Source organism: Streptomyces sp. Ag109_G2-15 (assembly GCF_900215565.1).
Lineage (GTDB): Bacteria > Actinomycetota > Actinomycetes > Streptomycetales > Streptomycetaceae > Streptomyces > Streptomyces diastatochromogenes.
This window is the reverse complement of sequence record NZ_OCNI01000001.1, coordinates 7759047-7989732: the sequence shown is the minus strand read 5'-3', so window position 1 is coordinate 7989732 and position 230686 is coordinate 7759047. Positions and strand designations below refer to the sequence as shown.

General features: G+C 69.4%; 194 protein-coding genes, 2 tRNA genes and 24 pseudogenes (1 of these 220 running past the window's edge). 108 read left to right on the top strand and 112 right to left on the bottom strand.

What is annotated here, in order from left to right; genetic code table 11:
• The 4 genes from CRP49_RS36055 to CRP49_RS36040 form a co-directional block, all read right to left on the bottom strand.
• Positions 1–533, bottom strand: the beginning of a protein-coding gene (locus tag CRP49_RS36055) for a UvrD-helicase domain-containing protein (protein ID WP_097257086.1). Its footprint begins 934 nt before the window's first position; the window shows 533 of its 1467 coding nt (coding positions 1–533); the start codon lies at positions 531–533; its stop codon lies beyond the left edge, outside the window.
• Entirely contained in the window at positions 530–1006 is a 477-nt protein-coding gene (locus tag CRP49_RS36050) for a hypothetical protein (protein ID WP_097257085.1), read from the bottom strand. Before CRP49_RS36050 ends, CRP49_RS36055 begins: the two co-directional genes overlap by 4 nt.
• Positions 1007–1009: 3 nt before the next feature.
• The gene (locus tag CRP49_RS36045) at positions 1010–1879 is read right to left on the bottom strand and encodes a DUF6083 domain-containing protein (protein WP_097257084.1); all 870 of its coding nucleotides are present in this window, start codon (positions 1877–1879) and stop codon (positions 1010–1012) included.
• 175 nt (positions 1880–2054) lie between these two features.
• A complete protein-coding gene (locus tag CRP49_RS36040) occupies positions 2055–2318 on the bottom strand; it encodes a helix-turn-helix transcriptional regulator (RefSeq protein WP_097257083.1) in 264 nt (87 codons plus the stop codon).
• A 349-nt stretch (positions 2319–2667) separates the two neighbouring features.
• Between CRP49_RS36040 and CRP49_RS36035 the strand changes: the two genes are divergently transcribed.
• Both CRP49_RS36035 and CRP49_RS48940 read left to right on the top strand, forming a co-directional pair.
• Positions 2668–3540 carry a hypothetical protein gene (locus CRP49_RS36035; protein ID WP_257033631.1) on the top strand — a complete coding sequence of 291 codons (873 nt, stop codon included), beginning with the start codon at positions 2668–2670 and terminating at the stop codon, positions 3538–3540.
• 560 nt (positions 3541–4100) lie between these two features.
• Positions 4101–4358 (top strand): BlaI/MecI/CopY family transcriptional regulator, encoded by a 258-nt coding sequence (locus tag CRP49_RS48940; protein ID WP_306459787.1) that lies wholly within the window; start codon positions 4101–4103, stop codon positions 4356–4358.
• A gap of 55 nt (positions 4359–4413) precedes the next feature.
• Here the strand turns inward: CRP49_RS48940 and CRP49_RS48385 are convergent, their stop codons facing one another.
• On the bottom strand, positions 4414–4884 hold the full coding sequence (locus tag CRP49_RS48385; RefSeq protein WP_257033630.1) for a hypothetical protein: 471 nt from the start codon (positions 4882–4884) through the stop codon (positions 4414–4416).
• A 317-nt stretch (positions 4885–5201) separates the two neighbouring features.
• Between CRP49_RS48385 and CRP49_RS36020 the strand changes: the two genes are divergently transcribed.
• Complete coding sequence (locus CRP49_RS36020) at positions 5202–5669, top strand: hypothetical protein (RefSeq protein WP_097257082.1); 468 nt, start codon at positions 5202–5204, stop codon at positions 5667–5669.
• 49 nt (positions 5670–5718) lie between these two features.
• On the opposite strand, the gene CRP49_RS48380 is transcribed toward CRP49_RS36020, so the two are convergent.
• Positions 5719–6762 carry a NucA/NucB deoxyribonuclease domain-containing protein gene (locus CRP49_RS48380; RefSeq protein WP_257033629.1) on the bottom strand — a complete coding sequence of 348 codons (1044 nt, stop codon included), beginning with the start codon at positions 6760–6762 and terminating at the stop codon, positions 5719–5721.
• A 600-nt stretch (positions 6763–7362) separates the two neighbouring features.
• Here CRP49_RS48380 and CRP49_RS46305 point away from each other — a divergent pair.
• Positions 7363–7533: pseudogene (locus tag CRP49_RS46305) on the top strand (ISL3 family transposase); the annotation flags it as partial.
• 24 nt (positions 7534–7557) lie between these two features.
• Here the strand turns inward: CRP49_RS46305 and CRP49_RS36005 are convergent.
• Entirely contained in the window at positions 7558–8055 is a 498-nt protein-coding gene (locus CRP49_RS36005) for a hypothetical protein (RefSeq protein ID WP_257033628.1), read from the bottom strand.
• Between the two features lie 652 nt (positions 8056–8707).
• Positions 8708–9268: a GNAT family N-acetyltransferase gene (locus tag CRP49_RS35995; protein ID WP_097257079.1), complete on the bottom strand. Its 561-nt coding sequence runs from the start codon at positions 9266–9268 to the stop codon at positions 8708–8710.
• A 713-nt stretch (positions 9269–9981) separates the two neighbouring features.
• Between CRP49_RS35995 and CRP49_RS35985 the strand changes: the two genes are divergently transcribed.
• From CRP49_RS35985 to CRP49_RS35975, 3 genes and pseudogenes are all read left to right on the top strand, one after another.
• Positions 9982–11100, top strand: coding sequence for a DUF6192 family protein (locus CRP49_RS35985; RefSeq protein WP_097257078.1), 1119 nt, complete (start codon positions 9982–9984; stop codon positions 11098–11100).
• A 3-nt stretch (positions 11101–11103) separates the two neighbouring features.
• Positions 11104–11532 carry a RacP protein gene (locus tag CRP49_RS35980; RefSeq protein WP_097257077.1) on the top strand — a complete coding sequence of 143 codons (429 nt, stop codon included), beginning with the start codon at positions 11104–11106 and terminating at the stop codon, positions 11530–11532.
• Between the two features lie 56 nt (positions 11533–11588).
• Positions 11589–12456, top strand: a pseudogene (locus CRP49_RS35975) (IS5 family transposase); the annotation flags it as partial.
• Between the two features lie 101 nt (positions 12457–12557).
• Here CRP49_RS35975 and CRP49_RS35970 read toward each other — a convergent pair.
• The 6 genes from CRP49_RS35970 to CRP49_RS35945 all read right to left on the bottom strand — a co-directional run bounded on the left by CRP49_RS35970 (position 12558) and on the right by CRP49_RS35945 (position 19099).
• Positions 12558–13838 carry an MFS transporter gene (locus tag CRP49_RS35970; RefSeq protein WP_097257075.1) on the bottom strand — a complete coding sequence of 427 codons (1281 nt, stop codon included), beginning with the start codon at positions 13836–13838 and terminating at the stop codon, positions 12558–12560.
• 167 nt (positions 13839–14005) lie between these two features.
• Positions 14006–14725 (bottom strand): helix-turn-helix domain containing protein, encoded by a 720-nt coding sequence (locus CRP49_RS35965; RefSeq protein ID WP_097257074.1) that lies wholly within the window; start codon positions 14723–14725, stop codon positions 14006–14008.
• A complete protein-coding gene (locus CRP49_RS35960; RefSeq protein ID WP_097257073.1) occupies positions 14725–16821 on the bottom strand; it encodes a hypothetical protein in 2097 nt (698 codons plus the stop codon). The genes CRP49_RS35965 and CRP49_RS35960 overlap by 1 nt, the downstream gene beginning before the upstream one ends.
• Positions 16822–16848: 27 nt before the next feature.
• On the bottom strand, positions 16849–17451 hold the full coding sequence (locus tag CRP49_RS35955; RefSeq protein WP_257033626.1) for a DNA-binding protein: 603 nt from the start codon (positions 17449–17451) through the stop codon (positions 16849–16851).
• Between the two features lie 106 nt (positions 17452–17557).
• Positions 17558–18514, bottom strand: coding sequence for a hypothetical protein (locus CRP49_RS35950; protein ID WP_097257072.1), 957 nt, complete (start codon positions 18512–18514; stop codon positions 17558–17560).
• 15 nt (positions 18515–18529) lie between these two features.
• A complete protein-coding gene (locus CRP49_RS35945; RefSeq protein WP_097257071.1) occupies positions 18530–19099 on the bottom strand; it encodes a hypothetical protein in 570 nt (189 codons plus the stop codon).
• Positions 19100–19203: 104 nt separating this feature from the next.
• Here CRP49_RS35945 and CRP49_RS35940 point away from each other — a divergent pair, with 104 nt between their 5' ends.
• Positions 19204–20259 (top strand): TniQ family protein, encoded by a 1056-nt coding sequence (locus tag CRP49_RS35940; protein ID WP_097257070.1) that lies wholly within the window; start codon positions 19204–19206, stop codon positions 20257–20259.
• A gap of 50 nt (positions 20260–20309) precedes the next feature.
• Here the strand turns inward: CRP49_RS35940 and CRP49_RS35935 are convergent, their stop codons facing one another.
• Positions 20310–21374, bottom strand: coding sequence for a hypothetical protein (locus tag CRP49_RS35935; RefSeq protein ID WP_143670067.1), 1065 nt, complete (start codon positions 21372–21374; stop codon positions 20310–20312).
• The gene (locus tag CRP49_RS35930) at positions 21320–22471 is read right to left on the bottom strand and encodes a helix-turn-helix transcriptional regulator (protein ID WP_179851859.1); all 1152 of its coding nucleotides are present in this window, start codon (positions 22469–22471) and stop codon (positions 21320–21322) included. Before CRP49_RS35930 ends, CRP49_RS35935 begins: the two co-directional genes overlap by 55 nt.
• 427 nt (positions 22472–22898) lie before the next feature.
• Between CRP49_RS35930 and CRP49_RS35925 the strand changes: the two genes are divergently transcribed.
• The 3 genes from CRP49_RS35925 to CRP49_RS35915 are packed head-to-tail and all read left to right on the top strand — an operon-like array spanning position 22899 to position 26952.
• Positions 22899–23603: a TnsA-like heteromeric transposase endonuclease subunit gene (locus CRP49_RS35925; RefSeq protein ID WP_143670066.1), complete on the top strand. Its 705-nt coding sequence runs from the start codon at positions 22899–22901 to the stop codon at positions 23601–23603.
• Positions 23603–25843 carry a Mu transposase C-terminal domain-containing protein gene (locus tag CRP49_RS35920; protein WP_218892986.1) on the top strand — a complete coding sequence of 747 codons (2241 nt, stop codon included), beginning with the start codon at positions 23603–23605 and terminating at the stop codon, positions 25841–25843. The genes CRP49_RS35925 and CRP49_RS35920 overlap by 1 nt, the downstream gene beginning before the upstream one ends.
• Positions 25844–25866: 23 nt before the next feature.
• Positions 25867–26952: an AAA family ATPase gene (locus CRP49_RS35915; protein ID WP_143670064.1), complete on the top strand. Its 1086-nt coding sequence runs from the start codon at positions 25867–25869 to the stop codon at positions 26950–26952.
• A 133-nt stretch (positions 26953–27085) separates the two neighbouring features.
• Here the strand turns inward: CRP49_RS35915 and CRP49_RS35910 are convergent, their stop codons facing one another.
• On the bottom strand, positions 27086–28342 hold the full coding sequence (locus CRP49_RS35910) for a hypothetical protein (RefSeq protein WP_143670063.1): 1257 nt from the start codon (positions 28340–28342) through the stop codon (positions 27086–27088).
• A gap of 125 nt (positions 28343–28467) precedes the next feature.
• On the bottom strand, positions 28468–29244 hold the full coding sequence (locus CRP49_RS35905) for a hypothetical protein (RefSeq protein ID WP_097257063.1): 777 nt from the start codon (positions 29242–29244) through the stop codon (positions 28468–28470).
• Positions 29245–29759: 515 nt separating this feature from the next.
• Here CRP49_RS35905 and CRP49_RS35900 point away from each other — a divergent pair.
• Positions 29760–31634 carry a hypothetical protein gene (locus tag CRP49_RS35900; RefSeq protein ID WP_097257062.1) on the top strand — a complete coding sequence of 625 codons (1875 nt, stop codon included), beginning with the start codon at positions 29760–29762 and terminating at the stop codon, positions 31632–31634.
• A gap of 9 nt (positions 31635–31643) precedes the next feature.
• On the opposite strand, the gene CRP49_RS35895 is transcribed toward CRP49_RS35900, so the two are convergent.
• Complete coding sequence (locus tag CRP49_RS35895) at positions 31644–31829, bottom strand: hypothetical protein (RefSeq protein WP_143670062.1); 186 nt, start codon at positions 31827–31829, stop codon at positions 31644–31646.
• A gap of 481 nt (positions 31830–32310) precedes the next feature.
• Positions 32311–33678, bottom strand: a complete 1368-nt coding sequence (locus tag CRP49_RS35890; RefSeq protein WP_143670061.1) for a hypothetical protein — start codon at positions 33676–33678, stop codon at positions 32311–32313.
• A 348-nt stretch (positions 33679–34026) separates the two neighbouring features.
• Between CRP49_RS35890 and CRP49_RS35885 the strand changes: the two genes are divergently transcribed.
• The 5 genes from CRP49_RS35885 (at position 34027) to CRP49_RS46590 (ending at position 40461) form a co-directional block, all read left to right on the top strand.
• A complete protein-coding gene (locus CRP49_RS35885) occupies positions 34027–35424 on the top strand; it encodes a hypothetical protein (protein WP_097257059.1) in 1398 nt (465 codons plus the stop codon).
• Positions 35425–35538: 114 nt separating this feature from the next.
• A complete protein-coding gene (locus tag CRP49_RS35880) occupies positions 35539–36306 on the top strand; it encodes a DEAD/DEAH box helicase family protein (RefSeq protein ID WP_097257058.1) in 768 nt (255 codons plus the stop codon).
• Positions 36303–38711, top strand: coding sequence for a DEAD/DEAH box helicase (locus CRP49_RS35875; protein WP_097257057.1), 2409 nt, complete (start codon positions 36303–36305; stop codon positions 38709–38711). The genes CRP49_RS35880 and CRP49_RS35875 overlap by 4 nt, the downstream gene beginning before the upstream one ends.
• A gap of 167 nt (positions 38712–38878) precedes the next feature.
• Positions 38879–39934 (top strand): YecA family protein, encoded by a 1056-nt coding sequence (locus tag CRP49_RS35870; protein WP_097257056.1) that lies wholly within the window; start codon positions 38879–38881, stop codon positions 39932–39934.
• A gap of 176 nt (positions 39935–40110) precedes the next feature.
• Positions 40111–40461, top strand: a complete 351-nt coding sequence (locus tag CRP49_RS46590) for a hypothetical protein (protein ID WP_143670060.1) — start codon at positions 40111–40113, stop codon at positions 40459–40461.
• 211 nt (positions 40462–40672) lie between these two features.
• On the opposite strand, the gene CRP49_RS35865 is transcribed toward CRP49_RS46590, so the two are convergent.
• The gene (locus CRP49_RS35865) at positions 40673–44260 is read right to left on the bottom strand and encodes an NACHT domain-containing NTPase (protein WP_143670059.1); all 3588 of its coding nucleotides are present in this window, start codon (positions 44258–44260) and stop codon (positions 40673–40675) included.
• A 520-nt stretch (positions 44261–44780) separates the two neighbouring features.
• Between CRP49_RS35865 and CRP49_RS48375 the strand changes: the two genes are divergently transcribed.
• From CRP49_RS48375 to CRP49_RS35845, 4 genes are all read left to right on the top strand, one after another.
• On the top strand, positions 44781–44915 hold the full coding sequence (locus CRP49_RS48375; protein ID WP_257033625.1) for a hypothetical protein: 135 nt from the start codon (positions 44781–44783) through the stop codon (positions 44913–44915).
• Between the two features lie 300 nt (positions 44916–45215).
• Complete coding sequence (locus CRP49_RS35855; RefSeq protein WP_097257053.1) at positions 45216–45983, top strand: hypothetical protein; 768 nt, start codon at positions 45216–45218, stop codon at positions 45981–45983.
• Positions 45980–46696 carry a hypothetical protein gene (locus tag CRP49_RS35850; protein WP_097257052.1) on the top strand — a complete coding sequence of 239 codons (717 nt, stop codon included), beginning with the start codon at positions 45980–45982 and terminating at the stop codon, positions 46694–46696. Before CRP49_RS35855 ends, CRP49_RS35850 begins: the two co-directional genes overlap by 4 nt.
• 173 nt (positions 46697–46869) lie before the next feature.
• Positions 46870–47985, top strand: coding sequence for a three-Cys-motif partner protein TcmP (locus tag CRP49_RS35845; protein WP_097257051.1), 1116 nt, complete (start codon positions 46870–46872; stop codon positions 47983–47985).
• A gap of 11 nt (positions 47986–47996) precedes the next feature.
• On the opposite strand, the gene CRP49_RS35840 is transcribed toward CRP49_RS35845, so the two are convergent.
• Positions 47997–48764 carry a DUF5131 family protein gene (locus CRP49_RS35840; RefSeq protein ID WP_097257050.1) on the bottom strand — a complete coding sequence of 256 codons (768 nt, stop codon included), beginning with the start codon at positions 48762–48764 and terminating at the stop codon, positions 47997–47999.
• 1232 nt (positions 48765–49996) lie between these two features.
• Between CRP49_RS35840 and CRP49_RS47120 the strand changes: the two genes are divergently transcribed.
• Positions 49997–50557 carry a hypothetical protein gene (locus CRP49_RS47120; protein WP_179851858.1) on the top strand — a complete coding sequence of 187 codons (561 nt, stop codon included), beginning with the start codon at positions 49997–49999 and terminating at the stop codon, positions 50555–50557.
• Entirely contained in the window at positions 50458–51504 is a 1047-nt protein-coding gene (locus tag CRP49_RS35830; protein ID WP_097257048.1) for a helicase associated domain-containing protein, read from the top strand. Before CRP49_RS47120 ends, CRP49_RS35830 begins: the two co-directional genes overlap by 100 nt.
• A 27-nt stretch (positions 51505–51531) precedes the next feature.
• On the opposite strand, the gene CRP49_RS48370 is transcribed toward CRP49_RS35830, so the two are convergent.
• From CRP49_RS48370 to CRP49_RS35805, 7 genes and pseudogenes are all read right to left on the bottom strand, one after another.
• Positions 51532–51861 (bottom strand): hypothetical protein, encoded by a 330-nt coding sequence (locus CRP49_RS48370; RefSeq protein WP_257033624.1) that lies wholly within the window; start codon positions 51859–51861, stop codon positions 51532–51534.
• 65 nt (positions 51862–51926) lie between these two features.
• Positions 51927–52256, bottom strand: a complete 330-nt coding sequence (locus tag CRP49_RS48365) for a hypothetical protein (protein ID WP_257033623.1) — start codon at positions 52254–52256, stop codon at positions 51927–51929.
• A 260-nt stretch (positions 52257–52516) separates the two neighbouring features.
• Entirely contained in the window at positions 52517–53671 is a 1155-nt protein-coding gene (locus tag CRP49_RS35820) for a zinc-ribbon domain-containing protein (RefSeq protein WP_143670058.1), read from the bottom strand.
• Between the two features lie 51 nt (positions 53672–53722).
• Positions 53723–53989 (bottom strand): annotated as a pseudogene (locus tag CRP49_RS49295) (zinc-ribbon domain-containing protein); the annotation flags it as partial.
• Positions 53878–54153, bottom strand: coding sequence for a zinc-ribbon domain-containing protein (locus CRP49_RS49290; protein ID WP_373560412.1), 276 nt, complete (start codon positions 54151–54153; stop codon positions 53878–53880). The pseudogene CRP49_RS49295 and the gene CRP49_RS49290, both read right to left, overlap by 112 nt.
• Before the next feature lie 95 nt (positions 54154–54248).
• A complete protein-coding gene (locus tag CRP49_RS35810) occupies positions 54249–55082 on the bottom strand; it encodes a hypothetical protein (RefSeq protein ID WP_143670057.1) in 834 nt (277 codons plus the stop codon).
• Positions 55083–55428: 346 nt separating this feature from the next.
• Positions 55429–59334, bottom strand: a complete 3906-nt coding sequence (locus CRP49_RS35805; protein ID WP_143670056.1) for an NACHT domain-containing NTPase — start codon at positions 59332–59334, stop codon at positions 55429–55431.
• A gap of 478 nt (positions 59335–59812) precedes the next feature.
• On the opposite strand from CRP49_RS35805, the pseudogene CRP49_RS35800 reads away from it, so the two are divergent.
• Positions 59813–60147, top strand: a pseudogene (locus tag CRP49_RS35800) (transcriptional regulator).
• A 180-nt stretch (positions 60148–60327) separates the two neighbouring features.
• On the opposite strand, the gene CRP49_RS35795 reads toward CRP49_RS35800, so the two are convergent.
• Entirely contained in the window at positions 60328–61056 is a 729-nt protein-coding gene (locus tag CRP49_RS35795) for a hypothetical protein (RefSeq protein WP_107487131.1), read from the bottom strand.
• A gap of 745 nt (positions 61057–61801) precedes the next feature.
• Here CRP49_RS35795 and CRP49_RS35790 point away from each other — a divergent pair.
• Complete coding sequence (locus CRP49_RS35790; RefSeq protein ID WP_097257042.1) at positions 61802–62698, top strand: hypothetical protein; 897 nt, start codon at positions 61802–61804, stop codon at positions 62696–62698.
• Positions 62699–62775: 77 nt separating this feature from the next.
• A complete protein-coding gene (locus CRP49_RS35785; protein ID WP_097257041.1) occupies positions 62776–63159 on the top strand; it encodes a transposase in 384 nt (127 codons plus the stop codon).
• A gap of 435 nt (positions 63160–63594) precedes the next feature.
• Here the strand turns inward: CRP49_RS35785 and CRP49_RS35780 are convergent, their stop codons facing one another.
• The 3 genes from CRP49_RS35780 to CRP49_RS35770 all read right to left on the bottom strand — a co-directional run bounded on the left by CRP49_RS35780 (position 63595) and on the right by CRP49_RS35770 (position 66034).
• A complete protein-coding gene (locus CRP49_RS35780) occupies positions 63595–63834 on the bottom strand; it encodes a hypothetical protein (RefSeq protein ID WP_143670055.1) in 240 nt (79 codons plus the stop codon).
• Positions 63835–63850: 16 nt separating this feature from the next.
• Positions 63851–64378 carry an orotate phosphoribosyltransferase gene (gene pyrE, locus CRP49_RS35775; protein WP_097257039.1) on the bottom strand — a complete coding sequence of 176 codons (528 nt, stop codon included), beginning with the start codon at positions 64376–64378 and terminating at the stop codon, positions 63851–63853.
• 189 nt (positions 64379–64567) lie between these two features.
• A complete protein-coding gene (locus CRP49_RS35770; RefSeq protein WP_257033721.1) occupies positions 64568–66034 on the bottom strand; it encodes an ISL3 family transposase in 1467 nt (488 codons plus the stop codon).
• Between the two features lie 302 nt (positions 66035–66336).
• Here CRP49_RS35770 and CRP49_RS48935 point away from each other — a divergent pair, with 302 nt between their 5' ends.
• The 11 genes from CRP49_RS48935 to CRP49_RS48350 all read left to right on the top strand — a co-directional run bounded on the left by CRP49_RS48935 (position 66337) and on the right by CRP49_RS48350 (position 79322).
• A complete protein-coding gene (locus tag CRP49_RS48935; RefSeq protein WP_306459766.1) occupies positions 66337–66615 on the top strand; it encodes a hypothetical protein in 279 nt (92 codons plus the stop codon).
• A gap of 222 nt (positions 66616–66837) precedes the next feature.
• A complete protein-coding gene (locus tag CRP49_RS48930) occupies positions 66838–67104 on the top strand; it encodes a hypothetical protein (protein WP_306459765.1) in 267 nt (88 codons plus the stop codon).
• A complete protein-coding gene (locus CRP49_RS48925; RefSeq protein WP_306459764.1) occupies positions 67101–67466 on the top strand; it encodes a hypothetical protein in 366 nt (121 codons plus the stop codon). Before CRP49_RS48930 ends, CRP49_RS48925 begins: the two co-directional genes overlap by 4 nt.
• Complete coding sequence (locus CRP49_RS35755; protein ID WP_097257037.1) at positions 67463–68116, top strand: hypothetical protein; 654 nt, start codon at positions 67463–67465, stop codon at positions 68114–68116. The genes CRP49_RS48925 and CRP49_RS35755 overlap by 4 nt, the downstream gene beginning before the upstream one ends.
• Positions 68117–68284: 168 nt before the next feature.
• Positions 68285–68794 carry a KAP family NTPase gene (locus CRP49_RS48360; protein ID WP_257033622.1) on the top strand — a complete coding sequence of 170 codons (510 nt, stop codon included), beginning with the start codon at positions 68285–68287 and terminating at the stop codon, positions 68792–68794.
• Positions 68791–70170 (top strand): hypothetical protein, encoded by a 1380-nt coding sequence (locus CRP49_RS35750; RefSeq protein WP_257033621.1) that lies wholly within the window; start codon positions 68791–68793, stop codon positions 70168–70170. Before CRP49_RS48360 ends, CRP49_RS35750 begins: the two co-directional genes overlap by 4 nt.
• Positions 70171–71020: 850 nt before the next feature.
• Entirely contained in the window at positions 71021–73897 is a 2877-nt protein-coding gene (locus CRP49_RS35740) for a helix-turn-helix transcriptional regulator (protein WP_257033620.1), read from the top strand.
• Positions 73898–74073: 176 nt separating this feature from the next.
• On the top strand, positions 74074–74892 hold the full coding sequence (locus CRP49_RS35735; protein WP_143670054.1) for a hypothetical protein: 819 nt from the start codon (positions 74074–74076) through the stop codon (positions 74890–74892).
• Positions 74892–77135 (top strand): bifunctional serine/threonine-protein kinase/ABC transporter substrate-binding protein, encoded by a 2244-nt coding sequence (locus tag CRP49_RS35730; protein WP_097257034.1) that lies wholly within the window; start codon positions 74892–74894, stop codon positions 77133–77135. The genes CRP49_RS35735 and CRP49_RS35730 overlap by 1 nt, the downstream gene beginning before the upstream one ends.
• A gap of 10 nt (positions 77136–77145) precedes the next feature.
• Complete coding sequence (locus CRP49_RS48355) at positions 77146–78009, top strand: serine/threonine-protein kinase (RefSeq protein WP_257033619.1); 864 nt, start codon at positions 77146–77148, stop codon at positions 78007–78009.
• Positions 77985–79322, top strand: a complete 1338-nt coding sequence (locus CRP49_RS48350; RefSeq protein ID WP_257033618.1) for a branched-chain amino acid ABC transporter substrate-binding protein — start codon at positions 77985–77987, stop codon at positions 79320–79322. Before CRP49_RS48355 ends, CRP49_RS48350 begins: the two co-directional genes overlap by 25 nt.
• A 41-nt stretch (positions 79323–79363) precedes the next feature.
• Here CRP49_RS48350 and CRP49_RS35720 read toward each other — a convergent pair whose 3' ends face one another.
• Both CRP49_RS35720 and CRP49_RS35715 read right to left on the bottom strand, forming a co-directional pair.
• On the bottom strand, positions 79364–79864 hold the full coding sequence (locus CRP49_RS35720) for a hypothetical protein (protein WP_097257033.1): 501 nt from the start codon (positions 79862–79864) through the stop codon (positions 79364–79366).
• A gap of 126 nt (positions 79865–79990) precedes the next feature.
• The gene (locus CRP49_RS35715) at positions 79991–80242 is read right to left on the bottom strand and encodes a hypothetical protein (RefSeq protein WP_097257032.1); all 252 of its coding nucleotides are present in this window, start codon (positions 80240–80242) and stop codon (positions 79991–79993) included.
• A gap of 503 nt (positions 80243–80745) precedes the next feature.
• Between CRP49_RS35715 and CRP49_RS35710 the strand changes: the two genes are divergently transcribed.
• Positions 80746–82005 (top strand): hypothetical protein, encoded by a 1260-nt coding sequence (locus tag CRP49_RS35710; RefSeq protein ID WP_143670053.1) that lies wholly within the window; start codon positions 80746–80748, stop codon positions 82003–82005.
• A gap of 269 nt (positions 82006–82274) precedes the next feature.
• Here CRP49_RS35710 and CRP49_RS35705 read toward each other — a convergent pair whose 3' ends face one another.
• From CRP49_RS35705 to CRP49_RS35675, 6 genes are all read right to left on the bottom strand, one after another.
• Complete coding sequence (locus CRP49_RS35705) at positions 82275–84917, bottom strand: RICIN domain-containing protein (RefSeq protein WP_373560411.1); 2643 nt, start codon at positions 84915–84917, stop codon at positions 82275–82277.
• Positions 84918–85586: 669 nt separating this feature from the next.
• Positions 85587–87032: an alpha-L-fucosidase gene (locus tag CRP49_RS35700; RefSeq protein ID WP_218892984.1), complete on the bottom strand. Its 1446-nt coding sequence runs from the start codon at positions 87030–87032 to the stop codon at positions 85587–85589.
• Positions 87029–88519, bottom strand: a complete 1491-nt coding sequence (locus CRP49_RS35695; protein WP_097257725.1) for a glycoside hydrolase family 43 protein — start codon at positions 88517–88519, stop codon at positions 87029–87031. The genes CRP49_RS35700 and CRP49_RS35695 overlap by 4 nt, the downstream gene beginning before the upstream one ends.
• A gap of 173 nt (positions 88520–88692) precedes the next feature.
• Positions 88693–91728, bottom strand: coding sequence for a glycoside hydrolase family 2 TIM barrel-domain containing protein (locus tag CRP49_RS35690; RefSeq protein ID WP_097257028.1), 3036 nt, complete (start codon positions 91726–91728; stop codon positions 88693–88695).
• A 640-nt stretch (positions 91729–92368) separates the two neighbouring features.
• Positions 92369–93952: a cellulase family glycosylhydrolase gene (locus CRP49_RS35680; protein WP_257033617.1), complete on the bottom strand. Its 1584-nt coding sequence runs from the start codon at positions 93950–93952 to the stop codon at positions 92369–92371.
• A 261-nt stretch (positions 93953–94213) separates the two neighbouring features.
• Positions 94214–97159, bottom strand: a complete 2946-nt coding sequence (locus tag CRP49_RS35675; RefSeq protein ID WP_097257025.1) for a glycoside hydrolase family 3 protein — start codon at positions 97157–97159, stop codon at positions 94214–94216.
• A gap of 439 nt (positions 97160–97598) precedes the next feature.
• Between CRP49_RS35675 and CRP49_RS35670 the strand changes: the two genes are divergently transcribed.
• The 12 genes and pseudogenes from CRP49_RS35670 to CRP49_RS48340 form a co-directional block, all read left to right on the top strand.
• Entirely contained in the window at positions 97599–99284 is a 1686-nt protein-coding gene (locus CRP49_RS35670; RefSeq protein WP_097257024.1) for an extracellular solute-binding protein, read from the top strand.
• An 80-nt stretch (positions 99285–99364) separates the two neighbouring features.
• Positions 99365–100372 (top strand): sugar ABC transporter permease, encoded by a 1008-nt coding sequence (locus CRP49_RS35665; protein WP_097257023.1) that lies wholly within the window; start codon positions 99365–99367, stop codon positions 100370–100372.
• A complete protein-coding gene (locus CRP49_RS35660; RefSeq protein ID WP_097257022.1) occupies positions 100369–101310 on the top strand; it encodes a carbohydrate ABC transporter permease in 942 nt (313 codons plus the stop codon). Before CRP49_RS35665 ends, CRP49_RS35660 begins: the two co-directional genes overlap by 4 nt.
• Before the next feature lie 111 nt (positions 101311–101421).
• On the top strand, positions 101422–101619 hold the full coding sequence (locus CRP49_RS47115; protein WP_097257021.1) for a hypothetical protein: 198 nt from the start codon (positions 101422–101424) through the stop codon (positions 101617–101619).
• Positions 101620–101717: 98 nt separating this feature from the next.
• On the top strand, positions 101718–104069 hold the full coding sequence (locus CRP49_RS35650) for a sialidase family protein (RefSeq protein WP_097257020.1): 2352 nt from the start codon (positions 101718–101720) through the stop codon (positions 104067–104069).
• 136 nt (positions 104070–104205) lie between these two features.
• The gene (locus tag CRP49_RS35645) at positions 104206–104925 is read left to right on the top strand and encodes a cellulase B precursor (RefSeq protein WP_097257019.1); all 720 of its coding nucleotides are present in this window, start codon (positions 104206–104208) and stop codon (positions 104923–104925) included.
• A 128-nt stretch (positions 104926–105053) separates the two neighbouring features.
• A complete protein-coding gene (locus tag CRP49_RS35640; protein WP_097257018.1) occupies positions 105054–107033 on the top strand; it encodes a beta-galactosidase in 1980 nt (659 codons plus the stop codon).
• Positions 107034–107175: 142 nt separating this feature from the next.
• Positions 107176–108159 (top strand): acetylxylan esterase, encoded by a 984-nt coding sequence (locus CRP49_RS35635; protein WP_097257017.1) that lies wholly within the window; start codon positions 107176–107178, stop codon positions 108157–108159.
• A 217-nt stretch (positions 108160–108376) separates the two neighbouring features.
• Positions 108377–109777 carry a GH1 family beta-glucosidase gene (locus tag CRP49_RS35630; protein WP_257033616.1) on the top strand — a complete coding sequence of 467 codons (1401 nt, stop codon included), beginning with the start codon at positions 108377–108379 and terminating at the stop codon, positions 109775–109777.
• Complete coding sequence (yicI, locus tag CRP49_RS35625; protein WP_097257015.1) at positions 109774–112056, top strand: alpha-xylosidase; 2283 nt, start codon at positions 109774–109776, stop codon at positions 112054–112056. Before CRP49_RS35630 ends, yicI begins: the two co-directional genes overlap by 4 nt.
• Positions 112057–112137: 81 nt before the next feature.
• Entirely contained in the window at positions 112138–112272 is a 135-nt protein-coding gene (locus CRP49_RS48345) for a hypothetical protein (protein WP_257033615.1), read from the top strand.
• A 90-nt stretch (positions 112273–112362) separates the two neighbouring features.
• Positions 112363–112574, top strand: a pseudogene (locus tag CRP49_RS48340) (IS200/IS605 family accessory protein TnpB-related protein); the annotation flags it as partial.
• On the opposite strand, the gene CRP49_RS35615 reads toward CRP49_RS48340, so the two are convergent.
• Positions 112554–112898: a hypothetical protein gene (locus CRP49_RS35615; protein WP_257033614.1), complete on the bottom strand. Its 345-nt coding sequence runs from the start codon at positions 112896–112898 to the stop codon at positions 112554–112556. The pseudogene CRP49_RS48340 and the gene CRP49_RS35615 sit on opposite strands and share 21 nt — an antisense overlap.
• Before the next feature lie 1072 nt (positions 112899–113970).
• Here CRP49_RS35615 and CRP49_RS35605 point away from each other — a divergent pair.
• On the top strand, positions 113971–114165 hold the full coding sequence (locus tag CRP49_RS35605) for a hypothetical protein (protein WP_097257013.1): 195 nt from the start codon (positions 113971–113973) through the stop codon (positions 114163–114165).
• 408 nt (positions 114166–114573) lie between these two features.
• The gene (locus CRP49_RS35600) at positions 114574–114810 is read left to right on the top strand and encodes a hypothetical protein (RefSeq protein WP_257033613.1); all 237 of its coding nucleotides are present in this window, start codon (positions 114574–114576) and stop codon (positions 114808–114810) included.
• A 176-nt stretch (positions 114811–114986) separates the two neighbouring features.
• Here CRP49_RS35600 and CRP49_RS47110 read toward each other — a convergent pair whose 3' ends face one another.
• Complete coding sequence (locus CRP49_RS47110) at positions 114987–115355, bottom strand: hypothetical protein (protein WP_179851855.1); 369 nt, start codon at positions 115353–115355, stop codon at positions 114987–114989.
• A gap of 165 nt (positions 115356–115520) precedes the next feature.
• A pseudogene (locus CRP49_RS35595) lies at positions 115521–116026 on the bottom strand (IS5 family transposase); the annotation flags it as partial.
• A 112-nt stretch (positions 116027–116138) separates the two neighbouring features.
• Here CRP49_RS35595 and CRP49_RS35590 point away from each other — a divergent pair.
• From CRP49_RS35590 to CRP49_RS35575, 4 genes are all read left to right on the top strand, one after another.
• The gene (locus CRP49_RS35590) at positions 116139–116804 is read left to right on the top strand and encodes a nitroreductase (RefSeq protein WP_097257011.1); all 666 of its coding nucleotides are present in this window, start codon (positions 116139–116141) and stop codon (positions 116802–116804) included.
• Positions 116805–117293: 489 nt separating this feature from the next.
• The gene (locus tag CRP49_RS35585; protein WP_097257010.1) at positions 117294–117578 is read left to right on the top strand and encodes a hypothetical protein; all 285 of its coding nucleotides are present in this window, start codon (positions 117294–117296) and stop codon (positions 117576–117578) included.
• 469 nt (positions 117579–118047) lie between these two features.
• Positions 118048–119136, top strand: a complete 1089-nt coding sequence (locus CRP49_RS35580; protein ID WP_097257009.1) for a pentapeptide repeat-containing protein — start codon at positions 118048–118050, stop codon at positions 119134–119136.
• A 478-nt stretch (positions 119137–119614) separates the two neighbouring features.
• On the top strand, positions 119615–119980 hold the full coding sequence (locus tag CRP49_RS35575; RefSeq protein WP_097257008.1) for a DUF805 domain-containing protein: 366 nt from the start codon (positions 119615–119617) through the stop codon (positions 119978–119980).
• Between the two features lie 242 nt (positions 119981–120222).
• On the opposite strand, the gene CRP49_RS35570 is transcribed toward CRP49_RS35575, so the two are convergent.
• The 4 genes and pseudogenes from CRP49_RS35570 to CRP49_RS35555 form a co-directional block, all read right to left on the bottom strand.
• A complete protein-coding gene (locus CRP49_RS35570; RefSeq protein WP_097257007.1) occupies positions 120223–120426 on the bottom strand; it encodes a cold-shock protein in 204 nt (67 codons plus the stop codon).
• A gap of 1094 nt (positions 120427–121520) precedes the next feature.
• Positions 121521–122438, bottom strand: a complete 918-nt coding sequence (locus tag CRP49_RS35565) for a hypothetical protein (RefSeq protein WP_257033612.1) — start codon at positions 122436–122438, stop codon at positions 121521–121523.
• The gene (locus CRP49_RS35560) at positions 122438–123304 is read right to left on the bottom strand and encodes a hypothetical protein (RefSeq protein WP_097257005.1); all 867 of its coding nucleotides are present in this window, start codon (positions 123302–123304) and stop codon (positions 122438–122440) included. Before CRP49_RS35560 ends, CRP49_RS35565 begins: the two co-directional genes overlap by 1 nt.
• Before the next feature lie 42 nt (positions 123305–123346).
• Positions 123347–123538: pseudogene (locus CRP49_RS35555) on the bottom strand (MarR family transcriptional regulator); the annotation flags it as partial.
• Between the two features lie 797 nt (positions 123539–124335).
• On the opposite strand from CRP49_RS35555, the gene CRP49_RS35550 reads away from it, so the two are divergent.
• The 3 genes from CRP49_RS35550 (at position 124336) to CRP49_RS35540 (ending at position 125377) form a co-directional block, all read left to right on the top strand.
• Positions 124336–124412: transfer RNA gene (locus CRP49_RS35550), tRNA-Met, on the top strand.
• Between the two features lie 282 nt (positions 124413–124694).
• A complete protein-coding gene (locus tag CRP49_RS35545; protein WP_257033611.1) occupies positions 124695–124994 on the top strand; it encodes a DUF1778 domain-containing protein in 300 nt (99 codons plus the stop codon).
• Positions 124991–125377 carry a fic family toxin-antitoxin system, toxin component gene (locus tag CRP49_RS35540; RefSeq protein ID WP_097257004.1) on the top strand — a complete coding sequence of 129 codons (387 nt, stop codon included), beginning with the start codon at positions 124991–124993 and terminating at the stop codon, positions 125375–125377. Before CRP49_RS35545 ends, CRP49_RS35540 begins: the two co-directional genes overlap by 4 nt.
• Positions 125378–125675: 298 nt before the next feature.
• On the opposite strand, the gene CRP49_RS35535 is transcribed toward CRP49_RS35540, so the two are convergent.
• Together CRP49_RS35535 and CRP49_RS35530 are read right to left on the bottom strand one after the other, a co-directional pair.
• Positions 125676–125939, bottom strand: coding sequence for a lasso peptide biosynthesis PqqD family chaperone (locus CRP49_RS35535; protein ID WP_107487128.1), 264 nt, complete (start codon positions 125937–125939; stop codon positions 125676–125678).
• Complete coding sequence (locus CRP49_RS35530; protein ID WP_373560382.1) at positions 125930–126286, bottom strand: asparagine synthase-related protein; 357 nt, start codon at positions 126284–126286, stop codon at positions 125930–125932. Before CRP49_RS35530 ends, CRP49_RS35535 begins: the two co-directional genes overlap by 10 nt.
• Before the next feature lie 454 nt (positions 126287–126740).
• Between CRP49_RS35530 and CRP49_RS35525 the strand changes: the two genes are divergently transcribed.
• Positions 126741–127919: a CapA family protein gene (locus CRP49_RS35525; RefSeq protein ID WP_097257002.1), complete on the top strand. Its 1179-nt coding sequence runs from the start codon at positions 126741–126743 to the stop codon at positions 127917–127919.
• Positions 127920–128131: 212 nt separating this feature from the next.
• Here the strand turns inward: CRP49_RS35525 and CRP49_RS35520 are convergent, their stop codons facing one another.
• Together CRP49_RS35520 and CRP49_RS35515 are read right to left on the bottom strand one after the other, a co-directional pair.
• On the bottom strand, positions 128132–129526 hold the full coding sequence (locus CRP49_RS35520; RefSeq protein WP_097257001.1) for a hypothetical protein: 1395 nt from the start codon (positions 129524–129526) through the stop codon (positions 128132–128134).
• A gap of 45 nt (positions 129527–129571) precedes the next feature.
• Positions 129572–133834 (bottom strand): caspase family protein, encoded by a 4263-nt coding sequence (locus CRP49_RS35515; RefSeq protein WP_097257000.1) that lies wholly within the window; start codon positions 133832–133834, stop codon positions 129572–129574.
• A gap of 91 nt (positions 133835–133925) precedes the next feature.
• Here CRP49_RS35515 and CRP49_RS35510 point away from each other — a divergent pair, with 91 nt between their 5' ends.
• Complete coding sequence (locus CRP49_RS35510; RefSeq protein ID WP_097256999.1) at positions 133926–134954, top strand: translation initiation factor 2; 1029 nt, start codon at positions 133926–133928, stop codon at positions 134952–134954.
• 188 nt (positions 134955–135142) lie between these two features.
• Here CRP49_RS35510 and CRP49_RS48335 read toward each other — a convergent pair.
• Positions 135143–135672: pseudogene (locus CRP49_RS48335) on the bottom strand (XRE family transcriptional regulator).
• Between CRP49_RS48335 and CRP49_RS48330 the strand changes: the two are divergent.
• The 3 genes from CRP49_RS48330 to CRP49_RS35490 all read left to right on the top strand — a co-directional run bounded on the left by CRP49_RS48330 (position 135599) and on the right by CRP49_RS35490 (position 138037).
• Positions 135599–135757, top strand: a complete 159-nt coding sequence (locus tag CRP49_RS48330) for a hypothetical protein (RefSeq protein WP_257033726.1) — start codon at positions 135599–135601, stop codon at positions 135755–135757. The pseudogene CRP49_RS48335 and the gene CRP49_RS48330 overlap by 74 nt on opposite strands.
• Before the next feature lie 69 nt (positions 135758–135826).
• Complete coding sequence (locus CRP49_RS48325) at positions 135827–136021, top strand: hypothetical protein (RefSeq protein WP_257033610.1); 195 nt, start codon at positions 135827–135829, stop codon at positions 136019–136021.
• A gap of 747 nt (positions 136022–136768) precedes the next feature.
• Positions 136769–138037 carry a cytochrome P450 gene (locus CRP49_RS35490; RefSeq protein WP_257033609.1) on the top strand — a complete coding sequence of 423 codons (1269 nt, stop codon included), beginning with the start codon at positions 136769–136771 and terminating at the stop codon, positions 138035–138037.
• A 3-nt stretch (positions 138038–138040) separates the two neighbouring features.
• Here the strand turns inward: CRP49_RS35490 and CRP49_RS47105 are convergent, their stop codons facing one another.
• Both CRP49_RS47105 and CRP49_RS35485 read right to left on the bottom strand, forming a co-directional pair.
• Entirely contained in the window at positions 138041–138214 is a 174-nt protein-coding gene (locus tag CRP49_RS47105) for a hypothetical protein (protein ID WP_179851854.1), read from the bottom strand.
• 97 nt (positions 138215–138311) lie between these two features.
• The gene (locus CRP49_RS35485) at positions 138312–139418 is read right to left on the bottom strand and encodes a sugar ABC transporter substrate-binding protein (RefSeq protein ID WP_097256997.1); all 1107 of its coding nucleotides are present in this window, start codon (positions 139416–139418) and stop codon (positions 138312–138314) included.
• A gap of 1023 nt (positions 139419–140441) precedes the next feature.
• On the opposite strand from CRP49_RS35485, the gene CRP49_RS35480 reads away from it, so the two are divergent.
• Entirely contained in the window at positions 140442–141809 is a 1368-nt protein-coding gene (locus CRP49_RS35480) for a glycoside hydrolase family 5 protein (RefSeq protein ID WP_097257721.1), read from the top strand.
• Between the two features lie 61 nt (positions 141810–141870).
• Here CRP49_RS35480 and CRP49_RS35475 read toward each other — a convergent pair whose 3' ends face one another.
• Both CRP49_RS35475 and CRP49_RS48320 read right to left on the bottom strand, forming a co-directional pair.
• A complete protein-coding gene (locus CRP49_RS35475) occupies positions 141871–142389 on the bottom strand; it encodes a GNAT family N-acetyltransferase (protein WP_097256996.1) in 519 nt (172 codons plus the stop codon).
• Positions 142386–142593: pseudogene (locus CRP49_RS48320) on the bottom strand (IS256 family transposase); the annotation flags it as partial. The gene CRP49_RS35475 and the pseudogene CRP49_RS48320, both read right to left, overlap by 4 nt.
• A 330-nt stretch (positions 142594–142923) precedes the next feature.
• On the opposite strand from CRP49_RS48320, the gene CRP49_RS35465 reads away from it, so the two are divergent.
• Together CRP49_RS35465 and CRP49_RS35455 are read left to right on the top strand one after the other, a co-directional pair.
• Positions 142924–143715, top strand: a complete 792-nt coding sequence (locus CRP49_RS35465; protein WP_097256995.1) for a DUF4239 domain-containing protein — start codon at positions 142924–142926, stop codon at positions 143713–143715.
• 1412 nt (positions 143716–145127) lie between these two features.
• On the top strand, positions 145128–145532 hold the full coding sequence (locus tag CRP49_RS35455) for a hypothetical protein (protein WP_097256994.1): 405 nt from the start codon (positions 145128–145130) through the stop codon (positions 145530–145532).
• A gap of 150 nt (positions 145533–145682) precedes the next feature.
• Here the strand turns inward: CRP49_RS35455 and CRP49_RS48310 are convergent, their stop codons facing one another.
• The 3 genes and pseudogenes from CRP49_RS48310 to CRP49_RS35445 all read right to left on the bottom strand — a co-directional run bounded on the left by CRP49_RS48310 (position 145683) and on the right by CRP49_RS35445 (position 146481).
• Positions 145683–145850: a hypothetical protein gene (locus CRP49_RS48310; RefSeq protein ID WP_257033607.1), complete on the bottom strand. Its 168-nt coding sequence runs from the start codon at positions 145848–145850 to the stop codon at positions 145683–145685.
• 54 nt (positions 145851–145904) lie between these two features.
• Positions 145905–145973, bottom strand: a pseudogene (locus CRP49_RS48305) (hypothetical protein); the annotation flags it as partial.
• Position 145974: 1 nt separating this feature from the next.
• The gene (locus CRP49_RS35445; protein WP_097256992.1) at positions 145975–146481 is read right to left on the bottom strand and encodes a hypothetical protein; all 507 of its coding nucleotides are present in this window, start codon (positions 146479–146481) and stop codon (positions 145975–145977) included.
• 328 nt (positions 146482–146809) lie between these two features.
• Between CRP49_RS35445 and CRP49_RS35440 the strand changes: the two genes are divergently transcribed.
• From CRP49_RS35440 to CRP49_RS35430, 3 genes are all read left to right on the top strand, one after another.
• Complete coding sequence (locus tag CRP49_RS35440; protein WP_097256991.1) at positions 146810–147457, top strand: isochorismatase family cysteine hydrolase; 648 nt, start codon at positions 146810–146812, stop codon at positions 147455–147457.
• Positions 147458–147565: 108 nt separating this feature from the next.
• Entirely contained in the window at positions 147566–148324 is a 759-nt protein-coding gene (locus CRP49_RS35435; protein ID WP_097257719.1) for an SDR family oxidoreductase, read from the top strand.
• A gap of 318 nt (positions 148325–148642) precedes the next feature.
• Entirely contained in the window at positions 148643–149260 is a 618-nt protein-coding gene (locus CRP49_RS35430) for a VOC family protein (protein ID WP_097256990.1), read from the top strand.
• Between the two features lie 435 nt (positions 149261–149695).
• Here the strand turns inward: CRP49_RS35430 and CRP49_RS47100 are convergent.
• The 3 genes and pseudogenes from CRP49_RS47100 to CRP49_RS35415 form a co-directional block, all read right to left on the bottom strand.
• Positions 149696–149884, bottom strand: a pseudogene (locus tag CRP49_RS47100) (oxidoreductase); the annotation flags it as partial.
• 72 nt (positions 149885–149956) lie between these two features.
• Positions 149957–150925: an alpha/beta hydrolase gene (locus CRP49_RS35420; protein ID WP_097256989.1), complete on the bottom strand. Its 969-nt coding sequence runs from the start codon at positions 150923–150925 to the stop codon at positions 149957–149959.
• Between the two features lie 489 nt (positions 150926–151414).
• Positions 151415–152320: a LysR family transcriptional regulator gene (locus CRP49_RS35415; protein ID WP_097256988.1), complete on the bottom strand. Its 906-nt coding sequence runs from the start codon at positions 152318–152320 to the stop codon at positions 151415–151417.
• Positions 152321–152557: 237 nt separating this feature from the next.
• Here CRP49_RS35415 and CRP49_RS35410 point away from each other — a divergent pair.
• From CRP49_RS35410 to CRP49_RS35390, 5 genes and pseudogenes are all read left to right on the top strand, one after another.
• Positions 152558–152953: pseudogene (locus CRP49_RS35410) on the top strand (RraA family protein); the annotation flags it as partial.
• A complete protein-coding gene (locus tag CRP49_RS35405; protein WP_097256987.1) occupies positions 152950–153615 on the top strand; it encodes an RraA family protein in 666 nt (221 codons plus the stop codon). The pseudogene CRP49_RS35410 and the gene CRP49_RS35405, both read left to right, overlap by 4 nt.
• Positions 153612–154226 carry an RraA family protein gene (locus CRP49_RS35400; RefSeq protein WP_097256986.1) on the top strand — a complete coding sequence of 205 codons (615 nt, stop codon included), beginning with the start codon at positions 153612–153614 and terminating at the stop codon, positions 154224–154226. The genes CRP49_RS35405 and CRP49_RS35400 overlap by 4 nt, the downstream gene beginning before the upstream one ends.
• Before the next feature lie 8 nt (positions 154227–154234).
• A complete protein-coding gene (locus tag CRP49_RS35395; RefSeq protein ID WP_097256985.1) occupies positions 154235–155347 on the top strand; it encodes an aminotransferase class I/II-fold pyridoxal phosphate-dependent enzyme in 1113 nt (370 codons plus the stop codon).
• Between the two features lie 79 nt (positions 155348–155426).
• Complete coding sequence (locus tag CRP49_RS35390; RefSeq protein WP_097256984.1) at positions 155427–156077, top strand: alpha/beta fold hydrolase; 651 nt, start codon at positions 155427–155429, stop codon at positions 156075–156077.
• A 310-nt stretch (positions 156078–156387) separates the two neighbouring features.
• Here CRP49_RS35390 and CRP49_RS47095 read toward each other — a convergent pair whose 3' ends face one another.
• Entirely contained in the window at positions 156388–156789 is a 402-nt protein-coding gene (locus CRP49_RS47095) for a hypothetical protein (protein ID WP_179851853.1), read from the bottom strand.
• A gap of 1 nt (position 156790) precedes the next feature.
• Between CRP49_RS47095 and CRP49_RS35375 the strand changes: the two genes are divergently transcribed.
• Together CRP49_RS35375 and CRP49_RS35370 are read left to right on the top strand one after the other, a co-directional pair.
• Complete coding sequence (locus CRP49_RS35375) at positions 156791–157009, top strand: response regulator (protein WP_257033606.1); 219 nt, start codon at positions 156791–156793, stop codon at positions 157007–157009.
• Between the two features lie 162 nt (positions 157010–157171).
• The gene (locus tag CRP49_RS35370) at positions 157172–157903 is read left to right on the top strand and encodes a phosphotransferase (protein ID WP_097256983.1); all 732 of its coding nucleotides are present in this window, start codon (positions 157172–157174) and stop codon (positions 157901–157903) included.
• Between the two features lie 79 nt (positions 157904–157982).
• On the opposite strand, the gene CRP49_RS47090 is transcribed toward CRP49_RS35370, so the two are convergent.
• Positions 157983–158126: a hypothetical protein gene (locus CRP49_RS47090; RefSeq protein WP_179851852.1), complete on the bottom strand. Its 144-nt coding sequence runs from the start codon at positions 158124–158126 to the stop codon at positions 157983–157985.
• A gap of 372 nt (positions 158127–158498) precedes the next feature.
• The gene (locus tag CRP49_RS35365; RefSeq protein ID WP_218892981.1) at positions 158499–159245 is read right to left on the bottom strand and encodes a helix-turn-helix transcriptional regulator; all 747 of its coding nucleotides are present in this window, start codon (positions 159243–159245) and stop codon (positions 158499–158501) included.
• 253 nt (positions 159246–159498) lie between these two features.
• On the opposite strand from CRP49_RS35365, the gene CRP49_RS35360 reads away from it, so the two are divergent.
• Together CRP49_RS35360 and CRP49_RS35355 are read left to right on the top strand one after the other, a co-directional pair.
• On the top strand, positions 159499–160209 hold the full coding sequence (locus CRP49_RS35360; RefSeq protein WP_097256981.1) for an alpha/beta fold hydrolase: 711 nt from the start codon (positions 159499–159501) through the stop codon (positions 160207–160209).
• A gap of 148 nt (positions 160210–160357) precedes the next feature.
• Positions 160358–160615: pseudogene (locus tag CRP49_RS35355) on the top strand (ISL3 family transposase); the annotation flags it as partial.
• Positions 160616–160719: 104 nt separating this feature from the next.
• Here the strand turns inward: CRP49_RS35355 and CRP49_RS35350 are convergent.
• The 5 genes and pseudogenes from CRP49_RS35350 to CRP49_RS35325 all read right to left on the bottom strand — a co-directional run bounded on the left by CRP49_RS35350 (position 160720) and on the right by CRP49_RS35325 (position 167667).
• Complete coding sequence (locus CRP49_RS35350; RefSeq protein ID WP_107487126.1) at positions 160720–161820, bottom strand: calcium-binding protein; 1101 nt, start codon at positions 161818–161820, stop codon at positions 160720–160722.
• Between the two features lie 390 nt (positions 161821–162210).
• The gene (locus tag CRP49_RS35345; protein WP_097256979.1) at positions 162211–162456 is read right to left on the bottom strand and encodes a DUF2283 domain-containing protein; all 246 of its coding nucleotides are present in this window, start codon (positions 162454–162456) and stop codon (positions 162211–162213) included.
• A 73-nt stretch (positions 162457–162529) separates the two neighbouring features.
• A pseudogene (locus tag CRP49_RS35340) lies at positions 162530–162694 on the bottom strand (IS5/IS1182 family transposase); the annotation flags it as partial.
• A gap of 167 nt (positions 162695–162861) precedes the next feature.
• Positions 162862–163083, bottom strand: a pseudogene (locus CRP49_RS48300) (hypothetical protein); the annotation flags it as partial.
• An 843-nt stretch (positions 163084–163926) separates the two neighbouring features.
• Positions 163927–167667: a CHAT domain-containing protein gene (locus tag CRP49_RS35325; protein WP_097256978.1), complete on the bottom strand. Its 3741-nt coding sequence runs from the start codon at positions 167665–167667 to the stop codon at positions 163927–163929.
• A gap of 212 nt (positions 167668–167879) precedes the next feature.
• Between CRP49_RS35325 and CRP49_RS48295 the strand changes: the two are divergent.
• Together CRP49_RS48295 and CRP49_RS35315 are read left to right on the top strand one after the other, a co-directional pair.
• A pseudogene (locus tag CRP49_RS48295) lies at positions 167880–168014 on the top strand (alpha/beta hydrolase); the annotation flags it as partial.
• A 177-nt stretch (positions 168015–168191) separates the two neighbouring features.
• Positions 168192–168911 carry a DUF6082 family protein gene (locus CRP49_RS35315; protein WP_097256977.1) on the top strand — a complete coding sequence of 240 codons (720 nt, stop codon included), beginning with the start codon at positions 168192–168194 and terminating at the stop codon, positions 168909–168911.
• A gap of 235 nt (positions 168912–169146) precedes the next feature.
• Here CRP49_RS35315 and CRP49_RS35310 read toward each other — a convergent pair whose 3' ends face one another.
• The 6 genes and pseudogenes from CRP49_RS35310 to CRP49_RS35290 form a co-directional block, all read right to left on the bottom strand.
• A complete protein-coding gene (locus CRP49_RS35310) occupies positions 169147–170259 on the bottom strand; it encodes an ABC transporter substrate-binding protein (protein ID WP_097256976.1) in 1113 nt (370 codons plus the stop codon).
• A gap of 282 nt (positions 170260–170541) precedes the next feature.
• A complete protein-coding gene (locus CRP49_RS35305) occupies positions 170542–171324 on the bottom strand; it encodes a DUF899 domain-containing protein (protein WP_097256975.1) in 783 nt (260 codons plus the stop codon).
• Positions 171325–171378: 54 nt separating this feature from the next.
• The gene (locus tag CRP49_RS48290; protein WP_257033725.1) at positions 171379–171510 is read right to left on the bottom strand and encodes a hypothetical protein; all 132 of its coding nucleotides are present in this window, start codon (positions 171508–171510) and stop codon (positions 171379–171381) included.
• A 333-nt stretch (positions 171511–171843) separates the two neighbouring features.
• Positions 171844–172248, bottom strand: a pseudogene (locus tag CRP49_RS48285) (hypothetical protein); the annotation flags it as partial.
• Positions 172235–172438 (bottom strand): annotated as a pseudogene (locus CRP49_RS35295) (nuclear transport factor 2 family protein); the annotation flags it as partial. The pseudogenes CRP49_RS48285 and CRP49_RS35295, both read right to left, overlap by 14 nt.
• Before the next feature lie 61 nt (positions 172439–172499).
• The gene (locus CRP49_RS35290; RefSeq protein ID WP_097256974.1) at positions 172500–173759 is read right to left on the bottom strand and encodes a PP2C family protein-serine/threonine phosphatase; all 1260 of its coding nucleotides are present in this window, start codon (positions 173757–173759) and stop codon (positions 172500–172502) included.
• Between the two features lie 303 nt (positions 173760–174062).
• Between CRP49_RS35290 and CRP49_RS47085 the strand changes: the two genes are divergently transcribed.
• Positions 174063–174293: a DUF6233 domain-containing protein gene (locus CRP49_RS47085; protein ID WP_257033718.1), complete on the top strand. Its 231-nt coding sequence runs from the start codon at positions 174063–174065 to the stop codon at positions 174291–174293.
• Here the strand turns inward: CRP49_RS47085 and CRP49_RS48280 are convergent.
• From CRP49_RS48280 to CRP49_RS35260, 4 genes are all read right to left on the bottom strand, one after another.
• On the bottom strand, positions 174286–174480 hold the full coding sequence (locus tag CRP49_RS48280) for a DUF5958 family protein (RefSeq protein ID WP_306459786.1): 195 nt from the start codon (positions 174478–174480) through the stop codon (positions 174286–174288). The two genes, CRP49_RS47085 and CRP49_RS48280, sit on opposite strands and share 8 nt — an antisense overlap.
• Positions 174481–174782: 302 nt before the next feature.
• Complete coding sequence (locus tag CRP49_RS35280) at positions 174783–175427, bottom strand: dihydrofolate reductase family protein (RefSeq protein ID WP_097256973.1); 645 nt, start codon at positions 175425–175427, stop codon at positions 174783–174785.
• A gap of 974 nt (positions 175428–176401) precedes the next feature.
• Complete coding sequence (gene pknB / locus CRP49_RS46295) at positions 176402–178345, bottom strand: Stk1 family PASTA domain-containing Ser/Thr kinase (RefSeq protein WP_107487125.1); 1944 nt, start codon at positions 178343–178345, stop codon at positions 176402–176404.
• 652 nt (positions 178346–178997) lie between these two features.
• Positions 178998–179867 (bottom strand): hypothetical protein, encoded by an 870-nt coding sequence (locus tag CRP49_RS35260; protein ID WP_143670052.1) that lies wholly within the window; start codon positions 179865–179867, stop codon positions 178998–179000.
• Positions 179868–180381: 514 nt separating this feature from the next.
• Between CRP49_RS35260 and CRP49_RS35255 the strand changes: the two genes are divergently transcribed.
• Both CRP49_RS35255 and CRP49_RS49285 read left to right on the top strand, forming a co-directional pair.
• The gene (locus CRP49_RS35255; RefSeq protein ID WP_143670051.1) at positions 180382–181653 is read left to right on the top strand and encodes a hypothetical protein; all 1272 of its coding nucleotides are present in this window, start codon (positions 180382–180384) and stop codon (positions 181651–181653) included.
• Between the two features lie 718 nt (positions 181654–182371).
• A pseudogene (locus CRP49_RS49285) lies at positions 182372–182707 on the top strand (AbfB domain-containing protein); the annotation flags it as partial.
• Between the two features lie 337 nt (positions 182708–183044).
• Here the strand turns inward: CRP49_RS49285 and CRP49_RS35235 are convergent.
• A complete protein-coding gene (locus tag CRP49_RS35235; RefSeq protein WP_097256968.1) occupies positions 183045–185027 on the bottom strand; it encodes a TIM-barrel domain-containing protein in 1983 nt (660 codons plus the stop codon).
• A 634-nt stretch (positions 185028–185661) separates the two neighbouring features.
• On the opposite strand from CRP49_RS35235, the gene CRP49_RS35230 reads away from it, so the two are divergent.
• From CRP49_RS35230 to CRP49_RS35220, 3 genes are all read left to right on the top strand, one after another.
• Positions 185662–187968: a beta-L-arabinofuranosidase domain-containing protein gene (locus CRP49_RS35230; protein WP_097257718.1), complete on the top strand. Its 2307-nt coding sequence runs from the start codon at positions 185662–185664 to the stop codon at positions 187966–187968.
• A 159-nt stretch (positions 187969–188127) separates the two neighbouring features.
• Positions 188128–189546: a non-reducing end alpha-L-arabinofuranosidase family hydrolase gene (locus CRP49_RS35225; RefSeq protein ID WP_097256967.1), complete on the top strand. Its 1419-nt coding sequence runs from the start codon at positions 188128–188130 to the stop codon at positions 189544–189546.
• A gap of 88 nt (positions 189547–189634) precedes the next feature.
• Positions 189635–191281, top strand: a complete 1647-nt coding sequence (locus CRP49_RS35220; protein ID WP_097256966.1) for an RICIN domain-containing protein — start codon at positions 189635–189637, stop codon at positions 191279–191281.
• A gap of 618 nt (positions 191282–191899) precedes the next feature.
• Here CRP49_RS35220 and CRP49_RS35215 read toward each other — a convergent pair.
• Both CRP49_RS35215 and CRP49_RS47080 read right to left on the bottom strand, forming a co-directional pair.
• Positions 191900–192493 (bottom strand): annotated as a pseudogene (locus CRP49_RS35215) (indole-3-glycerol-phosphate synthase); the annotation flags it as partial.
• Positions 192430–192795, bottom strand: a complete 366-nt coding sequence (locus tag CRP49_RS47080) for a hypothetical protein (protein ID WP_373560410.1) — start codon at positions 192793–192795, stop codon at positions 192430–192432. The gene CRP49_RS47080 and the pseudogene CRP49_RS35215, both read right to left, overlap by 64 nt.
• Positions 192796–193039: 244 nt before the next feature.
• Here CRP49_RS47080 and CRP49_RS35205 point away from each other — a divergent pair, with 244 nt between their 5' ends.
• Positions 193040–193429 (top strand): hypothetical protein, encoded by a 390-nt coding sequence (locus CRP49_RS35205; RefSeq protein WP_097256965.1) that lies wholly within the window; start codon positions 193040–193042, stop codon positions 193427–193429.
• Between the two features lie 476 nt (positions 193430–193905).
• Here the strand turns inward: CRP49_RS35205 and CRP49_RS35195 are convergent, their stop codons facing one another.
• Positions 193906–194643 (bottom strand): dienelactone hydrolase family protein, encoded by a 738-nt coding sequence (locus CRP49_RS35195; RefSeq protein WP_097256964.1) that lies wholly within the window; start codon positions 194641–194643, stop codon positions 193906–193908.
• 238 nt (positions 194644–194881) lie between these two features.
• Here CRP49_RS35195 and CRP49_RS48275 point away from each other — a divergent pair, with 238 nt between their 5' ends.
• A complete protein-coding gene (locus CRP49_RS48275; RefSeq protein ID WP_257033604.1) occupies positions 194882–195019 on the top strand; it encodes a hypothetical protein in 138 nt (45 codons plus the stop codon).
• Here CRP49_RS48275 and CRP49_RS35185 read toward each other — a convergent pair.
• The 5 genes from CRP49_RS35185 to CRP49_RS35165 all read right to left on the bottom strand — a co-directional run bounded on the left by CRP49_RS35185 (position 194985) and on the right by CRP49_RS35165 (position 198235).
• Positions 194985–195551, bottom strand: coding sequence for a DUF6262 family protein (locus tag CRP49_RS35185; protein WP_257033603.1), 567 nt, complete (start codon positions 195549–195551; stop codon positions 194985–194987). The genes CRP49_RS48275 and CRP49_RS35185 overlap by 35 nt on opposite strands.
• Positions 195548–196069 carry a hypothetical protein gene (locus tag CRP49_RS48270; RefSeq protein ID WP_257033602.1) on the bottom strand — a complete coding sequence of 174 codons (522 nt, stop codon included), beginning with the start codon at positions 196067–196069 and terminating at the stop codon, positions 195548–195550. Before CRP49_RS48270 ends, CRP49_RS35185 begins: the two co-directional genes overlap by 4 nt.
• Positions 196070–196142: 73 nt before the next feature.
• Complete coding sequence (locus CRP49_RS47540) at positions 196143–196400, bottom strand: hypothetical protein (RefSeq protein ID WP_218892980.1); 258 nt, start codon at positions 196398–196400, stop codon at positions 196143–196145.
• 145 nt (positions 196401–196545) lie between these two features.
• A complete protein-coding gene (locus tag CRP49_RS48265) occupies positions 196546–197013 on the bottom strand; it encodes a hypothetical protein (RefSeq protein WP_101416231.1) in 468 nt (155 codons plus the stop codon).
• A 238-nt stretch (positions 197014–197251) separates the two neighbouring features.
• On the bottom strand, positions 197252–198235 hold the full coding sequence (locus CRP49_RS35165; RefSeq protein WP_257033601.1) for a S8 family peptidase: 984 nt from the start codon (positions 198233–198235) through the stop codon (positions 197252–197254).
• Positions 198236–198599: 364 nt separating this feature from the next.
• Between CRP49_RS35165 and CRP49_RS35160 the strand changes: the two genes are divergently transcribed.
• A complete protein-coding gene (locus CRP49_RS35160) occupies positions 198600–199073 on the top strand; it encodes a MepB family protein (protein WP_097257715.1) in 474 nt (157 codons plus the stop codon).
• A 229-nt stretch (positions 199074–199302) separates the two neighbouring features.
• Here the strand turns inward: CRP49_RS35160 and CRP49_RS35155 are convergent, their stop codons facing one another.
• Both CRP49_RS35155 and CRP49_RS35150 read right to left on the bottom strand, forming a co-directional pair.
• Positions 199303–199608, bottom strand: coding sequence for a hypothetical protein (locus tag CRP49_RS35155; RefSeq protein ID WP_097256962.1), 306 nt, complete (start codon positions 199606–199608; stop codon positions 199303–199305).
• A gap of 86 nt (positions 199609–199694) precedes the next feature.
• Entirely contained in the window at positions 199695–200030 is a 336-nt protein-coding gene (locus CRP49_RS35150) for a hypothetical protein (RefSeq protein ID WP_097256961.1), read from the bottom strand.
• Between the two features lie 248 nt (positions 200031–200278).
• On the opposite strand from CRP49_RS35150, the gene CRP49_RS35145 reads away from it, so the two are divergent.
• From CRP49_RS35145 to CRP49_RS35110, 9 genes and pseudogenes are all read left to right on the top strand, one after another.
• Positions 200279–201403, top strand: a complete 1125-nt coding sequence (locus tag CRP49_RS35145) for an NAD(P)/FAD-dependent oxidoreductase (protein ID WP_097256960.1) — start codon at positions 200279–200281, stop codon at positions 201401–201403.
• 112 nt (positions 201404–201515) lie between these two features.
• Positions 201516–201710, top strand: a pseudogene (locus tag CRP49_RS49280) (hypothetical protein); the annotation flags it as partial.
• Between the two features lie 86 nt (positions 201711–201796).
• Positions 201797–201904 (top strand): hypothetical protein, encoded by a 108-nt coding sequence (locus tag CRP49_RS49275; protein ID WP_373560409.1) that lies wholly within the window; start codon positions 201797–201799, stop codon positions 201902–201904.
• A 144-nt stretch (positions 201905–202048) separates the two neighbouring features.
• Complete coding sequence (locus CRP49_RS35135) at positions 202049–202669, top strand: TetR/AcrR family transcriptional regulator (RefSeq protein ID WP_097256959.1); 621 nt, start codon at positions 202049–202051, stop codon at positions 202667–202669.
• 115 nt (positions 202670–202784) lie between these two features.
• Entirely contained in the window at positions 202785–203252 is a 468-nt protein-coding gene (locus CRP49_RS35130; protein WP_257033600.1) for an ester cyclase, read from the top strand.
• A gap of 160 nt (positions 203253–203412) precedes the next feature.
• Entirely contained in the window at positions 203413–204180 is a 768-nt protein-coding gene (locus CRP49_RS35125) for a pirin-like bicupin family protein (protein ID WP_097256958.1), read from the top strand.
• Positions 204181–204475: 295 nt separating this feature from the next.
• Positions 204476–205543: an MBL fold metallo-hydrolase gene (locus CRP49_RS35120; RefSeq protein ID WP_097256957.1), complete on the top strand. Its 1068-nt coding sequence runs from the start codon at positions 204476–204478 to the stop codon at positions 205541–205543.
• Positions 205544–206263: 720 nt separating this feature from the next.
• A complete protein-coding gene (locus CRP49_RS35115; RefSeq protein ID WP_097256956.1) occupies positions 206264–207127 on the top strand; it encodes an LLM class flavin-dependent oxidoreductase in 864 nt (287 codons plus the stop codon).
• A gap of 436 nt (positions 207128–207563) precedes the next feature.
• A complete protein-coding gene (locus CRP49_RS35110) occupies positions 207564–207980 on the top strand; it encodes a hypothetical protein (protein WP_097256955.1) in 417 nt (138 codons plus the stop codon).
• A gap of 137 nt (positions 207981–208117) precedes the next feature.
• Here the strand turns inward: CRP49_RS35110 and CRP49_RS35105 are convergent, their stop codons facing one another.
• Positions 208118–208390 (bottom strand): helix-turn-helix transcriptional regulator, encoded by a 273-nt coding sequence (locus CRP49_RS35105; protein ID WP_179851850.1) that lies wholly within the window; start codon positions 208388–208390, stop codon positions 208118–208120.
• A 62-nt stretch (positions 208391–208452) separates the two neighbouring features.
• Here CRP49_RS35105 and CRP49_RS35100 point away from each other — a divergent pair, with 62 nt between their 5' ends.
• Positions 208453–208791, top strand: a complete 339-nt coding sequence (locus CRP49_RS35100) for a fic family toxin-antitoxin system, toxin component (protein WP_097257713.1) — start codon at positions 208453–208455, stop codon at positions 208789–208791.
• 12 nt (positions 208792–208803) lie between these two features.
• Here CRP49_RS35100 and CRP49_RS35095 read toward each other — a convergent pair whose 3' ends face one another.
• From CRP49_RS35095 to CRP49_RS35085, 3 genes are all read right to left on the bottom strand, one after another.
• Positions 208804–209472, bottom strand: a complete 669-nt coding sequence (locus CRP49_RS35095; RefSeq protein WP_097257712.1) for an NUDIX hydrolase — start codon at positions 209470–209472, stop codon at positions 208804–208806.
• Positions 209473–209787: 315 nt separating this feature from the next.
• Entirely contained in the window at positions 209788–210048 is a 261-nt protein-coding gene (locus CRP49_RS35090) for a DUF805 domain-containing protein (RefSeq protein WP_257033599.1), read from the bottom strand.
• 224 nt (positions 210049–210272) lie between these two features.
• Complete coding sequence (locus tag CRP49_RS35085; protein ID WP_097256953.1) at positions 210273–210947, bottom strand: hypothetical protein; 675 nt, start codon at positions 210945–210947, stop codon at positions 210273–210275.
• A gap of 264 nt (positions 210948–211211) precedes the next feature.
• Between CRP49_RS35085 and CRP49_RS35080 the strand changes: the two are divergent.
• Positions 211212–211396, top strand: a pseudogene (locus CRP49_RS35080) (transposase); the annotation flags it as partial.
• On the opposite strand, the gene CRP49_RS47075 reads toward CRP49_RS35080, so the two are convergent.
• Both CRP49_RS47075 and CRP49_RS35070 read right to left on the bottom strand, forming a co-directional pair.
• Positions 211333–211494, bottom strand: a complete 162-nt coding sequence (locus CRP49_RS47075) for a hypothetical protein (protein WP_179851442.1) — start codon at positions 211492–211494, stop codon at positions 211333–211335. The pseudogene CRP49_RS35080 and the gene CRP49_RS47075 overlap by 64 nt on opposite strands.
• A 121-nt stretch (positions 211495–211615) precedes the next feature.
• Complete coding sequence (locus tag CRP49_RS35070) at positions 211616–212029, bottom strand: helix-turn-helix domain-containing protein (RefSeq protein WP_097256952.1); 414 nt, start codon at positions 212027–212029, stop codon at positions 211616–211618.
• A gap of 100 nt (positions 212030–212129) precedes the next feature.
• Between CRP49_RS35070 and CRP49_RS35065 the strand changes: the two genes are divergently transcribed.
• Positions 212130–213071 (top strand): NADP-dependent oxidoreductase, encoded by a 942-nt coding sequence (locus CRP49_RS35065; RefSeq protein WP_097257711.1) that lies wholly within the window; start codon positions 212130–212132, stop codon positions 213069–213071.
• 832 nt (positions 213072–213903) lie between these two features.
• Here the strand turns inward: CRP49_RS35065 and CRP49_RS35055 are convergent.
• From CRP49_RS35055 to CRP49_RS35030, 6 genes and pseudogenes are all read right to left on the bottom strand, one after another.
• Positions 213904–214221 carry a CBS domain-containing protein gene (locus CRP49_RS35055; protein ID WP_143670050.1) on the bottom strand — a complete coding sequence of 106 codons (318 nt, stop codon included), beginning with the start codon at positions 214219–214221 and terminating at the stop codon, positions 213904–213906.
• A gap of 452 nt (positions 214222–214673) precedes the next feature.
• Positions 214674–215156, bottom strand: a complete 483-nt coding sequence (locus CRP49_RS35050) for a GNAT family N-acetyltransferase (RefSeq protein WP_097257710.1) — start codon at positions 215154–215156, stop codon at positions 214674–214676.
• A gap of 157 nt (positions 215157–215313) precedes the next feature.
• Positions 215314–215490 carry a hypothetical protein gene (locus tag CRP49_RS35045; RefSeq protein WP_257033598.1) on the bottom strand — a complete coding sequence of 59 codons (177 nt, stop codon included), beginning with the start codon at positions 215488–215490 and terminating at the stop codon, positions 215314–215316.
• A 170-nt stretch (positions 215491–215660) separates the two neighbouring features.
• Positions 215661–216327, bottom strand: a pseudogene (locus CRP49_RS35040) (class I SAM-dependent methyltransferase).
• Positions 216328–216763: 436 nt separating this feature from the next.
• Positions 216764–217081, bottom strand: coding sequence for a MazG-like family protein (locus CRP49_RS35035; RefSeq protein WP_097256949.1), 318 nt, complete (start codon positions 217079–217081; stop codon positions 216764–216766).
• Positions 217078–218997, bottom strand: coding sequence for an ABC transporter ATP-binding protein (locus CRP49_RS35030; protein ID WP_257033597.1), 1920 nt, complete (start codon positions 218995–218997; stop codon positions 217078–217080). The genes CRP49_RS35035 and CRP49_RS35030 overlap by 4 nt, the downstream gene beginning before the upstream one ends.
• Before the next feature lie 426 nt (positions 218998–219423).
• On the opposite strand from CRP49_RS35030, the gene CRP49_RS47070 reads away from it, so the two are divergent.
• A complete protein-coding gene (locus CRP49_RS47070) occupies positions 219424–219564 on the top strand; it encodes a hypothetical protein (protein WP_179851849.1) in 141 nt (46 codons plus the stop codon).
• A 256-nt stretch (positions 219565–219820) separates the two neighbouring features.
• Here the strand turns inward: CRP49_RS47070 and CRP49_RS35025 are convergent, their stop codons facing one another.
• The 3 genes and pseudogenes from CRP49_RS35025 to CRP49_RS35015 all read right to left on the bottom strand — a co-directional run bounded on the left by CRP49_RS35025 (position 219821) and on the right by CRP49_RS35015 (position 222830).
• Positions 219821–220936, bottom strand: coding sequence for an NAD(P)/FAD-dependent oxidoreductase (locus CRP49_RS35025; protein ID WP_097256948.1), 1116 nt, complete (start codon positions 220934–220936; stop codon positions 219821–219823).
• A gap of 47 nt (positions 220937–220983) precedes the next feature.
• A pseudogene (locus CRP49_RS35020) lies at positions 220984–221826 on the bottom strand (DEAD/DEAH box helicase); the annotation flags it as partial.
• A gap of 53 nt (positions 221827–221879) precedes the next feature.
• On the bottom strand, positions 221880–222830 hold the full coding sequence (locus CRP49_RS35015) for a Clp protease N-terminal domain-containing protein (protein WP_257033596.1): 951 nt from the start codon (positions 222828–222830) through the stop codon (positions 221880–221882).
• 90 nt (positions 222831–222920) lie between these two features.
• On the opposite strand from CRP49_RS35015, the gene CRP49_RS35010 reads away from it, so the two are divergent.
• Positions 222921–223280, top strand: coding sequence for an excisionase (locus CRP49_RS35010; RefSeq protein ID WP_097256946.1), 360 nt, complete (start codon positions 222921–222923; stop codon positions 223278–223280).
• On the opposite strand, the gene CRP49_RS49270 is transcribed toward CRP49_RS35010, so the two are convergent.
• Complete coding sequence (locus CRP49_RS49270) at positions 223216–223560, bottom strand: DeoR/GlpR family DNA-binding transcription regulator (protein ID WP_097256945.1); 345 nt, start codon at positions 223558–223560, stop codon at positions 223216–223218. The genes CRP49_RS35010 and CRP49_RS49270 overlap by 65 nt on opposite strands.
• A gap of 428 nt (positions 223561–223988) precedes the next feature.
• Between CRP49_RS49270 and CRP49_RS35000 the strand changes: the two genes are divergently transcribed.
• Together CRP49_RS35000 and CRP49_RS47065 are read left to right on the top strand one after the other, a co-directional pair.
• On the top strand, positions 223989–224480 hold the full coding sequence (locus CRP49_RS35000; RefSeq protein ID WP_097256944.1) for a hypothetical protein: 492 nt from the start codon (positions 223989–223991) through the stop codon (positions 224478–224480).
• A 213-nt stretch (positions 224481–224693) separates the two neighbouring features.
• Positions 224694–224762: transfer RNA gene (locus CRP49_RS47065), tRNA-Ser, on the top strand.
• A 1187-nt stretch (positions 224763–225949) separates the two neighbouring features.
• On the opposite strand, the gene CRP49_RS34990 is transcribed toward CRP49_RS47065, so the two are convergent.
• The 3 genes from CRP49_RS34990 to CRP49_RS47055 form a co-directional block, all read right to left on the bottom strand.
• The gene (locus CRP49_RS34990) at positions 225950–226405 is read right to left on the bottom strand and encodes an Imm7 family immunity protein (RefSeq protein ID WP_097256943.1); all 456 of its coding nucleotides are present in this window, start codon (positions 226403–226405) and stop codon (positions 225950–225952) included.
• 117 nt (positions 226406–226522) lie between these two features.
• Positions 226523–226678, bottom strand: a complete 156-nt coding sequence (locus tag CRP49_RS47060) for a hypothetical protein (RefSeq protein WP_179851848.1) — start codon at positions 226676–226678, stop codon at positions 226523–226525.
• A gap of 463 nt (positions 226679–227141) precedes the next feature.
• Entirely contained in the window at positions 227142–227312 is a 171-nt protein-coding gene (locus tag CRP49_RS47055) for a hypothetical protein (protein ID WP_179851847.1), read from the bottom strand.
• 308 nt (positions 227313–227620) lie between these two features.
• Between CRP49_RS47055 and CRP49_RS34980 the strand changes: the two genes are divergently transcribed.
• A complete protein-coding gene (locus CRP49_RS34980; protein WP_257033595.1) occupies positions 227621–228307 on the top strand; it encodes an HAD family hydrolase in 687 nt (228 codons plus the stop codon).
• A gap of 83 nt (positions 228308–228390) precedes the next feature.
• Complete coding sequence (locus CRP49_RS34975; protein WP_097256941.1) at positions 228391–228606, top strand: hypothetical protein; 216 nt, start codon at positions 228391–228393, stop codon at positions 228604–228606.
• Positions 228607–228646: 40 nt separating this feature from the next.
• On the opposite strand, the gene CRP49_RS34970 is transcribed toward CRP49_RS34975, so the two are convergent.
• Complete coding sequence (locus CRP49_RS34970) at positions 228647–230080, bottom strand: hypothetical protein (RefSeq protein WP_097256940.1); 1434 nt, start codon at positions 230078–230080, stop codon at positions 228647–228649.
• Positions 230081–230686 lie beyond the last annotated feature (606 nt).

The following is a 230686-nucleotide window of genomic DNA, read 5'->3' as shown; positions in this document are numbered from 1 at the left end:
TCGTCGGGGTTCTGCAGGTCTGTCCAGGCTTTGCGGGCCACCGGGACGATGTGGGAGGCGAGTTCGCGGTGGAGGTCCTTGTCTTCCAGGCCGCGTAGCTTCGGGACGTGGTGGCGGGTGATCTCGGTGTCGCTGGTGTGGCAGAAGCGGTTCACGGTGCGCAGGAGTGCGTTGGACAGGGCCCGTTGGGAGACTTCGCGTTCGCCGACGCGGATGGCTTTGGTGATGCCGAGGGTCTGTCCGGTCTGCCAGGCCGGGCGGCGTGGGGCGTTCAGACGGGGGGTGTACCGGTGGCCGACGGCGGCGTAGGCGAGGGCGTGCGTGGTTTTGCATTGCACGGTGCGCGGGAAGCGGGCGGCGGCGTCCTGTGCGATGGCCCGGTTGTAGGCGAGGCAGTGGCCGCGGCGTCGGGTGGCGTGAGCGAGCAGGGCCAGCATGGTGGTCTTGCCGGTGCCGGCTCCGGCTTGCACGGCCAGGTGTTCGCCGGCGTGGAAGGCGTCGGCCGCGGCGGTCTGTTCGTCGGTGGGCTTCATGGCGTGGGGTCCTTGGGGAGTCGGGCGATTGCGTGCCCGACGGCGGAGAGCAGATGTGCGGGGCTGGTGTGGGTCAGCAGCTGGCGCATCTCCTGATGGAGGCGGTTCATCTCACGCTCGGTGTGGTGGGCTAAGGCTCGGTGCACAGCCAGTTCCATGAAGCGTTGCGGGGTCAGGCCCGCTCGGCGGGCTTCGGCCTTCACGGCGGCGTGTGTGTCAGGGGGGAAGGCCGCGTTGAGCAGCACGTTGTGCTCCGCGTCCGGGTAGTGCGTGGTGATCACGTCGATGGGCAGCAGTCCCCCGAGCTGGTGGCGCAGCCGGCGTGCGGCTCGGTGGGGCGTCTTGGCGTCGATGAGGGCCATGAGCCGGGTGGTGTCGTGGTTGGCGGCGAGCGGCATTCTGCGGCTCGCAGCGTCGAGTTCGGCCTGGTTCAGGGGATGGGTGAGGGTGATTTCCAGGGCGTGGTGCGGCATCTGTCACCGTCGGCGGGGGTGGTGCCGCTTGGGGGCCGGCAGCTGGGTGTGGATGTGAGCGGCGTGGAGGAGCGGGTCGAAGGGCTGCCAGCCGGCCAGGGCCAGGTCGGCTGCTGTGGGTGTGGCGGCGTGGATGGTGCAGCGTTGGGCGCGCCAGCGTAGTTGGTCCGCGTAGGGCAGGTGGCTGAGGTCGTAGACGGCCATATGCGCGTCGGGCAGAGCGAGTTGGCCGCGTCGAGGCTGGGTGGGTAGCAGCATCCAGCGTCCTGCGGGGCGGGCCGGGTCGAGGATGGGGTGTGTGCAGCGGTGTCTTTGGCGGGTCTGGGCGACGCAGTGCATGTCTTCGATGGGGACTTCGCCGAGGTAGTAGACGAGAAGGATGCGGACGACGGGGCGGGCGGGGTGCCTGTCGTCGCCTTCTGGGGCTGCGGTGGCGGGGGTATGGGTTTGAGGGGTGAAGGCACCGGTGTCGATCAGGTGCCGGGAGCGTAGGGCCAGTTTGCGGCGCAGTGGTGTGAGGCGGGGGTTGCTGGTTCGGGAGTGTGGGGTCTGCTGGGGGCAGAGGGTGGCGTGCGGGAGGCGGCACCATCCGCTGCCGTCGTCGTGGGGGTGAGCGATGCCGCTGCTGAGGTGCCAGCGGCAGGCTTGGGAGACGTCGGCGGTGGCTACTTCCGTGGGGTGCAGGGCGATGGGCCGGTCGTCGGGGCGCGGGTACCAGTCGATGCGGTTGCCGCAGTGGCGGCAGCGGCCGGTCTGTCCGGCGCGCAGCAGGCGGCTGGGGCTGTTCGCGGCGATCTGCAGAGAGCGGCGGGGAAGGATGTGGCGGGGGCTGCCGTCCCAATGGCGGCCGGTGTGTGTGGGGTGGGGGCGCATGGCGGTGACCGTGCCAGGTGCCGCGCCGGTGGCTGGTGGCGGCTTTCGGGGATGTCACGCAATCGGCCCAACAAGCGGGAACGTATGCCCGATGTGTGGATCTGTCGTTCGATGCCGTCTCGCCTGTGCGGGTGATCCTCTCCCGGCGTCACGAGCGGCTGGTGGTGTTGCCGGGTCAGGGCTGTGGTGCGCCGGGAGTGGGGTGTCCCTCGCACAGGGAGGTGAGGAAGCGTTCGATGGGGACGTCGAAGGCGTGGGCCAGGGCGTGCCAGGTGGTGAGGCTGCCGGTGGTGCGGCCGTGTTCGAGGTCGATGAGGGTGCGCCTGGCCAGGCCGCTGCGTTCGGCGAGTTCGTCGAAGGTCCATCCGCGCTCGCCCCTGAGCCGCGCGAGTTCGACGCGCAGCGCGGTGAGGTTGGGGTCGGGCGGGAAGATCGTCACCCCACCATCCGACGGTGCAGACCTCTGCCCTGTCAGTGCAGACCTCTGCACTATTTGTCCCGGAGGGGTGGCGGTCACGGTGCAGAGATCTGCACTAGCGTGCGTCCGTCCCGGGACGCCTGGCTGCAGGCATTCGCGGTCCTGCGGCGCGGACAGACAGGAGGACGGTCAGCCGATGAGGCTCGGCGGTGCCGCAGTGCGGCGGATCTGGACGGTCGAACTGCGTCCACGGGCAGGCGGGCCGAACCTCGTCTGCGCCCATTGCACCGCCCGCACATCCGCGTGTGAGGCCGCATCCGCACGGTCCGCCGCCCTGGCCCATCTGGCCTGTCACGCGCGTGCTGACGCGTTGCCCGGGCATCTGCGCACATGCCAGTGCCGGGCTCAGGGCTGCCGCTGGCATCCGCGCCACCGCGGCTGCGCCGGCCCGGTACTGCTCGCCCTCACTCGAGACCACAGCGGCCGCACCTGGCGGCTGGCCGACGCCTGCGCGGCCTGCGCGGCCGCGACCAGCCACACAGCCGTCGTCCCGGACACACAGCTCGGCAGGCCCCAGTCCCCCGCCCCGCAGGCGCCTCCACGTGGCACTCACCGGCTTGGGGCGGAAGAACGCACGCGGGTACGGGAGACGCTCACCTACCTCGCCACCGCGCTGCCCCAATTCACCTCCCCCGCCGCCCGCATGCTCGCCCTGCAGTGCGCTCTGCGTGCCGACGCCCGTGGCCACACCCGCCTGCCCGCGGGCCTGCTACGCAACATGCGCCTGCACGGACGCACGGAAATCTGGGAGGAACTCGCCCACGGAGCCTGGCTGCAGTCCCCAGATCTCAGGTCAACGCGGGTGGCGGTGCAGCTGCTCGACGCCGCGGTCCTGGAGCAGGTCCCGGGTCGAAGGGCGCGCTGTCGCGCCGCCCACTGGGCGCTGCACCCCACACCCTTGCACCTGTCCGCGGCCTCGCCGCCTGCACTGCGACTGATCACACTCGTCCTGGCCGCGCACATCGGCGATCACACTGTGCACAGCGTCGACATGGACGCACTCACCCGCCTGGGCGGGCACTCGCCTCATCAGAACGCAGAGCTACTCGACCGGCTGGTCGCCGTGCACGCGCTGGCAGCCTGGCACCACAACCGGTATACCGACGAGGTGTTGTGGCAACCGTTCGTGCAGCACTCAAGGGTGCGGCCTGCAGCGCGGCGTGCGCGGCCCATCATCCGGTAGCGCACCTTCGCGCAGGTCCCACACCAGAGCCCTATCACCGGAAGGTGTTGCTCGCACAGCAAAATCAGGGCTTCTCACCCGTATCATCGCCGCACCAGGGCACGCTGCGGCCGGAAAATCTTCCCTGACCCGCTGCAACCGCCCGGCAGGGCTTCGACGCGGCCACCAAACGAGGAGAGACAGATGTCCGAAGACACGTCTACCGCCACCGAGTTGACTTCGCAGTACATCAGCCAAGTGGCCAACGACCTGGAAGCCAACGTCAAGGAACAAGAGCGCATCACGGCAGAACTCACTGCGCTTCAAGAGCAGTTGGCCACGCTGCAGCGCAACCACACCGTGCTGGTGGGCATGCAGCAGGCACTCGGTGTCAAAGCCCCGACCTCTGAACCCGCCAAGGCCGACAGCACCGCCGTGCCCTCCCCAGGAAGAGGACCACGGCTGCCCCCGGCACTCGCCGACCGGCGAAGACGGCCACCGCAAAGCCGCCCGCCACCAAGAAGCAGTCCGTCAAGAAGCCTGTTGCCAAGAAGGCGGCCACGAAGAGGACGGGGACCACCCTGGGCGACCTCATCCACCGTCACCTCACCGAGCAGAGCGAACCCCGCTCCGCGGCGGAAATCGCCGAGGCACTCGGCCATGCGCACCCCGACCGCAACATCAAGGCCACTGTCGTGCGTACCACCCTCGAAAACCTCGTCGCCAAGAGCCTGGCCCAGCGGGCCAAGCAGGGCAGCTCCGTCTTCTACACGGCCGCCAATGCGCCGGAGCCGACTGCGGCACCCACGGACGAGGTCCAGCCCGAAACCGCCGGATAGGCCACGGGACCCTCGACTGCCCGCATGAGCGTGCACGCCTGTCGTCTTGCGTTGGTCAGCGCTCCCGGACGGAAGCTCCGTAGCGGTCGGTCTGGCGGAGCACCACCACGTCCTGTGCCGGTGCGGGCCATACCTGGATGAGGTACCACTCGGTGATCTCGTCCGGAGCAAGGTCGATGGCGGTGTCCCGGCCGCGGGCGTGGATGCGCAGCCGGTAGTCGCCGGGGCCGTTGAAAGACAGCACGGGCAACTCTTCGTCGAGATCGGCCATCAGACCTCGCACCATGAGTTCTGCCGATACCGCGTGCAGGGACAGTTCGACGATCTCGTCCCACCCGATGTGCTCCGGCTGGGGTGCATGGGTGTGGAAGGTGACGGTGACGTCGACGTCGCCGGTGTGGATGCCGGTGAGGACCGTCGCAATGCCGTCTTGGACGTGGACGAGACCGTTGTGCCCGCCGGGCAGGTCAGGGCCGGCGGAGCCGTCCTCGTCGCTGATGTGGAACTGGTGGTAGTGCACGGGCACGAGCCCACGCCCTTGCCCGACCTGGTCTCTCGTGGTGTGTCCTGAATGGTCTGCGGTCAATTGGCTCACCGACGGGCATCGACAGTGCCGCCGGCAGGCCAGCCCTGTACGTCTACCGTGACGCGTGGCAGGTCCGATTCCGTCGTGTTCCGTCGTCGCAGGTGCTGGTGCACGGTGGGCCATGCGGGCTGGCCAGTCGCAGCCGGCGCAGTTCGTCCGAGACCAGACATACCCGTGGCGTATCGGAGTTGAGGCTGTGGAGGTGAGCTTACGATCGCTGGTGATGACCAGTCGTCTGCGACTTCCGGGGGCTCTTCGTGGCACAGCTTGTCCGTCAGCAGCAGGTCGATGTGTTCGTGGGTTACCACGCGTTTGGGCTGCAGGAGTCCGATGATGCCGTCCTGGATCTGCTGTTCCCGGACGATTTCGACTTCGGGACGTTCCTGAGCACTCATCCGGGTCGCCTGGACATCACCAGTGCCGGGCATACCCACACCGCTGCGCTCACGGTCGAGGTGTGGGACGGATCCCCGCCGGCGCAGGACCTGGCAGGCTGGGAGGAGCAGGCGGAGGCGGACTTCGAGTCGGTCAGCGGCCAGGTCGCCGTGTGGTCGATGAGTCTGGGCCGGTTGGACGACCTGATCACGCTGGCGGACTCGGGCGGGTCGTGGCGCGTGCGGGTCAGCTCCTCGGGGCGGGCCGCGGTCAAGGCTCTGGCGGAGAGCGAGGAGAGCATCGAGGGGGTGGAGCACTACCTCCTGCAGTTCTGGCCTGCCGGCTCGTAGGGCATCGTCGTGGCGGGAGCGGCTGGGTCGCTCCCGCCACGATGCAGGGTCAGCCGATGATCTTGACCGTGAAGCCGTCGTCGAGACCGTCGAGGATGCGGTTCTTGGAGTAGAAGCCCTTCAGGATGAGGCCACCGGCCTGGTTGTCTTCCTTGGCGATGGGCTTCACGGAGAAGTTGAACTTCCGCACTTCGGGGTCATAGGCGTGCTCCGCCGCCCCTTCATAGGTGCTCGCGAACGGGTACTCGTCGCAGTCTCGCGTACCGCCGTGGGAGTAGCCGGCGCCCCAGTAGCGCCTGCACTGCTTCTTCGCCGCATTGCGGTTGTCGTCGTTGCGTTTGGCGCTCACCGTCCGGTGCAGCGGGTCCTTCACCGTCTGTCCCGGCACCTTCTTCGCCGACATGTATGGCTTGGTGTCCTCCGGATGCGTGAACGCCGTCTTGATGTGCTGGGCTTCGGCACGCTCTTCCGCACCCGGCTTCGCGCTCAGGATCAGCGTCGTGTCGTAGCTGAAGGTCGCCGCGCCCTTCTTCGCCGGGTTGCCGCCACCGGTGGAGTTGGGCAGATAGGACGCCGCGTCCCAGCGGGGAGCGAGCATGAACAGCGTGCCCCCGGTGTCCCCGTTGAGTTTCCACGGGGCGGGAGGCGTGAAGCTGACAGCCGGCTCGTAGACCGCGAACAACACGTCGGAGCGTCCGCTTCCCTGGCCGGTCTTGGCGTTCACCGTCTGGTGAAACGTGCGCAGGGCCTCGAGTTGAGCCCATGTCTTCGTGCCGGGCATGTTCCCACCGCGGGTGAAGTGAGCGCCGGCCGGCCAGGTCTTCGGGATGGTTCCCTTGGTGGTGATCGGCATGGACAGGGCGCCCGTTTCACCGGTCGTCTCGAAGTCGGTGAAGTAGTACTGGAAGTCGATCGTGCGGCTGTCCCGTGCGATGGTGCCGACCACACGCACATTGAACATGCTCGCACCGGCCGGGCGGCCGTTCTGCAGCCACTCCTGCACGAACGAGGCCCCGTCGCACACGGCGAACCGCGACTTCACATAGAACTTCTTGTCGCTGCCCAGGCCCTTCTTGCACTCGTCGTACGTCATCTTCCGCGGCGGCTCCGGTGCTGTCGCGCCCGGCCCGGCCGATGATCCCGCGCGCGACTCCCCCCGTGCGGGGGCATAGCCGGAGGCCTGGTGCGACAGGGGCGCGTACGAAGCCGCCGGCCCCCTCGTCTCCTGTGCCAGCCGCGCACCAGGCTCGGCCTGCACGGCCATCTCCCGGAGTCTTTCGCGGCCCTGAGGAGTCGCCAGTTCCTTCAGCGACGGCTTTGTGGCACCGACCGGCAGGATGTACGACTCCACCCGCAGATCATCACGCTGGCCGGCATTCGCGAGAGCCGGAGCGGCCGCGGACACGACAACGAGTGCCGTCACCGCTGTCAGCGTCCGTCGGCCGGCGCGCCACCATCTTGTACTGCCCATCAACGAACCCCCGAGTTCATGTGTCGCCGGGCCTCTCATCCGGCGCGTGGTCAGCACACAGCTTTCCGAACAGTTGAACGAAAGCATGGCCGCCGGCGCGGATTTGTCCTGATCGCCACGAAGCTTTGACTGAGATCACCCGGCCGCGGATCACCTTCCGGCGCCGCCCACCACCGCCACGAGGGTGACCTTCCGCTGGACAGCCCCGCACCGATCCGCGGATTCGCCGGGTTCCTCCGCCAGGACCTCGACGCGGTGACCGTCGGCCTGACCCTCGTCTGGAGTTCGGGCATCGTGGAGGGGCACGTCAATAGGGTGAAAACGATCAAGAGAGCCATGTACGGCCGGGCCTCGTTCCGGCTCCTGAGGACCCGAATCCTCGCCCGGCTGTGATCGGGCCCGCTCGTCGATCAGCAGTCAGAGCTGGCCGCTGATCTGCCGAGAGAGCCCCTCGAAGACCCCCTGAAGGCTGGCTCCGGCGAGGTCGAACTGACCGGACCACGAGGCGGTGGTCGACCTCCAGACCCGCCCGGAGCCTGCCAGTGCGAACAGATGGCCGCCGCCATCGCTGGCGAAGACCAGGGCAGGTTCTTCCCCGTCGATCTGGATGGCCCCGTACTCGCGGAAGTGGTCCGCGACCAGTGACGGCGGATGAACAAAATAACCGTTCTCCACATCTGACAAGGAGACCTCGGCGATCACCCAGTACATCGTGGTCAGGTCCGAGGGAATCGGCGTCAGCTCCACGAGTGCGTTGATCGCGTGATGGCTCTCCTCCGTCGCGAGCATGACCACGTTGCTGCCCGGCTCGAAGCCATACCGTGCCTGGAACGACTGCGTCAGCTTCGCGAGCGCCGCATCCGCCTGCGCACACCAGCCGCGAAGCCACTCGGCATCAAGCGGTTCGTCAGCCACGGTCACTCCCTTTCACCTCAGCCGGGCACCCGCCCACGCGAGTCCGGAAGAACCTACAGGAGCGTTCACGTAGATCCGGTCAGAGCCGTTTTCAAAGATCCTCATCACCGTCAGATGTCGGCGCCCCTCCAGCACCTCGGCCTCGAGCTGCGGGCGCCTGGCCAGCACGTAGTCGCAGACCGTGGAGTAGGAGACCAGGTCGGGGCCAGACGCTGATGGATCCGGCGCGCGGTGTGCTTCTGCTTGCGCGGCGCGTTCGCGTCTTCCCGCAGCATGTCGTCGATCCACGGCTTGGCCGGATCAGCGACCGTGGCCCGCGGCGTCGGCTTCTTCCGTGGCGGGCGGAACAGAACACAGAAGGGTCTGCCGCACCGTCCGGCGATGCACCCCGTACTTCTCTGCCAGGGGCCGCTGCGACAGTTCCGGATCGAGACGCTTGTCCCGCTGGATCGCAGCGAACAGCTCCGTCCGCGACAAATCCATCCCGGCCTCCCGGCACGACCGTGATCAAGCAACATGGCCTCCGACATAACCGTGATCGACGGGGGGACTCTCTGCATCCGCCTTGCTGACGGCCCAACTCATTCACTCCGACGTGGGCTCGTCGCCGAACGAGTTGAATCAGTCTCACTCTGCCGCGAAGGCCCAGCGTTCATTCAAGTTCGCTCATCGAGTGCAGCTGCGCGAACTCGTCAGCGAGTATGCCCATCACGACTAGATCATGGTGTCGGCTGGCGAAGAACACGTGATCGCGCAGACGTCCTTCCTCGACGAAGCCGAGACGGCGATGCAGTGCCAGTGATGCCTCGTTGTGCGCGAAGATCCGCGCTTCGCACTTGTGGTATCGCCGCTCCGCGAACATGAATCGCAGCAGCATCACCACGGCTTCTGCCGCGTAGCCCTTGCGTCGGTGCCCAGCACCCATCGTGATGCCGTATTCGAACCGCCCCGCACGCGGATCTGCGTAGTGCGAGCCGACAGCCCCGACGATCTGCCCCGTGTCCACGGCTTCGATGGCCAAGCTGAAGCAGTCGCCGTCGGACTTCGCGACGGCCTGTTCCTTCGCCCAGGCGCGGAACCCCTCGGCAGACCGAGGCGGATGCAGCAGGTCTCCCGACCGCTCCTCGTCGACGGCGAAGCCCATGAACGCCGTCCAGTCCTCAGGCTCGATACCGCGCAGACGTACCCGCTTACCAGTCCAGAACGAAGTCATCCCCTATTCGATCACGGGCAGGACGCGATGCACAGGCCAGCCGAACCACCGCTTGAACTGCCTTGTCATACCGGTGGAGCCAGATCAACTTGGTACGCAGTGGAGCCACGAAACGCTGGTGCGCTGGCGCCCAAAGAAGTGCGTACAAACAGGCTTGTGGAGACACCGTCGCAGAGCCGCGTCGCTAGTGCCTGTTTTCGATCCCAGGTTTTGAGTAGCTTTGGGCCCTAGGCTGGCTGGGTGTCCGAGGACGCCGGGGTGGCCGGGGAACGGGTGTGCGGGGGTTGCGGTGAACGGCTGCGGTCGGACGCGCGGCCCGCCGCCGTGTACTGCTCGGCGGCGTGTCGTGCCAGGCAGTGGCGCCGGGACTTCCGGTTGCGCAAGCGGGTGGCCGCCGAGTTGAGCGGTGCCGGCCGGGCCGAGTGCCCCGAGTGCGGGGCGACTTGGGTGGCCGGGGTGGATCGCCGTTCGAACGCGGTCTACTGCTCGCGGCGGTGCGTCACGAGGGCTTGGAGGGCCCGGAAGGAAACGTTCGACGAACGGTCACAGTGGCCGCATAGCGAACGCATCCGGATCCCAACCCTGTTCAGAAAACGGTCAATTGCGTTCGTTGTGATCGTCATATTTCCAGTCTGCCTCTCGGTCGGGAAGCGGGACGGGTCTCGCCACGGCCGCCGGGCCGTGCCCCGGGCCTGCGGTGGGTGGTGGATGCCATGCCCGAAGAGATCGAGACCGCCGACAAGGTCGGCAGTGTCAGCGCGGACCGGTACGCGGAGATCGTGGCCGAGCTGCGGAAACTGGTGGAGACCGCCAGCCGGATCCAGTTCACGGTCGGCGACTACGCGCTCGAAGTCGAGCCGATGCGCGAGGCCGGCGGCCAGGAACGGAGCGACTCTCTGTTCACGGTCAAGGAGTCGCTATTCCGCCTGGCCGAGGACATCGGACTGTCCTACGCGATGGTGGACAAGGCCCGGTGGACCGCGTCGAAGTGGCCGAAGGACCGGCGGGTGACGGGGGTGTCGTTCACGGTCCACAACATCCTGGCGTCGATCGCCGACGAAGAGGAACGGTTCGCCACCATCCTCAACCCGCCTGAGGGCAAGTTCCGCTGGACGCCGGACGAGGCGAACCGGCGGGTCGGCCGGCAGGTCGTCAAACCCGTCACTCCGCAGGAGAAGGTCAGCGCGATCCACACCCTCGCCCAGGACGAGGAGGTCGCCGCTACCGTCACCGGTGATCTGCTGCGGCGTCCGGCGGTCGTCGCGCAGGTCAAGGACGAGGACAAGGTCCGGGCGGTGGAGGAACTGCCCCGGGAGGACCAGGTCGCAGCCGCCGTTGCCCCGGACTTCCTGCGCCGCCCCGCGGTCGTCGCCCGCGTCGCCAAGGCGGACAAGGTGAAGGTCGTCGAGGAACTGACCCGTGACGAGCACGTCGCCGCCGAGGTGACTACCGGCCTGTTGCGCAGGCCGGACGTCGCTTTCCGGGCGATGTCGGACGACACCGCCCGCCACCAGGTCAACCACGCGCAGGTCGAGCGGGGCCGGCAGGCCCGTGAGCACTTCGAGGAGACCAGCCCCGTCGCCCCGGCGATCCGCAGCATCGACCGGTCGGTGGAGTTCCTGGACCTGGTCACCGCCTGCCACTCCTTCGTCGCGGCGGCCGGCCGCGTCGTCCCAGGCCTGCGCGACCGCCAGCTCGGCAACGACGAACGCACGATCGTCCACGAGAACGTCGCCCGCGTCCGCGCGACGCTGGACTGGATCGAAACCGCAGTCGACACCGGCAAGGTGGACGTCGACGGCGAGCTGGCCCGCCTGCTGCAAGGTGAGTAGGCGATGCCCCGCGCTTTCGCGCGCAGATCACCCGCCGCCCAGCGACACGCCGACACCGTCCGGTTCGTACTCTTCGAGGCCCGCCCGGCCGGTCTGACCTTCAACCAGCTGGTCAGATCCAGCGAACTGTCGCCCTACCAGGCCCGCTCCGGCCTGGCCTGCCTGCGGGACACCATCGCCGAACGCGGCTGGCCGCCCCTGATCTGGACCCGCCCGGACGGCTACAAGTTCTGCTCGGACCCGGCCGAGCTCCAGGCATACGAGGTCGCGATCATCCGGGAGAAGCTCACCGAGATCCGCCGGTTCATCACCGGCGTCGTCGCCCCGCACGCGGCCCTCCAGCCGAAGGGCCGCTGGATCAAGCACTTGAACACCCAGCTCAGCTCGGTCGAGTCCACGCTCGACGTGATCGCCGACTACATCGATGCCTGACCGGCGGGGCCGGCCGCAAAGCGGCCGGCCCCGCCCCGTCCTGGAAGGAGGGGCACATGCCTCGGCGACGCTGCTACCCCTCCGACACCTGGGACGACGAATGGGAACTGATCGCGCCCCTGTTGCCGACACCGGCCTACGAAACGAAAGCAGGCGGCCGACCCGAGAAGCACCCTCGCCGGGAGATCGTCGACGCGATCCGCTATGTCGTCGACACCGGCTGCAAGTGGCGGGCCCTGCCCAAGGACTTCCCGCCCTGGCGGACCTGTTACGGGTTCATGGCCCGCTGGGCCGCCGCCGGCGTCATCGGGCAGATCCGTGACCAGCTCCGCAAACGGATCCGCCGCGAGATGGGCAAGGCGCCCGGAGCGGTCGCCACCGTCATCGACTCCCAGTCGATCAAGGCCGCCGAGACCGTCGGCAAGGACTCCCGCGGCTACGACGCCGGCAAGAAAATCAACGGCCGCAAACGGCACCTGGTCGTGGACACCAAGGGCCTGCCGCTGTTCGTCATGGTCACCCCGGCCGACATGACCGACCGCAACGCGGCCAAGGAAGTGCTGTTCCGGCTGCGGCTGATGCACCCCGAGATCACCATCGTCTGGGCCGACTCCGCCTATGCCGGACAGCTCGTGACCTGGGCAAAGACCTACCTGAACCTGACGATCAAGACCGTCAGCCGCCCGAAGGACGCCTCCGGGTTCGTCGTTCTGCCCCGGCGCTGGGTCGTCGAACGCTCACACGCCTGGGTCATGCACGCCCGTCGACACGCGCGCGATTACGAACGGCTCGTCCAGCACTCGGAATCGCTCATCACCTGGGCCGCGATCACTCTTATGACCAGGCGAATCACCCGCCGAAGCTCCCGCAGGAGCGGACAGCCGGCCTCCCGCGAGGCCCAACGGGACTGATCATCTCGGCACTGACGGTCAGCAGTGCCACCAAGAGGCCACCGGGCCCGGACCGTGGACCTGAGCACTACTCTCCCACCGACAAAGCCGCATCACTGCAATCCGGCGAGACCGCTATGCGGAGGGACTATCCGTGACCGGGGACGCAGCCGCTTCCGTCATGGGCGCCGGAACATTCCCCGTGGCGATGCGTTCCTTCCGCCATGGCAGGAGCAGCGCGCTCGCCATACACAGCAGCCCAGCGATGAGCAGGGCACCGCGGACCCCCACTGGGGCGGCGATGAGACCACCAGAGATTATGAAGGCGGCCTGGCACGTCTTCGAGCCGACGGACCAGGATGTGCCGACGCGGGACATGAAAGCGTCCGGTGTGGCCGCCATGCGATACGTGGTGAACGACGGGTTGAAGACCCCGGCGGAGAAGAGCAGGCCGAAGTCGGCGGCCACAATGACGAACACGCCGAGGGCACCGGAGGGTGTCAGTGGCAGCAGGATCGTCCAGAGCGTGCGCGCAACACCGGACAGCAACAGAATGCGGCGCTGTCCAAATCGCTGGGTGAGCAGCGGGGCCAAGCGTGAGCCCAGCACGCCGCCCAGGCACGGCAGTCCCAGGGCGAGTCCGTACTGCCACGGTGCCAGGCCGAGGTCATGCAGCATGAGGACGGCCATCAGTGGTGACGTCATCATGATGGATCCACCAAAGAGCAGCGCGTTGAAGAACAGCGGCCGCAGTCCTGGGTGCCGCAGGAGGTACTGCCAACCGGCAGCGATGTCGCGGCCCAGGTGAGAGGTGGCGGCGCGGACCGGTGGCGCAGGTTCAGGCTGCCGGATGCGACGGATACCCAAAGCCGATCCGAGGAAGGACAGCGCGTCGACCACCATCGTGGCGGCCGTGCCCAGTGCCCCGATGAGAAGCCCGCCCACGGGCGGGCCGGCGCTGACGCTGATCCAGTTGGTCGTCTCAAACAGGCTGTTGGCACGAAGGCGGTGCTCGGGCAGGACAAGTGCCTTCAGATGCGCGCCACTCGCCGCGTCGAACGCGACAGACGCCGCCGTCTGGAGAACGCCCACGACGCACAGCTGGGTGTAGGTGAGCCTGCCGAAAGCCATGGCGACCGGAACGCTCGCCAGCAGAACGCAGCGGGCCAGGTCGGCGGTGATCATGACCGGCCGCTTGTACTGGTGCTCGATACGCACACCGAGCGGCAGAGCGATCACTCCACTGGCCACTGCAGACAACGCAGCGAGCAAAGAGACCTGGAACGCAGAGGAGTCCAACACCAGGAGGGCAATCAACGGCAACGCCCCCATGCCGACGGCACTGCCCGCTGCGCTGACCGCATAGGCGCCCCACAACTGCCGGAAGTCCTGCCCGAGCGTGCTCCGCCGTACCAACCGAACCTCCCGAGGTGTGAAGGCGCTCAGCGTAGTGACTCGGACTAACCACCACCCCGTGATCAAGACATCACCAGACGCATCTCAGAGCTGAGATCAGAAACAGGTACTATGCCGTCGGCAACGAGGGGCTCTACGCCGTCGGTTGTCGCTCGCCAATGCGGTGGTCAACGGGTGCGCCAGGTGCGGACTTCGAGGTGGAGGATCTGGGCATCGGGACGGATGCGTCCGGTTTCCACGAGCCATTGGTGGACGGCGGCGGTGACGTCTCCGGCGGCGGCGTCGACGCGTCGGGCGAAGTCGACGGCGTCGAATCCGCCGGTTTGGGCGGAGCCGTAGGAGCGTTCTTCGGTGTGGTCTGCGCGTTGGATGACGTCGCGGCGGATGCCGGGTGAGTCGGTGCGGCTGCCGGAGGGGTGCAGGTAGCCGGTCTTGGCGAGGCGCACGGTGAACGCCAGGCGCAGTCCCAGGCGGGCAGCTTCGGCGATCAGAGGGCGCAGGCGGGCGGAGCCGGAAGCGATGGCTTGGTGGCCGACGCGGCCGGTGCCCGAGCCGGTAGGGGTGATCAGGACGGCTTTGCCGCGTACGCGGGCGCGAGCGCCGGAGGCGGTGGTGCGGCGGGTGATGTAGCGACCGGCGATGGTGGCGAGTTCGGGCACGTCGGTGATGCCGCCTGCTTCGACGGCGGTGAGGACCTGCTGGAGTGCGGTGACGAAGGCCGCGCCTTTGTTCTTGGTATAGAACTGCGAGACCAGGGAGGGGTCCCGGTTGATGATGTGGGCGATGTCGCGTTTGGTGTAGCCGGCGGCCTGGAGTCGATCGGCTAGGTGGGCCGCCTCGTTCAACGTTCGCTGGCTTGTGGCCTTGCTTCGGCGGCGGTGTGGCATCAGGCCTCCTGGCTGGTGGCGAGAGCGGCACGTCCGGCGTCCCGCAGGGTGAGGAGTTCCTCCTCGCTCGTGGGGGCGGGCAGGGGGCCGCGCAGGTGGCCGCGCAGGAGGTAGTCACCGGGCTGGTGATGGTAGGGCCAGTTCTGGGGCTGGGTGAGGTAGAGGGCGTCGGTGCGGAACGCGATCACCGTGCCGGGCGGTGTGTGCAGGGCACCGGCGTAGGCGTCGTCGTCGCGGTGGCGTTGGGTGAGCAGGGCGGCGCGGGCGGCGGACCAGATGGCTGCGGCCCATTCGGGGTGGGCGTTGGGATCGCGGCTGAATCCGGTGGGTTTCTGCCAGGTGATCAACTCGTCGTCGAAGCCGATGATTTCGGCGTCCGGGGGTACGTCTCGTTCCGCGGTGCGGGGGGTGGTGCCGGTGACCATGCGGGGGCGCTGGGCGAAGGCGCCGATGCCGTACAGGAGAATCGAGCGCACCGCGCGGGAGGCGAGGTGAGCGGCCCGGGCCTGCTGAGGGTCGCCCTGGAAGTGGGCCTGGGCGGAGAGGTTCGTCCAGGTCTCTTTGAGTTTCTTCGCCCAGTCGTCCAGGGGTTTGCCGTCGTCCCACAGGATGCCGTCGAGGATCTCGATCTTCCACGGCTGGATGGGGTTGGTCAGCGCGGTGTGGATCTCGGGTCCGCCGGCCCAGGTGGTGAAAGTGGTGCCTGGGGTGGCGGGGTAGTGCCAGGCGCGGTCACCAGGGGCGGGGGCGGGCAGCAGACCGACGTGGTTCCAGGCGTCGGGGACGGTCACACGGACCTGCCAGTGCCCGCACCCGTACAGGGCGCGGATCTGTTCGTTCTCCGACCAGGCGGCGAAGGTCGCGGCGGTGATGCGGCGGGGAGTGCCGACCGGGGACTTCCAGGTGTGCTTGGCGTAGGCGAAGGTGCGGTCGTACTCGACGAGCCGGGGCAGGTCGTCGGGGACGCGGGGCGGGGTGATGAGTTCGTTGCGGCCCTGTCCGGCGGTGGCGTGGAGCAGGCCGCGGAGTTCTTCGGACAGGACGGGGAAGCCGTCGGCGTACTGGCCGCGTTGCGGGATGGTGCGGGTCCACAGGTCACGGCCGGTCTGGGAGGGGGAGCCCATGATGACCGCGTCGTTCCAGTGGCGGCGCAGGGCCTGCCAGAGCAGGACGAAGGCGTCGCGGATGACGGTGGGGTCGTCGCCGTCGGTGTCGAACCACTCCCCCACCGAACGAATCTCGACGTGCTGGTCGCCTGCTTCGCGCTGGTAGCGGCCGACGGGATTGCGGGCGTGGACGAAGTGCCCGGCCATGCGGTCACGGCCACGGCCCGTGTCGGTACGCCAGCCCGGGATGGGGGCGTTGAGCCAGGCGGCGACGGCGTCACGCAGGTACGGGTAGCGGTCGGCGTCGCGGTGCCAGGGGTCGCCGGCGGTGATGTAGATCCGCTCCACGCCCTCGGGGATGGTGTGGAAGACGGCAGTGAGGATGTCGGCGGCCGTGGCGTTGCCGAGGTCGAGGTGGTGGGTCTGCTGGCGGTGGACCAGGACGCCGGTGGTGGTGTCGAGGAAGACGGTGGAGCGGGCCTGCTGGGTGAAGTTGGGCCGGGTGGAGACCAGGCCCTGGGTGTGGGTGAACCAGGCATCGCCCGTCTGTCCTTCAGGGATGGAGGGCAGGGTGGGCGGTGAGTCCGGCGTGGCTTCTGCCGCTGGCGTGGCATCGGCGGGAGCGGAGGGGGCGGGCAGCGCCGGGTCGGCGGGCGGTGTGGATGGCTCCGCTGCGGGTTGGACCGCAGGTTCAGGCTCAGCGCCCGCAGGCGCGGTGTCGGGGGCGGCGGCGGAGGATTGAGCGGGAGTGGGGGTGTCGTGATTGAGGGTGTCGGGGGCCAGGGAGGGGGCGAGGGCGACGACATCGGCGACGCTCAGGCCGGCGGCCGGTGCGATCCGTTCTGCCTTGGCCTTGTCATAGGCGGTCAGCTGGGTGATCTGTTTGTCTCTGTCTGCTTCCAACCTGGTCAGGGCCGCCTGGGCTTTCTTGATCTCGTCCCGCAGGGTGCGCAGGTGGGTCAGCGCGGCGTTGTAGCTCTGTGCGTCCATCGGGGATTCCTTGTTCGGGCTGGGGTGTCAGTCCGCGCTGGTGGTGGTCACGTAGGCGATGGCTCCGCCGGATTGGGAGGCGAGCCGTGTGCCCAGCAGGAGTTCGGCGAGTTGTCGGTCGCTGTCGGTGCGGGCAGTGATGACGAGCCGGGGGGTGGCCAGGTCGGTGACGTAGCCGGCCAGGCGGGCGGCGGGGAACGCGTAGCGTCCCTGGTCGTTGCGCTGCCAGGTGTCCAGGCCGGTCAGGACGGCGACGACGTAGCCGGACAGCGTGACGGGCAGCAGGCCTGCGGCGGCGATGCTAGCGGGGTCGCATCGCCACCAGCCGCGCAGGCTCTTGAGGAGATGAACAGCGCCGAGGTGGGGTGCGTAGCCGATCCATGTGCGGTCGTTTTCGTCGACGCGGCGTGCCGCGTCGACGCGTAGGACGGCGATCTCCCGGGCGTCGAGGCGGTGCAGCGGGGCGTGCGGGCGCTGGTGGAGGGCCTGGACGACGTCGAGGGGGATCATGACGCGGACGCCGCGGTGGGAGAGACCAGGCAGGACGTCGGCGCGGATGAGGCGGCGCAGGGTGGTGATGGCGAAGTCCAGTTCGGTGGCGGCCTGGCCCGTGGTCAGCAGCACGGCCATGTCCGTCTCCCTGGTGGTGTGTGGGGTCGTAGTAGGACGTTAGCGGCACGCTTCCTCTTGTTGCAAGCCTGATCAGATATTTGATCAGGCTTGCAACAGGGGGGTGTCACAGGGCGTTGAGGCGGGCCTGGTCGGCGGCGGGGCCGACTGCTCCGATCTTCAATAGCCGGGAGTCGATGGCCTGTTCGGTGCGGCCGAACTCGTTGCTGAGTTCGGGGGTCAGGACTCCGTCGGCGCAGCGCTGGGCCAGCCGCCGTTCTTCTTCGTCGCTCCAGCGGGTGTGGGTGTTGCGGTGGATCTGGCGGCGTTGCTGCATAGCTTCGGAGAGGGGTCGGCTGGCGGGGGTGGTGCGGCCTGATCCGGGAGTCCGGATCAGGCCCTGACGTGTGAGTTCTTGGTAGATGGCGCCGCGGGAACAGCCGAACTCCGCGGCGAGGATGGTGAAGTCGCGTTCCTGGCGGAACCGGGCGGCGAGCCGGGTGCTGTCCGCGGGTGCCCATCCGCCGCCCTGGCGGGGCGGGGGGATGGCGGCGGGTCCGGTGAGGGTGTGGGAGGCGGCGTCCAGGAGACGGGCCAGGGGCTCGAGGTCGTCGGCGGTGACGGCGCCGCAGAGTTCTCCTTGGATGTCTCCCCGCTCGCTGCTGATGGTGAGTTCCAGGGTGAGCTGTCCGTTGTCGCAGCGGGTGCCGGTCAGGGCGTAACGGCGGCCTCCTTCGGTGAAGGCGGACTCCAGGCAGGGCGCCGGTGCGGGGGCGGGCGGTGTGTCGGACGGTAGGGGGGCGGTGCCCATCGGGGAGGCGAGGAGGGTGTGGATGTGCCAGGTGGCCAGGAAGCGGCCGCCGGTGTCGAGTTGGTAGGTGACGGGGCCGGCCTCCAGGTCGGTGATGCCGTACAGGACGGTGAGTCGCTGTCCGGCGAAGGGGCTGGCCGCTTCGGGGGTTCCGGGCACGGGCTGGTAGGTGAGGGTTCCGCGGCTGGGCTCGTCGGCGGGGTCGAGCAGGGGGGCGTCGGGGTCGCCGTGCCAGTGTCCGTTGCTGTCTTGGAAGGCGTAGATGACGGTCATGGTCGGGCTCCTTACTCAGTAGTGGAACTGGATGAGGTGCAGGTCGCTGATGGTCACGGCGGCCTGCTGCTGGTCGGCGGGCAGGGCGCGGAAGAAGTAGGCCTCGCCGATGCCGTCGGCGAGGATGCGGCGCAGTTCGTCTTCTTTGGCGTCGCGGTGGCGGGCGTCGAAGAGCTGGCGGGCGTGGAGGGCGGGCAGGTCCTCGGTCAGGCGCAGCAGGCGGGGGTCGTGGAATTCGCCGTTGAGGGTGGTGTAGGCGAAGCGGGCGTGGATTTGGGCGGTGACGCAGCCGCCGCGGTCGAGGATCTGTTGATGTGCGCGGCGGCGGACCTCCGGTTGCCAGGTGCGGTAGATCTCGTGCTCTATGAGGGTGGCCTGGGCGGGTGTGAGGTCGTTGAGGTCGCCCTCAGCCCATCGGGTGAGGGCATGGGGATAGGCGAACAGGCGCGGTGCCAGGGCGCTGGGGCTGTGGTGGTGCAGCAGGTGGCGCAGGCGTGCGGCGGGGCGCTTGGGGGGTTGTCGTGTCCAGTGCCGGGCGTCGGCGAGGTCGAGCGCGTGGGCGACGGAGGTGTTCAGCAGCGGCACGATGGGGGTGGTCTCCTGCCGTGGGTTACCGAGGTCGGGGCTGGTCGTTGTCCGCGGTGAGAGGCGGGGCGAGAGGGCCCGGGCCGGGGATACGGGAGGCGGGCATGGACGGGGAGGCGGTGCCGAAACCGGTGGGGCTGGAGCCGGTGCCGGGTGAGGCGGCGGCATCCTTTGTCCGGCGGCTGGCCCACCTCAACGGGCTGTCCGTGGGGGAAGTGCTGCGGGAGGCGGGAGCGCGTCGGCCGCCCCGGGAGGTGGATCCGTGGGCGCAGGAGGTGTTCCTCGGTGAACAGGCCGCCGCGCGGCTGGCGGTGATGGCCTGGCGCACGCCGCAGGAGCTGTGCCGCGCACTGCCCACGCTGGCCGCCGGGGCGACGGGGCGCGTCCGCCAGCAGTCGGTGCGGGTGGAGCCCTGGCCCGGTCAGTGGACGCCGCTTGAGCCCTGCGCGGGGTGCCTGGCCCGGCACGACGACCTCGTGACGCCGGTGGTACTGGCCGGTGGCGAGCCGTGGCAGGTGTGCGTGCGCCACGGCCGCTGGCTGCGCAGCTCCGACGGCGGCGGCCCTGCCCAGGTGCCTCTGGCCGGGCTGGAGGAGGTGGTGCGGGCGCATCGGCGGCGCCTTCGGCTGCAGCAGCAGGTGGGACCGTACGCGCGGGCGCTGCTGGCCGATGCGCTGCAGGTGGCCGCGGCCTGGTGGCAGGGCCGCCAGATGGGCTCGGAAACGCTCTGGGCCGGCCGGGAGGCAGTGCTGGGCACGGGGCGGCAGCGATGGGCGGTGCCGCTGGTCGTCTACCCGGAGGCCGTCGTCGTCGCCGAGGCCATGGCCGTGTACGAGCGGCAGCGGCGCTGGGGCCGGGAGTTCGACAACGGTGCACCGGGCTGGGTCTCGCGGCGGTGGATCGCCTTCGTGGGCGAGCGGCTGGGCATGCCCGGCCCGATGGAGCACGGCGGTTACCGGATGCTGCGCCAGTGGACGCTGCGGCATCGCATCACTGCACCGGTGGTAGCCCGGCTGGCCCAGCTGGCGCCGCCGCCCGGCTATCGGGCCGGGCACCTGCCGGTGATGGACCCGCATCACGGTCTGCCGGAACGAGGGGCGTGGGAGGACGCCTCGTGTCTTGACTGGCGGCTGGGCCGGCCCGTGACCGCCCTGGAGTGAGGAGGAGACGGCCCGCGGTGGGCAGTAAGCGCCGCGGGCGGGCGGGGAGGTCACCATGACGGGCAGGTGTCCTTCAGCAGCTGGGCGGGGTTGGTCCCCTCGGCGCAGCGGGCCGTGTACCAGTGCAGGGCACGCACTGCGACGGGGCGGACGTGGCCGGGCGAGATGCCGATCTGGAAGTCGCTGTAGGGGGTGTCGGTGATCTCGGTCAGGTGCGGGGTGCGGGTGGCGTACACGAGGTGGTCGCCTGCGACCGCGAGGGGGAAGTAGCCGCTGCGGGACGTGCGGGCGAGTTTGCGGTGGAGGTTGGCGCGGGCGTTGGCGATGACCGCGGCGCGCAGGTCGGGACGCCAGGTGGGCTCATTCGGGGTGGGCCAGGCGGCGAGCGCGGCCTGGTCGGGCTGGGCGGGCGGCTGGGCCAGGGCCGCGAAGGCGTCCTGGGCGGTGGCGTGAAGGGCGTGCAGCAGGGCCCGCTGCAGGGGGTCGGCCTGGGGCAGGTCGGCCAGGGCGGCCAGGAGGTCGGGGGTCTCCATGGTGGCGGTGATGCCGAGGCGTTCCAGGACGGCCAGGCGGGCCCGGCGCAGGTGGTCGTACCACGGGGCCAGGTAGGGGCCGGTCGGGCCGGGGCGTAGCCAGCCCTGGACGGGTTGTAGCTGTGCTGCGCCCACGCGCAGCGCGGCGTAGGCGACGGCGGGTGTGGTGTGCCAGGTGAGGCCCGTGCCGGCGAAGGCCGGGGGCAGCATCGGGTGCGAGGGGGCACCGGAGAGGTCGACGAGCCAGCTGCCGGGCCGCTTGGTGTCAAAGGGCGGGTGGTGGACGTGGTGGGCCGGTCCGTCGGCGACCCGGATCTCGTTGCTGCCGGCGAGGTGGAGCAGGTTCACCGCCAGGCACACCACGTATGCGCGGTCGGCTTCGTCGGGGGCGGGATGGCGCCACCAGTCGATGTCGGTGTCGGCGAGGGTGTCCTGCTCGGCGCGGTGGCTGGCCAGTTGGTGGCCGGGCGGAGCCTCGCAGGGGGCCGGGTCGACGGGCAGGGTCAGGGCTCCGCGCACCCCCGCGCTCAGCAGGGCTCCGGTGGCGGTGTGGCGGTGGGCGGGCGGGCGCAGGTCGCGCATGAGCTGGTGGCCGCAGGCGCCCGGAGGGCCCAGCGGGGTGCGCACGAGCGCGGTGTACTGGCCCAGGGTGGCGGCGAGTTCGCCCGGGGTGAGCCGTTCGGGCAGGTTCCAGGCGTCGTGGTGCAGGGCCCCCAGTCGGTGACGGCGAGGTGGATGCTGTCGCAGGCGGGATCGCCTGTGCTGGGGTGCAGGCGCATCCAGGGGCCCAGGCCGTCGGTATCGGTCTGCCAGCCGATCGCGCGGGCCTGCTGCAGCAGCGGGTGGTCGCTGCGCGGATGCCGTGCGGGCAGGTCGGGCAGGTCGGCGGGCAGCGCCAGGCGGGCGCGGGCAGTGGGTGTGAGCACCAGCAGCGGGGCGGGCGGCAGGGCTTCGCGGCGGACGGGGGCTGCGCCGAGCGGGGTGTTCACGGCCCAGGTCAGCAGCCCGTGCAGGTCGTCGGCGGGGCAGGGCCGGGTGCGGCCGTCGGCGAGGTGGGCGATCAGCCCTGACGGGCCGGCCTCGAGGACGGCGAGGGGGCCGTCGGAGATGCCCCTGGCCTTGATCGGCGGATAGACCAGGCGCACCATGGGGCCGGGCGGGCTGGGCGTGCGCTGTGACGACAGTGCAGGGGCGGCAGCGGTGGGCCGTGCAGGGGCCAGCTGGGGTGCGGGCGGGGCGGGTTGAGCCTTCCTGGCGTCGGATGCGGGGCAGCGGGTGCCCAGGTGCTGGGGGTGGCCGCCGACGCGGTGGTACGTGGGCTGCTGGCAGCGGCGGCACGGTGCACCGGCTGCCGCCAGGGTGGGGATCTCGTGCCGGAGGGCGCCTAGTGCTGCCCAGTCCGGCGTCTGGGCGGACGAGGGCTGTGGCGCAGCGGTGCCCTCCAGCCGGGAGTCCAGAGCGGTCAGCAGGTGGCGGTAGACGGCCGCGTTGTCGCCGCGCGGGGTGGTGCCCTGTTCCCAGGCACGGACGGTGTCCTCGCTCACGCCGCAGGCGTCGGCGATCTGGTGCAGGGAGAGGCCGGACTCGCGGCGCAGTTTGCGCCGTTGTGCCGGCACGGGCAGGCCGCCAGACGTCGGTCCCGGCTCTGGGATGGCGTCGAAGTCGAACAGTCCGTCCACAGTTGGATCGGCTCCCCCACTGGTACTTGGTCTCGGATGCGGCACTGCTGATCGGCAGACGCGCTTGGCAGCGCAGCATGCAGGAATCCGCAAAGGCATGCGTCACGCGCAAGAACGTTTCGCTGGCTGTCGGCCTGCGAAGACGGTGCGGGAGCGGGCCGAAAGTCTGCCCGTTCGAGCGAGGCGCGCGGCGGGCGTTGCCTTGCGCCCCCCTTTCCCAGCCCCCGGGGGGCGGTCTCACCTGGCACAACGGGTCGTTCGACCGTGTGATCGACCGGCGCGCAGGCGGCAGCGCACGCTCGCTCGTTCGAGGGTGTTCGACCCGGATCACTTTCCCCGCACGCAACGGACGGCCACGGTGATCGGCATCGCCCGGATCGATCACACGGGCGATATCCGTGCTTTCGCCGTCGTGGAAGGTGTTGCCGTGGCTGAGGTGGTGTGGGCGCAGTTCCTGTCCCCCGCTGGGCGGCTGCTGGAGAAACCCGTGAGCCAGGTCCGTCAGGAGCGGCTAGAGGAACGGGCCGAGGTGTGGAGACCGACGCGGTATCGGGGCCGGCGGGCGATCGCCACGTGGTGGCGGTCGGCCGGACAGGCCCGGCACGCTGGCTGCGCCAGCCTCGGTGCCCTGGAGGCGGCGCTGTCTCTGGAGTTCGATCCGCAGGTGGTGTCGTTCGCGGGTTGGCCGGTGCGGCTGTCTTGGGCGGGCAGCACGGAGGGCTACGTGCCGGACTTCTTCGCCCGGCTGGCCGACGGGCGGGCGCGACTGCTGGTGTGCCCTGCGGGCGGGTGGGAGGAGACCGCGAGGCTCCTGGAGGCGGCCGACGAGCAGGCCGGCTGGGAGGTGCGGGTGCATCCGGGCACGGATGACGCGGCCGCGGCCGCGAATCGGCGGCGTCTGGCCCGCTACCGGCATGCGCGGTTGGCGGATGCGGACACCGCACGCGTGCTGCACCAGGTGTTCGCCCGGCCGCGCCCGTTCGCCGACGGGATCAGGGCCAGCGCCCTGCCCGAACTGGCCACGGTCGCCCGGGCGTTGCACCTGGTCTGGACGCGCGAGCTGCTCATCGACTGGAGCGCCCCATTCGTGCCCGCCCGCTCCCTGGTGTGGTCGCCGCAGGGGGTGCGCTGATGGCGGTGCACGCGCCAGACCGGCCGGAGGTCGTGGCGGTGGGCAGCGCCGTGCACTGGCGCGGCGAGACGTATCTGGTGGCGGCGCTGCAGGGCAGCAGCGTGCACCTGCTCAGCCGGCAAGCCGACGGCGAGGACGCCGTCGTACTGCTGGATGCGCTGCACCGCTCCCCCGGCTTCCGCGTGCTGGACGGACCGGACGCGCCGGCGCACGACGAGGTCCCCGCCCCGCCGTCGGCACCCGCGCGCCGGCCCCTGGGCGGCGCGGACCTGCTCGACGGGCTCCCGGACCTGGCCCGCCAGGAGGCCGACTTCTGGCTCGACCATGTACTGGAAGTGCACACGGGACTGCCCGGATTCGCCGCCCCGGGCACTGCTCCGCGTCCCTGCTACGACCCCGAGCGCACCACTCTGCGCGACCGGTATGCGACCAAGGCCGCCGAACTGTGCGCGGCGCATCACCAGGTGTCGGCGGCCACGGTGGAACGCAAACGGCTGGCCTGGCTGGAGCAGGGCGTGTGGGGGCTGGTCGACAAACGGCGGGTGCGCGGTGGAAGCCGGCACGGCCGCGTCGACGAGCAGGTCGTCACGCTGCTGCGGAAGGTGCACAAGCGGCAGGAGAAGAAGTCCATCGGGACCAGGTCACGGCTGTTTGAGCTGCTCAGGAGGGCGTGCGTACGGAAGTTCAAGAAGCGGGCGGAACAACTGATGCCGTCCCGGGCGACGTTCTACCGGCTGCTGGACCGGCTCGGGATCGTCTGCGGAAAGCAGGCCGCCGCCCGGCGCGGCGACGGCAGCCACCGCCCGGATCCGCCGTTCACGCTGGCCATGGCCACGACGCCGGGCGAGCAGGTACAGATCGACACCACCTCGCTGGACGTGCTGGCGCTGGATGAGACTGGACGCGTCGTCTCGGTGGAGCTGACCGCAGCCATCGACGTGGTCAGCCGGACGATCCTGGCCGCAGTCATCCGGCCCAAATCCAGCGGCACCAAGACCAGTCCCAACTCCCGCCGCCACGGCGGCCGGGCCACCAAGGCCGTGGATGCCCTGTTGCTGCTGGCCGAGATGTGCACCCCGCAGCCGATGCGCCCGCACTGGTCACTCAAAGCGGCCGCGAAGGGCTCGGACCTGCCCTACGCACAGCTGGTCGAGACCGACGAGCGGATGGAAGGCGCGGCCGCCCGGCCGGTGATCATCCCGGAGATGATCATCATGGACAACGGCAAGGTGTTCGCCGGGCGAGCCTTCATGGACGCCTGCGCCCAGCTCGGCATCTCCGTGCGCCCGGCCTGCACCAACTCCCCCACCCACAAAGCGATCATCGAGCGGACCTTCGGCTCGGTCAAAAGCCTCTTCAGCCAGTTCCTGCCCGGCTACACCGGCAAGGACCTCACTCACCGCGGCAAGCACGCCGCCAGTGAGCGGCTGTGGCGCATCGACCAGCTCAACGACTTCCTGCAGCAGTGGATCGCCCTGGGCTGGCAGCAGCGCCCGCACGAGGAACTGCGCAACCCGTTCCTGCCGTCCATGCCGCCGCGCACCCCCAACCAGGTGTTCGCCGCCCACGTCGCCAGCAGCGGCTACGTCCCCCTCCGGCTGAGCGCCGAGAACCGGCTGCGGCTGCTGCCCACCGCCTGGGTGAGGATCACCGACAAGGGCATCCGCCTGAACAACCGCACCTACGACAGCCGCACCCTGGGCGGCTACCGCAACAGCCGCTCGGGCTGGCCGGGCAAGGGCCAGCGGTGGCCGGTGCGCTACCACCCCCACCAGCCGGAGAAGGTCTGGCTCGAGGACCACCGCAACAACAAGTGGGCGGAAGCCGACTTCGTCTACCAGCGGCTGATCGGCGACGCCTGGAGCGAACACGTCTGGGATCAAGCCACCGCCGCCCACCTCGACAAGGGCGGCCACACCCGCGACGAGCCGGCCATCGCCCGGCTGGTGCGCTCCCTGCTGGAGCGCGCCGGCCGCGGCCCCTCCCGCACCGCGACGCCGCAGCAGGCCCCCGTCGAGCGCGGCATGCACGTCGGGCCGGCGCCGGTACAGGACCCCTACCGCGGCATCCCCGCCCCCGCCTACCACAGCGTCGCCAGCCTGCCCGTCATGGACATCGACCCGCGCGAGCTGTGCGCGCCGGCGGTGCGCCTCGCGCTGCCCGGCAGCCAATCGGGCACGCCCCAGCCGGGCGATGGCTGCAGCCACAGCTCTGATCCCGCATCCACCGAACAGTCCTAGCTCTCCTTCCCCGTCTGTGAGCGGTGGCCGGCGCAGATGCCCCGCGCCTGGCACCGCCGACTGCCCCAAGGACGCTTGCCGTGTCGTTCCCTGAAACCCCTGACGTCACCAGCCGGTTCCTGCCGCCGACCACCCGGCTGGGCTGGCAGGCCCAGCTCGACCGCGTCATTGATCCGCCCGACCTGGCAGCCTGCCCGCAATCAGAAGACCCCGTCGGACCCGACGATCCGCGCCTTCGCTACCACGCCACGATGCGCACCGTGCAGACTCCGGCGCTGAAGAAGGCTGTCGCCATCGCGCGGCGGCTGTGGCTGGTGGGCGGCCCCCGCAGTGAGGGTCCGCTGCACCTGGCCGTCGACGGGCCGGGCGAGACCGGGATGACCACGGTGCTGCGGCAGATCGGCCGAGCCTACGAGGGCATCATCCGTGACCGGCTGCCTGCCGATCCCAAACGGATCCCGGTCATCCACATCAACACCCCCCTGGCCCCAGGCAGCAAACTGGACATGTCGATCCCGTTCGCCGAGTTCCTGGGCCACAAGCACACCAAAGATCCCGAAACCAGCCAGCGCAGCACCGACATGACCGGCCCCGTCTGCCACGTCATGAAGACCCGCGGCACCCGCCTGGTCCTCGTCGATGGCATCGACCGGCTGGACAACTCCGAACTGAAGACGGCCTTCGACTACTTCGGGTACATCGCCGCCGAGTGCAACGTCTCCTTCGTCTACTGCGGGCCCGGCTCCCGCGAGATCGTCAACGAGACCCGGCGCGGCAAGCGGCCTGAACCGCCCGACGGCGGCGCAGGCGGCATCCCCACCCTGGCGGTCAACCCGATCCCTTACAGCGCCGACGACTACGACCTGTTCCACCAGGTCGTCAAGGCCCTCGACCAGGACTTGCGCCTGCACCACCACCGTCCAGGCGACCTGCTCAAACTCGCAGCCCATCTGCACCGTCGAACCGGTGGTTACATGAAGCCGCTGTCCTATCTCGTCTGTCAGAGCGCGCAGGAAGCTATCGAGACCGGCATCGAGGCCATCACAGAGGAACTGTTGGACAACCAGCTGGTGGGCTGCTTCGACGACGATCCGCTGCGGCCATGGTGACAGAGCAGCGGATCGCGCCGACACGTGACGCAGGCCCGCCGGTGCAGGAGCAGCTGCCCGGTCGGCCGGCCGCTCCTGCACCGGAAGCGCCGGCCGGGCGCCGTAGATGCGGCGCCCAGCCGGTGCGGCGCGGTCAAGAGGGCGGCAAGGCGCTGCGATTCGGGCTGGAGAGGGAGACCAGGAGTTCGCGATGACTCCTGTACAGCCTCGCCGTCTGCTCATCCTGTCGGCCGCGGGACCGGTCGAGCACTGCCAGGTGGGGACCGACGAGGTGGAAGCCCGCGGTCTGTACGAGGCGGCCGACCGGCGAGTCCATCTCGTCAACGCAGGTGGCGACCACCCGGCAGTCCCGGCCGAGGACCTTCAGGGCCTGGGTGGTGAGGAAAGCGCCGAGCCCGAAGCCTCGCCACGCCGAGTCCAGCTCCACGTTGAGCAAAAGCAGCAAGTCACCGTCCTCTCTGACGCCCAGCCGGTGAATCGGACTGTGCGGGTCGTCGACAGCGTCGAAGGCGGCCTCCGCGGTGAGGCCGGCGCGGAACGCGTCGTCGTCGGTGCCCAACAGTTGGGAGTCTTGCCTCCAGCCGGTTTTCACCAGGAGCTGCTGGCCGACCTGCCCCAGGTCCTGTTCTGCCTGGGAAGCCCCTTTCGGCAAGCGGTGGTGCACGCCCACGTGCCAGTACTGGATGGTGTCCTCAGGCTCGCAGGACGGCAGGCCGCCGGTGGTGCAGGAGAAGTCCAGGATCAAGTGGTCCGGGGAGCCGGGAAGTTGCAGGGGGTCGATGGGGCCGATCTGCCGGGCGGCACTGCGGCTTGTTGGGGCCGGCTTTTGCTGAGGCTGAGCTCTGACGCTGCGCAGGAGGCGCACTTCGTCTTGGCGGATCTCCTGCTCGTGCTCGTCGTAGTCCCAGTCCTCCGCGGTGTCGGGGTCGGGCAGGTGGAGCCACTCGGCGAAGTAGCGTGCGTGCTCTGCTGCCGGGATGCCGACGGCGAGCGCGGCCTCCATCAGCTGCCGCATGGACTCGCTGCCGCTGTAGTCCGCGTAGTCACGGTCCATGCGCAGGCCCTCGGCGACCATGCGGGTCTCTTCCCTGACGGCCACTGCGCCCGCGGCGGTCACATGCGCATCGCACAGGGTTCGATGCCAGTAGACCTCGTCGCCGCATCCGGGCTGCCGACACAGCTGGTACACCCGGGACCAGTAGCCGTGGCCCAGCCGGAAGCGCCGGGCACGCTGCGCGATCTCGGCCAGGACGGGACCGTGGTCGCCGTGGCTTTCCAGACGCAGGGACCTGTCTTCCAGGTCGCTGCCGGAGGAGGCCAGGAGGTCGGCCAGGCCAAGGAGGCTGTCGCGGGCCACGGGGACGCCCAGCAAGCTGGAGGTGTAGGTCATCGTACCGCCCTTGCACCGGTGGACAGGCGCGTGCAGGGCTTCGTGGAGGAGCTCCCACACGGAGAACGCGCGGGATGCGTCGGGGTCGGGTGCCGGCGGACATGAGGCGGGCCGGGGAAGGGCGTTCACTGAGCCGGTCCTTTGCGAGCGTGTGCGATGGCCCAGGCGTGGTCCATGTTGGTACAGGGACAGTGCGAGCACGGCTCGCCCCGCCCTACCTCGCCGGGGTGACACGTCCAGTCGTGTCCGCAGGCGCACAGGATGCCGCCGTTGGCGGCGGAGAGGAAGCAGATGTTGCAGGCCGCACTCTCCGGCTGGGGGCTCTCGGGGGAAGAAGAAAGGAGCTGTTCGGGCAGGTGCTCGAGCAGCTCCCACGGCAGGGCAGAGCGGCCCTGGTTGAGGATGATCTCGCACAGCTCGTGGTCGAGCCAGGCCTGGCCGGGATCGGTGGTGTTGACGATCAGCCAGTTACGGAAGCCGGTCGGCGCGTCGTCCAGGAGCGCTTCATCTCCCTGGTCTGCTACCTCTAGGACGTGGGCAAGACGGGAGGCGAGTTCGGCACCGAGTTCGTGGCGGTCCGTCGCAGCCTTGCGCGCGTGCAGCAGCACGCTGGTGCCGCGCGGCTGGACGACGAGTTCGTCTGGGAGATCGGCGCCGGATGCCCCGGCCACGGGAGTGCTGTGCCAGGGGCAGGGCGCGGTCAGGCAGCTGGTGTACCAGTGCGTGAACGTCATCGGGTCGGCGGTCTGGCTGCTCCATCCCCAGTCGACCACGCAGCCGCACGCCTGCTCCAGCGGCGTCCAGGCGATCTGCGCCGCGCGGGTCCTGGCGCTGCGGCGCTGGCTAGCGTCGTGCAGTCCGCGCAGCTTGTGGCGTGGCTTGTTCTTCTTCGTACGTCCCATGGATGCCCCCTGCTTCGTCACGGAGATCACCGGCCCGTGTGACTGGTGTTGTCTCTCCCCCAGGGCAACGACCGATGAGACGAAGAGCTGTGGATGCTCGCTATTTCGTGTGATGGTCGAGCATTTACGCGATCCGGTGGGCAGGCATATGACGCACTCCCTGGGCAGGATCCGCTTGCGCCGGCCGTCCGGGGCGTCTGCGTGGGGTGACGTCGCGTCAACTCTCCGCTGTAATCATGGGTTGACGCTCCAGGGAACCCCCTTCATCACCACCGGTGGGATGCCTTGTCACCGCGGGCGCGTCGGGGCCGTGCGTCGGCAGCGGTGTCGTGGCGGCGGTCTGCTCCGCCGGAGGCGACCGCGCGGTGCCCGGGCCGGAAGGCCACGCCCGAGGACGCAGGTCCGCTGATCATCCGTGCGGATGAGATGCGGCGGCACCCGTCACATGCGGCGCGGGCCGTTCGTTGGTGCCAGGGCATTCGGCCATGCGGGCCGGGGCGGAGGGAGTATGCGCGGTGCGTCGGCGGTCTTTCAGAATCGAGCGGCACGAATTCCGGGTTCAGGACTCCTGGGTGGGTCAGGTTTTCACCGGCGTGGTGACCTTGCTCGTGGGGTGTTCCGGGTCCGGGAAGTCGACGGGTTTTGAGTCGCTGCTGTATCCGCTGGGGCTGAACAGCGGGAAGATCATGCATGCGGTGCGGTCGTGCACCCAGGTCCGTCTGGTCTTTTGGGTCGGCGACACACGGTGGCAGGCGACGCGGCCGGCTGTGCACCGCGGCGGCTATGTGTGCTTCGAGAATCTCAGCGACCCGACGCTCGGCGAGGTGCGCCGGCCGGTTACTCGCGGGCGCGGCGGCGAGCAGAGCGCCAGCGAGTTCGTCATGGAGCTGTTGGGGATCCCGCTCCTGGGCAGCGGCGTGGGCCGGGTCGGGCTGGCCGAGGTGGAGCGGTGGATGGCGCTGCGGCAGTCCACCATTGCCACCGCCTACCTGGGCGGAGGAAGCGACGCGGTCCGCCGGTTGACGGGGCGGGTGCTGCTGGGCCTGCACGACGAGCACATCGACGCCCTCCAGCAGCGGTTCCAGGAGGCCAAGGCGGCCCACGCACAGGCGAAGGCCTCGGCCGCGGCGATGCTCGCGGCGCGCCGGGGGGCCGGGCTGCCCGGCCCTATGGACTTGGAGGCGACCGAGCAGCTGTGGAAACAGGAGCACGCGGCCGCGGCCGAGCGGGCGCAGCACGCTCAATCGGAGCTGAGCAGGCATCAGCGGCATGTGACCGAGCTGGACAAGCAGCGCGAGCAGGCGAGGGCAGGGCAGCAGTCGGCGCGGCGCCACACCGGCTCGGTGGAGGAGCGGCTGCGACAGGCCCAGCGCGATGAGGGCCGTCTGGAAGGCCGCCTGGAGGGGCTGCGGCAGCAGGCGTCCGTGCCCCAGCACTGCCCGCACTGCATTCAGGTACTACAGGTCGACGGTCTGCCCGAGGGCCACTGCCGGGTGTGCAAACAGCAGGATCCGCTGTATGCGCAGCGGCTGGCGGACCGGTCAGCCCTTCTCGCGGAGGCGGAAAAGGCACTCGCCTCGGCACGGCAGGCCTGCGCGCGGTTGGAAGGCGAGCTGGCCCGGGCGCAGGAGACGGAAGACGCCGCGCGGGACACGGTGCGGGCGGCCGAGCAGGCGATCGGTGACTTCACGCGTTCGACCCTGGACCCGTGCCGGGCTGCCGCCCTGACCCACGAGAAGGAGGCCGCGCACCTCGCCGGGCGCCTGGAACAACTCCAGGAACGCATCAAGGAGGTCGGGGTACTGGCAGCTCTGGAAGCCGAACGCGACCGGCTGCTGGAGGAGAAGAATCAGGCGCACGAGGTGTGGAAAGAGGCGGAGAAGAAGCTCGCCACCGAGCTCAAGCAGCTGGTGGAGCAGTGGTCACGCCACTTCCTCACCCGACTCAGGGCGGTCAACCCCGATGTGCGCCATGCCCACATCGATCCGGATACGTTCTTGCCCCATGTAGACGGGCTGGCCTTCGACGACCAGGCGGTGGCCGGCGGACCGCAGACCCTGGCCAACCTGTGCGCCATGCTGGCCCTGCGCGATGTGGCGCGTGCGGTGCCGACGGTGCTGCTCCCGCTGTTCTTCATGGTCGACTCGCCGCTGAGCGGTCTGGGTGGACAGGGGCTGGACGGGCAGATGGCCGAGCGGCTCATGGAGCAGCTGGCCGACGCGGCTGCCGACGCGGATGCGGACGCGGATGCGGATGCGGACGGTACGCCGATGCAGATCATCGCCGCGGTCAACGATCCCCTGGCCCGTTCGCTGACCGGGGTGCGTGAGATCCGCTTGGATCGCAGCAACCGCTACATCCCCGCCCAGCTGGAGGTTGAGGCAGCTTGACCGGCAGGGTCAGTAGGGTCGGCCGAGCGAGTCTTCGCGTCCGTCGGCAGGCTCATCCACCAGCCGACGCGCGGCGCGGGAGTCGTAGTCGGGGGCCAGCAGGCGCTGGATGTCGGTGACGTACTCGGCGGCCGACCGGCCCTCGGGCGCCGCCAAGACACCGTCGTGGACCAGGTTGGCGGACGCGACCCTCATCGTCGGCACGGTCGGACCGGACCAGCCGCGGAGGTCGGGCACGTCCACGGTGGGTGCGCTGCCCGATGCGCGCCAGGCGGCCTGCCGCAGCTGGTGTTGCCGCTGAAGGCACGGTGTGTCGCGAGATCGGCCAGGACCCGTGCCGTGGTGTCCGCCGCCAGCCCCGCTCAAGGTCCGCCAGCGCGTCGCACGCTGCACACTCCTGGGGCAGCTCGGCATCGCAGCTGGCGGCTCATGGCTTCACATGGACAGCCAACTGGGAGACCGGACACGAAGACGTCCAGAGGCTGGCAAACCGTGTCTTCCCGCAGTTCTCGCGGGCCGCAGCCGACGCACACGGCATTCTGGCTGAACGCTGGCTGTGGCCTACCTGCCGAGGCGGGTCCACACGTTGCTCGGCTCCCAGAACCGATCACAGGCGGGGCCGGTCCTCGCCCGCGCCGCCCCTTCGGCTTTCGCCCCGCCCCTACCGGGCGGGCACTCAGGGGGCGGCCGGTCGCGATGTCACCGTGGCGCTCAGGTAGTGGGCGTACTGCTCTTCGGTCAGTCGCTGTCCCGACCAGCCGCTGCAGAACGAACACCTGGGCCCGTTCCACCGCCAGAATTCCTCCAGCTCCAGCAGCTGGGAGAGGGAGATCCGCTCCAGGTGCGGGCCCAGAGACCTCGCGTGCTGGCAGGCATCGCCCACTCCATGGGAGCGGCCCACATACCGGCCGTGCAGGTTCGATCCGTACACCCACACTCCGGCCAGCGGACCCAGCTGGCTGGGATCTGCGCGGAAGGGGCCGACGTCGAAAGAGTCAGCGGAGAACGTGATCGCGTCGGCAAAGGCCTTGTGCAGTCCGAAGTGGACGTCTTGGATCTGCGCACCCAGTTCTCGCAGATCCGTTTCGCTCGTCACTTCGGCGGCCAGGGCCAGCGCTGTTCGCTTGTCGCGGCTATCCCACCCGGCTTGCTGACAGCGGCCCCGCAGATAGATCAGGGTGTCCTGGGCGCGCACACTCCCGATGGTCGCCAACCAGTCTTCCCGCGCCTGCAGTTGCCGGTTCACCGCACGACCCGCGCGCGCTGCCGCGGGTGCCGGCTCGGGCTCGGGCTCGGGCTCGGGAAGGATCGTGAGTGCGGCAGCTTGTGAACGGTAGGCCCGTGCAAGCTGGAGTAGTTCATTCCGCTTCTGGGTCAGCAGTTCGCCCGGCTGCCGAAGGGCGGGATCCAGCAGGTAGATGCCGTTCTGGAAGGGGGTGAATCCGATGCTCTCCCACAGTGCGGCGATCTTGCGGCGGGCTTGTTGCCGGTAGGACTCGGACACCTCCTCGCGGTTGTCGGGCCACTCGGCCATGCCGGGTTCGGCGGCTACCGCGCAGCAGCCGCCGGACAGGCGCCGGATCGCCTCTGCCGCAAGGACGGGACCGAGCCCGAAGCCGCGCCACGGCTTGTCCAGGAAGACCCGGTCGAGGATCAGCAGGTCCCCGACCGGGCATTCGATGGCCTCGTCGAAGGCGTCGGTGTACTGCCCAGTCCGAGGGTCGAGGACGGTGGAGGCGATGGATTCAAGATCGCCCGACTCCGCGTCGGCGGCCTCCCACCGGTTGTCCGCGGTGTAGTCACGCAGCCGGCACAGAAGCAGGTGGCCGATCTCCGTGCCCTCCTCGATGGCCTGCTCGCAGGCCTCGCTGCACCCCTGGGGGCATTCCTCGTCCTCGGTGTGGAAGAGGCGCACCGAGACGTGCCACTGCTCCAGGGTGTCCTCGAAATCGCAGGGCTCGATGGGATGGTCATGGGTGTAGACCAGGCGCAACCGGCTGGGGTCGCCGGGCAGTTCGCGTGCTGGACGGCGGGATGCAGTCATGTCTGGGGAGGGTAGCGGGCAGGTCTGACAGCCACCGCGGAGACGACCCAGGATGAAAGACCTGCGCCCATCCGAAGCGCGTGTGACGCGGGCACCCTGCGGGCTCCTGTGCTGGCCTGACGGGGACAATGATGCTGAAACGCCTTACACAGACACGCCGACCGGCTATGGTCTTCACGGACCCGGGTTGTCGATCGTATCGACAGCACCAGTCACTTGCCGATTCTTGTGCTGTCCGGAGATGCGGCTGTACCGCGCCTACCAGCAGCTTTCCCTGTCGTATGCGGTTGGCCCGTGGCCGGCCGCGGTCGTTGGAGTGCTCCTGTGACAGCCCCACCGGTTTCGGCCGTGCCCCGCACGTTCTTCTGCGAGCACGCCAGCAGCAAAAGCCGCGTCCTTGTCCTGCTGGCCCACGCGAACGGGCCCGTGTGCGTGCAGGCCGTGTTCACCTGCCGGGATGCCCACGCGGCCCAGCACGCGGCCCGGTTGCTGTCGTCCGCCGCCCTCGACGGGGCCCTCACCGAGCGGCAGGAGATCACGGCGCACAAGATCGCCACGGCGCTGCCGGACGCCCCGGCAGCATCCTTCCGCCAGGCCTTGGAGCACGCTCGGGCCGGCGTGTGGCCCACTACCGCCACCGCATTGTTCTCATGGCCTGTGGACGACCCGCTCGAAGAGCCGGCGGAGGACGAGCCCGAAGTTCCCCTCTCGGCTACCCGCTCACCCAAGGACGCCCGGCTGGCCGACCTGCCGGGCCCAGTGGTCCGGGTGGTGCAGTTGCGTGAGTTCCACGTGTACGACCAGGCCAAGGTGCTCGCTGCCGCGACGGCCGGCGGCTGGGAGCCGTTGCCGGATGAGGAACTGGGCGAGGACGATCCGCACGACCTCGTGGGCGCGGTCATGTTCGCTGCGGAGACCACGGGAGAGCTGCCCGGCATGGACTGGCTGACCGATGCCCAGGAAGGCCAACTGCTGCTGCCCGCACGCGGAGACGAGGTCGCCGACTGGTCGACCGAACCCGTCCGTATCAACTTCGGTACTGGCTGGCGGCTTGAGCAGGCCGCCAACCCCTATGGGGCTTCCCCGCGAAACCCCGGTGCCACTGCGGCTGTGCTCGAGGAGCAGCCGGACTTCGCCTCGCTCTTCGCCCTGCCCGCGGCATGCGACTGCGAGGAGGAGGACTGCCAGAAGTGCCACTGGACGTTCACGCCTCGCACGGCCGATCTGCTCTTCAGCGCGCTGGACGAGCTTGCTGAGGCGGCCTACGACGACGCCGCCGAGTTGGGTGAGCGTCCCGTCACCCAGGACGATGACGGTGCGTGGGGCTTCTTCTCCCGTCTGCCCCAAGTGACGTGGCGCCAGAACATGCAGTGGCGGCGCAACCTGGCCCGGGCCTGCGACGATCTGGCAGGCGACCTCCGGCGCGGTACCTGGCCGCGGCCCTCCTGTGCGGCCGAGGAGATGGTCTTGCACCTAGCTCTCGGCGATGCGCCCGCCCACCTGGAAGCCGACGACAGCGCGCATGCGGCGCTGCCCAAACACCGTGACGACTACGACTTTGACGCCTGCTCGGACTTCTTCTTCCAGGACCACGACGTGCTGTGGCTGTACGACAGCAAGTACAGCTCCGATGAAGCGGACGACGCGGGAGCCTCCTCCTCCCCGCCCGCCCTGCACCCGGACAACTGGTTCGAGGACTTCCTCAACGTCCCCCGACGCTCTGCCGAGCGCGGTCACCGCCGCTGAACCGCGAGCACCGTCCCGCTGCGGGAGCCGCTCCCGTGGCCCCCGCATCCGCCTTGCTTCGCCTGCCCAGCCACCACGGGCCAGTATCCAGATCTGCAACGGAGAGCCCCTCGTATGAACGTGAACACGCAGCCCGTGTGGACTGAAGAGAGATTCGAGCGCAACAAGGTCCGCCAACTCCTGGTCCCTGGCAGCGCGTTGGATGTCACGGACGAGGACGGGCTACTGCGTGTTTCAAACGTCTACGGCAGCTGGCCCGCGGAGCGCACGGCGGTGGAAGCGGCCGACGGGCTGACGGCCGTGCTGCCCAGCCGCTCCGGCCGGGATGTGCGCTGGCAGGGCAGCCGGACGGCGCACTCGCCGGAGGCGGTGGTCGAGTCGTATCGGGAGGCCATCGGCTTTCGTCCGTACGACGAGCCGCGCAGCCTGCGCCGCCCGCAGATCGGTGCCCTGCACGCGGTGATGGGCCACTGGGCCTCGGGGCTTGCCGATCCGGGCATCGTGGTCATGCCCACCGGCACCGGCAAGACCGAGACCATGCTGGCGCTGCTGGTGGCCGCGCGGATGCAACGGCTGCTGGTGCTGGTGCCCAGCGCCGCTTTGCGGGACCAGATCGCGGGGAAGTTCGAGACGCTGGGCATCCTGCAGCGGGAGGAGATCGTCACGCCCGCCGCCTTGCGTCCGCGGGTGGGCCGGCTCGAGCACGGGTTCAAGGACCCGCACGGGGCGGCCCGGTTCGTTCGGGCATGCAACGTCGTCGTCGCCACCCCGCAGATCCTGAACAAGAGCGTGGGAAATGTGCGGATGGCACTGCTGTCGTCGTTCTCCCATCTGGTCGTGGACGAGGCGCACCACTCCCCGCGGACACCTGGGCGCGGGTGATCGATGACTTCTCCGACCGTCCGGTGCTGCTGTTCACCGCCACCCCGTTCAGGGAGGACGGGCGCCGCCTGCCTGGCCGTACCGTGTTCCGTTTCCCGCTGCGGGAGGCCCAGCGGCTGGAGTACTTCAGACGCATCAACTACCGGGCGGTGTTCGGCACCGATGACGTCGACCGGGAGCTGGCCGAACTGGCCGTGGGCCAGTTGCGCGCCGACCGGGAAGCCGGACACGACCACGTGCTGATGGCGCGCGCCGAAAGCATCCCGAAGGCGGAAGAACTCGGTGCGCTTTACCGGGAGTTGGCGCCTGAATTCAATCCCACCGTGGTCCACCAGAAGGTGGGCGTCACGCGCCGCAAGGCGGCCGTGACGGCGCTGCGAACGCGCGAGTGCCGCATCATCATCTGCGTCGACATGCTCGGCGAGGGATTCGACGAGCCCGCCCTGAAGATCGCGGCCATGCACGCGGCCCGCAAGAGCCTGAGCCCAATGATTCAGTTCATCGGCCGGTTCACACGGGCCGCTCACGGCCTGGGCGAGGCCACCGTGTTCGTCGCGCAAGAACCGGGCGCCGGCGCCTCACCGCTGCGCCGCCTGCTGCGCGAGGACGCCGACTGGAACCATCTGCTGCGCGACCTGACCGACCGCGCCACCCTGGCCGCGGAGGAGACCAGCGCCTTCGACACCACCTTCACCGGCGCGCCCGAGGACGTGGCGGTCAGCGTGCTGGAGCCGAAAATGAGCGCGGTCGCCTACCGCGCCGCCACCGCCGAGTGGAGGCCCGAGGCCGCCCTCACCTTGTCCAAGGACAACGAGCGCGTCCTGGACGACGCCATGGCCCTGGGCGGCGAGGACTCCCCCGTCGCCTGGTACGTCATCGAACGCCGCACCCCCGTGCGCTGGGGCGCACCACGGGAACTGGAGCAGGTCGTCTACGAGCTGATCGTGCTCTACTTCGACACCGCCCGGCGGCTGCTGTACATCCACGGCTCGGAGAAGTCGAGCACCTACAAAGACCTGGCCGAGGCGGTGCTGGGCGAGGACTGCGAACTGATCAACGGCAAGCGCACCTTCCGGGTGCTGGCCCGCCTGGACCGGCTGGTGCCCACCAACGTGGGCCTCAAAGACGCCCGCGACTACTTCACGCGGTTCTCCCTCCACGTCGGCAGTGACGTCTCGCAGGGCTTCACCACCGCCCAGGAGCACAAGAGCCAGACCCACATCGCCGCGTCCGGTTTCGACGACGGTGACAGCGTCTCGATCAGCGCCGCGCACTCGGGCCGGTTCTGGTCCCCCACCACCGCGCCCAGCCTGAAGGCCTGGACCGATTGGTGCGACGAGCAGGGCACCAAGCTGCTGGACAGCACCATCAACCTGGAGCAGGTCGTCGACGGATTCATCATCCCCGAGGACATCACCGCACGGCCGCCGTACGCGCTGCTCGGAGTGGAGTGGCCCTGGCAGGTCTACCTCGGCTCCCGTGACCGTTACACCCTCACCTACGACAACGTCCGTTATGCCCTCACCGACGTGGAGTTCGAGGTAGACGACTACGCCCCCACCGGTCCGTTCCTTTTCTCCCTGACCACTCCCGCCTGGCGGGTGGCCTACCAGGCCGACTACGACGCCAAAGGGCTGGTCTACCGGCCGCGGGAGCAGGACGCTGTCATCGTCCGCAGCGGTCCCACGGCCGAGCCGCAGCCGCTGGAGGAATGGCTCAACGCGCACAGGCCCGACCTGTTCCTGGAGGGCGACCGCCTCATCGACGACGAGGGCAAACTCATCGCCCCGCGCTACACCCGCCGCCCCTACGACCCGGCTCTGCTCACGCCGCTGGATTGGCGAGGCGTGGACCTCAGTAAGGAGTCGCAGAAGCCGGTGCGCCGGACCGACTCCATCCAGTACTACATGTCGGCCCACCTGCAAGCCACCGGCTCCTTCGACGTCCTACTCGACGACGACGGCTCGGGCGAGGCAGCCGACCTCGTCGGCCTCAGAGTCGAAGGCCGCTACCTGGATGTGACGCTCGTGCACTGCAAGTACTCCTCCAAGCCCGCTCCCGGTACACGGCTGAAGGATCTGTACGAGGTGTGCGGCCAGGCCATGCGCGGCGCCAAGTGGCGGCGCCACAACGCCCTGCCCTTGCTGGATCATCTCCACGGCCGGGCCGTCCAGTACGCCCGGCGCACCGGCGGCGTCTCGCCCTACGAAGTCGGCGGGCCCAAGGAGCTGTTCGCCATCCGTGACCAGGCCCGCCTGCTGCGGCCGCGCTTCCACACGATCATCGCCCAGCCCGGTCTCCAGGCCCGCAAAGCCACCGACGAGCAGCTCCTCCTGCTCGCGGGCGCGGAGAAGTTCGTGCGGGACACCAGCGCAGGCGACTTCACCGTCTACTGCAGCCGGTAGCTACACATGGGGCCGCGCAGCGGGGCAGCAGGCGCTGTCCGCTGCCGTCCTGCGTGCCGACCCGGCGGCTGCTCGTGGGCCACGGCTCGCCAGGCGCAGGCACGGGTGGCCCCGGAGAGGTGCAGGGCTCGCATTTCACCTCTTTGTGAGACGTCTGGCGGTTTGCCATGCATGATGACTTCTTGTTCGTAGGCCTGAGCGTGGATCAGGCCGAGTGTGAGGGGGATGAAGTGAGGCACGCACCGCAGGGGACGATTGAGCTGCCCCGCAGGATGAGGCATCTCGAGGTCGACCGCCGCGGCTATCCAGTGATTGCGACGGTGGACCGCAGCCCGAAGGAGGTGAACTTCGGCGGCATCAGCGAGCGGCGGAAGCTGGCGCTGGCCACGTTCGACTGGTGCGCGGTGTGCGGCATGCCCTTCGCGGACGAGCTGCGCTGGCAGATGGTATTCCAGGACGGGCCGTTGCCGTCCTCTGTCATCAGCGGTGAGGCGCCGGTGCATGAGGTGTGCGCACTGTACGCGGCGCAAGTGTGCCCCTACCTGTTCTCTCCTCACTCGCGTCTGGGAGACGAGATGCGCAAGGGAACGGTGCGCGAACCCGTAGTGCGGTTCGCGGGCTTTGAGTCCACCAGCGCGGTGACCGCGTTTGAGTCGCAGCTGCAGCCCGGCGTCTACACCCTGCACTTCGAACACCGCGGTCAGAGGGACGAGTTCTCCTACCGCACCCCGAACGAGATCCGCGGCCGGTTCGCCGATGTCCTGGCGCGGGAGAAGGATCTGCCGGTCAGCGATCCGGAAGGCGTGCTCATCCGGCTGTTCAACCGGCTGGACGAGGAAGGCGAGGTGGCAGGCGCGGCGCTGGTGGCGGGGGCCGCCTTCGCCAAGGACATCTTCGAGGTCCAGGGATTTGGCCCGTTCCGCGGCAAGCACTATCCCACGGTGGCCGGGCTGATGCTGAAGGGTACCGAGGAGGAAATCCGTGAATTCTCCAGCGGCTCCGGCGACGAGGCATTTAGTGCAGTCGGCCCCTGGGTGCTCGAGCGGGCCAGCCAGTTGCCCGCGCCGCTGCAGCGCTGGCGGGCCCGCGGGCAGGGCATGGTCCGCCGCCCCGGCCCACCTCCGCCTCAGGGGCCCGGGCGCAGCGTGGCCAAGAACGCGCCCTGCCCGTGTGGATCGGGCCGCAAGGCTCGCCGCTGCCATCCTTCCGGAATGGCCAGCTGACGTCGTCTCGCATAGCTTCCCGCCTGGATAGTCCACCGCGGGCCGTGTCAGACCGGTGCGCACTCTCATTCACCGGACTCGGTGTCCCCTGTCTGCAGCACGATGGTGTACCGCTCCAGGCCAGCGCGTCGTTACAGGCATACAGGTGTCACAGACGTAGGACGGAGAGGACAGCCATGTCGTACGGCGGAGGACCGAACTGGCCGATGATCCGTGCCAAACAGCGTGCCGAGAGCGAGGCCAGCGATGCTCGTCGTCGCAGCGCGGAGCTGCAGGCGTCGGCAGCCGCGTGGCAGGCGAAATTTGAGGCGCTGGCCGAGCGCGTACGGGCAGCCGCGGATCGTGCAGGTGGGGGGCACCAGCAGGAAGATGGTTGTTTGTGCCGCTCCTGCTGGGATGCCGTGATCACCGAGATCGTTGGGGAGCCGCAGGCCGGTGGGACGGCCACCGGGCCTTCCGGCAACTCCGCTGGTTCGTTCTCCTTCGCGGACCTGTTCGGCCGCCCCACCCCACCCGGGCGTGGCTGACGAGTCCCAGTGGGCGTCTCCGGGCTGGCCGCCGTGCCGCCCCCGGCCGGGCCAACGACAGCGCCTGCGCACTGTCCCGCGGCCTTGCGTACGGGCAGTCGTCTGGCGATACCCAGACCCGGACGGTGTCGGCATGCCGTCAACTTGGCGTTCCGCTGGCGAGGCGCCGGGAGCCGGGACGGCAACGGACACGTGCACTTGTGCCGGCCCGTCACTGCTGCCGCCAGCGGCGGGTGACGAGGTTCAGTTCGGCGAGGAGGGTCTCGTCGCGCACGATGGTCTGCAGCCAGTCGACATCGGTGGGGCGCAGGCGTTGCCGTCCGTCACGGGTGAGTGTCTTCAGCAAGGGTTCGGTGTGTTCGGCGAGCCAGTCGTCGGCGCCGAGGTCGCGGGCCAGGCGGAGCAGGTCGACCACGGCTTGGGCTGGCCTGGGGTGGGGGATGCGTTCCAGCAGGGTGATGCCTTCGGTGAGTGCGGCCTGGCCCGGTTGTTGGTCGGTGGCGTGCCACATGGTGCTGGTCTGGGCTTCGGTGAGCAGGCACAGGAGTCTGGTCCGTGGGTCGCCGCCGGTATCGAGGGCGGGTGCGTCGGGGCCGAAGCGGCGTGTGATCCGACTCAACTGGTCGTGCGGGATGTCTGGACGTCCGGCGAGGTCGTTGACGCATTGGGCGAGGACCAACCAGGTGCGGGCGGACAGGCCGCCAGCGCTGGTGAACTGGGTGGTGGTCAGCTGGTCGAGGATGTCGATGACGGTGGTCGCGGGCAGGTCGGCGGCGGCGTGGAGCAGGTGGCGTCCCAGGATGTCCGCGGCCAGCAGGCGCTGGTCGCCGGAAAGGCTCCGCAGCATCAGGAGGAGTTCGGCGTAGGGGGTGCCGGGCGGCCATGGATCGGTGGCGGGCCGGTATAGCAAGGAGATCAATGCGTGGGCGAGGGAGAGACTGCGTGTGCGGTCCACTCCGTGGTAGGTCTCCAAGGCAGTGGGCATCCAGTGCAGGACCGGTGTCACGGCGTGCAGTACGTGCTGTGCGCCAAGGTCGTAGGTGAAGACCGCCGGCCGGTACAGGGTGGCCGGGGCGGCGCCGTCGCGATAGTGGAAGGTCTCCGCTGTGGTGTCGTCTCGCGTGGCAAGGTGAACGGCCCAGGCGAGTTCGTGTTCAGACCGGTGCGTGGCCAGCCCCACGTGCAGGTCCCTGTGGCCGGTGGCAGGATCGGTGAAGGGCTTGACGGTCAAAGTGCGGGTGAAGGCGTCCCAGGACCCGTCGCTGAACTGCGAGCGCCACAGCAGGGTGTGACGGCGCCACCGGTCGGCCGTGTTGCGGGTGCCCACAACGGTGGAGGCGCGGAGCGTGGAGTGGACCATGACGGCCAGCAGAAGCAGGTTTGCGCTGTAGACGGCGTCTTGCTGGGTGCGGTGTGTGGGGGCGGGGCGGTAGGGCACGTGGGTGCGGTGGTGAGTGTCGCTGGATGCCTGGTTGAAGAGGTTGGTCAGTAGCGTGGTCAGGTGCTCGCGCTCGGCCTGGGTGAGGCGGGTGAGTTGCTCGCTGGTGTTGCGTACGACTTCGGCCCGGTCGGTGAGCGGGACGTGGGAGAGCAGCGCGTACAGGCGGCCGTCGTCGACGGGGCGGTCGCCGTCCAGGCTGGTGGTGGCCAGTAGATCGCGCAGTTCGCCGGTGACGAGGCGGGTCAGTAGGTATTCGCCGAAGGTGGCGTGCAGGAATTCGTAGGCTCTGCGTTCGTGGCCGATGACGATTGCCTGGGCTTCGTGGATGAAGAAGAAGCGGCCGAACAGCAGTGGCGTGGCGTCGGAGGCCGCAGCGTCGAGCAGGGCTGCAAGATCTTGTTCGGCATCGGTGGCGGTGATGCCTTGGCGGTGACGGTTGAACATGCCGATCGCGATGACGGACAGGCGCTTCAGTTCGTGTGCGACGGCGGCGGCTTCCGTGTCGGAAGGCAGGGCGTTGTGTTTGGTGACCTGGCGACGGACGAACTCGGTCAGGAGCCGCTCGTACAGGTTCAGGCGATGGATGTCCTCGCCGTGCAGGTGATGCAGGGCGTTGTCGGAGGCGTCGTAGAGGGCGAGCATGAGCAGCAGCAGCGGCTGGCCGGCGAGTTCTTCGTGGCGGCACACCACATCCCACGTCAGAGGCTGCAGGGCGTGGGCTGAGAAGTAGCGGCGATTGGTGGTGTTCCAGACGTGGAGCCAGCCCCGGATGCGGTCTGCATCGAAGGGTTCCAGGCGGATGACGGTGCTGAGATGAGGAGTCAGGGCCTGGTCGGCGACCACGGTGCGGCTGGTGACGATCACGATGGTGGGGCGTGCGTGGTCGGCCTCGCGTTGCTGGAACTGCTGGATGCTTTGCAGGTAGGTGAAGTGGCGGGTGGGATCCATGTGGTCGGCCGCGGCTTGGAGCAGTTCGTCGAAGCCGTCCAGGAGGACGACTCTGACGAGGTCGGCGTCAGGGGCGGTGACGTCGGGCCAGGGGATGCGGCGGCCGGTGGAGCGCAGCAGGGCTTCCTCGAGCTGTTCCTGGATCGCCAGGTCGGCGGGCAGGTGGCGCAGTTCGATGCGCTGGCAGAGGAATTCCGCCGCAGGCAGCCGGGCGGCGATCAGTTTGGTCAGCAGCGATTTACCGGATCCGGGGTGGCCCAGGATCAGCAGTGGCGCACGAGTGGCGTCCTCGGTGAGCAGATGGGCTGCGAGGAAATCTTCCAGGTCGTCCCACAGCGGCTGGGCTTCCCACCAGTCGTCACGGGCCAGGGCGCGGTCGCCTGAGCGGCCGGCTACACGGAAGGCGGGGTTGATGTAGCCGGCTTCCAGGTCGGGGATGCGCGGGCCCGACTCCTCGACCTGGGCAAGGGGCGCACGGAGTTGCTGCTGGTGCGCTGGGGCGGGGGCGCTGTCGTCCTGGGCGAAGGTCTCCAGTAGCCGGGACAGTCCGGCAAGGCCCCGGCTGGGTGAGGTGGCCGGTGTCACGGTCTCGGGCGGGTTGATGGCTTCTGGCGGGTCTTCCGTTTCGGAGGTCAGGCGCAGTTCGGGGCATTCCCATGTCGCTTGGGCCAGCAGGGCTTGGTAGCGGCGCCAGGCGCGGTGTGCGAGCTTGTCCGGCCGTTGGCCGTCTACGCCGCTTTCGTCGCAGACGGTGTCGGCCGCGTAGGCGTAGGCGGCGGCGATTTCCGCGCGCAGGTCGGCGGAATGCCTGACTCGCTGCGATCCCAGGGTGACGCGCTCCAGTTCGGCCACCACGTCGGCGGTGAGGTCGCCCTGCTCGTGCCCGAGTTCTGTCGTGTAGTAGATGCCTGAGGTGCCCAGGGCCTCGCAGAACGCCGTGACCAGGATGACTAGATCGGCCGCGCGCAGCAGGGCGGTGCGGGTGGTGGCGCAGCTGGCTCGTACCCGTTCGGCGAATCCTTCCAGCACGGCGTTCAGGTCGGTGATGATGGCGCCGTACAGCTTCAGTGGCTCCAGCAGTTCTGCGGCCAGCCGGTCGAAGCCCTTCCTTTCTCCGATGAGGACGTTCACGGCGCTCAGGAAGTCGTCGGGGATGGTCTCGGCGTGTGGCGAGGCGGGCGGTTTGGCGGCGCGTGGTAGCGGTGGCGCCTGGCTGGCGTCGGTTTCCGCCTCATGGTGGCGGTGGCGCCAGTAGGCCAGGTCGGGGGTGAGCCCGGACGGTGGGGTGGTGGCGCGTTGGTGGCAGTACTCCACGATGCGGGCGACATCGTCCCAGGGGGGCAGGGTGGAGCGGTGCCCGTTAAGCAGCATGGAGATGGCGGCGGGGCTGCGGTTCACGGCGCGGGCCAAGTCGCTTTGCTGTATGCCGCACTCGCTCACCAGGCGTCCCAGCAGCTTGCAGAAGACCGCTACCGGTCCCGAGGTCTCCCCCACCCTCACGTACCCACCCCCGCCGTTCACGCTGATTCAGTGTGATCTCTGGCAGCGTAGGGAGTGATCTGCACCAACTGCCATCTGCTTTGGGACTTTTCAGCGAAACCCCGGGCCGGGTCTGCCGTCCGTCACGGTCGATGCGACACAACCCCCATCCCATTTGAGGAGTGCGCATGTCCTGGCTCACCGCCCCTGTCCCGGCTCTGGTGCTGGCCCTAGTGTTCTTCGTGTTCGCGGGCGTTGTGCTCCCCGCGGTGTGGTCCACGCAGCCCGCACGCCGGCAGGCAGCCGCCGCCGTTCTCGCGCAACTCCTACAAGCTCTGCACGATGTCGCCGGCCCGCCGCTCTCCGCTTTGCCATCGCCACCTCCTGCTGCCGCTGCCCCGACCGTTCACCCGCGAGCGCAGGGCGAGTCACGCCACCCGGGCAGCGAAGCATGAAGCCACTGTCCTACCTCGTCTGCCAGGTCACCCCGAAGGTCATCGAGATGGGCATCGAGGCCATCACCGACGGACTCCTCGGCAAGCAGCTGGCAGGCTGCTTCGACGGCGATCCGATTCTGCAGGTCTGACGCGCATCCCGTCCTTTCATCTGCTCGTTGTACTGCACGAGGGCTCGCCGACGGGCGGGTGCCATGCCATCCCACCGGTGGCCGCACGGTTCGGTTTCCGTCTCACGTGCGGCTCCTTGGGCCCTCGGCCCTACGCGCGCCGCTTCTGCATCCACCAGCAGCGGTGCCTACAGGTCAACTCCCTCTTCCCAGGAAGGACAGCTCGTCATCCTTTACCAGTGCTGGATCGAAACCAAGTCACCCGGCGCCGCCGAGTGGCAGCACTACAAGCAGTTTGAGGAGGAAGCCGACCCGCCCGGCGTGTACCTCGCTGACGAAGGAATGTGTGACGGCGTCGACGACCTCGCGCAGAGAGTCCTGCGGGAGAACCTCACATCCGTCCTTCAGGCCCCCACCGATCAGCCGGATGTGCAGGTCCGTGCCTGCGCCCAGGTCTGTGACCAGACCTCGGTGGGCCCCTCCGCCATCCGCCAGGCGTCCCCGGACGACATCGCCGAGGCTCGCGAAGCCCTACGGCTGGAGGCACTCACCCGCCGTCTGCATTCTGCGCGGCTCGGCGTGTATGAAGCTCACCGCAGCTTTGAGGCGCTCGTTGTGAAAGCCCACGACGAAGGGCTGGACCTTGGCATCATCACCCAAGCCGTCGCAGGCCATTTGGATGCCCAGTCCGTGGCCCGCCTGATCGACGCCACCGCACTGTTCCGCGACGTGCAGGAGCTGATCCGCACACGGCCGGCGTTGGCCTGGCGCACCCTTGTGCGCAACGGCGGCCGGTTCGGCGTGATGGTGGAGCTGCGATGGACCCACCAGGAGGACGACGCGGAGCGACTGCGGGAGTGTGCCTGGAACGAGTCGATCGAGGACTACGACCGGGAGCTGGCCGCCGCGCTCCTTTCGGCCGCTCGCAGTGCCGCCGGCGAACTTCTCGCCCTTCTCTCCGCCCAGTTCGAGGTCACGCCCGCCTCCCCGCGTTCTGTGGCTCCAAGGGCTCTCGTCTATAGCCCGATCACGGTGCGGCGTCCCGCCCGGCCCGCGGGCGGCATCGAGGTGGAGGGAACGGCCGCATGAGCAAGCGCCGCAGGCCCCCGTCCCGTTCACGTACCGGCGCTGCGGGGCGCAGGACCCTCGTCGTCGACCTTCTCGAGATCGGCTCCTCCCACGGCAACCTGACATTGCGAGCAGGGCGGGACACCGGACAGCTCGCCTGCATCGCACTGCCGGCCGAGGTGCTCCCCGACTTCCTCGCCAACCTCGAACAGGCTCGCCTGGACGCCGAGGAGGAGTACTGGAGCGTGGTCCGCCACGTGATGGCCACCGCGCCCGGCAACAGTCCCGCGGACGCGGCACGGGCTCTCGAGCAGTGGCTGCTCGCGCAGAACTGGAGCAAGGTCCTCGGTGCCTTGCCCGACGACGCCGCGCACTCCCTGCCTCTGCTCAGCTATGCCGGGCACATCGGCTTCCGGCTGGCGCCCCCGTACACCACGAACCGCGATCTGGCCATCTTCGACCCCCTGCAACTCCACCGCTTGGAGCCAGCGTTGCTGCACCATTGCTCACTGGCCCAGCAGCAGGCAGCAAACTCACCCGTGCATCCACGAGACGCCCTCGCTTTGGCTCTGCGTGACCTGAGCAGCATGCCCTGGCCCCCAGGACCTGCCGTGGAGCCGTCCCCTGAGGAAGCCAGCCGGTACATGCAGGGCCGCTACGAGGCGTTCCAGCGCCGTTCCCCCTACCTGCGTGCGGAGGAGAACAACCTCGACCTGGGACCGGCTGTGTCCTGAGCCCGAGCCCCCACCGGCTGCCCTGCGCCGGCGGCGCCTCAATGAGACGGCATCGTCGCCGTGCCGATCCAGCCTTGAGGAACTGGCCCGCCTTTCGGACGGAAAGGCGCTCTGGTGCCTGACGGTTGCTCAGCGGACAATCGGTGCACATTCTGTTGACCGAGGGGGCCGGCATGGGTGTTCTGTGGCCGCTGGAGCCTGCTACGGCAGCCAAGCATCGCCTCTACCAGCGATATCTCGATGCATGGTGGCCAATCCTGCTGCAGACGTCGCAGCGCACCGGATACCGCCGGCCCCGGGTGACACTGCTGGACGCGTTCGCCGGACCTGGCCGATACGAGGGCGGAGAGCCCGGTTCCCCAGTGTTCATCCTGGACCGGCTGCTGAACCACACCGCTGTTGATCGGATGAACCTCACTCCTCAGCGGGTGCACCTGGTCTTCATCGAGAAGGACCGGGCCCGCCACGAACACCTTGTGTCCGAACTGACCGGCCAGTTCGGCAACCTGTCGGAACTTCCGGTGCGGGTGGAGGTCCGGCGTGGGGAGGCGGGTCGGGACAGCATTGCGGTACTGACCGAGCTGGGTGCGTGGGGCCATCCCATTCTCGGGATCTTCGACAGCTGGGGCAGCGTGAACGTGCCGCTGGAGGTGACGCGAAGGATCGCCCGCAACCGGTCCAGCGAAGTCATCACCACCTTCGGGCCCAACTGGTTCAGCCGCAGGGAAGAGCTCAACGCCGATGTCCTCGACACGGTTTTCGGCGGCCGTCAGCACTGGGCGCCAGCCGCGGACGAGGCCCGGCCTGATGAACGATGGCGGGCGTGGCTGGGTACCTACCGCAGCGCGCTGCGGCGAGCAGGCTTCGCCTACCAGCTGCAGTTCCGGCTGGTGCCGCGCACCGGACAGCCCCTGTATCTGGTGTTCGGCACCGGCAGCGATGCGGGCCTGAAGGCGATGAAGGAAGCGATGTGGAAGGTCGACGACCGCGACGGCGAAAGCTTCCAGGATCCCCGCACCCGCGGCGCCCAACCTGTCGGGCAGCTCGACCTCTTCCAGGCGTTCGAGACGTGCGACCCGGAGCTGCTGGAGCTGGTGGCGCAACGGCTCGCGTCGGGTCCCGCCGCGGTGGAGGCGGTCGGGCAGTGGCTGCTGACGGAGACCTCCCGCTGGATGCCCACGCACGCTTTGAAGGCGGTGCGGCAGATGCGTCAGGACGGCTCGGTGGTGATCCTGTCGTCGGGCAAGCTCACCAGCAAGAGCCAGGTGAGCCTGCCTGCTGCCGCCTGACGTCCCGCTGTTCAGGCCGGGGCGCGGTCCCGGGCTTGCGGATATTCCCGTACCCGCAGGTCGGTGGGGAAGCGTGCGATGTCCTTGTGATGGGTCTTGTTCCAGCACGAGCCGAGTTGCTTGACGAACGGCGCCGTCCCGGACCGCTTGCACTGCTCGACGATGTCGCCGGCCCAGGCCAGGTCCATCGGCCGGGCTCCCGGGCCGGACTCACCGCCGACGATCGCCCAGTCGATGCCGTCCAGATCCAAACCCGTGAGCGGGCCGAGCAGGGGCTCACACGACAGGAACCGCACCGACGCCGGAACCAGCCGGAGATCGTCCACGCGCGGCAGTTCCTTCGCGCTCTCCACCGACACGCCCATCCACAGATTTTCCGGCCACTGCAGCCGGTCCGCGACCTGTCGTAGCCGCCGCGCCCGCTTGGTCAGGACCTGGTAAGTGTGCTGCGGCGTCGACGCCATCACATCGAACACGCGCTGCACATATTCCAGGGGGACCCGGGCGTGGAAGAGATCACTCATGGAGTTCACGAACACCGTGCGCGGGGTGCGCCAGCCCAGCGGCACCCGCAGCGCCTGCGGATGCAGGGTCAGCCCGAAACCCGGACCAGAGGTACGGGGATCCCCGTCATTCTGATACTTCGCCGACCCCATCGCCTTCAGCCGCTTGGCGAGCGTGAGCGCGTAGCAGTTGTCGCATCCGGCCGACACCCGGTCGCAGCCCGTCGTCGGATTCCAGGTCGCCTCGGTCCACTCGATGGAACTGCGGTCACTCACCGGTCCCCCTCCACCCCTCACGTCCAAGCCGCCTCGGCACCCGCCGTCCGTCACGGTGCGCTGTCTAACGATGCCGTCCCAACCGCAGTAGCGGGATGCGTACACGGGTATGCGACCGCTTCTGATACCTTTCCGAACTCTCATTAATCGAACCCGAGTTTGAAATAGATGTCGAGGCCGTTCTAAGCCTGAGCCATGCGGTCGCCCACAGCACGGGCGAAGCAGTCTCAGGCAGGACAACATCAGCGGCCTTCCCCACGGCCGCGACGGCGTCCCGACGGGAGGCACGCTGGAACAGCCGCAATCGCCCACGCCCCCTCGACGAGCGGCTGTCCAACGATTCCTCGTCCCCGAGAGACTGCCGGCAGAGCGGAGCTGTTCCAGCGCGCCAAGGCGATGGTGACGACGACGAGGGCCTGAATCAGGATGGCTATGCCGAGGATCAGCAGGAGGAGCACACCCGCCCGGCAATGGGCTGTGCCGTCTGAGGGCAACAGACCCTGCACGATCGAGGCTGGCCGTGCCAGCGGTCGAGGTGACTTTTACTCCTGCGGGCCGTTCCGCTCCACGGGGTCCTGACGCCCTCCGCCGTACGGCCAGGCAGTTGCGTCGACAGAACATCACCGCGCAGTCAGGAGAGAGGGATGACTGGAATTTCAGAAGACACGCTCGCGGCCTGGTGCGCTCCGGGTGGTGTGGTCCCCGTGCAAGGCGAGACGACATGGTCGTTCCTGCATCAGGTGGCCGCCTGCTACGGCCTTGAGGTAAGCGAGATGCTGGCGTGGGAGTGCTGGCAGTGGGTAAATCCGGTCGCCGGGAGCCGCAGCCGCCGCCCGGACGGCGACGTACTGCTGAACGGCACGGCTCAGGCACAGGTCGCAGCGTGGGCCGGGGTGCCGGTTGCGCATCTGGCGCGGGCATTGCCGTCCTGGACAGCCGGGCCAGCGTCCTTCGGTGAGCGGGCCCTGGCGGATCGGGGATGGGCTCGGTGGCGGGTGGGAGCTCAGGTGTGGGGGCCGGTGTCTTTCGGCTGCCGGTTGTGTGCCGCCCGGCGCAGCGGCCGGATGCGGCGGGTATGGCGCTACGGGCGGCGGTGGGATCGGGGGTGTGCACGGCATGGGCGGTGGCTGCTGGACGTCGGTGATGGCCACGACCTGGAGTATCTGGAGGTGGGCGGGTGTCCGGAGTTGGCTGCCGCCCAGGCGCTGTGGCCGCGGGTGGTTCGGCGGGCAGTGAGTACACGTGCGGAGCCGGGCGATGTGTTCGCGGTGGCGCGTGCGGTGGTGTGCGGGTGGTGGCAGCAGGAGGCGTTCTGGCAGCGGGAGCGGTTGTGGGCTCAGCGCCTTGAGCGGGTGGCTTTCGCCACCAGCCGCCGGAGCGAGGTGGCGGCGCGGTGGCCAGCGGCGTGGTGGCGGCTGGTCGCGCGGGACGCGGTTGTCTTCCCCGAAGTAGTCGCGGTGGCGGCCGCTTTGGTGGATCCGGCCCTGCGGCTGCTGGTGACGGGCGAACGGCTGCTGGTGCGCCGCTCCCCGGACGATGGCCGTTTCGTGACCGTGCTCGGCGACCGGCTGGAGCGCGGCTGGCTGGGAGAGGTAGAGCGGCCGGAGAGACCTAGCGCCCTGCAGGCATGGATGAGGGGCCTGGCCCGCGAGGCCCACTCGCCGTCACTGTCTGATTCGACACAGAGAGGGATGTGGCAGGTGCAGGCGGCCCACCAGCCGGCCGACGTGGGAACGGGGTGCGTCTGTTGGCCACCACTCCCCCTGTCGCCTTCCGAGGGCATGCCGGGGTGACGGGGTGGCGGGCCGAGTTGTACGTGCCTCGGCGCGTGGGGCAGGGGGCCGGGCTGAAGGCGGTGTCCGAGGCGCGGTTTTGGGAGGGCCTTGGTCACGCGCGCAGGTATGCGTCCCGGCATGGGCATCTGGCCGTCCCCCACGCCGGCGCCTCACAGGATGAGTTCGACCTGGGCCGATGGCTGGCGAATCTGCGCGCCGCCTCTGCTGGCTTGCCGCCCGAGTACGTGCGGGCACTGGCGGAGCTGGATGTGTGGTGGAACCCGCCCTGGCCGATCAACTGGCAGCGGGCCTGGCACCGGGCCCGTGCGCACACCCTCGCCCACGGCCCCGTCAGCGGTGGTGACAATCTGGCGGGGCTGCCACGCTGGCTCGAGCGGTGGCTGCGCCACCAGATCACCGAGTACTCACAGCTGGCCGCAGAGCAACAGCGACTGCTCGCCCAACTCGGCCTCACAGCCGCGGAGATCGACCGCTTCCATGCCTGGCCCGCGCGGCGCCGCAGCGTGATGCACGGCCTGGAGGCTGCTCACAACTACGCCGCCCGCCACGGCCACCTGGCCGTCTCGCAGCCCACCCCTCATGACGGATTCGACCTCGGCAAGTGGGTCAGCCAGCAGCGTCACCGCCAGCGCGCCGCCGCCCAGCCCACTCGTCTTGGCCGGCGGCTCACCGACCTGGACACCTGGTGGAACCCGCCCTGGCCACTGGGCTGGCAGCGGTATTACTGGGCTGCCCGCTTCCATCTGCACGGTCTGCCCGACGACGTGGTGTGGTGGCCCGGCAGCCCAGAGGAAGACCAGGCACGGCAGTGGTTGCACGCTCAGCAGGCCTCATGGCATCTCCTCCAACCCGGGCAACAGGAGCTGGTGAGCGGCATTGCTGGCGTCACCGTGGCGCGCTGTCGCTACAGCACCGGTGCCTCCGCGCACGAACGCGGCACCTGAGCCCCTGTACCGGGCTCATTCGAGGCCTCAGACATCCGGGTCGAGCACGGGGTTCCAGGCAAACCAGTCCAGCGCTTCGGCTCCCAGCTCGTACGGTGCGTTCAGGAGCGCTCGTTCCACCTCGGGCAGATCGTCATGAACGACGGCAGGGGCCCGTTTCAGGATTTCCGAGAAGTCGATCTTGTAGTCGGTCCTGAGACGTTCCACGAACGCAGGATCCAGTCCGCGCAGTCGGTCCATGGCAGCGCGTACCCGTGGCTCCCAGGCGGGCATCCCAAAGTGGTCGGAGGCACCGAAGCCCTGGAACGCAGCCAAGAGGAGGAACTCCTCGACGGGGAACGTCTTCTGCAGGTGCATCAGGTAGTTGATGGACTTCTTGACGTGCTTCTTGATCTCGCCGAGCGCACCGTATCCGAACTGTGTCAGCGTGCCGGAGGTGCCGGGCCAGATGAGTTCGCGGTCGAGAATGCGCTTCTCAAACGCAGCAGCGCGTACTGCTTGGGGCTGTTCACCGCTTCGAGGGCCTGGTGGTAGACCCAGGTATTGCGGGCGAACATGACGCCGTCGTGTAGGTTGTTGCGCTGTCCCCTCGCTCCCGCGTGAGCGTCTTCGATGGGCCCGTTGCGCCAGACGAACTCGGTGATACCGACCGCGGCGGCGTTGGCGAGGTTTCCGCCTTCTGCGGTAACACCCAGTGCACTCAGCCGTTCCCGTGCATACGCCATCACGGCTGCGTGGTCGTAGTCCCCCACCGAATCTCCCCTCCACTCCGGCAGGCTCCCCCGCCCCACTCCATCATCTCCGGGGAATGGGCTCCCAGGCGCCGTCTTTGAGGAGCATGCACACCGCGTTGGTGCCGGTCCGAGGGGATCGACGGCTCCGTGCGGCGAGGAGAAGGCGGATGGGGCCGTCGCAGCTCTGATGGCCGGGCGCCAGCGGCCGGGGCGGGCGGCGATTGTGACGCGGCATGGCCGCCACCGGAGGGTGGGAAGGCGCAAGGCACGGGCCGGGATCACGGCTGGGTGCGGCTTTTGCGCGGCGGATGGCACACCGGGCAGCGTTTGCCGGTCCCGCCGCGGCGGGATCGCTGATCGGGCGTGGCGTCCCAACGTCCAGGACAGCCCGGTTTCGAACAGGCCCACCGGCACACTTTGGTGGAGTTCGGCCTCAGCTCCTTCGCGGTCAAGTTCGGTTCGTCGACCACTTCGAGAAGCTCGTTGGCGATGGCAAGGTGCACGTCCTGCAGGGATTTGCCGGGCTTGGGGCGCACCCTGTCGGCGGCGGTGCGTCGGCGAGCGCATCGGGGGCACCCACTCGACTGGCCTGTACGACGGTTTAGGGGGGCGGGGTACTCGAAGCTGCAGTGTGGTTCGGGGCACCTCCACCGGCATGTCTTGTTCGACGTAGGGAGCAGGTCGAGTGCGGTCCAGCCAGGACGGTCGACAACCTCGATGAGTTCTGCGGCCATCGTCGGATTGACCTCGGCGAGTGATTCACCGGGGCCCGGCCTGCTGTTTGCCGCGCCCACCCGTTCGCGGGCGCACTGGCTGCAGCCGCGGCCGGCAAGGGCCCGGCTGTTCAGTATGGCCTTCCATTCGTAGCCACAGTCCGGCTTCCGGCACCGCCACAGACACACATCGTTGCAGCCGGGCGGCATCCGATCTGGAGTCTTGCCCGGGTTGGTGAGGTTCGCGACGAACTCCTCCTCCAAGTGGGGCACCACGTCCACCGCCGATACCTCGGGGCCGGCCACGGCCTTCTGCCACAGCTGCGCACCCTTCGTGAGCGCCGCGGTGACCTCGGCCGGTGTGAGCTGTCGCCAGCAAAGGCCACGGCCTCGCAGTACGACACCCACCGCCTCCGCCCAGTCCTCGGGGTTCACCCCCGGCCCGGCCTCATGGTGGGTCAGGCCGTGCACCGGGACGGGCGGCAGCCCGCGGCTTCGGATGCGTTCCACGTCGAGTCCGGCGGCGAGCGCTGCCGCGGTCTTCGCGGTGTCACGCTCCAGACTTCCTGGCCTGTTGTGGGTCCATTCCGGATCCAGGTCGATGAGCAGGCTTGGGGCCGGCTCAGGCAGGTACAGGTCGAAGCGGTCCTCTCTACGCCCGGGCAGGCGGAGGCGGTGGTCCAGTTCCACGCTGAGCCCGGAGGCGGCCTGGACGAGCATGGCGACGTTGCATTCGAACGGGGAGCGGCCATGCCCGGTGCAGTCCGAACAGCCGCGTCCATTGGTGCGGTTGGCGAGCGTCGCCGGCCAGAAATGCCCTTGAGCGCACTCCCATTCGCACAGGTCATGGGACTGCGGGCGCAGGGTGTCGGGGCCACGGTCGGGGCGGCTGAGGTTACGGCGGAACTGCCGTGCCAGTGCAGGATTCAGCTCGGCCAGCGATTCTCCCGGGCCGGGGGCCCGGTTTCGGCGCTTCCAACACTCAGGGCACCCGAGGGTTTGACGGTGCGGGTGCGGAACTGCAGCCGGGCGGGCCACTGGTGACCGCACCCTTCCGCCGAGCAGCGCCACTGGCAGCGGTCCGTGGAGGACAGCCGCATGTCTTCCAGCGCCATGCCGGGGTTGGACAGATTGGACACGAACTCGGCCTGCAACGCAGCGCGAACTGCAGCTACCTCGGTAGCATTTCGCCGTTTACCCATGGCTGCAGATTCTGACAGCCGCTGCTGACAATGGCTGGCCATGGCAGGCGGAGCAGAGATCCGCGTCATCGCGGAATCGGGAGACTGGCTCATCGCTACTGACCTGATCTACCGCTCCGTGACCGGCCAGTGGAAGCTCCATGCCTAGGCGGTCTGGGCACCCCATCGGAAGTCCTGGCCTTGCTGCGGAGGCGGCAGGCCGATGCCGTCCAGCGCCAGTGGTAGAAGCCTGGATCTCGGTTGCCGCCGTACGGGCCGAGTCGGGGAAGCCGCACCGTGGGCCCGGTCTCCGACAGTTGCAGCAGGTAGTCGGCATCGTCGGGGTGGCCCATCACGCAGGTGATCTCGGGGACGGTCCAGGCGATCTGGTTCACGATCTCCATGCCCTTGGCGTTGAGGATGCGCTCGGCGATCGGGCCGACCTCGTAGTCGTCAGTCGGAAGTGCGACGCCCACCACCATCAGCACGGCGGTCTCTCCGGAGAGTGGGAAGAGCACACCCCTGAGGTCGAGTTGGGTGTCGTGCATGGGGATGTAGCCCTTGTCGTTGAGCACGAACCGCGGCGCGGCCGTGCCGCGCCGGATGAGGGCGAAGCGTGCGTTGGCCATCCACTGCCGTGTTTCGCGGAACGTGGTCTGACGCTGGCGTTGCACGTGATCGCGTTCCGGGGAGGGCACGCCGTCCTCCTGGATGTAGGTGATGGCGACGCGGTCGTAGTCTGGGTGCCGGATGGACTGCGCCTGGACGTGCAGCAGAACGCTCTTCCAGTCGTCCCGGGTGAAGGTGCCCTGCTCAAGAGCGCGGATCGCGGCGGGCAGAGTTCCCTCGTACTCCTGCCACATGGTCTCGGCGAAGTCGGCAGGCAGATCACTGCTCGGGGCGTCCACGTCGTAAATGCCGTACTGGTAGGCGATGTTCTCTGCCTTCACAGGGCCGAACACCCTATCCGGCGTCTGCCGCCTGCGCACGCGCACCTTCGCGTGCCGGAGACCCGCCGCTCGGCCGGCCTCCGGCAAGCCGAACCCTCCGATCAAGGCTGCGGGCAGGTAGTGCGGTTTGGGTGCCATGTGCGCCATTGTGCCCGGCGCCTCCGACAACGCCTGGCCCTCGCAAGTCTCACAGCAGGTCACAGCGCGACGGGGAGTCAGTGTCCGGATCCCGCCGTCCGGCCGCGTCACTGCCGGGGGCTCTTGAGAGGGCCATGGGGCTGGCCGGACGCGACCACAGTGCGGTTGGTTGCTGCTGTGCATCGTGTGGTCCGGGATGCGCTATCTCCTACGGCGGTGGAGGCAGGGTGCAGTCGAGAGTGAAGGCTGCAACGGGAACGCCCTTGAGAGCTCGCTGCGTCTGGGCCTGCTGGTGTTGATACTGGTCGACAGACTCGAGCGTGTGATGGGTGGCGGGGCACGATCGCCGTTTGTCAGCCGCCCAGCGGTCGCAGTCGAAGTAGCCGGTCAGCAGGATGCCTGCCGTACGGGGGGTGTCCAGGTAACGGGCGACGAGTTGGTGCTCCAAAGCCGTGGGCAGGGTGTCGTTCCAGCAGCCCTTGCACTCGATCACGAGTCTGATCGGGTCGTGTCCGCTGCCCGGCGGGGGCGTGGCCTCGATCTGGATATCGGTGCGTCGGCCGGACAAGCCCGGGCGGTCGAGCTGGACTTCACGGTTGACGACCACACGGTAGCCGCCGATGTCCTGCAGGATGAACGCGGCAAGGATGTCGCTGAGGTCCTCCTCCCAGCAGGGCCACCACTCGGCTTTGGCCGCGGAGGACTCCGAGCGGTTCCACAGGGCGATACGCAAGCCGTTGGGACGGCTCAGGGCGTGCTGGAAGCGGCCGAGGGCCTCCAGCACGAGCGCCAGGAGGTGCCCTTCGTCCGTGACCCAGCGGCGTTGCTTGGACTGCTCGGCAAGTGCCCGCAGCTGAGGTGGCGTTACTGGAACGTGGAGGGATTGCGCGGCTGCGGTGGCGGTCTGCCGGGCCATGTGGCGCATGCGCCACAGCCCTGTCTGGGCGGCCAAACGGCGCAGCTGGTGGGCGGCCTGCGGTGTGTTCTTGGCCTGGAGGAGCGGCGGAATGGACCGGAGCAGCTCGCCGAAGTGATCCTCTGCTATCCAGCCGGAGCGCAGGGGTGGGTCCAGAGCCTCCGCTGCCACATGTCTGGCGAGCGAGAGGTACAGCTCGGCGAGGACTTCTTCGGTCAGGCTGGCCAGTTGGTGCGGCTGCGTGGAGTGGTGAACGGGGCGCTGGCCGAGTTGGTCGATGTAGGCCCGGGCGATCAGATCGTCGGTCAGACGGTTGTGTACGAGCGGCCACAGGCTCGGCAGCGCCGGGCAATACAGAAGGATCTGCGCCGCCATGAGCCATCTGGTCTGGGTTTCGGGCGCTGAGCCCGAGGGGTCGGGGTCGAGGGCAGCCTGCAGGCGTGCATGGCCGCTGGGGTGCCCGGTGAAGGCCAGGGCGCTGGTGACGCTCTGCCAGTGCTTGAGGCCGTGGTCGGGGTGGTCGGCCCAGCCGGTGAGAGCGTCGAGGACGTCTGGCTGCGCGTGGGCGCCAAGGCCGCGGGCCAGGTCATGCGTCGTGGCGGTGTCCGTGTGGGTGCAGCGGAGAACCTCACCGAGCAGGGGGAGAAGCGCGGGAGCGGCTTGTTCGGCGCAGTAGGGCAGGAAGGCATCCCGGACGGCTTGGGCAGTAGAGGTGTAAGCGTCCGTGGTGGCCAGGGCGAGAGTCCAGCCGGCCCAGTGGGCAGGGGTGCTCGGCGGGAGTTCGCCTGGGCTGCCCAGTACGGCGAGAGCGCTGAGCTCCAGCATCAGTCGGGGATTGGCGCGCCTGCCGTAGGCCAGGAGGTCCGCTGGCAGGGGCGGCGTAGTCGTCAGTACGTGCCGGGCGGCAGCCTGCAGTTCCGCATCGAGGTCGCTGCCCTGGGCCGGCCGGGAAGGGGTGTGATGCGCCCACAGGAGTAGCGGTTCCTGCAGCAGGTGAGGGGGCTCGGCGCCGTCGCGGGTGCATCTCATCTGGTCGATGACGGTGCCCCAGGCGTAGCGGATGGTCTCGGAGCCGGCAGTGTGGACGGCGGTGAGCGCTTCGCGCAGCCGTGCCTCGCTGTAGGTGTGGCTCTCGTCAGGAGTGGTGTCGGCGTCCTGTTCAGGTCGTGGGGCGGGGGCCTGGTCCCATCCCGCGGTGAGCTGTCGGAGGGTGGGATGGGCGCTGCGTGCTGCTTCGGCCCGGGCCTGCAGCTCAGGGTCGGCCGGTGGGGTGATGGACACGAGCAGCCGGGATAGTGCGGGAGGCAGGTCGGCGAGTTCCTCCCAGTGCTCCATCCAGTAGAACGCGTCGTCGTACGTGGTCAGGCAGCCGTGCGGGACAGCACTCCAGACGCGGAAGAAGTCCTTTTCGCTGGTGTGGGTGAGCAGGTGGAGCGTCAGGGCGCGGCGCAGGCTGTGCTGGGTGCGCAGGGCGTCACCCAGAGCCTGGTGTTCGGTGCGGCTTTCGAGGCTGTGCAGGAGATCGCTGTGGTTGGCCAGCGCGATGAGGGCCTCGCCGATGACGGTCTCGGGGCAGGGCAGTCCAGGAAGGCCGTTGGTGCCGGCCTGTGTGACAGCGCGGCCGATCAGGCTGACGGCCAGGACGATGCTGCGCCTGGGCAGTGGCTGTTGCACCGTGTCACGGGCCCACAGCAGGGCTTGAGCGGTCTGCGCGGCGGTCAGCTGGGCGGGGATGTCCGAGCGCAGCACCCACGCCCGGCCGTAGTAGTTGGGGGCGGGATCGCGCAGGAAGTCGAGCAGGTCTCGCAGGGGCAGATGGGTGGGCCACAGTCGGTTGAGGGCGGCGGCGACGACTTCAGGTGAGGAGTCTTGTGCCGCCAGCCGTCTGATCCGGTTCACTGTCTGGACGTCTGCGGGGCGGAAGTCGGCGATGGTTCGTAGGGCCTGGGCGCGTAGCTCCTCGGGCAGGTCGGTGGCCTCGGCGATCTGCAGCAGGGCATCGGTCAGCTCCGGATGGGGGCAGCTTCGGGCCATCTGCAGCGCGATGTACATAGCCAGCCTGTCCGCGTCCGGTCGCAGGCGGGGCAGGAGTTGTTGCGGCAGTCCAGGGTGTTCGACGCGGTGCAGTGCGGTGCGGTCGATGTCGATGGTGTCGTCTCTTTGCGCCAGGCTGAAGATGGCCTCGACGACGCGGGCCCGGTCGTCTGCCGGCCGTGCGGGCAAGTCCGCCAGGAGCAGCACCAGCGGATCATTGTGCAGCAGGTCTTCGAAGAGAGTGCCGTCGTTGCCGCTTCGCCAGGCAGCCACTTCGCGGTGGGCCGGGTAGATGTGTCGCGCCGCATCGTCTCCGACCCACAGCAGGCCGGTCTGAGCGCGCGGGTCGACCTGGTGGGCCCGCAGATAGTGGGCGGCCAGGAATTCCTGGTAGCTACGGTGCGCGAAGGTCCAGCGCAACCGGCCGACCGGGTCGAACAGATGGGACTCGGTCAGCCGACGCAGTTCGTCGGTCGTGCACGGTACCTGGCCGTCCAGCAGACCGGGCTCCCGCCCACCTTCCAGCTCGGCCAGGGTGATCTCGCCCGGGTCGGAGGGATATTGGGACGTGTCGCTCAGCACGTTCTGTGCGCTGAACTGCATCGCCGCCGCGACGCGGGCGGCAACCGGCAGCAGACGTTCGCCTGTGGGCTGAGCCCGCAGTTCACGGATGTCGGCCGGACGTCGCGTCTCGGAACACAACAACACACAGGCCTGCTGGTATGCATCGGCCGTGGTGGCGGGCAGAGTCCCGTGGACACGCCGGTGTTCGAGCAGTTGCAGCAGGGTGACGGGGGCCTTGGACAACTGCGTCATGCCACGCTCGCGCAACACCGTGCAGAAGGCATCGGCATCCAGACCGTAGTCCTCGGCGGCGACGGCTACGTCACGGGTGCTGAGCGGGGTCAGGACCACATGCCGCAGCTGGAGGGGCGCCTGCCAGTGCCGTGCGAGCGTGTCCTGCAGGACGTCGGGCCAGCGCCCTGTGCGGCAGCTGAAACGCAACCGCACACGACTTCGCTGGTCTTCGGTGAGTGAGTCGATCCAGTCGGCGATCAGCCCGCCCACGGCAGGCAGGACGTTCAGGCCTTCGTCGACGCTGTCCAGGAAGACCCACCACTCCCCCGCCTCCCGGTCCGCGGACGCGGCAGCCAGCGCCGACACGACCTGGGACTCTGTCTGATGCCGCCCCAGGTTCACCCACCGCGTCGTGGCCTGCGCCGGCTCCAAGGCCTGGCACTCCTGCAGAAGTGCCACTGACTTGCCCGCGCCCCGCTCTCCGAAGAGCACCAGCACCGGTACATCCCGCAGCTCCTCCAACCGCCGGCCGTGTTCCTCCTCTGCGGCAGGCGAGCTGCTCCGGCCCCGGCCGGGTGCCCAATCTCCCAGCGGCACCGTCTGCCGCGCCCAGGGATAGATCGTTCCGGATATTGCTGCTGTCTTCACAGGCCAAGAGCGTAGAGGGCTGCACTGACAGCACCAGTGCAGGAGCTGACTGGAACTCGGTCCCGGCGCCCGTGCCCGCCACGAGACCCTGGCGGACGACGGCCGGCCGCCCGCACCCGGTGCACGTGATGAACCTCCACCAGAGCCCGGAGTAGCCCTCCCTCAATACGGGGCCAGAGCCACCGCACCGAGGAAGATGGGCATCGTGCACGACGATCCCAGCTCTAGTGCATCGTGGCTGCGAGCGAGGTACAAGCAACGTCTGCCCTCCCGCCTCAACGAGCTGACCGGACCCCAGCACGGGACGGTGAAGCTGCCACTGCACATCGCGTGGTGCGCACTCTCGATCTGGACCTGCCGCGCCAGCGCATGAGCCTATACAGAACGGTGCTCGCCGAAGGCATGCCTGACGACCTATGCCGCTTCCTCAACAGAGGCATCCTGCTTGAGCTTTGGCCAGTGCTCCACAAGCTCATCAGCAGGGCCATCAAGGACGTCTGGGAGGAGGCATTCCCCGAGCTGCGTCCATGATCACCTTCTGCCACACTCCCCCAGCACCCCGCAGTAGGCATTCTCACCGCAACCGCGGCAGTCTCACACAACCTGCAGGACCGCAGGTCAAACGACCCGAGCAGGGTCCAGAACCAGTCGCAATCCATCTGCAGCACCGCAGGTCACAGGCATTGCGGTCACCGCAACAACGGTGCGACCTCACACCCGCCGCACCAGCCGCTCCGGCGTCACCCGGGCGTTCAGGAGGTTGAGCGCGAGGACGGCCTTGGCCGAGCCCAGGAACGGCGTGCCGACGGTGATGACCGTCCGGGTGTCGGCCGCGAGTTCGGGGTCCTGCTCCAACGCGGCCCGCACCACCAGCCCGCCCATCGAGTGCGCCACGAACACCAGCCGCGCCTGCCCTGGTCCGCCCGCAGCCCGCCTCCCGAGTGTGGCAGCGGCCCGCTCCCGCCACCGGGTCAGGTGCGCGCGGGCCGCGCGGGCCAGCAGGGCGCCGTTGTAGGAGACCGCCAGGCGCCAGTCGTAGGCAAACGGTGCCACCGCCTCCGGCGCTTGGGTGATCCTCTGCAGGGTCTTGACCGTGTCGCTGTAGGGGTCGAGGCCCTGGAAGACGGGTAACCACCACGGTTTGGCCAGGAGCTTGGTCGCGCGGATGCGTGTCAGTGGCGCCCGCCGGGCGGTGTCGGCGTCGGCGGCCCGCTCCCGCTCGTCCGCGTGCAGGGCCCCGAGCAGGCTCGGGCCGGTCAGCCCGGTGAGCATCGCCAGGCTCACACCCCACAGCGCGCGGCCCGTCGCTGCGTCCTCTAGGACGCTGCCCATGATCCCCGGCACCACCACACATGCGTCCTGAGTCCGGTCCTCGAACACCGGCGGCTCCCCCGCGAACGGCACCCCGCGCCCCGACCCGCCCATCCCCACGGTCCCCATGCCACCCGACGATAGACAACCGCGCCCGCCCGCGCCCGGACTTCACCCGAGGACGGCCCCACACCCGGGGTGGCCCGGCGGCATTGTGGCGGCCGGGTGGGCCGTTGGACTCGTCGTGGAACGCAGGGGGATCTGACGGATGCCCAGTGGTCGCGGATCGGGCCGCTGTTGCCGGCGGGTAGCGGGGGGAACGACCCACCGGTGCGCTGCCGCGCCCAGGCTCTGCACGCAGTCGCAGTCAAAGCGGAGCGGGACCAGGGAGGGCGTGAGCTGTTCGCCGCGGGTGGTCGATGCTGCGCGGTACCCGCGGGCCGAGGTCGGTGGGCAAAGCGGACCTGCTGCGGTGGCGCCGGATCGAGCAGGGGCACGATCCCCATCTCCCCCGCCACCGAACAGGCCTCCGCCCCCTTGCGGCAATCGGTCACCCACACGGCGGGCGGGCAACCGCACGGGCCCGGCGGTGCGGACGACGCGGCCGGTGCCCGGGCGACAAGTCCTGCAGGGATTTCACGGCCTGCTTGCGGGTGGAGGGCGTCTCCTTCGGTGAAGTCCGTACGCGGGTCGGTGCGGTTGTCTATCGTCTGGTGGCATGGGGGCCGTGGGGAGCGACGGGTGGGGGCACGAGGTACTGGTGGCGGATGCGCCGGAACCTATACCGGGTCACCCTGGACACCAGTCGGCACCCGCCCGTCACCCAACTCGTTCTCGTCACCGCGCCCGACGCCTGAACCCGGCCGCCCATCCCATGACCACTCCTGATGCCGACACCCCGTCCTACCCGGTTCCCGTCGACGCCGGCCGCAGGATGGTCGACCCGGCCCACGACGGCGGGGGCGTCGAGCTGTTCCCGGTCAACTTCACCTCTTACCAGCACGATCTCCTGCCCGACCTGGACACCGAGACGCACGTGCGGGCGATCGCCGACCTGCTCGCCCCTACGGCATCCTCGCCCGGTGGCAACACGGTGCTGTACTGGGTCGGCCACGGCAGCGCTCGCCACCTCGCCCACCACCAGACCCGGTCACCGATCACCTGCGGCGTCACCCCGCGGGACATCGCCGAGGCCATCGGCATCCGCCAGCGCCATCCTGCCAACGACGGCAGCTGGGCGGTCGTGGTCCTCGACGCCGGCTTCTCCAAGAACTTTGCCCGAGCTGTCCACAGTGAACTTTTCGCGCATCCCGACGAAGCCGTCCGATACCTGCTGCTGTCCACCGCCGCCGAGGGATACACCGAACTCGGCGCCTTCACCCAGGCCCTCGACCAGGCCCTGCACACCACGTTCCCCATCCAGCGGGCCATCGGCCTGTCCGCCCTAGGACGCGCACTCGCCAGCCGCCTCGGCGGATTTGTCGACGACCTCACCATCGACGACAACCGCGACCAATTGGTCCGTCTCATTCCCACTGCCGCGGCCGCGGTCTCCGCCCCGCTGGACGAGCTCGCCGAACTCCAGTCTGTCATCGACCAGTTGCCTGTCGACGAGCAGCGGCACTTTCTCCCAAAGGGCGTCCGGTGCCGAACTCGGCGAATTGGCCTGGTACTTCCACGGCCGCACCATCCAACGCGACGAGATCCTTCACTGGCTGCACACCGCCACCAGCGGTGTCTTGATCGTCACCGGCCCCGCCGGCGCAGGTAAATCGGCCCTCCTCGGCCACATCCTCCTTCACACCAAAAGCAGTCTGCGCGACCTCCTGATCCGCGGCCGCCATCTCAATGCGCTGCTTCCCGGCATGCCCTGCCCGGACGACCCGTTCGACCTCACCGTCCACCGACGGCGTCCACCAGCTCGTAAAGGCACCGATCGTGCTGGTCTGGGACCGTCTGAACACCCACGTCTCCCACGCCATGCGCAAGCTGATCGCCGAGCGCGAGTGGCTGACGGTGTTCCTGCTGCCCGCCTACTCGCCCGATCTCAACCCCGTCGAGGGGGTATGGGCACACGTCAAGCGCAGCCTTGCCAATCTCGCCGTGGTCGCGCTCGACCGGCTCGAAGCCCTCGTCCGTAACCGGCTCAAGCGCCTTCAATACCGGCCCGGCACTCTCGACGGCTTCATAGCCGGCACCGGCCTGACCCTCGACGAACCCACGTCACCTTGACGAGCCGAAGTCAGTATACGGACCGTCAGCTGGCCGACAGCGGGGCGGACTGGGTGCTGCCTGGCCTGCTGTCGACACCCGATGTGGTGGCCGCTCTGTCGAGGTGAATTTCCCTTCCTTGTAAGGGGACGTCCTGCCCCGTAAGGGGGCCCGCATTGCCCCTGGTGGCCGTCGAAGAGTCAGCGTTCCCAGCGCTGGGGACGCTGCAGAAACCCCAGCCCTGACCGTCGTGCCGTCGCCGGTATTGAGCCGCACCCACGTCCTCGACAGGCAGCGGGGGTCTCGCCGCCGTCTGTGAGTGGAGCCTCGCATCACCGCTGGCAGAGCACCGCGGCGAATACGAACAGCACCCCAGCGTCCCGCTGCCCGCCAGCATGAGTGCCGCCTTCGGCATTTTGGCGTCCTGGCGGCCCTCGACCAGCGGATCGCGATCAGCTACCAGATGCCCACGATGACCAAGGAGGAGCCGCCAGCTACATCAAGCACCACCTCACGATCGCCGGACGGCAGGACACCCTGTTCTCCGACGACGCCGTCGAGCTGATCCACCTCACCAGCCGCGGCCTGCCCCGCTCGGTCAACAACATCGCCTGGTAGTCCCTCATCGCCGCCTTCACCGAGGAGAAGGGCATCGTCGACGAGTCCTCCACCCGCCTCGCCATCACCGAGACGCACGCGACAGAGTGATCGGTCAGGCAGCAGCGGCCCGCAGGTCCTCGGCCGTCAGCAGCGACAACAGTGTGATGCCCTCGGCCGCGAGGGCATCGGCGCCGCCATGCTCACGGTCGATCACGCACAGGGCCTCCTGCACCTGAGCCCCCAGGCCACGCAGGTCCGCGGTCGACAGCACGATCTGTCCCCCGCTGGTGACCACGTCCTCAACAACCAGCACCCGTCGCCCCTCGATGTCGGCGCCTTCGGCGAGACGGCAAGTGCCATATGGCTTGGCCTGCTTGCGCACGAACGCACAGGGCAGACCTGTGTGTCGGCCGAGCGCGGTCACCACCGGGATGCCACCCATCTCCAGACCGGCCAGCACCTCGGTGCCAGGGGGCACCAGCGGGGCCATCCTCTGGGCGATCTCGTCCAGCAGGACCGGGTCGCCCTCGAACCGGTACTTGTCGAAGTACTCCGTGGCAGTACGTCCGGACCGGAGCGTGAACTGCCCGGTCAGATGGGAGGCGGCATGGATACGGCGAGCAAGATCAGAATGTGTCACAGGCGTCCAGTCTTCCAGCCGACCGTCCCAGCCACGACACCGGCTCGCTACCCAGCCTCAAACCACGGACCGTCGCATCTCACTGCGACCCCCTGAGCACGAAGCCGACACCGTGAACACCAAGGACCCCTGCGGCCGCAGGGGTCCTTGCACATCACCACATCCCCAACGACAGTGTCGCCGTCGTGCTCATCCAGCGCGTCGCGCAACAACCCGCCCGCGGCGGGCCAGCCAATCCGGCACCCGTCCGGCGGTGACGGCGTCGAGGTCGCGCTCCAGGTGCCGGGCGAATCGCTGGAGGCTGGGCAGGTCGGAGGTGGTCGCGGCCTCGATCCATACCGGCAGTTGGTGGCCTTGCAGCTGGGTGAGCATGTGGGCGAAGGAGCGGACGTGCCTGGCGAGTGCGTCCAGCTCGGGGCAGTTGGTGAATACGGCCTTGAGGTGGAGCCGGTCGCTCTCGCTCAGAGCTTCGGGACGGGTGAGGATCCAGCGAGTGACGGCGCGGGCAGAAGGCGGCCGGGGGCCGACCGGCTGGGGCTTGCCGCGTAGGTTCCGGCTGACGTAGGCGCGAACATTGCCGTAGCCGTCCGGGTAACCCTGCTCCTTGATCTCCTCCCACAGCTTCCAGGCGTTGGTGCAGCCCTCCTGCCATCGCTGGTCGAGATAGGGCTTGAAGGCATCGAGTTTGGTGGGACGGCTTTGCCACTGGCCGGTGAACAGCTGCTCCGGCTCGGCGGCGTGGGAGAAGCGGAGGACGGTGTTGAGGCCCATGCCAAGTTGCCGGGCGATGGACCTCTTACTGTGGCCGGCGGCCAGAAGCGCCTGGACGGTGGCGTGCTTGGCCCGGGTCCGCTCAGCGAACCGGTGCCCGGTCGGCCATGGCGACGACTCGACCGGCACCGGCGCCGACTGTGGTTCCGCCAGCGGCTCCGGTGCCGGTCGAAGGCAGGCGCGGTGCCGGAAGGCGCACTTCTCGGCGGCTTCGCCGAGGTTGTGCCAGAGGTGCCATCTGTCGGCGACCTGGAGTGCTTGTGGGGCACCGCGGGTGGCGCCTTCGGCGTAGAAGACGGCGCGGTCCCGGCAGATGATCTCGATCCCGGGTCGTTCGGCCAGCCAGGCCGCAAGGGTGTCCGCCTCCCGGTCCGGCAGGAGGTCCACGGGACGACGTGTCTCAACGTCGACGAGCACCGTTCCGTAGATCCGGCCCTTGCGCTGCGCGTACTCGTCCACGCCGACCACCCGGGGCGTGGCGCTGGGTGGATCCGGCAGCGAGGTGATCAGCCTCAGCAGCGTGTTCCGGCTGACCGGCACTCCGAAGGCGTCTGACATCCGGGCGCCGGCCCGGCCCGCGAGCGCAAGACCGACCGAGACCAGCGTCGACCGCAGCCGCTCCGTCCGCCGACCGAATCGGCGCGTGAGCCCCGGCACCTGCTCAACAAACGTCTTGCGCGGGCAGGACTCCTGCGAGCAGACGAACCGGCGCACACGTAACGACACCACGACAAGCTTGCCCGCTGTTGGCAGGTCACGAGGAAATCGCAGGTAGGAGCCGTGTATTCGCGCCGACCAACACCCGCAGCTCGGGCAGGCCGCCCCACTGGCACGTGCCCTCGCTTCCACTCGCACGACGGTGTCAGCCACCGCGACCGACTCCACCGACAGGTTCTCCACCGACCAGAACAGCAGCTCATCCAGCTGCGGCCTCACCGCGTTCACGACGCAGAACTGTCGACCTACCCCCACCCCTCTAGGACGATTTTCGGGCGACCTCGGCTGGCATCGGACGACGATCGGCAGCCACGCTGCGTACGCGACCACAAGAAGTGGACCAGAGCCCGAAGAAGCCGACACAGCCAGGTATATCACCGCGGCCCATCCCGAACGGACCGCGAAGCTACCCCGATGAGGCGAGCGCCGGCCACCAACCCGTACACAGAGGGGCCTAGGATCCAGTAGTCGTGTACGAGTTCCTACGCCTTGGCGTCCAGGAATCCTGGAACCCGCGTGCCTTGTCCCGCGGCACCCTGGAAGTGCGGCGGGACCTGCTGCGGCACACCCTCTACCTGGAGAAGCTCACCCACCAGCTCGCCGCGGACTGGAGCACCTACCGCCGTCGCCGGTGGCCGGCCTCGACCAATCCCCACCTCTTGGTCAGCCAGAAGGCCGCGGTTGACCCGGACCACCCGGCGGTCAACATCGAGCTTCGCCGCGGAGCCCTCCCCGCGGGCCGACGCTGAGCGGTCTGCGCCAGGACCGCATCCTCAATGAGGCGGCAGAATGCGCCGACCCGCTCCGGCTGATGCGCCTGTTCGGCATCACCGAGAGACCGCCATGCGCTACGTCGGCACCGCCTGCCCGGAGCGCACCGCCAAACTGCCCAGGTAGCGGGCCCACTCCTAGCCCAATGCCGCTGCTGAAAGCCCGTGGCGACGTAGCAGTGGGTCCGGCATCATCCCCATGTGATTGTGATGCAACCCGTTCTGGAGATCTCCGCTGCCGACGACTTCGAGCTCTGGCCGGTTGGCGAGCACGAGCCATATGGCTACCTCGTGCTGAACGGGGAGCTGACTCCGGCGGAGGTCGGCACGGCCATTATGCGAATCGCCGACTGCAACGACTTCGAGCCGGAGGAGGAGCACGGGCCGTGCCCGACCGACCCACTCGGCACATTCCTGCACGGGCTGCTCACCATGCCTGACCTGTTCGCCGCCGGCGGCTTCGGGTGACCGACAACGCCACCGACACCGTTTTCGTCGAGCCGGGCTGCTGCAACGGCCTGGAGACCTGGCGGGACTGGCTGGAGGTGCTCGACGGCACCGGCTGCTCCTACTTCGGCCACGACCCGTCCTCGGTGGCCGAACGTGTCGGCGACATCGTCCGGCTCACGCTCGACGCCCACGGGACGGACGGCAGCCCGGTGATCGAGCTGTCGGTAGACCAGGTACGCAGGCTCGTCGCCGGCGCCCAGCAGGATTTGCAGGACTTCCTCAGCCTTGCCGGAACCTGGGCTGAACAACACCTGCCGGCACACGCTGCCGCCGTCACTGCCGCCCTGGCACGGGCACTGGACCTGGCGCCCACACCATGACCAGCTTCCTGACCCACCGAGCGCACGTGCACGACGCCCGCCTCCCTCTCCGCCGCCGGCACAGCGCGCTGCGGACCTGCATCACCCTCTTTGCGCCGTACGGCTTCCGGGCGACGTACCACCACCTCACGCTCAGAGCCGCGATCCCCCGGCGGCTGGAGGCGGACCCGGACGCGCTGGTGCGGGCGGTGGAGGAACTGCATGAGGCGCGGGTGCTGTGGCTCGCGAGGGCGGAGGAGTACGCCGCGCAACGCCGGGCGGAGAAGCGGGCTGGGCGGCGGGCTGTACCAGACCCGCGACCGTGGTGGCTGCGGAGCAGGTGGGACGGCCCGGACCGCGTCTGGCACCAAGACCCGTTTCGCCACCCGTCGCTGCGACTGTCCGAGTACGTCCGGCGGCAGAACGCGATTCTGGACGGTGCCGAGCCCTCCGGTTGCCCGGCATGTGGGGATGAAGGACCGCGGGTGCTGAGCTCGACCGGGCACGGCTGGGTCGAGCTCTGCCGTGGGTGCGCGTGGGTGCTGGCGCCATGTCCGTGCGGGCAGCGGCACCGGTTCGTGCCGGAGATCCTGTTCAGCTGGAACGGAATCTGGCAGCGGGCGCACATGAGCGATGACGGCACGCCGAACCCACATTGGCCTGCGGGCTAGCCAGTTGGATGCGGCACGGCGATCGCTCGGAAAACCAGATCCCGTCAGCTAAGCCGGAACCCGCGCGCGGGACCGCCGCAGCCATCGACCGGCACGCAGGTTCCGGCTTACCAACGTTCAGGATTCTGGGAACCCGCGCGCTTCGCCCTGCTCAGCCGCCAACGAGCAGTGGACCGACCCACCCCCGCCCGCCTGTTCAGCGAAATCCGAGCCGCCCTGCCCAAGGGAAGGCGCTGGTCGGAAGTCCGTAAAAGGCTCGGAGGCTTCGGGCAGGCCATCAGCCCCCTGGCCAAGCTCACCGCGCTAGCAGGTCTCGACTCCGAGGGCCTGATCAAGGCTTTCAGCGACCGCATCAGCGGAGACACCAGCGCCTCGGCCGCCAAGCGCATGGCCGAGGATGCCCTGCGGCAGGCAGGCCAGCCCGTCCTGGTCGTGATGGACGATCTAGACCGCCTCACCCCCGACGAACTGCTCCTGGTCTTCAAGTTGGTGCGCCTGGTGGGCCATCTGCCGAACGTCTACTACCTGATCAGCTTTGACGAGCAGACGCTTCTGGATGTCCTGCAGCGCAGTGACCTCGTGGGAAACAGCGAGGCCAGGGCCCGCGAATTCCTTGAAAAGATCATCCAGGTACGGCTCGACCTTCCCGCCTTCCGCGAACGCGACGCGCCGCCATGAGCATCCGCGCACTCAAAGCAATCGTGGACTCCCACGGCCTGTCCATGACTCCAGGCGAGGAACGACGCTTCTCCGAGGCCTACTTCCGGCACCTACAAGACAGGCTCCAAACACCACGGGCGGTCAAACGCTACTTCGGACAGGCCGACGCCACCCTCGGCTCGCTCGCCGGCAACGTGGACCTGGTCGATTTCCTCATCGTCACCTTTCTGCACACCAACGAGCCAGGCGTCTACCGGCCCCTGAAGCGGCACCGCGCCGTACTGACTGGCAGCAGCATCGACCCAGCCCAACGGCGCAGCGCACAACAGCCCGGCGAGCGAGCCGATCGCTGGCGCAGCCGCCTGCGCGAAGCCGGCGTGGCGGAAGAGCATGTCGAAGGCGTACTCAACCTGCTGGCCCTGATGTTCCCAACAGTCCAGAAGGACCTCGGCAACGGTAGCGACACGAAAGCCGCCGCCCAGCGCCGCGGGATCGGCAGCGGCGACTACTTCGACCGGTACATGGTCTTCGGCGTCCCCGACGACGACCTCCCCGAAGCCACCTTCGACCAGGCCCTGGCCCAACTGACCGCCGACGCCCCTGGAGAGGAAGCAGCCGAACTGCTGCTCCGCCTCCGTGACGACACCCACCGCATCACACGCCGAATCGAGCAGCGCCGCAGCACCGGCACCTCCGTCCCCGCCGCCGCACTACTGAAGTCCATGGCAGACAGCTACGGGCAGCTGACCGCCGAACCGGAAATGATGGGTCTGGTCAACAGCGGCATGAGCCTGCAGTTCCTGGCCCGGGACCTACTCACCGACCTCCCACCGGAACAACGGCCCGGTGTACTTGCGGCTATGGCCGCCACCCCCGACGGAGCGATCCTGGCCACCCGGACCTTGCACCGCGCCACAAACTCGGACGACAACGACTCCGAGCAGGTGCAGACCGCCGAAGACTGGGCTCTCCAGGCCCGCGACGCCGTAGCCGAGCGAATCGCCCATCACCTCACGCCCACCATGGGGAGCCTCGCCGAGGAACTCACCGATTCCGACACCGACCTGATCTGGATGTGGCGTCACACCAACCCTGACACCCTGCGCCCCTGGCTACACCAACGCCTCGACAACGGATGGGAGCTTCTCCCACTCCTGGCCAAACTCATCCAGCCGGCTTCCCACCCATTCCCTTTGATCGACCACACCACCCTGGCCGGCCTCGACGCGATGTTCGGCCTCGACAACCTCTACACACACCTCGAGCCCTTCATCCACGCCTCCACCGGGAACAGCCCCGCCAACGAGCACCAGGCCAACATCCTGCAAGCCCTCGGCGAGCACCGCCCCACCACCGGCCAGACCCCACCCTCAAACTCCGGCACCACGACGTAACCGCCCCCAGCCCGAAGCCCCCGCTCTCCACTCTTCAAGTAGCGACGACCCAATCCACCTGCACACCACCCAGGCAAACTGCACAACACTCAGGCCAGAAGCCCACAGCCCCCAGCACCGGATCACCAAGCCACCCCAGCAGCACCGAAACGAACCGCTAGAACTGAGCAACCACCAGCTCAGAACACCCGCAATGCGCAGAAAAAACGACCCGCGACACCACATCAAAGCACTCGATGGCATCGACCCCTGGTGGAACCCGCCATGGAACATCCGCTGGCAATACGGCTACATGCCGCCCGCGAAGCTGCCGAGAGCATCCCGCCCGACCCGGCCAAGGGCTTCCCTGCCCTTCCCGCGAGCGCTGCTCGCTGGCTGACCACCAGTGCAGCGCCTACAACGACCTGCACCCCGGCCAGCAACAGCTCCCCGGAGCGCGACCGGACCGCGGCCAACCGGCGTCCGAGGAGCGCTTCAGGCCGCAGGTGCTTCCCGCCGGGCGGTCGGAGGCGTTTCAGACATCATTCCGTGGAGCTCTGCTTGCAGTCCTACCGTGATCGGCTTCACCAGCAGTGCGGCCGCATCATGGCGCACAGTCCCAAGGTGCACCAGGCCGTCACCGACGACGTCGCGGAGATCCCTCCGAGACCGTGCGCCGCGACCCTGGGCCGGTGCCTCCGTCATACAGCCGACTCCCGGCGAGAAGCCGGGCGGCGCACCCCTCTTGCTCCGCCCTGCGACGCATCCGGCCCCGGGCAGCTGGTGCCGGCTGTGCGGCCCCATAAGGTGAGCTGTGGGAACGGACATCGACGCGGGTGAGCAGGTCACCGGCTGAGCGGGGGGCAACGGCGTGGCGGGACTGGTGGGCAGGTCGTCGGAACTCGCACGGCTGGACACCCTGCTCGCGGACCTGGGCCGGTCGGACCGGCCGAAGGTCGTCGACATCGTCGGTGAACCCGGCATCGGGAAGAGCAAGCTGCTCGACGAAGTGTGCGCGCGGGCCCGCACAACCGGGTTCACCGTACTGCGCGGCCGGGCCACGGAGTACGAACAGCACGTCCCCTACCAGTTGTTCACCGACGCGTTGGCCGACCCCGGCCCACAGGACGCCGACCCCGCCCTCGCCGAAGCACACTCGGTGCTGCGCGGCATCCGGAAGGGGCCGGGCGACGGATCCGCCGAAGGCACCGCCGCCCGGTTCGAGCTGCATCGTGCGATCGCCGCGTTCCTGACGCACCTGGGTGAGCAGGGTCTGGTGCTGGCCCTGGACGACCTGCACTGGGCGGATCCCGCCTCCCGCGAGCTCGTGGACCACCTGATCCGGCACCCTGCGCGCGGACGCGTGCTCCTGGTGGTGGCCCGGCGGGTCCGCCAGACACCGACCTCTCTGACCGCGGCGCTGACGCGCGGCGCAGCCGGCGGAGCCGTGCTCCAGCTCGCGCTGGAGCCGCTCTCCGAGCAGGAATCCGTACTGGCGCTGACTCCCGACGTTCCCGAGGACCGGGCCAAGCAGCTGCACGCCGCCAGCGAGGGCAACCCCCTGTATCTGTTCGCCCTGGTGCACGCCTACCGCACAGGGGTGTCACCGCACGGCCTCACGCCCGACGGACACGGCGACGCCCTGGACCCGGCCGGCGTACCCGGTGGGCTCGCCGCGCTGCTGCTCGACGAGTTGGCCATGCTCACCGGGCCGCAGCGCCGGCTCGTCGAGGCGGTCGCGGCGCTCGGCGACCACGCGACGCCCGGCATGCTGACCGTGGCGACCGGGCTGACCCCGCAGGACATCGAGAGCGAGACCGGCGCCCTGGTCGTGCGGGATCTGCTGCGCTCCGGGCCGGGCGGTCGGTGGGCGCTGCGCCATCCCCTGCTCCGGGCCCTGGTCTACGAGGGAACCGCGCCGGGGTGGCGGGCCGAGGTCCACCGCCGTGCCGCGCACGAACTGGCACGTGGCGGCGCTCCCGCCACCGAGCGGGCCCCTCACGTCGAACGGTCGCTGACCGGCTGGGACCCCCAGGCCGCACAGGTGCTCGTCGAGGCCGCCGCAGGGTTCGCGGCGACCGCGCCGGCCACGGCCGCCCATCTGCTGGATGTCGTCCTCACTCATATGCCGGACAGCCCCGACCGTTTCGGACAACGCGGCGAACTGGTCCTGGCCCGCGCCCGCGCGCTGGGCGTCAGCGGGAGCCTCCAGGAGAGCCGGGACCTGCTGCACACCCTGATCGAGACGGCCGGCAAGGGCCATCCCGAACTGCGTACGCAGGCCGTCGCCCAGTGCGCTGTGATGGAGCGGCACCTCGGCCACTCCCCCGAGGCCACCGCCCTGCTGCGCCGTGAGCTGTCCCGCGATCCGGGCCCGTCCCCCACCCAGGCGGTCTCCCTGCGACTGGCTCTCGGGATGTCCGCCCTGCTGACCGCGTCCTATCCGGAGGCACGCGAGGACGTCGCGGAGGCTGTCGCCGTCGCACGTTCCCACGACCATCCGACCGGTGAGGCGGCGGCGCTGGCCCTGGCAGCCCTGGGCGAGGCGTACGAGGGCGAGACGGAGGCGGCGGCCCGTTTCGCCGATGCCGCCGGTTCACTCACGGACGCGCTGACCGATCCCGGTCTCGCGGATCTGTGCGAGGCACTGGTCTGGCTGGCCTGGGCGGAAACCCTGCTGGAGCGCTACGGCGACGCCGAGCGGCACATCACCCGAGGGCTCCGCATCGCCCGCCGCACCGGACAACTCCACGTCTTGCCCCACCTGTTGACGAGCCAGGCCTTCGTCCACCTCACCACCTGCCGGCTGCCGTCCGCGCTGGAGGCCGCCGAGGAGGCGGAGTCCATCGCCCGGGCCGCGGGCAGCGACGAACTCCTGGGCTTCACCCTGGCCATCAAGACACTGGTGCTGTTGCTGGTGCGTCCGCTGGGGGACGGCAGCGCCCTGTCCACCGGCGAGGAGGCGGTCGCCGCGGCAGGCCGGAGCAGGGGCTGGTGGTCCTCCCTGGCCTGGTGCATGCTCGGACACGCGACGTACGTGAGCGGAGACCCCCACCGCGCACAGGAGGCCATCACGACGGCAGGCGGTGGCGCCGAACTGCCGCTGCTGCAACCGTCGATCCGTCCGGGCCAGCTCGACACCCTCGTGGGCGCGGCCCTCGCCGCCGGTGACGTGGACCAGGCCGTGCGCTGGGCCGCGCAGGCGATGCGCGAGGCCGACCGGCTCCATCTCGACGGTCAGCGCGCGGCCGCCCTGCGCGCCGAGGCCTCGCTGGTAGAGCGCCACGGCGACACCGGCGCAGCCGTACGGCTCCTCGAAGCGGCCGCACAGGAATACGTCCGCTGTGGCCAGACCCTGTGGGAGGCGTACTCCCTGCTACGGGCGGCGCCCCTGGCGCAGCGCACCGGGCAGGGGGCGCGCGCCGCCGTGATGTGGCACCGGGCCCACCGGATCGCCGTCGCCGGCGGCGCGCGCCTGCTGGTGGACCTTGCCGAATTGATCCGCCCCCAGGTGATGACGGAGACGGCGACGGTGCCGGCGCAGCTGGCGGAGCTGACAGCCCGTGAACTGGAGGTCGCCGAGCTCGTGGCGCGGGGGCTGAGCAACCAGGACATCGCCGCTCGGCTCCACCTCAGCCGACGCACCGTCGAGACCCACCTGTCCTCGATCTACCGCAAGGCGTCGGTGCCCTCCCGCGCGGCCCTGGCGGGACTCATGACCCGCGTCGGGCTGGGGGCCGGCCCCTGAGCGGCGTCCGGTGAGCGGGCGGCCCCGGCACACGTCACATCCAGCCCGGACACCTGGGACGCAACGAAACACGCAACGAAACACGTAGGGAGTTACGTGTTTCCACTGAGGCGTCTTCCCCCCGCGGCCGTCTACGTTCGGCAGTCGGACGGATCAATGGGTGCAGAGGGGACTGCGTGAAGAGCAACACCCGAGGTGTACTGGGAAGTTGGGTGGCGCTCGTGGTGGCGGGGAGTCTGCTGGCCGGTTGTTCGGCACAGGGGGCGGACGGCGGCTCCTCGCGTCGAACGGGCTCTCCCACGCACACCGCGACGCCCGAAGCCGCGGCGCCCCCGTCGAGCGGCTCTTCCGCCTCCCCCGCCTTCAGACCCGACGCCGACCTCGTCCCGAGGACCTCGAAGGACGGGCAGGATCTGGTGGACTCCGTGGTGTTCGCTCCGGGCGACTGGGGCCGGGGCTTCGTCGCGCAGGACCCGGCCGAGAGCACCCCGGGCACCTGGGCCGTGCTGGACGACAACTGCCGCTGGGAACGGCCGAAGCTCCCCCGAGGTGTACTGGCAAGCCTGTCCCGCTACAGCCGGCTGCCCGCAGGCGGAGGGAAAGGTGCCGTCAAGGTGACGGCCTCGGCCACCGCGCTCTCCTCCGTCCTCGGCGCCGACGAACAGCTGAGCACCACGCTGGAGGAAGTCCTGCGCTGCCCGGAGCAGCAGCCACGGGCCGACGAGCGGATCACGGGGCTGAACTCCCTCGGCACCCCCTTCGGCGCCCGCGAGCAGGACTACGCCGACGACTCCGTACTGGAGGCCGGTCAGTACGTCGGGAAGGGCGGCGACGCCCAGCCCTACCTGTGGATGGTCGCCCGGCTGGGCACGGTCGTCGTGGCCGTCTCCGTGACGGGCGGAAAGGGGCACACCCAGGAAGAACTCCAGGGACTGGGCAGCACCGCCCTGGGCCAGATGCTGGTGCGCGTCCGGCAGCGATTGAAGGGGAAGTGATGGAGCCGCTGCGTACCTCGGACCCGTCCCGGCTGGCGGGCCATCGACTGCTCGGCCGGCTCGGCGCGGGTGGCATGGGTGTGGTGTACCTGGCCCGCTCGGCCGGCGGTGCACTGGTCGCGCTGAAGGTGATTCAGGCCGAGTACGCCGAGGACGCCGGATTCCGGGAGCGTTTCCGGCGCGAGGCCGAGACGGCCCGCCGGATGACCAGCCCTTGGGTGGCGTCCCTGGTGGACGCGGACCCCGAGGCAGCGGCGCCCTGGCTGGCCACTGTCTTCGTGCCGGGGCCCTCACTGGGCGAGGCCGTCGCCGCACACGGGCCGCTGCCCGTACGGAGCGTGCGGCTGCTGGGCGCCCGGCTCGCCGAGGCGCTGCGCGAGCTCCACGCGGTCGGTCTCGTGCACCGGGACGTCAAGCCGGGCAATGTGCTGCTGGCGCTCGACGGCCCCCGGCTGATCGACTTCGGTGTGGCCCGCGATCTGCAGGACACCGCGCTCACGTCGACCGGTGTCGTGGTCGGCACCCCCGGCTTCCTGGCACCGGAACAGGCCCAGGGCGGGCGGGAGGTGGGCCCGGCCGGCGACGTCTTCTCGCTGGGCTGCGTGCTGACCCACGCGGCCACCGGCCGGCCCCCGTTCGGTACGGGCTCCCTCGACGCGCTGCTGTACCGAACGGTGCACGACACCCCGGATCTGGAGGGTGTTCCGCAGGAGCTCGCCGAAGTGGTGCGCGGCTGTCTGGAGAAGGACCCGCGGCAGCGGCCCACTGCGCAGGCGTTGTCGCAGGCCCTCGCGGCCGCCGAGCCCGCCGACCCGCGGGAGATCCTCAGGGCGGTACGTCCTGCGGCGCGGCAGGACCAGGAACCCGCTGACGAGGACTGGTTGCCCGAGCCGTTGATCCGGCTGATCGCTGAACGGTCGGCCGCAGGGCTCGGGCTGCCCGCCGTCGATGACACCGAGGTCGTCTCCGAGTCCGCCGACACCACTGCGGCGGACGACGCGGACGCACAGCCGTCGGGACGTGCCGTCGGCAGACGCCGTTTCCTGGTCCTGACCGGGGGCGCGGTGGCCGTCGCGGCCGGAGGCGGTCTGGCCGCCTGGGCCGCGCTCTCCGGTGACGGCAAGGGGAACGGCTCCACCGCCGCCCCGACGGCGAAGGGGCCCGTGCACACGATCGGCCTGCACGCCGATCTGAGCGGTGACCACAGGGCGGTGGGCCGGGCTCAGGAGCGGGGACTGCGGCTCGCGGTCGACGAGTTCAACTCCCTTGGCGACAGGCCGTTCACGCTCGCCGTGCGGACGGTGGACGACGGCGGGGTTCCGGCCAGGGCCCCGGCGGTGGCCAAGCGACTGATCGCCGACCCTTCCGTGCTGGCCGTGATCGGTCCCACCACGGACGACACCGCCCTGGCCGCGCTGACGACGTACGACACCGCGTCGTTGCCCCTCATCGCGGTGTCACCCGGCGCCACCGTGCTGGGCGTGACGGGCAGCCGGTCCTTCCTCCACGCCCGCGTGACGGACACGATCCTGCCGTTCTATCTCCGCGCCTACCTGCACGGCACCGCGAAGTCGCACACGATCGGAATCGTCGACGACCGGGCGGCGGACGCGTACGCCTGGGAGATCAGCAGCTCGCTCTCCCGCATGCTTCACCAGGACCGGCAGCCGGTCGTCCCCAAGGTGGTCAGCGCGTTGCGCAGGGACTTCGGACCGACGCTCGACGCCCTGCTCGACGGTGGAGCGGACTCCGTGGTATTCGCCGGCTACCACGACCGCGCCGCGCTGCTGGCCAGGGAATTGACGCACCGTCATTTCACGGGCGCGCGAGCCGCCGCCCAGGGGGTGCTCGACACCCGGTTCCTGTCCGCCGCCGGGGACGCGGCCGACGGCTGGGTGGTCGTCGCCCCCGTCATGGACGCCTCCGTGGCACCCGAGGCCAAGGCGTTCACGGCCGCGTACCGCAGGCGCTTCGACGCCGAACCGCAGCGGTACGCCGTCGAGGCCTACGACGTGGCCCGGTTGATCGTGCAGACTCTGAGTTCGCCGTCCGCCGGGCGCGTCACCCGGCAGAACCTGGCGACGGCGCTGCGCGGCGCCTCGTACAAGGGGATCACGAAGAACTTCGCCTTCGACAAGAAGACGGGGGCACTGATCATCGACGGTCGCGGCGTCTACCTGTGGAAGGTCGACGGCGGCCGGTTCAGGTACCAGGGCGCGGCGCCGTTGCAGGTGTCCACCTGATGGGGCGCTGATGGAGCCGTTGCGCGGCACCGACCCGGCCGGGATCGCGGGCTACCGGCTGCTGCGCCGGCTGGGCGCGGGCGGCATGGGCGTGGTGTACCTGGCCCGTTCCGGCTCGGGCTCACTTGCCGCCTTGAAGGTCATCCGCGCCGCGCATGCGGACGATCCGGGTTTCCGGGCCCGTTTCCGCCGCGAGGTGGAGACGGCGGGCCGGGTCACCAACCCCTGGGTCGTACCTCTGCTCGACGCGGACCCGGACGCGGAGTCGCCGTGGCTCGCCACGGCGTTCGTGCCGGGCCCCTCACTGGCGGAGGCGGTCGAGGAGTGCGGGCGGCTGCCGTACCGCTCGGTGCGGTTCCTGGGGGCCCGCCTCGCCGAGGCGCTGGAGGCCGTGCACGGGGCAGGTCTGGTGCACCGGGACGTCAAGCCGGGCAATGTGCTGCTCGCGGTCGACGGACCGCGGATGATCGACTTCGGTATCGCCCGGATGCCGGAGGACACCGCGCTCACCGCCAGCGGGATGGTGGTCGGCTCCCCCGGGTTCCTCTCCCCCGAACAGGCCCAGGGACGGGGCAGGGAGATCGGCCCGGCCAGCGACGTCTTCTCGCTCGGCTGTCTGCTGGCGTTCGCCGCGACGGGCGAACGCCCCTTCGGCCGGGGCTCCGCGGCCGAGGCGCTGGTGCGTACGGTCCACGACGAACCGGACCTGGCCGGCGTACCGGCCCCGCTGCTGCCGTTGCTGCGGAACTGTCTGGCCAAGGAGGCGGGCTCCCGGCCCCCCGTGGCCGACATCCGGCGAACCCTGGACGGGACGGAGCCTGACGACCGGGACAGCGCGGGCGGGGCTGGTTGCCCGAATCGTCCACCCGGCTGATCGCGCGCCGTTCGACCGCCGCTCTCGCCCTGCCCGCCGTCGAGGCGACCGAGGTGTCCGGCGCTCCACCCGGCATCGACACGGTGGCCGACTCGGAGGAGCCGCCGAAGGGCGCCACGCGACGCCGCTTCCTGGTGCTGGGCTCGGCCGCCGGGGTTCTGGCGGCGGGCGCGACGGCGGCCTGGTGGACGGCCGACCGCCCCGGTCGCGTAGCGACGCGCGGCGGCGGCACCCGGCTTCCGCGAACGGTGGTCGCCCTGCACGCCGATCTGACGGGAGGACACAAGGCGGCAGGACTCGCCCAGGAGAACGGTGTCCGGCTCGCCGTCGACCATCTCAATTCCCGTACCGGCCGCGGCTTCGACCTCGCACTCCAGGTTCACGACGACGCGGGCAGCCCGACCCGGGCGCGACGGATCGCGCGGCAACTCGCGGCGGACGACCGGATCCGCGTTGTGATCGGGCCGACCACCGACGCCTGTGCCGAGGCCGTTGTCGCCGAATACCAGAAGGCACTGCTGCCCGTGGTCTCCGTATCGGTCGGGCTCGAAGGGGTGACGTACCGGACCTACGCGGCCACCCGGCCCCCCGACCGCAACCTGGCGGCGCCCCTGGTCGCGTACCTCGTCCGCACCGCCCGGGCCCGCAGAACGCTGCTGATCGACGACGCGGCCGAGGGGGACTTCAGCTGGAACATCTGCGCATCGGTCAGTGATGCCATGCGCTCCGGGCGGCACGCGACGACCCGGCGTACCCTCGCCGCCGAGGACGACACCGCCGACGACTTCCGCGCCCTCGCCGAGTCGGTGGCCGACGCGGAAGCGGACGCGGTGGTGTTCGCCGGTGGACATGCGCGCGCCGCGAAACTGGCGCTCGCGCTGCGCGACGCCGGCTACTCGGGTGTGCGACTGGCCACCGAGCGCGCTCTCGACCCCCGCTTCCTCGCCTCGGCAGGCGACGCCGCCGAGGGATGGGTCTTCGCCACCGCCTTCCTAGATCCGACGCGTGTGCCCGCCGCGAAGTCCTTCGTCACCGCCTACCGCGAACGCTTCGGCACCGCCCCGCCCTGGTACTCCGCCGAGGCCTACGACGCGGCGCTCTTCGTGGGCCGCGCGATGACGACACCGGGCGCGTCCGGCGCGGCACGCGGCACGATCGTGGGACGGCTGCGCGACATCGACTACCGCGGGATCACCAAGAGACTGCGCTACACATCATCGAGTACCGGCTACACCGTGAAGGCGCTGTACCTCTTCCAGGCGTCCGGCGGCCGATTCCGCTTTCTCGGCCAGTACGAGGACGCCACGGCCTGAGCCGGTGAGGGGACGGGAGCCGACCGGACCGCCCGACCGCGTCATGAATCCTCGGCCGCTGTCGCGTAGGTCCAGCCGTGCCGGACGTTTCCGCGTTCCCGGCAGTCGACGCGAGTGACGTCGGGCCCTCCGTTGCTGCGCGAGAGCATTGCGCTGATCAGCGTGCGGTACGCGAAGAACAGTGTCGCGGCCACGGTCACGACGAAGGCCGTTCCAGGCCCGTACCCCGTGCTCGTGGCGGTGCGGGTCACGTGGAAGAAGCCGTAGCCGCTGAGGACCGTCGCCGGCGCGCACACCTTCCACAACAACCCGTGCCTGCGGCGCTCACCGCGCACTTCGGTGAACGACGGCAGCGCCACCAGGAGTCGAGCGCCGCAGTGGTCGCACGTCGTGTGGGCCTCGTTACTGCAGTGCTCGAAACGCTCCAGACGGCCCGCGTCGTCGTTGGTGAGCGCGATCGTCCGCGTGTGGTGGTGACCGCTCTCCTGGCTGACGATGTGCGTGATCCTGTACTCGAACGTCCCCGACACCTCTGCGCCCACGGCTTTCGCCCCTCCTCCCTGGTCCGGTTCACCTTCGATTCTCGGGCCGCCGCGGCGGCGTACCGCCGGGATCGCACCACCCGGAACAACCCTGTGACGCCACTGGGAACCACTGCTGACGAAGGACTACCGCCGCCCTGCGACCAGGTACCGGGCCCGCCACTGCGGCAGACAGTCGTGCAGGTACAGCACGAAGGGGATCCACCAGATCAGATCGTTGGTGACGATGATGACGCCGGAGGCCAGGGGCCACTGCCCGGTGAGGGCCAGCCACAGCCAGCCGAGCGGTCCGAGGACCTTGCCGGCCAGGCCGACCGCCGCGACGGGGAGGCCTTCGGCGGGGCGTAGGGCCACGTCCAGATAGAGAAGCCCGTACATACTGGAGTAGCGACGGGTTCCCCCGCGCCGCTACGTGAGGCGTTCGGGCTGTTCACCCTGGTCAAGGCCTCCTGCGCGGGGTCCACTCGAAGTGGTGAAGTTTTGCCAGTTACTCGCAGATTCCGGGACTTCCGTAATTTGCGTGCCTGTGGTGGATTCCGAAACTCGCCGTTTCACGCTGATCAGCGGACGCGGCTCGCCCACCGGGCCCCCTGAGCAGGAAGAGGGCTTGGCGGACGTCCTCACCCTCCAACGCCCCAACATCCATCCCGCGTCGAGGGAGGCGGAACGCTCCCTCTACCAGGACACGCTCGCGGAGTACTGCTGGGCGCGGGACGTCGCAGGGCTCGCGCCGACAACGCTGAACCGGCTCGTGCAGCCGGTGATCGAGGTGTGCGCGTTCTACGATGTCCTGCCGTGGGAGCTGTCGCCGCGGCAGCTGGACCAGTACTCTGGGCGGCCTGTACGGGTATCGCCGCCTGCAGATCAAGCGCCGTGCTGGTGTGCGGGCGTCCCGCGCGGCCCGCCCCGTATCCGTTCATCTCGCCCTGGCGGGCCAGCTGGAGTTGTTCCATCTGCCGCGCGACTGGTCCCGGCTGGACGTTCGCCACCTTCCCGCGCTGACGCCCGCGGCCCGTAACCTGCTGAGCGGCTTCGTGGCCCATATCCGCAGCCGCGGCTGGTCGGTGGACCGCATGTCCTCGAGCATCCGTACCCTGCGTGTCCTGCTCGCCTATCTGGGAGCCGATGCGCCGCTGCTGGAGGAGGACGTGCGGCTCCTGGCCCGCCGCGACCACTTCGACGGCGCCCGAGTCATGAACTTCCTGCGCCTGACCGGGCGTCTCACCCCGGACCAGCGTTCCAATCCCCACCTGAGGCGGGCCCGGCGCGTGGCCGACACCGCCCCCGATCCCTTCCGCGGCCCGCTCCACCGGTGGATCGACGTCCTGTGCGGCCAGTCCGCCCGTCCCAGCCGAGCACTCGCACCCACGACGGTCAGTGCCTACCTGCGCCGGGCCGCGCCGGTGCTGAACACCTGGTACGAGCACGGGATCAGCGATCTGCGTGCCGTCACCCCCGCACACATCGAACAGGTCCTTGAGCCCGTCCAGGGAGAGGCGGCCAAGGGCCTGGCCACCTCGTTGCGTTCTCTCTTCCGCGCGCTCAAACGGGAAAGGCTCATCTTCCGCGATCCCGCCCGGCACGTCTGCCTCACCACCGCCCGGCCACTGCCCCGGCCCCTGCCCGACGACCGTCTGCACGGCACGCTCAGCCGCATCCCGCGGGTCCGCGACCAGCTCAGCTTCGTCCTCACCGCCGTCCACGCCCTGACCAACCACGACCAGCGCCACCTGCGCCTGGACGACGTGAACCTCAGCCGGGGCACGCTGCGCGTACGCCGCGCCAGCAAACCCGATCACACCGTCTACCTGGACGAACTGACCTTCCGCCTCACCCGGTCATGGATGACCGAACGACACCGCCGCTGGCCGACAACCGCCAACCCTTATCTGCTGGTGACAGCGCGCACCGCCGTCGACGACACCCACCCCATGGTCAACGCCGAGGCGATCAACAAACAACTGCGCCGCCTCGGACTCCAGATCGGCCGCCTGCGGATGGACCGCATCCTGGATGAAGCCCGGCACAAACCCGACCCCGTCCACCTCATCCGCCTGTTCAGCCTGTCCGCCCTCACCGCCATGCGGTATGTACGCGCCGCTCATCCCGACCGCTACCGCCCTGATCCGCTCGCCCCCTGAAAGGCCGCCGACATTGAGGCGATCACTAGGTGAGGTCTGGAGCTGGCACGCGTGCTCTCTCCCGTCTGCGCGCCGGGCAGGGCCGGCTGTGCGCGGGCTATCAGCAGCTGGTGCGGGCCGTTCACGTCCTGGAGGTCGAGAACCAGCGCTGCGCGAGTCGGCCGATGGCGACGTCGTTCGGTTACCACCCATCCCTCACCGACGCCCGGCTCGCAAAGGGCCCGTTGACGGAACGGCGCGGACCCGCCGCCCGTCCACGGGCCGATCGGTCAGGACGGGTCGCCGTACACCACGCCGCGGCCGTAGCTGCCCAGGTAGACCCGGCCGTACACGTCGGGGTCGCCGGTGATGATGCTGATGGCGCTCCCGCCGAACTGGTGCTGGTTGTCGTTGATCCGGACCCAGGTCGAGCCGCCGTCGGTGGAACGGAACAGCCCGGTCACGCCCTTGACCGTCCCGCTGAGGTAGAGGGCCTGGTAGCGGGCGCCCGGGGCCGCCTTGCCGAAGCCGACGCCACTCGCCTTCTCCACGCCGGCGATCTTGGTGAAGCTCGCCCCGCCGTTGGTGGAGTGCCGAAGTCCGTTGTACCGGCTGGCGATCCACAGGTCACCGGCGACGCCCGGAACCGCCTTGAGCTGCCCGTCATCCAGGCCGGTGGCGCGGGCGGTGAAGTGCTTCCCGCCGTCGGTGCTGGCGTACAGGGTGCCGCCGCTGAGGGCGTAGAAGGTGTTCGCCGCCAAGCGGTCGGCCACCACGGCCGCGTCCTTGGGCAGGCCGGAGACCGCCGCCCAGGATGTGCCACGGTTGGTGGAGAGGAAGGGCACCTGGCCCTGCGGGGTCCACACGACGGTTGCGCCGTCCGCTGAGACGGCCGTGGAACCGGAGGTCGCGTCGCCCGTCGGCGCCGCCGCGAACGGCGTCCAGTTCGCTCCGCCGTCGGTCGAGTAGGCGCCGTGCTGCTCGCCGCCGGAACCGACCCGCACGGAGAACTGCGGCTTGGCCTGGGCGAAGTCGATGCCCGTGGTGGTGGTGAACTTCGGCCCGGTCAGCGCCTTGGCGGGGACCTTGGTCAGGTCGTCGTGCCGGAATCCGCTGACGTCGCCGAGCGCGCTGATCAGCGGGAGGCCGGGCGGTTTGATCAGGCCGTTGGTCGCGGTCTCCTCCACCCCCTTGGCCGGGATCGTCCAGTGGGTGGCACCCCCGCGGTCGGCCGCGGTGACGTCGGTGCTGCCCCACATGCCCGATCCGGTGCCGTACAGCACGTGCCCGGAGTTGAAGGGGTCGATGGCCAACGCGCCCATCCAGTGCCCGATGCCGGTACCCACGTAGGGCGCTGCGGAGTCGTTGCGCACCGAGGTCGCGCCCAGCGCCTTCCAGGTGGCGCCGCCGTCGGTCGACCGGTAGAGCTCCTCGGAGGGCCACCAGTGGTTCAGGGTGGTGACCATCACCGTGTCCGGGTGCCGGGCGTCGACCGCGAGGCCGGCGAAGCCGTAATTGCCGCTGGCCGGCGAGATGTTCTTCCAGGCCCCGGTGGCCGGCGTGTACTTCCACACCGATCCGGCCGTCACCGGCTGCGGGCCCGGCCCGTTGCTGTACGTCAGGTACAGCGAGCCGTTGCCGGACAGCACACCGTGGTGCGGCAGCTGCCCGGTCGGCTGGCCGGAGACGGCCTGCCAGGTGCTGCCGCCGTCGGTGGAGCGGTACAGGGAGGTGGTCTTGTCCGCCACGCCCACGTAGATCGTCTTGCTGCCCGACGGGCCGAAGGTCACGAAGGACAGGCCAACGCCGCTGCTCGCACCGTCCTTGACGGGGAAGCTGCCGAGCTGGCTCCAGGTCTTGCCGTAGTCGGTGCTGCGCCACAGGCCGTTCTTGCGTGTGCCCAGGTAGAGCGTGCTGTGGTTGGACGGGTCCACCACCAGCCGCTCACCCATGGACCGGCCGTCCTCGTTGCCGCCCAGCTTGAACGGCAGGTTGGTGCGCTGGAAGGTCTTGCCCTGGTCGGTGGAGCGCAGGATCGCGCCGTTGCCCGCCCAGTCGTTGGTGTAGGTGCCGCTCGCGAGGTACAGGCGGTTCGGGTCGACCGGGTCGGTCGCCAGGCTCTCGATCCCCAGCAGGTTCCAGTCGTCACCACCGATCCAGTCCGTCAGCGAGGTCCACTGGCCGGCGGCCGTGTCCCAGCGGTACGCGCCGCCGACGTCGGTCCGGGCGTACAGCAGGTCCTTGCGGGTGGGGTTGAAGACCAGCCCGGTCACGAACCCGCCGCCGACGATCTGCGCGTTGTGCCAGGTGTACCCGCCCTTGCCGCCGGACACCTTCACCAGTCGCCACTGCTGGTTGGTGCTGCCCCGGTCGGCGTACTGGATGAGTGGCACGCCTGCGCCGCTGCCTCCGCCCCACACGTCCAGCGCCATCCCGCTCCTGCGGGAGACGAACGTCACCGCTCCACCGCCCACGTCCTTCATCCGCCACTGCTGCGCAGCAGAACCGTGGTCGGTCTGCTGCTCGACGGCGGCGAGCGACTTCGAAGAGGCGCCCTGCACCCCCATGACCTTGTGTGTGCTGCGGTTCTCCAGCTCGTAGTAGCCGTCCGCCGCCGGTCTCAGCCGCCACTGCTGGCTCGCGGCACCGGCCACGCGGCTCTCCTGTCGTATCCGGACGCCGTCCGAGGTGTCCGCCCCGGGCACGTCCAGCGCCTTGTCGCTGCGGACGGACACCAGCGTGTAGTAGACGTCGGGATCCACAGTCGCGGCGTTCGACTCGGTCTGCACGAACAGCAGGTAGGGGCCGACCACAGCGGGCACGCCCACCGCCAGGCCCAGCGCGGTCCAGCGCCGCCGGTGGCGCCCACGCGGGCGCCGCACGCCACTGGCCGCGTGGGCGCGCCGACTACGGCCGCTCGCCGTGGGGTCCATCTCGTTCATAAGGGGCTACTCCTTGCTTCACCCCCTGCCGCGCGCCCGTTCAGGTCGGCGGTGCATGGCGGCAGGCGGCATTGGGATCGGACGACACGTCGGTGTGATCGCCTTCTTGGTCACCCGTCAGTTGCCGCAGATCCGGAAAAGGTTGCCGCCCGCTCAGAAATTCGTCAGATGTGCGCGGCGGTCTCGGAAGCCTCCGCCGGAAAGCGGTAGCCAGGCGGCCGCCGGCTTGGCAGCCGGGCCGTACGGTGCCGCCTGACAGCACGTCTTCGCCGGCCCGTACAGCCACGCCACCGGCGGACGAGACGGCAAGGACGACACCTGCCCCGCCGACGCCAGGACCGCCGCAGGCGCCCTCGCGGTCCAGGGCGGCTTCGCCCCGACGGGATGAGGGGCACTCCGATCTCCGGCTCTGCAAGCTTCTCTCACGGCGACCAGGCGTCAGCCCCCGCATTGTCAAACGCGCGCCATCTCCAAGGACCGGGCCCGAGGCCCGCGCATCGACCGGACCAGCTACAAAGCCACCACCAGCATCGAAATCCTCGCGGCCGCAGGCCCTTGACGAGGTCCCCAGCCGCAAACTTCACGGCCCTCGAGCCAGCCGGGCACGAGGGGGAGGCGCGCACCGCGTCCCCGTGGCGCTCGCCTTCGCCGCGTCGCTGGTCAGGACTCCCCGGGGCTGACCTTCAGCACCGGCATCGCCGGGATCGGTGTGCCTTCGGGGAGGCGCACGGTCAGTTCGTGCGGGCCGCGCTCGAATTCCAGCGGATCGGGGTGGCCGAGCAGATGCACGGCGCCGATCCGCTGGTTGTAGAGCGTCAGGTCTCGGCCCAGAGAACGCACATGGATCCGGCCGTCCTGGGCGCCGCCGAGCGCCGTGACGTACAGGTGCTCGGCCCGCGTCGTGAACCGCAGGTCGGCGGGGCCGTAGCCGGGCTGGTCGTTCTCGGTGAACTGCCCTTCCTTGACCCGCGCCGGCCCTTCGCCGTAGACGACCCACGGCCGGCTGGCGTAGATCGCCTCACCGTTGACCGCGAGCCACGCGCCGATCTCCCGCAGCAGCTCGACCTCCGCCTCCGGAATGCTGCCGTCCGCCTTCGGGCCGACGTTGAGCAGCAGGCACCCGTTCTTGCTGACCACGTCCACGAGGAAGGCGAGCAGATCGGCGCCGCTCTTGTAGTCGTGCCCTTCGACATGGCCCCAGGAAGTGCGCGAGACCGCGGTGTCCGCCTGCCACGGATCAGGACGCAGAGTCGCACTCGCGCCGCGCTCGACGTCGTAGACCGCGGTGCCCGGGGCGAACGCGTCGTGCTTGTACGCCAGCACCGGCCCGCGCTGCCACGAGGCGGCCTTGTTGTAGTAGTAGGCGGCGAGCTTGGGCAGGTAGGGCTTGAATGCGGGCTGGTGGATCCACCAGTCGAAGTACAGCAGCTGCGGCTGGTAGCGCTCGACCAGTTCAGCGGTGCGCGCGAGCCAGTCCTCGAGGTACTGCGGGCTCGGCGGCAGCTCCTGAGGCTGGGCCGGGCCGTAGAGGTCGGCGTGGCGGCCGGCACGGACATCGGATTCGAACCCCATCCCGCCGTTCAGGAACCACCAATGCTCGGCACGGTGCGTCGACAGGCCGAACGCCATCGACTGCGCCTGCACCGCGGCTGCCAGTTCCCCGACGACGTCCCGCTGCGGGCCCATGGCGACGGCGTTCCACGGGTTGAGAGCGCTGTCGTACATGGCGAAGCCGTCGTGGTGCTCGGCCACCGGTACGACGTACTGGGCTCCCGCCTCGCGGAACAGGGCGGCCCAGGCGTCCGGGTCGAAGTTCTCTCCGGTGAGCTTGGGGATCAGGTCCTTGTAGCCGACCTTGTCCTGCGGGCCGTAGACCTCCCGGTGGTGCTCGTACTCCGGGGAACCCGGTATGTACATGTTGCGCGGGTACCATTCGTTCCCGAAGGCCGGGACACAGTACGGACCCCAGTGGATGAAGATCCCGAACTTCGCATCCCGATACCAATCAGGAACCTGATACCTGGACAGGGATTCCCAGCTCGCTCCGAAGGGGCCCTCCCCCAGGGTCTGGTCGACGGTGTTCAGAACGTCGGTCACAGTCGTCATCGAGATCCTCCGGAAACGTAGTCGAACCATTCGAAACGAACCGTGCCGGCCGTCGCGTACATGCCGATCACCCGGCCGGTGAAGCCGCCCGCCACTTCGGTGGACAGGTATCGGCCGTCGAGGGTGGCCAGGTCCGTGGCGGCGCCGCCGGGCTCGGCCACGCCGAACGACACGGTGTCCGGTCCGCCGCGCGCGTCCCGCGGCTGCTCCTCGGCGATGCGGACGGTGAGCTCGACCGGGCCGACCGGCAGGGGCCGGGATGCCACGACTGTGCGCAGCGGGCCGATGCGAGCCACCACCCGTACCTCGCCGTCAGCGACTTCGATCCCGTAGTGGTGGTGCTCGTCGAGCCGGACCGCCAGGCCGCCTTCGCCCTCCGTCGCGTCGATCAGGGCGCTGGCAGAGCACGACAGGTGCTGCTGGCGGCGGCCGACGAAGACGACGTCATCAGCGTCCAGCGACTCCCCTCTCGCCCGCAGGGTCAACCAGCCAGGCCGGTCCTGCGTGGTGACGAGTTCCTCGGGCCGGTCCCGCAGCGAGATCCACTGCGGCCGCAGCGCGCTGCCGTCGAAGTCATCGCGGACCGGCTCGGCCACCGGCTCTTGGAGCGGCCACGGGATCCCCGACAGATCTGTGACGACCTCGCCGACGACCGGCCAGCCGTTGATCCACTCGACGGGGGCGAGGAACGTTTCCCGGCCCAGGACGTGCCATCCGGGCGTGCCGCCGCCGGGCCGGGTCCCGAGGAACACCAGCCACCACGAGTCGTCAGGGCCCTGCACCAGATCCGCATGACCGGTGTTCTGCACCGGATGCTCGACGCCGCGGTGGGTGAGGATCGGGTTGGCCGGGTTCGGCTCGAACGGTCCGCTCGGCGACGGCCCCCGCGCGATCGACACGGCGTGCCCACGCTCGGTGCCGCCCTCGGCGATCATCAGGTACCAGTACTCGCCGATCCGGTACAGGTGCGGGGCCTCCGGCGCCCTGACACCGCGCGTTCCCGACCACACCCGCGCAGGCACACCAAGGGTTCGACCGGTTACAAGGTCCAGACGCACCTGCCCCACACCGGCCACGGTGCACCAGCAGGTGCCATCCTCATCCCACGCCAGGTCCGGGTCGATGCCGGGCACCCCGGGCAGCATCACCGGATCGGACCAGGGGCCGGCTGGATCGGTGGCGGTGACCAGCAGGTTCCCGCCCTCGCTGACATTCGTGGTGATCAGCCAGAACCGGCCGTCGTGATGCCGAAGCGTCGGGGCGTAGATCCCGCCGGACGACGAGGCCCGCGACAACCCCAGCTGGCTCGGGCGATCCAGCACGTTGCCGATCTGCCGCCAGTTCACCAGGTCGCGGCTGTGGAAGATCGGCACCCCGGGGAAGTACTCGAAGCTGGAACACGCGAGGTAGTAGTCCTCCCCCACCCGGCAGATGCTCGGGTCGGGATGGAACCCCGGAACGATCGGGTTCGAAGCGCTGTTGCCCACGATCAAGCCCTTCGGAGAGCAGTGGAGACCAGCGGAGAGCAGTGAAACTCTCCGGGAGAGTAATTGAAGCGATTCGATAGCGCGGTTAGACAGGATTCATCAGTGGATCTCGCCTTCAGGCGCGAGGTTCGGGATCCCAAAAACCTCCGTGCCGGAGCGCTTCGAAGCCCTCGTCAGTCGTCGTCGGGCACAGGCGTGAGAGTCAGCGCGAACTCGGCCGCGCGTGCGGTCAGCCGGTGCTGTGGCAGCACGCCCGGCCCCACGGCCGCGGTGCCGAGCCCCTGGACCGCGTGGTCCGTGTGCAGGTGGATCACGGGTTCGGGGATGAGGCCGGGTTGGTGGCGGGCCTCGGCGAGGTGCTGGTCGCTGTACCGGCGGACTGAGATGTTGAGCACGGGATCGCCCTCGATGCGCACACCGGTGCCGGCCGTTGCGGCCACTTCGGCCCAGCGCACATCGGCACGGTTGCCGTTCTCCTGTGGGCGCACGTACGGCGTCTGGAGCTCTTCGACCGTGGCGTGGAACCGCCCGACGCGCATCGCACGGCGCGAATCGGGGTACGCCTCGCCGGGACCCGCGCCGAACCAGGTGACCTCGCTCCAGCTCCCGGGCAGCAGCCAGCGCAGCCCGAGCCGGCCGAGGGAAGGGGCCTTGTCGCGCAGCCGCAGTTCTTCCTGCCGCTCGGCGGGGAGGTCGGGATCGACCATCGGTTCGTTGAAGGTGTCGCCGCGCTCGGGCCAGTAGCCGACCGGTTCGGTGGCCACGTGCAGCCGGAGCGCGTCGGCGTCGGCGGTCCAGCGATACGTGGTCAGGTAGGCCGAGCGCCCGGCGGCGCCGGCGCTGCGTACGACGACGGTGAGCGTGTGGGAGCCGGCGTCGAGCGATACGGTGCGGTGCTGCAGCCGGTGCAGGCCGAGCCCGTGCCAGTAGTCCGCGTCGTGCTGTGGATAGCCGCGGTCATTGTCGGTCGGAGCCCGCCACAGGTCGAGCCAGGGCCCTAGCACCGGCTGGCCGCCCAGGCTGAGCAGCGTGCCAGTGTGCGGGTCGAAGCGCCCCGGGCCCAGCGCGATCGCGTCGTCGCCGGGCTGCACGGCTGCCGGAGAACCTGCCAACACGGCGTAGGCCGGGTGGCGCGACGCCGCAAGCCGGACCTGCTCCCAAGCCACGGCGTGGCCGCGGGGCGCCCACGCCGTCGCGGCGGCCAGTTCGGCGCGCACCGTGAGCCACAGCTCGCCGTTGTGATCGGCCAGCGCCTTCACCTCGGAAAGCGGTACGTCGATGCTCTCACCGGCAGCGACTGGCGGTATCAAGAGCTCACCGTCCGCCACCGGTTCCCCGTCGGCCTCGACACTCCAGACGAACCGCAAGGAGGAGAGGTCCTGGAACTGGTAGCGGTTGTGGACCGTGATCACGCTGCCGTGCTCGGCAATGCTGAAGCGAACCGGCTCGATGACCTTCTTGTATTCGAGCAGTCCGGGCGAGGGCGTGCCGTCGGGGAAAACCAGGCCGTCACAGATGAAGTTGCCGTCATGCAGGTCCTCGCCGAAGTCACCGCCATAGGCGAAGAACTCGCGCCCCTCGGCGTCGACGGTTCGCAGGCCCTGATCCATCCACTCCCAGACGAACCCGCCTTGGGCGCGCGGATACCTGTCCCACAGGGACGCGTACTCTTCGAGCCCGCCAGGCCCGTTACCCATGGCGTGGGCGAATTCGGTGAGCAGGAACGGCTTGCGATTGCGCGGCTCGTCTGCGGACTCACCGTGCCCTTCGCGCCGGGGATAGAAGGTCTCACCGGGCAGCAGACCGCCTTTCGCGATCCGGGCGGCGTCAGCGGGCGTGCGGTACATCTCGCTGTAGACGTCGGTGTAGCGCGACAGGCGGTCGCCTTCGTAGTGGATCGGGCGGGACGGGTCGCGGTGGCGGGTCCACGCGGCCATCGCCTCCAGGTTCGCGCCGTCGCCCGCCTCGTTGCCCAGCGACCACGAGACGATGCTCGGGTGGTTCTTGTCCCGTTCCACCGTGCGTTGCATGCGGTTCAAGCACGCCTCCCGCCACACGGGATCGTCCGACGGATTGCGTGCCCACAGCTCGGGCCCGGGCCGTTCGAAGCCGTGCGTCTCCAGATCGCATTCCAGGACGACCCACAGACCGAGCTCGTCGCAGAGGTCGAGGAAGTCCGGATGCGGCGGGTAGTGAGAGGTGCGTACCGCATTGATGTTGTGCTGCTTCATCAGTTCCACATCGCGGCGCATCGTCTCGCGGCTGACCACCCGGCCCCGATCGGGATCGAACTCGTGCCGGTTGACGCCGCGCAGCACGACGCGCCTTCCGTTGATCGTCAGCACACCCTCGCCGTCGATCGCGACGGTGCGGAAGCCGATCCGCAGCTGAACCCGTTCGCTGTCGGTGGCTACTTCGGCGTCGTACAGGAAGGGGTCCTCAGCGCTCCACGGACGAACCGTGTCGAAGGTGAAGGGCTCCTCGACCGGCGCGGCTTCGATGCCGAGCTGCGGGATGCTGACCCGCGCCTTCGCGCCCGCGTCCGCATCCACATCACAACGCAGTCGTCCCTCGCCGGTCGCCGCGTCGTAGTCGGCGTGCACGAACACGTCGCGGATCCCGCCGACCGGCCGGGCCAGCAGCGTCACCTCGCGGAAGATTCCGGACATCCGCCAGGTGTCCTGATCTTCCAGGTAGGTGCCCGACGAGTACTGATTCACCCGGACGGCCAGCACGTTGCGGCCGGCGTGCAGCACGCCGGCCGCGTCGAACTCCACGGGCAGTTTGCTGCCGCGGCTCACGCCGAGTTCGACGCCGTTGAGCCACACCCGTGCGCAGGAGTCGACGCCCTCGAAGCGCAGGACCGCCGGGGAGCCTTCCCACGACGGCGGAAGGTCGAAGACCCGCCGGTAGTCGCCGGTCGGGTTCTCGTCCGGGACGAACGGCGGGTCCAGCGGGATCGGGTAGTTGATGTTCAAGTACGCGGGCCTGCCGTATCCGTGGAGCTGCCAATGCGAGGGCACCGGCAGCCGGTCCCACACGGCGTCATCGAACTCCGGTCCCTCGAATCCGTCCGTCTCGACCGCGGCGCTCGACGCCATTCGGAACGCCCACTCACCGCTCAGATCCATTCGATCGGCATCGGAACGCAAGGCCGCACGCGCCGTCACGGCGCCGCGTCCCGGTGAGTACTCTTCGAAATAGCGCATCGAAGTGCGACTTCCCTCTCTGTAGTCAATCGCTGGCAAGTCCCGAGCGCGGCCATGACGCGGCACGGCCGGGCGAAGCGATGGTGGTGGCGGGCTGGTGCCGCCACCACGTCGGCGTTTGCTGCTGGGAGGTTTTGACCTGCCTATCAGTAGATGCGAATGTCGGTCAGCGCGGCGCCGGCCCGTACGAGGACCGGAATGCGTTCCAGCGGCGCGGGAATCTCCACCATCCGGCCGGCTGCGGGCACCGGCCTCGGCGACCGGGGCGACCAACAGATCGGGACCGAGCAGGAATTGGTCCTCCACATCCCACGCGGCCTCGTCGGCGGGGAAGTCGAAGAAGAGTGGCCGCTCGGGGGCTCGCCCGCGGTGTGGGCCGCCTCCGCGAGTCGGTGGATGTACGGTCGCAGGCGTTCGCGGCTCGCCGAGCCGGTCGCCTGCCGGCGACCACCGACCTCCCCGTGAGCCGGGTGGCGGCGGATTCCGGGTTCGGGACGCTCAGCCGGTTCAACCCCGTCTTCACCGACGCGTGCGGAGCCCTCCCACACCATTTCGGCGCGAGCGGCGAGAATGGGGCCCGGCGCTGTGAAGTGGCCCGCTCCTGATCGGGAGCCGGGAGCCGGGCCTGAGGTGGTTGAGGTCAGGCGGTCGAGCCGGTGACCGTGGTGCCCGACTTGGTGACGGTGTACGTCGTCTTGGCGCCGCTCCAGTAGTAGAAGGTGAGCGTCACGGGCACGCCGTCGTTGATCGCTTTGAGGAAGTCGGGCGTCATGGTGATGGTGTTGCCCGCGGCGTCCGGAACAAACGAGTATCCGTACTCCTGGTACGTCGTCCAGGACGCCGGGCCGGCGCCGCTGCCGTCGGCGTACGTGGCTTCCATCTCCGCCAGTATGTCGCCGTTGAACCGGGTAGGGATGACCAGGCCCTTGGTGGTGTCTCCGGTCGCGTTCGCCTGAGTCACCGGGCCGTACGTGATGACGTTGATGGTCCAGGGCACTCCCTTGGAGAACCGGACCGTCAGCGTCGAGTCGACGCCGTACGCCTGGTTGCCGACCAGCCGGGCGACCGTGGCGGCGGTCAGCGTCAGCTGGTCGCCGTTGATGGTGTAGTCCGTGTCCTTGACCAGGTTCCAGTCGCCAGCGCTCAGTCCCCTGAAGGTGGTGCCGTTCAGGTTGAGGCTGATCGTCTGCGCCGTGATCGGGCCGGACTTGGGTATGAACAGCTGGTCCGAGGACGCCGTGCCCGAGCGTGTCTTCCAGCTCGACCGGATCAGCGCCCACAGGGCCGGGTCGCGGGGCTGGAACGTGCTGCGGTTGATGAAGTTGCCGACGTCCCACAGCGCGGTGGTCACGTGGTGGATCCGCGCCTCGTAGGCGAACATCTCGAAGAACTTCTTGCCTTCGCCCGGCTCGATGGCGTTGTAGTTGTTCCACCAGATCGGGTACTTGAACGTGCCGTACTCGCCCATGTACACCGGGACGCCCTTGGCGACGAACGTGTTGTAGATGCGGGAGTAGAGGTCGAGCATGTCCTGCTGAACCCGGGCGTCGAAGGTGTCGTATCCGGCGATGTTCACGGTGAACGGCCAGAAGCCGTAGTTGTGCACCGTGGCGACCAGGTTCGAGTCGTGCAGGGACGCGATCTCGGCGGCCAGGGCGTCCATTCCGTCCTGATCGTTGTTGATCGGGAACAGGACGAGCAGACGGGTGTCATTGCCGCCACCGGAGTGGCGCACGACGTCGAAGAACTCCGTTTGCAGCTCGTCCAGGAGCTTGCTGCTCTGGGCGGGCGTGGCGTTCTTGAACTGCGGCTCGTTGACGCCCTCGAACAGCAGCTTGCGCGGCTCGTCCTTGAACGTGGTCGCGATCTGGCTCCACGTCGCCTTGAAACGCGCCACCACGTTGTCGTGGTCGGTGGCCATGTTCTCGATCCACTGCCACGAGTCGTGATGCACGTTCAGATCGACGTAGAGGCCGTCCTCGACGGCCCAGTCGACCACCTGCTTGACTCTGGACATCCACTTCGGGTCGATGGTGTACGGCGCGGTGGCGGACTGGTGACCGCTCCAGGTCACCGGGATGCGGACGCTGCGGAAGCCCTGCGCCTTCAGGGTGTCGAACAGCTGCTTGGTGATCAGCGGCTGGCCCCACGAGGTCTCGTCCGGAATGGCGTCCATCGTGTTGCCCACGTTGAAGCTGGGCTGCATGGCCGCGACCGCGTCCATCGCCGGGTTGTGGGGGGCGGGCAGGACAGCGTCTTGCGTGGTGCTGTCGGGCGCGGCCGACGCGCCAGCGGGAAGCGTACCGGCGCCCAGGACCGTACCGGCGAGAAGGATGACACTGGCTGTGCCGGCGGCGAACCGCCATCGGGTTGCTGTGGCTTGTCGTCGAACGTGCCGCACGTTTTCCTCCATCGGGGGGCGCGTCATTTCAGAAGATGTGGAACACGGTGGTGCGGATCGTGTTCTTGCCAGGTCCCCCCGTACTCACCGCGTTCCGCCGGTGATCGCGGCCAGGTGGACACCGCCCCGCAGAACGAGATGCAGATCGTGCACCCCGGTCACCTCCGCGGACATCGGTGCGCTGACCGTGCGCCAGTCGTACCGGCCGTCGGTGCCGACGGGGACGTGGAGGCCGGCGAGCAAGGTGCCGGTACCGGGACCGCCGTCGGCGTAGATCTCGACGGTCGCGTCCTCTTCTGACGCACGGGACACCTCGGCCGTGATGACGCGCGGTCCGTCTGCCGGGCCGCCCAGGTCGACCGAGCGGTAGCGCAGTCCGCAGCAGGTTTCGCCGGTTGCCGGCGTGACGGCCTCGCCCTTGTCCCGGGTGGCGTCGACGAGCGTGCCGCCCACGCACTCGTCGAAGTCGACGGCTTCCAGTCGTCCGCCGATGAGGCTGCGGGCGGGGAGGGGCGGCCCCGTCACGGTGAGGGGTGCTGTCAGGGCGATGGCTTCGGCCGAGTGTCCGATCAGGATCTCGTACTGTCCCGGGTCCACGGCGAAGGCGCCGGCCGCGACGGACCAGTGGGCCAAGGCCGCGACGGGCAGGGCGAACTCCAGCCGCCGCCGTTCACCGGGGGCGAGGGAGACCTTGCGGAAGTCCGTGAGTCTGCGTCTGGGCGCGTGGTGGCGGGCGGCGAGTGCGCGGGTGTAGAGCTGGACGGTCTCGGTGCCCGTGCGCGTTCCGGTGTTGGTGAGTTCGACGCTCACGGTCAGGGTGTCGTCCTGCGCGGCTTCCCGGGCGGACAGCCGCAGGCCGGAGTAGGCGAAGCTGGTGTAGGACAGGCCGTGCCCGAAGGGGTACAGCGGTGCGGCGTCGTGGTACTGGTACGTCCAGCCGGCGCTGATGATGTCGTAGTCGAGGCGGCCGGGCAGCGGGTCGTCGCCGCGGTACCAGGTCTGTGGGAGCCGTCCGGAGGGTTCGGCCTCGCCGAGCAGGATCGCGGCGAGTGCACGGCCCGTCTCCTGCCCGCCGTGGGAGGTCCACACCACGGCGGGCAGGTGCTTGTCGGCCCAGGCGACGGCGTACGGGTAGCTGCTCATCACGACCAGCACCGACTCGGGGCGCTCGGTGGCGACGGCGCGCAGTAGGGCTTCCTGCGCGGGCGGCAGCGCGATGCCCGTACGGTCCTCGGTCTCACGGCCGTTGATGTGCGGGTCGTTGCCGAGGACGACCACGGCGACGTCCGCTGAGGCGGCGGCCGCGACGGCTTCGGCGATTCCGTCCCTGACGACTGTTCGGGTCCAGCGTTCCGCCTTCTCGGGGGCTTCGGCAGTGAGGGTCACCCGGCCGGTGGCGGGGTCCACGGCGGCGTAGCGGCCGTTGCTGATGTTGCGCAGCAGTTCCGTGCCGTCCGGCTGTGCTTCCAGCCGGAAGGTCTCGTGGACGAACCAGCCGTTCGGTTGCGTCTGGTCGGCGGCGAGGGTGAGGTCGTCGTCCTTGAGGGTGACGTAGCGCTCGGTGCGCGCGTTGCGGAGGGTCAGCACGCCTTCACCCCAGTCGAACAGGTCGTGGCAGGCGTTGTCGCCCGCCTCCTGCTCGTCCGAGGGAGCTCCGGCCACCATGGGCCCGCCGGGGTCGAGCGCCGGCACGCGCAGGAGGCCTCCGGTGGAGGCGGCGCGCAGCGTGATCCGGTCGACTCCCTCCGCGCGGACCGCTTCCGCGCCGCGCTCCCTGAGTGCCGCCCCGAGGCCGGTGGCGATGGTGATCCGGTACGGCATGGTGCCGCTGTACCAGTCCTCGAAGAGGGTGTCCGCCAGCGGACCGACGAGCGCCACGCGCCGGCCGGGGCCCGGTGGTGACAGCGGCAGTGCGCCGTCGTTCTTCAGCAGCACCACCGACTCCGTGGCGGCGCGCAGCGCGAGCGCACGGTGTGCGGGGCTGTCCACGACGTCGTCACGGATGCCGGCGTAGGGGTCGAGGTCCGGATCGAACTCGCCGAGGCGGAAGCGGATCGACAGGTGGCGTCGCGCGGCGCGGTCGATGTCGGCCTCGGTGAGCAGCCCGCGGTCGACCGCCGTGCGGAGTCTGCCGAGGGTGATGCTGCCGTCCTCGCGCTGTTCGGTGATGCTGTCGACGCCGGCGCGTACCGCCGCCGCGTGGGAGGTGGGGTGGTCGTCGAAGTAGTGCTCCGATTCGGCCAGGTTGGTCACGGCTCCGGCGTCGCTGCAGACGAACAGCTCGTGGCCGGTGGGCTCGGCCCAGCGTCGTACCTCGGTCTTGAGCAGTGGACTGACGTGGCAGGGGCGGCCGTTGATGAGGTTGTAGGCCGGCATGACGCCGGTGGCGGCGCCGGACGCGATCGCCGGGCGGAAGGCGGCGAGGTCGTATTCGTGCAGCACCCTGGGCGGCACCACGGAGGAGGTGATGTCGCGCTCATTCTCGTTGTTGTAGGCGAGGAAGTGCTTCAGCAGCGGTGCCGTGCGCAGATAGACCGGGTGGTCCCCGGCCAGCCCGTGGCAGAAGCTGACGGAGAGCCGGCCGGTGAGCAGCGGATCCTCCGCGTACCCCTCCTCGTTGCGGCCCCAGCGGGGGTCGCGCAGCAGGTTCACCACGGGGGCCCAGACCTGGAGGCTGTGCCGGTGGCCGTCGACGGCGGGGCGCTGGTGGAAGGCACGGGCCTCGGTGCCGACGGCCGTGGCTACCTCGTGCAGCAGTTCCTCGTCCCAGGTGGCTCCCAGGCCTATCGCCTGCGGGAACACGGTGGCCGGCCCAAGCCAGGACACGCCGTGCAGCCCTTCGGTGCCGGTCTTGAAGGGGGCCAGTCCGAGGCGGGGAACTCCTGGTGAGTACTGGTAGAGCAGCTCGATGCGCTCGTCGAGCGTCAGCCGGGAGATCAGGTCGTCGACTCGCTGTGCGAGCGGGAGCGCGGGGTCACGGAACGGCAGGTCGGTGACGGGCGGCTCGGGGCGTGTGGCGGCGGTACTCACCTGAGATGTCCCTTGCAGAAGGTCGAAGGAGAAGACGTGGGAAGCGTGGGCGACTGCGGGCCCGGGCGGCATACGGCTTTCCTCGATCGCACGGTCGCAAGTCGAAGCGCTTCGACATTGGCATGACGCTGAGTTGTGTGTCAATCACATGTCGTCCAGTTGTCGCAACTCGCTTTTACAGCGTTGGCGTCGCCCAGAAGAAGCAGCTCACCTGTGGAAAATCCGTAGGGAGGACGATGCGCCCCGCCACCTCGACCGTGCTCGTTACCAGAAAGTGACCTGACGGCCCGTTGTCGTGTCCGGTAACGCAGCCCTACTGTCACCGAACGTCGAAGCGCATCGATTCGGTTTCTCCCGCCCTCCCGACAACAGGCCGCCGGACCACTCAGCGTCGGCCCGCCCGCCGGTCGGACCCACGAACACGAAGGGCCGCAACGACATGAGCCTCGAGATGAACCGCCGAGCCGTCCTGCGAACGGCCGCCGGCGTAGCGGGCGCCGCCTCTCTCTCACCGCTGCTGGCCGCCTGCGGTGGCAGCGGCTCCGGCGCCGGGAAGGGCGGCACCAGCAGCAAGAAGGGCCTGGCCGCCGCGCTGCCCGCCTATGTGCCCAGTACGGTCGGCAAGCCTGACATCGCGTCCGTCAGATTCCCCAACGGAGCGGTCACGGAGCCGGGTTACCTCACTTTCCCCGCCGAGCCCGTCACCACGGTGAAGAAGACCCCAGGCAAGGGCGGTCACTTCACGTCCGCCACGCCGCTGTGGGGCGCCATCCCGCCCGTCGGCAACCAGTACTACGAAGCCATGTCCAAAGCGCTGGGCACCACGATCAAGATGCAGCCCGCCAACGGGAACACCTACGGCCAGTCCCTGGCCACCCTCTCCGCCTCCGGCGACCTCCCGGACTGGGTGCAGATCCCGACCTGGCTGAACGGGCAGGCGCAGACCGGTGGGCTGGTGGGCCGGCACCTGGCCGACCTGACGCCCTACCTGTCGGGCGACAAGGTCAAGGAGTACCCCAACCTGGCGGCCATCCCCAGCAGCGGCTGGATGGCGGGCGCCTGGGAGAACAAGCTCTATGGCATCCCGTGCTTCACCAGCGGCACGGCCTTCAACCAGGTCGTCTTCTACCGGCAGGACGTGTTCGAGGACCACGGCATCGACGCCGCCGACATCAAGTCCGCGGACGATCTGATGCGCGCCGGCAGGGAACTCACCGACGCCAAGGCGGGGCGCTGGGCGTTCGACGACATCTGGACGTACTTCAACTGCGCGTTCGGTGTGCCGCAGAAGTTCCGGGTGGACGGCGGCAAACTGGTCCACAAGTACCAGACGCCGGAGATCCTCGAGGCCCTCGCCTGGCACCACAAGCTGGCGAAGTCCGGCTTGATGAACCCGGACGCGCTGGCCGGCAACGTCAACGACAGCAAGACCCGGTTCTACGCGGGCAAGACCCTCATCATGGGCGACGGCATGGGTGCCTGGGGTGTCGGCGACGCGCAGTCGGGGCAGGCGGCGAACAAGAACTACCGGCGCGGCCTGCTGCCGGTCTTCGCGGCGGACGGCCACTCCAAGCCGTACGTCTACATCGGCGCGGGAACCGGGTACGTGAGCTATCTCAACGCGCGTCTGAAGCCGAGCCAGATACGGGAGCTGCTCTCCGTGGCCAACTACCTGGCCGCACCGTGGGGTTCGGCCGAGTACACGATGACCATCTACGGCGTCAAAGGCGTGGACTACAACCTGGTCAAGGGGGTTCCCGTCGCGACGCCCGCCGGGCAGAAGAACGTCCAGCAGGCCACGTATCCTTTCCTGGCCGCGTGCCCGAACACGGTGAACAATCCGGGTTACCCGGAGATCACCAAGGAGCAGTGCGCCTGGCTCAGGGCCACCGCGCCGTTCGCGGTCAAGCCGGTCTTCTGGAACCTGAACGTCACCGTCCCGGCCCGGTACAACGCCGCCGACACGGCGCAGGCCGTCGAGGACACCATCACCTCCGTCATCCACGGGCTCAAGCCGGTCTCGGCCTTCCAGGAGGCGGTCAGCACCTGGCGGCGCAACGGCGGTGACCGGCTGGTGGGCTGGTACCAGGACACGATCCTCGCCAAGTACGGCACGAACCAGTAGCGGTGAAGCGCGCTGTGACCAGGCCGCCGGCGCGACGCAGACCGCGACCCGGGCGGAACGAGCCGAGCCAAGGAGGACGGGTGCACACCACAGTCGTCGACGTCAGCCCGGACAGCCCGCACCACGAGCCGCGACGCAAAGCGGCCGGGCGCCGGGCGGCCCGGGCGGACTCCGCCCCGAAGCTCACCTTCATGATGCGGCTGCGCCGCGACAAGTCCCTGATCCTGATGACCCTGCCGGTCGTCGTCCTGCTGCTCGTCTTCAACTACGTGCCGATCCTCGGGAACATAGTCGCCTTCAAGTACTACGACCCGCTGGTCGGCGTGATCGACAGCGACTGGGTCGGACTGGACAACTTCCGCCAGTTGTTCGGCGATCCCCTCTTCTGGCAGGCGTTGAAGAACACCCTGGAACTCAGCCTCGTGCAGCTGGTGCTCTTCTTCCCGGTGCCGATCATGCTCGCGCTGCTGCTGAACTCGGTGCTCAGCAGCCGGATCCGGTCGGTCATCCAGTCGGTCACCCTGCTGCCCCACTTCTTCTCCTGGGTCCTGACGATCACCCTGTTCCAGCAGATGCTCGGTGGGGCAGGGTTGCTCAACCAGTTCCTGCGCAACCACGACATGACGCCGTGGAACATCATGACCGACCCGCACACCTTCCAACTGCTGGTCACCTCGCAAGTCGTGTGGAAGGAGTCCGGCTGGGGGATCATCGTCTTCCTCGCCGCGCTCGCCGCGATCGACCAGAACCTCTACGAGGCGGCGGCCGTGGACGGCGCGGGCCGGTGGCGCCGGCTGTGGCACATCACGCTGCCGGGCATCCGCGCGGTCACCGTTCTGATGCTGGTCCTGCGCCTCGGCAACATCCTCAGCGTGGGATTCGAGCAACTGCTCATCCAGCGGGCGGCGGTCGGGCACGACGCGGCCGACGTCCTCGACACCTTCTCCTTCTACTACGGCATCGCCACCAACAACTACGGCTACGGCGTGGCAGCGGGCATCTTCAAGAGCGTCATCTCCCTGCTGCTGCTGTGGGGCGCAAACAAGCTCGCACACGCCCTGGGCGAGGACGGACTGTACCGCCGATGACCATTCTCACCGCAGCCGCCACGGCTGCCCGCCGCCGCAACCCCGCCCGCCCGGCGTGGGAGGAGCCGCCGTCCGTCGCCGGTCAGGCCGGCAAGTCGGCCGTCCTCGTCGTCATCCTGCTCGCCATCCTGGTTCCGCTCTGGTCCGTGGTGATCACCAGTCTGTCCACCCAGGCAGCGATCAACGAGGCCGGGGGCATGGTCCTCGTACCGCATGACCTGACCCTGAACGCCTACGACACGATCCTGCACGGCGGCCCGGTCGCCCGAGCCCTCCTCGTGAGCCTCGGCATCACCGTCGTAGGCACCCTGTTCTCGATGGTGATCTCGGTGCTGTGCGCCTACGGGCTCTCCCGCAGGGGATCGCTGGGCCACCGCACGATTCTGATGCTGCTCATCGTCACCATGTTCGTCAGCGCCGGACTGATCCCCAGCTATCTCGTGGTCGTGGGACTCGGCGGCTACGACCAGTACTGGGCGCTGATCGTGCCGAGCGCGGTGAGCGTGTTCAACATCATCGTGCTGCGCGCCTTCTACTCCGGCACCGCCACGGAACTCATCGACGCCGCCCGGATGGACGGCGCCGGCGAGTGGCGCATCCTGTGGTCGGTGGTCCTGCCCACGTCGCGCGCGGTCACCGCCGTGGTCACGCTGTTCTACGCCGTCGCCTACTGGAACTCCTTCTTCAACGTCATGCTCTATATGCCGCTCGACAGCAGGAAGTGGCCGCTTCAGTACGTGCTGTACCAGTACGTCAGCCTCGGCTTCAACATGCCCGGCCAGACCAACTCCGGCTTCGGTGACGGAAAATCGCTGACGGCTCCGCTGTCGCTCCAGATGGCGGTGATCGTGCTGACGCTGCTCCCCGTCGTCGTCGCCTTCCCGTTCCTTCAGAAGCATCTGGCCAAGGGCATGCTCACCGGCGCGATCAAGGGCTAGGAGGACGCACATGACGCAGCGCATCACCGAACGCCTCGGCGGCCTCGCCTTGGGCGATGACCACAACCCCGAGCAGGGGACGGGCACGTCCGGCAGGAGGACGACCTGCTGATGCGCGAGGCCCGGGTCAAACTCGTCACGGTCGGCGTGTTCTCGCGGGCGCTGTTCGAACCCGAGGAGGGCCACGACGACTCCAGCACCTCCCTCATGCTCGCGGGACAGACGGCGGTGACACGTCACACCGACCACCGCCTCCCTGTCACCGGCCACGACCTGCTCACGGACGGTCGGTCGGCCCGGACGGGCTGACACCATCCGCCCACCCTCCCCGACCACGCCAGAGCCGCCGGACTGCTGCTTGTGCGCAGGCCCCGTACGGACCCGGACCCGAAAGGCAAGGACCCGCCATGCCCCATGCCCCGCACCTCTCCCGCCGAGGTCTGCTGGCCGCCGGCGCGGCGGCGGCCGCCCTCCCTGTGCTCGCCCCCTCCGCCGCGTCCGCCCGCCAGGCCGGACAGGCCAGAGCGGCCGGATCCACGCCCTACATCTTCCGCAACGCGGAGATAGTCGGCGGCGGTTTCGTCACCGGCATCGTCTTCAGCCAGCGCGAATCCGGACTGGTGTACGCCCGTACCGACATCGGCGGCGCCTACCGCCTCGACACGGCGTCCCGGCGGTGGTTGCCCCTCACCGACTGGATCGGCTGGGACGAGTACGGACACACCGGCATCATCAGCATCGCCACCGACGAGGTCGACCCCGACCGCGTCTACCTGGCGGCGGGCACCTACACCCTTCCCGACTGGGACCCGAGCATGGCGGCGATCCTGCGGTCGACCGACCGCGGCCGTACCTGGAAGACGACACCCCTGCCGTTCCGGCTGGGCGGCAACATGCCCGGCCGGGGCATCGGCGAGCGGCTGGTGATCGACCCCAACCGCAACAGGATCCTCTACCTGGGCGTGCGCGGGGGCCACGGGCTGTGGCGCAGCACCGACCACGGCAAGACCTTCGCGAAGGTGACCAGCTTCCCCAACCCGGGCAACTTCGTCATCGACCCCACCGATCCCGACGGCTACAACGGCGACAACCTGGGCGTGCTGCAAGTCGTCTTCGACAAGCGCACCGGCAGAGCGGGCAGGGCCACCCGGACCCTCTACGTCACCGTCGCCGACAAGGACAACATCCTGTACCGGTCCACCGACGCGGGAGCGACCTGGGAACGCGTCCCCGGGCAGCCCACCGGCTTCATCCCGCACCACGCGGTCTTCGACCACGTCGGCGGCTACCTGTACCTGGCGACCAGCAACACCGCCGGCCCCTACGACGGTTCCAAGGGCGACGTGTGGAAGCTGGACACCGCCACCGACACCTGGACCCGCATCAGCCCGGTCCCGTCCACCAGCGACGACAACAAATACGGTTACAGCGGCCTGACCATCGACCGGCAGAACCCGGACACCCTGATGGTGTCCACCCAGGTCAACTGGTCCCCCGACTGCATCCTCTTCCGCTCCACCGACGGCGGCGCGAGCTGGACCCGCGTGTGGGACCTGGGCCCGAATTCCGAGCGCACCCTGCGCTACGACATCGACATCTCCGCCGCCCCCTGGCTGACCTGGAACGCCTCGCCGTCGCTTCCCGAGATGACCCCCAAGCTGGGCTGGATGATGGAGTCCGTCCAGATCGACCCCTTCGATTCCGACCACTTCATGTACGGCACCGGCGCGACGATCTACGGCGCGAACAACCTGACCGACTGGGACAGCGGCGGCACGGTGCACATCTCAGTGCGGGCCCAGGGCCTGGAGGAGTGCTCGATCGGCTGCGTGATCAGCCCACCCGTCGGTCCCGCTCACCTCTTCTCGGGCGTCGGCGACGTCGGCGGCTTCCGCCACACGGATCTGCACAAGGCAACGAAGATGTACGACAACCCGACCTTCGGCGCCACCCCGGCCCTGGACTACGCGGAGCTGGCGCCCCACACCATCGTGCGGGTCGGCAACCCCACCAGCGGCTGGACCCAGCACTTCGCCGTCTCCACCGACAGCGGCGACACCTGGACACCCTCGGGCAGCGAGCCGTCCGGCGTCACCGGGCCCGGAGTCGACGACCAGGCCGTCGCCATCAGCGCCGACGGCAGACGCATCGTCTGGTCACCGGCCGGCGCGCCGGTCAGCTGGTCTGACGACCACGGTGCCACCTGGACGGCTTCGAAGGGGCTGCCGGCCGGGGCCCCGGTGCGCTCCGACCGGGTGAACCCCGCGAAGTTCTACGCCTACGCCTCCGGCGTCTTCTACCTCAGCACGGACGGCGGCAAGAGCTTCAAGGCCACGGCGGCGACCGGTCTGCCCACCGCGGGCAACGTCCGGTTCAAGCCGGTCCCGGGCCACGAGGGCGACATCTGGCTGGCCGGCGGCACCACCAAGCCCACCACCCCCACACCGTACGGGCTGTGGCGGTCGACCGACTCCGGAACGTCCTTCACCAGGTTCGAGGCGGTGGACGAGGGCGACGTCGTCGGATTCGGCAAGGCCGCGCCCGGTGCCGCGTACCCCGCCGTGTACACCAGCTCCAAGATCCGCGGCGTGCGCGGCATCTTCCGGTCCGACGACGCGGGCCGGACCTGGACCCGCGTCAACGACGACCGCCACCAGTACGCCTGGACCGGCAACACCATGACCGGAGACCCCCGGGTCTACGGCCGCGTCTACTTCGGGACCAACGGGCGCGGAGTCCTCTACGGCGACCCGGTGTGAGGTCCGGCTCCCGGTCACCGCGCTCCGCACCCGCCGTCCCGAAGGGGAGACCGACGTGGCCCTGCCGCCAGGGCAGGACGACCGACGCCTCCTCTCCTGTGTGATCCCCCCACTCAGCACACATTCAGGAGGGCTGATGAAATTCCGTGTCGGCTGGGCCGCGCTTCTCGCGGCTCTGGCTCTCGTTCTCACGTTGCCGAACTCGGCAGCGGCAGCCTCATCGACGTACTACTTCAAGTACTACCCGACCGGCGGCAACGCCTCGACCTGGTACGCCAACGACAACTCCTGGGGTGTGAACTCCTCGACCGGCACCGGCTTCGTCGCCATGGTCGACGGCGAGGACTGGGGCACCACGTCCCCGGTGACCACGCTCCCCAAGAAGCTCAGCGCCATCAGCCCCAACAACACGACGTGGTTCAGCCAGTCGGCGTACCCGAACTCCGGCTCTTACTACGACGCCACGTACGACATCTTCATCGACCCGACCGCCGGACCCACCAACCGCAACTCCCACAACGAGCTGATGATCTGGCTCAACTGGTCCAACACCAAGCCGCTGGCCAACGCCTACGACGCGAACGGCAACGCGATCCCCACCGAGACCAACGTCAGCCTCGGCGGCCGCACCTGGAACATCTACGAGTACAACTGGCCGGACGGCGTCAGCCACACCATCAGCTACCTGGACACAAGCAGGTCCGGCTGGTGGTCCGGCAGCCTCACCCCGTTCTTCAACTGGGGCATCAACAGGGGCTACTACACCAACGACCAGTACCTCAACAGCATCATGGCCGGCTGGGAGTTCGGACCCGGCAACTACACCGCCAGCTCCTGGGGTGTCGCGGGCTTCTGACGCCGCGACACACCCCAAGGCGCACCAGTGACCGACCGCCCTCTGCCCGGAAGCACCGCCCGACTCTCCGAACAGAGGGTCGGGCGGCCCGGAAACAGCGCCCGAACCCTCCGTACGAAGGCACCGTCATGACCACACGCAGCATCACCGACCGCCTGGGCGGGCTCGCCTTCGGCGGGGACTACAACCCCGAGCAGTGGGACGAACCGGTCTGGAAGGAGGACGACACGCTCATGCGCCAGGCCAGGGTCAACCTGGCCACCATAGGTGTCTTCTCCTGGGCCCTGCTGGAACCGGAGGAGGGACGCTACGACTTCGCCTGGCTGGACGCCCGCATCGACCGCCTGCACGCGGGCGGCGTGGCCGTCGACCTCGCCACCCCGACGGCCTCCCCGCCGCCCTGGTTCACCCTGGCCCACCCCGACGCGCTGCCGGTCACCCCGGACGGCACCCGACTCACCCACGGCAGCCGCGACACCTACTGCCTCACCGCACCCGCCTACCGCAGCGCGGCCCGCCGGATCGCCTCCGCCCTGGCCGAGCGGTACGGCGACCACCCCGCCCTCGCGCTGTGGCACGTGCACAACGAGTACGGCACGCTCTGCCACTGCGACCACACGGCCGCGGTCTTCAGGGTGTGGCTGCGCGCCCGCCACGGCTCGCTGGACGGCCTCAACGAGGCCTGGGGAACAGCGTTCTGGAGCCAGCACTACACCTCCTGGGAGCAGGTGCTGCCGCCGCGTGCGACACAGTGGCACAAGAACCCCGGCCAAGCACTGGACTTCCACCGCTTCTGGTCGGACGAGATCATCGCCGCCTATTGCGAGCAGCGTGACGCGATCCGCGCGCACAGCGACCGGCCGGTGACGACCAACCTGATGCTCCCCGCCTACCAGAACATCGACCTCGGGGCCCTCGCCCGCGAACTCGACATCGTCACATCCGACCAGTACCCGAGCGCTCCCGGCCTGGACGCCGCCGCCGACGCCGCCTTCCACGCCGACCGCACCCGCTCCCTGGCCGGCGGCGGCCCCTGGCTGCTGATGGAACAGGGCACCAGCACCGTCTACGACGGTGACCGGGTGCTTGCCAAGGAGCCCGGGGAGATCCTGCGCCACACCCTCGGGCACATCGCCCGCGGTTCGGAGGGCGCCCTCTTCTTCCAGTGGCGGCAGTCCCGGGCCGGCGCCGAGATGTGGCACTCGGCGATGGTCCCGCACGCGGGCCCCGACAGCCGGATCTTCCGCGAGGTCACGCAGGTCGGCGAGGCGGTCGCCCGGCTCGGAGAGCTGGCGGGATCGACAGTCACCGCGCCGGTGGCCGTCCTCCACGACTCGGACGCCTGGTGGGCGCTGAGTACGGACGGCCTGCCCTCCCCCGACCTCAACTACCACGAGGCACTGGGCCGAGCGCACCGAGCTCTGTGGGACGCGGGCGTCACGGTCGACTTCGCCCACCCCGAACACGAATTGGGCCGCTACCGGCTCGTTATCGCACCGGCCCTGTTCCTGATGTCCGACGCGGGCGCCGAGAACCTGCGCCATTACGTCGAGGGCGGTGGGACGCTGCTCGTCCAGCACGCGAGCGGATTCGTCGACGAGCGCCTGCACGCCCGCCTGGGCGGTTGTCCCGCCGGGCCGCTGCGCGAGGCGCTGGGCATCCGCGTCGAGGAGTACCGGCCGCTGCGGCGCAAGGAGCGGATCGCCCTGTCGGACGGGTCGTACAGCACCGTCTGGAGCGAGTCCGTGCGCGCCGAGGGCGCTCAGACGCTCGCCGCCTACACCCACGGCATGCTGGCGGGCAGCCCCGCGCTCACCCGGCACGGCTACGGCACCGGGCAGGGCTGGTACCTCTCGACCCGCTTGGAGGAGACCTGCTACGGCGCCCTGGTCCGCCGACTGCTGAAGGAGGCCGACGTCGAACCCGAACTGCCAGGCCTGCCGCCCGGTGTCGAAGCCGTCACCCGGCACGCGCCCGACGGCCGCCGCTGGCGCGTCCTGATCAACCACCGCACCGACACCCTGCCCCTGCCGGAGCCCGCCCACGACTTGCTCACCGGTGCCGTGGCACACGAACTGCAGCCCGGTGGCTGCGCGGTGCTCGCGTGAGCCGCGGCCAGCAGCTGATGACCCCCACGCGGCCGCTCGTCCTCGGGTGGTGACGGGCCGTCGCCCATTTCCCAGGAGTCCTCGCGCTGTTCACGTTCCATCACCCCGCCGCTTCGCCGTCTCTGCATCCGGAGGAAGTCCCATGCCTCTCACCGACTTCGGCCTTGACGAACTCGTCGGCTACCGACCGGTGTCGACCGCACCGCACGACTTCGACGCCTTCTGGCAGCGCACCCTCGACGACGCCCGATCACAGGCCGGCGAGGTGAAGGCCGAGCGCGTCACCGACCGGTTCCGGCTGCACACCGTCGAGGTGGACGACCTGCGCGTCCCCGGCTGGAACGGCGAACCGGTGGCCGCCTGGCTGCTCCGCCCGCGCGGAGCCGACGGCCCGATGCCCGTCGTCGTCACCTACATCGGCTACTGCGGCGGTCGCGGACTGCCCACCGACCACCTCTTCTGGTCCACCGCCGGCTACGCCCAGCTCGTCGTCGACAGCCGCGGCCAGGGCCACGACACCCCGGACCGGACCCAGGGCGACGGCACGCAGTGGGCCGAGGGGTTCATGACCCGCGGCATCGACTCGCCCGAGAACTACTACTACCGGCGCCTGATCACCGACTGCGCGCGGGCGGTGGACGCCGTCGCGGAACTGCCCGGCCTCGACGCCCGCCGAATCGTGGTCGCGGGCGGCAGCCAGGGCGGCGGACTGGCCCTCGCCGTCGCTGGACTCCTGGGGAACAAGGTGGCGGCGGTGATGCCCGACGTGCCGTTCCTGTGCCACTTCCGCCGCGCCGTCGAGATCACCGGTGAGGGCCCCTACCCGGAAATCGCCAAGTACCTGCGCTGGCACAGCCCCCATCGCGTGGAGCCGACCTTCGCCACCCTCGACTACTTCGACGGCGTCCACTTCGCCCAGAGGGCCACCGCACCGGCCCTGTTCAGCGTCGGCCTGATGGACCCGATCTGCCCGCCCTCCACGGTCTACGCCGCCTTCAACCACTACGCGGGTGAGGACCGGACCATGACCGTCTGGCCTTTCGCCGACCACGGCGGCGGCTGCGGCTCCAACCCACCCGTCCAACTGGACTGGCTCCGCGAGCGCGGGCTCGCACCCGAGCAGTGACCCTTGCGCCGCAGCCACCCGTCTCCGTTCGGGGAACGACCGTAGCGCCCGATCAGGAGCGCTGCTGACGCGGACACAGCCAGGGCGTGACACAAGCTGCCGTACCGCACACAGGGGGCAGCGCTCCGCTCCGCCGCCGTGGGCCGGTGGCATGTTCGCCGGCTGCCCACGAGCGGGTACCAGCCACAACTTCGAAGAGACCCTGAGGTATCGCCACGTGAGTTCCCCGCCCTTCCCGGTACTGCCCGCCGGGTTCCGTTTCGGCGCCGCCACCGCCGCCTACCAGATCGAGGGCGCCCACGACGAGGACGAGCGCGGCCCGTCCATTTGGGACACCTTCAGCCACACCCCCGGGCGCACGCTCGGGGGCGCCACGGGCGACACCGCCTGCGACCACTACCACCGCTACCGCGAGGACGTCGCCCTGCTGCGCGAGCTCGGCGTGGACGGTTACCGCTTCTCGATCGCCTGGCCCCGGCTGCTGCCCCAGGGCACCGGACCGGTCAACCACAAGGGCCTGGACTTCTACGACCGCCTGATCGACGAGCTGCTGGCCGCCGGAGTCTCACCCGCGGTCACCCTCTACCACTGGGACCTGCCACAGGCCCTGGAGGACCGAGGAGGCTGGCGCACACGAAACACCGCCGAGGCCTTCGCGGAGTACGCGGCCCTCGCCGCCGAACGCTACGGCGACCGGGTCGACCGCTGGATCACGCTCAACGAGCCCTACTGCGCCGCCTTCGTGGGCTACGCCGAGGGGCGGCACGCGCCCGGGGCCGAGGAGGGCCACGGCGCGCTGGCAGCCGCACACCACCTGCTGGTCGCTCACGGCCTCGCGGTACGGGAGCTGCGTGCCGCAGGCGCACGGGAAGTCGGGATCACCCTCAACCTCGACCGCATCCATGCCGCCTCCGACCGGCCTGAGGACCGCGCCGCCCTGCGCCGCGCCGAGACCCTGCACAACGACATCTGGACGGAACCGCTCCTCGCCGGACGCTACCCTCGGCACGAGGCGGAGACCTGGGCCGGGCTCGCCGGCGGCCCCTGGCGGCTGCCGGGCGACCTGGACCTGATCGGCGCCCCGCTGGACTTCCTCGGCGTCAACTTCTACCGGCCCACCACCGTGGCCGCCGCACCGCATCGCCTGACCGACCCCGGGCAGCGCACTGCCGTGGACATCGGCGTGGCCGAGCTGGACCCGTACGGCACCCGGCACACCACCATGGGCTGGCCGGTCGTCCCGTCCGCGTTCACCGAGCTGCTCTGCGGCCTCCACGCCCGCTACCCGCAGGCGCCACCGATCTGGATCACCGAGAACGGCTCGGCGGAGGCCGACACGGTCGCGCCCGACGGCCAGGTCCACGACCCCGACCGTATCGCCTACCTCGCCGACCACCTCACCGCCGTGGCCGACGCCATCGCCGCCGGTGTGGACGTACGCGGCTACCACGTCTGGTCGCTGCTGGACAACTTCGAGTGGGCACGCGGCTACGACCAGCGATTCGGCCTCGTCCACGTCGACTACGACACCCTGACCCGCACCCCCAAGGACAGCTACCACTGGTACCGGGGCCTGATCGCCGCACACCGTACGCGCACGGAGGAACCTGCCCGATGAAGTTCACGGACGGCTACTGGCTGATGCGTCCCGGCTGCACGGCACGCTACGCCACCGAGGTCGCCGACGTCCGCGCCGACGACCACCGGATGACCCTGTACGCGCCCGTGAAACACGTGAGCCGGCGCGGTGACACCCTCAACAGCCCGCTGCTAACAGTGGAGTGCTGGTCCCCAGCAGAGGGAATCATCGGCGTGCGGACGACCCACCACGCCGGATCGGCGTGCCGGGGACCGGAGTTCGCGTTGCCCGGCGCCGAAGCGGACGCCGGCAAGGTGCGCCGGGACGGAGCGGTGCTGGAACTGGCCTCCGGTGAACTGACGCTGCGCGTGGACACGCAGCAGCCGTGGCGGCTGGAGTTCACCGCCGGCGGCCGCGTGCTGACTTCCGCAGGCGAGCGCGGCACCGGCTTCGTCACCGACGCCGAGGGCCGCCACCACATGCTCGGCCAGCTCTCCTTGGGAGTCGGAGAGCTGGTCTATGGCCTGGGGGAGCGCTTCACCCCGTTCGTCAAGAACGGGCAGAGCGTGGACATCTGGCAGGCCGACGGCGGCACCAGCAGCGAACAGGCCTACAAGAACATCCCGTTCCACCTGACCAACCGCGGATACGGCGTCTTCGTCAATCACCCGGGCAGGGTCAGCTACGAGGTCGGCTCCGAGTCGGTCGGCCAGGTGCAGTTCAGCGTCGAGGACCAGTCGCTGGAGTTCTTCGTCGTCCACGGCCCCACCCCCAAGGAGATCCTCGCCCGCTACACGGCCCTCACCGGACGTCCGGCTCTGCCCCCGGCATGGGCACTGGGGCTGTGGCTGACCACGTCCTTCACCACCGAATACGACGAGGCCACCGTCAACCGCTTCGTCGGTGGCATGGCCGAACGCGGCATCCCACTGAGTGTCCTCCACTTCGACTGCTTCTGGATGCGCGAGTACCAGTGGTCCGACTTCACATGGGATGCGGAGACCTTTCCCGACCCCGAGGGCATGCTGGCCCGGCTCAAGCAGCAGGGCCTGCGCATCAGCGCGTGGATCAACCCGTACATCGCACAGAAGTCGCGCCTGTTCGACGAGGGCATGCGTGAGGGCTACCTGGTACGCCGCGCCGACGGCAGCGTATGGCAGTGGGACCTGTGGCAACCGGGCATGGCCCTGGTCGACTTCACCAACCCGGCCGCCCGCGACTGGTACACCGGTAAACTGCGCACCCTGCTCGCCCAGGGCGTTGACTGCTTCAAGACCGACTTCGGCGAACGCATCCCCACCGATGTCGTCTGGCACGACAGCTCCGACCCCAAGCGGATGCACAACTACTACACCCACCTCTACAACCAGGCCGTCTTCAACCTGCTGCGTGAGGAGCGCGGCGAGGACGAGGCCCTGCTGTTCGCCCGCTCCGCCACCGCCGGCGGCCAGCAGTACCCAGTCCACTGGGGCGGCGACTGCGAGTCCCACTTCAACGCCATGGCCGAGTCACTGCGCGGCGGGCTCTCCCTCGGCCTGTCCGGATTCGGCTTCTGGAGCCACGACATCGGCGGCTTCGAGGGCACCCCCACCCCCACCGTTTTCAAGCGCTGGGTGCAGTTCGGCCTGCTCTCCTCGCACAGCCGACTGCACGGCAGCAACTCCTACCGCGTCCCGTGGGACTACGGCGAGGAAGCCGTCGAGGTCACCCGGGAGTTCACCTGCCTCAAACACCGCCTCGCCCCCTACCTCCAGCGCGCCGCCCAGCAAGCCCACACCACCGGCATCCCGGTGATGCGGGCCATGGTGCTGGAGTTCCCCGACGACCCGGGCGCGGCGGCACTCGACCGGCAGTACATGCTCGGGGACGACCTGCTCGTCGCGCCCGTCTTCACCGACGACGGCACGGTGGAGTACTACGTGCCCGAGGGGACGTGGACGAACGTACTGACCGGCGACCAGGTCACCGGCCCGCGCTGGGTACGCGAACACCACGGCTTCCACACCCTGCCGCTGCTCGCCCGCCCCGACTCGGTCATCCCGCTCGCCGCCGACGACCAGCACCCCGTCTCGGCCTGGGCCGACGGCGTCGAGTTGCGGGTCCACGCCTTCGCCGACGGCACGGAACACACACTGGTGATCCCCCGCCCCGACGGGCCGGGCGAGACGGCCCGCTTCCACCTGCACCGCGACGGCGACCGCCTCCGCGTCACCACCAACAGCCCCCACCCCTGGCAGCTCCGGCTCGGCGGACCGGACGGAACCCTCCACACGAGCCCCGCCGGCACCCTGGAAGCCGACCTGCCCTACCCGCGCTGAACCGAGCACCGAGGCAGTTCCCCTGTTCGCCCAGCAGGAGAGCAGGGGAACTGCCCCAGTGGCCGTTCGCCGCTCCAGTCAATGCCCCGCAACCGGAAGTGTGCCGCCGTACAGAGCCAGACCGAGCGCCACATATCCCCCGACCAGCTCGATGCTCTGCTGCGCAGCACTGCGGGCATCGGTTGCCGCCTCGAGACCGAGCTGACCGACGGCTGATTCAACAGCGCCTACCGCGTCCTGCTTGACGACGGCCGACCAGCCGTCGCCAAGCTCGCCCTCTGACCTCACACGCTCTGAACGTCACAGCACCGGAGTGATGCGGTGGGGCATCGGACCGTCCAGGCCGCACCGGGCATCCCGGGGCGTGAGGAAACCCGCCCCCGCATTCCGGACCACGAACACGATCCGTCGGCGCCGGACGCGGAGCGAAAGCGGGGGACCAGTGTGCCCACAACCGTTCGGGGCACACGGCTGAGCACCAGTCCTGGCATCAGGACTCACTCCCGCTCAGTCTCTAGGAACGGTGAGCCTGCCTGCTTCGGGGTCTTGCGGAGTTCAGCGAAATCGGCGTGGGCCTGAGCGACGGCTTCCGGGTACCCCTGGGCCTTCTCGTGTTCGGCGAGGGCCCGGTAGATGCCGGCCAGGCCGGGGTTCCGGCCCGTGCGCCTGCCGGCGGGGATGATCAGGTCGGGGCGGATCTGCTCGAAGAGCATCCGGCCCGGGCCAGACGGGTCGTAGCTTCCGGGCAGCGGGCCAGCCAGCATCTCCAGGACCAGGCCGTGGGCCGTCAGGTGGTCGGCCGGCGCGGTGAGCTCGGCGGCGTCGCGGCCGAGCCGCTTCATCTCGTGGACGGTGAACAGCACGCGGCAGTGCGGGGCGTGGGCCTTGATCTCGTGTGCGAGGGCGAGGGGTCAAGGACGAAGGAGAGGGTGACGCGGTCGCCGGATCGTGCGCGGTATGTGAACGGCCGGCACAGCTGGCCAGGAGCCGCCCGCCACCGCGTTCGTGGACGATGGCGGCCGGCGTGGCCGGGCCGCCATCAGCGGGGTCGCGAACCGTACTGGCTGCAGGGCCAGTTCTGAGGTACCCGGAGGCACCTTGCCGCGGAACGCAAATCGTTGGCGACAGGAAGTCGTGGCACCCGTGCTGCCGGACGGACCGGCATGAGACCGGCTCAGATCGAACGGTAGCGGCAGGACAGGGGCTGTTTACCGCTGCTGCAGTCCGGGCGGCAGCGCAGACATCGAGCGGACCTCAGGGCCAGCCGCAGGCGTGCGGGGCTCAAAGAGGCCGGCAGAGGCGCCTGTGGCCATCACCGCGTCGAGTTGACTACGTATGCTCGCGGCCGCGTCACGTACTCGCGCCGGTACGTCGCCTCGCTCCGCAACGAGCTGGTGATAGATCGGAGCGTCCTGGAACATGTGGTCCTTCCGGCAGGTGATCATCGGGGCATGCGGGCGTCGAGTCTAGTGGGGCAGCTTGCATCGCACACACCTGCAACGGCGCACAACGATCAGCCGAGCTATTCCGGGTCGGATGCACGGCCGAGGAGCGCTGCTGTTGCGCTTGTGCGGGCGGCTGTGCCTTCGTCATGCAGGCATCGCGCGGGCCCGGCTCCTGACGACGCATCGGGGGACCTCCCCGGCCTGAGCCCGGAGTCGTCCCTGACACCACACCAGGGGAATTCGGAGGCCCGATCTGTGGACGCCAGGTCCCACCGCGGGCTACTTGATCACCCCGTGGCGCAGGAAGGGTTGCCCGCGCCGGCACCGGCGGTGACCAACCGTCAGGCCGGTCGCGTTCACCCACCGGAGACCCCTGCCGCCGACCAGCCGCGACCCGGTTCCGACGGCAGTACGCCTCCCGTTCATCCTCCTGGAGGACCCTTCCGTGCACACTCCACGAAGAGCGGCGATGGCTCTCGCCGCTGCCGGCGTGCTGTCCCTCAGCGGACTGCCACCGGCCGTCGCCACCGCGTCGGCCGTGTCCGACCCCCACTTCGCCGAGGCCGGCACCACGGCCTCGACCCGGCCCGTCGCGGTCACCCTGGTCACCGGTGACCGGGTGCTGCTCGGCAAGGGACCGGACGGCCGCCCCGTACCATGGTGACGCCGGCCGCCACACCCGGTCGCCACGTCGCCTTTACCGGAAACTCGGCTCTGTCCCCGGTTCTGCTCTTCCGATCCTCTGCCGGCGCAGGTAGAGCCAGGGCCTGCGCTCAGGACTTCAAGATCACCCCATGGCTGGTTTTGGACTCACCTTGGCTGGAACCCTCGATGGGCCTGGGCAGAGGGTCCGCATCCGCGCGCCGGTTGGGTACCGGTCTATGTGATTGCACCGATGCCCCGGCGGGGCAGGTTGCGACAGGCTTACCGGCGCTGCACCGAAACGGCCTGTTCTGGTCAGGACGTTCCGCACCGTGCGGGCGGTGCGAGGTGGAGGCAGAGTGGCTCAAGTCGTACGTGCTCACCATGCCGGCGCAGTCCGGGCGTTCGCGGAAGGCTGGCTGGCGTCGGTGTGCTGCCCGCGAGTCTGCTGGCCGCGCTTGCCGCGGGCTCGGCGTCCGCACGGATCACGTCGGCGGTCTCTCATCGCCGGGTACGGCCGACGGCCCTCTACACGACCTGGCTCGTCACGGTGGCCGTCGTCGCGGTCGTCACCCTGGCCCCCCAGTTGCACTCGGCCCAGACCTGTGGTCCCGAGTCAGGGGCGGCGGGGCTGCCCAAAGGCGTGGCCCGGGAGTACTCATGGTGAGTTCGCCGGCCGTGCTCACGCTCTGTCCTGTGCTGTACGGCGCCGTGGTTTACGCCGTGCGCAAACGGAAGGCTCTGGCTCCTCTGCCGGTCCCCCGGCCACCAGGAGTTGGCCGCGGCGCTGGTGAACCTGCTGCTCGGGGAGGGGGCCATCAGCTACCGTGACCTGACACACCGTTACTGAGCCTCAGTCAGAACTTCCCAGGGATCCGTCCGCAGTTCCAGGCCGAAGTTGCGGTGAAGTCGTGCTTGCACCGCCTTGAGGCCCTTGATGCCTTCGCCGAACTCTTTCCAGCCCCGTGCCTCCTGCTTTTCCTGCTTGGGACTCATGGTCTGAACAGCACCGAGGTGCGGCAACGCCTCGTAGACATTGCCCGCGCCGTTGTTGATGTGCTTGAGGGCTGTCGACCATGCGGCCTGAGTCTTGCTGTCAGGGATGGGCTGATTCTTCTGAGCGCCCTGAACGGTGGGAAAGTAGCCGCTGAAGTCGTAGAAGCCCCCGCCCCGGTCGTGGTCCGCCTGGAGCTCCGCGGACCGGCGGATCACGCTGATCAGCCGGTCCTCGCCCCCGGAATTGAACCAGTAGGTGACGTTGTCGGCGACCTGCGACGGATCCGTGGTCGGCGTGGGTGTGGCGTCGACCGTGGGGGTGGACGTCGGCGTCGGTTCCGCGGTCGGCGTGACGCTTGGACTCGGTGTCGGCTCGGCGGCCCGCGAGTCCGCACTCAGGTGGATCTTGGTAGTGAACCCGCCACGCGAGCGGCCGAGCGCCTCACCTCCCGCACCACCTCCGCCAGCCGGTCGATCAGTTCCGACCGGACCCGAGCGACTTTGACCGTCTGGACAGAGCCCCCTTTGAAGGATGGCGGCGGAGCATGCCGGGCGCCGGCGGCGTGGTGGTGCGCGCGCACGGACGTCGAGTCGACCGAGACGTCCCAGTCGATCTCGCCGGCCGCGTCCGCCTCGGCCTGGATCCGCCGCAGGAGCATCTCCCACGTTCCGTCCGCCGACCACCGGCGATGGCGCTCGTGCACCGTCTTCCACGGTCCAAACCGCTCCGGCAAATCGCGCCACTGCACGCCCGTGCGTATCCGGTACAGCACCCCGTTCACGACCTGACGATGGTCCCGCCACCTGCCGCAACGCCCGTTGCTCACCGGCAGAAGCGGCTCCAGCCGCTCCCACTGGGCATCTGTCAGATCACTCCTACTCCCCATAGTCGTATCAACGACTGACTGATCGTCGGAACGTCGTCCAGCCCCCAGCGATGCTCGGTCCTGACCGCTGAATACGGTGGAGGGGCCCGGTTGAATGAGAGGACGCGAAGACGTGGATGTGTATGAGGCCGTCGACAGCCGCCGGGCCGTACGGGCGTTCAGCGATGAGCCGGTGCCCAAGGAGGTCCTCGAACGAGTGCTGACCGCAGCAACGCGGGCTCCGTCCAGCGGGAACCTCCAGCCGTGGCACATGTATGTCGTGAGCGGCGAACCCTTGGCCGAACTGAAGAGGCGCGCGACGGCCAGGGCACTGGCGGGAGACCCGGGTGATGATCGGGAGTATCCGATGTACCCGGACGAACTGACCTCGCCGTATCTGGACCGCTTCTCTGCTGCGGCGGCTCAGCGATACGAAGCGCTGGGGATCGAGCGCGACGACCCCGACCGGCCCCAGAAGATCGCTACCTTGAACTCGGAGGCGTTCGGAGCGCCGGTCGTCTTGTTCTGCTACCTCGACCGGACGATGGGGCCCGGACAGTGGGGTGATGCGGGGATGTACTTGCAGACGGTCATGCTGTTGCTGAGGGCGGAAGGGTTGCACAGCTGCCCCCAGGTGATGTGGACCATGTACCGCAAGACCGTCAGCCGAACAGTCGGAGCCGATGACGAGCTTGTGCTGTACTGCGGCATCTCAGTGGGATTTGAGAAGGAAGGCGTGCCAAGGCTGCGTACCGGGCGGGCGGACATGACGGAAACGGTGAGCTTCATCGGAGTGTGACCACTGACGGCCGAGATCGACAGGACAGGGCTTAGCAGCATCGACAGCACAGTCTGGCTGTGGGATACGGCGATCGGCCGCATCCGCACCACTCGCATCAGCGAGGGATACTACGTGTTCGCGCTGGCGTTCACCCTGACGGGCACGCCCTGGCCACCACCAGCGCAGACAGAAAGGTCCGGCTGTGGGACACGAAGCTGCCTGACCAAACTGCAGCGATCAGAGAGATCTGCAAGTCCATCGACCGGAACCCCACTGCCGAAGAACAAGCAGCGTACTCTGCAGGCCAGTCACCTCGGACGGTGTGCCCGTCCTGAGCCGCTGACCGCGCAGTGCGGCCAGTGGTCAGCCGACGGTTAGGACGAGGGGCGGCGGTCAAGGTCTCGGCGAAGTCGCGTGATGCCCGGTTTGTGTTCGTGGGGTCCCAGGAGGTGAGGGGCGCCGAACGTCGCAGGCCCCACGAACTCGCGTGCTGGTAGCGTCGCGTCCGTGATCGTGTATCCGCTGTGGCATGTCGGCCACCAGAACGAAGCCGGCGACGACGGCTCGACAGTGCACGTCGATGAGAGCGGCGTGTTCTGCGATGAGGCGGACGGCGACGACGTGAAGCTGCTCGGTATCTACTCAACCCTCGAACGGGTTGAAGAGCGTTTGCGTCAGGCTCGACTTCTGCCGGGCTTCCGTGATGAACCGGAGTGCTTCTACTTCGATGCTTGCGAGCTCGATGAGGACGATTGGACCGATGGCTTCGTTCGAGTTCCGCCGGGCGAGTAGGCCGGTGGCAGAGTCCTGGTGGGATGCCGTTCCGTGGTCACGTAGGCCCCAGGCTTCGGCGTAGTTGCATGACGTTCGGTTCGTGGTCATCCGAGGCCGAGGAGTGAGAGGGGTCGGTGAGGGTTGCGGGCGTTGCGGCGGAGGCCGGCCGCTATGTTCTGCACTCCGGCCATGCGGAGGGCTCCGATGGCGCGGGCGCGGAACTCAGCGGGGTAGGCGCGGGGCATGTCCGGCAGCCTTTCGTGAAGGCCGTCAGTTAGCCAGCAGAACTGGAACCTGAGAGGTGGGGCAGGTCAGATTCGTCACCCGATCGTGCAGCAGACCGCCCTGCACGGCTGCCCAGGTGAGGAACTGGCGCAGGTAGCTAGTGCCGTGACCACATAGCTTCGCCGGGTTCGGCCTTGCTCTAGGATCCGATGCTATGGGGGGATCCGTTCATAGCCGCTGGCGTGTAACTCGGGCGGTCGCCATGGCGTCGGTCGTGGTGGCAGCACTTGCCGTGCTGTTCGTCGTGCTCCTGGTCCTTCCAGGCATGGTGGTGGACCACGATGTCGCTGGTGCCCACCTCGCCGCCGCGGACCGGATGAACGCAGTGAACAACGTGCGCACCACGCTCCTGCAGGCGATCGGTGGCGCAGTCGTCCTGTTCGGTGCCTACGCCACCTGGCGGCAGTTGCGTGTCAACCAGGACGGGCTGAACGCCACTCGGGAGGGCCAGGTCACCGATCGCTTCAGCCGGTCCGTGGATCAGCTCGGCAGCGACAAGCTGGACGTGCGGATCGGCGGCCTCTACGCACTGTGGCGGATCGCGGACCATTCCGCCCGTGACCACGAGGCGGTCATCTCGATCATGGCAGCGTACCTTCGGACGCATCTGCCGTGGCCGCCGCAGGAGCCGGGCGCTCCGGCCGCGGACGTGTCGATCAACTCAGTGCGCCCGCTGGAGACCCGTGCCGCCGATGCTCAGGTGGCGCTCACCTGCCTGGGGGTGCTTGGCCAGGAACGCAGCCCGGGGTGGGTCAACGTCAGCTTCACCGACCTTCGTCGAGCCGACTGCGACGGGCTGTGGCTGAACGGCGTCAACCTCGACGCCACGTGCTTGGAAGCGGCGAGCGTGTATCAGGTCAACCTGAGCGGGGCGTCACTAATCGAGGCCAACCTGCGGCATGCCGAACTCGGGACGTCGATACTCCATCAGGTGCGGTGTCTCGACGCCGATCTGCGCGGCGCACGCCTGGTCAAGGCCGACCTGCGGGACGCGGACTTCTCCGGTGCGGACCTCAGGGAGGCGAACCTGCGCAAGGCTCGGGCCCATGGGGCGGTGTTCGTCCGTGGGGATCTGCGGTCGGCCGATCTGCGGGGCTGCGACCTCGGCGGCGCCGACCTGCGGCACGCGAGACTCGAAGGCGCGCTGGCGAGCGACCTGACCATCTGGCCGAACGGCTTCGACATCGACGCGGCTGGCCTCGTCATCACCGAGGATCCAGGCGCCGAACCTGACGTTCTGCTGCCGGCTGCCGCGATCACGAGGCCAGTCCCGCCCCTGATGTCGGCCTGATGCTTGGTTCGCCTTCATCGCAGTGGATTGATTGGGCCGCCGAGTCGAGGTGGCGTCCGCCCCAGCGGACCTGGAGTTCGGCCTGACCGCGGAGGCCGAAGTCAACATCAGGGGCGTTGAGGTCAAGCGAACTGCCTCGTTCAAGTGGTCCAAGGTCACCACCGAGTCGACCGAAGTCAGCAAGAGCCACGACAAGCACACCACCTTGGAGATCAAAGAGGAAGGCCGGTGGCATGGCAGATGGACCAGGAAGGCGTGCCGGCCTGGGCGGCGGCGATCGTCAGCCCCGGTTCGATCAGTCGTCAGCGCCGCTCCACCCGCGCCTCGCGCGGGGGGTGTTGCCTCGCGGTCGTTGTGCAGGGCTCGCCGCGGGGTGCCACCGACCCCGCGAATGACGCGACCCTGCCAACCCCTTACCCTCTCCGTCTGGCCTGATCCATTTCGGAGGGGCCCTCGTCAATCACCCTGGGGGGACACAGTGAGCTGGTTCATCGCTGCACTGAAGAAGTACGCCGTCTTCAAGGGCCGGGCACGCCGGAAGGAGTTCTGGCTGTTCGTGCTGTTCACATACATCACCTACGGCGTGCTGGGCGGCATCGGCGTCGCGACCCACTCGTCGGCCTTCCTCGCCGGCCTCGGCATCGCCGTCGTCGTGTTCCTCCTGCCGACCTGGGGCGTCACGGTCCGCCGACTGCACGACACGGGCCGCTCCGGCTGGTGGATCCTCATCCACCTCATCCCGACATTCGGCGCCATCATCCTGCTGGTCATCTGCTCCGAGGACGGCAAGACGGGCGCGAACAAGTACGGCCCGAACCCGAAGGAAGTCCCGGCGTTCGCGTAACGCCGCGCGTCGTCAGCCTCGCCTCCTGGACGGGAGACGGCGGCACTCGCGGAGATGGTCCGGAGCGTGGGCAGACTTCCGCGGTCCCCCTCTGAGCGGCTTGCCCGCAGAGCCGTGATGGGAAGGGAATGGCCCAACACCCGCTCGCGGGGCGGGAGCGGGCGCCACCAGGGTGATGGGTGCGGACACGGATCAGGTCCCGGAGGTGTTCCGGGACCTGCAGCCGCACGAGGCCGGACGGGTCAGGCGGGGGTGATGTTCTCCGCCTGCGGGCCCTTCTGGCCCTGGCCGATGTCGAAGGTCACCTTCTGGCCCTCCTGAAGCTCACGGAAGCCGCTCGAGTTGATGTTGGAGTAGTGCGCGAAGACGTCCGGCCCGCCGCCGTCCTGGGAGATGAAGCCGAAACCCTTTTCGGCGTTGAACCACTTGACGGTTCCGCTGGCCATGCTGAGCCTTCCGGTCGAGATCGGACCCGCACCGCGCGGACCCGAAGGTGACGCCCCGGTCCCGCACAGCAAAGCGCCCACGCCGGAGCGCGGGCGGGCACTGCGAACCAGAACATCTGACAGCGACGCTACACGGCCAAACCGGCTCTCACCAGAGAGCAACGGGCAAGACCCGCCAGGAGTACGTCGGTTGGTGTCGCCGACAGGTTGGGCGTCGACGGGGCGCTCGGCGCCCGCCGGACTCGGGAGCAGCAGCGGTGGGCTCTTCAAAGCGCGACCGCCCGCTCCCACTTCCCGTCCTGGGGGGTGTGGGGCCCGGATCTCACTGGCCGAGCCCCACTGGGCCAGGAGGACCTGGCACATCGGCATGCATCAGCCTACGTCTGCCGCCAGCACTGGTGCTGGGAGGCTGCACGTGAACGGCCGTGGAGGCAGAATCCCCTGCGGGGGCGGACAACAACATTGAAGCGATCCCGCGCGGCATGCGATCGAAGCGCAGGACCGCCAAGCCCTGCTGTCCTGTCAAAGCCGGTCAGACAGCTTTCGCAGCTCACACGCTGGCAGGCCCCCGCACATGCGCCGAGTGGCAGACGAGCGCACCCGCGGGCGACGGCCACTCTCCCCCACCGATGAGCGTGCGAACCGCGCCGCTTTTTCGTACGGTTCCAGTGATCACGCTCCCGCCGTGGCCGGGCATCCCTCGGTGATGTCGGCGTAGGGCGTGCGCCGGCTGGCCGCCAGGTCAGTGCCCGTTTCTCAACCCGCCTTATGGATCTTTGTGCGACATCCCGCGAGTTCCTCTGAGCCCGGCTGACTCCCACGCCCCGTGCCCAGTGGGTTCTTTCTCCTTCGTGTGCTCTGCGGCCCTGTGACGTGACTTCGGGATTCCTGAAGCGTTCTCACTTCGTCCGACCGATGTGCAGTCGGGCCGAAGGTGAGCGGGCTCAGGTTGGTGGCGCTGGCGGTCGTGCGGGACCTGCGTGAGCACGGCCATGCTCCTCGCCCATCAGAGCCACGGCGTGTAGGCCCAGCCAGCGGGCGCAGTTGAACCACCCATGATGCCTGGTCGGAGGTCCGCGCGCGGGGTCGGGCGTTCAGGGCTGGGGCATCAACTGCACCCGGATGTCCCTGTCGTACGGCAGGACGACCGTCCGGTCCCGGCCGTGTACCCAGTCCGGCGTGACCAGGAACAGCCGCCCGTCGGAGGCCAGCAGCAGCCGGAAGCCCTGGTAGCGGTGGCGGAAGGCCCCCGCGCTCGCCCCGGCCGCGCCGAGGCGCCGGGCGATCACCCCCGTGGGCACGTCCTCCAGGGGGTCCCTGGTGTCGACCACGACCTCGGGCCGGTCCCGCAGGTCGGCCGCGTCCTCCTCGCCCCGGCCCGTGCCGTACGCCCACGCCAGCTGGGTCGACGCCCAGAACAGCCCGGCCACGGTCAGCGCGAGCGCGCACAGCACGCCGTTCCTGGCCAGATGCTGCGGCAGCAGCGGACTCTCGCGCTGCTGGTCGCGGATCCACACCCCGTACGCCACAGCGACCGGCCCGAAGGCGAGCGCGAGCGGGGTGGCCCCGATGACCACGCTGACGTCGGGCCCCTGGATGAAGATGCCGATCAGCGCTCGGGCGATGAGGAGGACGCCGACGAGGACGAAGGCGTATGCGAGGAAGGCGTTGACGCTGGACGAGGTGCCCTCCGAGCCCTCCTCGCTCCCTGTGCCCTCCCCGCTGCGGGACAGCTGCCACAGGACGAGGGTGTGGATGCCGACGAGCGCCAGCGCACCGAGGAAGAGCATCGCCGCGGGGACGAAGACCACCTCCATGCCGTGCAGCATCAGGTTCTGGTTGGTCAGCCCCGTCATATCCAGTGGCACCCCGAAGTAGGCGTACCGCGCGCGGGTGGCGACGAAGCCGAAGTAGAACAGCAGCGCAGTCGCCAGGGTCGCCGGGCCGATCGTCTCCGCGAGCTTCCAGATCCGGGCCGAGACGGACCGCTGCTGGGTCTCTTCGGCCGTCATCACTCCTCCGGCTCGGACGGGGAGTCGGTGTCCGGCGAGGGCGTGACCTCCGAGGTGGGCGGGTTGTCCGTCGGGGGTGAGTACTGCGAGGAGGGCGACGAGTCCGGCTGCGGCTCGGGCTCGGTGCCCTCGACGGACATGTTCAGGTCGAGACCCGACTTGGGGGAAGCCGTGCCGCTGACCTTTACAGGATTGTTCGGTTTCGGCGGTGGGCCGTTCCAGGACGGCACCTTGTCGCATGGGTCGACGGTCGTGTTGTCGCACACGAAGCTGATGTCGGCCACGGCCCTGACCAGGTACTTTCCGGGCAGGGCGCCCTGGGGGAGGATCGCCCCGGCCAGGCACGCCCGGCCCTCGATCACCCGGTAGGAGACGCACGGGGGGTCGAGTTCGTCGCCCTCCTCATAGCAGTGCGCGGCGTCGGAGCGGACCGCCGGTTTCACCGGCCCTGTGACCACGAAGAAGGAGACCCGGTCGACGGTGATGGCGGTGGCCGTCTTGTTGATGAGGGTCAGACAACCGCTGTCGTCGTCCGCCTGACCGTCGAGGTGCAGCCCGTTGTAGTGCACGGACTTCCGTCCCCCGCCCGGCGTCTCGCCAGCGGTGGTCTGGGTGCCGGCCGAGGCGGTCCCCGCACCGGTCGTCGTGTCGCCGGGCGTGTCACCGCCGGGGGCATCGGGATCGTCGGGCCCGGTGGTACCCGCCGTGCCGGTGCGCGAGAAGGTGGCCGCGGGGTTAGTGGTGCTCTCAGAGACGGTGTCCCCGCCGCCGGTGAGGGCCGCGTCGACCAGCCACACGACCCCCAGTACCGCCACCAGGCCGAGGGCCACGGTCATGGCGATGAGGCGGGAACGCGGAGGGGCCATATCCGGAGGGTAAGCACCCCCTACGCGGCGTTGCCTCCCGTGTTACCCCATCCGGTCCGCCCGCTCCGCCTCCAGCATCCGCAGCAGCAGCCCCCGCAGCACCACCCGCTCCTCCACGAGCCCCGCCAGTGGCTCGCGGGCGAAGCGGAGGGACTCGCGCAGGCCCTTGGCGACCTGGCTGCCCTTCTCGGTGGCGGCGGTCAGCTTGACTCGGCGGTCGGCCGGGGCCGGGCGTTCGCGCCAAGGGACGCCAGACGCAGAGCGAGTTCGCGACGGACTGCGGCTGTCCGGAGCACCTGGGCCTCTGAGCGCCTGAGGCACTCCACCTCCGGGCCCGAGAGAACCGCGTGTCACAGCCCAACGCGCGGTCGGTGCGTCAGCGGCTGGGCAACCGCCACAGCCGTGTCCCTGCCCGAGCCTGCTCGGCAGGCATCTCACGGACGAGGTGGTAGAGGTTCTCGAACTACTCGTGGCCACCGGTTGGGATCCGGCAGAGCGTTCTGTGTGCGCCAGGCCCGTTCCACCGCTACCAGCGGCTCCATGTGCTCCCACACCGAAATCACTGATCCGCCCAGGTAGCCGGAGACAGGTTCTGTCTCCACCACACCGTGTGTCACGAGAGCGCCGAGGTTGTCGTAGTACCAGGCCAGCTCGCGCACCAGGTCCTGTCCTTCGTCAGGCAGGCCGGCCAACCCCAGACACCCTTCGCAGGCAGGCAAGTTCCTCATGCACGAAGGTGCGCGCGCGCCAGGCGTGCGACCCTCCGTTCCCCGCACAGCGCTGCCCCGCACTGCCATCGCGACACAGTGCCGGTCAGGAGACGCGGTAGAGGAGTCCAGCGCCACGCTTGCCCGCCGGGGCCCGCGACAGCAGGGAGACACCTCTGGCCGGCGGGACTCTGCCTGGTGCGTTCTGGTGGTGCACGGTCGAGGCAGCCTTCCACTCCCCTGCCAGCGCCTCGCGCGCACCTCCTGCCCGGCACATGTCCTGGTAATCCCTGCCCGGCGCATGACGTAAGCTGGGCGCACCGACGCGGGGTGGAGCAGCTCGGTAGCTCGCTGGGCTCATAACCCAGAGGTCGCAGGTTCAAATCCTGTCCCCGCTACCAACGCACCGGCCCCCTCGACACCAACATCGAGGGGGCCGTAAGCATGTAGTGCGCCGGGCCCACAGAGATGGGAGGGCGTAGCCCTCGACGCTGGCAACGCCACCCCGAGCACTGAGACGGTCACCATCGCCTGCGAGGCGATCAACGTCGAGTAGCCGAAACACCCTGAGCCATGCCGGCGGCCGGTGCGGTGCTGAGGGACCGTCCCTTGCCGTTGTGGGCCGGGCTGCGGCCTGGGGCTGGGGCTGTCGGGTCTGTGGTATCGGCGGTACCATAGGTACCATGTCGCATCCCAAGGCCATGAACCTGCGTTTTCCCGATCCGGCCCAGCGTGCCGCGATCGAAGCCGCGGCAAGGCAGGAGGGCGTCAGCCTGCAGGAATACATCCTCTCGGCGGCCTACGCCCGTGCCACCGCGGTCGAAGAACGCTTCCTCGAGGCGTTCCGGGCGTCGATCGCCCGCAGCGGCGACGCGTTCACGGAGGGCGGCGGCGCGGCCGATTCCGGCGCGGAGCAGCGCGCCGCGGAGCTTCAGGCACGGCGTGATCTTGAGGAGCAGCAGGAGCGGGGCCACGCGGCGTGACGCAGAACGATCCGCCCCATCCGCTTGATGTGACCTTCCTCCTGCACGCCGCCGAGCTGCTGCCCGGTGATCCCCAGGTGGACGACTTGGGCCCGCTCTACGCGGCGGTCGGCCGGGTCAACGCCAAGGCGATGGAACGCGACATCTACGGCTCCCTGTACCTCAAGGCGGCCGCACTGCTGCAGACGCTGGCGAAGCTGCCGCCTCTGGAGCACTCGGGCGAGGCCTTCGCCTGGCATTCGACGGAGGCGTACCTGGCCCTGAACGGGTGTCGGCTCGACTACCCGCCCAAGGAGGCAGTCGCTCTGGTCCACGACGCTGCGTCCGGCGCGATCGGAGTCGGCCTGATCGGCCGTCAACTGCGCGCCTGGAGCGCTTCCTGACCCGGCCTCAGCCGGAAGCCGGCGCCGCGCCGTAGCCGGGCTTCAACCTCCTTCGCCGCCCGGCGCCGGCCAACCCTGCCCGGGCAACGACCGTACGGGCCTCCCGCGTCGGCATGCCCGCTTTCAGCAGGTGAGGTGACCGACCAGAGCGGTGGAAGCGCGCCACCCCGCCCCGGCGCCATTCTCACCCCCGCCGCTGCGTCCCTGATGCCCCTCCATCCGATCCAGGCGCCGGTAATGGCCGCCCTGCTCTGACCATGCGCGCCAGCCTTGAGGCCGGCGGGCACCATCGGCTGGCTCATGCGGGCACCACCAGCCGGGCGTCGGTCAGCTCGCGCGTGATCGAGGCTGTGTCGGCGTCGGCGCGCTCTGCGGCGAGCCCAAGGTAGGCCTCGCGGAGCGCGCGGGCCGTATCCGGTGGTTCGGCGCCGTCGAGGAGACTGCGTAGGACGAGCGCCGCCGTGCGGTTGAGCTGCCAGTAGCGGCCGGTGACTTCGTCGAGCAGCACCATGCCGTCCGGTGTGTCCGTCGTGCAGACTCCCGGTCGCAGGGTCAGGCGCACCGTGCTCCTTCGGTGGTCGCGGGGCTCGGGAGGCAAGGGGGTGCGGGGCGGGCACGGAGCCAGATCTCGCTGCCCAGACTGGAGCTGAGGGAGCGCAGTCCCTCCGGGGTGGGGTGCACGCCGAGCAGGGACGCACGGACCGCGGCCTCGTCGATCAGTCCCGATCGGGCGAGCCGCGAGCCGTCGAAGAGCTCCACCAGCGCAGAGCGATTGTGGCGCAGACTGACGTGGAAGTCCGTGCTGTACTCGCCCTTGGTGTTCCTTCGCAGGACGTCGTCGGGCACGATACCGCGCACCGCTTCGGCGAGCACCGGCTTGTACCGGCCGGGCGTGCTGCGCTCGGCCACGCGAATGGCCAGGGCCGCCTCGATCGCCTGGTCGTCGAGATAGGGCGCGGCCAGCCCCGGCTTCGACGACCCCAGCGATGGACACCCCCAGACTGGAGCCGTGCTCGGTTGTACGGGGGCGGTGACCGGCCTGATGCCCAGGTGCCGTAGCCGGCGGCGGTAGGTGTCGTAGCCGCTGTGGTGGGCTCTGGCGCTGCAACGTCACGCAGATGCCAGGAGGGACTGCAGGACAGCGCTCACGTCACGGCTTGTCCGGTCCGTCCTCTTGTCGCTCACGTTGTCTGCGGGACCGGTTGGGATGCCGCTTTGCCGGACACTACGCACGCGCGCTGGGCTCGCGGCCGGTGCCGCGAGGCGGTGCGGACGGCGTCGGGCGCGAACGGGAACGGCGTCGGGGACACGCCGGTGGATGACCCTGCGTGAAGGATGGGGGCCTGCTTCGTAGCATGAGCCGATGATCACGTCCGGCGGACAGTGTCCTCAGCAGCGGCGCGAGCGGCAGAAGGCGGTGCGCCGTCATCGCCTGTTCGCCCTCGGCCTGGTCGGGTCCGGTGTGGTGGTCGTTGCGGCGTTGGTGTTCCGTGTCGGCTCCGAGGGCGCAGCCTCCATCGGCTCCGCCCAGGCCCCCCTACGGACGAGCGGGATCACGGTGTCCGGTGCACCGGGGGCACCGCGCCCCGCAGGCAACGTGCGGATCGCTGCCGTGGGGGACATCGTGATGGGCTCGCTGCCGGACGACCTGCCGCCGGATGGGGGCGCCTCATTCTTCGACCCGGTCGACGACCTGCTCGCCGGCGATGTGGTGCTCGGGAACCTGGAGGGCACGCTCACCACCGGCGGCTCCAGCAAGTGCGAGTACATCGACGGCCCGAACTGCTTCGCGTTCCGCGCCCCGCCGTCCTACAGCCGCTGGCTCAAGAAGGCCGGGTTCACGGCCATGAACGTGGCGAACAATCACGTCGATGACTTCGGGGCGGAGGGGCGGCGCGATACGTTCGCCGCGCTGCGCTCGGTGCACCTGCCGTTCACCGGCCGCCTGGGCCAGATCACCATCCAGCGGGTACGCGGCATCCGGGTCGCACTGATCGGGTTCGCTCCCGACCGAGGGGCGAATGACCTCACGAACATCCCCGCCGCAAAGCGACTCACCGCCCGCGCCGCAGCGATGGCGGACATCGTGATCGTCACGATGCACGCCGGCGCGGAGGGCTCGGACCGCACCCACGTGGAACCCGGCACCGAGTACTTCCTCGGTGAGGACCGCGGCGACAGCTACCGCTTCAGCCGTGCGGTGATCGACGCCGGCGCCGACCTCGTCGTGGGCAGCGGCCCGCACGTGATACGGGGAATGGAGTTCTACAAGGGCCGTCTGATCGCCTACAGCCTGGGCAACTTCACCGGCTACAAGGTGCTCGGCCTCGGCGGCACACTCTCAACCAGCGGCGTGCTGCAAGTCACCCTCGGCGCTGACGGCACCTACGTGTCCGGGCGCCTGCGCCCGACCCAGATCGTGGAGCCCGGCACGCCGGAGCCGGGCGGCGAGGCAATCGACCTCGTCTCCAGCGTGTCGGAGGACGACTTCGGCTCGCACGCCGCCCACATCTCGGCGGACGGGACGATCCAGCGCCCGTAGTTGGGCGCCGTAGACGGCTGCCTCGCCGAGACCGGCCTGAGCATCAGACCCGCATGACCTGCCGCGACACCACGACTCCAACCTCAGCGCTGGTGGCTGTAGCGGCGCGGCCCGGTCGAGGAGTTCCCCTCGGGATCGCTGGACGATCCGGGTGTCCGGCTGGAGCTCTGGCCGGCGCTGAAGGCGCCGTCAGCCAGTGAGTAGACATGGCTTCAGTCCAGGACCAGCACTGCTTCCCGTTGCACGGGGATGCCGGTGGCCTGCGCGGCCTTCGCCTCCACCATCCACACGCCCGGCGGGGGCGAGAACGTGACGTTGTAGCCGCCGTCGCCGTCGGGCAGGAGCCGCCGTCGCTCGATCGTCTCGCCGCTGTCCGGCGAGACGAGACGGGCCTCCAGGAGCAGGCCGGGGTCCTCGGACACCGCAGTCACCGGGAGCGGGGTTCCGGCGGCCACGGCCTCGGGAACATCGATGCCGAAACCCGTGCCCAGCATCTGGTAGGGGCGGTGGTCCAGAGCCTCGTAGCGGTCGTACAGCTGGCGCTGGAGCAGGGCGTCGTTGGGCAGAGCCGTATGGCCGAGACGGAACCAGTCGACCCGGGCGCCGTCCTCCCACTCGGGCGGTGTGGCCGACAGACACGGCACGGTGCCGTCCCCCTGCCAGCGGTCCTTGTCGCCGAAGCGATCCGCGTAGGTGAGGGATCCCGCCGACAGGCTGAGCGCGACGTCGGTCGGCTCCCCCTTGCCGCCCGAGGCGAACACCCGATACGGGGCGGGACGGCCGGCCAGCAGATCCTCCGCGGTGTTCCGGCGCACCGCCTCGTCCAGCTCGCGGCGGAAGGCGAAGGCGTCGTCGACCATGGCGCTGTCGAGATCCGGGAGAGGCACCGCGTCCAGGCGCGTCCCCGCGGCGTGGTCCGTCACGCACTGATAGGTGGGCAGGAGCTGGTGGACGGACGGCATAGTGCGCGCGGCCGTCACAAGGGCTTCACGCAGCCTGGTCCCGATCCCGAGGAGCTTCCTGCCGGACAGTGTGCCGGTGAGGATGCGCACCGCCTTGACCGCACCCGAGTACGGCGTGCCGATGGTCACCAGTGACCGGGCGGTCTCCCGTCCGCCCAGCACCTCGAGGTAATAGCGGGTGACCAGACCGCCCATGGAATGGCAGACGAAGACCACCCGAGGTTCCTCCTCGTCGCCCGCCGCCCGCCGCTCCTCGCTCCACCGCTGAAGTTCACGGCCCACGAACTCCTTCAGCAGGGCGGCGGAGTGCCGGTTGGACAGGCGCCAGTCGTAGGGAAAGACGGCGACCCGGCCCTCGGCCAGTTCCCCCAGATGCCGGGCCAGCTCCCGGTAGGCCACATGGGGCAGCAGCCCGGGATAGATGCGCGGTTCCCGCAACAGGCCGGCGGGCGTCAGGGCGTACGGCCCGTCGGGCGCCTCGTTGCCTAGTCCGGGAGGCAGTGCCATGCGCTCGAAGAAGTGCTCGATGCCTGCGGCCAGCCTGCCGCCGACGCCGAGCGACAGGTTCCACACGTCGCGACCGTCCCCGTCGCGCAGGACACTTCCCATCACTCCGGGTACGAACACCACAAGGTCGTGTGCCACCTGCTGCCTCTCCTTCGCTTCGTCGCTTCGCTGGGCTGAGGGGGTTCATGCCGAGGCGGTGCCGCCGGGCGGGGACACCGTCAGGACGTCTATGCGTTCCAGGCCCACGGACGCCACGACGAGCCCGGAGCCCTCCGGCTCGGGCTGTGCCATCACCTGGTAGACGGCGAAACCGCGATCGGGGACGCCCGGTGTGGCCCGCTCCCCGTGTACGTCCCACATGTGCAGCTCGTGGGAGGCGTCGGCGGCCAGGACCAGCACGCGGTTGCCCGGCAGACTGCGGCAGACCAAAGAACGCACCGCCGTCACCGTCGTGCTCAACGGGCGCAGTTCCATGGTGCCCCGGGGGGCCTCCCGCGCGACGAAGACCCCTTTGTCGGTCGCCACGGCGACGTGCCGGTATCCGTCGTCGTCGTGTGTGCCGGACAGGGCGCGGACGGGTGCCCTCTCCGACGGCTTCAGCGGCACCGGGGCGCCGGGCTCCTCTCCGTCCCACAGCCACACGGTGTCGCCCGCACCGGCGAGCAGAAAGGGGCGGCCCATGGACGACTCGACGAATGCAAGGTTGCGCACCATGTCGTTGGGTACGTGCAGCGGCGGCAGGGCCGTGGCGGACCGTACGTCCCAGCGCCGGACATGGCGGTTGTCGGCGGCGAAGACCTGCACGGCCTGCCGGGTGGCCAGCGCCACCGCCCCCACTGTTCCGTCCTCACCGGGCGCCACGGGCAGCGCGGTCGCCCAGCCGCCGTCGAGCCGACGGACGACGACGGTGGGCCCGTGTGCGGTGCTCCGCCCGCCGGCCGCCAGCCACAGCGCGCCCGAGGCGTCAGCGCGCAGGTCCACCGCCTTGTAGGCGGCGAGCTCCGACTCGTCGTGGACGACACGCCCCCCAAGGTCCCACACCCGCACGGAGCCCCGGGCGGCGAGCGCCACGGCACCCTCACCGGGAGCGGTGCGCACGAGGGCTCCGGCATGCTCCATGCCCGGCGCGGGCAGCCCCGCGCGGTCGGCGGAGGAAGCGGCGTCCGCTGCCGGCCCGTGTTCCCACACCTTCACCCTGCTCCCGTCGGCGACGGCCACGCGGCCGCGCCCGCCGCGCAGGACGGTGACCGAGGTCGGCCGGGACCGGTGTCCGGTCAGCGGGGCGAGCTCATGGCGGGCTTCCATGGACCACTGGCGGATCCGCCCGCCGTCCACCGCGAGGAGCAGCGGCTTCGCGGAGTCGGTCAGGGCGACGGTCGCCCCCGAGGGGTGCCGCAGGCGGGCAGTGAACACGCACTCCGACCGCAGCTGTTCGCCGTCGTCGAGCCGCCACACGCGAACCTGCGGGCTCGATGTGGTGACCGCGGCGACCCAGGGATGGTCACCCGCCGTGGTGACGGCGAGGCACTCGACGCGGCCGGCTTCGGAGCCGAACCCGCCGCGGCACGCCCCGGTCCACGGGTCCAGGGCGGCCACCCCTTGTGCGCCGCCGACCAGCAAGCAGGGCGAGCCCCCGACGGTGGTGACGGCCGTGGCGAACACCTCCCCCACCCGGCTCCTCCAGAACCCGCGATGCCGGGGCCGACTCTCCCGCCACTCCCAGACGGCCACGTGGGTTCCGAAAGCAGTCGCGACAACCTCCCGGCCTGCCGCGATCCCGACGGCGACGGCGCTGACTGGCGCCGCCCAGCCGAACACGTGGACGTGTCCCAGGCCGTCCCGCGGCCAGACCAGGACGCGTTCGGCGTCCGCCGCCACCGCTGCGATCCCGCACTCCCGCGCGGGAGCGGCCAGCGCCGTCAGCCGATGCGTCACTCCGCCGAGTGCGGCGGGCACGTAGCCCCGCACGTGGTCGGGCCGGCCACCGGTGCTGCTCCAGTGCCACAGGCGTTCACCTGCGGCGTAGAGGCCGCCGTCCGGGCTCGCGCACACCACGAGGACGTCTCCGAACGGCAGCCGCAGGCTGCGCTCGGGGGCGGAACGCTCGGCCGTGGTCCACTGGTCCGTCCAGTGCAGCGGCGCCGCCGAACGCGCCCATGGCATGAGTTCCGGCTGCTGACGCAGGGCCTCCGCCTGCAGCAGGGCGGCGCGTTCTTCCGGCGACTTGCGCGCCAGGTCCTCGGCGACGGGCCGGTACAGCTGCGCCTCGGCCGAGGCGGCCGCGCCGGGCTGGTCGAGCTGGGCCACGAGCCGCTCGGGATCCAGCCGGACGAGCAGCTCGGCGTCCCTCAGGAGATCGGCCAGCCGGCCGGCCCTGGCGGCGTGCGCGGCCACGTACCGCGCGATGTAGGGGTTGGTGGCGCCGCGTCCCCGGTACAGCTCGCCGTGGACCCGGCGGAGCACGGCCACCATCGTGGCGTGCGCTTGCGGATCCGGGACACCGCAGACGCGCAGCACATGGCTGGCGAGCGCCTCGTGGTTGAGCCGGAAGACCGGCTGGCCCGCCTCACCGTGCGCCACGATGTGCGCGCCGCCGACGCTGCGGATCGCGATGACGTCGTCGGCCTCGTAGACCCGGCTGTCCCCTCGCGCCTCGGCCAGTGCCCGCGCCGCCTCGAGCCAGATCCCGTCGTCCTCGGGAAGACCGGCTCCGAAGGAGAGCGCGAGCGGGAGCAGGAGGCCGAGGGCCCAGTCGGCGGCGGGAGCCCCGCCCGGCCCGGCGGTGTCCAGCGCCCGGATCTCGTGGTCCAAGGCCTCGTCCAGCCCCGAGGCCAGCGCCTGCCGGAACTCCTCGTCTTCGGGGCCGACCGCCCTGTTCAGCCGCAGCAGGGCCGAGCAGTGCAGCTTCGCCACCAGGAAGGTGCCCTCGCTCTGCCGTACCAGGGCCCGGCACACCGCCTCGAGTGTCTCCTCGGCGTCGCGGTACGGGCTTTCCGGGCCGCCGAGGCGGGCGCGTACGTAGCCGGCGACGTCGGCGTCCCGGTCCGGTGCCCGGTCCAGGTCGAAGGTGACGGAGCCGTCCAGGAGCGCGGCGGCACCGCCGGAGGAAAGGGGTCTGGTGCCGATCAGGACACGGACGTTCGGCTCGTGGGAGAGCGGGACCAGGACGTCGGCGATGAGCGAGTCGATCTGTGCCTGGTCCGCCTCGTCGAGTCCGTCGACCAAGAATGTCGTCGACGCGGCGTCGCGGCACTTGGTCAGCAGAGCGTCCATCACCGCCCGTAAATCCGGCCAGCCGTCCCCGGGCTCCTTGAGCTGCAGTCCCTCGGCCAGCTCGCGCGCGCATTCCAGGGCGCTGCGGCCGCGGCACTGGATGCCGGCGTCGATGGCGCTGAGCAGCGCCCTCTGGCGGGCCGGCGAAAGGCTCATGAACTGCGGGGTGTTGGCGATGGTCATCAGGGCCAGCTGGGCGAGCAGGGCCGATTTGCCGCTGCCCGGGCCTCCGGTGACGATCAGCGCGCCGTTGCGGCCTGGTGAGCCGATCCAGTCGACGAGGCGGTCGAGGTAGTTCCGCCGTCCGGTGAAGAAACTGGTGTCGTCCTCCACGAGCAGCCCGGTGAAGCGGCTCTTGAGCATCGCCTGCACGTGGGCGTCGAGCAGTTCCTGCCGGCGCGACCGGGCGGCGGTGGACAGCGGTCGGGCCATCGCGTCGTAGTACGGGTTGACGAACAGGCCGACGAGCCTGCTGCCGCCGTGGAACTGCGGGTACACGAACTCGTCGGCGAGCACACTGCTGACCGCCTCGAGCACCTCGGAGGCGTGCAGGGCCTGGGCGTACGGGGTCCACAGCAGCCGCTCGCGGAACTCGAAACGCGGATCGTCGCAGACGTGGCGGAACGCGTTCAGCCAGGCGCCGAGCTGCGCCGGTTTGTCGCCGTGCACCGTGCCGAGGACGCCCACCCCGCGGAAGTCGGGCGACCCCTTGACCGCCGGCTGGGGCCCGTGGTGGTCGTCCTCACGGTCGAAGAAGCCCGCGTGCACCTCGCGTGCGACGTCCGAGGCATGGCAGGTGTCAAGGATCACCAGCATGTCGCCGGTCGCCTGTCTGAGCAGCTCGGCCATGTCCTCGGCGGTCAGTCTGCCGTCGTACTGGTCCGGATCGAGGTCCCGGCAGGGCAGGACCGCGGTGTTCCGCCCCTTCTTGAGCCCGTGACCGATCCAGTAGAGGATCTTCCGTCTGGCGGGCGAGGCCGCGAAGCGGCGCAGCCCCTCTACGACCTCGCGCTTCGTGCCCGTGACGGGCGGGCCGTCGGCCGTGAAGCCCAGCCGGCGGGCCAGGTACCGGAACTCCTCGGCGTGCTTGGCAGCGCCCGGCAGGTTGTAGTGCGGGTGATGGTCGTAGGTGTCCAGGCACACCACAAGGGCCTCGCCGTGGTCCCCGCCCATACCCCTGCGCCCCTCCCCCGTCCGTGGGGGGATCATGTTGCCGCTCGTCGCATCGGTGTGCAACTGTCGTGCCTCAGAAGCCGATTGAGGGATGGGGGCATCCTTGCACGACCGGGAACACTTCCGTATCGGGCCGCTGCGCACCACGTGCTACGTCTACGAAGGGGACGGCACGCGGCCCATCAGCGAGCGGAACCTCAGGGTCTACTACGAGGCCGGCGATCCGGTGTACGTGCCGGAGGAAGTGCGGCGCTGGCGTCAGGAGATCGAGGACGAGCAGCGCACCCGCGCGGTAGCGGGCCGCGACCGGCGCTGGAACCATCCGCGCTTCGCGGTGGAGACCGTGGCCGTCACCCGTAGCGACGACCGTGAGGACCCGATCGTGGAGATCAGGTTCTCGCCAGCCGACTACTTCACCTTCCTGGCCGCCCAGCAGCTGAACCGGCGTCTGGAGGAGGGCGAAGGAGCGGGAAGGACGCTGCGGGAGCACTACCTCGACGGCAGGGATCCCATCCTCGTCAACGGCTTCCTTTCAGCCAGCTTCGGCGCCAATGTCGCCGTCGTGACCGGTCGTGACCAGAAGATGCTGTTCTCCCGGCGCAGTGCGACCGTCGGCGGCAACGCCGGGAACTGGAACTCCTCGGCGAACGAGGGGCTGTCCGGCGAGCACGACCTCAAGGACGGGGTACCCGACCTCTTCGGCGCCGCCCGTCGTGCCCTCCGGGAGGAGTTGGCCGTCCACGAGGGTGATCGCTGCGAGCTGGAGCTGCTCTCCTTCGCGATGGACACCGAGCGGCACCAGTGGGCCGCGTTCTTCCTGGCCGTACTGCCGGATCTCAGCGAGGAACAACTGCGCGACCGGTGGAGCAGGGGCATCGACGACAAGTGGGAGCACAGCGAGTTCCGCTTCGTCCCGGCCGAGCCCGACGACGTACTGGCGTTCATGCTCGGCCCCGAGGTCCTGAGCCAATGGACGGCCTGCGGCCCCGCCCTGTTCCAGCACGGGCTGGTCCGACTCATGACCCGACGCCTCGGCGACGCGGGCAAGGGACGGCTCGCGGTGGAGAGGGCCATCGACCGCGCCGTGGCCGAACTTGCCGACGCGGGGGGTGAGGGCTGACCGATCTGGCCGATGCGCCATCCCCGCCGGACTGAGAGCGCGGCTGGCGCGACCAGCCGCAGCTGCCGGAATGATCGTGCTGCTTGAGATCGGGGGCGCCGAGCGCTGCGGTCGCCAACTCACACACTTGCTCGCCAACTGCAGCGCGCAGTCATCATGCCGGGGACGAGGCGCTTTGCTGGATCTGGCTACAGCTCGATGTCGATGTGATCCACGTCGGTGAACTCCACGCCCAGGCCGTGGGCACGGGGGTTGTTGGCGCGGAAGTACATCTTTGCCAGGCCCTCCGCGGCAATGTGCTGGGGCTGCTGTTCGGTGGCGCCGGCGTCGCGGGCCTCGAAGAGGCGTTCAGCCCAGCGCGGCGGTAGGGCCGGGGTGATGTCGCGGATCCGGGCGTCGTCGGTCGTGCCCAGCGCGGCGGTGAACCCGAAGCGGGCCCGGGTTGCGACGACCAGGCCGTCGGTGCTCGCGGCCCTCTTCTTGGCCTTCGCCCGGATCTGCGGCTGCCACCGCTTCTTGAACTCACGCTCCAGCGGTCCCGGAGGTCGCGGCGGGGCCGCTTGAACTTGCCCGCGACGTACCGCTCCACGGTGCGCTGGGAGATCCCGAGGGCCTCGGCAGCGGCCTTGGTGCCCTTGAGTTGCTTGACCAGGTACTTCATCTGCGCCTGCGCGCTCTGCGGGATGCGGCGGGTGAACGCCCTGCGGCTGCACTGCATGAAGCAGCTGGCGGAGACGTCCGCCAAGCTGTACGAGCGCACCTGCCACTTCCGCGTGTACGCCTCTCACGTCATGCCCGGCTAGCTATAGACCTTCGGGTGCGCGACGGCCCTCATGGGCATCATTCCTGCCACCGCCGCTCGGGAGGGAGCAATGTGGCCGCTCGAGCAGTTCACGGTCTTCGACGACGCGCGTATCCACGTGGAACTGCTCGCGGCGAAGGTGACCGTCACCGCCCCGGGCGAGCTGGACATCTACCTGCGGGCGTTCGCGCGGATCGCGGAGTTGGCCGTCTACGGCGCTGACGCCCGCGCGATCATCGTGAAGGCCCTCGACGCGCTCCGCTGACCCCGTGCAAGACGGAACAGTCCCTCCCGCCCGAGGGCGAGGGGAGGTCTCGGCCGGCGCATCGGGCAGGCCGTAGGCAGGGCGCTGCTGTGGAACGTCACGCAATTCCCCACCAACGGCGTCAACTTCCCCGCTCGCACGGTCGAAAGTCCTGCTCAGGGCCCGGGGTCCATTCCACGGGAGGGGGTCTGCGGCTGTAGTGGGCTCCCCTGGTGCCGTAGTGGGCGAGGTGCAGGGTTTCACCCTCGACCTGGAGCTCTGCGGGCGGAGGGTTGGGAACGAAGATCCGCGGGTGAGAGTGGCCGTCGATGCGGATGCGCTCCCGGGGGTGGTTCCAGCTGTCCGCCCAGTTCTGGGCCTGCTCGCGGGACCACGGGTTCTGCAGGGGCCGCGGGGCGGCGGGGTCGTGCCGGTAGCCGTTGAGGCTGCGGACCAGACCTTCGCTGTAGACACCCTTGACCGACCCACCGCAGGCCAGCGACAGTGGCCAGGGTCCCAGCGGACGGGCGGGATCCGCACTGGGGGCTGCCCCAGACCCCGCGCCCCAGACGCCGGCGAGGCTGGATATGCCGGACCCCGGCTCCGAAAACGGAAGGCGAGGCTGGAGTCGCCGGTCCCCTGCTTCGGAAGCCAGCGGGCTGGATGGACCGGGCCCTCGGCCGAGGCGTCGGAGGGACGGACTTGTACAACCGACCCTCGACACCGCACTGTTGGCTCGTATTCGTTCATACCGTCAGGAGTCCCGGCTTGTCCTCCCACACCCCCGCCCACGTCGTCGACCCCGCCGGCGGCTGTCCGCACGCCCTGAACGCCGACCTGCGGGCCCGGGGGCCCGTTGCGGACATCGTCCTGCCCGGCGGGGTTCCCGCAGCGGTCGTCCTGGGACACGACGCGCTCAAGGAGTTCCTCTCCCACCCCGACGTGGCCAAGGACGCCCGCCACTGCCCGGCCCTGAACGACGGCACGATCCCCGCGAACTGGCCGCTACGGGTCTTCGCCGACGCCCAGGGCATGCACACCGCCGACGGCGCCGACCACCGCCGACTGCGCTCCCTCGTCGGCAACGCCTTCACCGCCCGCCAGGTGGAGCGGCTGCGGCCGCGCATCGAGGAGCTGACAGCCGGCCTGCTCGACGACCTCGGCCGAGCCGCCGCCGAGGACCCGGACGGCATCGCGGACCTGCGCACCCACTTCGCGCTCCCGCTCCCGATGAGCGTCATCTGCGAGCTGCTCGGCGTGGACCCCGAGCACCGCGGCCGGCTGCACGACCTCACCTACACGGTGATCATCGCCACCGACACCACCCCGGCGGAGGTGATGGCCGCCGTACGCGAGCTCGTCGAGCTGCTCGGCACGATCGCGGCCGCCCGCCGGGCCGCCCCAGGCGACGATCTGACCAGCGCCCTGATAGCCGCCCGCGAGGACGGCGGCGACCGGCTCAGCGAGGCCGAACTCATCGGCACGATGCGCCTGATGCTGGTCGCCGGCCACGAGACCACCCTCAACCTGATCAGCAATGCCGTACGGGCACTGTGCACCCACCGCGACCAGTTGGCGCTGGTCCTGGATGGCAAGGCCACCTGGTCTGACGTGGTGGACGAGACGCTGCGCTGGGACGGCCCGGTCAGCTGGTTCCCCTTCCGTTACCCCACCCGCGACCTGGCCCTCGGCGGCACCATAATCCCGCAGGGCACCCCGGTCCTCGCCGGCTACACCGCCGCCGGGCGCGACGAGGCCTTCCACGGCCCGAACGCCGACCGCTTCGACGTCACCCGGCCCGGCTCGGCCCGGCACCTCTCCTTCGGCCAGGGCGTGCACTACTGCGTGGGCGCCCCGCTCGCCCGCCTCGAGGCCACGATCGCCCTGGAACGGCTTTTCACCCGCTTCCCGGACCTCGAACTCGCCGTCCCCGAGGCCGAACTGCCCCGCCAGCGCAGCTTCATCGGCAACAGCGTCGAAGCGCTCCCGGTCCGCCCGGTGCGCCCGGTCCGGCTCTCAGGCGCGTTTTCGCGCTGACCCCTATCGGCCCGCGGCGGGCGGGGACAGTTGTGTGCTCAGCCAGCCCAGCGCGTCGGGGTACATCCCGCTCCAGGTCTGGAAGTTGTGGCCGCCGGCGGGGCGGACGAGGGTCTTGACGCGAACCCCGCTGCCCGCCGCGGCCCGGACGAACGCCTCTAGCAGATGCTCCCCCACCCAGGTGCCGGCCTACCGCCCGGGTTGGGCGAGGCGGACGTCAGGGGCCTTCACTGCCCGGATGGGGCATGCGATGGCCCTCGGCGGAGGACGGGTGCTACTTCAGGCCGATTGCAGCGCAGTCCGCCTCGTACTTCGGGGTGCAGATGTCCTTGACGGAGTAGACGCCGTCCGCGATCACTGTGTCCTTGATGCTGTCCCTCGTGAGGGCGACCACCGGCACGAGCATCGCGGGGATGCTCTTCTTCGTCGGGCTGTCGACCGTGTCGCGGGTCAGCGCGTCGAACCGGATGTCGCGGCCCTGGACCTTGTCCACCGCCATCTCCGCGGCATGGGTGGCCTCGTCCAGGAACGACTTGTACACAGTCATGTACTGCTCGTCCGAGACGACCCGTTGCACCGCGTCCAAGTTCGCGTCCTGCCCGGTCACCGGCGGAATCTTGGTGGTGCCCGCCTCCTTCAGCGCGTCGATGACGGCGCCCGCCATGCCGTCGTTGGCTGAGTAGACGGCGGCGATGTTGTTGAGGCCGATGGCCTGGATCGCCTTCTTCATGTTCGCCTTGGCGACCGCCGGCGACCATTTGTCGGTGTCGTACTCCTTGGCGATCTGTACCTTGTTCTGGAGTTCGCTCAGGGCGCCCTCCTTGAACTTCGCCGTGTTCGGGTCCGCGGGGTCGCCGTTCATCATGACGATCTTGCTGGTTGCCGCCTTGCTGCCGAGCGCCTCGATGATGGCGCGGCCCTGGACCTCGCCGACGAGTTCGTTGTCGTGCGAGATGTATGCGTCGATCGGGCCCTGCGCGAGCCGGTCGTAGGCGATGACCGGTATGCCTGCGTCCTTCGCCTTCTGGACATCCGGCGCGATGGCCTTGGCGTCCAGCGCGTCCACCACAACGATGTCGACCTTCTCGTCCACCATCTGCTGGAACTGCCGACTCTGCGTGGCCGGGCTCGCCTCGGCGTTTGCGTAGACGACCTTGCCCTTGCCGTGTGTGAGGGAGGCGACCCCTTTCTTGATGATGGGGTAGTCGAACTTCTCGAAGCGCGCCGTGTCCTTGTCGGGCAGGAGCAGCCCCACCGTGATGTCGTCGCCCTTCTTCGGGGATGCTGAGCCGCCGCTCCCGCCGATGTCGTCGAAGGCGCCGCACGCGGTGAGCGTGAGAGCCGACGCGGAGGCGGTCAGGGCTATCGCGAAATGACGCACAGGGGTCCTGTAGGTGGTACGAGCGCTCACGTCAGGTGCCTTCCGAGTGAGGGAGCATCATGGCAACCCAGTGACGGAAGCAAACGCGGAAACAGCGGGAAACGTCAAGACGTAAGGACAACAAGACGGTTAAGGCCTGCCGTTCACCACGCCCCTCGAAGACTGGCGGGACGTCAGTTCCCGCAGGTAAGCCAGCACGGCGTCAGTCAGAACGCTTCAGCATGTCGTCCAGGTCCGCCAGCGTGTCTGCGACGTCCGTCCCGAACCGGGCCTCCCGGACCTTGAAGCTCCCCCTGGTCCCGCGCGAAGGTTCTCCCCACCACCTCGGTCGCGTTCTCCTGATTCACCCGTTCGCTCTCCTCCGCCATCACGACCGCGAGGCCTGTCGCGGCGACGGATGCACCGGTTGCCATCCCTGGGTCGTGGAGCGCGCGTTCGCCCACTGGCACTGGTTCCGTCGCTCGCCGGGCATTCATCACCGGAGGACTACCCGGCGTGTGCGCGACCGCGGATGAGCTTTACGGTGCCTTGTCTCCCAGGGGCACCATCAAGAACACCGAGCACTGCGACCGATTTCCAGGCGACGTGGACCAAGCCCGAGCCGTCGCCCGATACCTGCGCGTACCACCGGGTGATCCTGCCGACCCGGTGCTGCAGCCGTCTCGACTCTGGCCTGTCGCTCAGCAACGCCCAGATCATCCACGGCCTGAGGCCTTGGCTCACCGACGAGTACCAACACGACGGCCTACGCACCGGCAACGGGGCCGTCTTGGATCATCTCCTCGCTCTCGTGCCCGAGGCGTCGGCCGACCTGCTCGGCTCCACGTGCACCGCTTCACCCGCAGGGGCAGCACGAGGCGCTGCCATCCGTCCGTCACACCTGTCACGCCCGTCCGCGTACGAAGTCGCCGTCGCGCAGGGGATACGGAGGCGAGAAACGGCTTGTACGACCACTTGAAGACAGGCCACGGCTACTGATGGGATGCGCGGCACCTCGAACCCGACGGCCCGAGGTCTCCCGTGGTGCTGCGAACGACCCTGACGGCGAGCGCAGTTGTCGCTGCACTGCTCGCCCCAACAAGCGCCCACCCCCGGCAGGCCGCGGACGGCATACCCGCACTCACCGACCGGCACGGGCGTGTCCTCACCCTGCGCGGCTGGAACGTGGAGGACAAGACGGACCGAGGCGAAAGCGCTCTGTCGGCCATCACCGAGAGCCACTTCCGCGACATGCGGGCCAACGGCTTCAACTTCGCCCGACTGCTGGTCTTCTGGGACGACCTGGAACCGCGGCGCGGCCACTACAGCCAGACGTACCTGCGGAAGATCGAACGCATCCTGGACTGGGCCGCCCGACAGGACATGAAGGTCGTGATCGACGCCCACCAGGACGTCTTCGGACCCGCTTTCGGCCACCGCGGCATCCCCGAGTGGGCGACCAGAACCGATGGACTTCCCTTCACCGCGCACCCGGACGACTGGTTCGCCGAGTACTTCGAGCCCGCCGTCCAGCGCGCCTTCACCCATCTCTACCAGGACCAGGACCTCCAACGCGCCCAGGCCCGGGCGTGGCAGGTCCTCGCGGAGCACTTCGCCCACCACCCGGCCCTCCTCGGCTACGACCTCATCAACGAACCCATGGGCGAGCTGCACCAGGGGGAAGACCTGCCGACGGCCGCCCGCCGGATCGAGCACGATCAGCTCACCCCCATGTACAACCGCCTGGCCGACTCGGTCCGTTCGGCCGACAAGGACGCCTGGATCTTCGTCGAACCCACCCCGATCGTGGGCGAGGGCGTACCGACCGGCCTCGGACGCATCGACGATCCCAAGGTGGTGTACGCGCCGCACTTCTACAACGCCGCAATGGAGGCGGGCGCCGACTACGATCCCAACGCCGGCTGGATCGAGGCCTACGAGCAGGCCGTCACCGAGTACCCCAAGCAGTACAAGGTCCCGGTCGTGGTCGGGGAATGGGGTCCACTCAACAGTTCCCTGCCGAACATGAAGCGCTTCTACCACGACGCAATGGACTCGCTCGGCCGCTACAGCTCGGGCTGGGCGGGCTATGTCTGGTGCTACGGGGGCGGGTACTGCGCCGTCGACGAATCCGGTGACTTCCGCACCAACAAGGAGCTCACCGCCGAACCGTACGCGGAGACAGTCGCAGGCACGATCCGCTCCGCCTCGTACAGCCCCGCCGATGCCGTATACCGGCTGACCTACACCGCGGCACGCCACGGCTCCCGGCTGACAGAACTGTCCCTGCCTCCGGGCCCATGGCGGATCACCACCGACGGCGATGCGGTGATGCTACGCAGGACGACCGGCAAGGCATGGATCCTGGCCTCCCCAGGCAGCGAAGTGACGATCACCGTCAAACACGGCTGACGGGACTGCCTGCCAACGCCGGCTCCCACTCCCCCTCGCCCTCACCTGTGCATCGATGAAGTCATCGTCCGATGCTCCGGCGCCACAGCATCTCGCCTTCGTGCCATTCGTCGGTGAGTGCGAGCCCGGCTGCCGTGGCGACGGCGGCGGATGCCCGATGTTCGGGATGGATGTGGGCGATGACGGTCTGCACCTGCTGCCGGCTCAGCCAGTCGACGAGTCCTCGGGCTGCTTCGGTGGCGATGCCTCTTCCCTGCCAGGGGGTCCCCACCACCCAGGCGACCTCGGCGATGGGGCCATTGCCGGAGGGGCTGACCGTCGCCTGGACGGTACCCGTAAGGCAAGACTCGTCACGCTGCCGGATCACCCAGTTCAGCCAGGAGACGGCCGGATCGGGAGAGCCCGCGGTCATGCGCTGGAAACGCGAGCGCAGGGCTTGCGGGGTGTCCGGGGCGCCGCCGATGAAGGTGTGCAGGGCCGGATCGGACAGCACCACGGCCATCTCCTCGGCGTGCTCGACATGCAGCGGCAGCAGGTCCAGCCGCCTGGTGCTGATGGCCGGGGCCTCGCGGATGCTCACGCCGCGATCGCCTCGGGGCGTTCGACGAACTGGCCACGTTCGAAGCGGGCTCCGGCGCGGACGTGGGCGACGAGGTGGGGCGCCTTCACGGCCCGCCACAACTTCCGGGCGGACTCGACGAGTTCGCAGACCATGGCCAGGGCGGCGGAGCGGGAGCCGACACCCGCAGGTGGCCTTGGTCCGCAGCCGGACGGTGAAGAAGGTCTATTGCTCCCCCTGTTCACACTGTCCTGTGTCACACCGTCCCCCTGGTACGTCCGTGATCAAGCAGGGTAGAGCCTCGGGCACCGAACAGAGCGAGTTTCGTTGAACAATACGGAGTGCAGCAGGTCACGTCGGGCTCCCCGGTCCGTTAACAGGACGATCCCCCTACGCTCGATCGTGTGGACTCCTCGGGATGTTGGACGCGCACCGCGAGACGGGCCATGGGCTTCGCAGAGCGCAGCGGGGCCGCTCTCGGGCCATGTTCACGCCCGTAGGTCCAGGGCACCAAGAGCGACTCCGGCGAGCTTCATGTCCCTAGACTCCCCGCACATGTTGCTCTGGCTGCTCAATCATTTCAGCACCTTCACCCTGGCCGTGATCACCGTCGGCGGGACCGTCGTCCTGGCCGTCACCGGCAGCGTGCTGCTCCGCCGCAGATACCCCTCGCTGGCCAAGGGCGAGCACAACGACATGGTCGGAGTGACGCTGGGGATGTTCGGCGCGATCTACGGGATCATCCTGGCCTTCGTCATCGTCACCCTCTGGACGCAGCTGGAGAGTACGGAGACCATCGTCGCCACCGAGGCCACCGATGTCTCGCTCATCGCCCGCGATGCCGCTGCTTTCCCGCCACCGGTCCACGCCCGCCTCGACGCCGCGCTCGGCGACTACGTTCACGCGGTCGTGGAGCAACAGTGGCCTCGGATGCGCGTGGGGCGTCCGAGCTACGAGGCCACCGCCGGCAAGCTCCAGTCCGTCTACGACGTGCTGCAGACATACGAACCGAAAGCCACTCGCGAACAGGTCTTCTACGAGCAGGCCGTTGACCACGTCAACGACGTCGCCTCCCAGCGCCGGGCCCGCCTGACCATGGCCCAACAGCAACTGCCCCCGCTGCTGCAGGTCCTGGCCTTCGGTGGCGCCATCGTCCTGATCCCCCTCACCTTCTTGTACGGCATGCGCAAGCTGCGGATCCAGATCCTCTTCGTCGCCTCCGTCGCCGCTCTCATCGGGTTCAGTCTGCTCCTGGTCTTCGTCCTCGACCGTCCCTTCGCCGGCGATCTCAGCGTGAGCCCGGCGCCGTTCCAACAGGGAGCGCTCGCGCCGTACTGGACCCAGTGAGCCCGGAGTAACGCCTTCGGCTGATGCGAAAACCTCCTGCCCTACGCCCGCGCCCAGGAGGATCCCGGCGAATGCTCCGGGCAGGAGGAACGCGCCGAACGGGATCGCTGACTTGCGTCCGGCGCGGCGCGCGAGGATGAGGCCGACGCTGTACAGCGCACCGAACAGCTATCCCGACGAAGGTGCCGATCAGCAGGATTCCCCAGCCCTACCAGCCCAGGACGGCGCCGGGCGCAGGGGCACGGGTCCACTTGGGGCAGCCCGCCTCATACAGCGGCCGCGCTGGGCCCGGGCCCCGAGCCGAACCGGCGTGCGAACTCCTCGCGCATCCCGGGGCCCCTGTTCATGTGCGGCGACCGCCACACCACATCGCTGCTCAACCCGCCCCACATCGACCAGGTCCATCTTCACATCACCCGCCAGCACCACCCCGAGATCGGCAGCCTCCCCTCCCCTGGCCCGCCCTCGTCCACCAGCTGCGCCACCTCACCTCCCCGCTGTAGCAACGGTCCCGGCCGACGCCCCGTCAGGCACAGGCCGGGATCCGATGGTGCGACTTTCCACCCGGGCGAGTGAGCCGGTAGCGGTGTCACGCACGGGCCGTCGCGGCAGCCGGTACGAAGATCACGACCCTAGGAGCCGGTCATGAGTCCCTTGATGCGGCAGCGACAGAGGTGTCGAAGCCAGCCGCTGCACCAAGAGTCCCGTCATGGCGTTGTACGCCACCGCACCATCCCCTGTCTCCACAGTCGAGGAAGCCGGCTGCTCCTGCGCCGCGTGCCGTTTCGGCCACGGCGCCGGCCTCCCTGCCTGTCCGTGCCGCTACACCACGGACACGACGGATGCTGAGTGGCAGGTCATCGCGCCGCTGCTGCCCTGACCGACCTGGCTAGACGGCAACGGCGGGCGCCCGGAGGATTGCTGCCGAAGCCTGGTCATCGACGCCATCTGCTACGTCGCCGACAACGGCAGCGGGTGGCGCATCCTGCCCGCCGACTACGGCATCTCACTGGAAGACCCTGCACGCGATCTTCACCCAGTGGAGCCGAGACGGCTTCACCCTCGCCCTCCACAGCGACCTGCGCGAGAAGGTCCGCGAGGCCAACGGGCGTAACCGGGAGCCATCCGCCGCGGTCATCGACTTGCAGTCCGTCCGAGCCGCGAAGACTGTGGCGCCGACAGGGGGCCCGCGTGCCGACGTCACCCCAAGCGGGCGACGCCGATACGGTCGTCACGCATCACCACCGAGAGCAACGAGGAGATCCACGTACCTGTTGACCCGAGTGACCCGGAAATGGTCTGCGGGGTGGCGGCTGCGGAGGGAGACTCTGGTACTCCAGCTCCGCCACCGTCATGCCGGAGTCCGCGCGCCACGCAGCACTTGGAAACGATCCCTCCAAGAAACTACTGCCATGCATCTTGGTCTAGAAAAGTTGTGGACCGCGGCTGGAGTCCTCAGTGGCCTCCAGCTCACAGGGTTCTCTCTGCGGGTCAACAGGGAGATTGCGGCCGGTGAGGACGATCTCACGTGGCTGCCCCTCGCAGACACGCTCAACCTTGCGTCGCTCGCCGTGACGATGCTTGGTGTATTCGTCGCTCCCATCCTTGGGATCAGTGGTGCGGCTCTCGCTCTGAAGGCCTTCGGCCTGTCGGCCCTCCTGCTAGTCGGCTATCCGTTCGCGCTTGCCGGCCACTACGACATGTTCAACCGGCGAACACGTCGCTCATGGACCTACTGCCCGACGCAGGAGCGGATTGTGCTGTTCATCGTTGCTGTGGCGGTGGTCGCCTACGTCGTTCTCGCGAGCATCCGCTAGGGGTCCAACCAATGGGGTCGGTGACTACCTGAAGTCACCAGTACCGGATCGGGGGCCAGTCGTTCCTCGTCCGACGACCCACCCACTCTGGCGACATTTGCGTCATTTGTCATGCCCCCAGCGATTCCCTCACCGGGGGCGTCACATGCGTTACAGCACGGCTAGAAAATGCCCTACCTCGCCGGTGATGTCGCCGACGCCGACGATCGCGTTGTACGAGCCGCCCCAGTCGGAGAAGACCTTGGAGCGCACCTTCAGGCTGCCGTTGCCCGCGCCGTTGTAGCGCCAGAGCGTGCCCGCCCTGTCCCGGGCCAGCACGTCCCCGATGCCGTCGCCGTTCAGGTCTCCGGCGCCGACGACCTTCGTGTAGCCCTTCCAGGCCGAGGCGATCTTCTTCCCGGCCGCTAGGGTTCCGTTGCTCTTCGCCGCGAACAGATACAGGTCACCCGTGGACGCCTTGCGCGCCAGCAGGTCCGCCCGGGCGTCCCCGGTCAGGTCTCCGGGCGAGGTGAGCGTCGTACGCGTTCCAGCCCGTGCCGAGCTTCGTGTACGGCGTCCGGGTACTCAGGTCGTTGCCGGAGGGGGCCTTGTAGCCGCGCAGCGAACCGTCGGCCATACGCACCAGCCCGTCGTTGCACCGGCCCTTGTCCAGGTCGCCGAACGGCACGGCCACCGCCTTCGTCGACCAGCCGTCCCCCGAGGCCTTCCCGGAGAAGGTGCCCTTGCCCGTCCCCTGGTGGAAGGTCGTCAGGCCTGAGGAGTTGAGGGTGAGGAGGTCGCCGAAACCGTCGGCGCCGATGTGGTCGTGACGCACTGGGGTGTCGGCCTCGAACCGGACCGAGCCGCTCACCTGCAGCGGCGCGCCGACGCCGTCAGCCGGGGTGACGGACAGCGTCCTCTCGTACGTCCCGTTCGGCAGCGGCACGTCCCCGGGGACCGCACGGTTCATGCCGTACAGCAGCGAACCAGAGCGACTTTCGACCGCAACCGACCGCCAACGCCCCCAGACGCCCACCCGACCGGCTAGAGGCCGCGAAGCGCCTTGTAGAGGTCGCTGTAGGCGCTCCAGCTGGTGTCGCCGCAGGCACTCAGTCCAACGGCCGGTCCAGTTCACCTGGCTGGGTACCGCCGGTACGGATGCCGTTCAGCCGGACGAGTGACAGACTGAAACTCGAGTCGGCAGTCTGCACCAGAGCACCTGGGCCTGCCCTGACCGTCCACTCCATCTTGCATCCCAGCAGCGAGCGATCCGTTCGCTGACCAGATGGGAACTGTTCATGACTTCTCAAGCGCCGTACTCCCAGAATGAAACTGCTCTTTTGATCGTCGACCCGTACAACGACTTCCTTTCCGAAGGCGGCAAGCTTTGGCCCCGAGCAAAGGAAGTGGCGGAAGGCGTGGGCCTGCTCGACCACATGCGCACCACGCTCGCCACGGCTCGCAACCGGGGCTTTCGCGTCTTCATCGTGCCCCACCACCAGACGACGCCGAACGACTACATCACGTGGGACCACCTGTCCCCGACCCAACAGCGCATCGTGGCCCATCAGACCTTTGCCGAGGGCAGCTGGGGGGCCGAGTGGCACCCCGACTTCCACCCTCGCGAGGACGAGCCCGTCATACGCCAGCACTGGGCCTCGAGCGGCTTCGCGAACACAGACCTCGACTTAATGCTTAAGCAGCACCACATCCGGAAGATCCTTCTGATCGGTATGCGGGCCAACACCTGTGTGGACACCACCGCACGCTTCGGTCAGGAGCTGGGCTACCACGTGACCCTCATCCGCGACGCCATCGCCTCCTTCGGTTGGGCGGAGATGACAGCAACATTCGAGCTCAACGCGCCCCTGTACGCCCACGCCATCCTCACAACAGACGAGTTCGTCGGCATCGTGAACAGCGGGTCCGGCAAGGGCTCCCCGTAATGCGCCGGGCAGCACAACAGGAGAACGGGCGCCCAGAAGAAGTGGAGGCGATCATACGGGGCGAACGGAGGGACGTACGGAAACCGTGTTCTGAGGGTGGTGACCCCGGTGAAGGGGACCGATGAAGGAGCCGGTGGAGCGCGCGGAGGGCTGGTCGGGCAGACGGTCGTGGTGGTGGGAGGCAGCGCGGGCATCGGTCTGGAGACCGCGCGACAGGTGCGTGCGGCCGGCGGCGAGCTGGTGCTCGTGGCGCGCAACGCCGAACGCCTCAAGCGGGCGGCGGACGAGCTGAACCCGCTGAGCACAGCCGCGTTCGACGCCCAGGACATTGACCGCCTGGAGCGCTTTCTCGGAGAGCTGCCCGGGCAGGTCGACCATGTGATGGTCACGGCGGGCAGCCCGTCGTACACCCCCATCGCCGAACTCGACCTGGCCGAGGCCCGGCATGACTTCGGGGGGCGTATCGCGATGATGCTGGCGGTGGCGCGGGCGAGCCGGGAGAAGGTCAGGGCCGGGGGAACGCTGCTGTTCATCGGCGGCACCGGCGGTCGACGGCCCGCAGTCGGGATGGCCGTGATGGGCGCCCTCACCGCGGCGCTGCCGGCGCTGACTGCCAACCTGGCACTGGAGGTCGCCCCTGTCCGGGTCAACCTCATCGCGGCCGGGTTCGTGGACACACCGCTGTCGGCCTCCCTCCTGGGTGACCAACTCGAGTCACGACGTGAGGAGTTGAGGAACACGCTGCCCATTGGCCGGGTGGTCGGACCGGCGGATGTCGCCGCTCTCGCACTGCATATCATGGCCAACGGCGCCCTCACTGGCGCCACGTACGACATCGACGGCGGCCAGCAGCTCGTCGCACACTGACCGTCCACTGCCCTCGGCCCAGGCCGCAGTCGGCCGTCGAGCGCGCGGGCTCCCGCGGGCAGCACCGCCTCGTCCGGCGCCTTTCGTGATCCGCCGCCGGCGAAGTGGGCGAGCGTCCACATGCGGCCCGATCGAACGCGTGTCTAAGCTGGAACACGGCACAGCCCGTTTTGACAGGGCGTCAGGGCACTGCCGGGCTGGGCGTGAGACGAGGCGCTCGCAACGCGTTTCGAGAGCCGTGGGATGCGTCCTGTAAGCCCGGCGCCGCCGCGGATCCGGCCGTCGCCACTATCCCCTCCGAGACGGGAGGCGCAAGCCATGGACATGAAACTCGAGGTCGTCGTGGTGCCGGTGTCCGACGTCGACCGGGCCAAGGACTTCTACACGGCGCTGGGCTGGAGGCTCGACGCGGACATCGCCCCTGACGGTGACTTCCGGGTGGTGCAGGTGACCCCTCCGGGTTCCCCGGCGTCGGTCATTTTCGGCCGATCGGTCACCGATCAGGCCCCGGGCTCGGCTCGAGGCCTGCACCTGGTCGTCGACGACATCGAGGCCGCCCACGACGAGCTGATACAGCGCGGCGCCGACCCGAGCGATGTCTTTCACGACGCAGGCGGCGTCTTCCACCACGCCGGCGCTGATGCCCGGGTACCCGGTCCTGATCCACAACGCGGCAGTTATGCCTCCTTCCTGTCGTTCAGTGACCCGGACGGCAACGGCTGGCTCCTGCAGGAGGTCACCACACGGCTTCCGGGACGGCTGGATCCCACGACCACGTCGTTCGACTCGGCCGAGGACCTGGCGAGCGCCCTGCGGCAGGCAGCCGCGGCGCACGGTGAACACGAGGCGCGCATCGGTGCGGAGGACCCGGACTGGCCGGACTGGTACGCGCGGTACCTGGTGAGCGAGCAGGCCGGAACGGAACCGCCCTCGTGAGCGGTCGGATGCGCGGTCCACGGCCGTAACAGGACACTTCCAGGCGCCAATCAGCTCCCACAGCATCAGGAACGTGGACACCGATGCCGCCACGGGCACGAGCACCAGGCTGAGCGCGAACGACGGCAGCACCGTCTGCGCCGACCGTGACCCGATCCCGTGCGCGCCGTGCCCGGCCGCGTAGCCGACGCCGTACACCGCGCCCGCGGCTACGACGGCTCCCGCCACCGCCATGAACAGCCCCTGCCGGCGCATCCACCGCCACATGCGCCCCGGCCAGTGGCAACAGCTTGGGGTAGACGGCCGCCCACCGGCTTCCGCCCGGTGCAGCCACGCCCGCCGTACCACCCAGTACCCCACACCTGACGTCAGAACCCGACGACCGGGATGCGCACCCTGTGCGGCAGTCCGAGTCCGGCCGGCAGGCAAGGCCAGATCCACCGGTACGACACCGGAGACCGCGCCCTCGACGCCGTACCCGCCGCGGTCGACCGTGCAGTCCCCCACCGCCACCACCAGTCGCGGCCGGCCCATCGCGGCGACCGTGCGCCGCAGCGGCTCGGCCATGTTCCGGGTTACCGGTCCGGTCACCAGTGCCACGTCCGCGTGCCGGGGCGCGGCCACCAGCCGACCTTCTCCTCAACACGTTGGTACCGGAGGCTGCGGAGCGGCCTGTTGCGAAGAGGCGCCCGGAGTCTAGGCTTCGGCGGTTCCAAGGGCGTTGCGCAGGAACGCTGTTGCCTGGTCGATGGCTCCGCGGGCTGCTTTGGACTGACTCAGCGAGTTGAGCATCATGAAGTCGTGGACCGTGCCGTCGTAGCGCACCGTGGTCACCGGAACGCCGGCTGCTCGGAGCTTGGAGGCGTACGCCTCGCCCTCATCGCGCAACACGTCGGCCTCGTCGACGATCAGCAAGGCGGGCGGCAGACCGGAGAGCTGCTCGATGGTGGCCTGGTTGGGAGACGCGGTGATCTCCGCGCGTTGGTCCGGGTCGGTCGTGTAAGCGTCCCAGAACCATTCCATCAGCTCGCGGCTCAGGTAGTACCCGGTGGCGAACTGGTCGTAGGAACCGGTGTTCATGGCCGCATCCGTGACCGGGTAGTACATCGACTGCTGTATGAACGTGACGTCACCGCGCTCCTTGGCCATGAGGGCGAGTGCGGCGGTCATGTTCCCGCCTACCGATTCCCCGGCTACCGCCATGCGCTGTGCGTCCAAACCCTTGGACGCTCCCTCGCGGACGATCCACTGCGCGGTGGCGTAGCCCTGCTCGATGGCCACGGGGTAGTGCGCCTCGGGCGACGGCGTGTACTCCACGAAGGCCACTGCCGTACGGGCGCCTACCGCCAACTCGCGCACCAGGCGGTCGTGAGTACCGGCGTTGCCCAGCACCCAGCCACCGCCGTGCATGTACAACACGACGGGCAGCGTTCCCGTGGCGCCCTGCGGCTTGACGATGCGTACCCGAACATCGCCCACGGCCGCCGGGACGGTGACCCACTCCTCGTCGACCGGCGGCTTGTCGACTGGCGCGGCCTGGAGGTCGTCGAGAACCTTGCGCGCTGCCGTCGGATCCAGCTCGAACAGGAACGGGTGTTGCGAGGTTGCGTCGGCGAGCTCCTGTGCCTCGGGTTCGAGGACGATTGGGGTGGTTTGACCAGCCATGGGAATGCTCCCTGGGAAATCCGAGAAGCGCATGGAGAGGGGCGCGGGAGCTGAAGAGTGCGGTGATGCGTTCGGGCCGTGGGGCGGCCGACACAGCCTCCGCCCTTGTTCAAGCTCCCGATGGGTATGTACATCCACCTTAGTTGCCCATCCGCCGCCGATGCATCCCGAGGGCACCACGGGTGGCGAGGTCGGCGAGCGTGGCCCCCGCCCGTTCGAAAGCGGCCACCCATTCGTCGTGCGCGTGGAGCGGGCCGTCAGGCGGCAGAGGCCGTAGGCATCGGCGGTCATCAGCTTCCGCACAGCCGGGATCAGTCCGCCGGCCCTGAAGCGGAATGCGGCGACGCCCCACTCGAAGAGTTGCGGCTCTGGCTCACCGGCAGCGTCAGGCCACCCTTGGGCTCGGTCATCATGTGCCAGTACTGAGTGTTGGGTCCTCCACTGAACCGAGCTCCTCCCTGTCAGGACCAGCTTGTCCGCCATACGGAGTCAGTCGTGCGGCGGCGGTGCCTGTGCCGTGATCAGTTGCGTCGCGATGGCGGTGAGGCGTTCGGCCAGCGCACCGGGGCTGGATCTCGTCATGGCGGTGAGTTCGATGGTCGCCGTCGTGTGGCGGAGCGGTCTGAAACGGACAGCGGGGCGTGACGCGGATGCCGCGGCGGGCACGACGGTGACACCGAGCCCGCACTCGACCATGGCGATCTGCGAGGTCACCGATCGTGCCCAGTGCGCCGGGACGGGGCTGAATCCGGCCGCTCGGCACATGGTCGCCATGGCGTCGTGGTAGTCGGGCGAGATGTGGCGGTGCAGCCACACCCATGGGCCGCCCGCGAGGTCCGCCAGATCCAACGGGCCGGTGGCCTCGGCGGCGGGGTGGTGGGCCGGCAGGGCCGCGACGAACCGGTCGGCGAAGAGCGAGGTCGCCGTGGTGCCGCGCACCGGGGCGGTCTGGCGCACGATCGCCCAGTCGAGCGAGCGGTCGAGCAGCCCCGCCGCGGCCTCGTGGGTGTCGATCTCCTGGGTGCGGATCTCGACGTCCGGCACAGCCTCGTGGAACTGCTCCAGCACGAGCGGCAGGGGCCAGGAGAAGGCCGATGCGACGGCGCCCAGGCTCAGTCGTCCGCCACGCCCGGTCGCGGCCTGCCGGGCGGCGGTCTCCGCCTCCTCGGCATGCCGGATCAGCGCGCGGCAGTGGTCCAGGAACACGGCTCCGGCGGGGCTGATGGCGACCGACCGCTGGGTGCGGTGCAGGAGTTCACAGCCGAGCTGCTGTTCGAGCTGCTTGATCGCCTGGGACAGCGGCGGCTGGGACATCTGCAGCCGTTGCGCCGCACGGCCGAAGTGGAGTTCTTCGGCGACCGCGACGAAATACCGGGCCTGACGGATCTCGACCATGATTCGCACAGCCTCTTACTGAGAGAGCGCTCGACCAGCTCGGGCTTCCCTCCGGAGTCGGCGGCATCCGTCCGGTATGGGGTCCCGCGGCCGTCGTGGGATTCGCCGTCACCGTGGGTCTCGAACCGCGTGCCGAAGGCCCTGCCGGAGCCCACATCGCCACCACGGCCGTCGAGAGTTCGGACGACCGGAGCGTGATCGTCGTCGACAACCAGGGCCGCACCGACGTGTCGTGCCGGGGGCGGCATCCTGAGCCTGGGCGCGGCCCGGCGCGGGGTTCGCGGTGTCGTCGCCGACGGCGTGTGCCGCGATGTGACGGAGGCCCGTGAGCTGGGTTTCCCGGTGTTCTCGCGGGGTTCGATCCCGGCCACGGCGCGGGGCAGGTTGCAGCAGCACTCCACTGGCGAGCCGGTCAGCGTCGCCGGGCTCACGGTCGAGCAGGGCGACGTCGTCCTCGCCGACGAGACCGGTCTCGTCGTCGTCCCGCTGGCCCGAGCCGAGGAAGTGGCGCAGCTCGCGACCGCGATCGTCGCCCGGGAGCGCGCCATCGCGGACGAGGGGCGCGCCGGCGCGCCCCTCTCCCAGGCCATGCACGACGCCCGCCTCGCCGGAGACAAGGAGTCGGTCCGATGAGTGATCCCACCGCCACCGCGAACCCTGCCACCGACCTGTCCACCGCGTCGGTCTCCGACGCCCTCGACTCGCTCGGGCTCCCCGGATCCCTCCACGGCATCGGCGCCCTGCGCCAGGGCCAGCGGACCGTCGGCCCGGTCTTCACCGTCACCTACGAACCGGTCGACGAGGCCGGCGGCACGGTGGGGGACTTCCTCGACGACGTGCCCGCTGGCGCGGTGATCCTGATCGACAACGCCGGCCGCACCGACTGCACGGTGTGGGGCGGCATCATGAGCCAGACCGCCCACGAGCGGGGCATCGCGGGCACCGTCATGAACGGCACCTGCCGCGACGTCGCCGTCGCGACCGCCGCCGGTTACCCGATCTGGTCGATCTCCCGGTTCATGCGCACCGGCAAGGACCGCGTCCGGGTGGCCGCGGTCCAGACCTCCGTCACCATCGATGGCGTCCTCATCCACCCCGGCGACATCCTCGTGGCCGACGACGACGGCACCGTGGTCGTTCCGGCCGCCCGCTGGGACGAGGTCGCGGACATCGCCCACCGTATCGACCGCGTCGAGGAGGCCATCGTCGAGGCCGTCCGCTGCGGCGCCCCACTCGCCGAGGCGCGGGCGCGGCACGGCTACCACTCGCTCCAGACCCGGAAGGACGCCTCGTGAGGACGAACGACCACGTCCGCGGCCACTCCAGCGCGACGCTGCTGGAGGCGTCCAAGCCCGGCATCGCCCTCTCCCCCGAGCTGCGGTCGCTGTGGGCCGGTGCCCGACTGTGCGGTCCGGCGTTCACCGTGCAGGGCGCCGGAGGTGACAACCTCGCCCTGCACCACGCGGTGCTCCAGGCCCCGCCCGGGTCCGTCCTGGTCGCAGACCTCGGCGGCGCCCGCTTCGGCCACTGGGGAGAGATCCTCACGGTGGCCGCCCAGCACCGGGGGATCGCGGGCCTGCTCATCGACGGCGGCGTCCGCGACGCCGACGAGATCAAGGGCCTCGGCTTCCCGGTCTTCTCACGCAACAACGCGATCCTCGGCACCCGCAAGGACTTCCGCGGCGTGTTCGGAGGCCCCGTCACGGTCGGCGGCATCACGGTCCACACCGGCGATCTCGTCGTCGGTGACGTCGACGGCGTCGTAGCCCTTCCCTCGGCCGGCGCCGAGGAGATCCTCGACCGCGCCGACGCGCGCCTGGCCCGCGAGAACGAGCTGGTGAAGCAGCTGCGGGAAGGCCGCACCACCCTCGACCTGTACAACAACTTCGAAGCTGCCGGGCGGTGACGACACCGATGACGGACAACCCGATCTTCGCCGTGGCCGCCAAGGCCGAAGCACTGCGGGCGCGGGGCGCGGACGTCATCACGCTCGCCGCCGGAGAACCCCAGGCGGCCGCCGGCGCCGTCGTCGTGGAGGCCGCCGTCGCCGCCGTCCACGACCCCGCCACCCACCACTACGGAACGGCCCAGGGCGACCCCGCCCTGCGCGCGCTCGTCGCCACCGCCATCTCCGGTGACACCGGGCTCCCCTGGAACGCGGGCGACGTCCAGATCACTCTCGGCGCGAAGCACGCCCTCTTCCTCGCCACCCAAGCCCTGATCGACGCCGGCGACGAGGTCCTGGCAGCCGCGCCCGGCTGGCCCGCGCCCGGCTGGCCCGGGCACGCCGAGGTCGTCACCGCCGCCGGCGGCGTCGCCGTCCCGGTCACCACCGACGCGAAGTTCCGTGTCCCGGCCGAGGCCCTCGACCGCTGCCGTACCCCGCGCACACGAGCGGTGATCCTCTCCAGCCCCGGCAACCCCACCGGCGCCGTGTACCCCGAGTCCCGGCTGCGGCAGATCGCCGACTGGGCGCAGCGGCACGGCTTCTGGGTCGTCAGTGACGACATCTACCGAACGTTCGACTACACCGGGACCTACCGGTCGATCCTGCGGGCAGCTCCGCAGCTGCGCGACCGTACCGTCGTCGTGGGCGGAGTGTCCAAGGGACACGCCATGACCGGCTGGCGCATCGGCTGGCTCGCGGCCCCGCCGGAGATCACCGCTTCGGCGCGGCTCCACGTCGCCCGCACCATCACCCACGTCCCGACGGTCGGCCAGCGGGCCGCCCTCGCTGCCCTGAGCGACACCGGCACCCCCGTAGAAGCCGCCCGCGACTACCGGCGACGGCGCGCGCTGCTCGTGGACGCGCTGAACGGGATCGGCGGCATCGACTGCCCGCTGCCCGACGGCGGCATGTTCGCCTTCCCCGACGTCAGCGGGCTCCTCCGCGACCGCGGATGGTCCAGCAGCGCCGACCTCGCCGCGTGGCTCCTCGACACCGCCCATCTCGCGGTCGTACCCGGCGTGGCGTTCAACGCGCCGGACGCATGCGGGTGTGCTTCGCTGTGGACGACGACACGCTGATCACCGCGATCGAGCGACTGCAAACCGCCCTCGGGCCCACGGAGCACGAGTCGGCCGCGCAACAGCGGCAGGAGGCCCGATGAGCCCTGTCAGGAGACTCGAACGCTTCACGCTCCCCCTCACCGTCAGCGGTACCCGCGTCGAGGTGTCCGGCCTCCACCGGGGCGGCACCGGCACACCCCTGGTGTTCCTCCACGGCTTCGGCTCGACCAAGGAGGACTACGCGGACGTGGTCCAGCAGGAACGGCTCGCCGACCGCCCTGTCCTGGCCTACGACGCGCCCGGCTGCGGTGCCAGCACCTGCGCGGACCTCGGCGCCGTCTCCATCCCCTTCCTCGTCTCCGTCGCCGAGCAGGTCCTGCGGGCGCGGGAAATCGACCGGTTCCACGTCGTCGGGCACTCGATGGGCGGTCTGACCGCGCTCCTGCTCTCCGACGGCGCCCCCGGCAAGGTCGCGAGCTTCACCGACATCGAGGGCAACGTCGCACTCGAGGACTGCCTCCTCAGCCGGCAGATCGTCACCCATACCCACGACGATCCCGAGGAGTTCCTGGCCCGGTTCGCCGAACGCGTCGGCGGGTCGCGCTTCTACGGCGGCGCCCTGTACGCGTCGAGTCTCCCTCACAAGGTTCAGGCCGGAGCGGTCAGGGCGATCTTCGAGTCCGTGGTCGACCTCTCCGACCAAGGGCGAGCACTGCGGCCGCACCGACGACGATCCGCACTCCGGTGAGCGCGGACATTTCGAAGACAGGGATCCCGTTCCCCTTCAGGATCGCCGGGCCGACGGCGAGGAGACCGGTCATGAACGTGACGGCTCCGACGACGATCGCTGTCGCCGCGAGCTCGCGGCGGGTGACCGGCGCGCGCCGGCCGTGGGTCCGCGGCGGTACGCGGAGGTGAGGAACCGCGCCGCGACCACGAGCACGATGAGCAGCCCGAGGGGCAGGCCGCCGAGGGTACGCTCCACCGGACGGCCGCCGCTCTCGGTACCTACCGGCCCAATGTCGCCGGTGCCGGTGACGGTGATCGTGCTGTTCGCCTCAACCGCCCCGGTCGGAGGCCGCACCCTTGAGGCCGACGTGGTCGAAGACACCGCCGGCCTGCGTCAAGCGCACCTCTTCCGTGGCGCCGCCGAGGCCGACACGTCGCAGCGTCAGGTCGCCGGGAGAGGTGGCGAACAGGCCGACTTGCACGGTCCTGGGCAGCCCGGACAGCCGCGCCGTGCCGACCTTCGCCCACCGCTCGCCGTCGGCGGACTCGTAGCCGGTGACGAGCCGTTCGAGCGGCTCAGCGCCGACCGGACGGGATCGGAGGGGAGTTCCGGCCTGGGGTTGTCGATCGTCGCAGCCCACGGCGGCCGCCTCGCCCTCCTGGCCCGGCCGGAGGGCGGCCTGTGCGTTGCGGCCGCGCTGCCGTCGGCGGCCGGGTCGGAAGGGTGACATCGTGAGGGTTCTGGTCGTGGAGGACGCGCGGTCGCTCGCCGAGGTCGTCGCCGAGGGACTGCGGGATCAGGGGATGGCCGTCGACGTCGCGCACGGCGGTCTGGCTCCCGCCGCCAAGCTCGACCTGAACGCGTACGACGTGGTGGTCCTCGACCGCGACCCGCCCGGCATCCAAGGCGACACGCTTTGCCGGATGATCAGTGAGCCCCTGCCAACTTGACATCGCAGGTCAAAGGGCTGGTGTGCTCGTCTGTCGGGGTGCTCGCGCCGGTCGTGGGCGGGAGTCTGCGGAGTAGATCATCTGGCGGGGTTGCCTTGGGGGTGGATCAAGCGTCGGGACAAGTCATGAGCGTGAGAGCCAGCGGTCAGGCAGGGTGGTCGGATGCCTGAGTCGTCCTTGCCTGGAGGTTTCGTCAATGCGGTCGTTCGTGTCGGGGACACGGTGCGCCGTCCGGCTTCGGCGAAGTTCGTGGGTGATCTGCTGAGGTTGCTTGAATCCAGTGGCTGGGGTGGTGCTCCGCGGTATCTCGGTGTGGACGACGAGGGCCGTGAAGTCCTCAGTTACCTCGATGGCCACGTGGCATGGGAGCCGCGACAACCTGCCGCTGTGTCATCGGACGAGAGTTTGGTGACGGTCGCCCGGCTCGTGCGTGAGTTCCATGACCTGACGGCCGGCACCCCGCTGGCCGGAGATCAAGAGGTCGTGTGTCACAACGACCTGTCGCCCAAGAACACGGTCTATCAGCTGTGCGGTGGCGAGCTTCGGCCAGTGGCATTCATCGACTGGGACCTTGCGGCACCGGGCGCGCGGATCCACGACATCGCTCATGTCTGCTGGCAGTACCTCGGTCTGGGCCCTTCGGTCACCGACGTCGAGAAGGCAGCCCGACGGATGAGGCTGATTGTTGACAGCTACGAGTTGCCTGACCGGCAACGTCTCGTGTCCACGATCTTGTGGTGGCAGGACCGGTGCTGGCGGGGCATCGAGACCCAGGCCGATGCGGGTGACGTCGCCATGGCCCGGCTCCGTGACGCAGGGGCGGTGAGGCAAGTTCAGTCGGCCTATCAGTGGGTTTCCGATCATCGGGGTGCATTGGAACGCTCAGTGCAGTGAGCGCGTGGGCAACGGCCGCGGTCGGTTCGCCGGTTCTTTCCCGTGGCGGTCGGACGGCCTTCTACGATCCGGTGCGTGCTTACAGCATGTTGAGTTCGTGCGTCGTTTGGGCGGGGCTCGTCGCGCCGAGAAGGAATACGGCCTCTATGCCATCGAGTGCAGCACCGATCGTGTCCGGCATGGTCGATTCGATCGTCACTGCCTGGCCGCCCGACTTGATCACCTGAGCCGTGGTGTGCGGATCACGGTAAGCCGCCGCGCCGCCACGCCGTCGGCATGAAGACGAGTGAGGAGAGCCGTTCCGACGTTCCCACTCGCGCCAGTCACCAGAATCATCGTCGCATTCTCCAGGCGATAGCAGTGAGAATGCCAAGGATCCGAACACACCATCCTTTGGTGGCTGATCGCCGGGCTCGACGAGTCTCGGTTTGGTCGTCGTGGGGCAACGCCTTGAGCCTGATCGTGCGGTCCTGGCTTGTCGCGTGGTCAACGCGATGGTCGGTGTCGCCGCTGTAGTTGTGCGGGAACGGCGAGGCACACGGGGGTCATCTCCTGTCCGATCACGGACCACATCGGCCCGGGGTGCGAGTACGAATCAATCCGAGGACTTGACCACCGTCGGGAGTTGAGATGCGCGGGCGGTGGTCTGGCGACTGGCTCGGTAGCGGCCCGGGGTCGTTCCCATGATGTAGGTGAACGCTGCGATGAAGCTGCTGGGGTTGGCCCATCCGCAGGCGTAGGCGGTTTGGATGGTGTCGTGGCCGTCGGCGAGGAGCACGAGCGCGTGGTAGATGCGTAGCTGCGTGCGCCACTGATAGAAGGTCATGCCGAGTTCGTTGCGGAGCAGTCGGCTGAGGGTGCGGGTGCTGGCTCCGATCGTCTTCCCGAGTTCGGCGAGCGTGGCGTTGTCTGCCGGCTTCTCGTACAGCGTCCGGGCAATGGCTTGCAGTCGGTCGTCCCGCGGCTCCGGCAGGTGCAGTGGCTGTTCGTGTGCTTCGCGGAGTTCATCAACGAGGACTCGAAGGAGACGAAAGCGCGCGGAGCGGCTGTAGTCAGGCGCGGCGTCGTCGTAGTTGCGGGGGCCGGTCAGGGCGAGCAGGACCTCGCGGGCGAGGTCGGAGGCCAGGAACACGGCGGGATGGTCTGGTACGAGCCGGGCGAGGGATGGCGCGAGAAAGACGATCCGCATATCGGTGTCGCCGTGGGCGCGGTGGTAGTGCGTGAACCCGGCGGGGGTCCAGGCAACCCGGTTGGCGGGAACGATCGACGTGCCGCGCTCGGTGTGAACTGCCAAGACTCCACTGGCTGCGTATACCAGGTGCCCCCGTGCGTGCGACTGCATCGCGCTTGTTTCGCCGGACGGCCAGAGGTGGCGCCCGCCAGACGGCCACATATGTGACGTCACACCGGTGATCCGGCGAGGTTGGCGGCGAACAGGCATCAGTTGGCATCCTATCGGTAGCAAGCCACACCTTGATCTGGTGACACTGCCTCCATGCGGAGTGGTCTTCAGTCGCGCAGAGCGCCCGACCGAAACCACAGTTCATCGAGGCAGCGTGCCTCGGTGCCGCGGCTTGAGGGAGAAGGGGAAACGCATGGCGACGTTCGTCCTCGTGCCCGGCGGTTGGCACGGCTCCTGGTCGTTTGAGGCGGTGGTTCCGCTGCTGGAACGTGCCGGTCATGCCGTTCACGCCCTGACACTGACCGGTCTGCGGCCGGACGACGACAACGCGACGGTCGCGACTGCCAACCTCGACACGCACGCCGACGACATATTGCGGCTCCTCGATCGCGCCCACATCACCAGCGCGACGCTGGTCGGCCACAGTTACGGCGGGATGGTGATCGCCGCCGCCGCCGATCGCGCCGGCGGCCGGATCTCACGACTGGTGCATCTCGACGCCTACGTACCGCGTGATGGCGAGTCGTGCTGGTCGTCGACGACCGAGCGCTACCGGGAAGCGTTCGCTGCCGGCGCTGCGACCACCGGCTACGCCGTCCGACCGCCGGACGGCGGCGATCCCCGCCGTCGCCCCCATCCCCTCGCCTCGTTCCTGCAAACGATCCGGCTCACAGGCACGCTCGCCCAGGTCCCCCGTCGGGAGTTCATCTACTGCTCGGGTTGGGAAGACCGGACGCCGTTCTCTGAACTCCGCACCCGACTCCAAGCCGATCCCGAGTGGCAGGTCCACAACCTCCCAACCGGCCACGACGCAATGCATGAGGCCCCGGAGGCGGTCGCTGCACTACTGCTCGGCGAATGCATCGCGGATGCGTCGACGCACAGACGACAGGCCTGCCATTGAGGGCCACACAAGCCCAGTTCATCCGGCCTCCAATCATTCATGCCGTCGTCTCGGGCCATGGCGTCCCCGGGGACCACCTGCTCCGCGCGCATGGCCGAGATCAGGAGGCCGCGTAGGGGTGTAGAGGACCCATCGGGAAGACCTCGACGTGCATGACGCTACCTACGACCGTCCCGACCTGACCACGTTCGCCCGGCTCGACGCACTCGGCCTCGAGGTCACCGGGCAGTGGCTCGACCCGGATCGTGCAGTGCTGGCGTGCCGAATCGTCGAGCCGGACCGGTGGTGCCGCCGGTGCGGCTGTGAAGGATCGCCGCGGAACACGGTGACCCGGCGGCTGGCGCACGAGCTGCTCGGCTGGCAACCCACCACCTTGGTGGTCACGATCCGTCGTTACCGGTGCAGTCCGCACTTGCCCTGCCGCCTCATCTGACAGGCGAGCGCCCCCGATCTCGCACCGAGACGGAGGGCGCTGCGTCGTTTGGTTTTGCCGGCCGGAGGGGGGCGGCTTCAGCGTCCTACCGCGTTCTCGACGGTCTCGCATCGTACGGCGACGTTGTGGTTGCCGGCTTCGCCATCGCAGAAGTCGGTTTGCGGCCCTCCGTCGAGGAGGTCGTTGGCCGGGCCTGCCCGCAATGTGTCGTCCCCCTCGCCGCCGAAGAGCCGGTCCCGACCGCCTGCCGTACCAACGGTTGCGGTGCCGTCGACGTTGGTGTTGTCGCCGAAGAGCTGGTCGTTCCCGCCACGGCCCCTGATCACGTCCTTGCCGGCTTTGGTGACGTTGTCCGCGGCGCTGTCGCCGATGAGCAGTTCGGCCGCGCTGCCGCCGGTGATCCGGTCATTGCCCGCGCCGGTCGCCGTAGCTCCTGCCGTGGCGGTGTTGTGGTCCCCGATGGCGAACAATCCGCCGTCCGATCCGAGGTCCAGGATGTCGTCGCCGCCGCTCCCGCTTGCGCCGAGGATCGCATTGCTGTCGCCCCTCAGGTTGTCCCCGACGCCCTGGCCCCCCAGGATGACGTCGTCGCCCGCTCCCTGGGCATGGCCGCCAGATGCCCCGTCCACACTGGTGAAGGCAGTGCTGTCTCCCGCGATGCCGTCATCACCCGGTCCTCCGTCGATCCAGTCGTCGCCGCCTCCCGAGGCATCGCCGCCGACGGCAACGCTGTCGCCGCTGGCGCGATCGTCGCCGGGGCCGAGGAGCAGCAGGTCGTTTCCGCCACCCCTGGCAGGCGCGTCAAAGGTCGCGACATCCCCGCCCACCACGTCGTCACCGGCGCCGGCGTCGATCTTGTCGTTGCCCAGCCCGCCTCTGATGTCGTCGTTGCCGTTGAGCCCGCAGATCAGGTCATTTCCGCCCAGGCCGTCAATGACATCGTCGCCCGGGGAACCGACGATCACGTCCGGGCCGGGAGTTCCGTTGATCGTGCCTGAGCCGGTGATGGTTGCAGGGCGGCCGAAGCACGTGGTCTTTTCGAGCGGCTGCGCATCTGCTTCCGGCAGTCCCAGCATGAGCAGTGCCGCCGCAGTGAGGCCAGTGTTGAGCGCCCTCCAGTACACCGGGCGGCGGGACCTGCAGGCCATCGGCGGCTGCGGGGCATGGTGCAGCGACATGCGGGACCTCCGGTGGCTGGACGTCGGTGTCCAGGTTGCGGAATTCGGGAAGGGTGGCTGGACTGCCTACGCGTCTTGACCTCGAAGGCGACGTGAAAGACGGTGCCCAGCGAGATATTTGGGACTATATGCTCAATCCTCTTTCGCTAGTGCCCATGACATCGCCTGCATTCGGGTTAAAGTCGGCACACACGGCCAGACAGTCCGTCAGGAGTGGCCGGAACCTTGTCGGGGACATCCCTCGTTGATTGCGCAACCAAGTGGGGACAGTGAGCGGCCCCGGGGATTTTATGGCTCTGTCCGCAGTTCCGTGATCGACCAGCTGACGAGTTCTTGAGCCTTTTCCAACCTGTGGCAGAGCGCGGCGGGGTGGCCGCGTGCTCGATTGCTTCATGCACCTTCGGTGTCCAGCCGCTCCGCGGACTGGAGCAGGTACTCGGGCAGTTTTGAACTGGCCGCCAGCACCTCGATGCCGATGAGGCGGCCCTGCTCGTCGAAGTCGAGGTTGATCATGCCGTCGACGCCCACCGGGTCGCAGGGGTACATGCGCGCGGAGTTCACCCGGACGTGGGGCTCGGTGAAGTACACGTACGCCGCGTTCACAGATTTGTCGTAGGTGACTTTGACCTCTGCCACGGTGAGCCGGCTCCCTTGGTGTGGTTGATGTCGGTACTTTCCTTGCCCATGCTGTGGGCGGGCCTCGTCGATCTCATGCGGACGCTGCGAGGTGCAAGGCCAGGACAGCCTTGACGATGTCGGTGATGCGGGTGGTGCCGCAACGGAGTTTGCGCAGGAGGCGCCAGCCTTTGAGTGTGGCGTTGGCCTGCTCGCCGACAGCGCGGAGCTTGGCGTGGGAGGATTTCACCGCGCGTTTGCAGCTTCAGCCCCGCTGGAGCTGCGAGCCCGGCGAGGCCCTGGCGTTCGCCCGTGAGGCGTTCGCCGGCGCCCCCGAGGGCCATCGCATCGGCTGTGTGATCGCCATGGCGCACATCGAGGACTGGTTCGAGTCCGACCGTAAGAACTGCCTCGTGACCCCCGAGGCTCGCCCAGGACCTGGTGGTCGCGGCCGAGATCGAAGGGGGCCAGCGCCGCCTTGACCGCCTCCCAGTCACCCGCGTCGGCGGCCTCCACCAGCGCGAGCACCCTCGTGTCCCCGAGCGCGCGCAGCGTGTACATCCCGTTCTTCTGTCTGCGCGGGACGGGAAGAGCGTGCGGATCAGCCGCCGGTCTCTCCCCACCCCTGCCGCACAGCTTGCCGAACATGCCGCGCCCTCCCCTGGTCCCGCGTGATCGTCCGGTGCAGCATAAACGGCCTCACTGACACCGCTTCCACAGAGTTTTCATCGGTGCTTCACGGTGCCGGGCCCGCTCCCGTCCTCTCGCCCTCCCGGTCCCCGCCGACACCTCTACGACTCCGGCTCGTGATCGAGCTGTTTGCGGGCTCTGGCGGCCGAGCTCGCGGATGGGTGGGCCATCGACGACACGGTGCAGAGTACGGCTGCCCTCGAAGCCAGGGGCGCCACGGTCCGGGCGAGCGGCATGAAGCCAGAAACCGTGCGGCGGCGGACGGACTTCGTCCCGCTCGTGGCATGGCTCCACGTCCGGCTCGGCACCCGGAGCAACCAGCAGCGCAGCAGGTCGCCACGACCGAGTCGCCCAGGACGAGCACGAACGCATTGAGGCGTCGTGGCCGGAGAGGGCGCTCGACGCCGAAGAGGAACTGGCCCGCGCCCAGAACGAGATGCTCGCTCAGTGACAGCGGATCGGGGAGCTCATGGGCCGGCTCAGGTATTTCGAGCAGATGGTCCCCGGCGAATCCGTCCAGCAACTCGCCACCGAGAACACCACCCTCAGGCGCCGGGTCCACCAGCCCGGCCCAGGAGCACCGGGCCCTGCAACAACGGCTCGCAGGCGCCCGCTCCACCCTCCGCTTCGCCGACCAACGCATCGCCGGCCTCGAAGCCCAGCTCCTCGAAGTCCCCAGTCAACCGGGCCCGGACCGTTCTTGAGTCGGCTCGGACCGTAGAGGCCGTTCTTGAGTCGGCCCGGGAGCGGTTGACGAGATCCCGGGCGGGTGCGGGACGTCCGGCGCCGGGCGAGCGGGGCTCAGCGTGCCGCGGGGTTGCCCTGGTGGGTGAAGGCGGCCCACAGGTGGATCTCGTTCAGGTCGGCGCGGGCGGCATCGCGGTGCAGGGGGTTGCCCAGGCCGGGCGGGGGCCTGCGGTCCGGGTCGAGCATCCACAGCTGGGCGGCACGCAGCGCGTCGGCGGGAGCGAGGTCCTGGCTGGTGAGGAAGTGGTGGAAGACGGCCATCATCAGGGCGGTCGCGCTGTCGTTGACGGCCCAGCGGGAGCCGACCACGTCGGCCGCACCCCGGGCGACCAGGGCGGTGGAGAGGGTCAGTGCCTCGTCGTGGTCACCCGTACTCAGGTCGGTCTCGCAGGCGCTGAGCACGACCAGCGGGCCGTCCGGGCCAGGCGCCGCGGCCGCGGGGTGGTCCAGGATCCGGGCGACGGTCAGCTCGCCGTCGGCCAGCGACAGCGCCGATCGCGTAGGACTCGGACCGGCCACGCCGTGGCAGGACACGTGCACGAGAGCCGCCGGCTGACCGCCGCCCGGCAGCACGGCCAGCAGGTCCTCGCAGTTCCCCGGCGCATCCGGCACGCCCTCGGCGGCCACGAACTCGCCGTAGCGCCGGGCGTCCGGGTAGCAGGCCGAACGCAGCGCCTCCGTCTCGACCTCGGCCCACACCAGGCTGAGCCGCGGGTCGGTGACCAGCACCCGGCGCCCGCCGGCGGGCAGCCGGTCGCGGGCGGCGGCCCGCAGGAACTGCGCCCCGGACGGGGCGTAGCTGAACACCGCGTCCTGGCAGGCGTACCGGTAACCGCCCAGCGGGATGTGCTTGCGCGCCGCATGCCAGGGGACGACGCCGAGGGGGCCGCAGGGGATCAGCACGATCCGCGGCGGGCGGCCGAGGGGTTCCAGGGAGTCGAGGACCGGCCCTACGGCAGCAGGCCAGGCCCAGTCGCACAGCTCGCTCAGCGCCGCCCGCCATTCCGTCTCGGCGGCCGCCCGCGACGCGCCCGACGCATCCGGGTCGGCCGCCTTGCGGGTTCGGTCGGCGGCGGCAGCGAGGTAACGCTCCAACTGGTGGCTGCCCGGGGAGAGCAGCAGCGGCAGGGCGAGCACGGTGGGCTCGGCGCCACCGGGGCGCAAGATCAGCGCGCGTCCCGGGATGTGAGGGCGGAAGCCCTCGCCGGGGACCAGGTAGACCAGCGCGTCGGCCCCCGAGGCGGCCAGCGCGGCGGTCAGTGCGGAGGCGTCCGGGGTGCCGAGCAACTCCCGTGCGCCGGTGCCGTTTCCCGCCCCCAGTGCGGCGAGCGCCTTGCGCCGCAGGCTGCTCGGCAGCTCAGCGCCGGGGGCCGGGGCCGCCACCACGGCCGCTCTCCTCGGCCGAAGCGGATCCCCCTCAGCCGGCTGCCCCTCGCACGCGTCCCCCTCAACCCGGTCCCCTTCGCGCGGATTCCGCTGCAGTGGATGCTGCGGTGCCTGCGCCCGCCACCGCTCGGCCAGGTCGGAGTGACCCCGGTCCGCCAGCAGCCGGGGCACGCCATGTGCGGCCGCGGCCGTCTGGAGCACCAGGGCCCGACCCAGCTCCAGCGCCTCCACAGCCTCGGCGGGGCGGCTGTCCTCGGCGCACCGCAGGGCCAGCCACAGCACGTGGCCGGTCGCGGCCCGGGCCACCGCCAGGGCGTGCTCGGCGCCGAGTTGAAGCAGGACATCGGCGGCCATCAGCTCCAGTGCCTCGAGGCGGGTGTCCAGGCTCGCCTTGCGGTCCTCACTCGCGCGCGGGCCACCGGTCACCACGCTCATCCAGTGGGCCGTGGACAGCTCCGTCAGAACCTCGACGTTCAACGACATGCCGTGGCCTTCGGCGGCCAGGGCTCGGACCCGGCTCAGCTCGGCGATGCACGGGTCGAGCAGGCTGACGTCACTGCGGTGGGTGGTCGCGCGGATCATGGCCCGGCCGAGGGCGAGCCGCAGCCGGGCTTCCTCCCAGGGCACCGTCCGCGATTCCTCGATCACCCGGTGGACCTCCGCGATGGCGCGGTCGATGACCTCCCGGCGGGGGTCGACCATGGCCAGCCCGGTCATCAGCTGGGCCCGTGTAGTGGGAAAGAACGGTGCGAACAGCGGTGGGACCGTGGCCGGATCGGTCTCCACCGCCTCCCGCAGGTACCGGACGGCGGCGCGGAGGTCGGCCTGCTCTCCGGTGTGGGCTGCGCGTTCGCTGTGGGCCAGGCCCAGCATGCCGGTGATGACGAAGCGTGTGCCCGCGTCGGGCGCAGGGGAGGCGTACCGGTCGCTCAGCGTCTGGATCAGGTCCTCTGCCGCGTGGACCAGCGCGGCCTGGTCTCGGCTGAGGCGTGCCAGTTGGAACCCGGTGTAGAGGCTGAACAGCGCCTGGACTTCGTCGCGTTCATCGGCGGCAGAGAGCACCTCGGCCATCGACAGGGCGGCGGCGCCGTCCTGAAGGCTGCCTCCGAGCGTGGCGGCGGTGGCGACGCGATGGGCGAGGAGGATGGCCAGGTACCGCCGGGCGGCTGCGGCCTTCGCCCCGTCCGCGTCAAGGGCGTCGATCCACTCCCGGAGCCATGCCGCGCTCCGCTCCACGCGCGCGAGCTCGCCGTTCGATACCCACAGGTTGTCGATCGAGGTGGACAGGATCAGTTCCAGGCTCAGCTCTCGCCGCCAGGCCGAACGCGCCACGGGGTCGGGGTCCGGCTGCATCGCGGCCGCGTCCACCTCGCCGAAGTCCAGCGTTTCGGGAATCCGGAAGTTCCCAGCCACCAGCAGGGCCGCGTGGAACTTGGCGACACGGATCCGCTCAGGCGCGTCCGCAGGCAGGGCGAGCAACACCTCCCTGGCTGCCTGCGCGGCTCTGTGGACGCGTTCGACGAGCGACCGGGGATCCTGCCCGCCCGATCTCAGGGCGGCGAGCAGCTCGTGCAGCGGCGCGAACTCCGGCTTGTCCAGGCCCAGATCCGCCAGCTCCCGGCCGGCGTCCGCCGTGGCGACCCGGGGTTCGTTCACGGTGACGCACAGCCACTCCAGCAGGCGTGCGAAACGCACCGCCTCCCGGCGTGCCCAATCCAGCACCCCTTGGACGGCGGCGGCCAGCGCCTCCTCCACGGGCTCCCCGCGGGGCACCACACCAGCCGGGGCCGCCGCCTCCTCCTCACCATCGTTGCCCTCCTGGGGCGGAGACGGCGCACTCCCCCCGGGCGGGCCGGGGAGCGAGGACAGCATCGTCGCGACGCTCTCCATGACGGCCACCATGCTCTCCCGCGTCGTCAGGTCCCCGGCGACGATGCGGGCGAGAACGTTCAGGGCCTCGGTCAGCTGCTCCCGCAGGGATGCGGCCAGGGCGGGCGGCCCCGAGCCGTCGCGCGCCTCCGGAGGAATGCCCGGCGGGATGAGCAGCTCGGCCAGGTTGCCCCGGGCCATCATGGCGAGCCGGTCGTCCAGCGGCCTGGCACGGTCGGTCCACCGGAGATGGCTCAGGGCGGCCGCCCGCTCCCGCGGATCGGCGTGCGGCCGGCCCTTGAGCCGCGCCTTCATCAGCAGCCCCAGCCAGGGCACAACGGCCGCCCGGGCCGGGTCCTCCGCCGGTAACAGCCTCTCGACAGTGGACAGATGCTCGGTCACGAGCAGCAACCCGGGCAGCTGCGGATTCTTCCGCGCGTGAGGCCACAGCTCGTGCGCCTGGCGAACGGCGACGGCGGCCCAGGCCCGGAGCCCCGCAACGTCTCCCCCGCCGTGGTCCCGCTGCTTCTCGTCGGCCATGCATCCCCCCGCGACCGATGATCCCCCAGCCCGCTCCCCCGCAACGGTCCGCGGCCGGGCAGGCGTCGTCGCTGATCGAGGACAGGTTAGTGCCCCGGCGGCCTGGCAGAGGGGACAACGCCGGATCGGGCTCCACGCGTTACGAGGCGCCTTCACGACATCGACGGCAGCGTCGACGGCCGACCACGGAGGGGAACACAGCGGCCGTAACCATGTCCGCCGGTCTGCTGGTGCACGGTGTCTGGCACGACGGGCGCTGCTGGGACCGGGTAGTCCCACTGCTGACGTCGGCCGGACACCGGGTACTCGCGCCCTCCCTGACCGACCCGGCAGACGTCGCCTGGCTGCGCACCATGGTGTCGGACCAGTCAGCACTCAGCTTCCAACAGCCCGCCCGACTGAGGGCTGTCCCGTCGGAAGTAGGCTGCCCAGGCTCGGCCTAGTCACAGGGGCAGGCCGGCCTGGGGGTGATTGACCTGATAGTTCGTCATCGTCCGGCGGGGGCAGCATCGGTGGCTCGCCGGATGGCCAAGGTTCTGGGGCTGGTCGCTGCTGCGGCGATTGTACTGACGGTGGTGCTGTTGTCGCCTTTCGTGCTGGAGGAGATGTCCGGCTCCAAGGGCGTGGACTGGAACCGGTTGAGTCAGATCGGTGCCGCGTACGGCTTCACGTCGGCGATCGTCTCGGCGCTGGCGTTGGCCGGCGTCGCGGTGTCACTGATCGTTCAGAACCGGCAGGCCAGGGCGGAGCAGATCCAGGGGATTCGCAGCTACTACCTTGAACTGGTCCGGTTGGAGCTTGACGACATGGCGCTCTTCCAGCCTGTCTGGGGCCACACGGACATCGTCGAGCCGGAGGAGCAGAAACGGCATGTCTATGCCGATCTGATGATGAACTATGCGTGGATGGGCTTCGAAATCGGGACGATTCCCGAGAGTCTGCTTCGGGACATGCTTTCCGGGATGTTCACCGGGGAGGCCGGGCGCGACTACTGGGGCAGGGCTCAGACGTCGTGGATCGCCGGTTCGTCCGGGAGCCGTATCGGTCGCCGGTTCGTGACCGTCGTGGGCGAGGAGCACGCGCGCGCTGTCGCCGCCGGACCACCGGCTCACTCTCCGCGTGCTCCCAGCCCGCCTCCCACGCCTGCCGCATGGGCATCGCACCGATGGCGGACCTCGGCCGGCGCCTTGATCGGGCTGGGCACTGGTCTGGCCCTCGGATCGTTTTTGCGGAATCGACGCTGAAGGCTGCCCTCAGCACACGCGCATGCACTGCGTCGCCGGTGACCCGGAACGCTTCGCGCATGATCACCATGCTGAATGAGTTCACTGAACTACTGCTCAGGCTCGGCTGAACCACAGTCTCGGTCTGAGAATGTGGTCGAGGCCCCGCCGCGAAGCTGAGAGCCCGTATGGACACGTAGACAGATGGACAGCCTCGAGTTCGGACAGATTTGGGCCATCGGACCTCCGTGCTCTCTCAGCCGGTGTGAAGGATCCGAAAGCGATCGGGTTCCGCCGGATCTCGATCAACGACTTGGATTGGCGTCCGAGCCCATTGCCAAACGCTGATGCCTGGCGTGCGGGAGAACTGGATCTGCCCGCGGGTGCCTTCGACTGCAACGCGCGGCCAGGATTCGGCGGTGCGCGCCCGGTCCGCGCCGTGAGAACGCAGCACATCGGCGAGGACGGCGACCGTGTCGTAGCCCTCGAAGGCGACGAAGGAGGGCGCTCCGGCCAGCCGCGCACGGAGGGCCGTCTCGACTCGTGCACCGAGTGGGCTGAGGCGCTCGGGCAGGTAGCGCAAGAACGGGACCCCGGCGCTGTCGTCGCCCAGCAACGTCGCCCATTCGGCGAACTCCGGTTGCCCGGCCGGAGCACCGATCATGATCTCGGCGAGGCGCTGGTCGCGGCGGACGGACTTGACGATCGGCACCGCCGGCTCCGGGTGGCCGACCAGAAGAAGGAGGGCTGTCGCGCGATGGTCGACGAGTTCGTCGCACAGGGCCGTGGGGCTGAGCACGCTCATGTCGAGTTCGATGACGGTGCCGCCGCGTGGAGCGAGGTAGTCCCGCAGAATGCGGGTCCCAGATGCCCAGTAGACACTCGGCTGGGCTGCTACGGCGATTCGGCTGTGGCCCGCGCCGAGGAGGAAGTCTGCGTAGACCTGCCAACCGCGGGACTGCGGCGGGGAGAGGCGCGCGACCCATTCCGTCGGCTGTTCGGTGAGCGCGTCGAGAACCGCTGACGAGCAGAGGAACGGCAGGCCGAGGGCGTCGGCCCTGGCGGCAGCGGCGCGAGCGACGACGCTGTGATACTCCCCCGCCAAGGCGGCCACGCCCAAGCGAGCCAATTCGTCTACGGCCGCCGCGGCCCTCTGTGGATCGGCCGCGGTGTCTCGGACCACCAGCTCGAGTGGTCGTCCGACGATCCCGCCGGCGTCATTGACTTCGCGAACGGCCAGCTCGAGTCCGGCGAGCAAGTGTCGGCCTGCCTCGACCCAGCCCGGCCGAGTCAGCGGAACGAGAGCGCCGATCTGGACGGATGATCCGTCAGTCCGTTCCGCTCCAGGTGGCGATGGAGGCGTTTTCATGCGTGGGCGTCTCCTGTGTGGCGACTCGGTTGGGGTGTGCCCGGATCACGGAGTGGCAAGGCCCGGTGGTACGCGTTCATCTCATCTCGCCGTGGCGGGCGCACCTGGGTGATCATGCCGGACATTGCATCCACCCCGATCGCCAACGGGCAAGCGATTATTGCCAGGCCAAGGTCGCTGGTCACGCTGCAGCAGATCTGGCTTCCGGGCCCTCGGAGGGCGCCGAATAGGTTCAGAGACCGGCACCTGACACCTTTTGCCGACGCTCTCGGCGGAGGCGCGTCAGTGGTGGTGGCCGTACCTGCCGAGGGTCTCCACGGGGGTCGCGCCCGGGCGGGTCCACTGCGGCACGGGGCGGCTGGTCGGGCCCCAGGTGGCGTTCCCGTCCGCGTCCGAGCGCCAGGACCAGCACGGGCTGCGCCCCTCGGGCCAGCCCTCGGGGTTGTCCTCCCACGCCTCGCCGCGGCCGTAGGGCGTCATGTCGAGCAGGCTGAGGGACCCGTTGACCGGCTCGTTGCCACGGCCTGTCGTGGAGTAGGTGAGGAACACGCGGTCGCCGTCGCGCAGGAAGCAGGTGAGGTAACCCATGCTGCCGCCGACCGGCGCGTCCACGTCGCGCACCGAGTACCAGGGCTGGGTGTAGCCCATGAACTCGACGTAGGAGGCCACCTCGTCCCACCGGCCCGTGGTCAGGATGGCGAACGAGACGCCGCGGGCGTTGAGGTAGACGGCGTCCTTCAGGTGCCAGGCCGTGGTGGTGCAGCCCTCGCACTGCCCCTGGTGCGGCGCGCCGTCGTACCACATGTGCTTGTAGACCACGAGCTCGTCGCGGCCCTGGAACAGGTCCAGGAACGGGACCGGGCCGTCGGGCCCGACGACCTCGACCGTCCCGTCGAGCTCCACCATCGGCAGCCGGCGGCGGGCCGCGGCGAGGGCGTCGCCCTCGCGGGTGTGGGCCTTCTCGCGGACCAGGAGCTCGTCCCGGGCGGCCTGCCAGGTGGCCAGGTCAACGACGGGCGGGCGGCCGGGCAGCGCGGTGGTCGGGTCACTCGGCGTGGTCGTCATGGCGTCCTCCGTGGTGTCTCGTGCCGGGCGGCGTCGTACGACGCCCTACGACGGTCACCAGTACAGACCCGCGACCCGGCCGGAACTCATCGCGGCGGGGCCCTCGGCCGAGCCGGCACGGAAGCGCAGGGTGGTGACCGGAACGTCAGGGCGCTCGGTGAGCTGGGAGATCCGCATCGTGCTCACATCTCGACGGTAGACCTTCGACTCAGGTCGAAGGTCAAGCCACACCCTGCCCGCTACCTCGGCTTGCGGCGGCGCTCGCGGTCGGGTTCGGGCCTCACCGCATCGAGAACGGGAACCCGCGGGCTTCCGACCGGGCGGCGCAGAAGATCCGCCGCCGGGAGCAGGACCACGAGTACGCCACGGCCCAGCTCGTCGCGCTCGGAGCTGCGCGGCCGCGGCCCGACTGCGACCCGACCCCCTGGCTGCGCGAGGCCCTGGCCGCGGTTGGCGCCCGCAACGTCCGGCACCGCCGCGCGCACCGCTTCTGCGGATGGTTGTCCCGTGGTGCCGCTTGGCCGCTGCGGCGGCGAGGTGGGCGCGGACGGTGGCCGGCGCTGGGTGGGGGTTGTCCCGGTGCAGGGGCGGGGTGTCGGCGACGGTGTCGAGGAGCGCGTCGGAGCCGAAGTTGGGGCCGGTGGCCTCGATGGTGGGTGCGAACTCGGCGACGAGGTCGTCGTAGTAGGCGGCCCACTCGGTACCGGGGACGATGCCGGGCATCCAGATCCGGTGTCCGGCGAGCTGGGCGACGGTCACCGACCGGGCGCCCGCCAGCGCGTGCGCGGGGCCGGTGAGGAGCTGGAGCGGCTCGTCGAGCGTGCGACTGGGCGCGTCCCCGTGGTGCAGCGGACTGACGCCCCCGGGGATATCGAGCAGCTCCCTTGTCGACGGTCGCCCGGGGGAAGGCTCATGTCTCAGGGAGCCGGTCGAGAAAGCCGAGTACGGAGGCGACCCTGCCATCCTCGGCCAGGGTGACCACGTCCGAACCGGCGACCGGCGCCAAGCCGTCGGCGCTGGACACCAGCTCCCAGCTAAAGCGGGCGATGTGATGGTTGGCGTCCACCTCACCGGCCAGCCTGAACTCAAAGCCGGGGAACTGCTCGTGCGCGGCCTGGCTCGAACTCGTCCGGGCGACCACCGCCCACGTCCTGGAGGCTCGGAGCAATACCGCTTCACCGGAGCGGCGGGCGCCATTCGAAGAGCAGGATGGTCGCGTCGTCCCGCAGTTGGTTGCGCTGGTGGTCGAGGATGGCGTGGATGAGCAGCCGCAGCACCTCGGCCGGGCGCTGTCCGGCGGCGGAGGAGCGGATGATGAAGTCGGTGAACCGGTCCAGGCCGAACTCCACTCCGTTCGCGTCGCGTGCCTCCACGACGCCGTCGGTGTAGAGCAGGACGTGGTCGTCCGGTTTCAGTGTCGTCTCGTGGACTTGCCGGGCTGCCGGGGCGAGATGGCTGGCCAGGCCGATCGGGGGCTGCGGGGGGCTGTCCAGGGCCCCCTCGACCACCCGCTCGGAACGAATCAGCAGTGGCGGAGGGTGACCGCAATTGACCCAGCGCAGCACCCCGGTGACCGCATCGAGCCGACACAGCACGCCGGTACAGAAATGGTCGGGGAGCCACTGGGCGAGCGCCTGGTCGACGGAGCCGACGACGTCGGCCAGGTCGCCACCGCCGCGGCGGGTGTTCCGCGCCGCCGCCATGGCGACCGACGTGGTCAGGCCGGAGGCCAGATCGTGACCCATGGAGTCGAGGATCATGGTGTGCAGGATGTTCTTGACCACCGAGTGGTCAAAGGCGTCCCCGGCGATGTCGTACGCCGGTTCCAGGACCGCGGTCGAGACACACCTGCTGCTGCCGACGGTGTGGGGTGGCAGGAAAGCCCGCAGCATCTCGGCGGGCAACCGCATGGCCGAGGTGCGGGTGCGGGCGGCGAGCCAGTCGCTGTAGGCACGCTTGGAGGTGATCAGCATGGCGAACAGATGGGCCAGCATCCTGCTGCGGCGCATCCGTACCCCGTCGAGCGAGGCGGTCCGCACCGCCAACACGCCCAGCCGCTCCGCACCGTCGACCAGAGGCATCCAGACGATCACGCCGTCGTCGGCGTCGACCACCCGCGGGGAAACGGTGCGGTACGCCCAGCCGGCCGATGAGCCGGCCACTGACAGCGGATCCAAAGCCTCGTCGAGTGGGATGAGCAGCCGTTGTTGCAGGTCGACGAGGTAGATCAGCGCGGTATCCATGCCGAGAGCCGCAGCGCACCGGTTCGCCAGGGCCGACAGTTCGAACGGCAGGGCCGTCTGCGCCTCGATGATCAGCTCCTCCAGCCGACTCTCGTCGACGGCGGCGTCGGAACCGGCGGACGCGTGCGGTGGGTCGGACACGGGGATCACCCCTTCCGCGCCCAGTCTCACACCGATCCCGACACCTCTCATGTCAGGCACGGTCGTGGCAGATACAGCCGGATGAGCAGCAGGGTCCGCCCGGCCGGCGTGCCGATCAGTGGTCGGTGGCACGAACTCGCTGATCACCAAGCTTCGCTGGCAACGATCACTCTTCACTTGGACAGGGCATCGAACACGCGAGTGTGCGGCAGCCGATCATGAATGTAGAATCACACATATGTTCGATCCCTTGCCGTCGGCCCGAGCTTCTGCAGATGCTCCGGATCTGACACGCGAGGCCCGCAGGCCGAGGCCGAGCACGGCCGACGGACGAGGCCAAGGCCGCCGGACTGGATCGTTCAACTCGGCATCGGCGTCGCCCGGACACCCGCGCAGCTTCATCAGGGCACCAGCCACATGGCAGGCAACCGACGCAGCCCCATCGACCGGGGCGAGGCACGGCTTCTGCTCGCCGACGGCGTCACCGCCTGCACCCACTCCCGACCCGACATTGACCTCGTCCTCGACCTACTGACCGTTCCAGAATGGGGCTGGGTCTTCGTCTCGGGCCAGATGATCAGGTAAGCGGCATTCTGGGCTCCTGGCCTCGTGCCAACTGATGCCACTCATGACAGCACCCCTCGACGCAAGACCGCTCGCGCCGCCGCGCATCCGCAAGCCCCAGGACCTGGACCAGCAAGCGAAACGCCTTGATCCGCTCACGCAGCGGCGTCAAACCAGCGATCTTTCCCAACTGCTGGCGCCGCCCCATCGACCGGGGCGAGGCACAGCTGCCCTCGGCCTTGGGATGAGGAACCGCTTCGCATCGGGCGAGCATCCCGAGCCTGCCGTCGCGTTGGCCTGCACTCGCGGCATCCAGCCCGACACCGCCCTGGCTCGTGCCCGCATTGACGGCGAACCGCACAGCAGCCAAGCAGGCCGATGAGCCATACGACCATTGGATAATTGCGGACGACTTCCGCGACCTGTATCGGCAGCAGCGCCCGCAACTACCCCATCATCTACTGAAATGCCGGCATCCACCGCGCCGGCATCCCCGAGTGGGCCCTCGCGTCACCTTCGCCAGAACAGGTGGTGCGTAACGCCGCTCGGGCTGGGCACGACCTCCAGGTGGAACCGGTCGAGCAGTTCATCGGGGGACTCCCAGAGTCGTAGTCCGGACCCGAGCTTTACCGGCGAGACCGCTACATGCATGGTGTCGACGAGGTCAGCATCAAGGAACTGCCGGATGGTGGTGACCCCGCCACCGAGTCGCACGTCCTCGCCCTCCGCCGCTTCCCGCGCCCGTTCGAGGACCGTGGCCGGGTCGCCGTCGACGAAGTGGAACGTGGTGTCGGAGAGCGCGAACGACGGGCGCTTGTGGTGGGTCATGACGAACACCGGAGTGCGGAACGGCGGCTCGTCACCCCACCAGCCGCGCCACTCATGGTCCTGCCAGGGTCCGCGCTGGGGCCCGAACTTGTTGCGGCCCATGATCTCGGCACCGATGTTGCGTGCGAAGTCTCGCGTGAAGTAGTCGTCGAGGCCCCGGCTCCCCCCGGGATCCGTGCGCATGGGCCAGCTCGCCGTGGCTCCGGCCCAGGCGAACAGCCTCTCGGGGTGGTCCTGGCCGAACGGTCTCTCGAGACTCTGGTGCTCACCGGCACCGATTCCGTCACTCGAGACGTTGAAGTTCATGACTCTGAGCAGTTGATCCACGTGTTCCCTCGTCAGGTCCTGTCGCGTCATCGTGTGGCGAGGCGCCGCACATCATGACGTCGAACGGGACGTGGCCGGATCGACAGCGGTCCGTATCTTTTTTTCCACGGCGTCGGGAAGCGGCCCCGCTGGCGGTGTGGCGTGGCGGACGCGGACGGCATCGACGTGGCCGGAGTGACCGCCGCGCGACCATTCGCATGCGTCGCAACGGGCGTCACCGCCCATCCAACCGCTCCGACCGCCAACCCGGCGAACCTTCCCGGTCAGAGCACACGGCCTGGCGGGACATGCTTGAGCCGTACGAGCCGTGGGCCACGCTGCACACCCGTTTTCGCCGGTGGGCGGCGGACGGCACGTTCGAGGGGATGCGCCGCGCCGCACGGTCCCGGGCGGACGCCGCCGGCGACATCGTGGGGTTACGAGGTAGCCCGCACGTGGGATGAGGGTCAGTTCGTGAAGATCCTGTCATCGACCGTGGCCCCGGCAGCGACGCGGGCTACGCCTCGCTGCCGGTGACGTCACGGACGGTCGAGCGCTCGGCCGAGGCAGTGCCCGTTGGAGACGGCGACCTGCTGGAGTAAGATCCCCGCGCCGGTTCCGGCCCGCCCGTGGAACACCGCCTGCTCAGACCGGACGCCAGTGACCCGGCTCGGCCCACCCCACGCCGACCGCGCCGAGCCCGGCGCCCCGGTCCCCGGCCGCCACCCCACCTCGTCCAGCACGCTGCCCGGCCTCATGGTCACCATGTACCGACACGCGATGATCAACGACCACGCGTACCAGCGGGGGATTTTCGGGCTGGGCCACTGCTCGGGCAACGGACCGATGAAGGGACTGCCCGCGCCCGCCCACGGCGGGCGGCCCGGTCACGGCGGGCGGCCCGGTCACGGCGGGAGGCCCCGTCACAGCGGGAGGCCCCGTCACAGCGGGAGGCCCCGTCACAGCGGGAGGCCCCGTCACAGCGGGAGGCCCGGTCACGGCGGGCCGGACGAGACCCAGATCCTGATGGTGCCACCGGGATCGATGCGGCTGGAACTGCTCGGCTCCTGCCTGACGACCTCGCCCCTCGGCCAGACCCTGTCCGGAACGCGTTGCTCCTTCAGCTTGAAATGCCCGATGTCCGCACAGATGCGCGCGTTCGCCACGGTCATGTACTGGAGTGACGGCGCTTCGGGTTGTTCATCGGTCGCGCTGTCGCAGCCGGAGAGTTCGCCAACGGCCCTGGGGTCACCGCCGGTGGAGATCCAGACCTTGACGGTGCCGCCGACGGCGATGTCCTCCGTTCCCGGCTCCTGTCGTGCCACCTGGCCGGCCGGTATGAGCCGGTCCTGAACCTTCCCGGCCTCCACCAGCTTGAGATGGGCGATGTCGGCGCAGATCCGGGCGGCGCCCGGGGTCCTGCCCTTGAGCCAGGGAGTGGAGACCTTGCCGTGCTGCTCCTCGACCTCGCAGTCGGCAAGGTCGCCCTTGGCCCTGGGATCACCGCCCGTCGACACCCAGATGGTGATGGTGCTGCCCCGCTTGACCGACTGGGAGATCTCCGGTTCCTGCCGCGTGACGGTGTCCTTGTTGTACTTGGCCCCAATGGTGGACTTCTGGTCGATCTTCAGTCCGGCGATCTCCGCACAGGTCTGCGCCTCGGCGGGCGACATGCCCGTGAACGAGGGCGGGTTGAAGCCGCCGCCCCAGGAGGCCGTCGGATCGCACGAGAGGTACGGTCCGGTCGCCCGCGGATCCGGCGTGTGGGCGAGGTCCGGGAACACGTACCGTGTGCCGAACACACTCGCGGCCACCAGGAGCGCGGCGACGGGAACCGAGGTCAAGGCGACGATCCTGGCGTTGCGCAGGGTCCGCCGTTGAGCCTGCTGCCTGCTCGCGACGAAGCGGAAGGTCGCAGCGATGGCATCGGTCGCGCCGGCGTCCGCGGCGACGGTGCGGAACGTGAACGTCTCGGCTGCACCGGCGTCGACGGTGACGTCCTCGGCCGTGACCGTGGGGGCGGAGTGCAGCGAGTGGGTGGGTGCTTCGCCTACGGCGACCCGGCGGATGTCATCGGCCATGGCGCGGGCGGTCGGGTAGCGTCCGGCGGGATCCTTGCTGAGGGCGCGGGCTACGACGGCGTCGACGGCCGGTGGCAGTGAGGGGTTGAGCGTGGACGGGACCGGCGGCGGCTGCTGGACATGCTGGTAGAGCACGCTCATCGGCGACTCGCCGTCGAACGGCGGTGTGCCGGTGAGCAGTTCAAAGAGCATGCAGCCGACCGAATAGAGGTCGGAGCGGGCATCGGCGGGCTTGCCCTGCGCCTGCTCCGGCGAGAGGTACTGGGGCGTGCCGAGCACGGTGCCGGTCCGGGTCATCGCGGTGGCGTCCGACTGCAGCGCACGGGCGATGCCGAAGTCCATCACCTTGACCGCGCCGTCGCCCGTCGTCATGACGTTGGCGGGCTTGATGTCCCGGTGGATCAGCCCTTGCCCGTGGCTGCACTCGAGGGCGTCCAGCACGGCCGCGGCCACAGCCAGCGCGCGGTCCAGCGGAACCGTGCCACCGGCAGGGTCCGCGCCCCGTTCCCGGATGAGCTCGCGCACCGATCGGCCCTGTACGTACTCCATGACGATGTACGGCACGGCGCCGTCGGGGCCGGTGTCCTCGCCGCTGTCATGCACGGCCACGATATTGGTGTGGTTGAGCGCCGCGACCGCCTGGGCCTCACGACGGAAACGCTCGCGGAAGGAGGGGTCACGGGCCAGGTCCGCGTGCAGCGTCTTCACCGCGACGGTGCGTCCCAGCACCGTGTCGTGGGCACGGTACACGGACGCCATGCCGCCCTCGCCGAGAGGTGCCTGCAGGACGTAACGGCCTAGTCCGACCGAGCTGATCGGCCCCACCGCGTGCAAGTTCTCGGTCTCCTCGACGTCCATCGTCCCCGCCTTTTTCCCCCAGCTGCCGCCTCGGTGCGAGGCCCCCACCGTGTGAACGTCGACTTCGGTGGCGCCCCGCCGGCCGAGTGTGGCGACCGCAGCCCCTGTTGACGAGCCTTCACCGACCGTCACCAGTGCTGTCCCAGCCGCGCGGCGGGCGTGGTGTGCATGACAAGCGACCGTAATGCGTCAGTGTAGCCGAGTCGAACCGTTTACCCTCTGCCGACGTTCGCCTGGGTGCCCCACGACCGGTCGCCCGGTACGTCATCATCAAGTTGCCCTGTTCAGCGGGCAACTCGGCAACGACAGCAGAAGAAGCCGAGCCTGTCAGATCAGGTCCGTCCGCCACTTCTCTCGGAAGCCGGTCCGGTCTGCGTACGGCAATGCGAGGAAGTACGCCATCGGGGCCAGGTGCACCGGCACCCGCCGTCGCCTTCGGGATCAGGTCGGCGCCACGCGCCCAGGCCACGGCCACCCGTGACCGGTGTGGTGATCTGCCGTAGCGGCCGAGCACCTTTCAGGCCGGCGAGCCCATGAGGTGGTGGTCAGTCAACCTCCGCCTCTGCGACCAGCGCCTTGAGCACCGTGCGCAGTTCGGCCAGTTCGGCCGGGTTGGGATCGGCCGGTTCGTGCGGCACCAGCGCAGCGGGGTTCACCAAGGGGGCGGTGCCCTCCGGACCAGGTGCGGCCGTGGCGCGGGCAAGGAGCGCGCCGTTGTCGGGCGGCGGGGTGCCGAGGCCGTCGCTGAGCCGCCGCAGTGCGGCCGCGAGCGGGGCTGTGGGAAAGGGAAGTCCGTGGGGAGCAGCCCGGCCTGCTGGGTGTGGTCGTCGCCGCGGAAGTCCAAGGCCCAGTTCTCCCAGCCGGGCAACGGCCAGTTGTGGATACCGGCCACGGTCTGCACGGCCCAGAGGGAGACGGTGCGGGCTCGCGGGTCGAAATGGACGCCGCCGTACGGCATGTCGGTGGGAGGAGGGGTGGTCGGCGACGCAGTGAGCAGGTCGATCAGGCCGGGGCCGTCGGCGATGTGCTCGATGGGCTCCCGACCGCTGCCCCACGCGCGAACGCTTCCGTCGGGCAGGCGCAGGGAGACGACGGACCAGGGCTCGGTGTTCTCGGTGTCCGCGAACCAGGAAGGCTCGAAGGTCTCGAACCAGCCCGGCGGACGGGTCAGGTCCCTGCCGAGGCCCAGGTGGTGCGTCAGATCACCCATGCCGTCGTGCGCGAAACGGACGTCCCAACCGGGCCATGTCCGGGCCAGTACGGCACGGGCGGCGAGGTGGTCGGCCCAGCTGTCCGCGAAGGCGAACCAGAGCAGGATCCGCTGGTCGTGGTCGACGAGTGCGGCGCCCTCGCACCACACGTCGTCGAGCCATTCGTCGGTCTCCCGATTGACGCGGAAGCAGCGTGATGCCGCGTCTGGACCGGGCAGCAGATCGTCAACCACCCGGTTGGCGGCCCAGTGCGATTGGTACCGCTGCCAGGCGCCGTTCTTGACCACCACGTACTGCGCTCGTGCTCCCATGACCGGCGAGGCTAGCGCCGCTGGACGACGGGCGACGAACGCTTTTCAGACGACGAGTTCGGGTTGGTCTCCCACGACTCGGTGAGCGCTTTGCTGCTGGCCTCCTGGCCGGCCGGGCCAGCCACCGTGTGAGCGCAGCACGCGCCCGTCGAGGGTGGTCGCGTTCCACGAGATGCAGCAGCGCAAGCGTTGAATTCACCATCTGGGAGAACCGCAGCATCAAGACCGGCGTGCCGGGACACGGTGCCGTGCCGCCCGGCGCCTGGGCGCGGCTCGAACTGATCTGCCCTGGCGACCTCGTCGGTCCCTGCGCCACATGACGCGTTAACCGCACCTTCTCTGGCTGCCGAGGCACGCCGCAACGGCTGAGACATGCAAAGACCAATGCAGTCTGCGGGCGCGGCTGAATTTTCGCTTGTTCGTCATCTCCAGGCCGCCATTGATGCCATGTCGCGCTCCCTGGGGATCCAGTTCACTGGAGCGCCCCCCTCAACCGGACCTGAAAGAGGGACGCATGTCGAGACGCATGCTGAAGCGCGGGTTTGTCACGCTCGTCGCTGTCGGCCTTGCCTCTTCCGTGATGTCGACCACCACGGCATCGGCGGCCGGCACCCCGCTGACGCTCGCCGTGTTCGGCGACTCGCCGTACGGCAAGTCGGCGTACGCGCCCGCGGGGCAGACCGCGGACACGTCGCAGTTCCAGAAGACCCCGGCCTTCATCGGCACTATCAACAGTGACCCGACGATCAGCGATGTCATCCACGTAGGCGACATCCACTCGGGCAAGGAGTTCTGCACCGACGCCTACGACGCCTCGATCGCCTCCGTGTGGCAGACCTTCACCAAGCCGCTCGTGTACACGCCGGGCGACAACGAATGGGCCGACTGCCACAAGGCGTCGAGTCTCGCCTCGCCTGGTCAGGGCGGCGGCTTCTACGACTCGGCCTCCGGTGCGATCAACTACATCGGCACGAGCGGCCTGTCGACCAACACGGCGGACTGCGTCAGCTACCACTGCGGCAACCCGCTCGACAACCTCGCCAAAGTCCGGCAGGACTTCTTCGCGCAGCCCGGCCGCACCCTCGGCAGCGGAACACTGAACGTGGTGTCCCAGGCCACTGCCTACGACCCGAGCCACCCGGGCGACGCGCAGTACGTCGAGAACGTGAGGTGGGCGCAGCACGACATCGTCTTCGTGACCATCGACGTGCCGGGCGGCTCGAACAACGACGCCGACCCCTGGTACAAGGTGCCGACCGCGACTCAGGCGCAGACCGACGAGCGAACCAACCGGACCGCGGCCGACGTCCGCTGGCTCGATGCCGCCTTCGCCGACGCCCGGGCCGAGCACGCCAAGGCCGTGGTGATCACGGCACAGGCCGACATGTGGGACCTCGATGGCAAGACCAAGGACCACCTGACGAACTACGAGCCGATCATCAGCGAGGTCGCGGCGAAGACGACCGAGTTCCGCCGTCCGGTGCTGATGCTCAACGGCGATTCACACCTGTACCGCTCGGACAACCCGCTGTCGCCGACGGCGACGTGCACCAGCGAGACGGACCCGGCCACCGGCGCCGGCGCGTGCGCCCACGACCCGCACAACAACGCCTGGAACGAGCACCCGTACTACAACGTCCCGAACTTCCACCGAATCGTCGTGCACGGCAGCACCACCCCGCTGGAATGGCTGAAACTGACCGCAGACCCGAACGCCAACTACCCCGTCACCGACACAACCTACGGCCGGTTCAGCTGGCAGCGGATGCCACAGCCACAGCTGTGAAACCGCTGAGCGCACACGACCGGCCACGGTGTCCCATCCGGACTCCTGGCCGGTCGCGTCCCCTGACGACCTGGAAGTTGTCCCGGTTGCCGAAGGTTGGCTTCGCTATCTGCGGTTCGGTCGGGACCGGGCGGAGCTGACCACGAAAGGCGTACGCCGGAGGCGTTGCTCTCTACCTGCGGTGGTGTGGCGTGACAGGCCGGGAGTGGAGGGCGGCGGACCGGGATCTGCCCGCGAGGCGCAGGGCGAGGACGGTGGGTTGTTCCTACCGGCCGCGACCGGTGCACCGGCTCAAGGAGCGTCGACCGCCAGCTCGAAGAGGCCCTCACCCACGGCGCCGACCCGCTCCACCTCTCGCTCGTCTTCAGCATCGACGAGAAGACCGCTCCGTTACGCGCACTCGGCACGGCAACTTCTCCAGACGGACCTCGAAACAGGGATCGAGGAGTCTCGTTACTGACTTCGGCTCGTCAGGGTGAACGTCCTTGAAGCGGCCGGCGGCTTGCGGGGCACGATGCCCGTCGACCTGACCCTGCCCAACCCCAATGCCTCGGCGCAGAACCCGGACCAGTCAGCCCAGCCGTACACGGACACGATGGCGCCGCCCTCTCCGTGGAAGACCACGGCCGGCCCGAGCCGTGACCGCTCCGTCGCCCCCGGGACGTTCGGGACCCGCTGTACCACCTCCTCGGACGGAGTGAAGGTGTGCGGCAAGGCCGAGCCCACCGCCGTCAAACAGAGCGCCACCCTCACCGTCGTGCCCGGCCTCGCCGACGCCAACTGCTACTCCTTCCGCGACTCCTCCGGCCGCTATCTGCGCCACTGGGACTTCCGGGTCCGCTTCGACAGCGGCAACCGCACCGACACCCTCAACAAGGACGCCACCTACTGCGCCCGCCCAGGCGCCGCCTCAGGTTCCGTCCGCCTGGAGTCGTACAACTACCCCGGCCGCTACCTGCGCCACTACAACTACGCGCTGCGCGTGGACCTCTACCAGGACACCGACACGTTCCGAGCCGACAGCTCGTTCACGGTGGTCAGCCCCTGGGCCTGACCTGTCCGGCCCACCCCCTGCCGTGCTGTCGCGGACACCCCCGCGGCGGCGCGGCCGTCTGTCGCCCCGCACGCGGCCACGGCTGCGTCCGGCGGCCCCGGGGGCGAGGACGTCACGCCACCGCACCGCTCCAGGCGCGCACCGCTCCAGGCCGTCCGCCACCACGCGCAAGAACTCCGCCTCGACACGGTCACCACCGCGACAGGACGCCGCGACGCAACCTCCCGCGTGGGGCCGACCCGACGCCGACAGGGATGCCGGGGCCTGTGACGCCGGTGAGTCCCGGCCCGGGCCGGCCGCGGCGATCAACCGCAGATCGCCCTCTGTGCGAAGGAGGTCAGCTGAGCCAGGCCGCGACGTCGGCCCCTTCCCGTATGAACACGGGGATCCGTTCCAGTGGGGCCCGGACGTCGAGCGTCGTTCCGCCCTGCAGCACGCGTCCGGTGAACGCGTCGAGCCAGCGAGCGCCGGACGGCAGATACACCTGGCGGGCCCGCGCGCCCGCCTCGTACACGGGTGCCACCAGCACATCGGGTCCGAGCAGGAACTGGTCGTCCACGTCCCATGCCTGCTCGTCGTCGGGGAAGTCGAAGAACAGCGGACGCATCGGCGGGGCGCCGGTTCGGTGGGCGTCCTCGGACAGCCGCGTCAGGTACGGACGCAGCCGCTCGCGGAGCATCAGGTGGTCGCGGAGGATGCCGTACGCCTCTTCCCCGTAGGACCAGACCTCGTTCGGGCCGCCGGTGATGTCCGTGGAGAACGTGGGGTGGTTGGGCCTACGGTCGCCGTGCAGCCGCATGACGGGGCTGAAGGTGCCGTACTGGAACCACCGGATCAGCAGCTCGCGGTAGGCGGGGTCGTCCGGGTCGCCGCCGCCGAAGCCGCCGATGTCGGTGTTCCACCACGGGATGCCGCTCATCGCGACGTTCAGCCCGGCCCTGATCTGGCGCGCGAGGGAGTCGAAGGTGGTGGGGATGTCTCCGGACCACAGCAGGGCCCCGTGCCGCTGGCTGCCCGCCCACGCGGAGCGGACCAGCGACAGCGGCCGGTCCTCACCCGCCGCGCGCAGGCCGTCGGCCACCGCACGGGTGTGCAGGAGGGGGTAGAGGTTCGCGACCTCGGCAGCCGGGCCGGCCGCGTAGACGGCGCGGTCGGCGGCCTCCCGGGGCAGGTCGGGCTCGCAGGCGTCCAGCCAGAAGCAACTCACGCCCAACGCGTGGTAGTTGGCGTCCAGCCGCTGCCACAGTGCCGCGCGTGCTCCGGGGTGGGTGGCGTCGTAGTACGCCATCGGGCGGGTCAGTGCATCCCCGCTGTGCCGGGACGGCCACGGGAAGGTGAGCAGGCCGCCGTCCGCGTCCCGGACGAGGTGTCCGGACGCGCGCAGTTCGTCGAAGGTGTTACTGCCGGGCTCGACGGTCGGCCACACCGACACCGCTAGCCGCACCCCGAGTTCGGTCAGCTCCTTGACCATGGCGGCGGGGTCGGGCCACTCGCTCTGCTCGAAACGCCAGTCGCCCATCCTCGGCCAGTGGAAGAAGTCGCAGACGATGACGGCCAGCGGCAGTCCGCGCTCCCTGTACTGCCGTGCCACCGCGAGGAGTTCGTCCTGGGTGCGGTAGCGCAGCTTCGACTGCCAGAAACCGGACGCCCACTCCGGGAGGAGGGGCGGGCGTCCGGTGACACGTGTGTAGGAGTCCAGGATCTGGGCCGGGGTGTCGCCGGCGGTGATCCAGTAGTCGACGCGCCCGCCGGCGTCGGCGGCCCACCGGGTGGTGTCGGTACCCAGTTCGACGCGGCCGGTGGCGGGGTTGTTCCACAGCAGTCCGTAGCCGCGCGAGGAGTGCAGAAAAGGGATGGCCGCCACGGTGTTGCTCTGGACCAGGTCGACCACGCAGCCCTTCTGGTCCAGCAGCCCGTGCAGATGCTGCCCGAGGCCGTGCAGCCGTTCCCCGTCGTACGCCTCGAAGTGCTGTTCCGTCCGGCCACCCGCCGCGTGCACGCGAGGGCCGGCGTGGTGGACGTACGGCGTCTTGTCGGCGAGGAGTTCGCGGCCCGAGACGGCGTGGCGGAACCTCAGCCGGCCGTCCGCCGAGGCCTCGACCGCCAGGCGGCCGTTGACCAGGCGGGCACAGCCGTCGTCCGATACGGACAGGTCGGTGTGCGGGGAGGGGGAGGAGCTCTCCAACGCGCCGGGGGCGGCGGGGTCGAGGGTCCCGGCCGAGGCCCGCACGCGGACGGCGTCCGGTCCCCAGGGCTCGATGCGGAGGATCTCTGCGGCGGTGTGCCGTTCCAGGCCGCCCGCGCGGATGCTGTAGGACAAGGGCGATTCCTCGCTTCGGCTCAAGCGCCCGAGCACATGGTCCGTGCAGGCACGGGCAAATGTCGGTATCTGCGCGTTCAGCTGGAGCCGCGCAGGCGGGGGCGCGGACCCGTCAACAGTTCGAGCTGACCTTATCCATCTCTCACACTCCTCACACTCCTTCTCGGCACATCCAATGTTTGGCTCGGTGGCCAGGGCGTCGACCGGACAGAGATCTGGAGGTAGCCAAGTATTTCGTGTCGCAAGACTAGACAGAGGCAACGTTCGTATCCGTTAATCCATCCCATGTATCAGTGGAGAGGACCGGTGGGACCAAGCCCCCTATGGACCACAAAGCCTCCTTACCTGGCCGCGCTGCCGCCTGGCCCACAGTCGCCGACTCCGGGCGGAGTTCCGACGATCGAACAGGACGAACCACAGTGCCGGATGAGACTCACGCGAATCAGTTCTCGCCGGCATGGCGGCCAGGACAGTGGCCGCCATCAACGCCTCCGCTGTGATGTCGGCGGCCTGCTGGACGTATGGCGCCACATCGACAGCAGACAAGCCCGGGACGGCTGCGCCCGACCGCCGGACATGTGAGCCAACGCACCAACGACCAAGCAATCGTTCTCCCGTCACGGAAAGGGTGCAGGTGTCTTCCTCTGTCAGCAGACGGCGCCTCCTGCAATTAGCCGGGGCCACCGCCGCCGCCTCTGCCACCGGATCCTTCATCGGCAGTTCTCCCGCCCACGCGGCCATCCCTCCCGCAAGGGCCGACATCGGGGTCTCCGCGCACCCCTTCGAACTCGGCCGGGTTCGGCTCACGGCAAGCCGGTGGCTGGACAACCAGAACCGTACGCGGAACTACCTGCGGTTCGTCGATGTCGAGCGGCTGCTGTACAACTTCCGGGCCAACCACCGGCTGTCCACCAACGGTGCGGCTGCCAACGGCGGCTGGGACGCGCCGACGTTTCCCTTCCGCACCCACGTGCAAGGGCACTTCCTCACGGCATGGTCACAGCTGTACGCCGTGACCGGGGACACCACCTGCCGGGACAAGGCAACCAGCATGGTCGCGGAGCTGGCCAAATGCCAGGCCAACAACAGCGCCGCCGGTTTCAGCGCCGGGTACCTCTCCGGCTACCCCGAGTCCGACTTCACCGCTCTCGAGCAGCGGACCCTGAGCAACGGCAACGTGCCGTACTACACCATCCACAAGACCCTCGCCGGCCTGCTGGACGTATGGCGCCACATCGGCAGTACACAGGCCCGGGACGTGCTGCTCGCCCTGGCGGGATGGGTCGACTGGCGCACCGGCCGGCTGAGCAGCCAGCAGATGCAGGCCATGCTGCAAACCGAGTTCGGCGGCATGAACACCGTGCTGACCGACCTCTACCAGCAGACCGGCGACGCGCGGTGGCTCACCGTCGCCCAGCGCTTCGACCACGCCGCGGTGTTCGACCCCCTGGCGTCCCACCAGGACCAGCTCAGCGGACTGCACGCCAACACCCAGGTACCCAAGTGGATCGGGGCCGCTCGGGAGTTCAAGGCCACCGGCACCACCCGCTACCGGGACATCGCCACCAACGCCTGGAACATCTGCGTCACCTCGCACACCTATGCCATCGGCGGCAACAGCCAGGCGGAGCACTTCCGCGCTCCGAACGCCATCGCCGGCTACCTGAACCAGGACACGTGCGAAAGCTGCAACACCATCAACATGCTCACCCTCACCCGGGAACTGTTCACGCTGGACCCGGACCGGGCCGCGCTGTTCGACTACTACGAGCAGGCGTGGCTGAACCAGATGATCGGCCAGCAGAACCCGGCCGACGACCACGGCCACGTCACCTACTTCACCCCGCTCAACCCGGGAGGCCGACGCGGTGTGGGCCCGGCGTGGGGCGGCGGCACCTGGAGCACCGACTACGGCACCTTCTGGTGCTGCCAGGGCACGGGCCTGGAGATGCACACCAGGCTGATGGACTCCGTCTACTTCCGCAGTGACGACACGCTGATCGTGAACCTGTTCATGCCCTCGGTGCTCACCTGGTCGGAGCGCGGAATCACCGTCACCCAGACCACGTCGTACCCCGTCAGCGACACCACGACCCTGCAGGTCACCGGCAACGCCGGCGGAACCTGGGCGATGCGCATCCGCATCCCGAGCTGGACCACCGGAGCCACCGTCAGCGTCAACGGCACGGCGCAGAACATCACCACCACGCCCGGCAGTTACGCCACCCTGACCCGCTCCTGGACCTCCGGCGACACGGTCACCGTCCGCCTGCCCATGCGGATCGTCCCGCGAGCTGCCAACGACAACGCGAACGTCGCCGCGATCACCTACGGCCCGGTGGTCCTGTCCGGCGACTACGGTGACTCCTCGCTCAGCTCCCTCCCGTCGCTGAACACCTCCTCGATCACACGGACCAGCAGCGGTTCGCTCGCCTTCACCGCCACCGCCAACGGCTCCACCGTCGATCTGGGCCCGTTCCACGACGCGCACGGCCACAACTACACCGTCTACTGGAACACCAGCGGCACCGTCCGTCTCGCCAACGTGGCCAGCGGTCTCGTGCTGGGCATCCAGAACATGTCCACGGCCAACGGTGGCCGCGCTCTGCAGTGGAACGACTCGGGCACCGCCGACCACGACTGGCAAATGATCACCGACGGAAACGGGTTCCGATTCCGCAACGCCCACAGCGGCAAGGTGCTCGGTGTCCAGGACATGTCCACCGCGGACAACGCGACCGTCCTGCAGTGGTCGGACAACGGCACCGCCGACCACAGATGGACGCTGCTCGACCAGGGAGACGGGACCTACAAGATCCGCAACGCGAACAGCGGAAAGTTGCTCGCCATCGCGAACAACTCCACCGCTGTCGGCGCCTTCGCCGTCCAGGACTCGGACAACGGCACCGCCGACAACCGGTGGCGCATCGTGAGGGACTGAGTCCGCCGCGGAACCACTCCTGGTCTCTGCGCCCTTCAGCTTGCTCGACGCTTCGACCATCATTCGGCATACCGAACGCAGAGCCGGGTCGTAGCACATCAGTCCGGACAGCCTCTGACGGGGCCAACCGGAACCGCTCACCCAAGAAATGAGATCCCCATGCGCAGACGTAGTTTCCGCCGCAGTCACCTGTCCGTGGCGCTCGCCGCGACGGCCGCGACCATGGTCTCGTTGGCGGCGATGCTCGTCGCCGGCCCGGCTCAGGCGGCCACCAGCGGCGCTGTGCGCGGTGTTGGTTCCGGCCGGTGTCTCGACGTGCCGGGCGCCGGCCAGGCCGACGGCACGAACCTGCAGATCTGGGACTGCAACGGCGCGACCAACCAGCAGTGGACGCTGACGGACAGCAGCCAGCTGACCGTGTACGGCAACAAGTGCCTGGATGTTCCGGGCCACGCCACCACGGCCGGGACCCGCGTGGCGATCTGGGCCTGTAACGGTGGTACGAACCAGCAGTGGCGGGTGAACTCCGACGGCAGGATCGTCGGCGTGGAGTCCGGGCTGTGCCTGGACGTGTCGGGCGGCGCCACGGCCAACGGCACGGCGGTGCAGCTCTGGCCGTGCAACGGCGGCGACAACCAGAAGTGGACCGGCCTGTCCGGGACGGGCAACGCGTGTTCTCTTCCGTCGGCATACCGGTGGACGTCGACCGGTCCGCTGGCACAGCCGGCGAACGGCTGGGTCGCGCTGAAGGACTTCACCACCGTGACGTACAACGGCAAGCACCTGGTCTACGGGACGACCTCTGACGGATCGTCGTGGGGCACGATGGGGTTCAGTCCCTTCACGAACTGGTCGGACATGGCGACGGCCACCCAGACCGGCATGCCCTCGTCGGCGGTGGCGCCCCAGCTGTTCTACTTCGCGCCCAAGAACACCTGGGTGCTGGCCTCACTGGGGTGGGGTACCGCCTGGCCCTTCACCTACCGCACGTCCAGCGACCCCACCAACCCCAACGGCTGGTCCGCGCCGCAGGCGCTGTTCACCGGCAGCCTCCCCACCGGCGGCGCGATCGACCCGACCCTGATCGCCGACGGCCAGAACATGTACCTCTTCTTCGCCGGTGACAACGGGAGCATCTACAAGTCGACCGTGCCGATCGGGAACTTCCCGGGCAGCTTCGGCTCCTCGTACACGACGGTGATGAGCGACTCCACGGCCAACCTGTTCGAGGCGCCACAGGTGTACAAGGTCCAGGGCCAGAACCAGTACCTCATGATCGTCGAGGCGCAGGGCGCGAACGGCCGCTACTTCCGCTCGTTCACGGCATCCGGCCTGAACGGTCCGTGGACACTCCAGGCCGGCAGCGAGAGCAACCCCTTCGCGGGCAAGGCCAACAGCGGTGCCACCTGGACCAACGACATCAGCCACGGCGACCTGGTCCGCAACAACCCCGACCAGACCATGACCATCGACCCCTGCAACCTGCAGTTCCTCTACCAGGGCAGGAACCCCGCATCGGACGGCACCCCCTACCAGCAACTGCCGTACCGGCCGGGCGTGCTGACCCTGCAGCGCTGATGCGCGCATGATCACGAGCTCGAGATCGTCGATCGTGCCCATAAGGACCGCAAACAAGCGGCTCCCGTTTGCCTCCCAGGAAGGCCCCATGGTTCCCATACACAGACGACTGCTGCGTCTCCTCGCGGCCACCGCGCTGACGCTTTCCGCCTGCGTCACCGCCTCTACCAACACGACGGCCGAGGCCGCACCGGGCAGCCCCGCGCTCACCCCGCCGCTGGGCTGGAACAGCTGGAACAGTTTCGGATGCGGTGTCGACGAGACGCAGGTCCGCCAGGCCGCCGACGCGATGGTGTCCTCGGGCATGAAGGACGCGGGCTACCGATACGTCGTCGTCGACGACTGCTGGTTCGACCCACAGCGCGACGCGGCGGGCAACCTGCGGGCCAACCCGACCAAGTTCCCCAGTGGGATGAAGGCGCTCGGGGATTACATCCACAGCAAGGGGCTGAAGTTCGGCATCTACGAGGCGCCCAACGAGCGCACGTGCGCGCAGGGCGCGGGCAGCTACCCCGGCTCCACCGGCAGCAAGGGCCACGAGGCCCAGGACGCCGCCACGTTCGCCTCATGGGGCGTGGACTACCTCAAGTACGACTGGTGCTCCTCCAGCGGCACCCTGGACCAGCAGGTCGCGCAGTTCACCCTCATGCGCGACGCCCTGCGCGCCACCGGCCGCCCGATCGTCTACAGCATCAACCCCAACAGCTTCCACGCCATCACCGGCGCCACGTACAACTGGGGTGAGGTCGCCGACCTGTGGCGGACGACCGAGGACCTGCTCGACGTCTGGCAGAACGGCAACACCAACAGCTACCCGATGGGTGTGGGCAACGTCCTCGACATCGACGCGCCGCTGGCCGCTCAGTCGGGTCCGGGACACTGGAATGACCCCGACATGCTCGTGGTCGGCCGTCCCGGACTGTCGCTGACCGAGTCCCGCTCCCACTTCGCCCTGTGGTCGCTGCTCTCGGCCCCCCTCATCGCGGGCAACGACATCCGCACCATGTCCAGCGACGTGAGCGCGATCCTGCGCAACCCCCGCCTGCTGGCAGTGAACCAGGACCCGCTGGGCGCGGGCGGGCGTAGGGTGCGCGACGACGGCGACACCGAGGTCTTCGCCAAGCCCCTGTCCGACGGCTCGGTCGCGGTCGGCCTGTTCAACCGGGGAGACAGCACCGCAACCGTCACCACCACGGCCCCGCAGGTCGGCCTCTCCGGTGGCTCGTTCACCCTCACCGACCTGTGGACCGGCGGCACGTCGAGCACCTCCGGCCAGATCTCGGCGAGCGTCCCGGCGCACGGTGTCGCCGTGTTCAAGATGACCGGCGGCAGCCCGCCGGCCTCCACCACCGCGCGCCTGCGCGGTACCGGATCCGGCCGCTGCCTGGACGTGGATCGCGCCTCCACCGCGGCCGGGACGACGACACTGATCTGGGACTGCCACACCGCCGCCAACCAGCTGTGGACCACCTGGGCCGGAGGCGAGATCCGCGTCTACGGCGACAAGTGCCTGGACGCCTCCAACCAGGGCACCACCAACGGCACGCCGGTCATCATCTGGCCCTGCACCGGCCAGGACAACCAGAAGTGGACCGTGCAAGCCGACGGGTCGATCCGCAACGTCCACGCCGGGCTGTGCCTCGACGTCAACGGGGCCGCCACCGCCAACGGAGCCCCGGTCATCCTGTGGACCTGCACCGGCCAGAACAACCAGAAGTGGACCACGCTCCCGTAAACCGCCACCCCTGCCCACGCGGGGAGAAGCCCGATCGGAAGAGGGCAGTCCCCTGACAGCCAAGCTACGGGCACTGCCCTCCTCCACCCGGACCGGGACTTCAGAGTGTGCAACGTGAGCTCTTGTCCGTTTGGTGATTGAGGTTGGGGAAGGACCGCTGGTCGCGGGTGGGGGGACGCCTCATCGCCGCGCAGCACCCAGCGCGGGCAGCACCGCAGCGGCGGCGTCGGCGACCTCGTAGTGACCGCCACGGCCAAGTCGCAGGGACTGACGCTGCTGCGCCGCGACCGGGACTTCGAGTGCATCACCGCGGTCACTGGCCAGCCGGTACGGCCCCGGAGCCGGCAAACGGACTGAGAGCGAGCACCGGCCGTTCCGGGAAAGCCTTGACCATCCGTCTTGCAGCGCGAAACGGGCTTCACCCTAGCAATGTGCACACGCGAAGAGGCTCCCCAGCCTGATGTCCGACCGAGCCCAGCCAGACGCAATGCCCGTGCGTGCACGCGCTCTGCCCACCAGTCTTGGCGCCCCGTGCCCATAGCGCGCCCGTAAGACCGGACAATCACGGACCGCTTGAGCAAACCCCCTCACGCCACCCGTCCACTCCACCACGACGCTGCCTCTCCGCAGGTGCTCCGTGGCCGCCTCGATGAACTCGTGCACGGCGCTGCGCGGGTCTCCCGAGCGGACCAGTGCTTCGCCGACCAGTACCACGTCGGCTCCCCAACCGCGGTACTCCGCAACATCCTTCGGGCCCGTCACTCCGGATTCCGCGACCTTGACGGTGCCTTCCGGGATGGCCGTCACGAGGTCGGCGAACACCTTGCGATCCACGTCCAGCGTTGTCAGGTCCCGCGCGTTGATGCCGAGGAGCTCGGCTCCCGCAGCGACAGCGCGCCGCACTTCGTCGGCCGTGTGCGCCTCCACGAGCGGCGTGAGACCCAACTCCTTGCACAGCCCCATCAGGTCGGCGAGCTGACCGTCGTCCAGCGACACGGCCATGAGAAGCGCAAGATCGGCCCCGTGCGCGCGAGCCTCCCACAGCTGATAGGGGTCGACAATGAAATCCTTGCGCAGGACGAGCACGTCGACCCGGGCACGTACGGCGTCCAGATCGGCGAGCGAGCCGCCGAAACGCCTGCGCTCGGTCAGCACGCTGATCGCAGCGGCACCACCGGCCGCGTTGGAGGGGCGGCCCACGGCGCCGACAGCCGGCCCTCGGCGAACAGGTCCTCCAGCGCGGTCCGGCGCCGACGGTACGGCCACGCCGTCGTCTCAGTGCCGGCCAGCCGCAGCACGTCGAAAGCAACGAAGTGGGACGGCCATGTCCTAGAGGCCTCTACTGCCCCTGCTCCACGCCGCAGCCGGCCTTGGAGACGCTCGAACGCCAGCCGCCCGGACTCCCACACCACCAACTCACCACCCAGCGCCGTCGCGTCCGGCAGCCACCGCTTCTCTGGGGTTCTGGGCTGTGGCGTTAGCGACTGGTTCACGTTGGTGCAGCTCAGCGTCATTGATTGGGAATCTAGCCACTGCGACAGGTGTGGTGCTGTCGCCTGAAGGGGCTGTTGGGCGGCCATCTCGTTGACGAGGCTGCCGTGGAGCCCGGGTGGCACTGCGGGGCCGTGCGCCGGGTACTGTCGCCGGGCGGTCCGCATCATGGCGAGGGTGTCCACGTTCTTCGCCATAGGACGATCTTGGACACCCTCATTCTCGTCTCCGCAGGCACCCCTTGGACCACACCACCAGGAGGAACCAGTGTCATACCCGCAACTGCCCACCCCCGAGGAGAAGCTCGCCGACGCGAAGAAGCTGTTGAGCCTCCCGCGTATCGTCGTGATCTGCGGCTCCACTCGTTTCATGACCGAGATGAACGAGGCCGATCTGCGGGAGACCAAAGCCGGAAAGATTGTCGTCAAGCCGGGTTGCGACATGAAGGCGCCGCACGAACTTTGGTCCGATCCTGTCGAGGCCGAGGCGCTGAAGGTTCGACTCGACGATCTGCACCGAGCGAAGATCCGGCTCGCTGATGAGGTGCTCGTAGTCGGCGACTACATCGGAGACAGCACCCGAGCCGAAATCGCCTACGCCCGGTCGCTGGGCAAGCCCGTGCGGTTCACGCATCCCGAAGTCGACCCCGACGCCTGAACGCCCACCCCCACACCCTCCGCAGGCACCCCTTGGAATCGATCATCTAGGTCTCAAGGCGGCGTGGAAAACGTGGAAGAACGACCGCGACGGTGAAGACGCGGACGAGGAAGAGGCAAAGGAGGGCGGCCCCAGCTCGTTGGAGGTCGCCGCAGTCACCTTCGCCAACGGCGGTGACAACATCGGTGTCTACGGGGTTCAGCCGAGATACGCGTCAAGGGGGCAATGAGTAGATCTTGATGCGGCTTTACGCGTGGTCAGCAGAGTGACGCCGCAGTAAATGCGTACATCTCGCCCTGGAAGCCGGAACGGTCGGCCGCAGGTCGCGACGATCACGGCCAGGGCTCCGTCGCGGTAAATCCGTTATTTACTACGGCAGTTGTGAATACATCTCCGCGATCGCACAACTGCCCGAATGCGGGTCTGCTGTGCAGTGCGCGACCCGACGAGGCCTGGCACCAACATGTTTGCCTGGGTCATGCCCCCAAGTTCTCCAGCACAGGCAGGCACTCGGCGAGAAGGTCGACGACGTCGCGCCAGGCTCGCTGTGCGTGCCGTGAGTGGTAGCCGACGCCGGGGACCACGGTGTGGTCGACCGGTGGGTGGTGGAAGGCATGCAAGGCTCCGCCGTAGACCGTGAGGCGCCAGTCGACGCCTGCGGCCTGCATCTCGGCGGTGAACGCGTTCCGTTGCGCGGGCGGCATGATCGGGTCTTCCGACCCGACCCCGGCCCACACCGGGCAGCGAATGCGCGCCGCCTCGCCCGGTCGGCCCGTGGTCAGTGCGTTGACCGTCCCGATCGCGCGCAGGCTGACGCCGTCGCGCCCGAGTTCCAGCCCGACGGCGCCCCCGGTGCCGTAGCCGACGGCGGCGATCCGGTCGGGGTCGGTCCGCGGTTCGGTGCGCAACACGTCGAGCGCCGCATGGCCGATGCCCCGCATCCGGTCGGGATCAGCGAGCAGTGGCGTGCAACGGGCCAGCATCTCCTCGGGGTCACCCAAATAGCGCCCGCCGTGAAGGTCGAAGGCCAGCGCTACATATCCCAGCTCGGCGAGAGCATCGGCCCGGCGGCGCTCGACGTCGCTGAGCCCCATGCCCTCTGGTCCGAGCAGCACCGCGGGCCGGCGGTCGACACCGGCCGGGAGCGCGAGGTGCCCGATCATCGTCAAACCGTCGGCCGGGTACTCAACCGTACGCGTCGTAGTCGTCGTCATGAGACTGGACTGTAGTGATCGTCGAGCCCGGTCCGGCCGGTGTTCTGCCGCTGGCAGAACAGCGCGGGTGTCCCTCTGAGATACGGCGAGGGCCCCGGCGCTCAGGGCTTCAGGATCATCCCGTTGCCCCTTTGGCGCGTATCTCGGTCACACCCCTCTACGTCCCTGTGTTCGCCACCGCCGGCGTCGGCGGGATGAGCGTGTATGCCGTGGTCTTTCTGACCCTGGTTGCGGTGTGGTGCTCGCGGGAAGGTTCTTCGCCACCCGTCCGGTCGTCGCCAAGGCTCTCAGCCGCTGGGGCCACATTCTGCTGCCGCTGGTGCTGATCGCGATCGGTCTGCTCATCCTGATCGAGGGCGGGGCCTTCGGGCTGTAGGCGGGCCCGTTCCCTCCGGCGTGTGGTTCAGCGCCCGGGTCAGTTCACGGTTGGCGGCGCGTGCCGCGTCCAGTTCCTCGGTTCGTTCGTCCAACTGCCCCTGCACGTCGGCGAGTTGTTGTTCCAGTTCGGTGATGCGGCGCTGAAGCTGGTCGAGGCCGGCCGGGGCACCGAGGCCGGATTCGGTCCAGACCGTCGTGCCCAGCTCTTCGGACAGCCGCTTTTCCAACTGCCGGACGCGTGCCGTCAGCCGGGTGTTGCGTTCCAGGGCGTTGGCGAGGTCGGTTTGGAGCGAGGCTCTGCTCACGGCCGCTGTTCTGCCTGCCTCGGCAGGGGTGGTTGCCGCGGCGTGGGCGCGTTCGAGCAGGTCGCGGTGGCGATAGAGGAAGGTGCGGTCGACACGGGCGGTGCGGGCGAGGCCGGACACAGTGATGTTCTGACCGCTGCGCAGGGCCGCATCCAGGGCCTGGAGGACGCGTTCGCGGCGGCGGGCGGAGTCGGCTCGTTTCCCCTCGATCATCGGGCTGGTCACGCGGTGGGCCTTTCGGGACGTAGGTCGGGCAGGGGCTGACGGACTCTGGGCAGGCCGAGAGAGACGACCTGGCGGGTGCGGCGGACGACCTGGACGGCTTGCTGAGTCTGGGCGCGGTCCTCGTCGGTGAGCTCATCGAGGTCGGCGCGGACGCGGCTGATGAGGCGACGGACGCGGGTGATCTCCTCGTCGGACGGCATGGCCTCGCCCTTGGCCCAGTCATCGGCGCTGAAGGCGGCCAGGCGTTCGCGGCTGCGCAGCAGGTCGGCGAGGTAGGACTCCGGGTCGGGTAGATAGGAGACATCGGTGCGGAAGTGGCCGCAGCCCACGCAGCGGAAACGGACGGGGCAGTCGTGGCCGCCGGCGGCGACGACGGCTTTTACGAGCCTCCCCCGGTGGTGGAGTTCCCGCAGGACGGCGGGGCGCCGGTGGTGCGGTTCACCGGTGAGGATGGCCGCGAGTGCGTGTTCCGGTTCGAGGAGTTGCCGCTGCCGGGGCTGCACCGGGACTTCGCGCACGCACTGGGGGTGCGGATCGGGCCCGGCGGTGGGCGCCGCACGCAGCGGACGGCGAGCAGCCAGTGGCAGACGATCAAGCGGTTCCTGCTGCTGATGGACCAGCTTGCTGAACCGCCGCGGCGGGTGGAGGAGCTGCGGGTGCGTCGGCCGCGAAGGTGCCCGGGGAGTAGGGCCGGCGGCCACTGACCAGGTGACCGCCGGCCACGCGCTGGGCCTTGCTGCCCGGTGTGATGCCGCACACCTTCGCGTCCGGGTTGGCACCGAACACATCGTCCTGGACCTGCTGGGAGAAGGTGGCGCCGAACCAGGTGCACACGTTCAGCAGGGCCACGGCCCAGGACGTCGAACCGTCGCCCTGGCGACCTCGGCGATGGTCTGGGCCGCGGTGGCCATGTCCGACGCGTGGCCGCCGTAGCGCTTCGGCACGAAAAGCTTCAGCATTTCCGCGCCTTCGAGCGCCTTGATGTTCCACGCGGTCAGCCGAGTCCGTCGGCCCCGACCCGGACGGCGGACTCGTCCAGCAGGGAGCTGCTCACCGGCTGCTGCCGCCCGTCGAGGTCGAGAACCGGGGTCGCCTCCTTGTACCAGGAATTATCACGGATCCGTCTCGTTCCGTGTGGCTGTCGTACGGCTGACGCGGAGGCCGAGCCGATCCCGTTCGTCTCCAGCACAGCGAGGGTCGCGTCCCGGTTCTCCCAGGGGTTCTGGGCGGTCTGCGCGGTGGAGTCGGGGTTGCGGCCGAACAGGTAGCCGCCCTCGCTCCCCATGGTCCCCAGCGCCAGGCGGAAGGCCAGGCGCGGCCACTTGGCCCGGTAGGAGCCGCGGGGTACGCGGCCCTCCACCTCCGGCAGAACGCGGCTGCCCGGTCGCCAGAGGATGGCATCGGTCCGCTTCGCGCCGGCCAGGTCCCGGCAGGCCAGGAACCGGCCGACGCCGAGCACCACGGACTCGGCGGGGCAAGGTAGGGGTGAACTCGCTCCAGACTGCCTGCCAGGTCCGGACGATCGCCGGTAGCGGCCCGCCCGGATCGGAGGCGGCGAACGCCTCCAGAGCCTGCTCGGCGGCCGTCCCCGCGACGACCGGGTCAGCACGGTGTGGGCACGGTGGCCGCGCGACTTGCGGCCGCCATTCCGATGAGGCGCGGCGCTTGGGTGACCGTGCGATCGGGGCGGCCGGGGCACGTCAGATGCCGCCGGTGTTGAGCAGCCGGTTGGGGGTGTCGGAGCGGACCCCGCGCAAGACACCGCGGGTGGCCGCGTGATCGAGCCAGACGTGGACCTCGTTGGCCGTGGCGTGGGGATGTGCCGACAGGTACAGCGCGATCACGCCGGTCGCATGCGGCGCGGCCCAGGACGTCGCGCCGTCGTTCTCCGTGGTCGTACCGCCGCCGGCGAGGGCTGCGGTCACCTTCTGACCGGGGGCGTACAGGTCCACGCAGCGTCCGTAACCCGATCCGTAGGAGTCGGTGTCGCTCCACGCGCGGTCGTTTGAGGTGGAGGCCGCCACGACGATCGTGCCGGGGACGCCGGCCGGGGAGTGCTTGCAGGCGTCGTCATGGAAGTTGCCGGCCGACACCACCGTCGGGATCCCCGCGTCGACCATCTTCTTCACGGCGGACTCCACGGCCGCCGACCGGTGGTCGAAGTTGAGCGACATGTTCACCACCGCGGGCTTCTGCGCGTGCGCGGTGACCCACTTGACCGACTTCACCACGGCCGCCTCGGCCGCCGTCGGGGAGCCACCGCCCTCGCTCTCGCACAGGACGCCCTGGACCCGTACGAGCTCCGCCTTGGGCGCCACCCCGTACTTCGCCCCGCCGATGATGCCCGCGACGAACGTGCCGTGGCCCATCCCTGCCTCACTGAAGCAGTCACCGGAGTCCTTCGGGCCCACGAAGTCGGCGCCGAGGTGGGCGCGTCCGCCGAACTCCTTGTGGGCGATGTCCATCCCGGTGTCGATCACGTAGACGTGAACGCCCTTGCCCGTGGCGGTGGTGGTGAGCTTCCCATTCAGCGGCCGCGACCGCTGGTCCAGGATGTCCAGGTTCCACGGCACGTGCCGGGTGATGGGCGACACTCCGGTCTGCGCGATCCCGGACAACTTCCCCACGGCGCCTGGAGACGTCGGTGCCGAGCCGGACGACACCGCGCCCCCGGAGAGCGCCACGGACTCCCCCTTCCCGTGCGCGGGGAGCTTCCCACCGCTCCCCCCGGGCGCCGAGCCGGCTCCCCCACCGCAGGCCGAAGCCCCGAGTACCGTCGCCATAGCCACCGCCACGAGACCGGCCTTCGTCACGTTCCGTGTCACAACGCCCCCCACATCCCTGCTTCGTACACAATCAGCGCACAAGACGACCACAGGAAGCGGGCGGTTCCAGCGGGGTGTTCCGGTGGGTCGGTTCACGCGCTCGACGGAAGCCTGTCCGGCCGCTTCCGGGGCGGGACTTGATGCCGGTCCCCGGAGCCCTCCCCATCCTGCAAAGAGAAGCGTTCGGGGTCGTCTTGGCCACGCGGAACCGGACCGAGCGGCCATCGAGTGTGAACGCGCACGCAGCGTACTCGGCGCCTTCCGGCTCGGGCACCGGCAGCGAGCAAGCGAAACCACCGGCGGCGTACACCAGCGCCTGAAAGTGGGCCAGTTCGTCACCGTGTGGCAGCGGTCCGAGAAGGGGCCGATCCGGCCCTTCGACGCCGACGACCATGTGGACCTCTTCGTCATCAGCAGCCGCCACAAGGACGGCTTCGGACAGTTCGTGTTCCCTGGCGAGGTGCTGTGCGAACACGGCATCGTCTCCCGCGACGCCTCCGGCGGGAAACGCGGCTTCCGCGTGTACCCGCCGTGGGTAACCACGACCAGCCGGCAGGCCCGCACCACGCAGGCATGGCAGGTGAACTACTTCCTCCACCTCGGCCAGGACGGCCCTGCCGACCTGACGCGCGCCCACGCCCTCTACCGCCCGTACCCGCATCAGCGGCACGGGGGGACAGACGGCGTACATCCCTGAACGGGAGGCCACGAAGCGCTGCGGTGGTGCCCGAGTCGTCGTGCGGAGCGCCGCTGACGCAGCTGCTGCCTCAGCGACACCAGCCCGGACACCGCGAAGGCCGGCAACGACACCACCAGTGCCGCGATCTCCACCACGTACCCCCACCCTCGAACGTCTCCCTCCTCCCCCAAGGACTCCCACCAGCCTCGGCGTTGGCAGCACTCGCGGTCGAAGCCGGGCGGGCGACCTAGCGCTCATCGCAGAGGCCGAGCACGCCACGCATCCGTCGTGCGACCGCTTCGGACACAGACTTCGCGGGCTGCTGCGCCTCGCCGGCGCCCACGCGCACCAGACGGCTTTGGACCACCCACTGACCCAGCACGCGGTCTGCGGCGCCGTGCTGCCGAGCGTGTTCGCTGGACTGCTCACTCGCCGCCTGGAATGGCCCACCATACGGATCGAGCAGGCCGAGCACGTGCGGCGTGATGCGGTCGGCCTGGTGGCTCTCGTAGAGGTGGCTACGGTGCTCTGCGGCCGGCCCGAGCCAGGCCATCAGCTCCGGTCCGGCGCCACCAATCCCTCACGGTCTCCCGCACGGCCGCGCGGACGACGCTCCTGCCTGCAACTCGACTTGCTGCGCTAGCCCTCGCCGCCCGATGCCGCCCGGAAGCCACGGTCTTGAATCACCGGGAAGGCATCCTGCGTGGTGGCCACCCACGCGTCGATCTCGGCATGGGACGTCCTGATGGCGCTGATCAGCTGGTTGAGCACGTCCAGCTTCGGCTGGCTGACGTTCAGGCTGAGCTGCTCCAACGACACCTCTCGGTACGGCATGCACAGCTGCCACCAGAACCGCATGAGGTAGCGGCACTCCTGCGGCTCGCGGTCGTCCGCAAGGCGATCATGGATCACCGCTTGGACGCGCCGCCGCTGATCACCGTCCCGAAAGCCCTTCCCCAGGTCCGTCAAGGTCACTGTCGGACACTAGCAACCTCGTTCACTGCGCCTGACGTGTCCCGTAGACGAGGCGCAGCAGTTGTCACGTGCGAAGCGCGCTACTTGACACGAATCCGGAACAGTGCCGGTTCGGGGAGATGACCTGGCCCGCACGTATCGGGGGCCTGTCGGTCCGATGTCGGCGGCTTGTCGGCGGGGTCCGGCACCTTTCCATCAGAGCCTGCCGGGCGCCCGTCCGGCAGGCGTACGACAGGCAAGGAGTCACCATGAGCAATGACATCACGATCATCGGTGCCGGACTCGGCGGCCTGACCCTCGCCCGCGTCCTGCACGTCCACGGAATCCCGGCCACGGTCTACGAGGCGGAGTCCTCCCCGAGGGCGCGGGCGCAGGGCGGGATGCTCGACATCCACGACTACAACGGCCAGCCGGCTCTCCAGGCGGCGGGCCTGATGGAGGAGTTCCGCGGCCTGATCCTGGAAGGCCGCGAGGCGACACGGTTCCTCGCACCGGACGGGACCGTTCTGGTCGACGTGCCCGACGACGGCACGGGCGAGCGCCCCGAGGTGCAGCGCGGCGAGCTACGGCAGATCCTGCTCGACTCGCTCCCGGCCGGCACCGTCCGGTGGGGGCACAAGGTCAGCAGTGCCCGTGCTCTGGGCGAGGGCCGCCACGAGGTGACCTTCGCCGACGGCGCCACCGTCGTCACGAGTCTGCTGGTCGGCGCGGACGGTGCATGGTCGCGGGTCCGGCCGCTGCTCTCCGACGCCACACCCGAGTACACCGGCAGGTCGTTCGTCGAGACCTACCTGTACGACGGCGACACCCGGCACCCGGCCACCGCGAAGGCGGTCGGCGACGGCTCGCTGTTCGCGCTCGCGCCGGGCAAAGGAATCCAGGCTCACCGGGAGCGAGGCGGAACCCTCCACACCTACGTGGCGCTCTCCAGGCCGCTGGAGTGGTTCACCGACATCGACTTCACCGACTCCGCCGCGGCAACCGCGCGGATCGCGCGGGAGTTCGACGGCTGGGCACCGGAGCTCACCGCACTGATCACCGACAGCGAGACCACGCCGGTCCTGCGCCCCCTCCACGCCCTGCCGATCGAGCACCGGTGGGACCGGGTGCCGGGGGTGACCCTGCTCGGCGACGCCGCCCACCTCGCGGCCCCGAACGGCGAAGGCGCCAACCTGGCCATGTACGACGGCGCCGAACTGGGCAAGGCCATCGCCGCGCACCGCGATGACATCGAGACCGCGCTGAGCGGATACGAGCAGGCCATGTTCCCCCGCAGCGCCGCAGCCGCCGCCGAAGGCGCCCAGCTCAACGACCTCCTCTTCGGCGACGACGCACCCCAGCGCCTGATCACCATGTTCGAGCAGGGCCAGTGAGCCGGCCGGTTGCTAGAGCAGGAGTGGGGGCTCCACTCCCCGCGGAGGGCACTCCCCCCTCGGGCTGCTGGGCCTGTCCGCCGCGTCGGTCGAGACGTTCTACCGTCGCGGGATGCTGCAGCAGTTGCTGACGGCGTCGGGCGTCAACGACTGTCCCGACGCGTCGAACGAGCCGGCGCCCCCTCGTCAGGTGGGCCACTTCGCGCTGGTCGGCCGCAACGCCCCCGAGCTTCGTCTTGAGGACGGCACCCGCCTGGGCGACCTGATGCGGGAAGGACGAGGCGTCGCCCTCGATTTCTCCACCGACCGCCGTCTGAACGACTCGGCGAGGGGCTGGGACAAGCGGATCCGCTACGTAGCCGGGCCGGCCCGCAAGACCTCGAACTCGGTGCCGTGCTTGTCCGACCTGACGGCATCGTCGCCTGGGCAGGCGACAGCGCCTTTGATCGTGAAGCGTTCGAGCGGGCAGCCGGCCACTGGTTCGGCAGTCCGGCGATCTAGGCAGCTACCCCGTTCCCTTCGCGCGTTGCCGTTGGTCTGGCATTCGGTGCGGGTGGCGAAAGGTGACCGCCGTGCACTGAAGCAGCTGTTTGACAATGAACTCAAGCGGCTGCTTGAGTTCATTCCGTGGTACGGGCGGAAAAGATGGATCTTCGTCGAGAGGCTGGTCAGCGCACACGGGACGGTCTGCTGACGGCCGCACTGGAGCTGCTCGCGCAACGGGGCCAGGAGGGCGTGACACTCCGCGAGATCACGGATCGCGCCGGAGCCAACGTCGCCGCGGTGAGTTACCACTTCGGGTCGCTGAAGGCGTTGTGCGACTCTGCGATCGAGCACGCGCTGGAACGGTATCTGGACGCGCAGATCCTGGCACTCGATTCCCTTGACTCCACTTCGACACTTCAGGACCTGGCGGCAGCGTTCGCCCGGCCCATGATGCGCGCGCTGGCGGCCGGTGGACAGGACCTGGCCGTGATGCGAACCGTGGCACGCGTCGGAATCGATCCGCCCCAGGGGTGGGGGCGGCTGGCCGGGAAGTTCGAGCAGACTCGGCGGGATGCCCTCCCGGTGCTGTCGTCGAGTCTTCCCGGAGTCGACGAGCAGGAACTGATCTTCCGTACGCGATGCGCAGCCGGCCTGCTGAACTGGCTCGCACTGGCACCCATCGGCGCCGAGCTGGCCGCCATGTCCGCCGAGCAGATCGAGCGGCAGCTGGTCCCCGTGGTGGCCGGGGCGTTCCACGGGTACCCCGCCATCGGCCGCTGACCAGGCCAAAGGCCGTCGGCACCAAAGAATTCAAACGATTGCTTGACAAGGTCTCCGACTGTCGGCATATATTAAAGCAATCATTTGATTAACTTCGCGGAAGTGGAGAGTAGCGATGGCTACCGACGCAGAAGCCGTGGTCCGGGCGGCGTACCACGCGGCGGAAGGCAGCGTCCTGGACGTCCAGGGGTTCAAGGACCTGTTCACCGAGGACGGCGTGTTCAACAACGTCGTCGCGGGCGAGAGCTACCGGGGTGAGCACCTGGGCGACCTGGTCGCCTACATGGGCCAGCTGGCGCCCGACATCCACCGGGAGCTGCACAGGTTCCACGTCATGGGCAACATCGTCACCGTCGAGCTGTCGATCAAGGGCACCGTCACCGGGCCCTTCGAGACGCCCGCCGGAGTCATCCAGCCGACCGGCGCCAAGCTCGACATCCCGACCGCCGACTTCTGGTACGTCGAAGACGGCAAGATCAAGGAGTTCAACTGCTACGTGGGCGTGAGCGTCATGCTCGCCCAGCTCGGCGTGCAGCCGGACTTCGCCTCCGCTGTCAAGGCATCGACGCCCTCGTCGAACTGACCACCCCGGCCGAGGAGGAGGAAGGAGTGCGTCCGCCCGACAGACGGACACCTCCCTCCTTCCGCCCCCTCACTCGGCCCGCAATCCGGGCCTGAGCGCACCGTGCCGCGCGACCCGGCGGTTCGCGGCGAATCCCGACCCGACTCGGAAGGGCATACCCGTGGGCACCACACCCGCACCGCGCATCGATGTCCGCCGCTCCGACGGCCGGTCGGAGACCCGTCTGACATGGCTTCGCGGCAGGCACTCGTTCTGGGTCGGCGGCCAGCCCTACGATCCGGGCAACACCCACCACGGCCTGCTGGTGGTCCACAACGAGGACACCATCCGGCCGGGCACTGGCTTCGACACCCATCCGCATCGGGACATGGAGATCGTCACCTGGGTTCTGGAGGGGGCGCTGGTACATCAGGACTCGGCCGGCAACTCCGGAGTCATCTATCCGGGGCTTGCCCAGCGGATGAGCGCCGGCACCGGGATCCTGCACTCGGAGAGGAACGACTCCCGGCGCCTCGGTCGAGAGCGCCACCCGAACCCCGTGCACCTGATCCAGATGTGGGTCGTACCCGACGAGACGGGCGTGACGCCCGGCTATGAACAGCTGGAAGTCGGCAACGACCTGCTGTCCGGCGGCCTGGTGACGGTCGCCTCGGGCATGGCCCGGCATCACGGCGATGCCGCCATCCGTATCCGGAACCGTCACGCGGCACTGCACGCGGCCCGGCTGGTGCCCGGCCGGCCGGTGCAGCTGCCCGAGGCTGCCTATCTGCACTTGTTCGTCACCCGCGGCTCGGTCGAGCTCGAAGGTACCGGCACGCTGAACTCGGGCGACGCGGTCCGCTTCACCGCCAGCGGCGGCCAGCGGATCAGTGTCTCCGCGCCCGCTGAAATTCTCGTCTGGGAGATGCACGCGGACCTCGCAATCTGACCCTGCGGGGGGCCGGGCACCGGCTCGCGCGGACCAGTGCGGCACGGCGGACGGTCCGCGTATCGCCACCGGAGTCAGGGCGGCGGCCTGTTTCAACCTCATCCCCACCTGCCCCGACGGGAGCGGGCCACGGGCCCGGCACGCCGCCACAGCATCCACGAGATCCCGGTGATGTCGCCTCACCTGGGCAGACGCGTGAGTCAGCCCAGGAGCGCGAACAGCCGCCCACTGCACGAACCGCTCTCGAACCATGCACGACCGGTCCGGCCCGACGTAGCGAAAGGCAGTTGAGACCATGTCCGTGTTCGACTCCCCCACCAGCCGCCGTTCCCTTCTCGCCCGTTCCGCGCAGGTCGCGGCCGTCCCCGCGATCGCGGCGCTCGGCAGCAGCGCTCTGATAACACCGGCCTCCGCCGACACCACCGGACTGCCGGACTACGCCCCGATCCCGCCCTCCGCGCTCGGCCCCGCCGTCAACGCGCAGGGCTACTACGTCGGGCGGATCGAGCGGAATCTGTACTGGGTCACCGACGGCACCTACCAGGCCGCCTTCTTGACGACGAAGGACGGCGTCGTACTGTTCGACGCACCCCCCACCATCGGCCGCAACCTGCAGCGCGCCATCGACGAGATCACCGGCGCCAACGGCGTGTCCAACAAAGTCACCCACATCGTGTACTCGCACCATCACGCCGACCACCTCGGCGGGTCGTCCCTCTTCGGCCGTGACGTGGAGCGCATCGGCCACGCCGAGACCCGACGCCTGCTGCTGCGCGACAACGATCCGGCCCGCCCCGTGCCCGACGTCACCTTCGAGCGCCGCAAGACTCTGCACATCGGCGGGGAACGTATCGAACTGGCCCACCTGGGTACCAACCACACGCCCGACAACGTCTACATCCACTTCCCGGACCACGACACGCTGATGCTGGTCGACATCAACCTGCCGGGCTGGGTGCCGTTCCAGAGCTTCAACCTCAACGAGGACGTCCCCGGCTCCATCGCCGCCCCGGCCAAGGCCCTGGCCTACCCGTGGAAGCACCACGTCGGCGGCCACATGGGCAGGCTCGGTACCCGTGACGACATGACCGTGTATCAGCAGTACATCACGGACCTCGTCGACGGCGTCAAGGCCGCGCTCACCAACGTCGACCCCACACCGTTCTTCGTCAAGTACGGCGACAACACGTGGGCCGCGGTGAAGGAGTACCAGTCGGCTCAGACCAAGTACGCCGCCGATCCGGTCATCAGGAAGTACACCGGCGTGCTTGCCGCAGCCGACGTCTACACCCAGAGCACCGCGTTCGTGATCCTCGAATCCATCCGCCTCGACCTCGGCATCGGCTCGCAGGTCCACGCCTGACGGGCCGCCACCTGCCGAGCGGGGCACGATCCCTGGCGACCTGGGTCTGTCTCTCGTCCGCGCCGGAGACCCGGGCGATCGCTGAGGACAGCTTCACGGCCGGTCGCGTCGCCTCCGCTGTCCGAGGTATCGCGGTTGACGGGATGCCGGGGCCGCCTTCGACCTTCTGCGGCCCGCGCTCGGGCAGGCGGCGGGCAGCTGGTCGCGATGACCTCCGTCGGCGCATGGACACCGAAGGTCGAGCCCAATGGACATGGCGGGGTCACCTGGACATGGCGGGGTCACCGAGGCCACGGCTCTCGAGGTCTCCGCAGGCACGCAGTGGGTCTCCTGACCTGTTCCGGAACTCGACCTTCACCTGCGGCAGCATCGAAATCGCGCTCTTCACGTCTCCCTGCGGCGATCGGAACGGCCGGGGTGAGACCCTGTTCTGCGACAGTCTGCTGTAGCCCGTCAACGGATCGGCTCCTGGCGGTAGCTGGAACGGCTGCTGGACGAGCCGGAGACACCGGTGGACGCTCACGCAGTTCCCCATTTCGTGGCCATAGCAGCTGTCGGACCGCGCGAGTGCGGCGGAGACCGACGGGTCCTGCCAGCCCAGCCGCGGTTCGGGAATCCCGATGGAACGCGCGTAGTCCTGCGCCTGTCAGCGGCCTGCCGTGAAGCCGCCTGTATCCGAATCCGATTGCCCCTCAGCGGCCGGCTGCGCATCCTGCTGGGATGCGCTTCTCCATCAACATCCCCAACTTTGGTGACTTCGCCGACCCCCGTAACGTCGCGACGGTGGCGGCTGCCGCCGAACAGGCCGGCTGGGACGGGCTCTTCGTCTGGGACCACGTACTGCACCGACAGCATCAGGGGCGTCCCTTCGGGGACCCCTGGATGCTCCTGACCGCCGCCGCGCTGGCGACCTCCCGGATCCGACTCGGCACCCTCCTGACGCCGGTCCCCCGTTACCGCCCGCAGCAACTAGCCCGCCAGGTGGCCACCCTGGACCACCTCAGCGGCGGCCGGGTGATCTTCGCCGCGGGCCTGGGCGGTCCGGTCGAGGACGAATACCGCAGTTTCGGCGACGCCGCCGAGCCACGCCTTCTCGCCGAGCGGCTGGACGAGGGAATGGAGCTGTTGAGGCGCTTCTGGTCCGGCGAGCCGGTGAACCACCACGGCCGGCACTACGAGGTCCGGGACGTGACGCTGCTGCCCGCCACCGTGCAGCGGCCCGGTCCGCCGGTGTGGATCGGCGGGTTCTGGCCGCGTCGTGCGCCCATGCGGCGGGCAGCGCGGTGGGACGGCGCGGTGCCGCTCTTCGAGACGGCCCGGCATGGCCATGTGCCGGATGTGGCGGAGGTACGGGATCTGGTCGGCTATATCTGCAAGCACCGTGCAGCCGGGGCCGAGCCCTCCTTCGAATTCGTGCTCGGCGGTGCCACGTCCCCGGACGCGGCGAAGGCCAGGGACGTGATCGGTCCGCTGCACGACGCCGGCGCCACCTGGTGGGACGAGCGACAGGTCCAGACCGGACCCGACCTGGACAGCCTGCACCCAGTGCTGCGCCGCATCGAGGCAGGGCCGCCGGTGATCTGATCGGCCGTTCGACGGTGTGCCGGATGCGGTTGGCATCCCCCTTGGGAATCGTGACCCCGAGGGTGGGGAGTCAGGTGACGTTGATCATTCAGATCGTGGGGAAATACGTGACCGCCGACAGCCGGAGTGTCGATGGGGCGTTCGTGGACGGTGGTGCAGGCCGCGGGCTTCTCGTGGTCCCAGCGTTGTCGGGCGTCACGACGGCGGGCCAAGCAGGCGGCGAAGTCGACGTCGCGGGCAACCAGACCTGCGGTGTTCGCGTCCTCGTCGCAGCAAGGAAGGCCACAGCGGCGACCGCAGCCCGTCGGAACTGCTCGGTGTGGAGGACAGGATGACAGTGATCTCCACCGGCGATCGCATGACGGCATACGGCTCCGCCGGTTTCGCTGTGCCTCCTACGGCAGGAAGCGGCACGAGAGGTGAAGGGACGAAGAACGTGACGACGTGGGGGCTGGTCATCGAAAGGACCGTCGGTGTTGGGGAACGCAAGCACACCGAGGCACACGTGGTGGCTCACATCACCGGACTGCGCGAGGAGGCACTCGCAGAGCTGGAACGGCGGGCGCGGAGCCACTCACCCGAGCACCCGAGAAGCCCCAAGCGCCGTCGGCTCCTGCGACAGAACGACGGATTCCTACTCGTCATCGACGGGGCGTGGCAGTCGTTCGTCACTCGGTTCACGGTGGCGGAGCTGCTGGAGGACTCTGACGCGCCCGCCGTCCCGGAACCTGTGGCGGAGGCACCGACCGTGCCTCATGCCGCACCCGCCGAGCCGGTGGAGCAACAAGTCGAGCGGTACCCGGACGGGGTGCCTGTCAGGCCGGCGTGGCTGGGGCGCGACGACCTGCCATGAGTACGTCCGCCGACGGCGCGAGGCATCAACGTCCTAGCTTCTACTGCTGCCGGATGACCTATAGCGCATGCTAGGTCGCCGTCCACCGGCCAGGACGGCGGGCGGCCTCATCCTGGCCGGGCCGGCAACCGAGGCACTCACCGACTGCCTTCGGCCAATGCGGCTGCAAGGAGTCCTGGGAAGCGGGCATCGAGATCGGCGCGGCGCAGAGCCATCAGACGAGCCTTTCCCACCCGACGGGTCTGGGTGATTCCGGCTTCGTGCAGGATCCGCCAATGGTTGGACAGCGTCGATCTGGGCACGCCCACGCCGTCCGGGCTGCATGCGCTCTCGCCGGCCTCGTGCGAGAGGACGTCGGCGGGCTGAGGCAGCGAGGCCTGGACGCCGCGCGACGCTTTCTCGATGATCATCAGGGCGTGTTCGAAGAGGCGGAAGAGGCAGACCGCCGCTCCCCCGAGGCGCACGCCGCGTGATGGAGCTGTACATCGACGTCCCCTGGATCCTGCAGGTTGCCGAGCTCGCGGGTGCTGGGGACCCCACCCCCGACGACTACGGGGTGCCGGTGGCAGCAGTCGCCTGCCACCGGGCCGAGCTGCTGGAGACCCCCGTCTACGACGGCCCCTGTGCCCGTGCCGCCGCGCTCGTGCACATCCTCGGCCGCTGCCGCTGGTTGGAGCGCTCCAACATGGCAGTAGCCGTAGCGACGGGCGTGATGTACCAGGAGGCCTCCGGCATCCCGGTCAAGCCCACCCGGGACGACGCCATCGCTCCACCTTCGCGGTCACGACTCCCCAGGGGACGGCGGATGTGAGCGGTGCTGGTCTCAGTCCCCGACGTGGCGGGGGCGTGTGGCACCGCGGACAGCCCGAGCAGGCTGTCCGCGATGCCTCCTGGTCCGGGCGTGTTGCAGCTTGCGGGTGAAGCGGTGCATGTGGGGGTCGAGCATCTCGGCCGGCTCATTGAGGACCTGCTCGTCGGTCAGCCACCGGATCGCGTTGAACTCGCCTTGGTCGTACGAGGTGATGGTGCGGGCGTCGGCATCGAGGAGATACCAGAGCGAGACGTCGGTGTGCGCGTTTTGCCCCCGCGTTCGGGTCACCGTGAGGAAGAGGGGATGCTCGCCGGTGATCGGTGATGCCACGGCCTCGATGCCCAGCTCCTCACGGCATTCGCGGACCACGGCGGCCCACGGGTCCTCACCCGGCTCGACGTGTCCTCCGGCCGGCAGCCACAGGCCCGCCTTGCGGTGCGCGACGAGCAGCAGCTGCCCGCGCGCGTGGTCGAGGACGACGAAGTAGCTCACCAAGTGCATGGCCGGAACATCCGGCTTGCGCACCCGGTAGACCGGGGCTCCGCCGGCGATCCACTGCGTGGCGGACTCCAGATGGGTGCGCTCCAGGTCGTCCCACGGTTCGATGGCACCGACCAGCTCGAGAAGGCGCGCACGCGGCTGATCGTCAGAAGCGGTGAGCGGGTGGCCAGTTGGGGTCATCTGTGCATGCTCGCAGGAGCCACTGACAACCGCGGCGGCGGTGCCGGACAGCTTTGCCGGCCGCCGCCCGCGGTGGAAGTGCCCGAGGATGCCCGCGCCAGCGGTCACCTCGCCCCTCAGCCGCCACTGGCCCGCAGATGCAAGGCAGTTGGTTCGCATGCACGCCGATGCGATCACCTGAGGAGCCCCACGGGCTGGGCCATGAGTGCCGAGGAGCCGCGTTCCCGGCGCCGCCTGGTGCCCGTGCACGTCTGAGGACGCCCGGACAACGTCGGCGGGCGACTTCGCAGGGCGGCGAATGCCGAAGGCGCGGCGTCACGCGAGCGCCCGGGCCTCCTTCGGGTTCGGGCCGTACTTGTTCGCGCCCGCCTTGCTGCCCGCGGAGCAGAGGACCAACAGGACAATGGCGCCGATCGTCGGGACGAGATGGATGAAGATCCCCCAGCCGGAGCGGCCCGTGTCATGCAGTCGGCGGACCGCGACGCCCCAGGTCGGCAGCAGGAGTACGAGCACGGCAATGCCGACGCCGGAGAGTAGGGCCGACGAGTGGGTCGCGACGCCGATGCCGCCCAGCACCCCGTATTGCGCCGCTGGGCGTGGGAGGTTGGCCAGTTGCGTGCAACCGACGTAATGGCGATCAGACTGCGGCGGCGTCCTCGATGGCGAGCGGTGATCGAGAGCTGTGAATTGGTCTGAAGGAAGGGCGTGCCTCCCCGATGGATCGACGGGGCTCGAACAAGCGGCCCCGGCTGCCTCGCGGGTATACGGACCGCGAGGCAGCCAGGCGCGCGATCGGTGGATCAGCCTTGGACGACGAACGTCTTGGCCCTACCGGAGCTGCTGGAGCAGGACTGCTTCTCCTTCGCGGTCATCTTCCGGGACTTGACGACCACCGCGTTGCTTTGGCCGTCCGTCCCGTTAGGGGCAGGCCCCGTGATGATGTCGGGGACGAACCAGAAGTAGTGGCCCCACTTCCTGTCGTCGTAGTGGGTCTGCCATGTGCCGGAGATGGTCTGCATCACCTGCGCACGGGAGATCCAGCCGACTTCACCGGGTTTCACCGTCATGTTGACGGAGCTGGTCTCCGAGTGCGTGCTCGACCAGGTGTGGCTGTAGGTCGCCGTCACGCTGAGATCGATGATGTCCGCGATCTTGCCGCCGACGGTCACGGACACGCCCGCCGAGTCCGTGGAACCGACCGTGTCGGACCAGGTCATCGACTGGGTGGCAGGCGAGGTGCTGCAGTTGTAGAGCGAATCGGAGACCCGGTGGAAGTCTCCGAGGTACGCCTCGCCCAACTGGGGGTCGTTGAAGGTGCACTTGCCTGCGCCCGAGTCGCAGTCGGCTATGAGCTGTGCCCGGGTGGGCTGGTCATCGGCCGAGGCCGGGGCGGCTATCGCCGCGACCATGCCCAGGGCAGCCGCCGAGAGCGCCAGCATGTGTCCGCCGTAGCGCATCCTGCGGTTGTTCGCCATACATGTGCCTTTCGCTGTGCATGAGGGGGGTCGGCGATCGCAGGAAGAGTGACTGAAGTTACCGCGATCACCGCCTGTTGCGATCCAGGAGACGCAACAACTGACCTATCTACACCACCAGTTGATGAAATCCCAGCCGTGGGCGGCCTTCTGCCTGTAACAACGGCTAACACAATGGGGTGGATCAGCTGGTGGCCGTGTCGGGACGGTAGTTGAGCGTTCGGCTTCGGTGTGGGGGCGTCACCGTGACTCGCGTCGGATGAACTGTCGGATCGCCTAGAGCCGCTGTTGCCGCAGCGCAAGCGGCGCTTTCGCTATCCGGGCCGCAAGCCGCTGCCGGATCGGGGGTGCTGTGCGGGATTCTGTACGTGCTGCACACGGGCGTTCAGTGGGAGTACCTGCCCGAGGACCTGGGCTTCGGCTCGGGCATGACCTGCTGGAGGCTCTTGCCCAGCCACGGAGCGGGGTCGTCGGCGTTGCAGAAGTCGTCGAACAGCACGTTGACCACGTAGTCCGGGTCCTCGACCTCGTCCGGCTGCAGCCACACGTCGCGTTGCCATGAGGGACTCGCCAGAGCGAGAACCGCCGGTTGTGCCCGGTTGTGGCGCAGGGTGAACAAGCCGGTCTGGGTCTCGATGACCAGTCCGAAGCTGCCCAGCCGGAGGCGATCAGGCCGTGACTGGCTGTACCTCCTGGGCGACCCGCGCGTCGTAGGCGTCGCGGGCATCCAGGACGGAATTGATGTTCTCCTCCGACCAGGCGCGGATCGCGTGCATCAGCGCGGTGACGCTCTCGCCCAGCCCGGTGGCCGCGTATTCGACCTTGGGTGGAATGGTCGGGTAGACCGTGCGAGTGACCAGGCCGTCCCGCTCCAGGGTGCGCAGGGTCTGGGTGAGCATCTTCTGGGTGATGCCGTCCAGTCGGCGCCGCAGCTCGCCGAAGCGCATCGGGCCGCCGGACAGTGCACCCATGACCAGCATGGTCCACTTGTTGGCGAGTACGTCCAGGATCTGGCGCGAGGGACAGGCAGCCAGATAGGCATCCGCGCCGCCGTAGAAGCGCAGGTTGTCAGTAGTACCCATGAGGTACCTATATACCTTTGAGGTGCCTTCTGTTCAACGGTTACCGGCCCGCCGAGGATAGGGACATCCCAAGCGACTCTCCGAACAGGAGTGCATGACCATGCGCGCGATCACCCAGAAGACCTTCGGCGGCCCCGAGGTGCTGGAGCTCGTCGACGACGCCCCCAAGCCGGCCCCCGGACCGACGCAGGTGCTGGTCCGAGTCAGGGCGACCAGCGTCAACCCCGTGGAACTGTTCGTCCGCTCCGGTGCCTTCCCGTTGCTGGGCGAGCCGCCTTTCGTCCTGGGCTGGGACATCTCCGGGGTGGTCGAGCAGGTCGATCCGGGTGTGCACCGGTTCAAGGTCGGAGACGAGGTCTACGGGATGCCGTACTTCCCGGCCGCGGCCGGGGCGAACGCCGAGTACCTGGTCGCCCCCGCGCGGCAGCTGGCTCGCAAGCCCGCAGGAATCAGCCACGAGGAGGCCGCGGCGCTGCCGCTGGTCGGCCTGACCGCATGGCACGCACTGGTGGAGATCGCACAGCTGCGGCCAGGGCAACGGGTACTGATCCACGGTGCGGGCGGCGGGCTCGGGCACATCGCGGTGCAGCTGGCCAAGCACCTCGGCGCGGAAGTGGTGGGCACGGCGAGCGCGGGCAAGCACGACTTCCTGCGCGGGTTGGGTGCGGACCAGCTGATCGACTACCGGACCCAGGACTACGCCGAGGTGCTCCAGGACACGCCGGTGGACGTGGTGTTGGAGACCCTGGGCAGCGGGAACGCCGAGCGTTCCTTCGGCGTGCTGCGGCAGGGCGGCGTGCTGGTGACGGCGGTGGAGCGGACCAGCACCACCCTGCCGGAGCTTGCGGAGCAGTCCGGCGTACGCTTCGCAGCGGTCGGCGTGGAGCCGGACCCCGCCGGCCTGGAGGCACTGACCGAGCTGGTCGAGGCGGGGAAGCTGCGGGTGCACTTGCAGCAGGTCTTCCCACTGGAGAAGTTGGCAGAAGCGCACGAGGTGCTGGCTGCAGGCGGCGTGCAGGGCAAGCTTGCGATCACGGTCTGAACGGACCGCGTGAGGCGTGATCAGGCTGCGGCGTCCTCCCGCCGCTCGTCGAGGAGCCTGCGATCGAGGCTGGGGCCACTGACCGGGAGCCGGCCCCGGCTTCGATCAGGTCAGCGGCTGCGAGCCGGAATTGCCATCCAGGAGCACGAGACGGATGTACAGGTGCACGTGTGGCCGGGGGTTCCGGCAGAGCGCGTTGGAGGCGAGCTGCTGGGGCAGGTCGCCCTGTTCTCCAAGTCCGGCCGTATCCCGGTGCACTCCACGATGGGAGGGCCGGAAGGGCAGTGGCTGGAGCTGGAGGGGCCGGGGCTGTACGGGGTGCGCGCTTACCGCTTCGGGGAGGCCCGGCCGCGCAGGCACGGCGGGATGAGGCGGTCAGGCGGATCGGCGACAGCGACAGCGACAGCGAGGACATCGAGATGCCCACCGACCTGGAGTCGTACGTGATCGACATGTGGCCCTAGCCCCGGGCAGAAGCGCCCGGTTCGCCAGAGACGACCCCGACGGGGGTACGGGGTCGGGCGGCCGGAGAATCGCACCCGCGCCACCCGACCCCTCACACACCGGTCGTGATCGCCAGTGCGGCAACGTGATACGCCCTCGCCATCGAGATCAGCTGGTGACCAAACAGCGATTGGCGTGCCGTTGTAGCGGAGCGTATGGCGCGCGCCCACGCACCACCAGCCGGTCAGATCCATCAGCACCTCGCAGTGCGGATCCTCTTCAGCCGACCTCATGTACTGCTCTTCTCCCAGCAGGGAGGGAATCGAACCGTCAGTGGACCGGTCAGACCGATGTCCACCCCTCCGGGAGGCGACGCCCCGCCAGGGCATCACACGAAATCGGCAGCCGACTCCATCCTCAGCAGGGCGTCCCTCCATTCCGCCCCGGAAAGCTGCATGGCCGCCCGGCGCAAGTCGAGGGGGTGACCTGCGGCAAGCGATGCGGCGATCTCCAGCACGGTCAGATGGGGCCCCATGGTGCCGGGCTCTCGGCGATGGTCGTCCAGCAGTTCGGGCGTCCGCAGCAGTTCCAGGACACCTGCCCAGTTCACCGCGGTCGGGCGGTCGGGCGGCTCCACGGCGCCCAGCGCGGGCTCCTCGATGAACCGGCGCAGCCAGTAGCCGCCACGGAAGGAGGCGAGGACCACCGTCGCCCTCCTCCTCTGGTGATTACCCACTGACTCCACAAGCTGACGTGCCAGGACCGCCGCCTGGGGGGCTTGCAGGACAGACAGCTCGTCGGCATGATCGATAGTCATGCCGCCACTATGCGGCGGCTGCAGACAGGGGCTCCGTGCGGCGCCACCCTCTGTCACACGAACAGACCAGGCCGCTTTGGTCATGGACTCATGCCATTGCTGCGGCAGTGACCAACCAGGGCCGAGTCGCATTGCCCGGCCGGGCGGGGTGCTGGCGAGCGCGGCTCAGTCACTGCTCCGCGGGATCCTCCTCGGAGCGCCGGACCGCCTTCTTCACCGCCTGCTCCGACGTTCAGCCCATCCCGGAACGGATCAGACCAAGCGCAGAGAATGACGGTGGCAGCGGCGAGACGGCCGCCGCACGAGTCGTGAGTCGGCCGTCGACCAGGTGAGACCGACGTCTACAGCGCAATGTCCAAGGTCACTGACTTGGACGCGAAGCCGTTGCGCTCGTAGAAACGGATGGCCTCGGTGTTGCTCGAGTACGCCGTCACCTCCGCCGCCTGTGCTCCCTTTTCCTTCGCCCAAGCCGTGAACTCACCGATCAGGCGCCCACCGATCTGTTCCCGGCGATAGGAGGGCTGCACATACATGCTCACCAGCGACGCCACCCTCACCGGCTTCATCGCGGTCCCCTCCGCCACGACACCGGTGAGATGGCCGACGACCTCGCCATCCCGGTCGGCAACGAGCAGCAGCCGGTCCGGATCGTCGATCCCGGCGGTAAAACGCTGCGGTCCGTGCTCGCGCGGCCAGTCGACGTTGATGCTCGGATCACGAGTCCCTGCGTCCTCGGCAAACAGGGCACGACTGCACGCCACAAGACTGTCGACGTCCGCATGCTCTGCCTTGCGGACAACCACCACATGCCGTTGATCACTCATGGTCTCGACGCTATCGGCTGCCACTGACACCTTGGCGCCGCCTCACGTGCTCCCGACACGGGGCCGATCCGCGGCGCCTCTTCAAGGCGTCCAGGCAGCGCGAGATCTTGACCACTGGGGACGCTGGAAACCGACATGCTGGAGCCGCTGAACGACGTCACAACTCGGTCGCGGTGCCGTACAGGTCCGTGATGTCGTCGATCCAGGCGTCGACCTCGTCGCCGCCGGAGAACTCCGAGACCTCGTGGAAGTCGCCGCCGGCCCCGAAGGACCGGCCCGCGCCGCCGTACAGGACGACACAGCGGATCCGGTCGTCGCCGTCGAGGTCGGTCATCTAGCAGCGCGCCGCATTTTGCTCGGCGGCGCTCCAGGGCGGTCGTCACGCGACGTCGTTCAGTTCGGTCTGCTGACGGCAGCCGGGGCACAAGGGGGTGTCCGAGCCCTCGACGTCGGCCTCCAAGGGCCACGGGCGCTGCAGCCACGCGGGGAGCAGACGAGCAGAGATCAGGGGCCGGCTTCTGCGCGGACGATCAGCGTGCCGATGTGTCCGGGCTTGGGAGCCTCGAGGGTTCGGGCTTCGGTGGCCGTGAATCCGGCGCGGGTGAGGAAGCGTTCTCAGACTGCTGGGCGGTAGCTGTACCGGTAGGTGAACATCGCCTTGCCGGCGAATCCGCCCTTGTCCATGCCCTGCGGGCCGTACGCGTTCGGGATCGCCGGCGGCTGGGAGAAGACGAACACGCCTCCCGGGTTGAGTCGAGCCCGCACGAGCGGGAACAGACGGCTCGGGTCGGCGAACCAGGCGGCCCCGCAGATCGAGTAGACCGCGTCGAACACGCCCTCACCGGCGGGCAGCCACTCCAGGACCTCCCCCACATGCGAACGTGGCACAGGTGTCCGCCACCGTTCGCTGGTCTACTTCACCATGACCGGAGAGAGGTCCACGTCGTGCGCCTCAATGCCCTGCTGTGCCAGGAACGCGAGTTTCCGGCCGGTGCCGCAGCCGATCTCCAGGACGCGCTGCGGGCTGCCGAGCATTTCGGGCCCGCGTCCGTGCCCGGCGTACTGGGTCCAGCAGAACGTGGGCTCGGCGTCTCCTTGAACGCGGACTCGGGGACTCGGCTCAGGCGTCCCACAGCTCGGTCTCGGCGGCGATGTCGTGCGGTACGGGCACAGCGTGTTCCTCAGGGTCTCGGGCTGGTACGCGGGCAACCCCCGCCCTCCGGGGGAAGGTGAGGACGGGGGCGACCGTAGCGGGGTCAGTGGCTGTCGGGGACCTCGTCGTCGTACGGGGAGCAGTCCGCGCCGTCGATGGCCCGTCGTGTGACCGCCGTATCGCAGCTCGCGATACCCGGCACCCCGGCGTCGCCCGGACCATGGACCGCAAAGGCGGGCGGTCCCGAGCCGGATTCCTGGTGTTCGCCCCGGCCAGATGCAACACGTACCGCTGGCTTCGGCCGCCGTGGCGCAAGAGTCGATGCTCCAGGCCGACGACGAGCATCAGGACCATGAGCCAAAACAAGGCGCGCTGTTCCGAGCTGCGGCCGCACAAGAACTCGGCCCGGGCACCACTCCTGGGGAGGGGGCGGTGCCGGGCCGTGCTCGTCGGGTCAGAGGAACTTGGCGGCCTTCTCCTTCAGCTGGGCGGCGAAGTAGTCGGCAGCATCGGGACGCATCCTGGCAAGCGCGACGAGGCCGGTGATCGCGGTGTCCGCGACCTCGGCGTGGACGTCGTCCCAAGTGTGCGAGTTGCCCTTGCGCGGGTTGGTGCCCTTGGCCCCGATGACGGCCTGCGCGGCTTCGCCGGTCTCCTCGGCAATCTTCAGGACCTGGAGAATCCAGCTGTCTTCCGGAGTGAGGCCCTGCTCGCGGTCGGCGGTGTCGAGCCGGTGGGCGAGTGCGGTGATGGTGAGCCACGGGTCGGTCATGGCGCGGTGGTCTCCTCGCTGTGGCTGCGCTGGTTGGGCACGCCTCGGTCGTTTTGCAGGTCCCACAGCTCGCGGAACAGGCCTGGGGCGGCGACGAGCTGGGCGAAGGTGCCTTCCTGGATGATCCGGCCGTGGTCGAGTACGACGATGCGGTCTGCCACGGCGACGTTGGCGAGGCGGTGGGTAACGAGGACGACGGCCCGGTTGCGGGCGATGTCGCGCAGGCCGGCGAAGATGCGGTGTTCGGCGCGGGCGTCGAGAGCGCTGGTGGGTTCGTCCATGACAAGGAGGCCGGCGGGCCGGAAAAAGGCGCGGGCGATGGCCATGCGCTGCCACTGCCCGCCGGAGAGTTCGACGCCGCCGTACCATTCGCGGGCGAGGAGCGTGTCCAGGCCACTGCGGAGTTCGGCAACGACTTCGTGGGCGCCGGACCGCACCGCTGCTTCCTCCACGGCCTGGTCGCCGCCGTCGTGGGGCTGGCCGAGGGTGATGTTCTCGCGCGTGGACAGCGGCCAGTGCGCGAACGACTGCGGTACCACGGCGGTCTGCTTCCACAGGTGCTTCGGGTCGAAGTCTGCGATGTCACTTCCGTCCCAGGTGACGGTGCCTTCGCTGGGCAGGTAGAGGCCGGTGAGCAGCTTGGACAGGGTGGTCTTCCCCGATCCGTTCTCGCCGACCAGGGCGAGGACTTCACCCCGCCGTACCTCCACGGTGACCTTCTCCAGGGCCGGCCGGCCGGAGCCGGGATAACGGAAGGTCAGCCCGTCCGCGCGCACGACTTCGGGCCCGTCGGGGGTGCGGCTTCCTCGGTTCATGCGGTGTCCGCCGGCTTCCTCGATGAACTCCACCCAGTCATCCACGTACAGGCCGGTACGGAACAGCTGGGTGTCGTAGCCGACCATGCCGCGCAGCGAGGAGCCGACGGTGCGCAGCGCGAACACGGCGGTTCCGGCTGAGGCGACGGTCATGTGGCCGAGGGCCAGGAGCAGGCAGAGGGCGGCCCATACGCCGGCGGAGGCGAGTCCGCCGGCGAAGGCGCCGATCAGGGAGTAGCGGGCTCCCTGGTTGACGGCCCTGTCGGTAACGGCGTCGACGCGGGCGCCGATCGCCCGGTAGCGGGAGAGCAGGAAGTCGGCCATGGTGCCGGCGCGGAGTTGGTCGGCGATGTCCTTGTCCACGATGTACCAGCGCAGCAGACCTAGGGTGCGGCGTTCGGCGGCCATGGCCCGGCTGGTCTCGTACTGGATACGTGCGCCTTTCATGCTGGCGATGGCCTGCGGGAGCACGGCGATCAGCAGCAGGGGCAGCAGGACGGGGTGGAGGACAGTGAGCACCCCAGCCGCCGCGATGATGGAGGCCAGGCAGGACATGAGCTGCTGGGACTCGGTGATGAGGTCCTGGGCGACGTCGGCACCCCGGTCGGCGTTGTCCCACTTGTCGTTGAAGCCGGGATGGTCGTAGGCGGCGAGTTCGGCGTGTACGGCCGCGTTCAGCATTTCCAGTTCCGCCTCACGGGAGATCCGCGGTGACAGGCGGCTGGAGACGTTGACGATGGCGATGCCGAGCAGGGCTCGCGCCCCGGCCGCTACGGCGAGGACGCTGATCGCGGGCAGGGCGTCGGTGAGCCGGTCCTGGATGTGGCCGGAGGCGATCAGGGCGGTGATGGTGCTGGTGGTGGCGACCAGGCCGAACGCTTCCAGGATCGCGGAGACGGCCTGACAGGCGAGGAGAACGATGATCGCGGTCCGGTCCACCCGCCAGCCCAGCTTCAGTGCGCGTTTGACGAGCTGGGGAAGGCGGCGGGTCATGGACCAGGTGGTGACCTGGTTCCGCTGGAACACGGACAGGGTGGGCGACTGGAACCGAAGTTCCTCGGCGGGCGTGGCGGGTTTGTCTGAGTCGGTATCGGTACTCAAATGCGGCCTCTCTCACGGGTGTTCGGACTGGAAGAGTGCCGTGCAGATGAGTGCGCGGCCGGGGCGACAGGCGGCTTGCACTCGAATGTGTGAACGCATCGCAGAAGCATCCGGCCGGAGCGAAGACGCTCCCGTGCGCCGGTGTTTTGCTGCGAGACGGCTGAAGCCCCCTGTCGTGCAAGGGGCTTCTCATGTCGTGTGGCCGGCTCGGTGCCTATGGGCAACCCGGGTCTGCGGGCTCCCGGGGAGTACGTCGACTGCTACGGCCGACCCCTGTAGGGGACATTTGAGGCCCCCCGCACCCGGTACGGGGGGGCAGGCTGGTACAACACCACCTACCGGATCACCGGGGACGGCCTCGGAGAGCCGGTCATCCTGCGCGTCGGCCCGGCCCCGGAGCGCCAGTTCGTCTCCGAGCGCGAGCTGATGGGCAACGAGTACGCCCCCGTGCCCTACCTCGCGCCCCTCCCGGACCTCATTCCGCGCGTGTTGTTCGCCGACTGGTCGCTGGAAATCATCGGCGGGGAGTGGATGGTGCAGAGCCACCTCGGCGGCGCCCGCTCCTGACCGCCTCGGCGACTACTCCCGCACTCTCTGGCCGGGCTTCTTCGCCCGGCTCGGCACAATCGCGCAGGACGTCCACGCCGTACGAGGACCGCACCTCGACCCCGTCGCCGGGCCCGGCCACCCCACCTGGAGTGAAGCCGTGCTCGCCTCCCTGCACACCATCTTCGACGACGTCACCCGCGTCGGCCTGGACGCCGCGGACATGCGCAAGGCCGCCGACGTCGGGTGTCCTGTTCCGGGGACACGGCCCCTCCATTCAGCCAGGTTGGAAGAATGCGAGCATTTTCTGGCCGGCGTCCGGCGAGGCCAGGATTTCCTGGACGTGCGCGGACTGCCGGCCGGCAGCGCTGGTGCGTTCGAACATCTCGAGTTCGTATTCTTTGACGGCGGCGGGAAAGTCGTCGGGGTGCGCGGCCAGCGCGAGGCCGAGCAGGGCGCCGTCGAGCAGTGCCATGTTGGCGCCCTGCCCCACCGGCGGCATGAGGTGCGCGGCATCGCCGAGCAGCGTGATGTCTGGCGTCGACGGCCAGGTCAGGCCGACCGGGAGAGTGGTGATCGACCGCGGCAGGATCGTGTCGTCGCAGGCTGCGATCAGTGCGGTGAACCGTGCGTCCCAGCCGGTGAACAGGTCGATCAGCCGCACCCGGGCGGCGGCCGGATCGCCGAACGGGATCCCACTGGTCGCGAACCAGTCCTCGGCGGTGTTGTAGAAGCTGAGGTAGATGCGTACGCGGCCGTCGCCGTTCCGCTGCGCCGACAGGGATTGTCCGTTGCCGAGCACCCAGTAGTTGCCGCGACCGACCATCGCCGCAAGGTCGGGGTGGGTGTGGTCGATGTCGGGAATACCGAGCTCGACGACGTTTTGCCCGGTGTGCGCTGGTCGGGCGTCGGTGAGCAGTGCGCGGACCCGGGAGTCCGCGCCGTCGGCGCCGACCAGCAGGTCATACGTCGCACTGCTGCCGTCGGCGAAGTGCAGCAGGCCGTTGTCGGCAGATTCGAACGCGCGCCCCCAGCGCACCGCGTGTTCGGGGAGAGAGTCCAGCAGCAGGTTGCGCAGATCGGCACGGTCGACCTCAGGTCGCTCGAGCGGGGCGTCGTCGGGGGTATCCTCCTGCAGCAGCAGGGTGCCGTCCGGCTCGAGAAGTCGCAGGTCCTGGCCTTGACGACGGGCAATCGCGTGGAACTGGCCGATCAGGCCGGCCTCGCGCATCGCCCGCTGCCCGGTCCCGGAGTGCAGATCAAGCATGCCGCCCTGACCGCGTGCGCCGCGCGATGATTCCCGTTCGTACACGACGGCGTCGATGCCGTTCACGTGCAGCACACGGGCGAGGGCCAGGCCGCCCAGTCCGGCTCCGACGATGGTGATGGTCATGGTTGCCTCCGATTCGCCGTATTGCCTGCTCGCGTTCGCCGTATTGCCTGCTCGCGGGAGATCGACCCGTGGTGCGCGCGGGCCACCACCGGTGGGGCGCCGAACGCGATCCCGGACTCGCCGATCGCCTCGGCCGGGAACCTGGTCAGCCGGCCGGCCTCGGCCGGCTCGGCGACCAGTTCGTTAGCCGGGCGGTGAGCCGCTCGGCAACCCGGCGGGAGTTGGTGAACACGATCGTCGACCGATGTTCGCCGACGAGGAAGGTGCTCACCTCCTCGACCGGCCGAACCGTCGCGGACAGGCCGATCCGCTGTGTCGGTTTGCCAAGCTGCGCGTCCAGCCGGACGAGGGACAGGGCCAGATGCGCAGCTCGCTCGGTGCTGGCCACCGCGTGACGCCTCGTCCACGATCACCGTGCGCACCCCCAGCGGTGATTCGCGCGCATGGTGGAACTGAGCAGTCGGAACAGTGACTCCGGGGTGGTGACCAGGATGTCCGGCGGGGTGCGGAGGAACGCCCTGCGCTCGGTGGCGGGAGTGTCGCCGGCGCGCATGCCGACCGTGATCGCCGGCTCTGGTCGGCCGAGCCGGATGGCGGCCTGGCGGATGCCGGCCAACGGCGCCCGCAGGTTGCGCTCGACGTCCGCCGCCAGCGCCTTCAGCGGCGAGACATACAGCACCCGGCACCGAGTCGGTGGCCAGCCGGTGCAGTACGCGGAGATACGCGGCCGGCGTCTTGCCGGAGTCGGTCGGCGCGAATACCAGCGCGTGCCGTCCGGCGGCGACGGCCTGCCAGGCGCCGCGCTGCGCCTCGTTGGGCGCGGCGAACCCGCCTGTGAACCACGCCCTGGTCGCCGGCGAGAACGACGCCAGCGCATCGTCGCCCGCCACGCCCCCGTCCTCGCCCGTCCCACCGGCAGTTTCTCGCCCGCTGATCAGCCGGTTCACCGGCGAAGCCGGGGCGCGAGCACCGTGCGCACGACCTTGGCCACTTTGCTTGCGGCGGATCCGCCCTCGTCTTCGGGTTCCGGTTCCAGCACGCGCTGGATCTGCTGCAGCAGCTGGTTGGTTGATCGCCAGAGCGGGACGAACATGCCGGCGACCGGCCCGACGCCCTGGATCGGGCCGCCGGACAGCTCGGTGACCTTCTTGGCGGCCGTGACCGTTGTCGGGTCCCGCAGGATCAGGTGCACCTCGCCGTCGACCAGCCGGATTTCCATCTTGCGCGCGGCGGTTTCCTCCGGGTTCGCGTCCGTAGTCGTCTCCGGATCCAGCTCGTCGATCTTGGCGGCGACCGCGTCCGGATCGACCCCGAGTTCACGCAGCACCTTGGCCGCCATGCTGTTCTCCGCCCGCAGCATCGCCTCAAGCAGGTGATGGCTGCCGACCGGTGCGCCACCGGCCAGCGCGCTGGCGGCGGACACGGTGTCCTCGGTGGCAGGTGTGCCGGTCGGCCATGGGCCGACCGCGACGTCCTGCGATCCCTCCAGCGAAGCCAGCACCGCGGCACGGATCTTGCTGATCGGATTGATCCGCTCGGCAAGCACCTTCGCGCCGACGCCCTCACCTTCCCTGACCAGGGCGAGCAGGATGTGTTCCGTACCGATGGAGGTGTGGTGCAGCTGCTGCGCCTCACGCAGGGCGAGTTCCAGCGTCTTCTTCGCGCCCGGCGCGAACGGGATATGGCCGCTCAGCTCCGCCGTGCCGGGCTTGACCACCGCGGCGATATCGACCCGCGCCGTCTCCTTGTCGTACCCGAGTTGGTGCAGAACCTTCGCCGCCGTGCTGTCCGGCACGTCGAGCAGCCCCAACAGGATGTGCTCCGTGCCGATGTAGTCGTGCTTGAGCAGCCTCGCCTCCTCCTGAGCCGTGACGACCACCTTGCGGGCTTTCACCGTGAACCTTTCAAATGACATGGCTCCATGGTCTCAACCCCTGTCAATACACTGGTATTGATAGGGTCACCGTGCTGAAGGGAGGGTGTGATGGAGAAACCGTCGGACTGGGAGGGCCGGCTCGCGCGCTGGCAGAGTGAACTGGAGCTGTTCGAGCAGCTGGACGAGAAACCCTGGGTCACGCTGGCCAAGGCGGAAGCCGAGACCGGCGTCTCCCGCTCGGCCCTGCGGTCCTGGTACCGCAATGGCGAGATCCAGTCCCGGCTGGTGGACGGCCCGAACGGGCCGCAGCGCCTGGTCCGGCTGGACGCGGTGATCGAGCGCGCCGCCGCGTCACCGCGCATTCAGCGCAGGGCGGAACGGGAAGTCAGCCTGGAAGCCCAGGTCACCCTGCTACGGCACCGGGTTGACCAGTTGGAGCTGCGGCTGGCCGAGCTGGAGCGGAAGTGACTGGCGCGAGCAGCACCGTGCCACCGGCCCGGAGCGGTGCCGCCACCGCCGGATCCGCCTGCTCATCCACGACCAGGGAGTATGGCCGATCGAGCGGCGCCCAGTAGGGGAACGGGCCGGCACCGAGCTTGGAGTGGTCGGCCGGCACCACCGCGGTCCGTGCCGCGTACAGCATCACGTGTTTCAGCTGCGCCTGCTCCAGCGTCGGTACACAAAGGCCACGCCCGGCGACCAGCCCGTCCGCGCCGAGGAGGACCACATCCGGCGTGATCGACCGCAACTGCTGCCCGCGATCACCTCGTTCGGGTACCGCAGCCGCCCGTGCCCGTACCGCTGCTCTCTTCGCCGATCATGACAAGGACGGTAGGCGGCGCGACCCGGCCCGGTCGTCAGCGCCCGGATGTAATCCAGAGCGGTGCTCATCCCGGGGATGTATAAGGACGGCCCCTGAGACAACCCCTCGAACCGCTGGTCATAGCGCCGCCATATGACAGACGAGACGAGATCCCACATCAGCGTACGGCCACCCCAGCAGACACGTGGTGGGCACGGCGTGATCGTTTCTTCGGTGAATCCGATCACCCACCGGGGTGAGACAGCCCCGAACAGTCTCGAAGCGACGGGACACCGGCCAGTACGGTGCGCACCTCATCCGCATTTCGCACGCTTGCATGTTGCGCAGGCCGAAGGAACACCGTGAAATTCCCTGTGTCCACTCGTGGTTGGGCCATCGTCGGTGCAGCGGCCCTGCTCCTGGCAGCGGCCAACTCGGCACCGACCGTGGCCGCCGACGTCGCCCGCTCACGACTGGCGACCGTCAACTGCGCGGGCTCGATCAACGTGAACATTCATCCCCTCAACGGCGCCGTCGACGGCAGAAGTGGAGGCAACTTCCGCTGCGCGACGCCGGACGAGTCCTTCGCGGCCGAACTGACGATGTCCGGCTCGGTGACGAGCAGCGGCGACCTCTTCTTCACGACCAGGACCACCGACACCCTCAGGCGGACGGACACGGGGCAGACCTTCCAGTTCACGATCGACCGCCGCTTCGACCGGGACACCACCGCGGCATCCGGCAACGCCACCGAAGGGGGGTCCGGCAGTCAGGCACAAGACTCCGGGGCCGGTACTTTCGGTACGGGGACGGGCCTGGTGACGTTCCTCATCACCAACAACTACGTGCTCGACGTCAACGTGTGACCGCCGCATGCAGGCCAGGGCCGACGCTCACTAGAGCAACGCACTGGTCGGCCTCGGATGACCGAGACGCGCGGGTCAGTGGCCCGGACCAGGTGGACGGAGCCGCTTCGGCTGCTCCACCTCGTCCACGGCGCTGTCCCCCCGTGAACTGCCGGTCAGCGCCCCGAAAATCTCGTGCGGGGGTGATCCAGCCCGCGCTATCGTCCCTGCTGTGCAGGTGCGCAGGCAGCGGCTACTTCTCCTGTCAAGAGAGCAACGCGGGTTCGAATCCCGCCGCCGGCGTCATGCCGGTGTCGTCCAGCGGCCTAGGACACTTACGTTGCCGTCGCCGACCTTGACCTCTGCACACTCACGGCACGGGCCGCCCGCCACGGGGGAGTTCAGGCGGGCGGCTTCGTCATGTCCGGCAATTCAGCCAGCCAGGGCACCCGTGCGCGCCGCGAACTCGCGCGCGCCCTCCACCCGGATCGGGCCGTACAACAGCCCGGCCGTCAGCGCGCGCAGCGAGGGCCGGCGAAACTCCTGTGGCGCCTCCTGCTCTACCCGCTGCAGGCCGGCGAACGTCTGCCCCGCGTCGCCGAGCGCGTTCCATGCGGGCGATGTCGGTCCATGACCGCACACGCCGTTCCGCCATCGGCATGTGGTCGATGTCCGGCCCGGCCGCGATGTCGACTCCCTCGTCCCGGGTCCCCAAAGCGTTCAGTGCGCTGATGCGGTACGCGTCCACCTGTGCCGTGTGGCCTCCACCGTGAACAGACCCGGAACGGCCGGCCTGCGGTCCGCTTCCTGCCCGGCCTCCTCCACCAAGGACAAGGCCGGCGACTGGTCCCGGCCTGTCGCCGCCGAGTACGCCACCGGTCAGCGGCCTCCCTGGTCAGCAGACTCACCGCGGCCGCGGAGCGGCCCAAGCGGCGCATGGCGATCGCCAGCTGACGCGAGGCCTCGCCGACGGCCACCGGAATCCCACTGGACCGTGCGGCCGACAGAGCACGGTCGGCAGCCACCCATGCCGCGCCGCTGTGCTGCTTCAAGGCCGGTTCGGCTGCCAGCACGTACGCGGGCCGGCGCCAGGTGTGCCTCGTCGCGGGCCCGGCCCTTCGAGACGTCCTTCGTCGCCTCCGCCACAGCGATCAACGCAGGCAGCACTTGCCCGAGCCGGGCGTACTCGGTGGCGCAGTAGTCCCGGCGCGCGGCAGCGACCCGCGCGACCAGCCGGGCCAGAGGCACCGGCGCGGCCTGCGGCAGCCGGAACAGCGACACTTCCACATCCACGGGCGCGGCAGCGGCGGAGGCCGGTCCGGCACCACTACGGCGGTCGCCCCCGCTGCCACCGCCCCCTACGAGGCACCGCATCCTCCTCGTCCGACCGACAACCCCCGGCCACCGTGGCGACATTGGTCATGCCCGGTACGGCACGGCGGACGCACCGAGCCGGTCGGGCGCGATCTGCAGGTACGCGGCGCACCGCATCAGCGTCGGGTAGTCGACGCGCAGCTTCCCGAACTCGATGCGGGAGACGGCCGAGCCGAGTGGCCGCAGGCCGCGCCGATCTCAGCATCGGCACCCATGGGCACCTCCTTGGACCCGGGCTGCGTGACCGTGCCCCGAGCGAGCCTGAGCACGCGTACCTCGTTCTCATGGCCCGGATCCTCGTCATCGCGAATATGGAGGAGCCCGTAGGAGCCAGGAGCAACCTTCGCCACATGCTCGAACAGACCGACAACGTCAGGTGATGAGCGGTGATTGGAATGGCCTCCCAGGTGGATGAACGGCTCGCCGTTCATCCACCGGAGGTCAAGGAGGTAGGGACTGGCCATCCGGGCGATGTGAAGCCGAAGCTCGTCCACGACCTGCCTCAGTCGGACTTCATCGTCGTCATCAACCGCGTTTTCCCTGACCGTGATCCAGCCGTGGTACTCGAACACACCGCGATCCTAATGAGGTCAGCCGTGCGTCTACCCGCCCGACAGACTCGCGCGCTGTTGGGTCACGGGATGCGGGGGCTCGGGCGGGGGCTGTGGGCACCAGTCCTGGGGGAGGTATCACGCTGCGCCGGGGTCGTTCTCCTGGCCGTCCTGACTGTCCTGGTACCTCTTGGACAAGGGGTGCAGGCCCAGGAGATCCCTGGCTGCCTTCCCCCTCCTGCTGCCGGGGCTGATCAGCACGATCAGGACAAGCAGCACGTAGGAGCCTGCCATGGTGCAGGCAAGGATGAGAGCGGCGCTTGCGCCACCGTGGAGGAGTTCGTAGATAGACATCGATCGCTTGCCGAGCAGCCCCTTCAGAGGCGCCCGGGGCAGCGTCAGGGCCTAGGGAGGTCGACCGGGCGCCGAGTCGGTCGTGGCCATGAGGAAGGCGAAACGTGGATTCGACTTGAGAGTCATTCGGCGGGTCCTTATGCGGGGAGGGGTCGGGGACGGGCAGGAGGCGATGGGCGGCCTGCCCGCGCTCTGCCTTTGTCCATGAACCCATTGCGCCCCACCGGCGCAGCCAGGTCACGTCACGGAAAATCGGGACTTGACAACCCCGAGGACGCAGATCCGAACACAGCGCTCGGTCCGGGTGGGGCGCCTGCCCAGTACCCGGCGGCGGCGTGCGGCGCTCGATGGCATTGGAATGGCATGGACGGCGGCCGGGGCGACGGTCGGGCGTCCGCGGGCGTCAGTGATCGAGCTGGTCGACCCCTGAGTGGGCATAGCGCTCAATGGTCTCGGACTTCAGGACCATGCCGATGGCGGCGCTGCGTTCTGGCATCGAGTCGGGGTCGAGGTCGGCGGGTGCGGCGTGCGCTTGGCCGTCGGACGTGTGCAGCGGCCGCTGTTCGTACGTCATCGTCCGTGCGTGTGGTGTATGTGCCGACCGACATCGTCTACGCACCCGGACGTACCCGGCGGCCGTGTGTGCTGCTGTGTCCCTTGCGGCTCAGCACGGCAAGAGCGGGCTCAACGATCCGAGGTCGGCTCCTCACCGGGATGGACACACCGGCGCCGCGGCTCGCATCCGGACGGGGAGACCCACGCGGTTCGGGGAGACGACTGCACGCGGAGGGCGGAAGCGCGCCATGGGGCGGTTCGCGTCGTGTGGCTCTTTCACCCGGGCGGCCCCGACTCGAAAGCGTTCTCCGTGGGGAGGCGCTTGGCATGGCTGTGATCTTCTTCGACATCGGGGCGACCCTGGCGGATGCCCATGTGGAACCCGACGGCTCCCTGGTCCTTCGGCCCCGGCCGCGCGTCATGGCAGTACTCGACGCCCTGCGTGAGGTGCGCAAGGGCATCATCTCCAACCCCGGGCCGGGCGACGGTGCCGCCGCACGGGTGGCGGCTGCGCTGGCCGAGGCGTTCCCCGGCCGGTTCACGGATCAGGCGCTTGTGCACTGGGGAGCCAAGGACAGTCGCTTGATCTTCGACCAGGCGGTCGCGAGCACGGCGGGAGCGGCGGCCGGCGAGTGCGTCTTCGTGGGCGAGGACGCCCAGGAGCGCGCATTCGCGCGGCAGGTGGGGATGCGTACGGTGGCCCACCCGGTGTTCGCACTCGCGGCAATGGAAGGCCGTCCTGTGCTCAGGGCGCGGATCGAGGTGGCGGACGGTGTGGGCGTGGGCGAGTTGACCGCGGCTGTGAACGGGACGGAGGCCGTTGTTGTGGAGGCCGTCTCGGAGCGGCTCGCACTCGCCATGGTGACCGCACAGGGCGCCGAGATGCTCGAACGTGCCGGTTTCACGGTGGACCTGCGGGGACCGGTGGATGACACGGCGGTCTTCCCGGTCAGGGACGACAGGCCGGTCTCGGCAGCCGAATCGCGTGCGGAGGTACCTCACGAGGCCTCGTAGGCAGTCCTACCGACGCCGTATCCGGCGGCCGTGCGGTCCGCTTCCGGCACGTATCCGAACAGCGACGACATGGAGCGCGTTGTATGAGTACACAGGGTGATGAGGGTCAGGGGAGCGCCGGTGAAGGCGGGCAGAGCGATGACGCCGAGCGCCGGGCAACCGAGAAATTCATCAGCGACCTGCTGGCGCGGGGCGAGGCGGTGTTCGAGGGCGAGGAGCCCACGCCGCGGACGACGCACGTCATCAAGCGCGAGGACGACGGACGGCTCACCGTCCGCCGTCTGCGCTTTTTCCGCTGATTGCGCTGGCTGCGCTGGCTGCGCTGATTTTACTGACGGGTCAGTCGAAGCACCGTCGGATGAGGGCGAGACCCTCGCCGGTCGTGCTCCGTGTGATCTCGTGCGTCTTGAGCCGGGAGGGGCTGTCGTCGGCGATCGCCGCACCGGAGCGGTGCTCCTCGGGTACCTGGATGCGGCCACGGCGGAAGAGGTCCTCGAGGTACGAGGTGGCGACCCGCTCCGGGTCGGCGGGCCGCACCGAGCCGCCGGCGGGGTCGGAGCCCGCGATGCCGAACCGTCGTTCCTGCGCGGGGGCGCAGAGGGTGAGGGGCTGGGTGAGGCCGTACGTCGACCCGTGGATCGTGACGGCCGTGAGCCCCTCGTCGGCTCCGCCGCCCGGCGTCGCCTCGGCGATGGCGGCGGCTTTGCGCGCCACCTCCGGCTCGGTGATGGAGGTGGCGGCCTCCAGGGAGAGGATGCCGTGACGGATGAACGCCGAGCGCAGGGAGGGACCGTACTTGCCGCCGTTGCGGCGCTGGTCCGCGGCGATCATGTGACCGGCGACCTGTGCGTAGTAGGCGGACACCACGGGCGCCGCCACGACGGCATCCACCAGCAGCTGTCCCGCGGTCTGGGCCGCCAGGGCCAGACCTGCCTGGTCCTGCAGGTCCTGCTGCCGGAAGATCCCGGCGACGACCTTCAGGAACGCGCCGCTGAACAGGCGGGAGAACGAGTGCGGCTCGCTGGAGAGCAGGTTCGCCGGTGCGCTCGGCGGCAACTCGACCGGGTCGCGGTAGAAGAAGCTGTTCGACAGGTTGCGCAGGCAGTCGGGGTCGACCACGTTCGGGTGACCCTGACGGATCGCCCAGCCCAGTTGCTCGGCCATCCTCGACACCCGCGAGGACAGTTCGAGGTCGCCCTGGGTCTCGGCCAGCACCGCGATCCGCAGCGACTCCAGCCCGAGTGAGGTCAGCAGCGCACTGATGTCACCGAACGCCTCGTGCAGGGCAGCCGCCTCCGCGCTCGCCGCGTCGAACAGCTGAGGGCGCAGGGCGTCGAGGATCGCGTGCCCCGTCTCGTGCTCGACGACCTCGGAGCTCTCGCACGAGGCGACGGTGACACCCTGCACTGTGCGACGGAAGAACCACAGGCCCTTACGGTCGTAGAAGGCGTTGAGGTCGTTTCCTGCGTTGAGGTGCGCGGTGAGGGCGCGTCCGACCGTCGGATGCCACTGCGTTCCGGTCGGAACCAGCGGACCCCAGGTCTGGCTGGCCCTGCTGAGCGCATCGGCCGCCACCCAGTAGCGGAACGCTTCGGTGCCCGGCCCGGCGCCGTCCGGCTGCGGCACGGCTTCCGCGATGGCCGTCGGGAAGGGCTGTGTGTCGAGATGCGGAACGGGATGCGGTACGGGCATGTTGACCTGCGGAGGAAATCCGGGGTCGTCCTCGTACACCAGAACCGTCGGGATCGTGGCTTGCTGTTGTTGCACCGTCATGGTGCCTCCGTTAGGACGCAGAGACTGCGGATGCTGGAACCCCCCAACCGGGAAACTCTTGATCAAGAGTCCCTCATGTTCAGTACGAGGCCCTTGTCGTCCGGTGTCAATCCGAACAGAAGCAGATGGGGCCGCGTCCGGCCTGCTGTGGCAGCAGAGGAGCGGCCGGTCGCTCTTGGCCCGTGGCCGGTGCGTGCGTGCCACCAGACCCGGCGACGGGATGGCAGCCAGACGGGTGACCCGGGCTGCCACCCGTGGAGGTGGGGGTGGGCGTGCCGGGCGTACGAGGTAGGACCACTTCTCCTTCACCAGGAACCCGCACGTCCAGCCGCACGGCCTGGGTCGGCGGCCGTAGGACCGTCATCAGCTCCAGTCCCGACATGGCTCCGAACCTCACAGTGGGGGTCGCGGTGAGCACGATGGGCGGGTCGGAGACCTTGTCGTTGCGCTGCTGGCGCGGTGCACCGAGCCCGGACTCCGGGTCGGTTCCCCGAGGACCAGCGGCGCCTGGTCGATGTCCTCGCCTACCGGCTGCCGCCACACTGCGGGCTCGGCCCGGCGCGGGCAGCACAACGGGGCCGGCGGTCCGGCCGGCTCACCGACGGC

Bases quoted from the DNA above. Each gene is read 5' to 3' on its own strand.
- CRP49_RS36050 (WP_097257085.1), bottom strand. From the start codon at position 1,006: ATGCCGCACCACGCCCTGGAAATCACCCTCACCCATCCCCTGAACCAG.
- CRP49_RS36045 (WP_097257084.1), bottom strand. From the start codon at position 1,879: ATGCGCCCCCACCCCACACACACCGGCCGCCATTGGGACGGCAGCCCC.
- CRP49_RS48380 (WP_257033629.1), bottom strand. From the start codon at position 6,762: ATGACGTACGACGAGTGCAAGAAGGGCCTGGGCAGCGACAAGAAGTTC.
- CRP49_RS35995 (WP_097257079.1), bottom strand. From the start codon at position 9,268: ATGACTTCGTTCTGGACTGGTAAGCGGGTACGTCTGCGCGGTATCGAG.
- CRP49_RS35985 (WP_097257078.1), top strand. From the start codon at position 9,982: ATGCCCGAAGAGATCGAGACCGCCGACAAGGTCGGCAGTGTCAGCGCG.
- CRP49_RS35980 (WP_097257077.1), top strand. From the start codon at position 11,104: ATGCCCCGCGCTTTCGCGCGCAGATCACCCGCCGCCCAGCGACACGCC.
- CRP49_RS35965 (WP_097257074.1), bottom strand. From the start codon at position 14,725: ATGCCACACCGCCGCCGAAGCAAGGCCACAAGCCAGCGAACGTTGAAC.
- CRP49_RS35960 (WP_097257073.1), bottom strand. From the start codon at position 16,821: ATGGACGCACAGAGCTACAACGCCGCGCTGACCCACCTGCGCACCCTG.
- CRP49_RS35955 (WP_257033626.1), bottom strand. From the start codon at position 17,451: ATGGCCGTGCTGCTGACCACGGGCCAGGCCGCCACCGAACTGGACTTC.
- CRP49_RS35950 (WP_097257072.1), bottom strand. From the start codon at position 18,514: ATGACCGTCATCTACGCCTTCCAAGACAGCAACGGACACTGGCACGGC.
- CRP49_RS35940 (WP_097257070.1), top strand. From the start codon at position 19,204: ATGGACGGGGAGGCGGTGCCGAAACCGGTGGGGCTGGAGCCGGTGCCG.
- CRP49_RS35935 (WP_143670067.1), bottom strand. From the start codon at position 21,374: ATGCGCGACCTGCGCCCGCCCGCCCACCGCCACACCGCCACCGGAGCC.
- CRP49_RS35920 (WP_218892986.1), top strand. From the start codon at position 23,603: ATGGCGGTGCACGCGCCAGACCGGCCGGAGGTCGTGGCGGTGGGCAGC.
- CRP49_RS35910 (WP_143670063.1), bottom strand. From the start codon at position 28,342: ATGACCTACACCTCCAGCTTGCTGGGCGTCCCCGTGGCCCGCGACAGC.
- CRP49_RS35905 (WP_097257063.1), bottom strand. From the start codon at position 29,244: ATGGGACGTACGAAGAAGAACAAGCCACGCCACAAGCTGCGCGGACTG.
- CRP49_RS35895 (WP_143670062.1), bottom strand. From the start codon at position 31,829: ATGAGGGTCGCGTCCGCCAACCTGGTCCACGACGGTGTCTTGGCGGCG.
- CRP49_RS35890 (WP_143670061.1), bottom strand. From the start codon at position 33,678: ATGACTGCATCCCGCCGTCCAGCACGCGAACTGCCCGGCGACCCCAGC.
- CRP49_RS35880 (WP_097257058.1), top strand. From the start codon at position 35,539: ATGAACGTGAACACGCAGCCCGTGTGGACTGAAGAGAGATTCGAGCGC.
- CRP49_RS35870 (WP_097257056.1), top strand. From the start codon at position 38,879: ATGCATGATGACTTCTTGTTCGTAGGCCTGAGCGTGGATCAGGCCGAG.
- CRP49_RS46590 (WP_143670060.1), top strand. From the start codon at position 40,111: ATGTCGTACGGCGGAGGACCGAACTGGCCGATGATCCGTGCCAAACAG.
- CRP49_RS48375 (WP_257033625.1), top strand. From the start codon at position 44,781: ATGAAGCCACTGTCCTACCTCGTCTGCCAGGTCACCCCGAAGGTCATC.
- CRP49_RS35850 (WP_097257052.1), top strand. From the start codon at position 45,980: ATGAGCAAGCGCCGCAGGCCCCCGTCCCGTTCACGTACCGGCGCTGCG.
- CRP49_RS35845 (WP_097257051.1), top strand. From the start codon at position 46,870: ATGGGTGTTCTGTGGCCGCTGGAGCCTGCTACGGCAGCCAAGCATCGC.
- CRP49_RS48370 (WP_257033624.1), bottom strand. From the start codon at position 51,861: ATGCACCTGCAGAAGACGTTCCCCGTCGAGGAGTTCCTCCTCTTGGCT.
- CRP49_RS35820 (WP_143670058.1), bottom strand. From the start codon at position 53,671: ATGCTCGTCCAGGCCGCCTCCGGGCTCAGCGTGGAACTGGACCACCGC.
- CRP49_RS49290 (WP_373560412.1), bottom strand. From the start codon at position 54,153: ATGGGTAAACGGCGAAATGCTACCGAGGTAGCTGCAGTTCGCGCTGCG.
- CRP49_RS35795 (WP_107487131.1), bottom strand. From the start codon at position 61,056: ATGGGGACCGTGGGGATGGGCGGGTCGGGGCGCGGGGTGCCGTTCGCG.
- CRP49_RS35790 (WP_097257042.1), top strand. From the start codon at position 61,802: ATGACCACTCCTGATGCCGACACCCCGTCCTACCCGGTTCCCGTCGAC.
- CRP49_RS35785 (WP_097257041.1), top strand. From the start codon at position 62,776: ATGCGCTGCTTCCCGGCATGCCCTGCCCGGACGACCCGTTCGACCTCA.
- CRP49_RS35755 (WP_097257037.1), top strand. From the start codon at position 67,463: ATGACCAGCTTCCTGACCCACCGAGCGCACGTGCACGACGCCCGCCTC.
- CRP49_RS35750 (WP_257033621.1), top strand. From the start codon at position 68,791: ATGAGCATCCGCGCACTCAAAGCAATCGTGGACTCCCACGGCCTGTCC.
- CRP49_RS35730 (WP_097257034.1), top strand. From the start codon at position 74,892: ATGGAGCCGCTGCGTACCTCGGACCCGTCCCGGCTGGCGGGCCATCGA.
- CRP49_RS48355 (WP_257033619.1), top strand. From the start codon at position 77,146: ATGGAGCCGTTGCGCGGCACCGACCCGGCCGGGATCGCGGGCTACCGG.
- CRP49_RS35715 (WP_097257032.1), bottom strand. From the start codon at position 80,242: ATGTACGGGCTTCTCTATCTGGACGTGGCCCTACGCCCCGCCGAAGGC.
- CRP49_RS35705 (WP_373560411.1), bottom strand. From the start codon at position 84,917: ATGGACCCCACGGCGAGCGGCCGTAGTCGGCGCGCCCACGCGGCCAGT.
- CRP49_RS35700 (WP_218892984.1), bottom strand. From the start codon at position 87,032: ATGACGACTGTGACCGACGTTCTGAACACCGTCGACCAGACCCTGGGG.
- CRP49_RS35690 (WP_097257028.1), bottom strand. From the start codon at position 91,728: ATGCGCTATTTCGAAGAGTACTCACCGGGACGCGGCGCCGTGACGGCG.
- CRP49_RS35680 (WP_257033617.1), bottom strand. From the start codon at position 93,952: ATGGACGCGGTCGCGGCCATGCAGCCCAGCTTCAACGTGGGCAACACG.
- CRP49_RS35670 (WP_097257024.1), top strand. From the start codon at position 97,599: ATGAGCCTCGAGATGAACCGCCGAGCCGTCCTGCGAACGGCCGCCGGC.
- CRP49_RS35660 (WP_097257022.1), top strand. From the start codon at position 100,369: ATGACCATTCTCACCGCAGCCGCCACGGCTGCCCGCCGCCGCAACCCC.
- CRP49_RS47115 (WP_097257021.1), top strand. From the start codon at position 101,422: ATGCGCGAGGCCCGGGTCAAACTCGTCACGGTCGGCGTGTTCTCGCGG.
- CRP49_RS35650 (WP_097257020.1), top strand. From the start codon at position 101,718: ATGCCCCATGCCCCGCACCTCTCCCGCCGAGGTCTGCTGGCCGCCGGC.
- CRP49_RS35645 (WP_097257019.1), top strand. From the start codon at position 104,206: ATGAAATTCCGTGTCGGCTGGGCCGCGCTTCTCGCGGCTCTGGCTCTC.
- CRP49_RS35640 (WP_097257018.1), top strand. From the start codon at position 105,054: ATGACCACACGCAGCATCACCGACCGCCTGGGCGGGCTCGCCTTCGGC.
- CRP49_RS35635 (WP_097257017.1), top strand. From the start codon at position 107,176: ATGCCTCTCACCGACTTCGGCCTTGACGAACTCGTCGGCTACCGACCG.
- yicI (WP_097257015.1), top strand. From the start codon at position 109,774: ATGAAGTTCACGGACGGCTACTGGCTGATGCGTCCCGGCTGCACGGCA.
- CRP49_RS48345 (WP_257033615.1), top strand. From the start codon at position 112,138: ATGCCCCGCAACCGGAAGTGTGCCGCCGTACAGAGCCAGACCGAGCGC.
- CRP49_RS35615 (WP_257033614.1), bottom strand. From the start codon at position 112,898: ATGAAGCGGCTCGGCCGCGACGCCGCCGAGCTCACCGCGCCGGCCGAC.
- CRP49_RS35605 (WP_097257013.1), top strand. From the start codon at position 113,971: ATGGCTCTCGCCGCTGCCGGCGTGCTGTCCCTCAGCGGACTGCCACCG.
- CRP49_RS35580 (WP_097257009.1), top strand. From the start codon at position 118,048: ATGGCGTCGGTCGTGGTGGCAGCACTTGCCGTGCTGTTCGTCGTGCTC.
- CRP49_RS35570 (WP_097257007.1), bottom strand. From the start codon at position 120,426: ATGGCCAGCGGAACCGTCAAGTGGTTCAACGCCGAAAAGGGTTTCGGC.
- CRP49_RS35565 (WP_257033612.1), bottom strand. From the start codon at position 122,438: ATGACGGCCGAAGAGACCCAGCAGCGGTCCGTCTCGGCCCGGATCTGG.
- CRP49_RS35560 (WP_097257005.1), bottom strand. From the start codon at position 123,304: ATGGCCCCTCCGCGTTCCCGCCTCATCGCCATGACCGTGGCCCTCGGC.
- CRP49_RS35545 (WP_257033611.1), top strand. From the start codon at position 124,695: ATGTCGCATCCCAAGGCCATGAACCTGCGTTTTCCCGATCCGGCCCAG.
- CRP49_RS35525 (WP_097257002.1), top strand. From the start codon at position 126,741: ATGATCACGTCCGGCGGACAGTGTCCTCAGCAGCGGCGCGAGCGGCAG.
- CRP49_RS35515 (WP_097257000.1), bottom strand. From the start codon at position 133,834: ATGGGCGGGGACCACGGCGAGGCCCTTGTGGTGTGCCTGGACACCTAC.
- CRP49_RS35510 (WP_097256999.1), top strand. From the start codon at position 133,926: ATGGGGGCATCCTTGCACGACCGGGAACACTTCCGTATCGGGCCGCTG.
- CRP49_RS48325 (WP_257033610.1), top strand. From the start codon at position 135,827: ATGTGGCCGCTCGAGCAGTTCACGGTCTTCGACGACGCGCGTATCCAC.
- CRP49_RS35465 (WP_097256995.1), top strand. From the start codon at position 142,924: ATGTTGCTCTGGCTGCTCAATCATTTCAGCACCTTCACCCTGGCCGTG.
- CRP49_RS35455 (WP_097256994.1), top strand. From the start codon at position 145,128: ATGCATCTTGGTCTAGAAAAGTTGTGGACCGCGGCTGGAGTCCTCAGT.
- CRP49_RS35445 (WP_097256992.1), bottom strand. From the start codon at position 146,481: ATGAACCGTGCGGTCCCCGGGGACGTGCCGCTGCCGAACGGGACGTAC.
- CRP49_RS35440 (WP_097256991.1), top strand. From the start codon at position 146,810: ATGACTTCTCAAGCGCCGTACTCCCAGAATGAAACTGCTCTTTTGATC.
- CRP49_RS35430 (WP_097256990.1), top strand. From the start codon at position 148,643: ATGGACATGAAACTCGAGGTCGTCGTGGTGCCGGTGTCCGACGTCGAC.
- CRP49_RS35420 (WP_097256989.1), bottom strand. From the start codon at position 150,925: ATGGCTGGTCAAACCACCCCAATCGTCCTCGAACCCGAGGCACAGGAG.
- CRP49_RS35415 (WP_097256988.1), bottom strand. From the start codon at position 152,320: ATGGTCGAGATCCGTCAGGCCCGGTATTTCGTCGCGGTCGCCGAAGAA.
- CRP49_RS35405 (WP_097256987.1), top strand. From the start codon at position 152,950: ATGAGTGATCCCACCGCCACCGCGAACCCTGCCACCGACCTGTCCACC.
- CRP49_RS35395 (WP_097256985.1), top strand. From the start codon at position 154,235: ATGACGGACAACCCGATCTTCGCCGTGGCCGCCAAGGCCGAAGCACTG.
- CRP49_RS35390 (WP_097256984.1), top strand. From the start codon at position 155,427: ATGAGCCCTGTCAGGAGACTCGAACGCTTCACGCTCCCCCTCACCGTC.
- CRP49_RS47095 (WP_179851853.1), bottom strand. From the start codon at position 156,789: ATGTCACCCTTCCGACCCGGCCGCCGACGGCAGCGCGGCCGCAACGCA.
- CRP49_RS35370 (WP_097256983.1), top strand. From the start codon at position 157,172: ATGCCTGAGTCGTCCTTGCCTGGAGGTTTCGTCAATGCGGTCGTTCGT.
- CRP49_RS35365 (WP_218892981.1), bottom strand. From the start codon at position 159,245: ATGCAGTCGCACGCACGGGGGCACCTGGTATACGCAGCCAGTGGAGTC.
- CRP49_RS35360 (WP_097256981.1), top strand. From the start codon at position 159,499: ATGGCGACGTTCGTCCTCGTGCCCGGCGGTTGGCACGGCTCCTGGTCG.
- CRP49_RS35350 (WP_107487126.1), bottom strand. From the start codon at position 161,820: ATGTCGCTGCACCATGCCCCGCAGCCGCCGATGGCCTGCAGGTCCCGC.
- CRP49_RS35325 (WP_097256978.1), bottom strand. From the start codon at position 167,667: ATGGCCGACGAGAAGCAGCGGGACCACGGCGGGGGAGACGTTGCGGGG.
- CRP49_RS35315 (WP_097256977.1), top strand. From the start codon at position 168,192: ATGGCCAAGGTTCTGGGGCTGGTCGCTGCTGCGGCGATTGTACTGACG.
- CRP49_RS35310 (WP_097256976.1), bottom strand. From the start codon at position 170,259: ATGAAAACGCCTCCATCGCCACCTGGAGCGGAACGGACTGACGGATCA.
- CRP49_RS35305 (WP_097256975.1), bottom strand. From the start codon at position 171,324: ATGACGACCACGCCGAGTGACCCGACCACCGCGCTGCCCGGCCGCCCG.
- CRP49_RS35290 (WP_097256974.1), bottom strand. From the start codon at position 173,759: ATGAGAGGTGTCGGGATCGGTGTGAGACTGGGCGCGGAAGGGGTGATC.
- CRP49_RS48280 (WP_306459786.1), bottom strand. From the start codon at position 174,480: ATGGGGCGGCGCCAGCAGTTGGGAAAGATCGCTGGTTTGACGCCGCTG.
- pknB (WP_107487125.1), bottom strand. From the start codon at position 178,345: ATGGACGTCGAGGAGACCGAGAACTTGCACGCGGTGGGGCCGATCAGC.
- CRP49_RS35260 (WP_143670052.1), bottom strand. From the start codon at position 179,867: ATGGGAGCACGAGCGCAGTACGTGGTGGTCAAGAACGGCGCCTGGCAG.
- CRP49_RS35255 (WP_143670051.1), top strand. From the start codon at position 180,382: ATGTCGAGACGCATGCTGAAGCGCGGGTTTGTCACGCTCGTCGCTGTC.
- CRP49_RS35225 (WP_097256967.1), top strand. From the start codon at position 188,128: ATGCGCAGACGTAGTTTCCGCCGCAGTCACCTGTCCGTGGCGCTCGCC.
- CRP49_RS35220 (WP_097256966.1), top strand. From the start codon at position 189,635: ATGGTTCCCATACACAGACGACTGCTGCGTCTCCTCGCGGCCACCGCG.
- CRP49_RS47080 (WP_373560410.1), bottom strand. From the start codon at position 192,795: ATGACGCTGAGCTGCACCAACGTGAACCAGTCGCTAACGCCACAGCCC.
- CRP49_RS35195 (WP_097256964.1), bottom strand. From the start codon at position 194,643: ATGACGACGACTACGACGCGTACGGTTGAGTACCCGGCCGACGGTTTG.
- CRP49_RS35155 (WP_097256962.1), bottom strand. From the start codon at position 199,608: ATGGCCTGGCTCGGGCCGGCCGCAGAGCACCGTAGCCACCTCTACGAG.
- CRP49_RS35145 (WP_097256960.1), top strand. From the start codon at position 200,279: ATGAGCAATGACATCACGATCATCGGTGCCGGACTCGGCGGCCTGACC.
- CRP49_RS35135 (WP_097256959.1), top strand. From the start codon at position 202,049: ATGGATCTTCGTCGAGAGGCTGGTCAGCGCACACGGGACGGTCTGCTG.
- CRP49_RS35130 (WP_257033600.1), top strand. From the start codon at position 202,785: ATGGCTACCGACGCAGAAGCCGTGGTCCGGGCGGCGTACCACGCGGCG.
- CRP49_RS35120 (WP_097256957.1), top strand. From the start codon at position 204,476: ATGTCCGTGTTCGACTCCCCCACCAGCCGCCGTTCCCTTCTCGCCCGT.
- CRP49_RS35115 (WP_097256956.1), top strand. From the start codon at position 206,264: ATGCGCTTCTCCATCAACATCCCCAACTTTGGTGACTTCGCCGACCCC.
- CRP49_RS35105 (WP_179851850.1), bottom strand. From the start codon at position 208,390: ATGATCATCGAGAAAGCGTCGCGCGGCGTCCAGGCCTCGCTGCCTCAG.
- CRP49_RS35100 (WP_097257713.1), top strand. From the start codon at position 208,453: ATGGAGCTGTACATCGACGTCCCCTGGATCCTGCAGGTTGCCGAGCTC.
- CRP49_RS35095 (WP_097257712.1), bottom strand. From the start codon at position 209,472: ATGACCCCAACTGGCCACCCGCTCACCGCTTCTGACGATCAGCCGCGT.
- CRP49_RS35085 (WP_097256953.1), bottom strand. From the start codon at position 210,947: ATGGCGAACAACCGCAGGATGCGCTACGGCGGACACATGCTGGCGCTC.
- CRP49_RS35070 (WP_097256952.1), bottom strand. From the start codon at position 212,029: ATGGGTACTACTGACAACCTGCGCTTCTACGGCGGCGCGGATGCCTAT.
- CRP49_RS35065 (WP_097257711.1), top strand. From the start codon at position 212,130: ATGCGCGCGATCACCCAGAAGACCTTCGGCGGCCCCGAGGTGCTGGAG.
- CRP49_RS35050 (WP_097257710.1), bottom strand. From the start codon at position 215,156: ATGAGTGATCAACGGCATGTGGTGGTTGTCCGCAAGGCAGAGCATGCG.
- CRP49_RS35045 (WP_257033598.1), bottom strand. From the start codon at position 215,490: ATGACCGACCTCGACGGCGACGACCGGATCCGCTGTGTCGTCCTGTAC.
- CRP49_RS35035 (WP_097256949.1), bottom strand. From the start codon at position 217,081: ATGACCGACCCGTGGCTCACCATCACCGCACTCGCCCACCGGCTCGAC.
- CRP49_RS47070 (WP_179851849.1), top strand. From the start codon at position 219,424: ATGGGCAACGAGTACGCCCCCGTGCCCTACCTCGCGCCCCTCCCGGAC.
- CRP49_RS35025 (WP_097256948.1), bottom strand. From the start codon at position 220,936: ATGACCATCACCATCGTCGGAGCCGGACTGGGCGGCCTGGCCCTCGCC.
- CRP49_RS35010 (WP_097256946.1), top strand. From the start codon at position 222,921: ATGGAGAAACCGTCGGACTGGGAGGGCCGGCTCGCGCGCTGGCAGAGT.
- CRP49_RS47060 (WP_179851848.1), bottom strand. From the start codon at position 226,678: ATGGCAGGCTCCTACGTGCTGCTTGTCCTGATCGTGCTGATCAGCCCC.
- CRP49_RS47055 (WP_179851847.1), bottom strand. From the start codon at position 227,312: ATGACGTACGAACAGCGGCCGCTGCACACGTCCGACGGCCAAGCGCAC.
- CRP49_RS34980 (WP_257033595.1), top strand. From the start codon at position 227,621: ATGGCTGTGATCTTCTTCGACATCGGGGCGACCCTGGCGGATGCCCAT.
- CRP49_RS34975 (WP_097256941.1), top strand. From the start codon at position 228,391: ATGAGTACACAGGGTGATGAGGGTCAGGGGAGCGCCGGTGAAGGCGGG.
- CRP49_RS34970 (WP_097256940.1), bottom strand. From the start codon at position 230,080: ATGACGGTGCAACAACAGCAAGCCACGATCCCGACGGTTCTGGTGTAC.